Consider the following 230,686-nt stretch of genomic DNA (forward strand, 5'->3'; position numbering starts at 1 on the left):
TTGACAGCTTGTAACACATTGTTAATTGTATCAACAGACATTGTTGGGTTTGATGTTTCACCAATTAAACCTTGAGCATGTGCAACTGCATCAGTATATGCTTGTTGTTGAGTTGGATCTTCATTAATGAATTTGGAATCCGCTTCAACTTGTGCATGATCTTTGATACCGTTACGTAAATTTGTCATGGCACTGTTCAATGCTTGAGCTTGTGCTAATTTAGTTGCCACTTCTGTTCTAGTTGGTGCTTGATTAATATCATTGGCTAGTTGTTGACGTTGCGCTTGATTTAAATCTTGTAAACCAGCTAGTTGAGTTAATGCATCTTGTTTATCGTGTGCTAATTTATCGTCTCCATGTAATGCATCTTTAGCATTATTGATTTGACTTAAAGCGCTGATTACAGCATTTTTGTCAATGACTGGGTCATTCTGTTTATTAATTAATGCTTCTGCATCACGGATAGCTTGATCATAAGCATCTTTTGGACCTTGATCTTCATTGAAATAATTGCTGCCATTTCTAACATGTTGTTGTTCTGCAACAGCTTGTTTCAGTGCTTGCATTGTGTTATCCAATTCAGCAGATTGGGCTTTAACTTGATTCACTTCGCCACGTGTTGTTGCTGCATTCACTAATTCTTTTTCTTTCGCTTTTTGAGCATTAGTTAAACCAGGCATAGCGTCTATAGCTTGTTCAGCAGCTAATTTATCATTTGCTAAATTACTATTACCATCAAGTGCTTTAATCGCGTTAACAATTTGATCTTTCACGGATGTCACTTGACTTGGTGTTAACACTGGATTGTTCGCTTCATTGATAAGTTGATTTGCTGCTTGTTGTGCTTGATTAACAGCATCTTGGCTATTTTGTGAAGCATTGATGTAATTACCTGTTGCTTTTGTTGGATCTATTTTCGCTACTTCGTCACGTAGTGCTTGCATCGCTGCATTTAAATGTTGCGCATTTGTCACTACTTCGGCAACTTTGTCTCTAGTTGTTGCCGCTGTAATTTGATCTTTTATAGCATGACGTTGTGCATCACTTAAAGCTGTTAATCCATCAACCGTAGTCGTTGCTTGTGTTTGATCTTTTTGTAATTTACTAGCACCTTGTAATGCATCTTTAGCTGTTGTGATATTTTGAGCTGCTTGATTAATAACATCAACATCAGTATCAGGATTAGTTGTTTTAGCAATAATAGCTTCAGCAGCTTTAACCGCATTATCATAGTTATCTTTAGGACCTTGATCTTCATTAATGTAATTACTGTCATTGTGAACTTGGTCTTTGGCATTAACTAAGTTGTGTAATGTTTCCATCGCAGTGTTAAGTGCTTGCGCTTGTTGTAATTGTGCTTTAACTTCGTCCCTTGTTTGTTTAGCATCCACTTTGGCTTTTTCAGCTGTTTGTTGAGCTGCAGTTAAATGATTTAACGTATCAATTGTATTGTCAGCTTGTTGTTTATCATGAGCTAATTTTTGTTCACCGTGCAAGTTGGCTTTTGTTGTATCAACACTTTGTGTTGCTTGTTCAACTTGTTGTTGATCAATGATGACATTAGGACTATTAGCTATAATGTCTTTGGCATGTTGTACTGCTTGATCATACGCTTGTTGAACTGGTGGATCTTCGTTGATGTAATTACTACTTGCTGTTGTTGCTTGATTATCTTGAATGCTATGACGTAATGCTTCCATCGCACCATTTAAAGCAGTTGCTTGATTTGTTTGTGATGTGACGTCCGTACGCGTTGGTGCTGCATTCACTAATTCTTTTTCTTTAGCCTTTTGTTCATCTGTTAATGCAGTTAACTGATCAATCGTATTATTCGCATCAGTTTTAGCTTGTGCTAACTTAGCGTCACCATCCAAATGTTGCTCTGCAGATGTTACTGCTGCCGTCTTCGCTTCTACTTCTGCCTTGTCTAGTGTAGGTGAAGTTGTTTGATTAATAATTGCTTCAGCATCTGTGACAGCTGTATCGTATGCTTGTTGTTCTGGTGTATCAGCATTAACATATTTACTTTGTTGTTTCACTTGATCTTTATTAACGATACTTTGACGTAAAGCATGCATAGCTGTATTCAATTGTTGTGCTTTATCTTTTTCAGTAGCAACGTTTGTGCGTGTATTGGCATTGTTGACTGCTGAAATCAATGCTTGTCTTTGTGGTGCATTTAAATCTGTTAAATCGTTAATGGCTTGAACTGCTGCCGCTTGGTCAGCCGCTAATTTTTGTGAACCATGCAAATTGTCGAATGCAGTTGTAACATTTGTTGCTAATTGATTTACTTGAGCTGGATCCATCGTAGGTGTTGTCGTTTGATCAATTGTGTTTTGAGCATTAGTTACAGCTGTATCATAAGCTTGTTGTTCAGGTTGATTTTCATTAATGTAATCGCTACTTTGTTTCACCTGATCTTTATTAGCAACTTTATCTCTTAACGTTTGCATTGCATTGTTTAATACTTTTGCTGCATCCAAATATTGTGTTACAGCAGTTCTTGTATCAGCACCAGTAATTTGTTGTTCAATTGTTTGACGTTGTGCTGGATTTAATGCTGAAAGTTTCGCTAATTCTGCTGTTGCTGTCGTCTTATCATTTGCTAACTTAGTTGAGCCATGTAAATTATTTTTAGCGTCATTAATTTGTTGGATTGCTTGATCAATTTCCGCTTTGTTATTAACTGGCTGTTGCGTATTATCAATAATTGCTTGTGCTTTGGCAATTGCATTGTCATATGCTGCTTGTTCAGCATGATCCTCATTTATATAATCACTTGTCGCATGAACTTGATCTTTCGCACTGACTAAGTTTCTTAAATCGCCCATAGCGTTATTCAGTGCTTGTGCTTGTTGTAATCGACTTTGAACATCACTACGTGTTGGTGCTGCATCAATGTCATGATCGGCACTTTGTTGTTGTCCACTATTTAAGTTAGATAATTGTCCAACTGTTTGTTTCGCTTGTTGTTGAGCATCATGCAGTTTTTGCTCACCATGTAAAGCTTGAATGGCATTTTCAATCGTATTAACTACTTGATCAACATCGTGACTATTTAATGTTGGATTTGTTGTATTATCAATAATTTGTTGACCAGCTGCTATTGCTTGATCATAAGTTTGTTTAGGTCCTTGGTCTTCATTGAAATAATTACTTGTAGCGTGAACTTGATTTTGTGCATTCACTTTTTCACGTAATGCTTTCATTGCGTCATTTAATGCAGTGGCACTTTGAACTTGTTGTGCGACAGCCGTATTGGTAGTGGCTTGATTAACTAATTCTTTTTCTTTATCTATTTGTGTTGGTGTTAAATATGTTAAGCCATCAATCGTACGATTCGCATTATTTTTAGCATCTATTAAGTTTTGATTACCATTCAAGGCAGTCTTTGTATCCATCACAGTCGTAGTTTTAGCTTCGATTGCTGTTTTATCAAGTACAGGTGTACCAGTTGATTGGTTAATCAAATCTTGTGCTGCTTGCACTGCAGCTTCATAAGCTTGTTGTTTGTTAGGATCTGCATTGACAAAGGCACCAGATTGTTTTGTTTGTGCTGCATCTGCAATACTTCCTTTTAATGCACCCATTGCCGTATTCAAATCATCGGCGAGTGTTTGTTTATCAGCAACGATTTGTCTTGTTGGCGCGTTAACAATTGCATCGATTAATGCTTGACGTTGCGGTGCATTTAAATCGGCTAAACCATTAATGTGTGCTTTTGCTGCTGCTTTATCATTAGCTAATTTATCAGCACCATGCAAGTTGTGTTTCGCTTGTTCAACATTATGCATCACTTGTTCAATTTGAGTCGGTTGCATTGTGGCATTAGCTTGTTGATTCAACAGATCTTTTGCTGCTTGAACAGCATTATCGTATGCAGTTTTGGCGTCTGGATTTTCATTAATGTAATCACTGCTTTGTTTTGTTTGTTGCTCATCAGCTATCGATTGTTTCAATGCTGTCATTGTATTATTAATTGCTGTTGCGTCATTGACATGTTGCGTTACATCAGTACGCGTTGTTGCACCATTGATTTGTGCTTCAATGTCATGGCGTTGAGCTGGATTCAAGTCTGCAAGTTTGGCAATTTGTGCTAAGGCATCTTGTTTAGTATGTTGTAATTTTTGTTCACCTTGTAATGCATCTTTAGCTTGTGTAATCGCTTGAGCCAATTGATTAATATCAGCAGCTTGTAATACTGGTTGATTTGTTTTAGCTATTGCATCTTTAGCTGCTTGAATCGCAGTTGTATAAGCGCGTTGCTTATCTGGATCCTCATTAATATAATTACTGCTTGCTAAAACATCATGTTCAGCATCAACTAATGCTTGTAATGCACCCATTGCTGTATCTAAGTTTTGAGCTTGTTGTAATTGTTGAGCAACTTCAGGACGATGTGTAGCAGCATTAATTAAATCTTTTTCAGCTTGACGTTGTGCATTAGTTAAATGTGTTAAACCATCAATTGTTTGATTGGCTGCTTGTTGTTCTTGATGAAGGATATCTTCACCGTGTAAATCAGCTTTAGCTTGATTAACTGCAGTTAAAGCTTGTGTTACAGCATCTTTATTAAGTTGTGGATTGGTAGTTGCATTAATGATTGCATTGGCAGCATCTACAGCATGATCATACGCCTGTTGTTTAGGTGCATTTTCATTAAAGTAATTGCTACTAGCTTTGACTTTAGCCACATCTTTAACGCCATCTCGTAAAGCTTGCATTGCTGTATTCAATTCTTCAGCATGCGTCACTTGTTGTTGAACTTGACCTAATGTTGTTGCATTATTTACTGCTTGTTTTTCAGCTGCTTTTTGTGGATCATTTAACGCTGTTAAACCATCAATTGTTTGATTAGCATTAGCTTTGGCTTCAGCTAGTTTAGCAACACCATTTAAATCATTATTCGCTGTAGTAACAGCTGTTGTTTGATTGTCAATTTCTGTTTTATTTAATGTTGCTGGTGCTGCTTGATTAATGGTGTTATTGGCAGCATTTACTGCATCAGTATAAGCACGTTGTTTATCAGCATCTGCATTGACATATTTCGATTCAGTTATCACTTGATTATAATCAGCAATACTTTGACGTAAATTACCCATTGATGTATTCAAATCATTAGCTTCTGTTCTAATATCTTGAACTTTAGTACGTGTTTGTGCTTGGTTCACTCGTGCTTTTTCAGCATCTCGTTGTGGTCCATTTAAATTAGTCATTTGATCAATTGCAGCATTGGCTTGTTGTTGATCATGTTCTAATTTAGTTTGACCATGTAAATTACCAAGTGCAGTTGTCACTTCATTAGCACGTTGCGTAACTGTTTGTGCATTCATCTCTGGATTTGATGTCGCATTAATAATATCGTTAGCTGCTTGTACTGCATTTGTATAAGCTGTTTGTTCAGGTTGATCTTCGTTAATAAAGTCACTACTTTGTTTCACAGTATTGTCATTAGCGATACTATCACGTAATGCTTTCGTCGCGTTATTTAAGTCTTGTGCATGTTGTAACTCGTTAGCAACATTTGCTCTAGTGTCCTGAGCATCTACTAATTGTTGAGCTTTTGTTATTTGAGCTGGTGTTAAGTATTGTAAGTTACCTATTGTCGCTTTCGTTGTTGTTTTATCTTGTTGTAGTTTAGCTGCACCATCTAACGCGTTTTTAGCAGTATTAATAGCTGTGATTGCTTGTTGAACTGTAGCGTTATCTACTACTGGATCAGTTGTTTTAGCAATGATTTGTTCTGCTTGTTGGACAGCATTATCATAATTCGCTTTTGGTTGAGGGTCTTCGTTAATATAGTTACTTTGTTGTTTTACTTGTGTACTATCAGCAACTAAACCTTTTAACGTACCCATTGACGTATTCAAATCTTGCGCTTGTTGTAATACTTGTGCTACTTCAGTTCTTGTAGCTTTGCCATTAATACTAAGATTAATGCTATCTTTTTGAGCTTGTGTCAAGTTCGGTAATCCATTGACATCAGCATTGGCATCATGCTTAGCTTTAGCTAGTTTTTGTGCACCTTGTAAAGCATTTTTAGCTTGAATAATTGTATTAAGTGCTTGTTCAACTTGTGCTTTCGTCATTGTTGCTTGCGGAGAAGCATTAACAATATTTTGTCCAGCTTGTACTGTATTATCATAATTTGCTTTCGGTTGTGCATCTTCGTTAATGTAATCACTACTAGATTTAGTGGCGTTAACTTTATTTAGTTCAGCACGTAATGCTTCCATAGCTGTGTTCAATTCTTTAGCTTGTGCTAATTGACTAGCTACGTCAGGTAACATTGTAGCTTGGTTAACATTTGCTTTTTCAGCTATTTGTTGTGCTGTATTTAAACCTTGTAAGCCATCAATTGTTTGAATTGCATCTGCTTTTGCTTGTTGTAAACGACGATCGCCATCTAAAGCTTGTTCAGCATCAGTAACTGCTTGGGTCTTATGCTCAATTGCTGTTTGATCTAATGTCGGTTGACCATTTTCATTGATGATAGCATTCGCTGCGTTCACTGCATCCGTATAGGCAGTTTGTTTAGTAGTATCAGCATTAATGTAATTACCTTGACCTTTAATTGTATTAACATTAGCTACACTATTGCGTAAAGCTTGCATTGCAGTATTTAAATTATTAGCTGTTTGTTCTGTAGTTGAAACTTCTGTTCTTGTCTTAGCGTTGTTAATAGCTGCAATTTCAGCATCGCGCTGTGGTGTATTTAAGGCATGTAAGTTATTAACATTTGCTTTCGCTGCATCTTTCGCTTGTTGTAGTTTAGTTTCACCATGTAAACCTGCAATAGCTTGTTCGATTGCTTGTACAGCAGTATCAATATTAGCTTTTGTCAATTCTGGATTTTGCGTTTTAGCAATGATATCTTCGGCATGTTGTATTGCTGCATCATATGCTTGTTGCTCATTATGATCTTCATTGACATAATTACTGCTTGCTTTAACCGTATTTTTATTATTGACTAATTGGTTTAGTGTACCCATTGCGCCATTAAGTTCGTTAGCTTGTTGCTCAATAGCAGAAACTTGTGTTCTTAATGTTGCGGCATTGACTTGTGCTTTTAATGCATCTTTTTGAGCTGCTGTTAAGTTAGGTAAATGATCAATATCATTATTTGTTGTTGATTGTTGTTGATGTAATTTACCATCACCGTCTAACGCATCTTTGGCTGTAGTTACGGCATTCGCTGCATTTTGAACTGCTTGTTCAGACATTTCAGGATTATGTTGCTCATTAATGATTGTATTCGCTGCGTTCACTGCATTTGTATAATTATGTTTTGGACCTTGGTCTTCGTTTACAAAGTTTCCACCAGCGATAATAGTTTGGTTATCTTTGATGTTATCGCGTAAACTCTTCATCGCACCATTTAACGCAGTCGCTTGTGATACTTGATCTGTTACTTTAATTGTTGTATCGGCTGCATTAATTAAACGTTTCTCTTCATTTTTTTGAGCATCTGTTAAAGATGTTAAACCATCAATATCAGCTATAGCTGCTTGTTTAGCATTGGTTAATTGACTATTACCATCTAACGCTTGTTTTGTTGCAATCACTTGAGCTGTTTGTGCTTCTATCGCTGCTTTATCTAATGTTGGTTGCGTTTGTTGACCTTCAGTCGCTTGAGCTGCAGCAACTGCTTGATCATAGGCTTGTTTCTTAGCTTGATCAGCATTGATATAGTTACCATCTGCTTTTGTGGTGTTGACATCGGCAATAGATGCTTTTAATGCTGTCATAGCACCATTTAACGCAGTAGCATTATTTTCAATTGTTGTCACTTCTGTACGTCTAGTTGCATTATTGACTGCTGCAATTTCAGCATCACGTTGTGCTTTATTTAAATCTCCTAATTGTTTGATTGCATTAACTGCATTTTGCTTAGCAGTAGCTAATTTTTGATCACCATGTAAATTAGCTTTAGCTGCAGTAACAGCATTAGTTAATTGTTCAATTTGAGCTTTATCCATTTGTGGATTAGCTGTTGCATTAATGATTGCTTGGGCATTAGCCACAGCTTGATTATAGGCATGTTGTTCATTAGGATCTTCATTAAAGTATTTACTATCAGCTTTAGTTGCTTGTACATCATTAATAGCTTGTCGTAATGCTTGCATTGCTGTATTTAATTGTTGGGCATCATTTAACGCACTTTGTACAGCTGGCAATGTTTGAGCATTGTTAACATTTTCTTTAGCTTTATCTTTTTGTAATGGTGTTAAGGCATCTAAACCATTAATAGTGTTTGCAGCATCAGCTTTTGCTTGTCGTAAACGTTCAACACCGTTTAATGCTTGTTTAGCTTGATTAACGGCAGTTGCTTTCGCAGTTATGGCATCTTTATCCATAGTAGCGTTCGTTGTTTCATTAATAATATCGTTAGCTGCTGTAACGGCATCGTTATAAGCATTTTGTTTATCATTATCAGCGTTTATATATTTGCTCTCAACTTTTACTTGGGCGTTATCTTGAACACTTTGTTTCAATTGTCCCATTGCTGCATCCAAAGCTTTAGCATGTGCTAATTGTTCAGCAACTTTTGTACGTGTATCTTGGGCATTGACTAATTGTTGTTCTTGCGCTTTTTGTGGTGCATTTAAATTTGGTAAATTTGTAATTTCTGTATTGGCTTTAGTCTTGTCTGTTTGTAATTTATCCGCACCGTGTAAGGCATCAACAGCATTAGTGATTGTTTGTGTTGCTTGATTAATTGTTGATTCGTCTATGTCAGGATTTTGCGTTTTATTAATAATATTATTCGCAGCTGTTATGGCATTGTTATAGGCCTGTTGTTCAGCTTGATCTTCATTGATGTAATTACTGCTAGTTTCTACATTATGTTGTTGGCCAACTTTGTCACGTAAATCATGCATTGCTGTATTTAAGTTTTGTGCTTGTTGTACTTGTGTTGTAACTTCTGTACGTAACGTTTTAGCGTTGACTAATTCTTTTTCTTTAGCTTTTTGTGCATCAGTTAATGATGATAAACCGTCGATAGTGTGTTCAGCTTGAGTCTTCGCTTGTTGCAATTGTTGTACACCATCTAAAGCATTTTTAGCAGTAGTGACAGCAGTTGTCTTACTTGTGATAACATCTTTATTCAATTCTGGTCCTTGTTGTGCATTGATAATTGATTCTGCACTTTGCACAGCTGTATCGTAATCAGCTTGTTTAGTAGGATCAGCATTGACATATTCACTCTTACGTTTTAGAGCATCTTTATCAGCGATTGCTTGACGTAATCCTTGCATTGCTGTATTTAATGCCTCTGCTTCAGTTTGTTTTTGAGCTACTAATGTTCTAGTTCCTGCTTGATTAATTGCTGCAATTTCTGCGTTACGTTGAGCATCAGTTAAATACTGTAATTGCCCAATGGCTTGGTTAGCTTGCTGTTTCGCTTGTTGCAATTTGTGCTCACCTTGTAATGCAGCTTTAGCATTATTAACCGCTTCAGTTGCTTTAGCAATTTCAGCTTTATCCATTTGTGGATTATTAGTATCATTAATGATGTTTTGAGCAGCAGTCACTGCTTGATCATATGCCTGTTGTTGTTGCGTATCTTCATTAAAGTAATTACTGCTTGCTTTAACTGTATGCACATCTTGAATGCTTTGTTTAAGTGCTTGCATTGCTGAATTTAATGCTATGGCATGATTTTCAGCAGCTGTTACTTGTTGTAATGATGTCGCAGTAGCAACAGATGCTTTCTCATGATTGATTTGACCTTGGTTGAGTGAAGTCAAACCATCAATCAAGTTATTAGCATGTGCTTGTGCATCACGTAAACGTTGATCTCCATTTAATGCTTGTTTAGCTTGGTTAACAGCTTGTGCTTTTTGATCAATGTCCTGTTTAGAAATTGTAGCAGTTGTTGTTTCATTAATAATGTCATTAGCTTGATCTACTGCTTGATTGTATGCTTGTTGTTTATCTGCATCTGCATTCGTGTAGTTGCCTTGTTGTTTCACTGTAGCATTGTCAGCAACTGCTTGTTTTAATGCTGCCATAGCAGTATTCAATTCTTTAGCCGTAGCTAACTGTTGTGCCACTGCTGTTTTAGTATCTAAGGCATTTATTAATGCTTTTTCTTTATCTTTTTGTGGTTGATTTAAAGCACTTTGTTGATCTATATCATGATTAGCTGCATCTTTCGCTTCTTGTAAACGTTGAACACCATTTAAATCATTATCTGCTTGTGTCACTGCTGTTGCTTTTGCACTAATAGCATCTTTATCCAATGTTGGAGTAGTAGTTTCATTAATAATCGTTTGAGCATTAGTTACTGCTGTATTGTAAGCTTGTTGCTTATCTATGTCTGCGTTGACATATTTACTTTGTGTACGTGTTGTTGCATCATGTTGAATGCTTGTACGTAATTGACCCATTGCTGTATTTAATGCTTCTGCTTGTGCTTTGATTTCAGCTACTTTTTGACGTGTTTGAGCAGCATTGACTGCTGTAATTTCAGCATTACGTTGTGGTGTATTGAGATTATTTAATGCACCAATTACTGTATTAGCAGCTTGTTGGTCTTTTTCAAGTTTTTGTTGACCGTGTAAATTACCAAAAGCAGTAGTCACAGCTGATGTTTGTTGCTCAATGACTGCTTTATCCATTTGTGGATTAGCGTTCGCACTGATAGTATCTTCAGCTGTTGAAACGGCATTATCGTATGCTGTTTGTTGTTGACTGTCTTCATTAATATAGTTGCTAGATTTTTTCACAGTAGCAACATTTTGAATACTGTCACGTAATGCTTTCATTGCATTATTTAACTCTGTCGCATGTTGCACTTGATTGTTAACAGCTGAAATTGTTGTAGCTGCATTAATACGAGTTTCCTCTTCAGTACGTTGAGCAGTTGTTAAATATTGCATATGACCTAAATTAGCAATGGCATCACGTTTAGCATCCGCTAATTGACCAATACCATTCAAAGCACTTTTAGCAGTTGTCACGGCATTCGTTAGTGCTTCAATCTGTGCTTTCGTCATTGTTGGATTTGACGTTTGTGCTATAGCTTGTTCAGCGTTGCGTAATGCTTGATCGTAAGCATCTTTGTGCTGTTGATCCGCATTGATATATTTGCTATCACCTTTGATCGTTGTTTGATCAGCAATACTTGCTTTTAATGCTGTCATCGCATTATTCAAATCAGTTGCTAATGTTTTAACATCTGTGACTTGTTGACGACGTTGTGCTTGGTCAACTTGGTTATTCAATGCTTGTCGTTGTGCATTATTTAAGTCATGCATTTGTGCGATTGCAGCTTTAGCTTCAATTTGTGCTTGATGTAATTTATCTTCACCATGCAATTGATTTGTAGCTTGTTCGATAGCTTGCGTTGCACGTTCAATTGTTGCTTTATCTAAATCTGGATTTGCAGCTTTATTGATAATTGCTTTCGCTGCTTGGATAGCCGTATTGTAAGCATTTTGTTGTTGTGCGTCTTCATTGAAATAGTTAGAACTATTCGTTACTTGTTGTTCTTTGGCAACTTGTGCTTTTAAGGCTTGCATTGCAGTGTCTAAGTCACTTGCTGTTTGTTGTTGGCTAGTCACTTCTGGAATTGTTTGTTTGTCATCTACTAATGCCTTTTCAGCAGTTTTTTGCGCTGGTGTTAATGATGTCATCGCATCAATGGCTTGTTTAGCTGCTGTTTTACTTTGTGCAAGTCTTTCAACACCATTTAATTGATTGTTAGCATTATTAACTGCAGTCGTTTGTTGTTCAATGTCAGCTTTCGTTAATGTTGGGTTTGCTGTTTGATTAATGATGGCATTGGCAGCTGTTACTGCATCATTATATGCATGTTGCTTATCTTGATCAGCATTAATATATTTACTACTGTTTAAGACATTTTGATTATCTGCCACACTTTGACGTAATGCTGTCATGGCACCATCAATTGATTTAGCATCAGTTAACTGGCTATTGACATCTGTAATCGTATTTTTAGCATTAACTAATTCTTTTTCTTTGTCTTTTTGAGCATTATTTAAACCATGTAATGCTGTAATTTCGTTGACTGCGTTTTGTTTAGCTTCTCTTAAACGTTGTTCACCATTTAACGCTTGGTATGCAGTTGTAACATCATTGGCTTTTTGCGTTACTGTAGCAGGTGTCATTGTTGGATTATTTTGCTCTCCAATAATAGCTTCAGCTGCTGCCACTGCTTGATCATAAGCTGTTTGATTAGCACTATCTGCGTTAACATATTTAATCGCTGCTTTTGTAGCCGTTTTATTAGCAATACTATCGCGCAGTGATTGCATAGCATTATTTAATGTATTAGCGTCAGCTTTAAGTTGGTCTACTGACGTAATTGTATTAGCACTAGTGATATCTGCTTTAAACTTATCACTTTGTGGTTTGTTTAAGGCATGATAACCATTGATTGCTTGCATAGCCACTTGTTTCGCTTGTGCCAAGCGTGTATCACCATCTAATGCTTGTTGTGCACGACTAACATTTTGAGCTTGACTAATAATCGCTGTTTTATCCATTGTTGGATTTGTTGTTTGTGCGATTGTTGCTTTTGCTACACGTACTGCGTCATTATAAGCACCTTGTTTTGATGTTTCGGCATTGACATAGTTTGTACCAGTTACTATTTGTGAATTATTAGCAATGGCATTTTCTAATTGACCCATTGCTGTATTCAAGTCATCAACATGTTGTTGTTGAGTTGCTACGTCTGTTTTAGTTGTTTTAGCATTAACTAAATTTACTTCTTCATCTTTTTGTGCTTGGTTTAAATGACTTAACGCATTGATATGATTAATTGCCGCTGTCTTAGCTTCTTGTAACCGTTGAACACCATTTAATGCTGCTTTAGCATTTGTCACAGCAGTCGTTTTTGCTTGCACATCTGTAGCTGACATTGTTGGATTAGCTGTTTGTGCAATTAAAGTATTAGCGTCTGTTACAGCTTGATCATAATTGTGTTTCAAATTATCGTCAGCATTAATATATTTGCTTTCACCTTTAACTGTTGCATCATCTGCTACACTTTGTCGTAATTGTTGCATAGCATTATTAAGATTTTGGGCATCACTAACAATTGTTGGTAATTGGCTTCTTAAATGAGCAGCATTAATTAATTGTTGTTCTTTCGTTTGTTGTGCTTGGTTTAACGCTGATAATTGATTAATAATTGCTAGATCTTTGGTTTTATCTGCTTGTAATTTTTGATCACCATGTAATCCTGTTATGGCATCATTAACTCGTTGTGTTACTTGTTCGATTGAAGTCTTATCCATAATTGGATTGTTATTTTGATTGATATCGTGCTGTGCTTGAGTTACAGCAGCTGTATATGCTGTTTGCTCTGCTGAATCTTCATTTAAGAAATTACCACTAGCTTTAATATCTTGTTGATTGGCAATACTATCACGTAATGCTTTCATTGCACCGTTTAAATCTGTTGCATTAGTCTTAATACTTTCTAGTTGTGCATGATTTGGTGCTTGATTCACTTGATTTAAATATTGTGCTTTTTGACCATCATTTAAGCTTGTCATGCCATTAATCGCAGAAATGTATGGTTGACGATCAAGTGTTAATTGTTGACGTGCTTGTTCTAGTTCATTTTTAGCATTGTCATCTTTTGTCACCGCTTGACGAATGTCAGCAACTGTTGGATGACCTGCTAATAAAGCTTTACCTTCATTTAATGCTTGGCGGGCTGCTGTAAGTTTTGCATTATAAACATCTAACGAACTTTGTGTCATACCGACTGTGTCAGTTGGTGTATTGATGCTAGCTTCTAAAGCATTTTGTGCTGTAGTTAACGGTGCTTTGTCTGGTGTTAAGTTAGCAACTGCTTGTTTGTAACTACTATTTTTTGCATCAACATTAGAAGTCTCAGTGGCGATTTGTTGTGCTGTCGCGTCACCATTGTTAATCACAGAATCAGCTTGAGTAATTTCCGCTTCAGCTTGTTGACGTGCTGTATTGTAAGCAGCAATTGATTGTTGTGTCATACCATCAGTTGAAACTGCTTTGGCAAGTTCTTGCTGTAATTTAGCTTTGGCAGCTTGTAATGCACTGTTATCTTCTTTTGGATGCAATTGATTAATAGCATTTGTGAGTTCGTTATTGACGCGATTTACTTCTTGCAACGCATGTTCCACTTCACTAACTGTACGAATTGGTTTGTTAATCACTGTGTTAGCTTGATTTTTGGCATGAGTAATGTCATTTCTAATAGCGTTATAAGCTTTGTTATAAGCTGTGACACTCGCTGGTTTCATACCTGTTGTTGTACCAACACGATCCAATTTAGCTACTGCAGTTTGTAAAGCAGTAACATCAGCTGTTAAGTGTGCTTTAGCATCATTTAATGCTGATAATGCTTGTTCAACTTTTGTCTTTTCATCGGCAATTTGTTGCTCTGTAGCATCACCATTATTGATGACATTATTTGCTGCTGTAACAGCTGCTTGTGCCTCGCGTTGTTTAGCTTGATAGTCATTAACACTTTGGCTCGTCATACCAGTCGTTGATGGTACTTGATTAATAGATGCTTGTAATTGATCTTTGGCATGTACTAATTGACTATTATCAGCTTTTGGCACTAATTGATTAATGGCAGCTGTAACTTTAGTTTGAACGGCTTGAACTTTTGCTAAGGCATCTCTTACTGATTGTACAGAAGGATTAGCATTATCAATGACACCTTTTGCTTCAGCTTTGGCAGCATCTACTTCATGTTGAATCGCATGCATTGCTTGATTGTATTTTGTAACACTGGCTGGGCGTTTGTCCGCTGTATCTACATGTTCATTCAATTTATCGTATGCTGCTTGTAATGCTGTTTTATCTGCTCTTAAACCATCTTTAGCTGCATTATAGGCTTGTAATGCTTGCTCTACTTGTGCTTTTTCATGCGCAATATCTTGATCTGTCGCATCTCCATTATCAATAACACGTTGTGCAGCTGTCATTGCTTGACGAGCAGCAGTCAATTTTTCATTGTATAGTTGTGCTGTTTGCGCTGTCATACCATCAGTACTAGCTGGCGTCGCAATTGCTTGTTCTAATTGTGCTTTAGCTTGTTTTAACGTACTATTGTCAGCTTTTGGTACTAATTTTGCTTTCGCTGCGTCGACTTTAGGTTGTACAGCATGAATTTTAGCCAAGGCATCATTAACTTGAGCTACTGTTGGATTATTATTTGCAATTACACTAGTCGCTTCATTTTTCGCAGTATTAATTTCGTTTTGAATTTGACGCATTGCATTTTGATATGCTGTGACACTTGCTGGACGTTTATCGGCAGTTGTCACTGAACTATTTAATTGTTGCAATGCTTGTTGTAACGCTGTTTTATCTGCTCTTAATCCATCTTTAGCAGTGTTATATGCTTGCAATGCTTGATTAACTTTTGTTGTTTCATCACTAATTTGTTGCGCTGTGGCATCGCCATTGTTAATTACTGCATTAGCATTCGTAATTGCTTGGCGAGCGGCTGCTAACTTGTCGTTATAGTTACGAGTTGTATCAGCCGTCATACCAGTAGTATCGGCAGGTGTAGCAATAGCATGTTCAAGATTTTGTTTAGCTTGGACGAGTGCACTATTATTTTCAACTGGATGCAGTTTAGCTATAACAGTAGTTAATTTCGCATTAACATTATCAACTTGTCTTTGAGCTTGTTCTACTTCTTGTACTGTTCTAATTGGTTTATGAATAATAGTTTCAGCTGCTCGACGTGCTTGGTTAATTTCAGGTGTTAGAGCTTGATATGCATGATCATAATCAGCTATACTTGCTGGTTTTTTACCTGTTTTATCTCCAACTCGATTTAAATTATTAACTGCACTTTGTAATGCTGTAACATCAGCTGTTAAATCATGCTTAGCTTGATTTAAAGCAGTTAACGCATTATCGACTGCTGTCTTTTCTGCTGCGATTTGTTGCTCTGTGGCATCACCATTATTGATGACATGTTGTGCTGCTGTAACTGCTGCTTGAGCTTGTTGTTTATTAGTATTGTAATTATTAATACTCGCTTGTGTCATACCAGCTGTTGATGGTACTTGAGCAATCGCTTGTTCTAATTGAGCTTTTGCTTGTTGTAATGCACTGTTATCTGCTTTTGGCACTAACTTCGCTTTCGCAGCGTCTACTTTAGTTTGAACTGCTTTTATTTTGTTTAAGGCAGCCGTTACTTGGGCAACTGATGGATTGGCATCTTGTAAGATTTGATGTCCTTCTTGTTTAGCAGCATCTACTTCATGTTGAATCGCTTGCATAGCTTGATTATATTTTATGACGCTTGCTGGACGTTTGTCTGCTGTATCTACATGTTCATTCAATTTGTCATATGCTGTTTGTAATGCTGTTTTATCAGCTCTTAAACCATCTTTAGCAGTATTATATGCTTGTAACGCTTGATCAACTTTTGTTGTTTCAGCACTAATTTGTTGAGCTGTGGCATCACCATTGTTGATAACTGCTTCAGCTGCGTGAATTGCTTGCTCTGCTTCACGACGTTTATCATTATATGCTTGAGTTGTTTGTGCAGTCATACCTACCGTTGAAGCGGCTGGTGTCAGTGCTTGTTGTAATTGATTTTTTGCATGTACTAACGCAGAGTTATCAGCACGATTTTGTAATAAGGCTTTCGCTTCATTGATTTTAGTTTGTGCTGCTTGGACTTTTGATAATGCTGCAGATACTTGTTGTGGTGTTGCAGTTTGGTTAGCAATAACTTGATCTGCTTCTGTTTTAGCTGCTTGGATTTGTGAATGTGCAGCTGACATTTTGTTGTTATATGCTGTAATACTTGCTGGTGTTTTACCATTAGTATTTATCGCATTGTCTAATTGATGTCTTTCAGTGATCAATTGACGTTTATCGGCACGTGTATAAATATTTTCAGTAACTTCTTCAGTACTATTATCGTTATATGTGATAGTAACTGGAATTGGTGTTGTACTTCCACCAGCTAAGTTAGTAGGCATTACAGTACCATGTTTAATAGTAGCATTACGTTTATTTGCTACTTGAACTGCGTTATTAATTTCATTGGCTGTAACGTTACTTCCATAATCTTTATTGATTTGGTTGATTGTCACATTATGTGCAGCTGGTGCTGTAATTGTACTCACTTTTGTACGACCTGTTGCACCACTACTAGCTTTCGCTGTAACTGTTATTGATGAAGTTGGTTTGATCGTATTAGCGTTAAATGTTACTTTGCCCGTTGCACTGTCCACTGTGACATAAGCAGGTTTATTGGTCATTGACCATTGACCATTGCTTCCTTTTGTTACAGTTATCGTTTTTTGTTGCTCTCTACCGTTAGCTAACTTTTCAATATAAGCAATGTCTAGAGCATCAGTTGGATTTGTAGTGTTAACTGGATTGTTAGGTGTAATGTCTAACGTACCATTTTGCCATTCTTTTGAACGTGCTTGATTTGGTTCGGCTGCTACAACGACAAAGTTATCGCTTGCTATACTATCGCTGGCAATTTCACCGGTACCTTGTGTAGCTACAACAACAATATTATCTCCCGGTTGTAGTACACCAGCGTTAATTGTAATACCAGAAGCACTACCATTTATACCAGTTACTGAAGTAGCTGCAGGTTCTTTAGACCATGCACTTCTATTATTTGCTCTAACAAACGTTGTTAATGTTTGACCATTTTTCTTAATTTCTAAGTGATCTGCGTATTCAGTAACATTGCCTGCATGTGTTGCAACTGATTTATCTAGACCTGGTGTGATCGTAATCGTACCATTAACAGTCTCTGAGATTGTTGCTTTATTCGGTTGTACATGTTTAACAATGAATTTAGCTGGTTGTGACGTCATCCATAAATGGTTAGAACTATCATAAATGTTGTATTGAGCATTATATACTTTAGCAATATTAGGACGATTCATTGCTGTCCGTGTAGCATTACTACTTCCAGTGGCAGTATTATTCCATGTGTAATGCCATAAGTTTGTTGGTACGCCATTACCGTTTTCTAAATGAACATAGCTGTTTACATCTATTCCTGATGCTAGCGTTTGTCCAACTGTAGTAACATATTCAGGTTGTGCAAAGTCGAAATTGTAAACATAGTAATCTACTGGCACTCTATAAGGTGTTGAAATGCCATCATAGGATACATTTATTGCTAAATGCTGTACACCTGCTTGTTGTGCGTTTGGCGCAGTATTATGATCCCATTGTGCAGTAATACCTGTCATATCTGTATTTCTAGGGAAGTCTAAATAATGCATTGGATCTGTACCTTTACCAGGTTGATTACCTTTTTTGTCATACACAGGTGCTGCAGTTGGTTTGGCATAGACTTTTACTGGTACATTTACTTCTCTAGTACCCTGTCCATTAGGTAATGTGACTGTAATTGTCTTAGTAAAGTTGCCTACCGTATCTTTCCATGTATCTGGTGCTTCATTCCATTGCGCCGTCGCTCTTCTTGGTAAATGATCTATATAATGCGCAGCATCATTATTGAGATTTGTACCACCTTGTAAAATGACTACACCTGGATTGGTCGCATGTAATTGTGCTGTAACACGCACATGGTTACTATCAAGTGACTCAATAGATTCTGCTTGTGTTAGACGTACTGCTTGACCAGCACTATTTAAAGTGTCATAAGTCATATTTGGATCAGTTATGAAAGAACGCGCATAAATTTCACCTTCAGGCAATGCCTCAGTTACCGTAGCTACTGATGAGTTATTACTACCGTATGTTACATTGCTAACTGTTAATTTTGTACCATCTGCTTTAAATATTTCTAATGGTGAATTTGTTAAAACATTATTAACAGTAATTTGTTGGTTCGTTAATCCCGCTTTATATGTCACAGAATTACCATCTACTCGTGGTGGGTCTGGTCGAACTTTAGCCAAGATTTTAACTTCTTCTACTTGACCGTTAGGATATGTGACACGTGCAGTTTTAGATTGTAGACCTACAACTGTCCAGTTTGGTCCATCACCATTAGGGAAATTAAAGTTCATCGCACCTGCGCCACCAGGCCATGAATTATTAACTGGTTTCAAATATTCTCCCGGCCAGTATCCATTATTAATACCATTAAATTTTCTACCTCTAGAAGTAATGAATATTTCTTTCGGTACACTTCGTGCAACCATATAAGATGATTCTTTAACTATCGGTGTTGTTTCTCCATCGTATAAGATATTAGCTCTAACCGTAATATCACGACCATAGTCTGTACTATTAATATTTGGTTCATTACCTGCAACCCATGTGATTGTAGCATCAGGAACTGCTCTACCATCTGCTAATTTAAAGAAGTTGGCAGCACCTGAACCTTTACCAGCTGGGAAATTTTGTCCATAAACTGTATATTTAGGATCTGCAATCACTTCATATAATGCATGTTTAACAAGTACATCAATTTGAGAAGTTGTACCATCTGCATAACGATATGTTACTGTCACTTGTGCGTGATTACCGTTACGACTAACATTACTTACTTCTTTAGCAGTAATTTCATTAGTTGGTGCTGTCACATAACTACGATTTGGTATTTTTTCAGTTGCTGTAATACTATTTAAAATCAATTGTTTATCAGCATCTGACACCGTTGCATTATTATGAATATTCGCAATTCTAACAGGATTTTGTTCACTTGAAGATGTTGATAAACGATATTTATCATTTAACGGTTTAATTGTTGCTGTAAATGAATGTTGTGTTTCATTGTTACTTGTATCTGTTGCTATGACATTCACTGTTTGTGTCTTAGGTGCAGTGACGTTTTCAGCAACGACTGTAATCAAATTATTGGCAACATTAATCGTAGCATTTGCATGTGAACGTTGATCTACAGTAACACTTTTTAATTGATAGTTATCTGTAGCTACTGCTTGGTTACGATATGATTCACCTGAATAGACAACTCTATTTGTATAATCATCAAGTCTTAATGTAGGTTTAATCGTATCACTAGGTACAAAATAAACGTTAATAACATCTGTTGTATTATCAAAGGTTTGATTTAAACGATTTAAATATGTACTTGGCCATGACGGTACTAAGTATAATTGCGCTTTAAATATCGTATCTGCTACATTACGAACATTATTTGGTTTAATGATATGTTCTAAAGTAAATGCAGGCACACCATTTTGAGCTGCAATTGGTGCATTAACTAATGAAGAATTACGGAAATCAGAACGTACATTAGAATATGGTACATTCACGCCACCTACGCCATTACTACCTTGTACTAAGTCTAGAACTTGAGTAACTTGTCCGTTCAATGTATATTGACGCAAGCTAATATTGGAATCATTCGTCATAGAGAAACCATTTCCTGCTTGTCCTCGTCTAGCATTTTCAGCATCTAATTTATCACTACCAGATATATTATTGCGTAAGCCTGCTTGTGAAGTTGTTGCTGTAATGATACGTAATACATCGTTGAGATTAAGTTGTCGACCTGTTGTCGCATCATAACGATAAAGTAATGATTTATGATCTGGTCCCCATTCAAAGCCGATATCCGTAGTTCGATTCGGCACATGTTGACTTGTCCATGTCACTTGATAATCATGTGGGAAATCAACCCAGCGTAAGAAATTCATGTGATCAAAGTCAGAAGTAAATGCTTTGTCTATACTATTTTTATGAATAGATACAGTCACAGTACTTACATGACTCGTATCTTCAGGATTATTAACAGTGATTTGATCAGGTGTCAATGCTAATACACCTCTATTAGCATTGATAAATGCTTCTTTCACTCTATTGACTTCATCATCTGTTAATTTAAATGGTGATGTACGGAATACTCTTTGATCACCACTTGGCTGTTGAATATCATAAACTGCAAGTTTGATTAGCATTTCTTCAGTCGCTTTGTGATAGGCATTAGCAACATTAATATGATAAATATAACTTCCTGCATCTAATCGAGATACTTCATCTGGCGTCGGAATATGATCACGTGCCGTAAAGCTGATATAAGCATTATTTGGTAAACGTGAACCATCATTTAATGTGAAATATTGTTTAATATCGCCAATATCAAAATGTTGGCCTTTAGCTATCATAATCGTAGCTTGTTTCATATTACTGCCGTCAGCATATTGGTCTGCTCGAATTGGTTCATATGTAATTACTTCACTTGGTTGTAAACGGTTAGTTGAACCATCTTTATAACGTACTTCTACTGAACCATTTGCAGATGCTGAAAATGGTTTAGTTGTTTGTAGATATTGGCTAATTGCCGTATTTTTAGCTGCGACTGCATTAGCAATTCGCTCTCTCATGTCTGGTAAAATACCCACTGGATTATTGACAACTACTTTTTCTGCATCAGGTAAGCCGACAGCGCGATGGTCGCTTGCTAATTCACCGATATCAATAGCTAATGTCTTCGTTCTTGTGTTATTCGCGTTATCAGTAGCATTAACAGTCACTTGAATATGTCTATTAAATACATTACTTAATGGTAACGTACCACTAATTGTTAATGTTCCTGACATATTATCTGCCGCTTTAGTCACATTGAAAGTTAGACCTTGAGGTAAACCTTGGACATCTACTTGTTTAATTCCTGTACCATATGCTTCCTCATTAATATTCATTGTGATATTAACTTGATCACCATTATAATATTTATTCTGTAATCCTGTTGGTTCACTAATTGTTGGCGCGACATCGTCTGGTAGCATTGTGACACTATTACCATAATTCGATTTTATATCTTGATTAATAACGAAGACTGCTTTAATATTGCCACTCGTTGGTAATGGTTGAATAAAGTCGTATTTATTAGGACCACCAATGACCATCGTACTACCTTGACCATCGTATTGTGCACCAGCTAAAATATTATATTTTGTAGGCATAGTACTTGGATCGTTGGTACCATCAGTTGCTAACGGTCCCGTATTGACGATTTGAACTGTACCTGGCGTTCCGACTGGCAAGTTGCCAACTGTAATAGGTGTTGTCATGGAGCCACCTTTACCACGTAATTCATTTTCAGTTGTTAAAATGATTGGTGGTCTAGGTTTAGAACGAATTTCAAAGATTTGTTCCACATTACCGAAACGGATTTTACCGTAGTAGTCTCCAGGTGGCATATTACCTACTAATTCTAAGTTTTTCTCCGTAGCTGTATTTGTTCTACCAACAGCAGGTTCTATTCTTATGCTATCTGGAATACCACTAATATCATAGTCACTATCATCAAACGGCTCATTACTTTGTAAATGAATACGAATAGGTTGAACATAGACGGTTGGATGATTACCTATAGTGTCTGCTCGGTTTTCTAATGGACCTGAATTGACAAAGATGACAGGGTGTCCTGCATCTTGTGATACTTGTTGGTCACCACGTCTTGTTGTTTCATCATTAGAGAAGAATTCAACATTATATGTTACTGGTGGTTTAAGATTTAACCAAGCATGTTTAATTGTTTGGGTATTTCCTATATTATCCGGGAGATTAAACAATAGTAAGACATGCATATGATGTCCAGGGTCATTGAGTGCACGTTTCATATTCGCTTCTGAAAAATAATTGTCTATTTCTTGTTGCGTCATTGGTTTAACAGTACGGTGACGGTTATACATGTAGTTCATGGCACTAATTGGTGCAAAGCCCATCAATCTATCGCTAGGATTAACGACATAGCTTTGTGGGTCCTTAACATAGTCGCCATCTTCACCTTTAAGTGGATCTAATACATCTTTTGTAACATATGTCCAATTATCATAATCAATCACTTCTTTAGTATTACCTAAATGATAGGTACGGTCTTGTGTAGCTAAGATACTTTGAATTCTGTGGGAATATTCTCCTCTTGGTTCAACATATAATTGTTCATAGTTAAATTTTTGATTGTATTCAACTGAACGTGCACCAGCAGCATAGAACAACCTTGTATCAATTGGTCCTCTTGTCTTGAATTTAATAACAAAGTTACTGTTACCATTACCGACAAATGAATACATTGTTTTTAAGCCAGGAATTTCGCTTTTATCTTGACCATTTAATTGTCGGAATAGCTGGTCTCCATAGTTTCTATATACTGGATTGGCATTATCTTGGTTAAAATAGTCGGGCGCATGTGCAAAGTCTGAAAAGTTTTGAATAATTTGTTGTGGCCAATCGTAAAAAAGATGACCTGTGGTTGCTGGACCCATTTTAAAGTCATGCGCTCTACGATCCATACCTCCTGATGATGTCCACATTTCTGGTAATGGCTTACCTTCTTTATTACCAACACCAGAACCAGTAAAGCTGCCAGTTTTTTTAGGTGTTAAGATTGAAAATTGTACTCTACCTACTGGAACTTGATCTTGTGGAATACCAAACCAGTAAATCATAGATTCATGTGGTCGATGCCCTTTATTATAATTAATCGTCCATTCGTAACCATCCGATACACGTTTCGCAGTGATATAAACTAAGTCTTTAACATTGGTAACCAGCACCTGATTCCATGGTGTTGTTGGTAAATAATATGGTGCCCCTTTATTAGAAGCCTCAATATATGTACCTGCTGGATAGCCTACTTTATCATCTTCATTTAGAAAATAATAAGCATTAAATGCACGGTTATAATTGACATTGCCAGCATCTCTCTCTGCAATTTGATGCTTTTTACCTTTCTTTGAAGGCTGAAGATGTGGCATGGTACGAATCGTTGCCACTGCTTGCTCTAATTCTTTATATAACAATTCTAGTGATTTGCTATCTGGTTCATCATTATTTCCAAGTAGTGTATTTACTTTATCGAAGACTGCCTTAACATGATTAAATGCTGTTTTATCAGCTTTATCTTTATCGATAAAGCGATAATCATGGTAACTTGCATCGAAAAATGCTTGTAACTTTTGTTTATTATATTGTGTTGATTGCGCACTATCTTTATTGTCACTTTGTGTAGGCGCAACGTTATTACTTTCTGATTGTTCTGTTAATTTAAATTGTGGTTTGTTTTGATGTTTACGATCACTTGTAGTTACTTGTTTGTCGCTATCTGCAGCTACATCTTTATCGTTTTTTGTTGCGATATTGTCTGCTGCTTTGACAGTTTTAGAATTTTGTTGTTGTTGTTCTGCGTGTTCAGCAGTCGTTGTATCTGTTGTTGAAAGTTGTGCGACATCTTTATTATTCGTCGTATTATTAGTATTACTAGCGTCAGTTTGATCTTGTTTCATCATTGACTGCGTGTCATTTTGTGGTGCATCGTTATGCACTACAGTTAATTTACTGTCATTTTCATCTTTGTTCGTCGCTGAATGAATTGCTTTGTCAACTGTTTGTTGTTCTTCAGCATGTGCTTGTGATGTATTTAACCCTAAAAATACTAACGTCGCAATGACTGTTGAAAATGTACCCACAGTGTATTTACGGATACTAAATTTCTGCAATTTATCACGATGATTCACAGCGTTCCACTCCTCTTCTTGATGTTATGTCTTGTTGTTATTGTTGTGAAAGTATGAGTCTCTATCTATTAACTTATTACTTTGTCGTTTCGTCCTTGCAAAATTAAATAGAGGTTAAGACAAATGTAGTTTGTATTTGAACTAAACCTGATATGAAGACATATTGTTAGTTACATGATATTCAATCAATGATGTTCTCCTACAACACCTATCTTCGAAAAATAATGACGATATCTTCCATTATCAAACTAATAATGTCCTAGCCCCCAAAAAATAAGAGTCCATGTTGTTCACTCAAAAATTTATTAAGTACATCATGCTCTCTCATACATCACAATTTATTCTTGAACAAATTAAATCATGTTCTATTTAATATTATCACAACTCTTATAAATAAGTAAATCGAATTTGTGAACAATTAAAATAATTATAAATAAAAATCATTCAAAGAGAAGATTGACACATTTTTTCTCAATCAAAATAAAATATTTAAGCTCAGATGGATTACTTCGAAAATTTTTCAAAATGATTTGTAGTAAAAATTATTTTAACTTCTTCAAAACAACATAAAAATTAATGCTCATCATGCCAAAGCGACAACAAATAAAAAACCAACCTGCAGAGATTTTGACATCCCCAGGTTGGTTTATTGTTATCTATTCAGTTAAAAATTGCTAGCAAGATATTTTCCTGATACATATAATTCATGTTCATTACAAATTGATAATATGTCATTTAATGAATGTGCATACGTCATATCTTCAAATAATGCATCACTATCTAAAGGTACATCAGTATAAATTTCTGCAAGTCGTTTCGACAAGTGTAAATTATCAATATTGTCATTAATCTTTTTTTGCTGTCCTGCTGTTAAGTCATTGATATGTTCAATTACATTTTCGACGGATTGATATTGTTGAATTAATTTGATAGCCGTCTTTTCGCCAATACCTTTAACACCTGGATAACCATCTGCAGTGTCTCCCATAAATGCTTTAATATCAATTAATTGAAGCGGTTCTAGTCCATATTCCTCTTTAAAGCGCGCTAACGTATAACGATTATAAATAGAAAAACCTTTCTTGATTAACCATACTTCAACATTAGGATTAACACATTGTAAGATATCTTTATCTCCAGTAATAATATAGACGTCACTATGTTCACTATATTGTTTGGCTAAACTACCTATAACGTCATCCGCTTCATAATTGTTAACACCTATATTAACGAAACCTAATTGCTGTGAAATCTCTTTAACATAATCAAATTGTGGAATAAGTTCGTCTGGTGGCGCTTGTCTATTTTGTTTATAGCCGTCAAACATGTCATTGCGAAATGTTGATTGTCCCATATCCCAACACACAGCAACATGCGTTGGATTAGCATCATGAATCGCCGTATAAATATGTCTGACAAAGCCTTGAATACCATTCGTTGGCACTCCTTGTGAATTGTACATAAATTGTTGATGTAAGCTCGTAGCATAAAAATGTCTAAATAATAATGCCATACCGTCAACAAGTAATACTCTATTTGTCATTGCTAGTCCTCTTTCCTACTTTAAAATATCATTTAATTGCTGATGTTTAAGTTGTAATTGGTTAATCAAGTCATCATCAATATTAAATGATAATAATTCATTGATTTGCATCATTATATCTTGCTCTAAATGATTAAAATGTTCATTAGCAACTTGTGACATTTGCGCCACTTTACTATCTAATTGTTGTCTTAATTGATTTAAGCCATTTTGTAATAAGGCTAACGTTTGATCAGTGATTTGCTGTTGAATCTCTCTTTGTGATGTTGGATTTAAAATTTTCCTTTTTGTTAATTGTTTCGGTAAATGATTTAACATGTCGTCAAATTGAATTGTTAACAATGATTGGTCAACTGAATCAAGCTCAATATCAAAGTTTGGCGTAACAAACACATGTACATCTGCTAACTTTTTAACCGTTGGTGCTAATTGTTCTATTAATTGTTCATTATAGTAGCGTTTAATACGTTCAACTAATACTGATTGTTCTTGGTATAAACGTTGATGAATTTGATCCAAATAACGTTTCGTCGCCATTTTCTTTTCTTCATTAAAATCATGGTATTGTGTCATTTGTGTATTAAATATCGCTTTTGCATCATCCAAAATTTGTAGTTGTAAGCGTCCATTTAAGTGATAAATTTGGTCTTCAATTTCATTAATTGTATATTGCTCTGTTGTTGATATTAAGTTTGGACTTAATAACTGTTGTTGTTGGTATTGTTGTAAACGCTGTTGTCTAGACTCTAATTTAGCTTTATTCGTGTGATAATCATTAATCATTTGTTGGTATGATGCATTGATTTGCTGTAATTGATAAGTCATTTGTTGCTCTAAAATGACTTTCGACTCAACAGTTGCAAAATGATCAATACTATCACGTAGCTGATTGATACCGTTATCATGTCCTTGTAACGCTTGTCGACTTGATACACTGTAAATATCAGATTGTAAATTCACTTGATTTAAGGCATCTTCAACATATGCTTCAACAGCTTGGCGATCTTCATCAGATTCAGCTAAATCTACCGCATTGATAATCATCTTAAAGGATTGATTATCATGTAGTTGGTTCATATTTTTCATATGCTCAATAAATGCTTTATCATTATCTGTAAATGAATGGTTGAAATAACTGACATATAAAATTAAATCTGATGATGTTAAAATTTGTTCCGTTTCATTAGAGTGACGTTGGTTATTCGAATGTAATCCTAATGAGTCAACGATTATTTTATCTTTCAACCAATCATGAGGTAATGCAATGTGCACTTTTTTGACGAAAGTAGCATATTCATCTTCAGCACTCCATTTTTTCAAGTCATCTTGCTGAATCGTGTGTTGTTCTCCTTGCGCAATCATATCTTCATACATTTCATAATGCTTTTCTACTGCATTGATAAAAGCAAGTTGATTTTTTTCTAACTGTGCTGTCAAGGCTGATATATCACTGGCAATAAATTCTTCCAACGTTGAAAAAGACATGTGGTGATAAGTGACTACTTGATTAATGTCATCTAATAATTGTGCCTTTGATTTCAACGAAATACTACTCGTATTGCCATATGAAATTTCTGTCGTTGCTGCTGTAGTTGGATTTGGCGAACTAACGAGTATGGTGTCACCTAATAAAGCGTTAATTAAACTACTTTTACCTGCACTAAATGTACCAAAGACACCAATTTTAACTACTTTATCATCTAGACGTTGCAGTGTGTCAGCAATATCTTGTTTAGTTTGTTCAAATAAAGGTACATCTTGAATCACATTTAGCGCTGCTGTTATCGTCTGTTGATTTGAAGTTGTAACATGAGCTAGTGTTGTGTCACGCTCGCAATTTGTGTCTTTACTTTCATATTGTTGGTGTTGATATGTCGTTTTTGTACGATCGATCAACTTATCTAATGATTCATCTAAATGAATATAATAATGGCGATAATTTTTTGTTTCTAAAGAATGGCGTAAGTCGCTTAATTCCGTATAACGTTGGAAATCTTCTAAATCGCTATTTTCATTCGTCGCTAATTCGTCGGCTTGAACATTGGCTACAACATCTTCAAATATAGGTGTCGATTCCTGTTCCACTAATTTTCTAATTGCTTTTACTACCTCATCTGAAAACGTTAAAACATAAGTATTACTGATAGACGTTTGAGGTTGATATAAATCTTCAATTAATGCGGCTGTGATTTCATAATGTTGATTGAGCACACGGTCAGTAGTACCTTTGGTCGTAACAAATCTAGTAACAAATGACATATCCTCACGCATGGGCTGACGTATTTGTTGATTCACACGTTGTTGTAATGCATCAACTGCTTGTTCTAAACGTTGTTGTTGCATATCGTATTTTTTCTTCTTCTTATTAAATAGACCACCCATGTTAAAATCTTTAGACATACTTTCCAAATAACTACGCAATAATTCTCGCATATCATGTGTCATGATATAGGCATTTTCAAGAATATTTTTACGCTGTTCTTTTAAAAATACCATAAGTTCTTGTGGATTATTTAATAATTGTGCCTCTTCACTAACGGCTTGATTTTGTTGCGTATTAATAAATGCTTGCTCAAAATCTTCTTCTGCGATACCCAAATCATCAAGGATATCTTGAATTTCATTTTGCAAATAGGATAATTGTGCCTCAGTAATGTAATCGATGGTACGATGTGTGAAACTGTCAAGGCTCTCTCGATGTTCATCTAAATACAGCATATAATCAGATAACGCTGATAACTCATTATTAGGCCCATCGTATTTAGACACATAAAATAAGCGTTCTAAGTTAATATCCCAATCCACAATCGATTGTTCTACGCGTGATTTAAAAGTGTCAAAAGTGAGTTCATCTTCGTTATGTTTATCAACTTGATTAATCACAAAGACAACCGGTATACCCACTTCGTTCATATGTTTCATAAATTTAAAATTCAAGGCGGATTGTACATGATTATAATCAACAGTATAGAAAACCATGTTACTGGTATACATATATTGTTCAGTCATCGCTTGGTGGGAAGACACATTAGAATCTACGCCTGGTGTATCTTGTAACGTAAAACCTTGATTAAATTTAGAAGATTGAAAGTTAATTTCCACTGACTCTACATCAACATTTTGTCTATTCATTGCTTTCACTTCATCATAAGAATTCAATGTCGTGTATTGTTGATTTGGCAAATTAGCAATAATCTCATTGTTGTCAGCAACTGAGACGATAGCCGTATTACTCGTTGTTGGTACTGGTGAACTTGGTAATATTTGTTGTTCTAAGAGCAAATTAATTAACGTTGATTTCCCAGCTGAAAAATGCCCTACAAATGATAAAGTATACTGTTGCAAGTAAACTTTTTTAATTACTTGGTTAATCGTATCTACTAATGCTGTGTTATTAGACTTTTCAACTTCTTTTTTTAATTTATATAAACGGTCTAATTGTTCTGAATTTGTCATCTTACTTACCCCTTTAATCCAATACTAACTATATCCATCCTTGTAATAGCTATACACATTCATTTTTGAAAAATATGGTCTCTCCCAAATTGGACTGATACATAATTATTTTTTTAAGCCTCGCTATGCCCAACTTGCATTGCATGAAAAAACTGGATAACCAGTTTTTCTGTGTTGGGTCCCTTCCTAGGGTGCTGTCTCAGCCTCCCCAACTTGCATTGTCCGTTGAAACTAAATGATTAGTTTCTTTTTGTTGGGGCCCCGGTCTTCGACTAGCACTGTTGCCCAACTTGCATTTCTTGTAGAAACTGTTTCACAGTTTCTCTGTGTTGGGTCCCTACCTCAGGAGTCTCGGCTTTAAAATAATTTTTATTTTAAATTAATCATTTTTTATTTATCAGTCCTAAAAAATAGAGAACCAAAAATATAAGTCTACACTATTACATTGTTTATTTTGTACTTCTAAATTTTATCATAGGGACATGTTAAAACCTATGTAAAAAGCTATTAATTCATTATTAAGACTATGATTTTATTGAAATATTACAACTTCGAATAAAATAGGAGTATCTCTATTTATTTGTCACAAAGTGTTCACACACACTAAAAATATAAAACGTATAATATTTGAGCGGAGGGAAATATGAAAAATACATTTAATCCATTACAAAGATTACATTTTTATGCAGCTTTATTTATTTCACCGTTACTTATCACACTTACCATTTCGGGTATCGGATATCTATTTTATCCAGAAGTGGAAAATAATATCTACAAAACTGAATTTTTCGGTGATAGTAACATAACAGAACATCAATCGTTAAACAAAGCAGTACATCAAGTCGAACATCAATTTGATGGCTTTTATGTTAGTAAAGTAAGTGTCATGGCACCACCTTATAATACGCGTATAACAATAGATGATATGGCGGGTAATCAAAGATATGTCTTTTTAGATCACAATAATCAAATAGTTAGTGACCAAAATGCTAAACACACGTATTCAAATGTAATGAGAAATATACATAGTTCACTATTCACTGAAAATACGATTATTAATTATTTAGTTGAACTCACAGCGTGTTGGACAATTTTTATGATTTTGTCTGGAACCTATTTACTCGTTAAAAAGAAACTGTTAACTAACAAGAGCAAAGCATTACGTTTTCAAAAATGGCATGCCGTCATCGGTGTGATTATAGCAGTTCCAGTCTTTATTCTTGTGTTAACTGGTCTTCCTTGGTCAGGATTTATGGGTAGTAAAATTGCTGACTTAATGGATAATCATGGCAATTTAGGTCAAGGACAACTTGCAATCAATCCACCTAAATCAGATGTTAATGAATTACCTTGGGCTACAAGGAAAAATAAACAACCAGCATCTGAAAGTGGCGGTGCACACGCACATCATGGCAATATGGCTATGCCTCTAACCAATTTGGACCATCAAATATCCATTGATAAAGTGGTGACCAATGCTGAACATGCCGGTATTAAAAAGCCATTTTCAATTGTCTATCCATCTGATATTAAGGGTACATTTGTCGTTTCTAACTCTAGTAACACTGGCGTTACAGGTTTAGATGTCTCTCCTTACGATGAAAAGACGCTATATTTTGATCAATATAGTGGTAAAAATTTAGGAGAAATTAAATATCAACAATATGGCATTATTGCAAAGTGGTTTACTTGGGGTATTCCATTACATGAAGGTCACTTATTTGGTATTGCCAATAAAATTATTAACACACTGGTATGCTTATTATTATTAGGTGCTATTGCTTTTGGATTTACATCTTGGATCAAACGCGTCAAAGGTTCTTCAGTAAAAGTGCCTCGACGTGTTAAAAAACCGATGTCTATTTCGGTTGTTGTATTCTTAATTATTTTAGGTGTCTTAATGCCTTTATTTGGAATGTCACTCATTGTTATTTTTATTATTGAAGCATTACTCTATGTCAAAGATTATAAACAAAAACAAAGCTAAAGTAAAAACGAGATTGTCAGCACTGGTTTAAGTGCTAACAATCTCGTTTTTGTTATATTTATTTAATTAGGTTCGATATCAAATTGGACTGCTGGTTGTTATAGGCTAGTTGCCTAACTTGCACATTAAATAAAAGATATAGACATTTAAATTAATTATTGCATATTCATGCTCATGTGCATTTCATGGATTTTCATCATTAAACCATGTGGAATGTCATCATGTTTAACTATATCTTTTTTATAGAATGTCTTGCCATCATCTTTAGAAATCAACTTCACGAAGTCACCTTTTTTAGGCTTGAAGTCACTATCTGTGTCAATTTTAACATTATGTTTTACTAGTCCATCTTTTTCACTTACTACTTTTTCAGCAGTTGTTGAATTACTCATATAACCATAATACGTTGTCTTCTGACTTGAAAATACCATCATGCAAATAATAACAATACCTATAATTAATAGTATTGCTGATAAGCCAATTCCCATTTTTTTACTCATTTAAGTTTGCTCCTCTTACTTAGACATATTCGTCTTTATTTTTCTTCATTTAATATAATATCACAAAATGTTAGTTACTTTGTTGCTGAGTTTTGTCTAATTTTTTACCCCAATATTGATAATAGGTACATTCAATATAGCCATTAAATAATTTTCGACGCTTAGTTGCTTTACGATTTACTAAATATTCAAATTCTTTATTACTTGTTAAAATATATGTTGATAAATATGGATGTTGTTTCATTAATTTACCAATATAGCGATACATTTCCTCAACTTCTTCACGATCGCCAATACGTTCACCGTATGGTGGATTACCGATTAAAGCAATAGGTTCTTCGCTATCAATTGTTAATGTATTAACATCTTTAACAGTAAATTGAATAATATCTGCTAGACCTACTTCTTCAGCATTACGTTTAGCAATGTCAATCATTTGTGGATCGATATCTGAAGCATACACTTGTATTTCTTTGTCATAATCTGCCATTTTATCAGCTTCATCACGAAATTTGTCATAAATATTTGCTGGCATGATATTCCATTGTTCAGAAACAAAGTCACGATTAAAGCCAGGTGCAATGTTTTGAGCAATTAAACAAGCTTCTATAGCAATTGTTCCAGAGCCACAGAACGGATCAATTAACGGTGTATTACCATCCCAATTGGCAAGACGAATTAAACTTGCAGCTAGCGTCTCTTTAATTGGCGCCTCACCTTGCGCTAATCTATAACCACGTCGATTTAACCCAGAACCTGAAGTATCGATAGTCAGTAACACATTATCTTTTAAAATTGCTACTTCAACCGGGTATTTCGCACCACTTTCATTTAACCAACCTTTTTCTTGATATGCATGTTTTAAACGTTCAACGATGGCTTTTTTTGTTATAGCTTGACAATCTGGTACACTATGTAAAGTAGATTTCACACTTCTACCTTGCACGGGAAAGTTACCTTCTTTATCGATAATAGTTTCCCATGGTAATGCTTTTGTTTGTTCAAATAATTCATCAAAGGTCTTAGCGTTAAAACGTCCTACAACGATTTTGATACGATCAGCTGTACGTAACCATAGATTGGCTTTAACAATTGCTGACTCATCACCTTCGAAAAAGATACGTCCATTTTCTACTTGGGTCTCATAACCTAACTCTTGTATTTCTTTCGCAACTACCGCTTCTAAGCCCATTGGACATACGGCTAATAATTGAAACATATTTTATCTCCTTTTGTCTTCATCATTGTAATACTGTAATCAAAATTTATAATTTAAGTCATTTCATACTATTAATCTACATTTTGATGTTAAACATTCCTATATATATTATGGGTTTGTGATCATCTTTTAAGCTTAAAAATAGATGTTTAAAAAGTAACTATCGTAACTGATGACTGTCATTATGTTAAACATTCCTATTATTTTAATACTCTATATTAGATAGTCATATTATATCAACTGTAGCTATATTATTTAAATATTTATAATGATATGATTCGTTTGCGATAAAATCTAATACAAATTAATCATACTCAGATGAACGTCTAAATTAGAAATTAACAACCTTTAACATATTTTTCATTTTCCCATTAAAAAAGCTCTCCAGTATTTAGGAGAGCTAAACTAGTAGTGATATTTCTATAAGCCATGTTCTGTTCCATCGTACTCATCACGTGCACTAGTCACACTGGTACTCAGGTGATAACCATCTGTCTACACCATTTCAATCACTGAAATGTGTCTCGTTTATACGTTGAATTCCGTTAAACAAGTGCTCCTACCAAATTTGGATTGCTCACTCGAGGGGTTTACCGCGTTCCACCTTTTATATTTCTATAAAAGCTACGTCACTGTGGCACTTTCAAACTACTCTAACCATATCTTAAAGACTTAGGTTATTTCATTGCCGTCAACTTAATGCCTTGATTTATTGTTTCATCAAGCACGAACACTACAATCATCTCAGACTGTGTGAGCATGGACTTTCCTCTATATAATATAGCGATTACCCAAAATATCACTTTTAAGATTATAACATAGTCATAATTAGTTAAACAGTTAAACTTTATGTATTCGGATATTATTTACCAAATACAGCTTTTTCTAAATTAGAAATTCGTTTTAAAATATCAACATTGTTTGATGATGCTGAAGTTGAAGCGTTTGAATTATTTGAAGAAAAACTTTTATTGTCTTGAGGTCTAGATGTTGCTACACGTAGTCTTAATTCTTCTAATTCTTTTTTCAATTTATGGTTCTCTTCAGATAATTTTACAACTTCATTATTCATATCGGCCATTTTTTGATAGTCTGCAATAATATCGTCTAAAAATGCATCTACTTCTTCTCTTCTATAGCCGCGAGCCATTGTTTTTTCAAAATCTTTTTCATAAATATCTTTTGCTGATAACTTTAATGAAACATCTGACATATTTTCCACCTCATTAGAATCTTTGATCTTCAGACCACTGTAAGTCGTTGATAAATGCTGTTAATTCATCAAACGTCACAATATCACAAGTATAGTTTGTTTTTTCCATAAAATCAACTAACATCTGCTTGAAAAACTTAGGACTTGCTTCCTGTTCTTCATCATAAATAAGCAATGTTTGATCGGTATGTTCAAGCATAAATTGATCGGCTTGCTTAAATTGATAAGGTCCCTGGTATGGTGCATGAAAAATACTATCAACATAATCTGCATGTTCAGTAATATTGGCATACTTTGCTTGATTATGTTCGTTCCATTTTTCAGTATGACCAAGAAACGGTGTGATAACAGCATATTTTAGTTCTGGATAATTTTGTTGCAAATCAATTACAACTTCTGCAGTCCATAATTCAATACCCATTTGTCCTTGGATTAACACCCACTCTAATCCTTCATCTAACAGTTGCTTAATTTTATGTTTAATAAATTCCTTTAAATAGTACACTTCAGGTGCGTCATCTTTAAAAATGTTCAATTCATATGATTTATATCCTGTAATATAGACTGTTTTTATCATGTTAAGATAACGTCTCCTTATTAGACAACTCATCTTCTATCGTTTGTAGATCATAATGCACACTCTTTATCTTTTCCATGAATAACTTCCTACTTGTTCGTTGAAAATGACATTCGACAGATAATTCCTCGATATGTTTCATTAGTAATTCAAACTTGTTGTCATTCATATATGGCATATGAATAATGTGTAGCTTATACGTTTGAAATTGAGCGAGAAAATGATCTATTTTTGATGCATATGGTTGTACAACTTGATAAAAATCATGATCACATTGATTTGTTTTAACATGCTCATACGTTTGTTGCATGTCATTTACTTCCGCTATAAGTTGTTCTACTACTGACTTCATCATATAGACGCCTCCGTACAATTAAATTTATCATAATGAACATCAATAGTCATGCTTAACAACTTAATTATATTTTATTATTGTAATATTTTAAATGATTAACATTTGTTAACAACTTAATCGTAACTCTACCTATTATATTGTCATTGTTTTTAAAGTTAAATTTTCACCGCAAAAATTTGGGGATTCAACTATCATTAATAACCTTTTAAAACTTAGTTGTGCCAATTTCAATAAATTCTCAAACATTTAAACATAATTTGCTGTGTGATAAACCTACATTTATAACACAGTATGTACTTTTCACACTGCTTATCTAAGTAATGATGTCATACTAAATATTGTCTATTGTTAAATCTTTAACTCTAACTATCCAACACAATCGGCAATTAAATGTAAGATTATCATATTGTGTATTTACAGAAATCACGTTAAAATAATAAATGGTGTACTATGTCAAACGCATATATACTAAATTAAGTTTGGAATTTTGCTATAATGTTGTGTATAATTAACAACGTTTACTACCAAACTTGTGTGGTGAAATGTATGAATTATCCAAATGGTAAACCATATCGTAAAAATAGTACTACAGACGGAGAGCAAAAAGCTGCCGTCTTTAGTAATATAGATTATGGTGGACGTGGTATGTCACTAGAAAAGGATATCGAACACTCTAATTCGTTTTATCTTAAAAGTGGCATGGCAGTTATTCACAAAAAGCCTACTCCAGTTCAGATAGTTAACGTTAACTACCCTAAACGGAGTAAAGCTGTGATCAACGAAGCATATTTTCGTACACCATCAACAACTGATTATAATGGTGTTTACCGAGGACATTATATTGATTTTGAAGCAAAGGAAACTAAAAACATGACTTCTTTTCCTTTAAACAATATTCATGATCATCAAGTTGAACATATGAAAAATACATATCAACAACAAGGTATTGTATTTTTGATTATACGTTTTAAAACCCTTGATGAAGTGTATTTATTGCCCTACTCTAAGTTCGAATATTTTTGGACTAGATACAAGGCTGACATCAAAAAATCAATAACAGTTGATGAAATACGAAAAAATGGTTACCATATTCCTTATCAGTATCAACCAAGATTAAACTATCTTAAAGCAGTTGATAAGTTGATATTAGATGAAAGTGAGGACCGCGTATGACGGAAAAGAAAGGATCTTCTCAGGCTAACCAAAATGGCCAAAATAATGGGAAGTCCAATTCAAAAAAGAATAGAAATGTTAAGAGAACGATTATAAAGATTATTGGTTTCATGATTATTGCATTTTTCATTGTTCTTTTACTCGGTATCTTATTGTTTGCATATTATGCTTGGAAAGCACCCGCTTTTACAGAAGCTAAATTACAAGATCCTATTCCAGCCAAAATATATGACAAAAATGGTGATCTTGTTAAAACATTAGATAACGGTCAAAGGCATGAACATGTTAATTTGAAAGATGTTCCAAAATCGATGAAAGATGCTGTTCTAGCAACTGAAGATAATCGATTCTATGACCATGGTGCTCTAGATTATAAACGTTTATTTGGAGCGGTTGGTAAAAACTTAACTGGTGGATTCGGGGCGCAAGGTGCATCTACACTAACGCAACAAGTTGTTAAAGATTCATTCTTATCACAACAAAAATCTATCGGTCGTAAAGCTCAAGAAGCTTATTTATCATATCGCTTAGAACAAGAGTATAGTAAAGATGATATCTTCCAAGTGTATTTAAATAAAATTTACTATTCTGATGGTGTAACTGGTATTAAAGCTGCTGCTAAGTACTATTTCAATAAAGATTTGAAAGACTTAAACTTAGCTGAAGAAGCTTACCTAGCAGGTTTACCTCAGGTTCCAAATAACTATAATATTTATGATCATCCAAAAGCAGCTGAAGATCGTAAAGATACAGTACTTTATTTAATGCACCACCATAAGCGTATCAGCGACAAACAATGGAAGGATGCTAAGAAAATTGACTTAAAAGCAAACTTAGTAAATCGTTCTAAAGAAGATCGTCAAAATGTTGATACAAATAAAGATCCAGAATATAACTCATATATTAATTTTGTGAAATCAGAACTTATGAATAACAAACATTTCAAAGATGAGGATTTAGGTTCTGTGTTACAAAGTGGTATTAAGATTTATACAAATATGGATAAAGATGTTCAAAAAACATTACAAAATGATATTGATAATGGTAGTTACTACAAGAATAAAGACCAACAAGTTGGTGCAACAATTCTTGATAGTAAAACAGGTGGACTTGTAGCCATTTCTGGTGGACGTGACTTTAAAGATGTCTTAAATAGAAACCAAGCTACTGACCCTCACCCTACCGGTTCATCTTTAAAACCATTCTTAGCTTATGGTCCTGCCATTGAAAATATGGACTGGGCAACAAACCACTCAGTACAAGATGAATCTGCTTATCAAATTGATGGCTCAACATTTAGAAACTATGACACTAAGAGTCATGGTAATGTATCAATTTACGATGCCTTACGTCAAAGTTTCAACATTCCAGCCTTAAAAACTTGGCAAGCAGTTAAAGAAAGTGCTGGTAATGATGCACCTAAGAAATTTGCAGCTAAACTTGGTTTAGACTACGAAGGTGACATTGGTCCTTCAGAAGTACTTGGTGGTTCTGCATCTGAATTCTCACCTACTCAATTGGCTTCAGCATTCGCTGCAATTGCAAATGGTGGAACATATAACAATGCACATTCAATTCAAAAAGTTGTCACTCGTGATGGCGATACAATTGAATATGATCATACAAGTCATAAAGCTATGAAAGCTTCAACAGCTTATATGTTAGCTGAAATGTTAAAAGGTACTTTCAAAGCCTATGGTTCAGCATATGGCCATGGTGTTTCAGGCGTTAATATGGGTGCTAAAACTGGTACTGGTACTTACGGTAGCGAAACTTACGCTGAATATAACTTACCTGATAATGCTGCGAAAGACGTTTGGATCAATGGTTTCACACCACAATATACAATGTCAGTATGGATGGGCTTCAGTAAAGTTAAACAATACGGTGAAAATTCATTCATTGGTCACAATGAACAAGAATATCCACAATATTTATACGAAAATGTAATGTCTCAAATTGCTTCAAGAGATGGCGAAGACTTTAAACGTCCAAGTACAGTTGGTGGTAGTGCGCCAGACGCATTATATGTTGCAGGTAATCAAGATAGTAACGTTACTAACCGTAGTACTCACGGTAGTAGTGATACTTCTGCCAACAACAATGGATCATCACAATCATCAAATGGAAGCAGTAATAGTTCATCACAACAAAATAGTGGTGGCAATGCATTCACAAGACTATTTAACTTTATTCCATTCTTCTAGATAAAGTATTTCATCCTAGGTAGCTCTTTAATAGAGTTATCTAGGATTTTTCTTTTGCATTAAAATAAAAGGAAGCTAAGCTATATTCTAACTACTGTGATAACTATTGAAATGTCGCTTAATGAATGCTTATCCTTGCAGTTGTATTATTTAAATAAGCTTATTAAAAATGCTCTTTAGTGACATCAATTGATGATGTAGTACTAAAGAGCATTACTGTTATTTATCATTACTGTTATTTATGTTGATTTTTAATTTTTAATCTGGTTTGATATGATGCATTCATTTTAATTAATTCTGAGGTTAATGTCTTCATTTGTCTATATCCCATAAAATGATATTTACGTTCTATCATATAATGATATCTTTCTTCAAAATTCATCGGTACAACAGGATATTGTTCTAACTTACTAAAGTCCAAGGAACCATCTATAGCATTTACTTGTTTAAAGTAACGCATAATCATATCAAAATATTCATCTAGATATGGTTTTGCTTCAATTGATTTAAGTGCCTTCTTTTTAGCAAAGTTATCTATTTGTTCTTCTAATTGTTCAAAATCTTGTCTTGTTATAGTCATTTCACTATGCCTCTTTCAAACTAGCTTTATAACGTTTCTGACCTTCTCTACAATCGTCTAATAACGGACAAATATCACATTTTGGTGCTCTAGCTAAACAATGATATCTGCCAAAAAATATGAGTTGATGATGACTTTTCGTCCATCGATCTTTAGGTATAATTGAACAAAGTCGATCTTCTACTTGTCTGACATTATCTTTCCAGCGATTAATACCAAGCCTTTTAGAGACACGTTCAACGTGTGTATCTACTGCTAGTGATGGTTCTCCAAATGCGACACTCATGACAACATTAGCAGTTTTACGGCCAACACCAGCTAAACTTTCAAGTTCTGTATGTGTTTTTGGTATTTGACCGTCAAATTGTTCTAATAACGAGCGACAAAGTTTTTTTATATTTTTCGCTTTATTTCTATATAAGCCGATTGAACGAATATCATTCATCAATTCTTCATCACTTACAGCAAGGTAATCTTCAGGTGTTTTATACTTTTTGAATAATTTTGCTGTTACCCTATTAACTAGAACGTCTGTACATTGCGCCGACAATAACACTGCAATAGTTAATTCAAATGGATTGTCATGTTTGAGTTCACATTCGGCATCAGGAAACATATCTGCAATAACATCAATCATTTCAAGTGCTTTCTTTTTACTAATCATCTAGTTTCTCTCCATTTAGCCAGTCAAATTTCGGTACTTCTTTTACTACATGTGTCATCTTAGGTTTGTTAAACTTTTCTCTAATTTTTTTAGAATCTTCTATCGTTTTTACATTATTTTTCTTCCAATTAAGTAATATACGATCAATATATTTAAAACTCAATTTATTCTGTCCGTTTGCCTCGTCCAAAGCTGCTTGTATTATCGCTATATCATGTTGGTCAACATCAATCCATTGATTTAATGTTTCTATTTCATAAGGAGATAATGGTCTAGCAAATGTATCTTCTAATAATCTAAATAGCTGTTTAAATTTTTCTTTATTATTTTGTTCCTGATTTTCAATCTCTTGTTGTGCTAATAGTTGGCTTAATTTATCAAAAAAAGGATCTAAATTCATATATTCAGTAAAACGACCTTCTTCATCCTTTTGAACATTTAATTCTAGCAGTTCACGTTGAATTAAGTTTTGAATAACATTAGTAACGTCTCTAGGTTGCATGGTAGAACCTTGTTGTAACAACTCAATCGAAGGCTGTTTATTAGAAGTTTCTGATGCATATATTAATTTAATTAAAATGATTAAATCTTGTTCATCAATTCCAAGTTCACTATAGTGATCTAACAATTCACGTCGAATAACGACTGGTCTTGTTTTCAATTGATATTTATCCATTACTCAGCCCCCCTTTTTTACGTTTCTATCATATCATAACAATGTTAGCGAAAAGTTGTTATAAAAATGCTTAAATAAATAAAACGGGAGCAGGACTGAAATCCTTTACTAGCAAAGATTTCATAGTCCCACTCCCATTACTAATATTTAAGCTATCATGCTACTTATTTGCTATACACCATCTAAAATGCCAGACAAATGTTCTTATGGATATAAACGATTTAATAGTCTTGGGAATGGTGCTGTTTCTCTAACATGTTCTACACCTGAAATCCAAGCAACTGTACGTTCTAATCCTAAACCGAATCCACTATGTGGAACACTGCCATAACGACGTAAGTCTAAATAATAGCTATAAGCATCTTTATCAAGACCAAACGCTTCAACACGTTGTTCTAATAGTTCTAAATCATCAATACGTTCAGAACCACCGATAATTTCACCATAACCTTCAGGAGCAATTAAATCAGCACATAACACTGTATCTTCATTCTCTGGGTTAGGTTGCATATAAAATGGTTTAATTTTAGTTGGATAGTTTGTAATAAATACTGGTAAATCATAATGATTAGCAATTGCCGTTTCATGAGGCGCACCAAAATCTTCACCCCATTCAATATCATCAAAGCCTTGTTCTTGTAAGAAGACAATTGCATCATCATAAGTAATTCTAGGGAATGGTGTTGCAACTTTTTCTAATTTTGACGTATCACGTTCTAAAATATTCAATTCAAGTTTACAATTTTCTAATACTGATTTGACAACATGAGTGACATATTGTTCTTGAATTTCTAAACTTTGAGCATGATTTGTAAATGCCATTTCACCTTCAATCATCCAGAATTCAATTAAATGTCTACGTGTTTTTGATTTCTCAGCTCTGAACGTTGGACCAAATGAAAATACTCTACCATGTGCCATAGCCGCAGCTTCTAAATAAAGTTGACCACTCTGTGATAAAAATGCATCTTGATCGAAGTATTTAGTATGGAATAATTCACTTGTACCTTCAGGTGCGCTAGCAGTTAAAATTGGTGGATCGACTTTAGTAAATCCATCATTGTTGAAAAATTCATACGTTGCACGAATAATTTCGTTTCTAATTTTCATGACAGCATGTTGTTTTTTAGATCTTAACCATAAGTGTCTATGATCCATTAAGAATTCTGTACCGTGATTTTTAGGTGTGATTGGATAATCATGTGCTTCTGAAATAACTTCAATTGATTTGACTTGCATTTCATAGCCTAAGTCAGAACGATTGTCTTCAGTTATCACACCAGTAACATATAATGACGTTTCTTGCGTAATATCTTTAGCTAATTTAAAAGTATCTTCATCAACTTCTGCTTTAACAACAACACCTTGCATAAACCCTGTACCATCACGTAATTGTAAAAAGGCAATTTTACCACTTGAACGTTTATTAGTTAACCAAGCTCCAATTGTCACTTCTTGGTTTATATAATCTTTAGCTTGTTTAATCGTTGTTTTCATAACCATTCTCCTATATTTTAGTTGTCATATATTTCTTTTTTATTTTAACAAAATATAACACTAGTTTCTAGAACTTGATATCAAGTCATCGTACTATCTATGCTCATTGATTAACGCATAACACCATCGTTAATACCATCGTTGACATCACTAGCCACCATTAATAATATCGTTGCTTTGCTTATTGACATAATCATGGTGTTAATTTAGCAGTCTACCCTATATTTGGATTTTATGTTAAATTCTTAAATCAAATACCACGGCAATGCGATATATATAATACTAATACGCTATCAACTACTATAGATTTGTAAAATGTTGCTCTAATTTGAGGACTGTGTCATTAAATAAAGTTTCAAATCATCACAACCATCAGTACAATTTGTTAAAGAACATAAAAATTTTATATATTAGTACAATTTGATAGAGAACCCAAAAAAGGTTCTCTATTTTTCAGGACTAATATATAAAAAATGAATAATTTAAAACGAAAATTAATTTGAAGCCGAGACTCCTGAGGGCGCAGTGCTAGTCGAAGACCGGGGACCCAACACAAATAAACTGATTAATCAGTTTATACAAACAGTGCAAGTTGGGGAGGCTGAGACAGCACCCTAGGAAGGGACCCAACACAGAAAAACTGGTTATCCAGTTTTTTCATGCAAAGCAGGTTGGGCATTGGGGCCCCAGCAAAGAAAAATTCTGTCAACAGAATTTTTACTATAATGTGCAAGCTGGGGTGCGAGGCTTGAAAATTTAATTATGTATCAGTCCGATTTGGGAGTGTACCTAAAAAAGCACTTCCCAAAACAGCAAATATGTAAATGAGAAGTACTTTAAGTTAAGTTGATTTATGATTGCTATTAATTTGACGTAATAATTTACCAAATTGCTGGATATCGCCTTTCTTTTGACGATAATTTTCTAAAGTTTGAGCAAAGAAATTTTTGTAATTACTGTTTACTAAGCGATCATCAAATGACACAATGACACCTTTATCATTTTCATTGCGAATCAAACGCCCTAAGCCTTGTCTAAATCTAGTTACAGCATCCGGTAACACATATTCTTTAAATGTCGATGTGAACTCTGAATCCATTAACCAATATTTGGCATTATGTTTATTCATAAATGGTAACTTAGCAATCATCACACACTTAATGCCATTAGCTTGAAAATCAAAACCTTCAAAAAATGTTGATGTCCCTAATAAGATGGCTTTATCAAAGTTGTTAAATTGTTGAACAATTTTATAATTCTGATTTTGTTGTTGTGTCAAAATAACGTAGTCGTCAAATTGAGGTAAGTCATTCAACAATTCTTGGACCATATGCATCATCTTATAGCTTGTAAATAATACTAAACATTTAGATTGCGTGATAGTGGTATATTCAATAATATAATCAACGATAGATGCCACATAATCATCAATGTTTTTATACTGATAAGATGCCACATCACTAGGAATAAAGACATTAGTGTTCTTAGCACTTTGTAATGATGTTGCTACTTCATACGTATTGAATTGTGTTTCCTTATTAAATAAATGTTGGAACGTTTCAAACGAATGATTAAATTGCAGTGTTCCAGAAATAAAGATTAAGGATTTAAATTTATCTAACACTTGCTCTGTGAGAATGTCTTTAACAGCAAAGTCTTTCACATATAAACGTATGGTAGACTTTTGCGTTAAGTTCTTAATAGAAATAAAGCTTGTATGCTCATCTTTTAAACTTTGCTCAATATTTTTAAACTTATTATTAAGATACAGTAACTGTTTACGTAGAGATTTAACTGTTTTATGACTTATGCCATTAAAAATTTCTAATGTTCTATTAAGTTTGTCAATAATTGCATGCAAATCACGTAAAATTTCAGTCGTATCGAAACTAAAGACATTATGGAAACGATGCACATCGTCATCATAAACTTCAGATTCATTTATAATATTAAATATTGTAGTAAAGAGTTGTTCATTTAAATCATGAATGTCATTCATATTAGCTTTTAAACCAAAGACATCAATTGGCGGTATATCTAAACGTTCAAGTATACGTTGCTGCTCTAATTGATCGATGGCTTTAAGTAATTTTTCATTTTCATTTTTGCCGATTAGTCCTAATTGATATTTAATATCTGCATAACTCAATTCATTTGTAACTTGATTTAAGGCATAATCTGGAAGTCGATGTGCTTCATCAATAATACAATCATCAAATAATTGATAAATCGTATTTTCAGCATCTGAATGGATTAAATGAGCATGGTTTGTAATACCAATTTGAATATTTTGCGCATTTCTTTTGATGAAATTATAGTAATGGATATCATGGCGAACAGGAACATACGTTTCTATTTTTTGATCAAAATACATTTTTTGACCACCTTTTAAATTTAATTCCTGAATATCTCCCGTAATTGTTTCAGTTATCCATATGAGTAACTGCATTTTTAATATATTGACTTCGTAATTGACCGTTTCTTCTTTTAATATTTGGCTAATTAAACCTAATGAAATATAATCTTGTTTACTTTTAATAAGTAAGGCGTTTATTTTGAAATTTAATGCTTCATTGATGGACGGTATATCTTTTTCTAATAACTGACTTTGTAACAATTTTGTATTCGTTGAAATCATCACATGCTTACCTGTCTCAATATTGTAGACTAAAGCAGCTAATAAATATGCCATAGATTTCCCACTGCCTAAAGAAGCCTCTATCATCGCTTTGTCACTATGCATCAATTGATCAAGTATAATTTCAGATAGGTATAATTGTTGTGGTCGATAAGTTAAATTTAACGTTTCAACTACTTTTTTATACAAAGATTTTAACGAACCTTTATAATTGGTAACTGGCTTTTTAAAATCAACTTGTTTACGATAAATAATTTGTTCAAATTGCTCAAACTTGTCATCTAACGGTTTCGTTTGATAATGTCTCACCATTTCAAAAAAGATATCATATAAATCATATTTTAAGTTTTTACTTAAATAATAAAGTTGTTTTAACGTATCAATTGGTAATTGTTCAAATTTAGTAAATGCTAAGATCATCAATTTCGCAGTTGTCGCTGCATCTTCATCAGCTCTATGCGCATTAGCTAATGTAATGTCATGTGCTTCTGCTAGTTCACTTAATTGATAACTTTTATCTGTGGGAAAAGCAATTTTAAATATTTCTAAGGTATCAATGACTTTCTTTGGTCGATAATTAATATTACAATCTTTAAACGCTTTTTTAATGAAATTTAAATCGAAATCTACATTATGCGCTACGAAAATACAATCTTTTATTTTGTCATATACTTCATCAGCAATTTGAGCAAAATATGGTGCTTGTTGCAACATGTCTTGTTCAATTGAAGTTAATGCTTGTATAAAAGGTGGAATGTCTAAATCAGTTCGTATCATTGAATGATATGAATCGACGATATTGTTTTGGCGAACAAAACTAATTCCGATTTGAATAATATCGTCATATTCTAATTGATTACCAGTTGTCTCTAAATCAACAACGGCATATGTCGCTATTCCCATGAGCTATCTCTCCTTGAGTTGACCTATACATTAAAATTCTATATCTGCACTAATTAATTGATGCGTCTTTCCATCATTATCTTGAACGATTAAATAGCCTTCTTCATCAATATCAACTGCTTGACCTTCAAATTGTTGGTCACTTTCAGTAAATGTCAATGTTCTATTCCATATGTTAGAGGCATTTTTATACTCATCGCGTATATCTGAAAATGGTAAAGTTAAAAACTGACGATAGCGATATTCGATATTGTGCAACAATGTTTGTAACAAATGATATCTATTGATGTCATCTGTGTTATGCAATTGAATACTTGTTGCTCTATGTTTAATATTATCGCTAAAATCATCTTGTTGTTGGGTCATATTAATGCCAATACCACAAATAATTGCTTCAATACCATCATGGTTTGCTACCATTTCTGTTAAAAAACCACATACTTTACCTTGCTCAATATAAATATCATTCGGCCATTTTATTTTAACTGGATCAATAGTAAAGTTTTGAATGGCATCTCTTATACCTAATGCAATAAATAAATTAAATTTAGATATCATCGAAAATGGGACTTTAGGTCTTAAGACTAATGACATCCATAATCCTTGGCCTTTTATAGAACTCCAATAGCGTTTAAAACGTCCTCTACCTTGTGTTTGCTCATCACTTAAGACAAAGAAGTGCTGATCATTACCTACTAGCGACTTTTTCGCTGCGAGCTGTGTTGAATCTATTGTGTCATACACTTCACAAAAATCAAATAAATCTGATGTAGCTGTCATTTCAGCAACAATACCTGGATACCATTGGTTTGGTAATGCTTTAAGTATATGTCCTTTATGATTTACTGACTCAATATCGCAACCTTGTGCTTTTAATTGATCAATGACTTTTTTGACGGCTGTTCTTGAAATATCTAGTTGCTCAGCGATTTTTTGTCCAGAAATATAATCAGGTTGACTATGGTAAAGTAATTGTAAAACTTGTTGACTATATTTTGACATGATTATCCACCCATTTCAAAATTTCCCTTTCATTATTTTCAACTTTATTCGTTATAATTGCACATTCAATTTGTCTTAAGACTTCCTTAATCCAAGGACCACTTGATTTTGTTAAATGTGACATCAAAGTACCGCCATTAACAGCCATTTCTTGACGTTGTTGTATCGGTAATAAACGTTCAATTTCAGCTACTGATTGCTGATTAACAATTAGTGGTTGTGCTGTTGCAAGTTCATTTGCTGTAAGTATATCTCGACTATTAATAACCACTTTAATCAGTTGCACATCATAATCATAGACAACTAATTTTAATTGGTCTTTAGTACTAATCTGTGGCAACATTTCAATCAACTTAACATATTGTTGAATTGTTTTTATTTGTAGATTACTTAGTTTAAGCTGTTTCAAGCTGTCACTTTGCGGTTGTTGTGCCAACACAATGGCAATAAATAACTCAAGAGATATTGGCTCTGTTATTCTAATGTTATCCATCTTAAAATTTTTAAAAAATGGAATGTAGTCAAAGGCTCGTAGTTCAATCATATTTTGAAAACTGACTGCCACATTAGCACCAGTTATTAATTTAGTTAGCTCAGTAATAATGCGTTCAATAGACAGATAACTAATATCTGGCATTTGTTGTGACATTGCTTTATAAGTAGTAGGCGCTATACCGAAAGTCAATTGTGATTGAAAACGTAAGCAACGAATCATTCTAAGTGCATCTTCTTCAAAACGTTCATTAGCATTACCAACCGTTCGAATTAGCCTTTGCTTAATATCTTCTTGCCCATTAAAATAATCATAAAGTTGATAATGTTGATCCATTGCAATGGCATTCATAGTAAAATCTCGGCGTTGTAAATCTTTATATAAATCACGGACAAAAGTAACATTACTTGGTCTTCTATGATCAATATAGTCTTCTTCAGCTCTAAACGTCGTTATCTCGTAATTGTTATGATCAACGACAACATTGATGGTGCCGTGCTCTTTTCCAATGGGAATAGTATGACTAAAAATATTCTCAATTTCATCAGGTGTTGCACTCGTTGTGATGTCAATGTCATGAATATTTCTACCCATAATATGGTCTCTAACTGAGCCACCAACAAAAAAAGCTTCATAACCTTGATTTGTTATTTCAGTTAAAATTGGTTTGGCTTGTTCAAATAATTGAGTATCCATCTTTTTACTCACTTTCCAACTTACTATCTTGTGTCAACATTTGTTCATAATAATACTCATATCGATCAGTAATTAATTCCGAACCAAAACGTTCAGTAATATCTTGTAACATGTTTTGCTGCAATCGTCGATATAACGCATCATCTTGAAGTAATTTGATTGCATATTCACTGGCTTTATCACTATCACCAATATCAACGATAAATCCAGTTTCCTCATGTTTAATGACCTCTTTGATACCACCAGCATTTGAACCTATTGGAACGACACCTGTTTTCATTGCTTCTAATAATGTAAGGCCGAAACTTTCTTTTTCACTTAATAATAAAACTAAATCAGCCATTTGATAAAATTCACTTACACAATCTTGTTTTCCTAAGAACAATACTTGATCTTCGATACCTAATTCTTTCGTCTTTTGTCGCATTGGTATTAATTCTGGTCCATCACCTAACAGCACTAGCTTACTTGGAATTTGTTGATGTACTTTAGCAAATGTTTCAATGATAGTATCAATACGTTTAACTTGTCTAAAATTTGAAACGTGTATTAGTACTTTCTCATGTGAATCAATACCATATTGTGCTTTTAATTCTTCATTATGTTTAGTAGGAAATTCTTTTTCACGAACAAAATTATATATCGGAATGATTTCTTTATCAGTGTCAATGATAGCATGTGTTTCGTCAGCTAGTGATTGACTTACGCTTGTTACTAGATCACTTTTTTCGATACCAAATTTAATAGCACCTTGTAATGAGTGATCATATCCTAATACTGTAATATCAGTACCATGTAATGTTGTCATAATTTTAATATCTCTTCCAGACATTTCTCGTGCTAAAATACCACAAATTGCGTGTGGAACTGCGTAATGCATATGTAAAATATCTAGATCATATTCTTTGATAACTTCTGATATTTTAGTACTTAACGTAATATCATACGGCGGATATTGAAATACTGCATATTGATTAACTTCAACTTGATGAAATATCATATTTGGTAACGGTTTTCTAATCCTAAATGGAATATTTGAAGTTATAAAATGTATTTCATGTCCTCTTTCTGCAAGTTTAATTCCTAATTTAGTTGCTATAATACCTGATCCACCCATGGACGGGTAACACGTTATACCTATTTTCATTAATAAACCCATCCTTTCTATCTTTATTATTTACGTTCAAATCTATTTTTATCTCGTGCGTTATATTTATTCATTGTGTCATTAAAGCTTTCAGTCATATCTATTCCCATTGAGTTTGCTAAACACAATAACACAAATAAGTTATCTCCTAATTCTGCTTTAATCGTATTATCTTCTTCTGAATCTTTTTTCTTTTTTTCACCGTATGTATGATTAATTTCTCGTGCTAACTCGCCGACTTCTTCAGTAAGACAAGCTAAATTGGCTAACGGAGAAAAATAACCAGCTTTAAATTGTCCAATATAGTCATCTACTTCTCGTTGCATATCTTCCATAGATTTCATAGCGTCATTCTCCTTTATTTCATGTCTTATATAGTATATATCAATTTAGTTATACATGCATGCGTTGCGCAATATAGCATGTATTAACGGCATATATCTATCGTTATTTTCAAATATTATATTTAATAATAATATTTATATTACTTCAGTGCTAAGTAAATTTATAATATTATTTGATTTATTGCTAACCATTTGAACTGAGTCTCAAGCTAACTTTTAACTATATGTACTATTTTGAATTATTGAATCAACCTATTGAAAATAATTTAAAAGTATTCTTTTCCTTTGATTCGTTATAGTGTCATAGTATAGTTATAAATCTCTAACAAAATTAAAAAAACTAGCAATGTTCATTTAAATGAACATTGCTAGTTTAAGTTATTTTACAATGAATTGTCTTTTGTTTATTCGCTTGAACGTGCCCATAAAATGATACGTACAAGTTCTGCTACTGCTACTGCTGTTGCAGCTACATATGTCATTGCAGCAGCTGAAAGCACTTTACGTGCATGTTTGTATTCTTTTTCGTTAACAATATTTAATGATGTGATTTGTTTCATTGCTCTAGAACTTGCATTAAATTCGACTGGTAGTGTCACAATTGAGAATAATACTGCAAGTGACATTAATCCAGCACCAATCCATAATGCTGTTGAACCAAAAGCACTACCCATCACAGTTAAGACCATACCAAGCATAATTACGATATAGCTTAATGAACTACCTAAATTCGCTACTGGAACTAAAGCAGCTCTAAATCTTAAGAACCAATAACCTTGGTGATCTTGAATCGCGTGACCAACTTCGTGGGCTGCAATTGCAGTACCAGCAACTGATGGTCGATCATAGTTTGCAGGAGATAGACAAACAACTTTATTTTTAGGATCGTAATGATCTGTTAAAAAGCCGTCACCTTTGACCACATCGACATCATAGATGCCATTTGCATGTAGGATTTCTAATGCAACTTCACGACCCGTTTTTCCACTTGTGGATCTAACTTGTGAATATTTTTCATAGTTAGATTTAACTTTATGTTGTGCCCACAACGGAATTACCATTAATATTACGAAATATATTATCATAGAAAATATTGAAGACAATAAACTCACTCTCCTTTATAAATATTTTACTGGCATTTATGAATTTAATCAAATCATATACTCTTTGAATATATTTTTTAAATTGATGAATAAAAGGATTGCACCTAAACTTAAAGCAACTGTAATTAGACCTATTTGCCACAAATGATGTGCTATAAAATCATAGTACGGAAATTGTAAATGAACATAATCAATATAATCATTTAACAATACGAAAACGATAGCAATCCCTAATGCTAATGTTGATTGCGTCATTCTCGGATAAAAATACAATGCTTGTAAAGCCATAAATGCATGGGACAATAATAACATGATTCCAGTTAAAGTGATATCATGATGCACTATGAACAAAATAATATTCATAATCACTGCCCAGACACCATATTTCACTAGCATAATAAAAGCTAATGTATCAATGAGACTATTATGTTTATTCATCAACATAAGTAAAATTGAAATAGATAAAAATAACGATGCTGTAGGACTATCTGGGACAAAAATTAAAAAATACCAAGGAGTCTGTTGTAACTGACTACCATACCATATATAACCATAAATGGTGCCTAATATATTGCCTACTAATAATAACAATAGCCATGTACGATTATAAAGTGATAGTGACCATAATTCCTTAAATGTCATCGCTATTGTCCTCCGTTATCTTTGGCTTTTATTATATTTAGTATTCGTGTTAATTGATAGAAACGATGTTCTTCATTCATTTGCAAACTAAGATCAATATTATCCAAAATACGTTCAATTAATAAACTTTGTTTCACTTGATTTAAAGACATTGATTGTAAGTCATGTAAATATAAATCGTACTTAGGTGATTCAGTTAATTGAGCAATAATAATATCATCAAGACGACGTTCTTTGGACGTTTGATTTGAAAAATGAATTTGTATATCAAATGCTTTATCAGTATGACTAATATAATCAAATATTTCATTGGTATTAAGTAATGTTATATTATCCTTAGTAAATCGAATTGCAGAAGCATTACTACCCGCTTCTGCAATCTCTAATGTTTCATGTCCAGCTACTTTATCTTTTACAAAATGAATTTGACGCGTTAATTGCTCACTAGCTTTAATAAAGTTTAAAGTCCATATGGCGATACGTGATTTAAATTGATAATGAAATAATAAATATTCCATAAAACTTTGTTTCATTTTAACGAGTGTCTCTGTCATACAATACTTCCTTTATGATTGTATTCTCATTAATTCATCGTGCCATGTTTCATTACTAGAATCAAGTTCAAGTAATTTATTCAAGACAGTTAACGCTTCATCTTTATGACCTATCTCAATTAAATAGAAATAATAGTCACTCATAAAGTCAATATTCGTATTCAATGTTGGATAAGCTAATTCGAAGAAATGTTGTGATTCTTTATCTCGCTCTTCTTGACCGTAGGCAAATGCTAAATGCCACATAAACGTTGGATCTAAGTCTTCTTCGTCTACAAATGTTAATAAATTAATGATTTCGTCATAATCTTCTTCATTACGGTATAAATCACTTAACATTAACAGAGGTTCTTGGTAGGCGTTATCTACTTCCAGCGCTTGTTTCAATAACATCACACCTTCATTAGCATCTCCATGTTCAATTTCAAGACTTCCAGTGCTATACATTAATTCTTTGTAAAATTGACTTAAGCGTAAGCCTTCTTTACCTGTTTCAATTGCATCCGCAAAGTTTTTATCATTTTCATATAATGATTGTAAATAAAGATATCCTTGAATATAGTCAGGATCTTTTGATAATAATGACGTCATAATTTTAATAGCTTCTTGAGTTAAATCATTTTTATCATATGCGATAGCTTTTTTGAAATAATCTTCAGATGTCATTTCATCCTCGCTAATTTCATCAAACAAACGAATCGCATCACTATAATTCCCGCTTTGTAGACTACAATCAGCCATACGTGAAAATAAGTTGACACCATTAACTTGATATTCCCCAGTTTCTAACACTGTTTCATATTCAGTTGTAGCTCGTAAGTATTGACCGTCATAATATAAAATTTCAGCCAATGCAAAATGAATAATAGGATCATTAGGTTCGATTTCGATAGCTTGTTGCAATTTATCAATCGCAACTTCAATCATATTTATTTGTTGATATAAATCAGCTTCAAGCATTAGCTTTTCAGGTGATTGCTCTACATAACTCAAATACTCTAATGCTTCATCCGTTTGATTCTCTGCCATTAATCCTTCAATAAAATAGATTAATAACTCACTTTCATCTGGATATTTATGATATAGCGCTCTAAAGACTTCTAAACCTTGAGGCATTAATCCAAAACTATATAAAGTTTCTCCTAATATAAATAGCGCATCATCATTATCTGTTGTCAATGCTTCATTGACACGCGTATCTAAATTGTCTAATTTCTGTAGATTGATATCGTCTATAAGTTTATAGATATCTTCCATTTGAATTTATCCCTCATTTTCTTTTTGTAAAAACTGTAATTTTGGTAAAAATCCTGGAAATGATACGTTAACAGCGTCAAACTGTTTAATCGTTACCGGATCACTTGATAGTAATGATGCGACTGCTAGCATCATACCTATACGATGATCAGTTAAACTGTCGACAACTGCATTCGTTTTAAATTCAGAAGGATGAATAATCAAACCATCGTTGGTTGGTTGAATATCAAAACCAAGTAAATTTAACATGTCTGCTGTCGTATCAATTCTATTTGTTTCTTTCACTTTTAATTCATCAGCATCTTTAATTATAGTTGTTCCAGTTGCTTGCGTACACAATAAAGCTATAACCGGTAACTCATCGATTGCTCTAGGTACCAAGTCACCTTCAATCGTCATCGGAGTTAAATTAGGTGTATATTGAACTCTAATAGAAGCAGTTGGTTCCGCTCCATGTGTAACATTCAATAATTCAATATTACCATTCATTTGACGTACGATATCTATAATACCTGAACGCGTCTCATTGATTCCAACATTATGAATTGTGATATCGCTATTGGGTGTTATCAAGGCAGCAACAATGAAAAATGCTGCTGACGAAATATCTCCAGGTACATGGAAATCTGCTGCTTTAATATGTTGAATGGCATTTGCTGTAGTTGTTATCGTATCTCCATGAACCGTAATAGGAATATTAAAATGTTGAAACATCGTCTCAGTATGGTTACGACTAATATCTAATTCGGTGACAATAGATGGTTGGTGTGAAAATAAACTTGCAAATAATATCGCACTTTTCACTTGAGCACTTGCAACTTCCATTTGATAATTTATACCATTAATTTCACTCGGTCTAATAATTAATGGGGTATAATTACCATCCACACCTTCGATATTAGCATGCATCATTTTCAATGGTTTAATCACTCTATCCATCGGGCGTTTACCTATAGATTCATCTCCTGAAAGTACACTTTCAATACCTAGACCACTTAACAAACCTGCAAGTAATCTCGTAGTTGTTCCTGAATTACCTGTATATAATACTTGATGCGGTGTCGTAAACGCTGCATATCCAGGAGAATCTATGACTATGTTGTCTTCATTTTCTGTAATTTCAACACCTAGTAAACGAAATATGTTCATTGTTCGCTTGCAATCTTCACCTAATAATGGCTCATAAATCGTTGAGACACCTTTAGCTAACGACGCTAACATAATGGCACGATGTGTCATTGATTTATCTCCTGGAACTTCAATTTCTCCTCTTAAAGGTCCATTAATAACAATTTGTTGTTCATTTACCAATAATTCCACCTACTTAAAATAAGATTGCAATTCGCAAAATGCATCATGTATAACTGATTCTTCAACATGTTGCACAGCTATATCATTAAATTGTTTAATAAGTACCATTTGCACGCCTTGGACATCATTCTTTTTATCTCGTAACATATATTGATATAACGTTTCAAAATCAAAATCTTTTATCATTGTTAATGGATAACCTAACGCTAAGAAATAATCAATATAATGTTTAATATCATGACCAGAATCAAATAACTGATTCGCAACAATGAATTGATAAATTATTCCAATCATCACTGCATGGCCATGCGGAATTTTATGTTGGTACTCTACTGCGTGACCAAACGTATGTCCTAAATTTAAATGTTTACGTACACCATGTTCTTTTTCATCTGACACTACGATATTTAGCTTCGTTTTAATACCATTTATTATAAATTGATCTATCCCAGCTAACTGTGATAATGACTGTTGTGAATCAAAATGTTGTTCAATTTGTAATGTAGCTTGTTGACCATTTAGAAGTGCATGTTTATATACTTCGGCATAACCACTCAACACTTCTTCATATGGTAAAGTTTGTAAAAAGTTTAAATCATATATAACTGCTGTGGGTCTATAGAAGGCGCCAATTAAGTTCTTACCTTGTTTAGAGTTGATTCCAACTTTGCCACCTACGCTTGAATCATGTGCAAGTATTGTTGTTGGCACTTGAATAAAAGCAACCCCACGAAGTAAAGAAGCAGCTACATACCCAGCAAAATCACCTGTAGCACCTCCACCAATTGCAACAATCGCAGTATTTCTCGTAATACTGTGGGATAAAATAAATTCTAGTGTCTCTTCAAACTGTTTAAATGTTTTTGTTTGTTCTCCTGCTGGGATAATTACTTTATGAATATGCTGTAACTTTGATAAATCATTTAATTTATCAGCAAAAAGTTGATTGACGTGTTCATCTACTAAGATAAATGTTTGATCATAATTAGCCACAAAACGATTTAACTGTTGAATAGCACCATGTTCTACAATGATTGGATAATTGTTTGTAGGATACGTTGTTTGTAATTTCATAGTCATACCTCAATCTTTACAAATTAAAATTCTATATTTAATTGTCTGCGTTCTTTGATTTGTTGTTGTAGTTGATCCATGTGATTTGATTGAAATTCTTCTAACAATGCTTTAGCAATTTCAAAGGCTACGACATGTTCACAAACGATACTTGCAGCTGGAACCGCACAACTATCAGAACGTTCAATTGTTGCTTTAAAGTCTTCTTTAGTATTAATGTCTACAGAATTTAGTGGTTTATAAAGTGTAGGTATTGGTTTCATTACGCCATTAACAATAATAGGCATACCATTAGACATACCACCTTCAAAGCCACCTAAGTGGTTTGACCCTCTATAATAACCTATTTCACTGTTATACAAGATTTCATCTTGAATTTCACTACCTGGTTTTTCAGCAGCTTTAAAACCTTCTCCAAAGCTAACTCCTTTAAAAGCATTAATACTAACGACACCTTGTGCAATTCTGCCATCTAGTTTACGGTCATAATGTACATAACTACCTACGCCAACAGGCATATTATCAACGACTACTTGTACAACACCACCGATTGAATCACCATCTTTTTTAGCTTGATCAATTTTATCTCTAATTGATTGTGCAATAGTGTCATCAATAACACGTACATCATTTTGATCTAAATGTGCTTTAAAAGTTTCACTATCATAAAAGTCTTTATCTTTAATACCACCAATTTCAACTACACGGCTATATACATCAATATTAAGTTGTTCTAACATTAATTTACATAAAGCACCAACTGCTACTCTGGCAGCTGTTTCTCTTGCAGATGAACGTTCTAATACATTTCTTAAATCGCGATGATTATATTTCATTCCTCCGATTAAATCTGCATGTCCTGGGCGTGGTTTAGTAATTGTTCGTTTCATCGCTTCACGTTCTTCGTCACTAATCGGTGCAACACCCATGATTTTTCTCCAATGTGAAAAGTCATCATTAGTTACTACCATAGTAATTGGGCTACCAAGTGTATAACCATTTCTTACACCTGAGACAATTTCAACCGTATCTTTCTCAATTTGCATACGTCTACCTCGACCATAGCCACCTTGTCTTTTAAACATTTCTTTATTAATATCCTCAGCCTTAATAGCAAGATTAGCTGGAACACCTTCTATAATTACTGTTAATTGCGGTCCATGTGATTCACCTGAAGTCAGATATCTCATATACACTCGCTCCTTTCTACAATTCCACGGTTTCTATACAATATGTTGTTAATATTATCATATTCACAGTATTTTCATAACTGTTTGCAATTCAACAATGATATTAACAATTGATGTTACTCCTAATATCAGAATTATCTAAATTTTGAATAGTTATTACAATTATAATATAAAAATTGCTATGAACATATATCGTTTTTTATTTATGTACAGAAAAAAGTTGAGACAAACGAATAATTTATCTCAACTTTTGCTTTATCATATTTTAAATTTTATTTATTCATATAACCAAGTATCTCTTGGTGAATCGTAACTAGTGATTTCTTCTTCGTTAAACCATAAACTAATTTCTCGTTGAGCCGATTCAACTGAATCAGAACCATGAATAATATTTCTACCTACTGTTAATCCAAAATCTCCTCTAATTGAACCCGGAGCCGCTTCGGAAGGATTAGTACTACCAATAATATGTCGAGACACTGCGACAGCATCTTCCCCTTCAACTACCATTGCAAATACTGGTGCTGATGTTATAAAAGAAACTAAATCATTATAAAACGGCTTACTTTTATGTTCGCCATAATGCGTTTCTGCCAATGACATAGGTACTTGCATTAATTTACCACCAACTAATTTAAGTCCTTTTCGTTCAATTCTAGATAACACTTCACCAATCATGTTTCGTTGTACTGCATCTGGTTTAATCATTAAAAATGTTCGTTCCACTTTATGTATCCCCCTGTGTTTAAATAATAATAGCAAGTTATGTATATTACTATTCTATAGTACCAGGTTAGTAAAGCGCTTTCAATACTTTTTACATGACTTAAGTATTTCTAGATCCCATTTTTTTAGTTAATGATTTTAATAAAGATTTACCTTGTGAATCTGGAAGTTCTTCAATTAAGTTTAATGCTTTTGTTAAGTATTTACTACTTACCTCTTTTGCTTCATTTATACTGTCAGATTGACGAATAATTTGCACGCAATCTTCAAATTGATTAACATCACTCGTTGGCGTTAATTGCTCAATTTTTTCTTTGAATGCATTATTTTTACGCATCTCTAGTAATACTGGTAATGTAATATGACCATTCATTAAGTCACTGCCGACCGGTTTACCTAATTTCTTTTCCGTACTTGTGAAATCAAGTACATCGTCAATGATTTGATAACTCATACCAATGTAATGACCAATTAATTTCAATTTACGCACAGTTTCTACGTCTGCTTGAGACGTTATCGCCCCAACTTCTGTTGATAATTGAATTAATAATGCTGTCTTACGATTAATTCTTCTTAAATAATTAGTAATCGTTTGATGGTGATTAAATTGATCTTGGAATTGAAATAACTCACCGCGACAAACATTTACGATAGATTGTGAAATTAATTGATGTACACGATTATCTTTAACTGCCATTAAATGTTCTAAACCTAATGCTAAAAGAAAATTTCCTGTTAAAATAGCTGTTGTTTGGTCCCATTTTTTAGAGATAGTTAATTTACCACGGCGTTTATCACTTTTATCGATGACATCATCATGAACTAAAGTTGCCATATGAATTAATTCTAAGGCCACAGCAACTTGATACGTTTCTTCAGATGTTTCTTGATCTTTACCAAATTGACTACTCAATATCACAAATGCAGGTCTCACACGTTTACCACCAGATGATAACAAATGTAAAGAAGATTGTTGTAAAACGTGGTCTTTACTTTTAATTGCCGCTTCAAGACGTTTTTCTACTTTTTTTATTTCACTATTCATGTTTAACTTTGCCACGTTAATCACCTTTGGTAGTATCTTTTTCTTTATAGCCAAGGTGCATTGCAGCAACGCCACCTGTAAAGCTACGAACTTTTATATTTGTAAAACCGGCTTGCTCAAACATTCTCTTTAATTGTTCTTTACCAGGAAAATTAAATGTTGATTGCTGTAACCATTCATATTCATCTTTTGATTTAGCAAATAATTTACCAAAAACTGGCATCACAAATTTAAAATATAGTGCATACACTTGTTTAAAAACTGGTAAAGTAGGTTGACTAGTCTCAAGACAAACTACCATACCTCCTGGTTTCAAGACACGATTCATTTCTTTTAATGCAACTAGGTATTCAGGTACGTTACGTAAACCAAAACCGATTGTCACATAATCGAATGAGTTATCTTCAAAAGGTAAGTCCATGGCATCACCGTGTACTAAATTGACATTTTCCATATCTGCTGTTTTTTCTTTACCTACAGCCAACATATTTTCACTAAAATCTAGTCCTGTGACTTCCCCAGTGGGACCAACTGCTTTACTTAAAGCAATAGTCCAATCTGCAGTACCACAGCAAACATCTAATGCTGATGCACCTTTTTGAACATTCATTTCTTTCATGACGCGTTTTCTCCACACTTTGTGTTGTTCAAAACTAATGATATTGTTTAATCGATCATATTTATTAGAAATATTTTGAAATACGCGATGTACTTGTTCTTTATTTGCTTTATTGTCAGCCATGCTTAATTACCTCTACTTTTCAAATAACTTTTTTGGATGGTGCTTAAGTATTCCTTAACTTCACTTTGTTTATATTCTTTGAAGTATGATGGATAGTAATCTGACATATCTTCAAACAAATAGTTATAGATTGTTGTTTCATCTTCAATAATACCAAAATGGCTAATTGTTATATAAGGAAATACTGTTTCTATCTTAATAATTGCTTGCATGATTTCTTCACGATTTAATACTTGTTGATGTAGTGATGATTTTAATTCATTCACTTCTACTATAGCTTTACTAATTTTATATTGAAAATTAGAGTCGTCTATTTCTGCCAATAGCGTATAAAAATGGGCACTAAGTAAATCTCCTATCAAAATAGAATGTTTAGATAGTTGATTATAAGTTACATCGTCAAGATGTCTCATTGAAGTGTCAATTGTGAGGCATGCCAATTTAGCAACGTCTGGGATGTCATAGTTATCTAATAATTGACCTAAACGTTGATTCATACGTATTGGTTCATAATCATTAACACCCTTCAAACGTTCTTCTATTTGCTTGTCTAATTTGCTGATAGTTGTTTCCATGTCTACACCTCACGTTATTATCACTATTCATATTAACATTATATGTCACAAATTAAAATATTTTGAAACATATATATTACTTAATATTTTCATGAAAATAAATGGCATTTACTTTTGCAATAGCTAGTTTTTTTAATCATATTATATTTTCTGTGATAACAATGACACTAAAATAAATTACTATTAGATTATAGCATTCATTCATTATCTATCTGCTTTGTTAGCTCAATATAGCGATGGGAGTAAGACAAAAATAATTATTTTGTAGTTATTATGTCGTAATCCCACCACTCCGACAAGACTGACTAGAATGATAAAACATTGTTTTTCAACATTGTATCAGTACGACAATTATGACCAATCACTACAAACTCATTATCGATTCCTTTTTTATAAGACCCATTTGTTTATTGGATAATCAAACTCCATATCCATACAATATTCTGTGAATGTCAAAGTTAAAAGGACAAAATAAAAAGCCCTTAAACAAGGGCTTTTTTAAGTAAAATTATTTTACAGCATCTTTTAATGCTTTACCAGCTTTGAATGCTGGAACTTTACTTGCTGGGATATCAATTTCTTTACCAGTTTGAGGGTTACGACCTTTACGAGCAGCACGCTCACGTACCTCAAAGTTACCGAAACCAATTAATTGTACTTTTTCACCTTTAGCAAGTGAGTTTTGGATTGATTCGAATACAGCGTCTACTGCTGAACCAGCTTCTTTTTTAGTTAAATCAGCTTGTTCTGCTACTGCATTGATTAAATCTGTTTTGTTCATTAGACATACACCTCCTGAGGTTTAATAATGATATTATATCATTATGCTAAAACTTTAACACATGCCTTGTATAAATCGCAATCATTTATATAGCAAAAACGTTGAATTTAAGCCATTTCTATAAATAAATTGTTATAAAAAAGCAATTATGTGTAATAATTCCCTTTTTATTCAGCTTTTTTGTCACGCTCCATTAGTTCTTTAACACACTCTTTAACAGAAATATTTTCAAATAGGACGCGATATAATGCATTTGTGATTGGCATATCGACATGTTGTTCCTTTGCTAAATGATAGACAGAATTAGTTGTATATACCCCTTCAACGACCATATTCATTTCTGCTAATGCTTGTTCCATTGATTCACCTTGGCCTAATTTATATCCTAGCGTATAGTTTCTTGAATGTGTTGAAGTACATGTAACAATTAAATCACCTATACCGCCTAAACCAAGGAAAGTCATCGGATCTGCACCTAATTTTTCACCTAAACGACTGATTTCAGCCAATCCCCGTGTCATTAATGCTGCTTTAGCATTATCTCCGAAACCAATACCTGCAACAATACCACTTGCTACTGCAATAATATTTTTCAATGCACCACCTAATTCTACGCCCACTAAATCATTATTAGTATAGACTCTTAAATAATCATTCATGAATAAGTCTTGAATTAAATGACTGATTTGTTCATCTTTAGAAGATGCAGCTACAGTTGTTGGTTGCTTAACGACTACTTCTTCAGCATGGCTAGGTCCTGATAATACTCCAATACCTGCATTATGTTCTGGGGACACTGAATCTTCTATCATTTCTGATACTCGTTTAAACGTTTCATTTTCAATTCCTTTAGCCACGTGAATAAATGTCTTTTTAGAAGTTAATTTACTATCAATTAAAGTCGTAACTTCTCTCATTGCTTTTGTTGGTAAGGCCATTAAATAAATATCGGCAAAATTAATTGCTTGATCCATATCTGTAATAGCCGTAATTGCTTGATTCAACTTAGCATATTTTAAATACTTTTTATTCATATGATGTAAATTTAATTCATCAACACTTTGTTGATTTTTACCCCACATCAGCACATCATGACCATTCTCAGCCAACACATTTGCTAAGGCTGTACCGAAGCTTCCCATACCAAATACTGTTACTTTAGTCATTATTCTACCCCCGTTTATTAGTTTCTTTTTCTTGCAATTAAATGAATTGGTGTTCCTTCAAAACCAAACGCCGCTCTGATTTGGTTTTCCAAATATCTTTTATATGAAAAATGCATTAATTCCACATCATTCACAAAAATCACAAATGTAGGCGGTTCTATCGCAACTTGTGTAGCGTAGAAAACATTTAATCGTCTTCCTTTATCTGTCGGTGTAGGATTCATTGAGATAGCGTCTGTGATAACTTCATTTAAAGTTGAACTTTGAACACGTTTTTTATGATTTTCACTTGCCTCATTAATATAAGGGAATAATGTTCTTAATCTAGTACCCTCTTTGGCAGAAACAAATGCAATTTGCGCATAATCTAAAAATTGGAATTCTTTTCGTACTTCATCTTCAAACTTTTTCATTGTTTTACTATTTTTTTCGACTGTATCCCACTTATTAACTACAATTACAACTGCCTTACCTTGCTCATGTGCATAACCTGCAACACGCTTATCCTGTTCAATAATGCCTTGTTCAGCATCAATAACTACTAATACAACATTTGAGCGTTCAATAGCTTTTAAAGCACGTAATACTGAATATTTTTCAGTAGATTCATAAACTTTACCTTTCTTACGCATACCAGCTGTATCAATTAGAACATAGTCTTGGCCATCGTATGAATACTCAGTATCGACAGCATCTCTTGTTGTGCCTGCTACATTTGACACAATGACTCTTTCTTCGCCTAATATAGCGTTAACCAAGCTAGATTTCCCAACATTAGGACGACCAATAATTGATAATCTTATTGTATCATCATCGTAAGGGTCTTCTTGCTCTTCACCAAAATGTTCTACAACAGCATCTAATAAATCTCCTAGACCTAAACCGTGTGAACCTGAAATTGGATATGGTTCTCCAAAGCCTAATGAATAAAAATCATAAATATCATTACGCATTTCCATATTATCTACTTTATTTACAGCTAATACGACCGGCTTTTTAGATTTGTATAAAATTTGAGCAACCATTTCATCACTTTGTGTTAAACCTTCACGCACATTCACCATAAATATAATGACATCAGCTTCTTCGATTGCTATTTCAGCTTGCGCTCTAATTTGGGTTTGAAAAGGTGCATCACCAATTTCTATACCGCCTGTATCTATAATATTAAATTCATGTGTTAACCATTCACCAGATGAGTAAATACGGTCCCTTGTTACACCTGGTGTATCTTCAACGATTGAAACACGTTCTCCAACTACTCTATTAAAAATTGTAGATTTCCCCACATTGGGTTTACCTACAATTGCTACTACAGGTTTAGTCATAAACTAACTTCCTCTCTTTCTTATATCTTTTTAATTTTATCACATGACCGTTGTTAATCAAACTGTGTATATCATTAAACAAATTTTTACAGAAAAATACTCCGCACGTATATTTTACGCACGGAGTATTATAGTCAGCTTAAATATTATAATTTAAGATTTTTAAGTTTGTCTCCAAACATATCACCAATAGTTGGATTATCTTCATCTTCATTATCTAAATATGCTTGAGTTGTTGAAGGATCGCTTTCGATGACATCTTCATTTGGTAATGTAGCTTTGATTGATAATGATACACGCTCATTTTCTTCATCAATACCAAGAATTTTTACGCTCACTTGTTGTCCTGGTTCTAATACTTCACTAGGTGCACCAATATGTTTATGTGCAATTTCAGAAATATGCACTAAACCTTGAACGCCTGGTGCGATTTCAACAAAAGCGCCGAAATTAGCAAGTCTTACTACAACACCTTCAATAACATCATCTTCATGGAATTGTCCTTTGATATTATCAAATGGCGTAGGTAACGTATCTTTAATTGATAATGATACACGTTCAGTATCTTTATCTATAGATTTAATTTTAACTTTGACTTCTTGACCAACGGATACAACTTCTTCTGGTGATTTAACATGTTCATGAGATAATTCTGAAACATGTACTAAACCATCAACTCCGCCTATATCAACGAAAGCACCAAATTGTGTTAAACGAGCAACTTTACCGTCAATAACATCGCCTTCATTTAATGAATCTAATAATTCAGCTTTCTTAGCTTCATTTTCAATTTGTTCTACTGCTTTACGGCTTAAAATGACTCTATTATTTGCTGGGTCCAATTCTTCTACTTTAATACGAATTGTTTGTCCATCAAATACAGAGAAATCTTCAATGAAGTCTGTAGAGATTAATGATGCTGGAACAAAACCTCTTTGACCAACGTCTACAACTAAGCCACCTTTAACTACTTCAGTAACAGCAGCCTCAATAATTTCATCATTATCTAATTTTTGTTGTAAGTACTCGTAAGACTTTTCTGTTTCTAATTGTCTGCGAGACAAAATGTAAGCACCAGAATCATTTTCTTCATCGAACTCTATTTTTGTGACATAAGCTTCTACTTCGTCACCTTCTTTAACAACCTCAGTTGGGCTGTCAATATGATGTGTTGAAAGTTGACTTATTGGTATAATACCATTAAATTTGCCACCATTGATGTGAACAACAACTTGTTTATCTTCAACTTGTTGTACTTCACCAGTGACTTTGTCACCTTCCTTAATATCATTAATCATTGATTCATTGAATTCTTCAGTCATCTTGATTGCCTCCTTATACACTACATATTTATAACATCTTATAAACTGACAGAATTGTCAAGAAATTCTATCTACATTAGCATTATCAAATTCACAATGTCCATAAATATGTCACCTAATTACCACCATATTGTTAATGTCCATGCTCAGTTTGAAATTAATGTTGTCATAAATAGTCAACTTTATACATTTTGTATATAAAGTTTGTCTAAAAATTTTATTTATTCTATTAAGATGCTACGTATCTATCTTTACATATACTATTATAGTAAAAAATTATACTTTTATAAAACAAAAAGCCATGAGATTAATAAAAATCTAATAAGCTATTCTTATAACCTATTGATCTCTCATGACTTAATGATTCAATGTCATTTAATTGTTTCTTGCTTTAATCTGCAATTTCTTTAACAAGTGCTAAAATTTCTGCTGTGACTTGTTCAATTGACTTTCCAGTGGTATCTAATGTGATTGCATCGTCAGCTTTTTTCAATGGAGAAATTTCTCTGTTCATATCATAGTGATCTCTGTCAGCAATTTCTTTTTTCAAACCTTCAAAATTTGATTCTATACCTCTTAGATTGTTATCTTTAAGTCTACGTTCTGCGCGTTCTTCAACAGATGCTATCATGTATACTTTTAAGTCTGCATCTAGTAACACAACCGTACCAACATCTCGACCATCCATAACAATACCTTTTTCAGCTGCCAATTCTTTTTGCTTTTTAACAGCAAAGGTACGAACTGGCTCTTTAGACGCTACGTAAGAAACGTGTTGTGTAACATCGTTTTCACGAAGATAATCCGTAACATCCTCATTATCAAGAATGATACATTGACCTTTATCTTTTTTATAGACTAATTCTAATGTCGTGTAATTAACAAGCTTAGAAAAATCTTCAGTCTTATTTAATTTCAAATATTTATAAGTTATGGCTCTATACATTGCGCCAGTATCTACATAAATCATTGATAATTCACTTGCCACTCTCTTAGCTATTGTACTCTTTCCTGCAGCTGCCGGCCCATCAATTGCAATATTAATCGCTCTCATGCTCTATTTCCCTTCCTTGTTGTTTTATGAATAATATTTTATCATAATTAAGTAAATGAAATAAGGAGGAAATCTATGAAACATCTACTTGTTATTCATACAGGTGGCACAATCAGTATGTCACAAGATCAATCAAATAAAGTTGTAACTAATGATATTAATCCAATATCATTACATGAAGATATCATTAAACAATATGCTCAAGTAGACGAATTGAGTCCTTTTAATATTCCTTCTCCACATATAACTATTAACCATGTAAATGACTTAAAAAATATAATTTTACAATATGCTAATACAAAACAATATGATGGTTTTGTGATTACTCATGGCACCGATACATTAGAAGAAACGGCTTATTTATTAGACTTATTAATAGACATTCATTTACCTATTGTCATCACAGGTGCTATGCGTTCGTCTAATGAAATTGGTGCTGATGGTTTGTATAATTATATTTCAGCAATTCGGGTTGCTTCTGATGCCAAAGCACAAAATAAAGGTGTGATGGTGGTATTTAATGATGAAATACATACCGCTCGCAATGTTACTAAAACTCATACATCAAATACTAATACATTTCAAAGTCCTAACCATGGACCGCTTGGGGTATTAACTAAAGATCGTGTTCAGTTTCATCATTCACCATATCTTGAAGCTTCATACCCTGACATAAATGACAGGCTAAATGTCCCTTTAGTTAAAGCTTATATGGGATTATCTAGTGATATTTTTGACTTTTATAGTACTCAAGGCGTTGATGGTATGATTATTGAAGCTTTAGGACAAGGTAATTTACCTCCAAGTTGTTTAAAAGGACTGACACAGCTTGTACAACAAAATGTACCAATTGTCTTAGTATCCAGATCCTTTAATGGTATTGTCAGCCCGTTATATGCCTATGAAGGTGGTGGCTATCAGTTAGCCAAACAAGGTCTGATATTTTCCAATGGTTTAAATGGACCAAAAGCAAGATTAAAATTATTAGTCAGTATTAGTAATGGTCTTGACTACCAACAAATTAAAACATATTTCGAAGCATAATTAAAAAACCGAGATATTAACTTTATCGTTAGCATCTCGGTTTAATTTATGACATTCTATGATTCTAGTGGTGTTTGTTTTTTACTTAATATACTTTGAGCTATGATACCACCATGGAATTTACCATTTTCAATAAAAATAGTATTCGCATCATTACCAGCTGCAATCACACCTGCGATATAACAATTATCTATATTTGTTTCGTAAGTTTCTTTATTGTAGACAGGCGCAGTGCCAAATTCATTCGTATTAATATCGATACCTATTGATTGTAAAAAGTCATAATCAGGGTGATAGCCAATCATAGCAAAGACATAATCATTTGCTATTGTCTTACTTTCACCATTCACTTCATAAGTAACAGTATCTTCTGTAATTTGAGTCACATTCGCATTGAATTCCATAGCAATTTTTTCATGTTTAACTAACGCTGTAAAATTAGGTAAAATCCATGGTTTGATTGCTGAAGGGTAATCACTACCTCTATAAAGAACTGTCACATTCGCACCAGCTTTTTCTAATTCTAAGGCTGCATCTACTGCAGAGTTTTTACCGCCAATGATCACAACGTTTTGATCAAAATATGGATGTGCTTCTTTGAAATAGTGGAATACTTTTGGTAATTCAGCACCTTCAACTTCTAATTGATTATGTTGACCATAATAACCAGTAGCAATTGTTAAGAAACGACATTCATAAACATCTTTAGTTGTAGTAATAGTAAACTTGTTATCCATTTTCTTAACTGTTAAGACTTCTTCAAAGGCATTGATTCTCAATTGATGTTGTTTAACAACTTCACGATAATAAACGAGTGCTTGATTTCTTCTAGGTTTACTTTCTTCAACTATGAATGGAATATCTCCAATACTTAATTTATCACTTGAAGAAAAGAATGTTTGATGTGTTGGATAATTATAAATTGATTCAACAACATTTCCTTTTTCGATAACTAAGGTTTCAATACCTTTTCTTTTTTGTTCAATGGCCGCACTTAATCCGCATGGCCCTCCACCAATAATAATACTTTCTACTTTTTGCATTGTTTCGGCCTCCTTTAATCCCAAATAATTATAACAGTTTGTATCTGTGTTAGCTAAGACTGTGCTTGATTATTTATGATAAATTCATGACATTTTATTTATTCTATTCTAATTAGCTTACCTTAATAACCAAAAATAATATTAATTGTAATAAGACAACTATAAAATATTTTTATGTTTAACTTCTTTAACAATTAGATTTTCTACTATCTTGATAGCTGGAAAATCTTATGCAGTTTATTATGAATTAATAAACTGTAAACCTTTTTTATATCAAGTGTAAACCTTTATTTTAGATTTTTAATCTTTACTAGCTCCTGCCCAACCTGCATTGCTTGTAGAAACTGTTTCACAGTTTCTCTGTGTTGGGTCCCAATGCAGTTATACTGATAGTGCAACTGTAATCATTAAATTTTTTCTATGGCGGGTCCCTGCATTACCCAACTTGCGTATTACAAAACAAAAAAACTGCCAACATGATTTATACTCTGTTGGCAGTTTCATTTTATACAATAATAATGTTATATCGTAATTATTGTTACTTATCTAAAATGATATATTATCGCGGAATAACAATTTGTTGTCCATTATGGATATTATTACCACTCAAACCATTAGCACGTCTAATTTTTTCAACATTTTCAGGAGATCCTGAACCGTAGTATTGAATCGCTATACGGTATAAATTCTCTTGTCCAGAAACTGTATGTGATTGACCATTACTATTACTTTGAGCGTTATTTTGTTGATTTTGATTACTTTGTTGTTGTGATTGATTATTATTTTGATTTGTCATTGCTTGGTTTGTATCATTACTGTATTGATCATCTGATTGATTATCAGCATCAGTAGTTGCTGCTTGATTAGCATTGTCATCACTTGATTGATCTTTATTATCGTCTTTGGCTTTGTCAGAAGATTTACTATCTTTGCTATCTTTACTATCTTTATCTGACTTACTATCTTTACTATCTTTTGAATCATTAGATTTACTATCAGTATTAGCAATCTTATTATCTTTAGAACCATTATCATGATTATTTAAAGCCATACCAGCAAAAATAGCTATAGCACCAATAATTAATACTGCAGCGATTAATGGTAACAATACTTTCATTAAACCGCCTTTTTTCTTTTTACCATTATGATCATGGTCTTCATGTTCATCAACTTTAGAATTATGGTGTTGTGAACCTTTGCCTTTAGCCATTGCAGCACTTGCTCCAGCTACTCCTGCTGCACCCGCACCAACTGCAGCTGCTTTTTTACCTTTATGGTTCTTATCTTGTTTATTGTTATGATTTTTGTCTTGTTTATCATGTGAGTTTTTGTCTGAATCATGTTTATGTTTACCGACTGCTGCACCTGTCGCTCCAGCTACTCCTGCCGCAGTTTTCTTACCTTTATGATGGTTATCATGCTCACCATGAATATCAGTTTGTTTATCTACTGTATCTTCTTCATGTTTGGCATGATGATTAGATTCGTCTTTATGATCATGATGTTTTTTATGTTTATCATGTTCATGTTTACCTAGTGCACTAGCACCAACTGCTCCTACTCCTGCTGCACCTGTTATACCCGCTGCTTTTTTATCTTTATGATGATCATCATGCTCACCATGAGCATCGTTATCACGGTGATTAGTTACGCTGTGATCAGCCTTAGTTGATTCTTTTTCTCGTCTGTCATCATTAAAATGATTGTCATCTGCATTTCCAGCAACACCAGCTCCACCTGCAACGCCTTTTTTAACACGTGATGACTTAGGTTCTGCTGTTTGATCAGTTTTTGATTGATCCTTAGAAGCATTCACCTCATCTTGATGATTATTATGTAAATCATAGTTATCGTAACGATCATCTAGAGTGCCAGTTTCCTCACGAGTATTTGAATCTTCATTTTGAAAATCATTATTAGTATCATTAGCCACTTGTTCTGATTCATGATCTTCTTTATTATGATTTGTTGCTAAATCACGACGTCTTTTTCTTCTATGTTGATTTCTCGGCGGAAAATGTTGTTCTGCTTTTTCCTGAGTTGATTCATTTGTTGAATCAGGTTGATCTTGTTGCGTTTCTTCTGAATGGTCAGAATGCTGTTCTGGTTCAATTGACTGACGGTTTCTTTCAAAATCGTCTTTAAAATTATTATTAGACATTGCCATTTTCCTTTCTAACTATTAATTTTACATAACATATACCCTTTTATGCCTGACTTATGTATGTTTATCAATATTATTTGAAATTTTATTTGTTGCTTATAATGTAATTATATCTTGCTTTTTTTCCTTTAGTAAAGCAATACCTAACTTCAGAACAAATTTTGTAATTTTTCTTTAACATCCAACTTTCTTACTACTTCTTTTTTATTTTTAATGTTAATTCTATCAATGTCATCATCAATATCACAGCATTGTTGCTGTTTCGGAGGAACCTCCTTAAAAAATTCCAATAAATAACGACGTCGGCACTGATCTAAGTTGGTATAACCTAACATTCTATAAAATCCTAATTGCTTTCTTTTAAATGATTGATTAAAAATAAGTGTTAAGGCATTAATACTATAATATGATGCAAGTGTAGCTAATATGTTCTGTTTTTCTTCTGATAATAGTTGGCCTAATGAAAATTGGTGTATATCTTCATCAGTGATCATATCACTAAATAATAAAGTTTCCAGGATAAAACTATCATCTGGTTGATATAAACTAATTGCCTGACTTGGTTGTCCATCTCTACCAGCTCTTCCAATTTCTTGTAAATAGTTTGACGGACTGGATGACAAATGAAAATGAACAATTGTTCTAATATCTTTCTTATTGACACCCATACCAAAGGCACTTGTAGCTACAATCACTGGAATTTCATTATTTAAAAACTGTTGTTGTACTGTTTGTCGTTCTTGATAATTCATGTCTCCATGGTATATGCCAGTTAAATATCCATGATTATAAATATGTTGTGCAAGTTGATGACATAATTTTTTAGAAGATACGTAGATGATTGTAGGGCCTGAATATTCTAAAAAAGATAGTAACCAATTAATTTTATCACTATCATCATTAAAATTAAGATGACTAAAAGTAATATTAGGTCTATTCATCGTCGTTTTGATAACTTCAAAGTCTACGCCTAACATGTCTTTCAAATCATCACGTAAATGAGATGGAGCTGTTGCTGTTAATGCCAATATTGTTGCTTTATGAAAATGTTTTGTTACTTTTCCAATAAGTGCATAATGTGGTCTAAAATCATATCCCCATTCAGAGAGACAATGTGCTTCATCCAGCACAATGAGTCCAATATCAATAGTAGCAATTAGTTTAAAATTGAACGGTTGTAATATAAATTCCGGACTTAAAAATATAAAGCGACTATGCTGTAACATTTTAATATTATGCCGTTTTTCGACTTCATCCATACCTGAATGTATGCATGCCACTTGTTTTTCACCATTTAGTTTCAAATGCATCACTTGATCATCCATTAATGAAATTAATGGCGAAATGATAAGTGTCGGCTTTTCATTAATATATGTTGGTAATTGATAACATAAACTTTTACCACTACCAGTAGGCAATATACCTAATGTATGTTGACCTGATAGCACACTATCAATAATTTCTTCCTGTCCTGGTTTAAAATGATCAAAGCCAAATTTTTGTTGTAAAAATTTATGAAGCACTGATTTCACCTCTTTCAATACCAACTATTAATACTTTTATTTGAAAATAAGATAAATTTTCGAAGTGTTCCTTATATATCTTTAAACGTTCTCCCCGTTTAGATTGATAAAAATCCATAAACAATTGTTGTTGTGAAGATGAGCAGTAATCATCATAATTAGTCATATAACCTTTAATTAAAATTTCTAATACATGATCTTCTATTGTATTAATTTTAACTTGTTGTTGGTTAGCTATCTGTTCCATGGTAAAACTTGCTAATAATTTTTTATAAGTTTCATATGTTTGATTCAATAACGTCGGTTTGACAATTAATTTCCTTAAAATAGGATAGTTTGATTTTTCTAATTCAAACATCATAGTAACTAAATTGTTCATTTCAAACTCATACAATTCAAGAGGATTAATATTTTCAATTAAACTAACTTGTTGTCTTGTATACATTGCTTCTTCAAATCCTTGCAAATAATAATGTAAGTAGCATGTCCCTTGTTGACTAATGGCCTCAAACAGTTGATATAATTCTTGTTTAAATTCATTTGTTTGATTGTGTTTTACAATATCGTTATACACATATTTGACAGTTTCTTGAATTTTATTATTATGTGCTATAGGTATAAATTTATAACATTCCTGTTCAGTATTTGAAATCGTTTGGACTAATAACTGCAAGGCATTGAACGTTTGCGCCATACTATCAAATGTAAATCTAGGATGTGTTATGATATTAAAATTTTTAATATTTTGTTGCGATTGTTCTAAAAATCGCTCAAAAGACGGATATTTTAAATGCGGTAAACTATGATATAATGACAACTGTTGTTGACTACAAGCGTCAAAAAATGTTTGGTGAGATTTCTTACCACTTAAAATATTAAATATGCTTTTATTCGTTTTATAGTTATGCGTTAGCTGTTGCGCTGTTTTTATAATATGTTGCAAGTTAAACCCTCACTCTGTAAAACTTTTAAATTGAAAATACACGATAGGATGCTTAAAATTAATGATATGTTTCTATTTTAGCATTTTTATCAAAGGAGGCGAAGATTTTGGCAAAATATACAATCGTTGATATGGATACTTGTATTGCATGTGGTGCATGTGGTGCAGCTGCTCCTGATATATATGATTACGACGACGAAGGTATTGCATTCGTAATCCTAGATGATAATCAAGGTACTGCTGAAGTACCAGAAGAATTATATGAAGATATGGAAGATGCACTAGATGGTTGTCCAACAGATTCAATAAAAATTGCAGACGAGCCATTTGATGGTGACGCATTAAAATTTGAATAATTATAGATAGTATTATGTCGGGTTAGTTTTGCTAACAATTAAGAGAGTGTTCAGACTACAATCATGTTCTGAACACTCTTTTTTTGTTATAAGTTACTAATTTAAATGGCTTTAGGACGATTCAATAACAGAATTTATTTTAAAACAACTATTTCTGTCCCACTCCCCTTATCAAATTCATGTAATAAAATGAATTAACCGATATTTTAATGCATACAATAAACAAAACGGGTTCTCTATTTATCAGGACTAATAAATAAAAAATAAATAATTTAATATATAAATTGTTTTGAAGCCGAGACTCCTGAGGGAGCAGTGCTAGTCGAAGACTACAGGCTGAGACAGCACCCTAGGAAAGCGAGGCTTAAAAAATAATTATGTATCAGTCCAATTTGGAAGAGAACCACAAAAACGAGATAACCATAAAAATTTATGATTATCTCGTTTATTATTATATTTTTTATTAGTGGTGTTACTCATTATATTCTCTGTAAAAAGCCTTTAAGTCTTCTATATAACAAGACGAATATAACAGAAACAATAATACCTTTTATAATATTAAATGGAATAACACCTGACACAATAACAACTTTAAGATTGTTTACAACATCACCTAAGTTAAAAATCATGCCGTATAATGGTAGTAGCACGAAGTAATTTAATATACTTAGTACAATAGTCATCACAATTGTTGCCACTATTAAACCAGTTATTAATGCTTTATTTGAACGTTTATTATAATAAATAGCGTAAGCAGTTAATAAGAAACTTATACCTGCTAAAAAGTTAGCTAATGGGCCGACTGGATCACCCATATTAAATAAATAGTTTAGTAAATTTTTGACTAGAGCTACAATAATACCTGCAGCTGGACCAAAAATAAAAGTTGCCAATAATGATGGTACATCACTAAAATCTAAAGTTAAGTACGGTGGTAAAAATGGTATTGGAAACTTAATAAAAGTCAATACAAAAGCAATTGCACTTAACATACTTATAGTAATGAGTCGTTTATTTTGTTGCATATTCAATTTTCTCCTTCCATTCATCTCGTACAGAATAGGAGGAAAATTGTACAACAATAGACCTCCATCTTCTCCCATCCAGACTATACTGTCGGCTCTAGATTCACACTAGATCAGCCACTACTTCAATCGAAATAGCAGGTCGCAGGCTTAAATTACTGCCGGTTGGGACTTTCACCCGACCCCGAAGATGAATTTTCAATTATTTTTTACTTATTTATCATAGCCCATAACATTTTATATCTCAATACTTTTGCTCCAACTTTAACTTAGTGATTTTAATTAGTTAAAAGTTGAAATATGCACTAACACATTTTGAATCAAAGATAACTTTGATAGGACTATATTATATAAAAAAGGATTAAAATGTTATTTCTGAAACAACACTTTAATCCTTTTACTATAGTTCTATTTAAGAATGGGCTTTCGGCAATTTAATGATAAAGGTTGTACCTTTACCCCATTCACTTTCAACATCAATACTTCCACCATGTTCTTCAATAATCATTTTACATATAAATAATCCTAAGCCAGTACCTTGTTTACCTCTAGTTCTTGCTGCATCTACTTTATAGAATCTTTCAAATACTTGCTGTAAATGCTCAGGTGCAATACCTGTCCCAGTATCACTGATATATAGCACATCTTTATCGTTTTCACTATCACAAGTTATAGTAATACTATCACCCGATTTAGTATATCTTGAGGCATTATCAATAAGATTGGTTAATACTTGTTCCATTCTATCCATATCATAATCCCAAAGTTTATCATTGCAATAATCAAAAGTCATCGTTAAACCTAAATCTATAGATTGTTGTCTATATTTTACTTTCATTTTATCTAATAATATTGCAATAGGTTGTATTTCTTTAACTACGGTTAAACCTTCTGCATCCATACGTGCTACATTTAACAATTCGTTAACTAATCGATTTAAGCGTTTAGATTCATCTAACACAATTGCTAAGGAATCACGTATTTCTTCAGGTTCTGTAACAATACCATCAACAATAGATTCTGTATAACCTTGTAACAATGATATAGGTGTTCGCAATTCGTGTGATACATTAGCAATAAAATCTTTTTTCATTTGATCCAAGTTATGTTCATTTGTCATATCTCGAATTGTTACAACGATGCCACTTTTACCACCTTGTTGGATTTTATCGATATATGATGTGATAACTACATAAAATCTTGTATTCATTTCTAAATCACGTATTTCTGTTTGTTGTGATATAAACGTATCTTCTATTTGTTGTTCCAATGCATTTTTGGTCATGTCATCCATATTTAAAGTTATATCTTTAGCCATTTTATTCGAAAGTAAAATTTCTCTATTTTCATTAATTCCTAAAACACCTTCAACCATTGAATTGATAAGACTATCTCGAATATTTGTCGATGTAGACAGTGCATCAATATGTTCTTCTATTTCTGTACTCATTTGGTTGAAAGTTCTAGATAATTGTCCAATTTCATCGTTTGTTGCGACAGTAGTTTTGTTCGTATAATCCCCTGCGGCTAAACGTTGCGCTTGATCTCTTAAATGACGCAATGGCTTTGTAATTCGTGTAGATAAAAAGAAGGCAAAAATTGTTGTGACAATTAAAAAGATTACTGCAGTTATAGTTGTAATGATTGTAATAGCGTTGTTGGTATCTTCGATAGATTTTAAGTCTTTATAAATAAAGACACCACTATAATTACTGTTACTATTCTTTTGTGCTTTAGTTGGATAACCAACAAGCATATACGATTTAGAATTACCTTTGTCATTAATTGTGACATTTTTAGTAATTGATTTACCTTTATCGAAAACATCATCGAAATCATTATATTTAGTAATTTCGTTTAACATTTTAACTTTTGTCTCAGACAATGCTTTTGTTCGATGATTATGTTTATTATTTATAATCATTAAACCACCAGGATTTTCAATTAAAGTTTGGCTGTATTTAATTGCTTCTGATTTATTATGTGATTCTTCGACCAGTGAACTTATGCGTTTAGCATCTTCTTTTATAGCATCTTCAGTATCCTGAGTGAAATAGTATTGCATAAATGTAATTAGAGCAATACTTAAGAAAATTAAAACTGTCGTTACTATTAAAATAATAGTTAACCACAGTTTAATTACGACACTATTTAGTCGGTTCATCATTCGCATTTACCTCGAATTTATAACCAACGCCCCACACAGTTTGAATCATTTGTGCAGCATCATGAGATACTCGATTTAATTTTTCTCTCAAACGTTTAACATGTGTATCTACCGTTCGTAAATCGCCATAAAATTCATAATGCCATACTTCTTTTAATAATTGTTCACGGTCAAAAACTTTATTTGGTGTTTTGGCCAAATAAATTAATAATTCATATTCTTTTGGTGTTAAATTAACTTCTTCTCCGTCAGCAAGTACGCGATGTGCATCATTATCTATTTTTAAATGTTTAAACTCTATTACATCTCGCGCGTGAGGTTCACTTTGATCTACAGTTGTAGATTGCGTTCTTCTAAGAAGTGCTTTAACACGTAAGACGACTTCTCTTGGTGAAAATGGTTTAACAATATAATCATCTGCACCAGACTCAAAACCTTCCACACGGTTAGTTTCTTCTCCTTTAGCAGTTAACATGATGATTGGTGTTTGTTTATGTTCACGCAATTTAGTTGCCACTTCTATACCATCTATCTCAGGCAACATTAAATCGAGTAGTATGCAGGCATAATTATTTTCCATAGCAAGGTCTAAAGCTTCTTTGCCATCACTTGCTTCATGGATTTCAAAAGATTCTCTTTCTAAATATAATTTTAGTAATCTTCTGATTCTATCCTCATCATCTACGATAAGTATTTCGTTTGACATACAGGTTCTACCTCCCACACTGTGCTTTTCATTACATACATATTATAGCATAGGAAAACGTATTCAGTTATTAAAAATATAAAATTTGTGAAAAAAATCTCAAACTTTTTGTTTAATACATATTTTTATACATTAATTGCCATGCTCTGCTAAATGTCTCATCACTTTAACTTCATGAGGTGTTAACACACGCTTATCTCCAGCATTAAGACCAACAATATTTAAAGGACCATATTCAATACGGCTTAATTTTGATACATGATGACCAAAATGTTCGAACATTCTTCTAACTTGTCGATTGCGTCCTTCAGTAATTGTTATTTCAACTAACGTTGTATTTTTATCTTTATCTTGCTTTTTCACTTTAACTATGGCTGGTTGCGTTAAACCATCTTCTAATTCTATACCTTTTTCTAAAGCTTTAACTTCTTCTCTCATTAAATAGCCTTTTAATTTCGCAACATATTTCTTTTTGATTTGGTATCTAGGATGTGTCATTAAATTAGTAAATTCACCATCATTTGTTAGTAATAACAAACCTGATGTATCGTAATCTAAACGACCCACAGGATAAATACGTTCTTCAATTTCTGGAAAATAATCCGTAACAACTGTTCTATCTCTGTCATCAGATACACTAGAAATAACTTGAGCTGGTTTATGAAACAACATATAAATTTTATCTTCTAGTTCTATTTTAATACCTTCAACTTCAATTACATCGGAAGGTTTAACTTTTGTACCAAGCTCAGTTACCACTTGACCATTCACTTGTACCTTGCCATCAGTAATTAATGTTTCTGCTTTTCTTCTTGATGTATAACCACTATTAGCAATACGTTTTTGTAATCTTTCTAATTCCTTAGTCATTATTTTCTCCTTTTTGATTGACTAAATTACTGAAAAAGTCATCCATTTCTTCTTCGTCTTCCTCAGTTGTCGGTAAATCTTCAATATTTGAGATGCCAAAAACATTTAAAAATAAATCAGTAGTAATGAGTTGTTGACTTCGTTCTCCATTAACCAATTTGGCTTCTACTAATCCTTTGGCTATTAATGTTTTTACTGCACCATCTGAGTTAATACTTCTAATCATTTCAATGTCACTTCTGGAAAGCGGTTGATTATAAGCTATAATTGATAGTACTTCCATCGCAGCTTGAGACAATTTCATTTGAGACTTATGTTCTATTAATTGTTCAATGTAACTAGCAGCTTCTTTCTTCGTTGTTAATATAACCGTTCGACCGTATTGTTGAATCATCAAACCATTAGATTGATAGTCAGTAATTAAATTTTCTAAGTCATGTTCAGTAACATCTAATATTTCTAATAGTTGTTTATGCTCAATACCTTCATCACCAGCAGTGAAGAGTAATGCTTCTAATATTCCTTGTTTATTCAAAACTGTAGTTCACTCCTCTTACAATATTAATATCTTCAAAATTACGTTGCTGTTCAATATTAATAATTCCTGATTTTGACATTTCTAAAATCGCTAAAAAGTGAGTAACTACTTGTTCAATAGGTTCAGTAAATGTAAAAAGACTGAAAAAATTAAAATGTTCTTTATCTTTTAGTCTTGTACGAACTTGATCTGTTGCTTGTTGTATCGTGAAGGTCTCTTTTCTTATTTCTACAACTTTAGGCGTGTTTAACTCAACTCTATTTTTAACTCTTTGATATGCTACGATTAATTCCGTTAAATCTATAGTGTGATTTGGATCCCAAGATTCATCACTTTCTAAATGACTCAAATCAGTTGGTCGCTTCGTATAATAAAAATCACGTTGCTGTTTCATATCATTTAATATTACAGTATATTCTTTATAATTTTGATATTCTATTAATCTACCAACCAAGTCTTCACGTGGATCATCGTCAACATCAATGTCATTTCCTGATTGAGGTAATAATAATTTACTTTTAATCATTAATAATTCAGATGCCATGACTAAATATTCACTTGCCAAATTAATTTCCAGTTGTTTCATCGCATGAACATATTGCATATATTGCTCAGTTAATGCTTTCATTGGGATATCATAAATATCAATTTCAAATTTTTGGATAAGATGCAGTAATAAATCTAATGGCCCATTAAATGCATCTAATTTCACTTCATACATATTATCTACCTCAAATTGCGCGTTATATGTGCATCATTCACTAAAATATTATAGCATGAATATATGAAACTTTTAAATTAGGGTGGTAATTAAATGCAACAAGCACTTATCAAGTTTTATTATCAATTCCATACTCATCAACATTATTTTTTATGTCATGATATTTTAGAGGATGCTTGGAAAGAACAAGCAAACTTTTCCAAAAGCGATGCTATTGTTGGTTTGATATTGTTTACAACTGCTTGTTATCATTATCGTCGACATAATATTAAAGGTGCTGAAAAATCTTTTATTAAAGCCAAGCATATTTTAGCTACTGCAACTGATAGTGCTAAATTACATCTTGATCTTAAACAACTTCAATTACTCATTGATCGTTTATTATATAGCATTCAAGAAAATGAAGCATATCAACCTGTAAAATTACCTATTTATGCTGAATTTGAATTTATAATTAGACAACAGTATGCTGATTATTATTTTAATCGACGTATCATTACCAATAGTTATATTGTTAATCATCATCTTGAAAGAGATCGCTCAGAAGTTATTCACAATAAAGAGATGGCATTAGCACAACGACTTCGCGAACGACAACACAAAACCCACTGCTCTAAGGACTAACATACAATAAGTGTGGCATTCTATTGCTAAACTTATACTGTCTCACTTTCCTTAATACAGTGGGTTTATATACTTTATCCATCTTTTATTATGCTCTTGGATGATATTGATTATACATTTTTCTAATTTGAGACTTAGATACATGTGTATATAATTGTGTTGTTGAAATATCTGAATGTCCTAACATCTCTTGCACTGCTCTTAAGTCAGCACCATTCTCTAATAGATGTGTCGCAAATGAATGTCTCAGCGTATGAGGTGTTAATGTCTTATTTATGTTAGCCTTGACACCATTTTGTTTAATCATTTTCCAAATAGCTTGTCGGGATAATGGTTTACCATGCATATTTAAAAATAATACATTCGTTACCGTCTTTTTCAATAATTGCGGACGAGTCTCTTCTATATATGTAGTTAAATAATCTATCACGGCATCTCCGAGAGGTACGATACGCTCTTTATCACCTTTACCAAATACTCTTACAAAGCCCATCATTAAATTAACATCATCTAATTCTAAATGAATGACTTCGGATACACGCATACCCGTTGCATATAATAATTCAAGCATGGTCCTATCTCTATAACCATTTAATTTATTTAAATCTGGTGCTTCTAATAAGGCTAGTACTTCTTCAACATTTAAGACATCAGGTAACTTTTTTTCATATTTAGGTGATTCTAACAACACTGTTGGATCTTTTGCTGCATAGCGTTCCCTTAATGCAAATTGATGAAAACTGCGAATTGTTGAAATAAATCTCGCTAACGATTTAGCAGATTGACCTTGATCAATTAAATAGCCTAAACATTCTTGAATGACTTGTCTATCAACAAAGTCAATATGAGCAATGTGTTGTTCTTCTATATATTCTTGATATTTTTTTAAATCTCTTTTATAAGCACCAATTGTATTAGCGCTTAAACCTTTTTCCAATTGAATAAATTTTAAATATTCTTCAATGATTGTATCCATCCGAACACCTCTAAAAAATTGCGAAGGTTATATTAACCTACGCAATTACTGTTATCCTTTACCTTTCAATTGGCATTCTTCGCAAACACCATGAAACGTTAAACGATGATCTAAAATTTTAAACTTAAACTCTGATTCAACTCTATTTTCAACTTCAGGTAATAAATCTTCATCGATTTCATCAACTTTTCCACATTCCATACATACTAAGTGATGATGGAAATGTTTGGCACCTTCTTTGCGTAAATCAAAACGAGCGACACCATCACCAAAGTTGATTTTATCGACAACTTTTAATTCGGCTAATAGTTCTAATGTTCTGTACACAGTTGCTAAACCTATTTCTGGTGCTTTATCTTTTACTTTTAAATATACGTCTTCAGCACTAAGGTGATCTTTCTCATTTTCAATTAAAACTCTTACAGTAGCTTCGCGTTGCGGAGTTAATTTATAAGAGGATTGTTGTAATTGTTGTTTAACACGGTTTAAACGTTCTTCCAACGATGTCCACTCCTCTACTAATAATTAAAATCATTACAAATTATTGTTTACTTCATGTATAAAATTAACAGTTTTCTCAATAAAACGCAAGCATTTCTCAATTGTTATTTAGAATGATTATAATTTAGTAACAAATATTGTAAGGCGATAACTGTTTTAGCATCTTCAATTTCCTTGTTATCAAGCATGTTTCTAACATTATCAATTGGAATTTTATATAATTCAACAAATTCATCGTCGTCTAAATTTAACGTTCCTTCTATTAATTTATCAGTAAAATATATAGATAGTTTCTCATTACAAAATCCAGGAGAACCATACATGTCAGTAATATGTACTAATTCATTTGTTTTGTATCCTGTTTCTTCTTCTAATTCTCGTTTGGCTGCTTCTTCTCTTTCTTCTTGATGTTCTAATTTACCAGCAGGAATCTCTAATAAAGTTTGCTCAACAGCTTTACGATATTGTTTTACTAACAATACTTCATTATTCGGTGTTACAGCACAAATTGCGACTGCGCCATTATGATAAACTAACTCTCTAGTCGATGTTTGACCATCTGGCAACTCAACTTTGTGTACTTCTAAATCAATAATATGTCCATTATAAATCACTGTGCGATCAATTGTTTTTTCTTCAAAAGACATTTATAATCACGTTCCTTTAATTTTATTTTATTAATTGATAAACTAGCATTGTTAGTTAAAGTGTATCGAAAGGAGAACATTCATGCAAAAAAATATATTAAAAAGCGGCATTGAATTATCTGAATTAGGGTTAGGTTGTATGAGCTTAGGCACTGATTTTAAAAAGGCTCAACCTATTATAGAACGAGCTATCGAACAAGGTATTACTTACTTTGATACTGCTGATATGTACGATAAAGGTGTTAACGAAGAAATAGTTGGACGTGCACTTAAAAAGTACCAACAAAGAGATGATATTGTTATAGGAACAAAGGTGGGGAATCGTTTAACCAACAATGGTGATACGACTTGGGATCCTTCAAAAGCATATATTAAAGAAGCAGTCAAAGGCTCTCTTAAACGATTAGGCTTAGATCATTTAGATTTATATCAATTGCATGGTGGTACAATTGATGACCCATTAGATGAAACAATTAGTGCTTTTGATGAATTGAAGCAAGAAGGTATTATACGTGCCTATGGTATTTCATCAATTAGACCAAATGTCATTGATTACTATTTGAAACATAGTCAAATTGAAACGATTATGTCTCAGTTTAATCTTATAGATAACCGACCAGAAGATTTATTAGATGCTATCCATGATAAAAATGTTAAAGTTCTTGCTCGTGGCCCAGTATTTAAAGGGTTACTAACAGCGAATAGCGTTGATGCACTTGACCAAAAGTTTAAAGACGGTATATTTGACTATACTCACGACGAGTTAGGAGAAACGATTGCGTCTATCAAAGAAATTGAAAGTAATTTAACTGCTTTAACATTCAATTATTTAACATCACACGATGCTTTAGGCTCAATTATCGTGGGTGCTAGCACTGTTGAGCAACTTGATGAAAATATTGAAAATTACTACAAAAATGTTAGTTTAGATCAAATCAAAGCTGCAAGAGAACGCGTTAAAGATTTACAATATACAAATCATTTAATCAACTAACATCTATTATTACAGTTAAATTGATATCTACTTTGTTTTACTTGAAATATAGCAACCAAATTTAGATCATTGCTCAAATCATTTTTAGATAAGTCAAAATAATTTAAACCTTCTATATAGCTAACTATTTTCAGTTATATAGAAGGTTTTTTAGGTTCTCTAACAAATCGGATTGATACATAATTAAATTTTCAAGCCTCGTACCCCAGCTTAGGAGTCTTGGCTTCAAAATAATTTATATTTTAAATTATTCACTTTTTCTTTATCAGTCAAAAAAATAGAGAACCTATTAATATTGCTTTTTATAGATAATATCGTAAACATCACAATCTTTTGATTGCTGGTTAATACCCACACCTAGGACTTGATTTTGTAGCACCAATAACTTAAATTTCTCTGCAATAAACTGTTGTTCTGTTGAATTTAAAGAATTAAAACATTCTTGGCCAATCAAATCACGAAGTTGAAACGCTTCAAAAGCTTTTTTATCTTGTGCATTTGTTATAGCTTGTTGAACTATCCCTTCTATACTACAAATCAATGTTACTCCCCCTTGTCAACTTTATTACTAAACAGTCTTTTAAAATTTTTTTCAGCAAATCGTGGTGCCAGTTGATACATTTTCAACATATAATGCATCCAACGAGGCGCATTAATTTCTAACTGTCTATTAAGAATACCTTTAATAATTTTATCTGCAAGCTCATCCGCATTAATCATTAATTTTTCAACTTTTTTAGCATATGTGTTGCTAGGATCTGCTTTTTGATGAAATGGTGTGGCTATTGGCCCAGTGTTAACTGTCATAATATGCAATGTTGGTTCTTCTAATCTTAAAGCGTTTAATAATGCATAAATTGCTGCTTTTGAGGCACCGTAGTGAGCCGCATATGCTTGAGTAACAAATGCTGCTTGACTTGTAATGCCAACAATATGGCCATCATCATTGATAAATGGTCGTAATACAGATAACAATAAATTAAAAGCTATAAGATTCAATTGATATGTATTAATCATTTCTTTATCATTATGTTGGTCTATAGCTTTAAAGTAACCCATTCCAGCGCTATAGATAAAGCCGTCTATGTTGGGTAATGATGCGAAAATATTAGCTAAATGTTGTATGTCTTCTTGGCAAGTTAAATCGCATGATACAATTTTTATTAACTCGGGATATTGATTTTTATATAATTGATGTGCTTTGTTTGTATCACGCACTAACAATGTTACATGAACTTTTTTGGCCAACAATTTTAAGACAAGTGCTTTACCAAGTCCACTTGTTCCACCTGTAACAACATAATGTTGTCCTATCAAGTTACTTCCCCCTTTTCTGCTATAACTATACTCTATATTATTTTTATTATTACTTACATGACAATGAGACTCATTATGTTAATATATTATTATAATAAGTAACTAGACAATACAAATCAAAAATTAAAGGGATGTGGCATTAATGAAACTTGTATTTTATGGCGCTGGAAACATGGCTCAAGCAATATTTACTGGCATCATTAACTCTAGTAATTTAGATCCTAATGATATTTACTTAACAAATAAGTCTAACGAACAAGCGTTGAAAGATTTTGCTACTAAACTAGGTGTTAATTATAGTTATGATGATAAACAATTATTAAAAGATGCTGATTATGTATTTTTAGGGACTAAACCTCATGATTTTGATGCGCTTGCTGAACGTATAACTGAACATGTTAGTGAAAGTAATCGTTTCATTTCTATCATGGCTGGTATACCTATAGATTACATTCAACAACAATTAAATTGTAAAAATCCTATCGCACGAATTATGCCAAATACTAATGCACAAGTTGGTCATTCCGTAACTGGAATCAGTTTTTCAACTAATTTCGATCCCAAATCTAAAGATGAAGTGAACGACCTAGTTAAAGCTTTTGGCTCTGTTATTGAAGTGTCTGAGGATCACTTACATCAAGTTACTGCCATCACTGGAAGCGGTCCAGCATTTTTATATCATGTCTTTGAACAATATGTTAAAGCTGGTACAAAATTAGGTTTAGAAAAAGAACAAGTCGAAGAATCTATTAGAAATTTAATTATAGGGACAAGTAAGATGATTGAGCGTTCAGATTTAAGTATGGCTCAATTACGTAAAAATATTACCTCCAAAGGTGGTACAACTCAAGCTGGCTTAGACACATTATCTCAATATGATATCGTGGCCAATTTTGAAGACTGTTTAAATGCTGCAGTTGAACGAAGTATTGAATTATCTAATGTTGAAGATTAATCACTATAAATATTCCTCATAAACTAAATTTTAAGGGTTCTCTAACAAATCAGACTGATACATAATTAAATTTTCAAGCCTCGCTATGCCCAACCTGCATTGCATGAAAAAACTGGACAACCAGTTTTTCTGTGTTGGGTCCCTTCCTAGGGTGCTATCTCAGCCTGTAGTCTTCGACTAGCACTGCTCCCTTAGGAGTCTCGGCTTCAAATTAATTTTCGTTTTAAATTATTCATTTTTTATATATCAGTCCTAAAAAGTAGAGAACCATTTTAAGGGAGTAATATTAAGAAATACATTTTTGAAAACTTATTTCTTAATATCGCTCCCTTATTTATTGTTTTGTAATCAGTAAGTTGACTATATTTAATTGTAATTAATAAAGTAAGTGCTTATATTGATTTCAAAGTAAATTTATATCTTAAAACTATCAAAATCTTTAACAAAGCTAAAGTGTGGTGTATCTGCACTATTCTGTAATTCTTGATTAATTTGTTCGATATCTTCAACATTGTAACGGTTACTTAAATGCGTGATTAAACTATGTTTTACTTGGGCCTTCTTTATCAGCTCAAAAACATCATCAATGTGGCTATGATGATAATTATTAGCGAGTGTTTTTTCACCTTCTATATAAGTCGCTTCATGTATCATTAAATCTGCATTTTGTGCTATGTATTGTTCATTGGCACAAGGTTTCGTATCACCAAAAACAGCAATAATAGGACCTTTTTTTGATTGTCCTCTAAAATCTTGTGATTGATAAAGATGTCCATTATATTCAAATGTATCTTGTAATTTAACTTCTTGATACTTAGGGCCAGGTTCTAAACCAATAGCTCTTAGCGCCTGTACATTAATGGTACCTGTTGTTTCTGGGGCTTCAATACGATAACCATATGATGGTATCCCATGATTTAAGATACGTGCTTCTACAGTAAAACCTTCATGACTATATGATAAGTCCTCATCAATTTCAATATATGTAATAGCATAATTTAAATGAGATTCTGATAATGATAGTGACATTTCCACAAAATCTTTAATACCTTTTGGCCCTATTAATGTAAGGGGCTTTCCATCGCCTCCTTGGAATGATCGACTTGAAAGTAGGCCGGGTAAGCCAAAAATATGATCACCATGCATATGTGTGATAAAAATATGGCTCACTTTTCCTAATTTCAGAGAATGATGTAAAATTTGATGTTGTGTGCCTTCTCCAACGTCGAACAGCCATATGGAATTAGAATACGGTTCTAAGTTTAATGCAATTGCTTGTGTATTTCTTTCTTTTGTAGGTAAACCGGCACTCGTACCAAAAAATGTAACATCCATATATGCCCCTCCTTTTCTTCAATTTATTTTATCATAAAATCATGGTCGTTATTATTTGGTGGATTTTATAATCAACTTAGCCACCTATAAATAAAAAACGTCACGTGAATTTCATGTTATTATTGAGGCTCTCACACTCTTCAATAAAGGATGAATTCACATGACGCAAAATCATTGTAACACGATAAAACATAAAGGAACACACCTAACTTATGAAGAACGCATTCGTATCGAAACCCTTAAAGATTTAGGCTTTTCTAATCGTGCTATTGCACGTGAATTAGGACGTGCGCCTCAAACTATCCATAATGAAATAAAACGCGGTACTACACGTCAAATTTCACGCCAAAAATATCAAGATAAAGTTTATGAATATGAACAATTCCAATATATTCCATCACTCGCACAACAAAATTACTACAAGAATCGACAACGTTGTGGCGCACAATCTTTATGGCGGAAAAATCCTCATTTTATAGCTTGGGCTGATGACTTAATGATTCAACAACGTTGGTCACCTGAAGCTGTTGTGGCATGTGCTCATCGTGAAAATGTATTCCGTAAAGATTTAATACCATGTGTGACAACTTTATATGCTTGGATTAATGATAATATCATGGCGACTAAAAATATCCATCTTTTAGAGAAGTTAAAACGTCGAATGTCTAATCAAACTTATCATCGTACACATCGTCGTATTTTAGGTCCAAGTATTGAACAGCGTCCACAGGACGTCCAATCTCGTCAAACCTTTGGACATTGGGAAATCGATACTGTCATCAGTACCAAAGATAAATCTAAACCTGTCATCTTAACACTCGTTGAACGTGCTACACGTTTTGAAATCTTAAAGCTGATTAATGATAAAAGCGCTCATTCAGTCTCACAAGGATTAACATCAATATTTAAGCATTTAAAGTCGCTCACACCACATATATTCAAATCAATCACAGCAGATAATGGCTCAGAATTCGCATCATTATATGAAGAATTTGGTCATGACATCAATATTTATTTCGCACATCCATTTTCATCATTTGAACGTGGTACCAGTGAAAATCAACATAAAATGTTACGTCGATTTATACCTAAAGGAACTGATCTATCAACCGTGAGTCAATGTCGCTTAAAACAAGTGCAACAATTTATGAATGATTATCCTAGAAAAATCCTAGGCTATGACACAGCTCATCATAGAATGGCTCAAGCATTAAAAGTATTAAATCTATTATAGTTATTTAACAGCTAAATACTTTAGCTGTTACTAACCCAAGATGAGTCATAGATAGAATATCTACCACTCATCTTGGGTTTACAAAACAGAAAAGAGCCTAAAACGTTAGTACTACTTAAAAAATATAAGTGGCTAACTTAAACTTGAAATTTACGGTCGTTATTATTTTAAATTTTATTTAAAATTTTTACTAACTATATCTATGAGATGTATAGTCACACGTCTAAGGAACGTAAAAGAAGCCATTTTAGTGGTAAATAAATGACATCGTCTCATCTTTGTATGACTGACTAATTTTATAAAAGCTCATTCATCAACATCTTAACGATCAAACAGCTATTATCAATCGCACCATATTTAATGACAACTACTTTTGATGTAAGCTCATACTATATATACACAGTAACTTGAGTTATACTAAGCAGTAATAACAATTTTTTGTAATATTATAAGTAATTATATTTTAATAAAAGTTAATACATTCATAGCGACTTTTATTTAAGTGCAATACTCTCAGCATAGTATGTTAATGATTTGTTCGTGTTCGATGTTATACTAGTGATACTAAGATTATTTTTGGAAGTTAACCACTATAATAAAGTTAATGACCATCATATTTTGAAAGTTGTTGCGTCTTGTGTCGTTAGTGGCACAGTGGGCCTGAGATAAAAATATTTCACACTTAGATGCAAGCATTTGGTAGTAACTGTCTGATTTATAAAATGTTTGATTGTCCCGACGATAACTGTCAATCGCTTAATATTAAATCATGTATGCTATTTTCGCAGTCTCTTCAAGCAAATTATATGACGTTTGTGTCGCTTTTACCTTATAATATTAAATTATATATCTAAATAAGAATTGAGGTTTTAATCTTGAGTACTAACAACAAACATATTCCTTGTTTAATCACAATTTTTGGTGCAACTGGTGATTTAAGTCACAGAAAATTATTCCCATCTATTTTCCATCTTTATCAACAGGATAATTTAGATGAACATATAGCAATCATCGGTATCGGACGTCGTGACCTTACTAATGATGATTTCCGAAATCAAGTTAAATCATCAATTCAAAAGCACGTTAAAGATACACATAAAATAGATGCCTTTATGGAACATGTTTTTTATCATAAGCATGATGTCAGTGAAGAAGAAAGTTATCAAGAGTTATTAACATTTAGTAATAAGCTAGATGAAGAATTTAAATTACAAGGTAATCGCCTATTTTACTTAGCTATGGCGCCACAATTCTTTGGTGTCATTTCAGATTTCTTAAAATCATCTGGCTTAACTAAAACAAATGGCTTTAAACGTTTAGTCATTGAAAAACCTTTTGGTAGTGATTTGAAATCTGCAGAAGCACTTAATAATCAAATTCGTAAATCATTTAAAGAAGAAGAAATATACCGAATTGACCATTATTTAGGTAAAGATATGGTACAAAATATTGAAGTATTAAGATTTGCAAATGCTATGTTCGAACCATTATGGAATAATAAATATATTTCAAATATTCAAGTTACGTCTTCAGAAGTATTAGGAGTTGAAGATCGTGGAGGCTACTATGAATCAAGTGGTGCTTTAAAAGATATGGTACAAAACCATATGTTACAAATGGTTGCCTTATTAGCTATGGAAGCGCCTATTAGTTTAAATAGTGACGATATCCGTGCTGAAAAAGTTAAAGTATTGAAATCATTACGCCACTTACAACCTGAAGATGTTAAGAAGAACTTTGTTCGCGGACAATATGGTGAAGGCTATATTGATGGTGAAAAAGTTAAAGCATATCGTGATGAAGATCGTGTTGCCGATGATTCAGAAACACCTACATTTGTATCTGGTAAATTAACGATCGATAATTTTAGATGGGCTGGTGTTCCTTTCTATATCCGAACAGGTAAACGTATGAAAACTAAAACGATTCAGGTCGTTGTTGAATTTAAAGAAGTCCCTATGAATCTATATTATGAAACTGATAAACGTCTTGATTCTAATTTATTAGTCATTAATATCCAACCTAATGAAGGTGTATCGTTGCATTTAAATGCTAAGAAAAACACTCAAGGTATAGAAACTGAACCAGTACAATTATCATATTCTATGAGTGCACAAGACAAAATGAACACAGTAGATGCGTATGAAAATCTATTATTCGACTGTCTAAAAGGTGATGCGACTAACTTTACGCATTGGGAAGAACTTAAATCTACTTGGAAATTTGTAGATGCCATTCAAGATCAATGGAATATGATTGACCCAGAGTTCCCTAATTATGTTTCAGGTACTAACGGTCCACTAGAAAGTGATTTATTATTATCACGTGATGGTAATCAATGGTGGGACGATATTCATTAATTTAATGTTTATAATGTTCAAGCGAATAATAGAAATAGTATAGTCATCGATTATATACTATTTTCTATTACTCGCTTTTTCTATATAACTTATGATTAGTAAACTAATTTAACAAACCACTAACTTATAGGTGTATATTACTTAAAAATAATGTAAAATATAGGTAAATGATTGAATTAATTGGAGTGAAAGTTTTGGACGTTATCAAGCAAATACAACAGGCAATTGTTTATATTGAAGATCGTTTATTAGAGCCGTTCAATTTGCAAGAATTAAGTGATTACGTTGGGCTTTCGCCTTATCATCTTGATCAATCTTTTAAAATGATTGTCGGCTTATCACCAGAAGCTTATGCAAGAGCTCGTAAAATGACTTTGGCAGCTAATGATGTAGTAAATGGTGCAACACGCTTAATGGATATCGCAAAAAAGTATCATTACGCGAATTCTAATGATTTCGCTAATGATTTCAGTGATTTTCATGGTGTATCTCCTATTCAAGCATCAACTAAAAAAGATGAGTTACAAATTCAAAAGAGATTATATATTAAACTATCCACTACTGAAAGAGCTCCTTATCGCTATAGATTAGAAAAAACAGAAGATATTTCATTAGTTGGCTATGTTCGCTTTATTGAAACAAAGGATTTATCGCATCCTTTCAACGTACCCGATTTTTTAGAAGACTTGCTCATCGATGGTAAGATAAAAGAGTTAAGGCGTTATAATGATATCAGCCCTTTCGAACTTTTTGTCGTTAGTTGTCCTTTGGATGATGGTTTAGAAATTTTTGTAGGCGTTCCAAGTGAAAGGTACCCTGCTCACTTAGAAAGTAGATATTTACCTAGCAGACATTATGCTAAATTTAATTTACAAGGTGAAATTGATTATGCAACAAATGAAGCTTGGTACTATATTGAATCTAGTCTACAATTAACATTACCTTATGAACGCAATAGTTTATATGTTGAGGTCTATCCTCTTGATATCACATTTGAAGATTCATTTACTAAAATACAATTGTGGGTACCTGTTAAACAAGGTTCATATCATGAATATTAACAATTAACTAAAAGAGTAGTTTTTTACACTACTCTTTTTATTATTAACAAATTGAAAATTAGAGAGATGTTTACATATGTATGATGTCATCATAATTGGCGGGGGGGCCTGCAGGTCTTGCTAGCGCCTTAACATTAGGACGCGCACTTAAAACGACTTTAGTTATTAATAACGATAGTCCAAGAAATAAAGTTACTGAACATTCGCATGCTTTTTTAACTCAAGATGGTGTTACACCTAGTACTTTACGTCAAAGCGCACAACACGATGTTGACAAATATGCTGACGTAGAACGACTTAACGACACAGTTATTGATATTAAGAAGATTGAACAATATTTTGAAGTACAAACTTTAAATTCAACATTTAAAGCACGTAAAATAATGATTTGTACTGGTTTAAAACAAAAATTACCTACTATAGAAGGTATTGAAGATTGTTATGGCAAATCTGTTTTTTACTGTCCATGGTGTGATGGTTATGAACTCAAAGATCAATCGTTAATCGTATCTGTTCCATCTGAACATATTAGGTTTATGGCAAAATTAATTTCAAATTGGGTTAGCGATATTGTGATGAACCCTTCTGATGGCAACCATTTAACTCAAGAGGACATACAGTACTTTCAAAATAAAAAAATCCAACTTATAAATGGAAAAATTAAACGCTTTGAACATGATAATGGTCAACTAAGTCATGTTATTTTTGAAGATGGTAAGACTATCACACGTTCTGCTGATTTAGTTGGTATTGAATTGGATAGCCATTTCAACTTTTTAACATCATTAAATTTAAAACGAGCAGATGATGATAGTATTGATATCGATGAATTTGGAGAAACATCAGTTAGAGGTGTGTTCGTTGCTGGCGAATCATCAACGATTAGACCTTCACAATTGATTGACGCTGCTTCAAGTGGTAATAATATTGCTAAGTTTGTTGCAATGCAAATCATCGATGAAGATGATATTAAATAATATAACAATAACCTCAGAAAAGGATTTTAACTTTTCTGAGGTTATTTATTACTAGTTAATATGCGTTGATTTATAGCGACATTATTCTGTGTCAAATATAGCTTCTATGTTATGAATAATATTTAATTTTATAGCTAAGTATATGGTTTATTATCGTTACACATTCTAAATTTAGTCGTTAATTTCGGCTACAAATGCCTCAAATGGCTGTAGATGATTTAAATCAATATTATTATCATAATTATGCAGTTTTATCGTTAAGTCTGACTCATTAAATGTAGTATTAAGTTTTGATTTTTCTGCAGTTAAATTTCCTACAACCAATACTTTCTTATCATTTAATGTTCTCGTATAGGCAAATACGTTTCTATTGTCAGCATCTACTAAATCAAATGTACCATATACATAAATATCATCTGATTTACGTAATTGTATTAAGTCTTTGTAAAATTGTAATACTGAATGATCATCGTTTAATTGTTGAGCAACGTTGATCGTACGATAATTAGGATTGACCGGGAACCATGGTTGTCCTTTAGTAAAGCCGCCGTTTAAAGAATCATCCCATTGCATAGGAGTGCGTGAATTGTCACGATTTTCATCTTTATATTTAGCTAATAACGCCTCAACATCTCCACCTTGTTCTTTAACAATATTGTAATCATTTTTAACTGCAACATCATTAAATGTTTCAATACTCTCAAAAGGATAGTTTGTCATGCCTATTTCTTGTCCTTGGTAAATAAATGGTGTTCCTTGTTGTAAGAAGTATACTGCCGCATGACTTGTTGCAGATTCATACCAATATTGCTCATCATTTCCCCAAGTTGATACGCGTCTTGGTTGATCATGATTTTCAATAAATAATGCATTCCAACCCTTACCTTCGAGTTGCTTTTGCCATCTATTTAAAATATCTTTATAAGATTTAACATCAAATTTAGAGTCCCCACTATTCCATAAGCCTAAATGTTCAAATTGGAATATCATATTAAATTTACCATTTTGCTCACCAACCCATTCATCTGCATTATCAGGGCTGACACCATTAGCTTCTCCAACTGTCATAATGTCATATTGGCTTAATGATTTATCTTTCATTTCTTGAAGCCAATCCTGAATTCCTGGTTGATTCATATCAACATCAAAAGCCGGTGCATATGTTTTACCTTCTGGTACTGGTAGGTCACCTGCTTCGAATGTTTTTTTAATATGGGTAATGGCATCTACTCTGAAACCATCAATACCTTTATCAAACCACCAATTCATCATATCGAATACAGCATTTCTAACATCGGGGTTATCCCAATTTAAATCTGGTTGTTTTTTACTAAATAAATGGAAATAATATTGTCCTGTATGCGCATCATATTCCCAAGTTGAACCATTAAAAATACTTTCCCAATTATTAGGTTCAGAGCCATCTGGTTTAGGGTCTTGCCAAATATACCAATCTCTTTTTGGATTATCTTTACTAGATTTTGATTCAATAAACCAAGGATGCTCATCAGATGTATGATTAACCACTAAATCTAATATTAATTTCATATCTCTTTGATGAACTTCATTTAATAGCTGGTTAAAATCAGCCATTGTTCCAAATTCATCCATAATATCCATATAATCACTGATATCATAACCGTTATCATCATTCGGTGATTTGTACATTGGACTTAACCAAATTACATCAATACCTAAGTCTTTTAAATAGTCTAATTTATCAATAAGACCTGGTAAATCACCAATACCATCATTATTACTATCATTAAAACTTCTAGGATAAACTTGATATGCAACTGCTTCTTTCCACCATTGTTTAGTCATTTTAAAACTCCTTTATCTTTGTGTCGATTGTCGTATATTTAATTTAGTATCAACTAATGTATATTGTGCCTTGGGTTGTGGTGTATCATTTAGCATATTTAATACTGCTATACCTGCTAACTTACCTAACTCTTGTGGCTGAATATCTATGGTAGTTTGTGGTGGCGATGCATTAGCAGTTAAATATGAGTCATTAAATGTTGCTGTTATAACATCGTTCGGAATAGATATGTTAAGTTCATATAAAACACTTAGAACTGCTAGGTGCAACATGGCATCAGAGGTGATCACTGCTAACTTATTCCTTTTTAATAGAACAATATTTTCTTTAAAATATGTCATGATTTTATCTCTATTGATATCTAGTTCGACAATTTGATGCTTTATCTGCCGATTCATCACAGTTGTTTCAAAGCCTAATTTTCTATCTTTAAATACTTCAAAATGAGCTGGCTCACATATATAAATGATTTCATCAATATCTTGTGAAATAATATGTTCAGTTAAACGCTGTGAAGCTATAATATTATCATTATCAATATGAGGGATAGTTAAATCTTCATCATTAACAGGTTTGCCTAAGACGACAAAAGGTAGACCTTCTGAACTTAATAACTGTTTAACCGGGTCATCTTCTTTTGAATATAACAACACAAATGCGTCTACCATTCGTTGTTTAATCATTATATGAACTTCATTGACAATATCATCTAGTTGTTTAGATACTGTTGTTTGTGTCCCATAACCACGTTGATTACACTGTTGTGAAATACCCAACAATACATTGATATAAAATGGATTTAAGCGTATTTGTTCATCTGAACCTTTTAATATTAGTCCAATTTTATATGATTGATTTGTCTTTAAAGTTCTTGCAGCTGAATTAGGATAATAATCCAATTTTTCCATTACTTGTGATACTTTAGTTACTGTTTCTTTACTGATGCGTGAATTACCCTTTATGACTCTTGATACAGTTGAGGGTGATACACCAGCTAATTTTGCAACATCTTTAAGTGTGACCGTAAAATCACCTCTTTATTTTCTAAAATAATAGGTAAACGTTTTCAACTACAATTTCAGTTTAGCTATCAACATTTAAAAAGTCAAAACATTTGTGCAAACGTTTGCACAAAATACTAATAAAAAATCTCTTACCCATGTTTGTAAGAGACTTATAATTATTATTTCAGTGTTAGTTATTTAAAATATAACTTATCAATGCTATAAATGCGTGCGTTTTAATCACTGACAGCAAAATAATTACCTTGACCATCTTGGAAATTAAACACACGTGCACCATTCATTTCAATAACATCGTGACCTGTCAAATTCAAACTTTTCAATTTTTCATATAATGCATCAAAATGGGTTTCTTTAAACATTAGTGACGGCGTTCCAAGATTAACTTCAGGACTATATTTTTCAATAAATTCTTTAGACATGATTGATAATGAAGTCTCGGCTGTTGTCGTTGGTGCAACTTCAATTGCTTTATAATCTTCTACTAAATTCGTTTCACTTATAATGACAAAATTTAATGTTTCTGTCCAAAATAATTTAGCTTGTTCAACATTATCCACATATAGCATTACTTGATTCAATTTATCCATATAAAATTCCTCTGTTTCTGTATTATGACAGTTATCATACCATAATATAAATAGTTAATCAGTCCTAAAAGTAGAGAAAACAAAAAAACGGATAGCTATTTGCTATCCGCTTCATTCATTATTATTCTTCAACCCATTGTGTATGGAAGACACCTGGTTTATCTTTTCTTTCGTATGTGTGAGCACCGAAGTAGTCACGTTGTGCTTGAATTAAGTTTGCTGGTAAGTCAGCTGAACGATAACTATCATAGTAATTAATACTTGATGAGAATCCTGGAGTTGAAACGCCATTTTGTACACCAGTTGCTACAACATCACGTAATGCGTCTTGATAGTCAGTTACAATATTTTTGAAGTATGGATCTAATAGTAAATTTTGTAATCCTGGGTTATTATCATATGCATCTTTAATTTTTTGTAAGAATTGTGCACGAATGATACATCCTTCTCTCCAGATCATTGCTAGATCTCCAAGTTTAAGATTCCATTCATTATCTTCACTTGCTTTACGCATTTGAGCAAACCCTTGTGCATATGAACAAATTTTACTCATGTATAATGCTTTACGAATTTTTTCAAGGAATTCTTTTTTGTCACCAGTAAATGACGCTTGTGGACCATTTAATTCTTTCGAAGCATTAACACGTTCTTCTTTAATTGATGAAATAAAACGAGCAAATACTGATTCTGTGATAATTGTCAATGGAATACCTAATTCTAGCGCATTAATTGAAGTCCATTTTCCTGTACCTTTTTGTCCAGCAGTATCAAGAATTTTTTCAACAAGTGGTTCGTTATCTTCGTCTAATTTAGTGAAAATATCACCTGTAATTTCAATTAAATAACTTTCTAATTCACCAGCATTCCAATCTTTAAATGTTTGTGCAATTTCATCATGTGACATGCCTAATAATTCTTTCATCATGGCATAACTTTCAGCTATTAATTGCATGTCTGCATATTCAATACCATTGTGCACCATTTTAACATAGTGTCCTGCACCATTTGGTCCGATATAAGTGACACATGAAGCACCATCTTTTGCTTTAGCAGCGATAGCATCTAAAATGTCAGCAACTTTATTATAAGCTTCTTCTTGACCACCAGGCATTAATGATGGACCAGTTAATGCACCAACTTCACCGCCTGATACGCCCATGCCGATAAAGTTAATACCACTTTCAGCTAATGCTTTATTACGTCTGATTGTATCTTCATAGTTTGTATTACCACCGTCAATTAAAATATCGTCATCATCTAGTAATGGTAATAAACTTTCAATTGTAGCATCAGTCGCTTTACCTGCTTTTACCATTAATAAAATTTTACGGGGTTTTTCTAATGAATTTACAAATTCTTCTAAGGAATAAGTAGGATGAATATTCTTCCCTTTAGATTCTTCTACCATTAAATCTGTTTTTTCACTTGAACGATTATAAACTGAAACACTATATCCACGTGATTCAATATTCCAAGCTAGGTTTTTACCCATTACAGCTAAACCTATAACTCCAATTTGTTGTGTCATATTACTTACCTCACTTGTTCAAATTTTCAATAGTATTGTATCACAAATGTGCTCTTCACTTCACTAAATCAGTTTGATTCGCGTGCTACTATTTTTATTATTTCTAACACTTGTTGTGCTAATAAATTAAGAGATGCTATTGGCATTCTTTCATTTGTAGTATGGATATTTTCATAACCTACCCCTAATATCACTGATGGAATACCTAAAGTGTTAACTATACTACCATCTGAGCCTCCACCTGATATCACAGTATCATTTGGTAGTCCAAGATTCTGAGCACTCAATTTAGCAATGTCAACTACTGGTTCATTGTTGTTAATCTTAAAGCCAGGATAGCTTTGTTCAATCGTTACTTCAGCATTGCCACCAAATTCTTCAGCTGTACTTTCAAAAATGTCTTTCATATGTTCTACTTGGGCATTGATACTGTCATCATTGTGAGATCGTGCTTCTGCTTCTAAAAATACAGTATCTGCCACAATATTAGTTGCTGAACCACCATGGAACTTACCAATATTAGCAGTTGTCTCTTCATCAACTTGGCCTAATTTCATTCTACTAATGGCCTTAGCTGCAATATTGATAGCACTTATGCCTTCTTTAGGCGTACTTGCATGGGCCGTTTTGCCAGTAATTTTAGTTGAAATTAACATTTGAGTTGGTGCTCCTACAACTGTTGTACCAACATCTACATTAGCATCAATAGCATAACCAAAATCTGCATCTAATAGGTTAGGATTTAACTGTTTAGCTCCTAATAAGCCTGATTCTTCACCAACAGTAATAACAAATTGTAATTGGCCATGTGGAAGTTGTTGTTCTTGTAGCACAGTTAACACTTCAATAATAGCTGCTAGTCCTGCTTTATCATCAGCACCTAGAATTGTAGTACCATCTGAGTAAATATAACCGTCTTCATTAATTACTGGTTGTATATTAAGCCCAGGTACAACTGTATCCATATGACTAGTAAAATATATTTTATTCGTATCATATGCAATATTACTAGCTAGCGTACAAACTAAATTGTTGGCTCCTAATTTATCATGTTGACTTGCTTGGTCTTCAACTACTTTTAGTCCTAATGATGAAAATTTATCTTTTAAAATTGGCTGTATTTGTTCTTCGTGTCCAGTTTCAGAATTAATTTTAACTAATTCTAAAAATGTGTCTAACAAACGTTGCTCATTAATCATCCGAAAAACCCCTTTTTAATTATTAATATAATTCTAACTCATATAATTAAGTTATAAAAATATATTGATTGCTAATTTCAACTTATCGTATAATGATTAAAATATATTACATTGATGACAACATCATTTTTTAAATTTTCGGAGGTTGACTATGAATAACAAAATATTAAGAATTATTATAATTGTTATGTTAGTTTCAGTAGTATTAGCACTTATATTAACGAGTTTAATTCCTATTATGTAATCTACTTTTATAAAAATTAAACTAACAAGCCAGTAAATGAGTTATTAACAATTCATTTACTGGCTTGTTTAACATTATAAAATCTGTCTTGATAGTTAGCACAATATTGTTGATTCATGTACATGATCAATATTTGAACTATTTTAAATATGTCTATGTTCAGGTTATTTCGCTATGCATTTTTAATGAGCCAAATTGAGATTTAATTTGTAAATACTCCTCTAATTCATTCAAAATTTGGATTACACTTGCTCTAGAGTTAAGTGCTTGATGAGAAGTAGGCAACGGTAATTGATCTAATTTCAAACGTAACTCATATAAATTATGTAGTCTCATTGCAGTATAGTCATTACTATTTACGTTTTGTCCGATTTCTGTTAACAATTTTGACAAATCATTTAGTAATGGATCATGATGACTTATATTTTCAAGAAGTGGTTTCATTCTTATTAATAATTCTACTTGTTCTTCTCTCATATCAAAATAATGATAGTATGAATTCTCATTTCTGACAAAATGATTTTTAACATCTCTAAATGCAATTGATTTAGCTTTTTTGATTTTTAATAATAAATCATCAAATTCTAACGCAATAGTTTCGTTATACTGTTGACAAATATAACTAAATTGATTAAATATATCTGCAATTTGATTTTCAATTTGACATTTAAATTGATCCAATTTTTTATCTAAGCTAGGCATCATTAAATTCATTATAAAAGCGATACTTAAACCAATGATTAATAATAATGTTTCATTAATAATTAAATGTAAGTTAATCGCTTTTGCATTAAATACATGTAGTAAGATAACACAACTTGTAATTACACCTTCTTGAACCTTTAATACTACGGTTAACGGTATAAATAACAAAACAATAAGCCCTAGAACTATAGCATTTTGGCCTAACAAACTAAATATCGCTGAACCTAAAAATAAAACTAAGAAACAAGACACTAGTCTTGAGTTAATCGCTTGAAGTGAATGTACTTTAGTATGTTTAATACATAGAACGACCAATATAGCACTAGAGGCGTAATTATCTAAACCTAATAGTTTACTGATAATTACGCCTAAAGTCATACCCACTGCTGTTTTTATAGTTCTAAATCCAATCTTATAAGGATTTAACTGTAACATGGGCTATTGCCTCTTATCTTTCTTCACAATATTTATTGAATAACGTTTGTAGTTGATTAATTACATCTATAACATCATGACCTTCAATTTGATGTCTTTCTACCATTTCTTGAATCTTACCATCTTTTACTAACGCAAAAGATGGACTTGAAGGTGCATATCCTTCAAAATAATCTCTTGCACGTTGAGTTGCTTCTTTATCTTGTCCTGCAAAAACAGTAACTAAACGTGTAGGTAATACATCATAATGTAAGGCATGTGCAGCCGCTGGACGTGCTACACCACCTGCACAACCACATACAGAGTTAACCATTACTAATGTCGTACCATCTTGTTGAAGTACTTTATCTACATCTTCTGCAGTTGTTAATTGTTCGTAGCCAGCAGATTCAATTTCATTTCTTGCTTGCTCAACTACACCATTCATATATAAATCAAAATTCATATCCATAAGTCAATTCACCTTTCCCTAACCTATTATTTAAACTATCTACATTCTACTAATTAATATCACTTTGTTCAATAAACTAGTTTATAATTATTTTAATTTTAACTGATATCATATTATTTTTAATTCATTTTTCGTTACACTTGTTATTTCACTTTATTAATGATCACTTTATGTGTTAGTTATAGCTTTAATTTTAATTAAGCAAAATGCTTTGCCATATAAGCTTTGAGATAACATAGTCGTCGTGATACTGTCATTAAAAAAGAATGAAACGCTAATGTCTCATTCTTGTATTATTGTATCGTTACTTAATATTTAAATTAACAATTAATAAATATTTGTATTGTCAACAGAATATTGCTCTATTCTATTCTTGATATGGTTCATAAATTGACCTGTTTGTAAGCCATCTAAAATACGGTGATCTATTGAAATACATAAGTTAACCATATTTCTAATAGCAATCATATCATTAATAACTACTGGTTTCTTCACAATAGATTCCACTTGTAAAATTGCAGCTTGTGGATGATTGATTATTCCCATTGAAGAAACTGAACCAAATGTACCCGTATTATTAACAGTAAATGTTCCGCCTTGCATATCTGCGTTTGTTAATGATTTATTACGCGCTTTTTGTGCCAATTCATTAATTTCTCTAGCTATGCCTTTGATAGATTTTTCATCAGCATGCTTAATAACAGGAACATATAACTTGTCACCGTCAGCAATGGCAATTGAAATATTAATATCTTTGTGTAACACTATTTCATTACCTTGCCAGCTACTATTTAGTAATGGATATGCTTTTAGGGCATCTGCTACAGCTTTTACAAAAAAGGCAAAGAACGTTAAATTATAACCCTCTTTTTGTTTAAAACTATTCTTATAATAGTTTCTAGTATTTACTAAATTTGTTGCATCTACTTCAATCATCATCCAAGCGTGTGGAATTTCAGTAACACTATTGACCATATTTTGAGCAATTGCTTTTCTTACACCATTAACTGGTATTGAACTAGATGTTTGGTTATGATTTGTCACATCATTATTAATTTTTTCAGTTGTTTTATTGTTATTATCATTAGACAATGGACTATTTGGTGTAGCTTCTGATGTACCATTTTCAATAGCTTTAAGTATATCTTTCTTAGTTACTCGTCCTTCAAAACCACTACCATGTACTAGTGCTAAATCTATATTATGTTCTGATGCTAATTTAAATACGACTGGTGAATATCTACCATTATTTCTTGGTTGTTGTTCCGTAAGTTGGTCATTTATTGTGTCGATTTTATTGTTATTGTCAGATGCTTTATCGACCGTAACCTTTTGCTCTTCAACATTGTCAATCGTATTATCTATAGTTTGGTCAGTATTTGAAGATGCATCAGCTGTTGCTATCTTACATATCACTGTATCAATTGCTACAGTTTGACCTGCTTCTACTGTTATTTCAGTAATGGTACCAGAAATCGTAGAAGGGACTTCAGCTGTTACTTTATCAGTAATGACTTCACATAAAGGTTCATATTCATCTATATGGTCTCCAACAGAAACTAACCATTGTTCTATTGTACCTTCATGAACACTTTCACCTAATTTAGGCATTGTAATATCCATGTTTTTCCCTCCTTAATAGTCTGCTAATTGTCTCATTTTATGCAAGATTTTTTCTGGATTCATCATTAATTCATTTTCTAAAACAGGTGAAAATGGCATTGATGGTACGTCTGGCGCAGCTAATCTCATAATTGGAGCATCAAGATCAAATAAACAGTGTTCAGCAATAATTGCAGACACTTCTGACATTACACTACCTTCTAAATTATCTTCAGTAACTAATAATACTTTTCCAGTTTGTTTCGCACGATCAATAATTGTATCTTTATCTAAAGGATAAACTGTTCTTAAATCTACAACCTCTACATTAATACCATCTTCAGCTAATATATCAGCAGCTTGTAAACAATAATTAACCATTAAGCCATAACAAAATACAGTTAAGTCGTCACCTTGACGTTTAACATCAGCTTTACCTAAAGGAACAGTATAATATTCTTCAGGTACTTCTTCTTTTAAGAAACGATAAGCTTTTTTATGTTCAAAGTATAAAACAGGATCGTTTGATTCTATAGATGATAATAATAATCCTTTAGCATCATACGGAGTCGAAGGAATGACTATTGTTAATCCTGGTGTTGAAGCAAAAATACTTTCAATACTTTGTGAATGATAAAGGCCTCCATGAACCCCTCCACCAAATGGCGCGCGAATAGTTAGTGGACATCCCCAATCGTTATTTGAGCGATATCTCATTTTAGCTGCTTCACTAATAATTTGATTAGTTGCGGGTAAGATGAAATCAGCAAATTGGATTTCAGCTATTGGTCGTTTACCTAACATTGCTGCACCTATCGCTGTACCAATGATATTTGACTCTGCTAATGGCGTATCAATTACTCTATTTTCTCCATATTTTTCTTGTAAACCTTGCGTAGTGCCAAATACGCCGCCCTTTTTACCTACGTCTTCGCCAAGAATAAATGTATTATTATCATATTGTAGTGCTAAATCTTGTGCTTGGCGTATCGCCTCTAAATAAGATAACTTTGTCATTAATTAAGGCTCCCTTCTTCATAAACATAAGTATAAGCCTCTTCAACATCAGGGTAAGGTGCTTCTTCAGCAGCTTTTGTAGCTTGGTTAATAATTTCCTTATGTTCTTGTTCTATTTCTTGTAACCATTGTTCATCAATAATTTCATTTGCTAACAGTTCGTTTTTAAATTTTTCATTACAATCAGCTTTTTTTAAATTATCTCTTTCTTCTTTTGTTCTATATTGATCATCATCATCAGAAGAATGGGCAGTCATCCTACTTGTAACAGCTTCAATTAGAGTAGCACCTTCACCAGCAAGTGCACGTTCTCTAGCTTCTTTCATCGCTTTATACACAGCGAGTGGATCATTTCCATCTACTTGCTCACCAAACATGCCATAACCAATCGCTCTATCTGATAAATTTTTAGCAGCATATTGCAACGAATCAGGAACTGAGATGGCATATTTATTATTAATGATAACGCAAACCATTGGCAATTTATGCACTCCTGCAAAATTGAGACCTTCATGGAAGTCACCTTGGTTTGAACTACCTTCTCCTACAGTGGCAGTGGCAATATTTTGTTTGTCATCCATTTTTAATGCTAAAGCAGCACCTACCGCATGTGGAATTTGTGTTGCTACTGGAGAACTTTGTGATAGTATATTATGTTCTCTACTACTAAAATGAGATGGCATTTGCTTACCACCAGAATTGATATCTTCTTTTTTACCAAATGCTGCTAAAAAAGTATGATATGCTGAAATTCCCATGTATGTAACAAATGCTAAATCACGATAATAAGGAGCTGAAATATCCCCTTCTTTCATAGCATAAGCCATACCAATTTGTGTAGCCTCTTGGCCTTGTCCACTTACGACAAAAGGTATTTTACCAGCACGGTTTAACAACCATAATCTCTCGTCAATTTTTCTACCTAAATCCATTGCTTTATAGATTTCTTTTAGGTCTTGTTCAGTAAGGCCTAGTGATTTATAATCAATCATCTTTTATCCTCCAATTTAAACATGAATAGCTCTATCTTCAACTTTTAATCCTAATTCCATTAATACTTCAGAAATAGAAGGATGTGCATGAGTTGTTAAACCTAATTCTAGTGAAGAACCATTCATAAACTGCAATAATGAAACTTCATTTATCAATTCTGTTACATGTGGACCAATCATATTAATGCCAATAATCTCTTGGTTTAACTGATCAACAACCATTTCACAATATCCTTTTTCACTATCACTACTATCAATAACCGCTTTGCCAATTGCTTTAAATGGTACTTTATAACCTCGTGCCTTAATACCTTGTTTTTTAGCTTGTTCAATAGTTAAACCAATGGAAGCAATTTCAGGTTGAGTATAGACACACTTAGGCATTAAGTTATAATTTACTGGAATTGGTCCAGCATCAAACATATGTTCAACTGCAACAATACCTTCCTTAGAACCCACATGTGCAAGTTGTAATTTACCAATGCAGTCACCAGCAGCATATATATGTTTGTCTTCAGTTTGTTGAAACTCATTTGTCTCAATATGACCACTTTTTGACAGCTTAATCTTAGTATTATTCAAACCAATATCAGCTGTATTTGGTTGTCTACCAACAGATAATAATACTTTGTCTACGACAATGTTGTCATTATTTAGTGATAAGCGTACATCACTTTCAGTTACTTTGACATCTGATTCGGCAAGTTTGACATTTTCATGAAATTTAACGCCACGTTGAGTTAAAGCAGTTTTTAAAACTTTAGCAATTTGGGTACTTTCAGTCGGTAAGATGGAAGGTCCAGCTTCAATCACAGTAACATCTACACCTAGATCAACCATTAATGACGCAAATTCTAATCCAATGACACCACCACCGATTATGCCTATACTTGATGGCAACGTTTCTAATGCTAATACATCATCACTAGACAGAATTCTTTCATGATCAAATGGTAAAAATGGTAATGCATAAGGCTTAGAACCAGTAGCAATCAAGACAAATTGATTTGGTAAAATGTCAGATTCTCCATCTTCGTATTCAACTGATATTGTTCCACTCTGTGGTGAAAATATTGAAGTTCCCAAGATTCTACCTGTACCGTTATAAATATCAATGTGATTGTGTTGCATTAAATGTTCTACACCTTGATACATTTGTTTTACAATTTCTTCTTTACGTGCAAACATCTTGTCATAATTAATATCATAATCTTCAACATTTATACCGAATGTTGATGCATGTTTAACCGTTTGCAGGACTTCAGCAGATTTCAACAGTGCTTTTGTTGGGATACAACCTTTATGTAAACATGTTCCACCTAATAGACTACGCTCTACAATTGCGACTTTTTTTCCAAGTTGAGATGCGCGAATTGCGGCAACATAACCTGCAGTTCCTCCACCTAAAACGACTAAATCATATTGTTTTTCAGACATGACTTTACTCCTAACTATTTATGGACATGACAATTTGCCATTGTTGTCCCTAATTTTCTAAGACAAGCATACTAAATCATTTTACATCATATGTAGGTCGTAGAAAATTAATTTAATATATTTATTTAAGTCAATTTACAAAAATTTACATTATTGAAATAATATTTATTGTCTTTTATTCTGGTCAATCATTTCTTTAGCATTTTGTCTCGTCAATTCAGTTACACTAGCACCCGAAATCATACGCGCAATTTCATCCACTTTATCTTCATCTTTTAATTCTTTTACTTGAGTTATCGTACGGTCATCTTTAGTATATTTCGAAATCAATAAATGATGATCACTCATAGATGCGACTTGTGGTAAATGAGAAATACAAATGACTTGAATAAATTCAGCAATATCTTTCATTTTTTCAGCCATTCTTTGTGCAGCTTGTCCAGACACACCAGAATCAACCTCATCAAACAATATTGCAGTTTGTCCTCGTGACTTAACAAAGATACTTTTCAGAGCTAGCATTATTCTTGATAATTCCCCACCAGAAGCAATTTTATTTAAACTTTTTAGAGGTTCACCTTTATTAGGGCTAATTAAAAATTCAACAAATTCTATGCCATCTTTATTAGGTTCATCTAAAGGTTTAAATGAAATCTCTAAATTAGCATCTTTCATTTGCAAATTCTGTATTTCTGCTACGATGTGGTCTCTAAGTTCTCGAGCTACTTTACGTCGCTCTTGTGACAATGATTCACCCACACTATAGACTTCACTATATAGGGAATCAATTTGTGCTCGCAATTCTGCTGTACTTTGTTCATAATTTTCAATTTTATTTATTTCATTTGTTAATTTTTCTTGATATGAAATTAATTCTGAAATATCTTTACCGTATTTTCGTTTCAAATTTGTTAATAAATTCATACGAGATTCAAATTCATTTAACGTTTGTTCATCAAATTCAGTATTTGCCATTTCATCATACAACTCATGCTTGGCATCTTCTAAAATATAATAAAATTGATCGATATCTTCTTTTAATTTTTCATATTTTTGTGGAACGATATCATTGATAATTTGAAGATGATTACTTAATTCATATAACCTATCAGTTATCGCATTTTCATCTGTTAACGTTTGATGCGCATTATTAAGTGCTAAACTTAACTTTTCTGAATTTTGAATTCGTTTAATATCAACTTCTAACTGTTCAATCTCTCCATCTTTCAGTTGAGCTTCTGTTAACTCTTCCAATTGGAACTTCATTAAATCAAGCCTTTGTAATAATGCTTGGTCTGCAGATTCCAACTCTTCTAATTCTTTCTTTTTATTAACATAAGTTTGATAAGTATTGTGGTATTGATCGATTAAATCTTGATAGCGTTTTTCTGCATAATTATCAAGTAACGTTAAATGATATTTCTGTTTTAGTAAAGATTGCGTTTCATGTTGTCCATGTATATCTAGTAATTCTTGCATTACTCTTCTTAAATCTGATAATGTCACTGTTTGATTATTTATCTTGCACAAACTCTTACCAGAGCTGAAAATTTCTCTCTTAACCAATAAAAAATCTTCATCAATTTCTATATCCATATCGTTAAGTATATGAATTGCGTCTTTACTATCATCAATATCGAATATACCTTCAATTATAGCTTTCTTTTCACCATGCCGAACAAAATCAGATGATGCTCTCATACCAATTAATTGTCCTATAGCATCGATAATAATGGATTTACCTGAACCCGTTTCACCACTTAACACGGTTAAACCATCTGAAAAATTAATTTCTAATTCCTCGATTATGGCAAATTGTTTGATTGATAAGGTTTGTAACATATAAACATCGCTTCCTTATAACAAATTAAAAATTCTTGTTTTAATTTCTTCACTAGCTTCTTTATTTCTACAAATAATTAAGCAAGTATCATCACCACAAATAGTTCCTAATACTTCTTCCCAATTAATTTGATCTAAAATTGCTCCAATAGATTGTGCATTACCAGGTAAGGTTTTAAGTACTAATAAGTTGTCTGTACCATCTATATTTACAAATGAATCCATTAAGTAGCGACCTAATTTCTCTAATGGATGAAATTTACGATCGTTTGGTAAACTATAAACATATTGACCTGATGGAATAGGTACTTTTATTAACTGTAATTCTTTAATATCTCGTGAAACAGTCGCTTGTGTAACATTTAAATCATAATCATTTAATCTTTTTACTAATTCATCTTGTGTTTCAATTTGTTCATTTGATATAATTTCTCTTATTTTAATATGCCTAACTGATTTTTTGGGCACAACAAACACCTCTGATTACGAATATTTATACAGTTATTTTAACATATGCCTTCTTTTACTACTACTAATCACTTTTGCAATAAAAGGGTAAACATAGTTGATTGTTTCAATAAATGGTTTATAAAGCTGAATATATTACATTAAAGTTATACATTTTCAAATGTATAAAAATGAATATCTGTGTAATATACTTAAAGAAATTCAAATAATTTAAATATATGTTTCTTTATTATTTAAAAGGTTACACTTAAAAGCTCATAACTTAATTTGTTTAACAGAATGTAGACATCTTATATTTATTAGTGCAAAAAAAGAAACTCTAAAAAATGGCCCTATAATAAATTGGGTCGGTAAGATATCTTTAAAATTATCTTATCAACCGAATTTGACAAAGAGCCTAAAAAATTAAGTCTATATAAACAGATGTTAAAAATAAATAAAACCCAAGACATTAATTGTCTCAGGTCTTAGTGATCTCTATTGAAGAATAATTCTACAATGTTTTCTAGCTGTGAAATATCATAGTCATCATCTAATTGTCTTAATTCATTTAGCGCTTGTTCTTTATGATACTTGAGTTTATTTTCAGTTTCGTCTTTACCTAATAAACTTACATATGTACTTTTATTATTTTCAATATCACTGCCAATTTTTTTACCTAGCTTTGTTTCATCACCATAACAATCAAGCAAATCATCTTTAATTTGAAACATTAGTCCTAAATGATAACTAAAATGTTCTAGATGACTATGTGTGATGTCATTCACTTCAGCAATGTCAGCAGCGCTTAATACTGCAAATTGTAATAATGCACCTGTCTTAGTTTCATGAATAGCTTCAAGTATATCTATGCCTACTTTTTTATCTTCGCTTTGCATATCTAACATTTGACCACCTACCATACCCATGTGGCCACTTGCAATTGATAATCTTTTAATGACATCTACTTTTTGCTTATCACTTAATGCTTTATCACATGCTATCAATTCAAAAGCTTTTGTCAGTAATGCATCTCCAGCTAATATAGCAGTCCATTCACCATAAACTTTATGGTTAGTAAGTTTGCCACGTCTATAATCATCATTGTCCATTGCAGGTAAATCATCATGAATTAAAGAATAAGTGTGTATCATTTCTAAAGCTAAAGCACTTTGTAATCCTAAGCGATAATCTTTATTCAAAGCATTTAAAGTTAGCATTAATAATACTGGTCTGATTCGCTTACCTCCAGCATTTAAAGAATAGAGCATACTTTCTTCAATCGGCGTTGATAAATTCGACATTTGAATTGAATTGTCTAAAGATTCATTGATTTCATCAATTAATTTATTCATCGGTATCATTGTCATTATCATCATCCTGTGTTTCTTCTTTAATTAAATCATTCACCTTTTTTTCGGCATTTTTTAATGTTGTGTCACAAGCTGCAGATAATTTCATACCTCTTTGATATAAATCTAAAGATTCTTCTAATGAAACAGTCTCATTATCTAATTTTTGGACAATGTTTTCTAGTTCTTGCATCATTTCTTCAAAACTTTGTGTTTCTTTAGTCATCATTACACCTTACTTTCGTCACTTTTGCATCTACAGTACCATCTTTCATTGTTAATGTCATATTATCATCAACATTCAAGTCTTTAGTACTGGTAATGACTTTTTCATTTTTATTAATTATTGCATAACCTCTCAACATTGTATTCGTCGGACTCAAATTATTTAAATTTTCCACTTTATATTTAAGTTCATTCTGATAAGTCATGACTTTATTATTTAAGATTTTGATAAGTTGTTCTTTCAATTGGTCATTACTCTTGGCTTTTTCATAAACATTATATTGCAAGTCTTTTAAACTAAATCTTTGTTGAGTTAACAACAACTTATGACGTTGTTGTTCGATTGTATTTATAATGTTTTGATTCAACCTTTTTTCTAAATCATCACGTCGTTGAATTTGTTGATCATATAACAATGATGGTTGTTTAAATTTATAATATGATGCTAAATAATCAACATGTTTTTGTTGCTGCTCGATATACTTTTTAATATGTCGCGTTAACGTGAATTGATACTGTTTAATTTGCTCTATTAGGTCAAATTGATCAGGTGTAGCAATCACAGCTGCTTGTGTAGGTGTTGCCGCTCTTACATCAGCAACAAAATCACTCAACGTAAAATCTGTTTCGTGCCCTACTGCAGATATGATTGGTGTTTGACAATTAAATATAGCTTTAACAACTTCTTCTTCGTTAAAATTCCATAGATCTTCAATAGATCCACCACCTCGACCAACAATGATCGTATCTACACCTAAACTATCTGCATATTGAATTTTTTCAATAATATCTTCTTTAGCTTTTTCACCTTGAACTAATGTATTAATTTGAATTTGTTCAACTAAAGGAAATCTACTATTAATAGTTGAATGAATATCTCTAATTGCTGCACCTGTACCTGCAGTTAACACTGCTATTTTATGTGGAAATCTAGGTATAGCTTTTTTATTACTATTATCAAAATAGCCTTCTTTAGATAATTTCTTTTTTAACTGTTCTAATTTTTGATATAAATTACCAATGCCATCTAACTGCATCTTGTTAACATAGATTTGATAATTTCCTCGACGTTCATACACAGATACTCGTGCCTCTAATAAAACTTCATCCCCTTCTTTAGGTTCAAAATTTAAATTGGAAGCACTACCTTTAAACATCATCGCACTTATAACACTTTCTTTATCTTTAACATTAAAATATAGATGACCACTTGAATGTTTTTTAAAATTTGAAAGTTCTCCTTTTAAAAGGATAGATTGTAAGTGTGGATCTTGATCGAATTTATATTTAATATATTTAGTTAGGGCTGAAACACTTAAATAATCAGACATATAACATCAACTCAATTTTATTTTTTTATATTACTTAGCACACCATTAATAAATTTATAATGGTCATCATCACTAAATTGCTTAGTTAATTCGACCGCTTCATTTATAACTACTTTTTCAGGTGTATCACTATGCAATATTTCATAAGTCGCCATTCTTAAAATAATACGATCAGATTTTAATAATCTTTCAATTGTCCAATCTTTTAAATGAGGACGAATTGTTTCATCAAGTACTGGTTCATGATCTTTCACTCCAGAAACCAACCAATGAATAAAGTCAAAATCTAAATCTGGATCTTCGTCCTTAATGAAACTAATCGCTTCATTTATTGTTAAATCACTATTTTTCATTTCTAATTGAAACAAAGTTTGAAAAGCTTGCATTCTAGATTCTTTACGACTCATTTTTGACTCCTTCGGACACTTAAAGTTTTCTATAATTTTATATCACAAATTTTTATTATTTTGCTATAACAATTTGTGTAATATGAATATTAATTTGTTTTGGTTCTAACGCAGTCATAGTTGAAATTGAATTAAAAATTGATGTTTGAATTTCATTTGCAGTTTTTGAAATATTAACACCATGTTTTAAAGCACAATAAACATCAATGTATATACCATCGTCTTTTGCTTCAATCTTTAAATCTCGACTTAAATTTTTACGACTTACTTTTTCTAAATTTGTTTCTTTTAAATCAGCAAAATGTCCAGTTATACCTTCTACTTCTGCAGTGGCTATACTTGCAATAACAGATAATACTTCTGGTGCTATTTCAACTTTACCTAAATTTGAATTTGAATAATCTGTTACTTTAACCATAGATTAACCTCCTATTTGTCATCATCGTCCATAATACTATTATTCTCTAAGAAGTTAGTATTAAATCTACCATTTCTAAATATATCATTATTTAATAATCTAATATGGAATGGAATTGTTGTATCTATACCTAAAACGACAAATTCACTTAACGCACGAATACCTGCCATGATTGCTTCTTCACGTGTTGGTTCATGAACAATTAATTTAGCAACCATTGAGTCATAATATGGTGGAATCGTATAATTAGTGTAGCATGCTGATTCTATACGTACGCCATATCCACCTGGTGCTAAATACTGCGTTATTTTACCAGGAGAAGGCATGAAATTCTTGTATGGATTCTCTGCATTAATTCTAAATTCAATAGCATGTCCGTTCAATTTAATGTCTTCTTGTTTGTAAGGTAATACTTCCCCCATAGCAACTAGTAATTGTAATTTAACTAAGTCAATGCCAGTTACCATTTCTGTTACAGGATGTTCTACTTGAATACGTGTATTCATTTCCATAAAGTAAAATTTATTATCATTAAGATCATATATAAATTCAATTGTACCTGCATTTTCATAGTTCACTGCTTTAGCAGCTCTTACCGCTGCATTTCCCATTTCACGTCTAGTTTCATCATCAAGAATTGGGGATGGTGCTTCTTCTACTAACTTCTGCATACGACGTTGTATTGTACAATCACGTTCTCCTAAATGTATAACGTTGCCAAAACTATCACCAATAATTTGAATTTCTATATGGCGGAAATTTTCAATGAATTTCTCCATATATAATCCACCATTACCAAAGGCAGTTTGCGCTTCTTGCTCAGTCATACGAAAGCCAGTTTCTAATTCTTTTTCATTACGAGCTACTCGTATACCTTTACCACCGCCACCAGCAGTTGCTTTTATGATGACTGGATAACCAATATTTTTAGCAATTTTTTTAGCTTCTTCAACATTTTCCATTAAACCATCACTACCAGGAACTACTGGAACATTTGCTTTAATCATTTCAGCTTTAGCAACGTCTTTAATGCCCATTTTTTGTATTGATTTATAACTAGGTCCAATGAATTTAACTTGACATGCTTCACATAGTTCTGCAAAATCAGCATTTTCAGCTAAAAAGCCATAACCAGGATGTAAAGCATCACAACCTGTAGAAGTCGCTATTGATAGTATATTAGGTATATTTAAATAAGAATCTTTAGACGAAGTTGGACCTACGCAATATGCTTCATCAGCAATTTGAGTATGTAGCGCATCTTTATCCCCTTCAGAATAGATAGCAACTGTTTGAATACCTAAATCGCGACAAGCACGAATGATTCTTACTGCTATTTCGCCACGATTTGCTATTAGAACCTTTTTCATTATTTCACCTTGAATAACGGCTGGCCATACTCTACCATTTGTCCGTCTTCTACTAAGATTTCTACAATTTCTCCAGAAACTTCTGCTTGTATTTCATTAAATAATTTCATTGCTTCTAAAATACATACTGTCGTATCATTTGAAACTGAATCACCAACTTGCACATAAGCTTCTTCTTCCGGTGATGGTGATTTATAAAATGTACCTACCATTGGTGCATTAATTGTTTTATGGTTATCAGTTACTGTATGTTTAGATTCGTCAACACTATTATCTACAGATGGTGACTGCTGTACTTGCGGTGCTACATTTTGCATTGCAGGTTGTGATATTTGTGGTGTAACAATTTCTGTTTCTTTTTCTTTTTTCAAAGTCACTTTACTGCCTTTTGTATCTTCAATATTAATTTCTGTCAAAGTTGATTGATCAAGAATTTCTATTAATTCTTTTATTTCTTTAAAGTTCATTAGTACTGACTCCTTCAGTTTGTTTTCATCTACCCACTTATTTTACTTGAGACTTAGCGTCAATTCAAGCATGTTCATATAGTAGTTCATCATAGCATAAATCTAAAAGATATTTTTTAAGTATTATGTATTAGATGATAAAAACGACAATATTAGAAATGATTTTTGGAACGATTTATATCATAGGACTATCTAACAAGACTGATTAGTATTTTAAACAGTAGATTTATCAACGTTTTATAACGCAAACTGATACTTCAATCTATATGATACTATAAATTAAATACTACGATTTCTATTTCGAATTTATATATTTTTTTAATTGATAATGTACTTTTAAGCAAAAAATCTCGCAACAATATCATTATGACCATTAAAGATCAATAATAATATTATCACGAGAATTCATTGTAATTTATGTGCAATGTTAATTGCTAGTTTGATCAGATTGTTACGCTCTTGAAATATAACTTCCATCACTTGTATTAATTAATAATACATCGCCTTCATTAACGAATAATGGAACATTTAATGAATATCCAGTTTCAACTGTAGCTGATTTTGTAGCACCTGTTGCTGTATCACCTTTAATACCAGGCTCAGTTTCAGTTACTTCTAATTCAACAGTTTTAGGTAATTCAACACCAATTGTTTCGCCTTCATAAGTTTGAATTTGAACTTCCATGTTTGCTTTCAAGTAGTTTAATTCATCTTTTAAGTAGTCACTTGAAAGTTCTGTTTGTTCAAATGATTCATTATCCATGAATACATGATTGTCACCATCAGCATATAAATATTGCATACGACGATTTTCAATCATTGCTTGTTCTACTTTTTCACCAGCTCTAAATGTTTTTTCTTGAATTGCACCAGTTCTTAAATTACGTAATTTTGATCGTACAAATGCAGAACCTTTACCAGGTTTAACATGTTGGAAATCAATTACTTTCCAAATTGCATTATCCACAGAAATAGTTAAACCAGTCTTAAAATCATTAACCGAAATCATTCAGTTTCCTCCTCATTATACACGCTTATGATAAAACTATAAGGTCTTTTGTACATTTAGTAAAGACTTCACAGCCATTTTCTGTAATTAAAATATCATCTTCTATTCTTATACCACCTAAACCATCAATGTAGACACCTGGTTCAATTGTCACACAATTATTAACCTGCAATTTATTATTAACCGTTTTAGCAAGCATAGGACCCTCATGAATTTCTAAACCAATACCATGTCCTAATGAATGTCCGAATTCTTTACCATAGCCTTTATGTTCCAAATAATCTCTTGCTAATGCATCAGCCTCTTTGCCAGTCATACCTGCTTTTATTTCATTAATAGCTTTTTGTTGTGATTCTAATACTATTTGATAGAGTTCTTTAAGTTTTGGATCAGGCTCACCAATAGCAAATGTGCGAGTAATATCTGAACAATAACCGTTATAATACGCTCCAAAGTCTAAGGTAACCATATCACCTTGCTCAATCACTTTATCACTTGCAACGCCATGTGGTAAGGCACCTCTATAACCAGATGCAACGATAGTATCAAATGAAGGGCCTTCTGCTCCTAATTCAAGCATTTTACTTTCAAGTTTGGCTTTCAATTCTTTTTCTGTCATACCTGCTTTAGCTATTGTTAAAATATAATCATACGTATCATCTACGATTGTTGCAGCTTTCTTAATTAAAGCAATTTCCTCTTTATCTTTAACTTCACGTATTTTATCTACAGCGTTAGAAATACTGATTAATGTTAAACGACTTTTATTAAGTTCAACATAAGTGTCATAGGTTACATCATGACCTTCAAATCCGATATCATCATATTGGTTGTCATGTAATAATTTTTTAACTTCCTCGATTATTGAATTTGTTCTATTAATTATAGTAAAATCTTTAGCCTGAGACGAAGCTTGTTCAATATATCTAAAATCAGTAATTAAATATTGTTCATCTTTCGAAATAATTAATGCACCACTAGTACCTGTAAAACCAGATAAATATCTACGATTATAATCTGACATAATTATAATTGCATCAAGATGCTTCTGATTTAATATTTCTCTTACTTTACTTATTCTAGTCATATTTATATCCTCCTTGTGAAATGTTTGTGCATTCCACCTTTTTACATTAAAATAATATCATAATACGTGAAATAAATAACAGATTTTGGTTTAGGGAGATTGTAATGAAAAAATTGATTTCAATTGTTGGTGTGACTTTTTTACTTGCCGGATGTGGTACACAACACTTAGCACCATTAGAAGATAAAACAACTGACTTACGTGATAGCAACCATCAGCTCAAACTTGATATTCAAGAATTAAATCAACAAATAAGTGATTCAAAATCAAAAATCCAAGGTTTAGAAAAAGATAAAAAAGATAGTAAAAAAACAGCAACTAATAATACTAAAATCAAGAAATTAAATGCAACATCACATTATTATGATAGTCTGGCAACCGCGCTTCAATCTTATAAAAATATCGAACAAGACGTCTCTAAAAATAAAGGTCAAAAAAGCATCCAACAAAAGCTGGATAAAATATCAAACAATATTACTGATGCACATGATCAATATACAGAAGACATTGACGGCCATAAATTAAGTAAAGACGAAAAGAATGACTCTAAAGTTATCAATAAGTTAAACAAAAATTTAACATCAGCTTTTGATGATATTTCCACTGGTTATCAAAATAAAGATAAAAAGCAAATACAAAGAGGTCAAAAAAAGTTAGCTAAACTTAATATAAATTCACAATAAAAATAGGAGTTTTATTATGCGTAACATATTATTTTATATAGTTTTAATTATTGCTGCTATTGGTCTTGTGATGAATATCGATCAATTTTTATTTTCTATTGCAAGAATGCTAATTAGTTTAGCAGTTATAGCAGGAATTATATATTTAATTTATTATTTCTTCTTCCTTACAGAAGATCAACGAAAATATCGTAAAGCTGTGAGAAAATATAAAAAAAATCAAAGACGTAAATAATATAAAGCAGCAAAAGGAATGAATCATAAAAATACATTTCTTTTGCTGCTTATTTATGTTTTACACTAAATTAATGCCCAAGGACCAATTCATATTTATATATAATTACAGTTCGTGTCCTACCAGTTTCATAAAGTCTATGTAACCGAAATTTAAATTCTGGCTTATTCAAATATTTAGCATTTACTATAAAAAATCATCTTCGTTCTTAGATTAATAATAACTACTATTCTATCATAGAAATTAATCAACTAAGAAAAAACGATTTCATTTTAAGTTGTATTGCTATTTCCTTGAAATGTCTTTGTCTAATGGTGCTTTATATTAATTTTCAATTGTTAATTAGTACTTTACAATATAAATATCTTGACTATTTTCTATAAGTCCATTCATCTGAGCGATATTTTTCAGCTAGTTCTTCCACTTCTTTCAATTGTTGCTCAGTTAATTTAAGTGGTTTCAAGTCAATATTTAAACCTGTTTTAAATCCTTGTTCAAATGCCTTTTCCATTTGCTCGATAGTTACATGTTCTTCGGAAATATCATTTATTGCAACTGCTTTTTCAATAAATGCATCTTTCATTTTTTGTTTTAATCTTTCATTTTTATATATAAACATATCAAATAATTCATCAATATCTATATCTTGCAAAATTGAACCATGTTGTAAGATAACACCTTTTTGTCTTGTTTGTGCACTCCCGGCGATTTTGCGACCTTCAACAACTAACTCATACCAACTTGGAGCATCAAAACAAACAGAACTTCTAGGTTGCTTTAATTTTTGTCTTTCTTCAGGTGTTTTAGGTACAGAAAAGTACGTTTCAAACCCAAGGTTTTTAAAACCTTCAAGTAAACCTTGAGAAATAACTCTATATGCTTCTGTAACCGTCGAAGGCATATTTGGATGTGATTCTGGGACGATTACACTATATGTCAATTCTTTATCATGTAAGACACCTCGGCCACCAGTTTGACGTCTTACTAAACCAAAGCCTTTTTCTTTCACTTTTTCAATATCTATTTCTTTTTGTAAGCGTTGAAAATATCCAACAGATAATGTCGCTGGATTCCACGTATAAAATCGAATTACTGGATCAATCTCGCCTCTTGAGACAAAGTTTAATAAAGCTTCATCCATTGCCATATTATAGTATGGATCTTGACTTCCAGTATTAATAAAATTCCAAGTTTCAGTCATTGAAAAATCCCCTATCAACAAAATGATTTATTTTTATTTCGCTAATTATTGTTTATCAATAGAAATTATTTCAAAACTTTAGTGAAATATTTTGATAATTTAACTTAACAGCCTTATAATTATATTATCGTTTAATTAGGGAGGATGCAAGATGAGTGCTAGTTTGTACATTGCAATAATTCTAGTTGTAGCAATTATTGTTTACATGATCGTCCAACAAATTCTTAACAAAAGAGCTGTTAAAGAGTTAGATCAAAATGAATTCCATGAAGGTCTAAGAAAAGCTCAAGTAATTGATGTCAGGGAAAAAGTAGATTATGATTATGGTCATATTAACGGTTCCCGTAACATTCCGATTACAATGTTTAAACAAAGATTTCAAGGTTTACGTAAAGACCAACCGATTTATCTATGTGATGCGAATGGAATAGCTAGTTACAGAGCTGCCCGTATTCTTAAAAAGAATGGATATAGTGATATTTATATGCTTAAAGGCGGTTACAAAAAATGGACTGGTAAAATTAAGTCTAAAAAGTAGCTTGAGCATTAATTATTCATTCCAATTAAAATTTAGTTATTAAAAATTATTATTAAGGTACATTAAAAGTCAGTGAATTGGTTATGCCATATTCATTGACTTTTTATTTTTCTTGTAATAATGATGTTCGTTTACAGAAACATTTTAACAACAACATTATTGCAAAAATGTGTCATTTTACAAACTCGTTTGTGAGTCTATTAAATTTCAAAACAAAAATGACCTACTACCATAGTAAACACGGTAATAGGTCATATAATATTGTGTAATCCTTTTATTTAAAATTTAATCGTCATTTTTGTTACTCTTTTTCACTTTTCAGATTTTCAAATTTTAAAATAGGTTTACGTGCTGCAGTGGCTTCATCTAAGCGATCAATAATCGTTGTATGAGGCGCCTCTAAAACTTTATCTGGATCTTCTTTTGCTTCATTTGCTATTTGAATTAATGTATGTACAAAGTAATCTAATGTTTCTTTAGATTCAGTTTCAGTTGGCTCAATCATCATACCTTCTTCTACATTAAGTGGGAAATAAATAGTTGGTGGATGTACACCAAAATCTAATAATCTCTTCGCCATATCTAAGGTTCTAACACCGAATTCTTTTTGTTTTGATCCACTTAATACAAATTCATGTTTACAATATTGAGTATATGGAATGTCGAAATGTTCAGATAAACGTGCCTTAATATAATTAGCATTTAGAACTGCTGCTTCAGATACTTCTTTTAACCCTGTAGCACCCATAGTTCGAATATACGTATAAGCTCTTAGATATATACCAAAATTACCGTAAAATGGTTTAACACGACCTATGGAATTCTTGATATCATTATCGTATTTAAAAGTATCTCCATCTTTAATTACCATTGGTTTAGGTAAATAACTAGCAAGTTCTTTCACTACACCTACCGGACCTGATCCAGGACCTCCTCCACCATGAGGACCTGTAAATGTTTTGTGTAAATTAAGATGAACTGCATCAAATCCCATATCTCCAGGACGAACTTTATCCATAATGGCATTTAAGTTAGCACCATCATAATATAATAATCCACCAGCATTATGAACAATTTCACGAATTTCCATTATATTTTTTTCGAAAATTCCTAATGTATTAGGATTAGTTAACATAATAGCTGCTGTGTTTTCATTTACAACTCTTTTCAAATCTTCTATATCAACTTCACCGCGTTCATTCGATTTTACAGTTACAGATTTAAATCCTGCGAAAGATGCAGATGCTGGATTTGTACCATGAGCAGAATCAGGAACGATAACTTCATCACGATGTCCTTCACCATTATTTTGATGATAAGCTTTAAAAATCATTAATGCAGTCCACTCTCCGTGAGCACCAGCTGCTGGCTGTAATGTTACTTCATCCATACCAGTGATTTCTTTTAGCTCTTCTTGTAAGCTATAAATAATTTCTAATGATCCTTGCACTTGTTCTTCATCTTGCAAAGGATGTGATTCACTAAATCCTGGTATTCTAGCTACTTTTTCATTAATTTTAGGATTATATTTCATAGTACATGAACCTAATGGGTAAAAACCATTATCTACACCAAAATTTTTATTAGATAGTTCTGTATAATGTCTCACTAAGTCTAATTCAGCAACTTCAGGAAATTCAGCTTTATCTTTACGAATAAATTTATCATCTAATAATTTTTCAACAGCATTATCATTAATATCACTTTGTGGTAATGAGTAGGCATATCTACCTTCTCTTGATCTCTCAAAAATTAATGGGCTTGATTTACTTATCATTTAGCTCACCAGCTTTCTCAACAAATGTATCAATTTCTTCTTTAGTTCTTAATTCTGTTACTGCAATTAACATATGGTTATCGAAGTCTTCAGAAACTACACTTAAATCAAAACCACCAATCATGTTAAACTTAACTAATTCTTCATTAATTTCATGGATAGGTTTATTAAATTTAACGACAAATTCGTTAAATGAGGTACCATCTAAAACTTCAAAACCTTTATTTTTAAATTGTTGTTTAGCATAATTTGCATGCTCAAAATTTTGAACAGCAATATCATATAGTCCTTGTTTGCCAAGAGCTGACATTGCTATTGATGATGCCAGTGCATTCAAAGCCTGATTTGAACAAATATTTGAAGTCGCTTTATCACGACGAATATGTTGTTCACGAGCTTGTAATGTCAATACGAAACCTCTGTTACCCTCGTCATCTTGTGTTTGACCAACTAAACGACCAGGTACTTTACGCATTAATTTTTTAGTTGTAGCAAAATATCCACAATGTGGACCACCAAATTGTGCTGGGATACCAAAAGGCTGTGTGTCTCCTACTACTATATCCGCACCAAATGAACCTGGAGGTGTTAATAATCCTAATGCTAATGGATTTGCATAAACTATAAATAAAGCTTTTTTATTTTCAATGAAACTATGGACTTTCTCTAAATCTTCTATTGAACCATAAAAATTAGGATATTGTACTGCTACTGCTGCTGTATCATCATCTACAGCTTGCTGTAACTTATCTAAATCAGTCACAGTACCATCTAAATCTATTTCTACTATTTCAAACTCTTCACGAGTTTTAGCATACGTTTTTAATACTTGTAAAGCTTGATAATGTAGTCCTTTTGAAACGACAATTTTATTTTTTTTAGTTTGGCTAAATGCTAAAATACATGCTTCTGCAAAACTTGTCATACCATCATACATAGATGAGTTGGCTACATCCATATTAGTTAATTCACAAATTAAAGTTTGAAATTCAAATATAGCTTGAAGTTCACCTTGAGAAATTTCTGGTTGGTATGGTGTATAGGCCGTATAGAATTCTGATCTAGAAATCATAGCATCTACTACAGCAGGAGTATAATGGTCGTATACTCCAGCTCCTAAAAACGATGTATGCGTCTCTTTTGTTATATTTTTACTAGCAATTCTATTCAGTCTTCTTAGTAAAGTTGTTTCTGCTTCACCTTCAGCAATATTTAAATTTCTATCTAATAATATATCCCCTGGAACATCACCAAAAAGCTCGCCTATTGATTCTGCGCCTATTGTTTGTAACATTTCTTTTTTATCATTTTCAGTTAAAGGTATATAACGATGACTCACAATGCACACCCCTTAGTAAAATTATTTTTCAATTTGATTTTTTTTGACAATTTTTGCTTTTAACTGTTTCTTTCTTACTTGAACAAGTAACTCTCTACCCATTTCAAATTGATCTCTATTAATAATAGCAAAAGCAATTGATTTACCAGATGATGGTGATTGAGTTCCAGAAGTCACTTCTCCTATAACTTTACCATCTAAATCCATAACTTCATAGCCAGTTCTAGCAATCCCTTTTTCTAAAAGTTCAAGTCCCACTGTACGTCTAGGTGAACCATTTTCTTTTTGATCTTTTAATACAGATTTACCAATAAAATCAGCATCAATTAATGGTTTAGCTGCAAAAGCAATACCACCCTCATATGGTGTTATTGACTCAGTTAAATCTTGGCCGTGTAATGGTAAACCTGCTTCAAGTCTTAAAGTATCTCTTGCGCCTAAACCACAAGGAACTACATCATACTCTAATAAACCATCCCAAATTTTTTCAGTATCATTAATATCGCAGTATATTTCAAAACCATCTTCACCTGTGTAACCAGATTGAGAAAGTATCACTTTTGTTCCAAATAACTCTACATTTTGCTTAAATTCAAACATCGTCATTTCAGAAACATCAACATCTACTAATTGGTTCATTAAGTCACGTGCTTTTGGTCCTTGTAGAGCTAATTGACCGAATTGATCAGAAACATTTTCAATTTCAACTTGGAAATTTTTATTATTTTTTTTAATCCAATTAAAATCTTTATCAGTATTTGCAGCATTTACGACTAATAAATAGTCATTGTCAGCTAGTTTATATATTACTAAATCATCTATTACTCCACCTTCTTCATTACACAGTGCAGTATATAATGCTTTAGATTCAGTTAAGATGTTTGTATCATTAGATAAAAGGTATTGCACAAATTCACTAGCATCTTGTCCAGATATTTTTATTTCTCCCATATGACTTACATCAAATAGACCAATTTCATATCGAACAGCATTATGCTCCTCTTTAATACTAGAAAATTGAACAGGCATTGCCCATCCACCAAACTCTACAATTTTCGCTCCTCTATCAACATAGTTTTGATATAACGGTGTTTGTTTTAAATCGCTTGACATTGAAATACCCCCTTAAATTTTAAAAAAACAGGGTAGCTTAAGCTACCCTGTTTAAAATCACTAATTCAGGAACGCGTTACAATATTATCCTTTTGCCTGAGAGTTTCGTAGTAATTACTTGCACCTTCGGCGATGATCCTTGAAACTTGCTAGTCATGTTTCAAAGTCATTCTCTCTAATATTGATCAGTCGCTTTTATTAAATTTAGCAATTCATTATATATTTCTGAAGTTGTTAGTAAATCACTTTGCAACTTCGTGAATGCGATTTCATTATATCTTAAATATCTAGATGAATACAAGTTATTTAATTGTTCTAACGTTTTATTTTGGGCATTAGGTCGATGTGGGTCATTTATTACTCTGTCATAAAGTGTTTTAATATTAGCATCTAACCAAATAACATATTTTTGGTTCTTTAATAGCTTAAATGCGTCTTCACTTTCAACTATACCTCCACCAGTGGCTATAACTTCAAACTTAGTAATACACTCTTGTAAATATTCACTTTCTAATTGACGAAAATATTGTTCACCATATTCATGGAATATATCAGGTATTGTCTTGCTTTCTTGTCTTTCTATATATTGATCTAAGTCGACAAAAGATAAATTTTGCTTTTGGGCAAAATCGTTACCTATCGTAGTTTTTCCACTACCCATAAAACCAATTAAAATCATTGTATTATCGAACTTTTTCATACTTACTTCCTTCTTTCAACGACTTTACTATTTGTTCATCGTAATCAATTTCAAGATTATGTATTGTTTTTAATTTTAAACTATACTGACTAATATAAAAAGTGAAAATCGAAAAATAAATAGCTAATAAAATAAGTGAAAAAGGCGTAAAATAAGCAGGTTTGTTATAAATAAATTGTTTGATTTTTGAAATACCTTCCTCTATTAATTTCAATATCTATTTTAATTACATTTTTATTTAATACTGTAGCCTTAAATTTCTCTACGTTATTCAATAATGTGATATTGCCATTATGATTTATAATTTTAATAATTTTATGATTTAACAACTTATACTCAATATTATCTTTACCATTATTCACATAAATTGAGTTATTACTGATGCTTATATGCTTATGATCAATGTCTTTAAGTTCTTTAATAAAGTCTCTTGAAAAGAACTCGTAATCAATGGTATATGTCTCTTTGGCTTGTTCTTTAATATATTGACTATAAATTAATAACTGCGGTATAAATTGTAATATCAAAATTATAATTACCATAGTAAATAACATTTCTAATAAGGTAAAAGCTTTAATTTTAAAATTTAATGCAAGTCGTCTCATGTGTTGCATATTTAGTTGTGCATACTTGATTTCCTTGTTGAATTATTTGATGCACACCTATGCTGACTCCTTTCTTTAATTGTTCACTGCGATAGTGACTTACTGCTACTAATATTATTTTTTTATCATCTAGTTTCTCTAACTGATTTCGATAAGATTGGTTTAACTGTTGTACAAATGGAACAATTAATGTCGTTATGATGATGATTATGGTGAAACTAGCTAAGCCATCTAATATAAATGATGCTTTAAGTCTATAATTTCTCATAACGAACCCTACCTTTTTCAATATGAAATATAACTTTATAATATGCTTTATTAACTTTAATAGTTATGCTTCCAAATGGCTTAATATTACCTCTTTTATCAAAATATAAATAATGTACTTTATTTATATTTATAATTTCAGCATTATTTATTGTTAAAAAATATGAAGTTTTATTGTTTTCAGTTACTTTAGCTTGATTAGAATGTTTAATAAACTGAATTAAAATAGGACTTTTGGTTATGATAGCTTTAGATTTCAGATAATCCAGTTGTAAAATAAATGATGATAATTGCATTTCACTATTCACTGTTTCAAGATTCCTAAGACTTTTTGAAGTCAATGTCGTCAATAAAATAATAGAAATCATTAGCAACACTAATAACATTTCTATCATTGTAAATGCTTTAATTTTGTTAATTGACAACTGCTTCTCCATTACTTATCGTGATTTTCTCACCAGATTTACACGTCTTTTGATCTTCCTTAATAAATCCTTCAGCGACAAGGTCGTCAATCGTTGATGGATTACTATTATGCTTTAATAAATATGCTTCTATTTGACTATTCACCATTTTCACTTGGGCTTTGCAACCAGTCGTTTGAACATGTGCTGTTTGTTTAGCTATATTAGGTATGATTAAAATTAATAATAAACTAATAATTAATAAAACAAGTAACATCTCAATTAAGGTAAAAGCTTTAATGTTAAATAAAAAATTTCTTCATAATTATCTCCTTACTAGTTAATATTTTGCATCATTTGAAACATAGGTAACATAATAACTAAATATATTGCCATAATAAAAACGGCTAAAAACATAAATATAATTGGTTGAATAATTTTTATATCTTTATGCATTTTGAGTTGTAATTGTTTAATTAATATTTGACTATAAAGTTTTAATTCGATATCTAATTTACCCCGCTTCTCACCTTGATTGATAAACTTTATAAGTAACTTATTAAAACATGGTAACTTAGATATAATTTGAGGAAGCGTTAGCCCCTTTTCAGATTGAACTAAAATAAATTCACCTAAATACTGTCTGAATTTATCGTTATTATGGTTTATATAAACATCAACAATGGATTGTAAATTAATCCCATTTTTTAAAAATAAGCATAATTCATTGGTAATATAATAAGTTTTTAATAATTTATAATAACTAGATAATATTGGTATTTTGGTTATAAATTGAATTTTTCTACGAACTGAAAATTGTTGATAAATCAACTTTATCGAAATGAGTATTAAAATAAGTAAACATATGAAGTATAAAATAACCGAGGGTAACGCTGTAATCACAGCTAATAGAAGTTGTTGAAGTGAAGAGAGTTTCACATTCATTAAATTAAATAATTGTTGGAATTGCGGTATAATCGTATGATTCATCAATATGATCATTCCCATGAATATAGAGATGAGAATTAAAGGATATTGTAAGGTCTTGATAAATTGTTGTTCAGAAGCTCTATTTGTTTGTAAATAATTAGCAATTTCTTCTAATGTATCAATTAAGTTGCCATATCGTTCTGCTAAATATACTTGCATAAGCACGGCGTTGTTAAATCCTAGTAATTTTAATATATCATGACAAGTTGCACCATTTGATATTTGTTGAAGAATATTATTTGGAAGATTTTTATTTTTGTAATCATATTGTAGATTTAAAAATTGAAAACTATCATATAACGTAAACCCAAATGCTAATAGTTTATTAAGATTTAATAACAGATCAATTTGCTTATCTTTACTTAATCGCCGAGTTGTAAATTGAAATTTAAATATATTTATCCATTGTTTTCTCACAAATGACACCTGCTCTTGTCATATCACTTAGTTTACTTTCTAATTTTTCAAAGGTACGTGGTAAAGATTGATTATTATCAAAAAAATAATGCATTTGTGACTGAGTCATAATTTCACATACCAACTGTCTTTCATTTGATGTTGTTGTCACCAAGCGCTGATTAATTATTAAATTAGTCGACTGTAGTAATTCTTGGACTGAAATACCCATTTCTAGTAAACGTAATATAGCACCTTTGCAATCGTTAGCATGTAATGTTGTTAACACTAAATGACCACTTAAACTTGCTTGAATCACGCATTTAGCAACTTCTTTATCTCTTATTTCTCCTATTAATATAACATCAGGATCACATCGTAAAATTGCCTTAAATGTATTAACATAATTGATACCTGCTTTTTCATTTACATTTACTTGGACAATTCCAGGTAATTGAATTTCTATTGGATCTTCGATTGAAACAACATTCAAATTTAATTCTTTATTGGCAAATGCAACCATTTGATACATTAAGGTTGTCTTACCTGAACCAGTTGGACCACTGAACAGTAATAATCCCTGTTTTTTGTTCATTAAATGTTTAAAATCATTAAAATTATAAGGTGATTGTTGGTTTTGTAAATATTGAGGAACAATACGGATAACACAACTTTCTAAACCCAATGATAACGGCAAAGTTGATATTCTTAAAAAATAAAGTTTATTATACTGATAACTATAACGTCCACTTTGAGCAACTTGATATGTTGAAACATCTAATCCAGCTTGGAACTTCATATATACTATTAATTTCTGATAAACATTTAGATTTATTTGTTCATATTCTTCTAAATTATCATTGATCCTAAATTTAATATGAATGTCACTTTTCACTGGTATAAAGTGAATGTCACTCGCCCCCTTGTCTATGGCTTTATTGACTATAGTTTGAAATAAAATCTTCATAAAAATACCTCCTACATATATACACGTAGGAGGGAAATATTTTTCTTTAATTTAACCATGTAAAAATGGATTTAACTGTTCATCATCAACAGTAGTATACGGACCATGACCTGGGAATAATGGTAAGTCACCATCTAAATTAAAAATTTTATCTTGGATTGAATCAATTAACGTTTCATAATCACCTTTATATAAATCTGTTCTACCAATTCCATTGTTGAATAAAGTATCTCCAACAACAGCAAATTGGTCAAAAACAAATGTTAAGCTTCCTGGAGAATGTCCAGGCGTGTGTAAGACATCGAATTTAAATCCTGCTATGTCAGCAGAACCTTCAGACAAACTTTTTGGCTTTGCACTACTTGTTATACTAGGAAGTCCAAATTGTTTGAATTTATCTGCGCCATTTTTCTTGGTATCTTTTAAAAAATCGAATTCTTCTTCATGCATGTATACTGGTACATCATATTTTTCAATAATATCGTCTAATGCACCAATATGATCATAGTGTGCGTGAGTTAATAATACTGCTTTAAGTGGTTTATTTATTTGGTTTAATTTCTTGATGATTTTTTCACTTTCACTTGATGGATCTATTAAAATGACACTTTTATCATCTTCAATAAAATATGTGTTAGTATCTACTAAACCTAATGTTAAACTAGAAATTCTCATTTTATTCACCACTTTTTTCTAAATGTTTTTGGACAGAAGTAAGCTTGTCATTCATTTTGCGATCTTTATCACGTCTATCATCTATACGGATATTTGTACAAACTCTATCTAACCCCTTATCAAATGGTAGTTCGTGAATGACTTTAACTACTTCTAGTAAATCTGATAATTCACCTTCTATTAGCGTGTTCATTGGTGTTAATTGATAGTCAATTTTTCCCATTTTTTTATATTCTTCTAATTTTTTTTGAATTTCTGCAATATATTTACTTACACTTGGACCTTCTGTACCAACTGGTATAACAACAACATCTACGATAGCCATTATTTTACCCCCTCTTTATCTATTACATATGTTTTAATTAGTCCTGCAGCACCAGTAATACCTGCATCATTGCCTAGTTTTGCTTGAACGATTTCTGTTTCATATTGAGCTGGTTTAAAGGTTAAATTATTATATTCTGTTTTAATATTTTCAATTAAAATTGGTCCAGCAGTAGACATGCCACCGCCTAAAACTATATATTTCGGATTACTAGTTACACTGATAATACTACATAAGTAACCAATATAATTAGCGACTTTTTCTGTAATAAAAATACAGAATTGGTCTCCTTCTTTTGCAGCATCAAATACAGCTTTTGCAGTAACTTTGTTTTCTTTAATTAGGTTTAAAATTGAAGATCTAAATGTTAGCTTAGGATAATAAAAATTCACTAAATTAACAACACCTGTCGCTGATGCCACAGTTTCAATACATCCAGAGCGTCCACAATTACACTTGAATCTTTGATCAAAATCAGCTCTAAAATGTCCTATTTCAGCTCCTGATCCATTATGTCCATGAACAATTTCACCATTAGAAATGATACCACCACCTAGGCCAGTTCCTAGAGTGATAGCTACGACATCATCAGCACCTTCACCTGCACCTTTATGCATTTCTCCAAGTGCTGCAATATTAGCATCATTATCTACATATACTGGACAATTTACAAATTGTTCAAATATTTGTCTAACATTGACTTTATTAGGCCAATATAAATTGACTGCTCCATTTACAACACCTGACTCAAAATCAACGGGTCCAGGAACTCCCATACCAACACCTATGACATCTGACATATCATAATTATTTTCTTTTACTTTTTCTACAAATGAATCATATATACCTTTTAATAATAAATATCCAGTTTCATCACTAGTATCAGTATGAATTGACCATTTATGTAATTGTTCTAATTCAGATGAGAAGATTCCTAATTTACATGTTGTCCCACCAACATCTGCAGCTAAAATTATTTTTGTCATTATTCTTCATTCCTTCTTTGATTGATTATTAGTTTACATTGTAAGTATTCATCTTTTGTTAATAACTCATAATTATATAACGAGCTAATTTCTTGTTGCATCATTTCGTACATATCAGCTTTATTTTTAAAATAAATAATAAACCCATAATTTTTTAATAGTTGTTGAACATCATAAAAATTATTAATGTTTCGAGTCATGTGTCTTCGTCAACTCTTTTTCTAAATTTACATAGTCACTATTACTACGATCAACGTTAACAGCTTTGCGTGCATACTTTAAAGCTTTGTCATTGTCATTCAAAGCTCTATTAGCAACGGCCAATTCATAATTTAAGATTCCTGACTTAGGAAATAATCTAAGACCTTTTTCCCATTCTGTCATTCCTTCTGATCTTGAATTTTCAGTAGCCATTATTAAGCCACTTAAATAATATGTTTCATCATCCGCATAATTTTTATTAATAGTTTTTTTTACAAGGTTTTGCGCATTATCATATTGTCCATCCAGCATATCATCTTTAATGAGTTTATTATAAATATTGTCTTCTTTAATAGTAAAAATTCTTATTTGCATCGCCACAAATAATATAAGTAAAAGTATGATTAATCCCCAAAATACACTACGATTATGACGATAATAATAGCCAATCAGCGTAATCAACAAACCACCTATAAAGCCACCTACATGTGCAACTATATTAATGTTTGACATAAATAGTGACATACCAATTAAAATAACTAAAGCAATTAATAGTTGGCCTAGTGTTTTTCGATTAAATGTTTTTGATAAATACATCATTGCAAAAATTGAACCAATTAAGCCGAATATCGCACCACTAGCACCTACTGAAATTGTTGTAGTATTAAATGACAATGATACAAAATTACCAAATAAGCCTGCTATAAAGTAAATACCTAACATTCTCCATGAACCTAGTATAGCTTCGACTATCTTACCAAAAATAAAAAGTGATAATAAATTCATTAAAATATGTTCAAAATTAAAATGTAGAAACATAGAAGTAATTAATCTATACCATTCTCCATGTACAACATTAAAATGAACTAAACCGCCAACTTCTAATAACTTTACATTTGAAAAGTTATTCAAATAGAGAATCATACATAACCATATAAAAACATTAATTAAAATTAATAAATACGTCGCTGGCGTGAATTTTTGCATATATGTATCTAAAAAGTTTGTCGATAATACTTTCTTTTTATAAAACATATAAGTTTTCTTATCGTTATCTTCAGCAATTAATTTAGACATGAAAATATTTGGCATGAATTTTTGTAAATCAATTTTATTTTTAATAACTTTAAAGTTAATTTTTAATGGTCCATTTTCATTATATTGCTCAGGCATAATATCTGTATCTGTAAAATAATAGATATCCACGCTTTGAGGCTCAAAATCTATAAATTGGCTTATTTCATGTTTATGTTCTAATACTCTTGCTTTATCAAACCTTATTTCTTGTGTAGTAATCTCTGACTTTTTAAATATGGCAATTTGTTTCTTTCTTTTATTTGCTAACCATACTTCACTATCTTCTTTTTCAGAACTTACCACATCAAATTTTAAATACCTAATCCAATAATATATCGTCTTCCAAAATTGTTTATCAATATCCATTTGTTCCTCCGTTAAGAAGTTCTGTAAATTATTAATTTATCAACAACTTGATCAAATGATTCCGGATCAAAAGTTGTTAATTGAAAATCATATAATAGACTAATAGTACTAGTTGGAAAAGCACTTAAAAATTTATCATAATAGCCTCCACCATAACCAATTCTATAGCCATTCTGTTGAAAGCCCACACCTGGTACAACAATTAAATCAAGTTCATTTGTTGTCTGACCATTTGATGTTGTATAGTATATGCCTTTTTTATCTTTTGCTATCTCGTTTATATTATCTATTTCTTTGAATGTCATCAGACGACTTTTATAATCCATTTCTGGAACATAAACACTTTTACCGTCTTGTAATGCTTGCTCAATAATTGGAAAAGTATTCACTTCATGATTGAACGATAAAACTAAAGCAATAGTATGCGCATATTGATATTCAGCTGTTGCAAATAATTGATCAGCTAAATATTTATCAGCTTGCATTTTTTTAGTACCTTTAAAATCTTTCAACTGTTGCAAAATTTGTTGTCTAATTTCCTTCTTATTCATTTAAACACCCACTTTGTTCACTATTATTATAACGTTTATAACTTTTAATGTCATTAAGTTGAAATTTTAGAGCTTCTGCTATTTTAATTGCTAGAAGCTCTTATGCAATTAGTGAGATTCTAACTAATTGTATTCCTCTTGAGCGCTATTTTTTAGTTGAAGTTTTTTGCTTTCAGTACTTATGTAATAAATTTAAACATAATAATATGCAATTTTAAAAATTTATAAATTAACGTGATGAACTATAATATCTTGTGAAATTACTTAAACTATCACTTATTTATTCGATTCATTTTACGTTCTCTAACGAATTAGACTGTTACATAATTAAATTTCATATTTAATTATTCGATTTTTATCAGTTATAAAAAATAGAAAACCTCATTTTAATTAGTTGTTCTATAAAAAAAGTGAAACCTCTTAATTAAGAGATTCCACTTTTTACTGTTATTAAATATAATTAAAAATTATTTAGTTTCACGATGTAAAGTTTGTTTGTTTTCACGTGAACAGAACTTTTTCATTTCAATACGTTCTGGGTTGTTTCTTTTGTTTTTAGTTGTAATGTAGTTTCTGTCACCACATTCTGTACAAGCTAATGTAACGTTTACGCGCATGATTATTCCTCCTTACCATTTCTAAATACGACTTTATCATTATACCAATAACTATAATAATTGCAAAGTTAAAATTTCATACAGACAGTTTAGTATAATTTATTATTTTTACTATTTATTATTATCTTTTTGTGCACTTTCTTTACCTTGATGTTTAAAGTAATAATTAATCACATCTTTACCTAAATCTCCACCTGGTAACCATGGTGGTGGCACAGGTTGGTTAGTATAGACAATTGAAAATGCAAGCTTAGGATTATCTATTGGCGCATAACCAATATACGTTGAATTTACTCTTGGCTCTCCATCTTGGAATACTTCAGCAGTACCAGTTTTTCCTGCTGATGGCACAACAGTATCTTTAAAGCTAGCATAGCCAGTTCCATCTTTGTTATTGAAAGCCATTTTGAATCCTTGTTGTTCTTCTTTAATTTCTTCTTCAGAATTATTTACTTTATTTAATACATTCCCTTTAATTTTACGTTTAACTGGTCCAAGTTCGTCTTTGTTAGTAGAATCATGTATTGTCATTCCTAAATGCGGCTGAATTCTATAACCATTATTAGCAATTGTTGAAACATATTGAGAAAGTTGTAGTGGTGTATAAGTATCATATTGTCCTATAGATAAGTCTAAATAATTACCTGGATTATTAGTTAAAGGCTCAATTTGTCCTTTAGTTTCATTTGGTAAATCGATACCAGTCTTAACACCTAAACCAACTTGATTTAAACCTTTTCTCAGTTTTTGTGCAGCTTCTGTAATGTCAGTTGGCAGTGGCATACCAGAATAATATGAACTATCAGCTAATTTCAATGCCGTTTTAAACATATATACGTTAGAAGAATGCATTAATGCTTCTTCATCATTAATTGTTATGTGTCCATTCTTATTGAAATATGACCGTTTCGTTAAGCCACCTTGGAAATGTAATGGTTCATCAACCATCTTCTCTCCAACTTTGATAGCATTATTTTGATAACCAGCAAGTAACGTGCCACCTTTTACAGATGAACCTACAGTAAATTGAGAAGCAAATGTTCCTATATCATAATCAGTTAACTTCCCGCTTTTGCTTATTTGCTTACCTGCCATTGCTAATATGTCACCATTTTTAGGATTTTGTACAACAATCATAGCATTATCCATATTTTTAGCACCCATACTTCGAAGCCTGCTAATTTGTTTGTCTAACAATGATTCAACTTCTTTTTGTAAGTCTATATCAATTGTTAATTGTAAATCATTACCACGAGCACCAGGATTAATTACTTCGGAAGAAATAACTTTACCTGATTTATCTGTAGTATATTTCATTTCTTTTTTCTTACCTCTTAATACATCTTCATATTGATATTCAAGATAAGATTTTCCGACTCTATCATTTCTGGAGTAACCTTTCGATAAATATTGCTCGGTTAATTCTTTAGGAAGACCTTCTGACGGTGTAGATACATCTCCAAAAATACCACGTAAAGTATCTTTATATGGATATTTTCTATCCCAATCCATAGATGTGTTTACACCTGGCAATTTAGATAATTGTTGAGATACAGCAGCGTATTCTTTCTCGCTAACATCTTCGTTTTTTATCATCTGTGGATCCAAAACAGATCCAGCATTCATTTGACGATAAATAGCTAAAACTTGAAGGTCTTTTTTAGATAAGTCATCAAGTTGTTTTTTACTAATTTTTGAGCGTAATTGCTTATCATACTGTTCTTGACTAATACTTCCATCTAAAAGTAATGACTGCTCTTTCGTCATCAATTCTTTAGCTTTTTTTGGATGAAGTTGAATCCAAAAATCTTTTTTATCTCTGTCAGTTATATTTTTGGTATCCATTTTAATTAATTTCGATAGTTTCTCAGCTGTATCTAGCATTTCACTTTGACTTGTTTTTCTTCCTCTAGTATATGTAATCGCCATTTTAGATGCATTATCTACAAGTACTTTTCCATTACGATCTAATATACGTCCACGTGGAACAGATTCATTTACTGTTATATTTTCATCACTTTTTATGATTTGTTTATAATGACTACCTTGTGCAATTTGTAGATAGCCTAACCTCAAGATCATTATTGCAAATATAAAGATAATTACGCCAAATATAAAGTTAATTCTTTTATTGATTGTATTTTGAACAATTTCATCATTTGATTTTTCTTTTAGTCTTTTTAGCAAAGCAACCTACCTCTATTCAAAGTCTTTCATCTTAAATGATATATGAATTTGTTCAATTTTTCTATCTTTTTAAACAAAAAAATAACGGTCTCATAAAGAGACCGCTGAAAAACATCTATTATTTTGCTGCATTGTATAATTCGTCAACTTTTTCCCAGTTAACAACATTCCAAAATGCACTGATATAATCAGGACGTTTGTTTTGATATTTTAGGTAGTATGCATGTTCCCAAACATCTAAACCTAAGATAGGTGTTTTACCTTCAGTTAATGGGTTGTCTTGGTTTGGAGTAGTAACGATTTCTAAGTTACCGTTATTTACTACTAACCATGCCCATCCAGAACCAAAGCGTGCAGCTGCTTTGTCTGCGAATTCTTTTTTGAACTCATCTAAAGAACCCCACTGTTCTTTAATTTTTTCAACAACTGTACCTTTTTCTTCTGAGTTTGGAGATAACATTTCCCAGAATAATGAGTGGTTTAAATGACCGCCTCCATTATTACGTACTGCAGTTTGGATATCAGAAGGCACGCTATCTAAGTTAGCTACGATTTCTTCGATTGATTTAGATTCTAAATCAGTTCCTTCTACTGCAGCATTTAATTTTGTTACATACGTATTATGATGTTTGTCATGGTGAATTTCCATAGTTTGTTTATCAATATGTGGTTCTAATGCATCATAAGCATATGGTAATTTTGGTAATTCAAAAGCCATAAATAATCATCCTCCTAAAATGTCTATATATCTATAATAACAAGCACTAATATTAACAACAATGTTTATGCCTATTAATTACTTGTTATTATTCCTACACCCTTAATATAACTCATATGACAAATTTTTAAACATATTATTAGAAAAAAAGTCGTAATTACTAAATAAATCATACCAACGGAGTATAAAGAAGTACTGTATTTGTGTAATAAATACTAGTACTTCTTATGCATTTGTCTATACAAATGTAATCCTTTAATGAATTTTATGATGTAAAAATAAAATTTAGTGGGACTTATACAATTGATTATATCAATTGTAATCTTCTTTGTTATTTGTGTAATAAATACTAGTACTTCTTATGCATTTGTCTATACAAATGTAATCCTTTAATAAATTTTATCGTGTAAAAATAAAATTTAATGGGACTTATACAATTGATTATATCAATTGTAATCTGCTTTAGTATTTGTGTAATAAATACTAGTCCTTCCTATGTATTTGTCTATACAAATGTAATCCTTTAATGAATTTTATCGTGTAAAAATAAAATTTAATGAGTATTATACATAAATCTAAAAACATAATCTATTATAACCAAAATAAAGGCTCATACAATTGATTTTTTGTATGAGCCTTTATAAATTATTGTTGACAACTTTCACAAACACCATAAACTTCTAATTTATGTTGATGTATATCCACACCTGGTAATGATGATTTTATTTGTTCGATTGGACAGTACTCAATAACTTTTGTATCACCGCATTTTTCACAAATAAAGTGATGATGGTGATGATTAGTACAAGCGATTCTAAACTTCATTTCCCCATCTAGTTCAGTACTTTCAATAATGCCTAAATCTTTAAATAAATGTAAATTTCTATAGATTGTATCAAATGATATACCTGGATAATCTTTATCCATTTCCTGTTGAATAAATTTTGCATTGATATATTTATCCTCTTTAACAAATAAATTTACCATATCATTACGTTTATCAGTATATTTTAGTCCATTATCTTTTAAAATTTTAATTGCATCATTTGTATTCATTACTACTTACTCCCTTTTTTAACTTAACTCTAACCTTTTGATAAATCATCGTTAATATTAATAGAATAACTAATAATACTACAATAACACCACCAGGTGAAATATTCATATAAAATGCTAAAACTAAACCTACAATTACAGCGAATTCACCTAAAATAACACTTAAAATAATTAATTGTTTAAAACTTTTTGTCAATCGCATTGCGATAGCTATAGGCAATGTAATTAGTGCACTTACTAATAATATTCCCACTACTCTCATAGATGCAGAAATCACCATAGCTACTATCGCAATAAATAAAAACTGAATCCATTTAGGAATTCCAATAACTTTACTGTATTCTTCATCAAAAGACAAAATAAACAATTCTTTATAAAAGAAAGCAATAAATAGTAATACTAGCACTGTAATTATGATGATTGTAGTTAAGTCACTCAAGTTAACAGCACTGATCGAACCAAAGAGTAGTCCAACAATTTCTTGATTAAAACCATCTGCTAACGAAATAAATATTGCACTTAGTGCAATACCTGCACTCATAATAATTGGTATAGCAATCTCTTGATAAGATTTATACGATGTTCTTAGTTCTTCAATTAATAAAGCACCAATTATAGCAAACAAGATACCAAACCACATCGGATTGATAAATGATGCAGCAGGTAAAATAGTTAATAAAAACATTCCAAATGATATACCACCTAATGTCACATGGCTAAGTGCATCAGCAATTAAAGATAAGCGCCTAACTACTATAAATGCACCAATTAAAGGCGCAATAAAACCTATTAAGATACCACTAATTAAGGAGTACCTCATAAAATCAAAATTTAATAATGCATCAATCAATAATGCCACTCCTCCGCTACCATTAATTTATTTTAACTACAACATTCACGATTATGTTGATGATCAACAAACCTAACAGGATGACCATAAATTTTTGATATTTCAACTTCATCAAGCGATTTAAAATCTTCTGTTGTACCGTGGAAATGTAAATGTTTGTTTAAACATGCTACTTCAGTAGCGGTATCTGCAACTACACCAATATCATGGGTAACAAGTATTATTGTTATACCTTCTTGTTTCAATTGCTCTAAAGTATCATAAAATTCGTTGACATGTTTAGCATCTATACCATTAGTAGGTTCATCTAGAACTAACACTGTTGGTTCAGAAATCAGAGCTCTTGCAATCATAACTCGTTGTTGTTGACCTCCAGATAGTTCTGCAATGTTCTTATTCATCAAATTAGCAATGTTTAACCTATGTAATACCTGTTCTACTTTATTAATATCTTGTCGATTAAACTTTTGAAATAATTTCTTAGTTTTAGTTAGTCCACTTAACACGACTTCTTTGACACTTGCTGGGAAGCCAGAATTAAAGGCATTTGCTTTTTGGGAAACATAGCTTAGTTTTATTGATGATTTTTTATTTTTATAATTAATTCCATCAACATAAATTTCACCGTTTTGTAAAGGTAATAAACCTAATATTAATTTTAATAATGTAGATTTACCTGCTCCGTTAGGTCCCACAATAGCTAAAAATTCACCTTTATTTATTTTAATATTTATATTTTCTAATACTTGCTTATCATCATAATGATAATTTACATTTTTCAATTCAAAGACTGGTGCCATTTGTATTTTCACCTCGCATTTAACTATACAATGCATAGTTAATTATGTAAATAGTAATGTTTTCGCCTGTAAAATATTCTAAAAAATACTCTCGAATAGATATATACAGTGAGTATTGTATCTAATCGAGAGCATAATCATTTATTGAGCCATAATTTTTTCTTTAAGCTGTGGATCAAATTGTTGTGATTTGAGCATTTCAATTTCAAATTTATATGGTGGTTTTTTATCTTTTTTGTCAATACCTACATATGGTGTTTCCAATATTTTTGGTATATCTTTAAATTGATCATGATGCACGATATAGTTTAATGCATCAAATCCTATATAACCAAATCCGATATTTTCATGACGGTCTTTATGAGCACCACATTCGTTTTTAGAGTCATTAACATGAACTACTTTTATTCTATCGACACCTATAATTTTATCAAACTCAGCTAAGACACCATCAAAATTTTCTTTGACATTATAACCAGCATCATGTGTATGACATGTATCAAAGCATACTGATAAACGTTCGTTATTGTGCACTCCATCAATGATTCTAGCTAATTCTTCAAATGAACGACCAATTTCTGTTCCTTTACCAGCCATCGTTTCAAGTGCAATTCTAACATTATTATCATTTGTTAAAACTTCATTTAAACCTTCAATAATTTTGTTGATTCCTGCGTCAACACCAGCTCCAACATGTGCTCCAGGATGAAGTACAATATCTTTTGCACCTATTGCTTGTGTTCTTTCAATTTCTTGTTGTAAGAAATCAACGCCAAGGTTAAACGTTTCCGGTTTAATTGTATTGGCAATATTAATGATATACGGTGCATGTACAACAATATTTGATAAGCCATACTTATCCATCACTTCATGACCTTTTTCAATATTTAAATCTTCAATACTTTTTCGTCTTGTATTTTGTGGTGCTCCTGTATATATCATAAATGTTGATTCGCCAAATTTATGTGCTTCTTCAGCAGAACCTTCTAACATTTTTTTACCACTCATAGAAACATGTGATCCTAATAACATTAACTACACCTAGCCTTTTTTGTTTTGTTTACGTTTTTGTCTACTCTGCTGTTTACTGAATTGTTTGCGCTCTTGACGTTTCATACGATCTACTTCTTGTTTGAATTTCTTTTTATATCCTGGTTTAACTTTATTTTTAGTTTTACTACGCACTTTATTCTTAACTTGATTTGTTAAATGATCATCTTTACGAGTACGACGTTGTCTTGCATTATGCGCTTTAATTTCTGTTAGTTCATCATTCTTAATATCGACATTTTTAAAAATATAACCTCGATCTTCTATTAATGCGATATTATGCTCTTCGTCTGGACTATATAGTGTAATTGCTACACCTTTATAATTACCTCTTCCGGTTCTACCAACTCGATGTGTGAAGAAATCAATATCGTTAGGTACATCAAAATTAATGACATGACTAACGCCTTCAATATCTATACCTCTTGATGCTAAATCACTAGCAATGACATATTGAAATTCCAAGTTTCTAATTCTCTTCATTTGTTGTTTACGTTCACGAGGGGTTAAACCACCATGAATCATGCCTACTTTAACTCCAGCTTCGTTAAGGTTACGAGCAAGCTCATCAGCATTATCACGACTATTACAAAAGATAATACATAAATATGGATTTAAAATATCGATCAATTTCAAAGTCTTATCAACTTTAGCTGTACCTTTAGTTGGAATTAAAAAGAATTCAATGTTCTTTTTATTTTGCTGTTTGCTATCAACTTCAACAAATTCTGGTTGATTTAAATATTTTCTTAAAAATGGTTGTAATTGTTGTGGAATTGTAGCACTAAAGACAGCAATATTAGCATTATCATCTAATCTAGATGCAATATAGTCTACATCTTCAATTAAACCTAAATCTATCATTAAATCTGCTTCATCTATTACTAAATAACTAGCTAAATGGGCATGTAAATGACCACTTTTGGCTAAATCATTAATTCTAGTTGGAGTACCAATAATTAATTGTGGTTGGTTTGTCGTTTTTTGCTTATCTTTTTCAATATCAGTTCCACCAATAAATAATTTAACTGAGATATCTTTATTAAAGCTACTTAAATGATTAGCAGCATCGTATAATTGTTGTGCTAGTTCACGTGTTGGTGCTACTACGATGGCTTGTGGTTCTTTATTGTCGCTATCTATTAATTGCATTAAAGGTAATAAAAATGCATGAGATTTTCCTGTACCTGTTTGAGATTGACCAATTAGATTTGTTCTTTTTAAAATTCTTGGAATAATTCGATTTTGAATTTCTGTTGGTTTATCAAAATTAAGGTCTTTCACAGCGTCAATTAAACTAGAGTCTAGATTAAATTGTTCAAATGGATGTTTTGCCATGATTTGGCCTCCTTATAAGTTCATCTTAACTATTATAAAGTATATATCTACTATTTTAAATAAAAATAATAAAAAACTCGAAATTTCAACAATTAGAAATCTCGAGTTTGTATTAGTGCCTAAATCAATCAAAGGATTGTTTAATTCAACTGATTGCTTGGCTATTTTTACACTTCAACTATTAAAACTTGTACTTTTTAGTGACAATGTCGTTGTTAGAACTATATAGTAATATATATGCTAATTAGATGATACTAACTCTATAAATGTTACTTATATAATTGTTCAGACACACGAAATCACAAAAGATCATTAAACATAATGGAATGGATCAGTATTTATTAGTGATGCTTTTACTTTAACGTCTATATTCAAATCTTCAAACCAATTATCTAATAAAGTTTTTAAACCTTGTTTCATAACATATTCACTATAATGATTAATGTCTAACAAATTCACTCCTTGTATAGCAGCATCTAGTGCATCGTGATGTTTTACATCACCAGTAACAAAGATATCTGCACCTTGACTTTTAGCTTTATACTCAAAACCAATACCACTACCACCAATAATTGCAATCGTCTGAATTTGTTCATTATATTGACCAACAAATCGAACACTAGGAATTTGAAGTTGTTTTTTCGCATATTCGGAAAATTGTTGAATTGACATAGGATTAGTAAGTTCTCCCATTATGCCTAAGCCATAATCTGATTGATCCACCATCTCAATAAAATCATAAACAGGTGTTTCATATGGATGATAAGATTTAATCAATTGTTCTGTTAAATCCTTTTGTCCATAATCAATCATAAATTCTACTTTAACTTCTTCAACATATTCTATTTTATCTATCTCACCGATATGTGGATTAGCATTTCCTACTGGTTTAAATTGTCCTAATCCTTCCGTTTCAAAGAAACAATATTCATAATTACCTTCTTGTGCTAAGCCTGCTTGTGATAAATTATCTTTAAATGTTTTAACGTCTACTTTAGGTATATAAGTTTGCACTTTAAAATAATGATGTTGTTGTTGATTAATTTGACGAATATGATTTAATTTTAATATCTTGGCTAACATATAATTAACGCCAACAGGATTAACATCTAAATTAGTATGCATAGCAATTAAATTAATATTATGTTGTATTAATTTGCGAATGATTTTACCATAACCTTTATTCTCTATGCTTTGAACACCTTTAAAAATGAGAGGATGATGACTAATAATGGTATTATAGTTTAACTCAATAGCTTCATCTACAACTGCTTCAGTACAGTCTAATGCTGTAAGTATACCACTTACTTTTTCTGTCTCATCACCAATTAATAATCCTACATTATCCCATGATTCTGCAGTATTAAAGGGGACTTTACTGTCTAATAGCATCATTAGTTCTTTAATTGTCATTTTTTAACACCCTTTCAATAATAGCAATATCTGCATTTAATTCATTTAATCGTTCTTTATGTTGTTGCTCATTAAGATGTGATTTAATTTTAACTAGGGCTGACAGTTCACGTTGCCATTTTTTATAAAAATAGTCATTTTTTGTTGTTAATAAAACTGGACCGAATTGTAATTGTTCAGCAGTCAATTGCTTTAAGTTTTCGTTGAATTCTGCAACTACGATTTCATATATATGTCCCTTTTCTTCCATAATTATTTCATCTATAATTTCATATTTCAATTGTTGTAACATTATTCTTATGCTTTGCGTTTGAATATTACTTTGTAAAATTAATCGTGGATGTGTATTTAATTTAGACTGACCTTCATTTAAAATTTTGGCAATTAAAGGTCCACCCATACCACAAATAGTTATAGAATTTACATTATCATCATGGTGAATGACACTTAATCCATCACCCAACCTTACGTCTACAACATCTTGTAATGCATTAGCTGCAACATTTTTTTGTGCCGCTTGAAATGGTCCTTTAATAACTTCTCCGGCTATAGCTGTGTCACAAATATGTTGTTGAATCGCATAAATTGGTAAATAGGCATGGTCTGAACCAATATCAACTAGTTTGCCAGGAGTTATATAGTTACTGACAATTTTTAATCGTTCATTTAAAGAAATCATCTACTTCTCCTTCTTATGTATAAAAATGAGGTTGAAACATCATCAAATGTATCAACCTCAGTTATAAAATAAAGTCTATATTATAAGACTTATTGAATTAAACCATTACAATCTATGACTAGTTAATCCATAAAATCTTTAAGACGTTTGCTGCGACTTGGATGTCTTAATTTTCTAAGTGCTTTAGCTTCTATTTGACGAATACGTTCACGTGTTACACCGAAAACTTTACCCACTTCTTCTAGTGTTCTTGTTCGACCATCATCTAAACCAAATCTTAAGCGTAATACATTTTCTTCTCTATCCGTTAATGTATCTAAAACATCTTCAAGTTGTTCTTTTAATAGTTCGTATGCTGCGTGATCTGAAGGACTTTGAGCTTCCTGATCTTCAATAAAGTCACCTAAATGACTATCATCTTCTTCACCAATTGGCGTTTCTAAAGATACTGGTTCCTGTGCAATTTTTAAAATTTCTCTTACCTTTTCAGCAGGTAAATCCATTTCTTCTCCAATTTCTTCTGGAGCTGGATCTCTACCTAAATCTTGTAATAATTGACGTTGAACACGAATCAATTTATTAATTGTTTCTACCATGTGTACTGGAATACGAATTGTACGTGCTTGGTCTGCTATTGCACGTGTTATTGCTTGACGAATCCACCATGTCGCATATGTTGAAAATTTAAATCCTTTATTAAAGTCAAATTTCTCAACAGCTTTAATTAGACCCATATTTCCTTCTTGAATCAAGTCTAGGAATAACATACCACGACCAACATAACGCTTAGCGATACTTACAACTAGTCTTAAGTTTGCTTCAGCTAATCTTGACTTAGCTACTTCATCGCCTTGTTCTATTCGTTTAGCTAATTCGATTTCTTCTTGAGCACTTAATAAATTTACACGTCCAATTTCTTTAAGATACATACGAACTGGGTCGTTTATTTTCACACCTGGAGGGGCACTAAGGTCATTAGGATTCAGTTTCTCATCCGTATCTGAACTATCTTTTTCATTAACCAATGAAATATCATTATCATTTAATTGGTCAAAGAAATCATCCATTTGGTCAGAGTCTATATCAAAATTCTGAAGTTTTTCAGCAATTTCTTCATGACTCAGATGACCTTCTTTTTTACCTTTTTCAATTAATTGTTTTTTAACATCTTCTAATGTTAAAGTCGGATCAATTGTTTGTTTTTTAATTTTAACTGTATTATCAGACATGAAACGGCCTCCCGATTTTAAATATGAATAGTTAAAATGTATTCAATATTACTATTCTAAACTATATTCTTAATTTATTCATCCATATTTTAAATTTTATTTAACAATTTGAACTACTTTATTAATTATTTAATTATTTCCAATTATACAAATTTGGTAATAGTACTTTACCCGTACAGGATTTACTTAATCATCATTCAACTTAATCATTCAATTACATTCGTGCTTTATTCAAAGCAACAATTTGCTCTAAATAATATTTCTGTAGTTCTAAATCACCTATTCTTGATGCTTCCCTTAATTTTTGTTGCAAAGATTCTACCGTTTCTTCGTTTGATTCATTAATAACATTAATATAATCATCTATTTCATTTTCAAATGGTTCGTCATTCAAATGATACTGTTCAAAACTAATAAGCGTTTCTCTAATATCACTTGAATCTGTATATTGAACAACATTACTAATATCATAACGATCATTCTCAGCATAATAATCATGCAAAAGACTAAATATATACTTAAAATGTGCATTTGTAAAGTCATTTGAATCAACACGTTGATAATAATTTAAAAAGATATCTTTATCATTCATTAAATGTTTTATAAAGGCGCGCTCAGCTTTTTCTTGTCGACTTAAATTATCAAATTGTGCCATCCCAACTGGCACATTTACAGTGTTATAATCATAATAATCTTCTGGATACTCTGATGTAGATGAATTGTTAAATTGTACTTCATTAGCGAGTTGTTCAGGACTAATATTAAAAAATGGTGCAATATCATTTAATGCTTTTTGTCTCAAAATTGAAGATTTCATCAAAGATATATCTTGGGATAGTTCTTTTAAATAGCGTTCGTATGACAAATCATTATGCTCAATTTCGTCTTTTAAAATATTAGCTTTATAGTTGACAAAAGATTTTTTGTCATTTGTGATAAAAGCTTGGAACGCATCACTACCATATTTACCAATATATTCATCAGGATCCATTCCAGTTGGCAACTGAATTGCAAAGACATTGATACCTTGCTGAAGTAAATGTTGACCAGTTTTTAGTGTTGCTTCACTACCTGCAAAATCCCCATCAAACATGATTGTAATATTTGAAGTCAATTTCTTTATGAAAGTTACATGTTCATCTGATAATTGTGTACCCATCGTTGCTACGACATTTTTCAAACCTGCTTGATCTGCTTTTATTACATCCATAAAACCTTCTAATAATACGATTTCATCATTTTTTCTAATTGTTTTACGGGCTTTATCTAAGTTGTAAAGTAGTTTTCTTTTTTGAAATATTGGTGTTTCAGGACTATTCAAATATTTAGGTTCTTGATTTGTATAGGTTCTACCTGAATAGCCAACTGTTCTGCCTTGAGCGTTTTTTAGTGGAAACATGATTCTATTTCTAAATCTATCATAATAACTAAAATTTTCTTCATTACGTGAAAGCAAACCAGCTTCATATGCTAATTCTATGTCATAACCTTTTTTCTGTAAGAAGTCATGACAAAAATGTGAGTTATCAGGTGCAAAGCCGATACCTCTCTCTTTGATCAAGTCATCAGTAAATCCCCGTTGTTGAAGATATTCTAAAGCTTTTTCACCTTCAACAGATTTCATTAATGCGTATTGATAGAATTCTTGCATTAATTCATGCATTTCTATCATCTTCAAATCATCAGAAGCTATTTGAACATGAGACTGTTCAGAGTTGTCATTTATATCAACATGAACATTAACTCTGTCCCCTAATTCTTTGACCGCTTCAACAAATGAAATATCTTTAATTTCTTGAGTGAATTGAAAAACATTACCACCTTTTTTACAACCAAAACAATGACAGATTTGTTTGTCTTCAGACACAGTAAATGAAGGCGTTTTTTCATCATGAAAAGGACACAAACCGATATAATTGCGTCCTCTTTTTTCTAATTTTACATATTCACTTACTAAATCTAAAATATCTGTTTTATCTTTAATCTCATTTATAACCGATTGTTCTATTCGCACATTAAATCACCCATTACTCAGTAGTTATAGTATTATACAAAATTAATAGCGAAAAAGAAATCATTTCGATTTATTTTCTTCAATATAATGAATAATATCATTTGCTGTTTCTTCTATGGCTTTTTCCGTTACATCTATAACAGGACAACCAATTTCTTTCACAATACCTTCAAAATATTCTAATTCTTCTTTAATTCGTGCATCAGTTGCATATCTTGCTGAATCTCCCAAACCAAGTTGTTTCAGTCTCTCTTTACGAATTCTATTCAACTTTTCTTCACTAATTTTTAAAGCAATACATTTTGAAGGATCAATATCATACAAACCATCAGGTGGTGTGACTTCAGGAACAATTGGAACGTTCATTACTTTATAGCTTTTATGAGCAAGATATTGCGATAATGGTGTCTTAGATGTTCTAGAAATACCTAGCAATACTATATCTGCTTTAGGTAAACCTTTAGGGTCTTTACCATCATCGTATTTAACTGCAAATTCTATAGCGTCTATTTTTTTGAAATAGGCATCATCTAAGCGATGGACAATACCTGGTTCATTATAAGGTTTCTCTTCTACTGATTGTGATAATAAATCCATTAGTGGACCCATAATATCTACTGATTTTAATTTATATAATGCTACTTTTTCTAGCATATATTGCTTTATTTCAGGTTTAATAAGTGTATAGACAATAATTGCATTAGTGTCTCTAGCTACTTGAATCACTTCATCTATGTCATCAGTGGATTCTATATACGGATATCTTAATAATTCATTTTTACATTGTTTTGGATTAAATTGTGATATACCTGCTCTAGCAACTAATTCAGCAGTTTCTCCAATAGAATCAGAAGCTACTAAAATCTTAATATTTTCCATTATTCCCCGCCTATTCTTTATATAATGATACTATTAATTTAGTAATAGTCGTTTTTGATATTCTACCAATCACTTCAAATTTATTATTCCCTTTTCTACGAACGATCGGAATTGAATCGATTTCTTTTTCAATCATCTGATCGGCTGCATAGATAAGTAATTCACTTTCTTCTAAATATGTCACATTAGGCATACGTGTCATATTTATACTTATTGGAAGTTGGTGAATATCTGAACCTATCATAGATGCTCGCAATAGATCTTTTCTAGAACAGACACCAATAAAATCACTATTATCATTAATAATAAATAATGTACTGACATCTTCTAAAAAAATAGTACATATTGCATCGTATACTGTCGTACTTTCTTTTAAAACTACAGGGTGAGACATATAGTCTTTAACTTCAAATTGTCTTAATTTGTCATTAAATAATTTATCCTTTGATTTACCAGAATAATAATAGCCAACGCGTGGTCGTGCTTCAAGAAATCCTGACATCGTTAATATAGCTAAATCTGGTCGCAATGTGGCTCTAGTTAGATTTAACTTTTCAGCAATATGTTCCCCTGTAATAGGTCCTTGATCTTTTACAATTTCAATGATGCGTTCTTGTCTTTGATTAAGTTCTATAGGTCCTCACCCCTCTTATATTCACATATTATTATACCTATATTTGGAGATTGTCTCAATTACATTAATTTTACTTGCCTTTAAAATGTCTTTCAATTAGAATATATGTACAGCGAGTTAAGGATAGTGTAAGCTTAACAACTATTTTGGCATACTATATATAATAAATTAAAAGCGAGTGTATTCACTAATTTGGGTGGAACCGCGGGTTAAAAATGTAAATTATTTTGTATTTAATACAAATAAAATAATAACTCGTCCCATGGAAATAATGTATTTTCAATAATACTGTTATTTTCCATGGGACGTTTTTATGTATAAGGAGAGAAAATGATGACAAAAGATATGGATACAATTGTTTCACTAGCTAAACATAGAGGTTTTGTATTTCCAGGTAGTGATATCTATGGTGGTTTATCAAACACTTGGGACTATGGTCCATTAGGTGTTGAATTAAAAAATAATATTAAAAGAGCTTGGTGGCAAAAATTTATTACTCAATCACCTTATAATGTTGGTATTGATGCCGCTATATTAATGAATCCAAAAGTTTGGGAAGCGTCTGGACATTTAAATAACTTTAATGATCCAATGATCGATAATAAGGATAGTAAGATTCGTTACAGAGCTGATAAACTTATTGAAGATTATATGCAAGATGTCAAAGGTGATGAAAACTTTATCGCTGATGGTTTAAGCTTTGATGAAATGAAACGTATTATTGATGAAGAAAATATCGTGTGTCCTGTAAGTAAAACTGCTAATTGGACTGACATTCGCCAATTTAACTTAATGTTCAAGACATTCCAGGGTGTTACTGAAGATTCAACAAATGAAATTTTCTTACGTCCAGAAACTGCGCAAGGTATTTTTGTTAACTATAAAAATGTTCAACGTTCAATGCGTAAAAAATTACCATTTGGTATCGGCCAAGTTGGTAAATCATTCCGTAATGAAATTACTCCAGGTAACTTCATCTTTAGAACACGTGAGTTTGAACAAATGGAACTTGAATTTTTCTGTAAACCAGGTGAAGAAATCGAATGGCAAAACTATTGGAAAACATTTGCAAGTGATTGGTTAACAAACTTAAATATGAATACTGAAAATATGAGATTACGTGATCATGATGAAGATGAATTATCACACTACTCAAATGCAACAACTGATATCGAATATAAATTCCCATTTGGTTGGGGTGAGCTATGGGGTATCGCAAGTCGTACGGACTTTGACTTACGTCAACATGCAGAGCATTCAGGTGAAGATTTCAGATATCATGATCCTGAAACAAATGAAAAATACATCCCATATTGTATAGAACCATCATTAGGTGCTGATCGTGTTACTTTAGCATTCCTATGTGATGCGTATGACGAAGAAGGTGTAGAAGGTAGCAAAGATGCTCGTACGGTCTTACACTTCCACCCTGCAATAGCACCATATAAAGCTGCTATATTACCATTAAGCAAAAAATTATCTGGTGAAGCTATTAAAATCTTTGAAGAGTTAAGCTCTAAATTCTCAATCGATTTTGATGAGTCTCAATCAATTGGTAAAAGATATCGTCGACAAGACGAAATCGGTACACCATACTGTATTACTTTTGACTTCGATTCGTTAGAAGACAACCAAGTTACGGTTCGTGATAGAGATTCAATGGAACAAGTACGTATGCCAATTTCAGAATTAGAAACATTCTTAGCCGAAAAAATTAAGTTTTAAGTTATAACATGATTAAAAGCGTAAGATATACCTTCTTGGTACGTCTTACGCTTTTATTGATTTTCTAATCTTTTTAACTGATTAATTAATTTTTGACTTTTAAAAAACATGCCTGCATATTCCCTATAAAGCATGATTAACAAATCTGACATTTCATCTAATAGCTCTTGGGCAATATTTAGAGAATTCATTTTGTCGATGGGTAACTTTTGTAATATATCTAATAAGTATAATGTTTTATTAGATATCATAACTGCATGTGGATCTTGATGAGCTACATTTTTAGATATTGTCCCATCAAATTTGAAACTATAACCAACTAATTGTGATTGATCTTCATTACCAGTCACTATACAATGATCGAATGACGCTGTAAAACCAAATCGATTCATACATTTTAACAATACAATAATAGATAATAATTGTGCTGAAGTGTCTTGTTCAATTTTTGTTAACACAAATTGTAGTAATTGATAATTATAAGGAGAAATATCTCCTTCATCCATAGAACGATCAATAGTTTCAGCAGCTAAAGAGGCATAACTACTTACATATAAATCCATTTGTAGTTTATAGTGTTGATTAATCACATCTACAGAATTAAGTGTTCCCATGCCTCGCCATTGGTTATATATAAACAAACCATCCACAAACATCTGCGTCTGTGCTTGTAAGCCAGTTTTAACTTTTTTAGCTCTTCTGGCCATTAAGGGTACTTTAGCACCATGTTCATTTAATATTGTAATTACTTTATCAGATTCTCCATAATCAATAGCTTTTATTATAATGCCTTTTTGCCGCATTGGCATTGTACTTCACCACTCTCAAGATTAATCTTGATCTTCAATATATCCAATTTGGCGAATGAAGTTAACTTTATTTCTCCAGTCTTTTTGAACCTTAACCCATAACTCTAAATAAACTTTTGAACCAAGTAACATTTCAATATCTCGTCTTGCACGTTTACCTACTTCTTTAAGTTTTTTGCCACCTTTACCAATGACAATACCTTTTTGCGAATCTCGTTCAACATAAATTGTAGCTTCGATATGTACACGATCTTCGCTCTCTTTAACCATACGATCAACATTAACACCAATTGCATGTGGAATTTCTTCACTAGTTAAATGTAAAATCTTTTCTCTTATAATTTCACTTACGACAAATTGTTCTGGGTGGTCAGAAATTTGATCATCTGGATAATATTTAGGACCTTCAGGTAAATATGTTTTTAATACATCTATAAAATGGTCGACATTCAAACCTTCTAGAGCAGATATTGGAACAATTTCTGTAAAATCCAAATACTTTTGATAAGCTTCTATTTTAGGCATAAGCTCATCAGGATGTACTAAATCTATTTTATTTAAAACTAAAAAGACAGGTGTTTTAACATTTTTCAACATTTCCATAATATACTCGTCGCCACGTCCAATATCTTCATTGGCATTAACCATAAACATAATAGCATCTATTTCAGAAAGTGTATTTTTAGCTACTCTCATCATATAGTCCCCTAATTTATGTTTAGGTTTATGAATTCCTGGTGTGTCAATAAAGATGATTTGTGCATCATCACGAGTCATGACACCTTGAATTTTATTTCTTGTAGTCTGAGCTTTATCAGACATGATTGCAATTTTATGACCAATTACTCTATTGACAAATGTTGATTTCCCAACATTAGGTCTACCGATAATTGATACAAATCCTGATTTATGTTCTGTCATCTATTTTAAATCCTTTCCTGAAAATCCAAATGGTAATAATTCTTCTACAGTCATTGTTACAACATCACCTTGATGATTAGTCATATAGATAGGCATATCATCATCACATAATTCTTTCAACACCTGTCTGCACGCGCCACATGGTGAAGACGGCTCATCAGCATCGACGGTCACTGTCATTGATTCAAAGTCACCTGGTCGATAACCTTGCGATATCGCTGCAACTAAACTTGATCTCTCCGCACAAATCGATAATGGATATGAAGCATTCTCGACATTAACGCCGTAAAATGTTCTACCATCTTTAGCTTTTAAGTAAGCACCTACTTTAAAATTACTATATGGCGCATAAGCTTCCTGTTGAGCTTTTCTTACTTCTTGAAAATAATGTGGTTGATAACTCATTCAATTTTCCTCCTAAAATAGAGCAATAAAATATGGTACAAATATAATTAAACCGATGACTAGAGCCAAAATAGAAACCATTAGCACACTGAATGCTGCAATATCTTTAGCAAACTTAGCGAATTCATGATATTCAGTTGTTACTAAATCTACGACATATTCAATTGAAGTATTTAATGCTTCAACAGTTAACACCAATGCAATGGCTATAAGAATAAATATCCACTCATGTGAATCAATTTTAAAAATAAAACCAAATACAATTGCAACAATCATTGCAAATATATGCAATAAAAATTTGTGATCTTTCTGCAATAATACTTTCAATCCATCAAAGGCATATTTAAAGCGTTTCATTATGCATCTCTCGTTAAACCGTAAGCGTTTAATATAGCATCTTGGCGACCAAACATTTGTCGTTCATCTTCTGTAGTCATGTGATCATATCCTAGTAAATGCAGAAATCCATGAAGTGCTAAAAATCCTAATTCACGTTCAAATGAGTGTCCATAATTATCTGCCTGTTCTTGGGCAACATCTGTGCATATAATAATATCGCCAAGAACTCTAGGAATATCAAAATCATTAAAATCAATTTCTGGTTCATCTTCTTCTAAAGCAAATGAAATGACATCAGTCACTTTATCTTTATCGCGATAAGTACGATTGATTGTTTGTATTTCTTCTTTATCTACAAAAGTTACTGATAATTCAGCTTCTTCATCAATATGTTCTTGTTGTTTAGCAAAATTCAATAACTCTTCAATTTGATGGTACCACGCTTCTTTTACTAAGTTAGTATGGTCACTAAAATCAATAGTAAACATTTAGCCCTCTCCTTCATATTGCTGAATTATTTTACTTACTAAAGGATGTCTCACTACATCGCTTTGATCTAGTTTTAAAATACTAATACCTTTAACACCATGTAATTTGTTCACAGCTTCTTTCAAACCACTTTTAACGCCTTTAGGTAAATCTATTTGTGTTTGATCACCAGTCACAACCATCTTAGACCCAAATCCAAGTCGAGTTAAAAACATTTTCATTTGGGCATGTGTTGTATTTTGAGCTTCATCTAATATAACAAACGCATCATCTAATGTACGTCCTCTCATGTAAGCTAAGGGTGCAATTTCAATAATTCCTCGTTCGATAAAACGTTCTGTTTGTTCTCTACCTAAAACTGTGTTTAAACCATCATATAAAGGTCTTAAGTATGGATCTACTTTTTCTTTTAAATCTCCAGGTAGGAACCCCAGTGATTCTCCTGCTTCTACAGCTGGTCTAGTTAATACAATTCGTTTAACATTTCCTTTTCTTAATTGTTGTGCTGCATATACTACAGCTAAGAATGTTTTTCCTGTACCTGCTGGTCCAATGCCGAACACCAAATCATTATTTTTCATGGCATTCATATACATACGTTGACCCATTGTCTTGGCTCTTATAGTTTTTCCATAGGCATCTTTAGTAATTTCTTCTTCATACAAATCTATTAAATGTTGTATCGTATTATTATGAGCCATTTTAATAGCCGCTTCTACATCTTTTAAAGTAATATTATTACCTAATTCTATCACTTTCAATAAATTATTTAATACTGATTCTGCTTTTTCAACATTCTCTATATTAGTACCTTTTACAGCAATTTCTTGACCTCTTGCATGGATGACAACATCGAAACTTTCCTCGATAGCTTTTAAATGTTCATCGTTATTGCCAATTAAAGCTTGAGATTGATTCATATTGTCTATTTGTATAATTCCAGGCATACATGCGCTCCTTTTCTATTAAACTATTAATTTAATTTTTGTCATATCTTTTTAATTATATCATGCAATGTATGTAAATAAACGTCTTTGCCTTTAGTTATTCTTATTTCTTTATATTTAAAAGTCTACTAGAGACTGAAACGTTTCACAAATATTAAAACTCTAACAATTATTGCTACTGACATTGTCCGTCACTAAATTAAATAACGAATTTAAGTCCAAATTAGTCAAAAAAAGAGGGGCTAAATTAGCTTTAGTCCCTCGTTAGTTTCACTATTATAATCGTTTTGGTTTATTAAGAACTTCTGACCATATCATGCCATTAATAATTTCATCACTATCAAATTGAAATGCTGAATGCGTCATATTTTTTTCGACATTTTGAGAATTTAGTAATTGCTTTAACTTTATGCGTTTCGTACGTTCAGATAAATATTTATCTTCAATGATATTGCGTGCTCTTTTTTCCATTAAAGCAATTTGTTTTTCTTTCTCTTTATCAATGTCGCTTCGTATCATCTTAATGTCATCTTTTAGTGATTGTTCTAATTGACGTTTGATTTCTTCAGAATTTTCATCTCTAGTCATAGATTGTCTTGGGTTATTACGAATATCTTTATGACTTGGTTTACTTTGTGTCATAGTAGATTGATATTCCGGACTAGGTTTAGATGACTCTGTAAAAACTTTACGTTCTTTTGTTGACTCATTATCAAATAATGGGGGTAAAGTATCATCAATTTTACGCTTTGATTTCTTTTTATCTTCCTCATCATTTAACTCATCACTAATTTCTTTAAATGTACGCTCAATTTGTTCAAAGAAACCACCTTTTTTAGGTTGTTTATCTTCAGGTGTTTTTTGAGGTGGTTTTTGATTTTGTCTATCTTTATGACTATTTTCACGCATCGTAGTAATGATAGAAATGATTACCGATATGACAAAAATTATAATACCGATATTCATTTAACCACCTCATTTTTATTGTTCAGGTGTTTCATCATCATTTTGATCAGTTCGCTTATTAATAGCGTTTCTCATACCCGTATCTGCTTCAATATTTTTTAAATTGTAATAATCCTTAACTGAAATATTTCCTGATCTCAATGCTTCAGCCATTGCAAGAGGTACTTCTGATTCAGCTTCAACAACTTTAGCGTGCATTTCTTGAACACGTGCTTTCATTTCTTGTTCAGTTGCAACAGCCATTGCTCTTCTCTCTTCAGCTTTAGCTTGAGCAATATTTTTATCAGCCAATGCTTGTTCAGTTTGTAAATCCGCACCAATATTTTTACTTATGTCTACGTCAGCAATATCTATTGATAAAATTTCAAATGCTGTACCAGAGTCTAAACCTTTACTTAACACTGTTTTAGAGATATTGTCTGGATTTTCTAGAACTTGAGTATGATGCTCACTTGAACCTATGGTAGAAACGATACCTTCACCAACACGAGCGATGATAGTTTCTTCACCAGCACCACCTACTAAACGTGCAATATTTGCTCTTACTGTAATACGAGCTTTAGCTTTAACTTCAATACCGTTCATTGCAACACCAGCGATAAATGGTGTTTCAATCACTTTAGGATTAACTGACATTTGTACTGCTTCTAATACATCTCTTCCTGCAAGATCTATTGCAGCTGCGCGTTCGAATGGTAAATCTATATCAGCACGTTGAGCTGCAATATTAGCATCTACTACTCTATCAACATTACCACCAGCTAAATAATGTGATTCTAATTGATTTGTAGTAAGTACCAAGCCAGCTTTATGAGCTTTAATTAACGGTGCAATGACCTTTCTTGGAGATACACGACGTAATCGCATACCTACTAATGTACCAATTCCTACATGAACTCCCGCTGCTAATGCCGAAATCCACAACCCAATAGGTACAAATGAAAATAAAATTAATAATGCGACTATGATGATAACCGCTATAACGATAAAGCTAACACTTAACATATAATCTCTCCTTATTCTTTAGTTGGTTTCTCTTACAACAACTCTACTACCTTCAACTTCTAAAATTTCAACTGTTTTATTACGAAGGATGAAATTCCCATCAGATACAGCATCAATTCTTTCATTTTCACAAAAAATAATGCCAGCTGGTCGAAGGTCAGTAACTGTTTGAGCTTTCTTACCAACGAGGTGCGAACGATTATCTTGAGATATGTAACCTGCCTCAGAACTAGTTGAGTCTTTTAAAATAACTTTATCTAAAAATGGAATTTTTCTATTGAATATTTTCACTAATATCACCCATTCTATAATTGTAAATATCAAAGCTACAATAACGTTACCAAGCATTAAAAGTAAGTTATCTCCTAATGTTATGATACTTATCGTTATTAAAGTCATTCCAATTAATCCAATGACAGCTCCAACAACAAATAGTTCAATAACTACTAATATGACTCCTATAGAAAATAATAAAACTGAATGAAGATTTACGTCTCCTTGAACTAAAAATCCAAAAAATAAAAGCAGCAACGCAATTGAAGATAAAATTCCTGCAGCATTGATATGTTTAGAATATAGTTGGTATACAAATCCTAAAAATACTAAACATGTAAGAAGTAATGATATTACTGGATTAACAATCGCTTCGCTTAATTGTTTAATCCAATCGTTGTCAATAGAAAATGCCAAAAATTTAGTCATTTTTATTACATTGATATAATCCAAAATCTCACCTCGCCCTCAATAATATTATACATGAAACCGTAAACATATAATAGTAAAAAGAAACATATAAAAATAACATTAAATATTTTAATTATTATTATTATTTTTATGCACTTTGATTTATTAGTGAATCTTAACAGTTTCTATTAAAAAGTCATGGATAACAAACATCCTATGCTTAGTAGAATATACTAGTCGTAACCGTCAAATTTATAAAATGATGATTGAAATAGTAACGCTTTAAACTTAAGTATAACTGAATATATATTTCAATATTTTAATCTTCACACAACTTTCAGATACACATACGAATTAACCATTTGAGTTTAATACCATTTTGCCAGCAAAGAAAAAGACACTATAAACTAGTACTCACTAGCTTATAGTGTCTTCAATTATATAATTAATATTCGTGTTGAGGGAGTCAACAGAGGTATTAATTATTTGAATTTACGCTTACGCGCAGCTTCTGATTTCTTTTTACGTTTTACGCTTGGTTTTTCGTAAAACTCACGTTTACGTACTTCTTGGATTGTTCCACTTTTAGAAACTGAACGTTTAAATCTACGTAATGCATCTTCAAGTGATTCATTTTTACGTACTACTGTTTTAGACATCTGTATTTCCCTCCCTCCAAATATCAACGGAACTTTATAGTCAATTGCATAGTAAAACTATGCATTAATAAGTATAATATATATGCAATTTGTGGTCAATTAGTAATTTCTTTTTTATTTGAAACATATTTCACACTAGCGACGTATAATCATAAAAAATAATCGATTCAACTATTATTTAAAACAAAGTCGTTTAATAGTTATTTCTAACTTATATCTATTGGACGGTATATCACATTAAATGATTGTAATTGTCCTTTAGAGCAATCAAATTTACACTAATACTTCTCTCTCTGATTTATTTGATGCATGGTCAACTACTTTAATCACTTGGCCTATGTTAATAGGATAATCAGCTTTAGTAATTTTCACTTTAACAATTTGTCCAATTAGTGATTCATCACCTTCAAATTGAACTTTCATATAATTATCTGCATAACCAACTAATGTTCCTTCTATTTCACCTGCTTCTTCAGGTATAACTTCAAGAACTTCTTGATCAAATTTAGAAGCATATTCTTTACCTAATTGATTACTAAGTGTAATCAATTTATGAACACGTTCATTTTTGATTTCTTCATCTATTTGATCGTCCATTCTTGCTGCTGGTGTTCCAATTCTAGGTGAATATGGAAATACATGTAATTCTGAAAATTTATGCTTAACGATGAAATCATAAGTTTCTTGGAATTCTTCCTCAGTTTCACCAGGGAATCCAACTATTACATCACTTGTTACTGCTAAATCTGGTAATGCATGATGTAATTTTGTTAATCTTTCTGAGAAACGTTCCATAGTATATTTACGTCTCATACGTTTTAATACTGTATCTGAGCCAGATTGTAACGGTATATGCAGATGACGAACTACTTTAGTTGAATGTTCTAACACATCGATGACTTCATCAGTAAGTTGACTTGCTTCAATTGATGAAATTCGAATTCTTTCTAAACCATTGATAGTTTCTAAATCACGTAGTAACTGAGCTAAATTATAATCTTTCAAATCTTGCCCATATCCACCTGTATGGATACCAGTCAGTACGATTTCTTTATAACCAGAATCAACTAATTGTGTAGCTTGTTCTACAACTTTTTCAGGATCTCTAGATCTCATCAATCCACGTGCCCATGGAATAATACAAAATGTACAGAAATTATTACATCCTTCTTGTATTTTTAATGAAGCACGTGTTCTATCTGTGAAATATGGAACATCGAGTTCTTCGTATTTACGATTTTTCATAATGTTACCAACACCGTTGATTGGTTGACGCTCTTTTCTAAATTCATCAATATATCCTAAAAGTTTATGTCTATCCTGTGTCCCCACTACTACGTCTACACCTGGGATTTCCATAATTTCAGCAGATGATGTCTGTGCATAACAACCTGTGACACAAATGACAGCATCAGGATTTTTTCTAATTGCTCTACGGATAATCTGACGACTTTTCTTGTCTCCAGTGTTTGTCACTGTACAAGTATTGATAACAAATACATCAGCATTTGTTTCAAAATCTACTCGTTCATAATTCTCTTCTTTAAATAGTTGCCAAATTGCTTCAGTTTCATAGTGGTTCACTTTACAACCTAATGTGTGGAACGCAACTGTTGACATAATATTCACCCCAATAATTCTTTTTCATAACTTAGTGCACTTAATACATACAGTGGTGCAGTTTCTGCCCGTAAAATTCTAGGTCCTAAACCTATTAATGAACTTGCATCACTTAATAATGCTATCTCTTGTTCTGATAATCCACCTTCAGGACCAAATATCACTAATACTTTATCCTGTGGTTTGAATTGTTGTAAGGCTTGTTTAAAATGGCTTATTTCACCATTTTTGGCCTGTTCTTCATAAGCTACAAGAACATAGTCATAATAATCTATAGTATCATAAATATTTTTTAAATTCGACTGATATTTTATTGAGGGAATAGTCAAACGATAACTTTGTTCTGCTGCCTCTTTAATAATCTTTTGCCAACGTTCTATTTTCTTTTCAATTTTAGTATTATTTAATTTAACAATAGAACGGTCCATACCTACTGCAATAAATGAGTGTGCACCTAATTCTGTTGCTTTTTGTATTAACCACTCATATTTATCTGCCTTTATTAATCCACTACATATAGTGATATCTATAGGTAGTTCTGTATCAATATTTTGTTTTTCAATTAATTTTATCTCGATGCTATCATTTGACATTGACATTATTTCACACATATACACTTGTTGGTTTTCAAATGTCAAAATAATGTTATCACCAATTGCATTTCTCATAACATTGGTAATATGATGAATATCTTCTTTTTTAGTAATAAAAAAACGCTGACTTTCATCAGCGTTGTGGTTTATAAAATAACGTTGCACATTATTCACTCACTTTCTGGCCTACTAGACACACCCAACCATTGTCATGTTGAACTGAAATAATAGTAAAACCTACACGCTTCATATGTGATTTAATATCTTCATACTTCTCTTTTATGATACCAGAAGTAATAAAATAGCCACCATCATTTAGTGTATTATAAGCATCTTCTATCATTTCATCAATAATATGCGCTAAAATATTAGCAATTACAATATCAAACTGTTCAGTTTCATCTTGTAATAAATTACCAGGAACTGCTTCAATATCATTTTCGCAATGATTTTTAGCAAAGTTCTCTTTAGCAACATTCACTGCCATGTCATCAATATCTAATGCTTTAATGCGTTTTACTCCCAATAAATGACAAGCAATACTTAATATACCTGATCCAGTTCCAACATCTATTACTGCATCTGTTGATTTTACATATTGTTCAATTGCCTTTAAACACATACTTGTAGTTGGATGATCACCAGTTCCAAAAGCCATACCTGGATCTAATTCAATACATAATTCTTCATTTGATTCTTTTGAATAACTTTCCCAACTAGGTACAATAGTGAATTTTTCAGAAGCTCTAAAGGGATGAAAATAATTTTTCCATTCATTTTCCCAGTCTGATTCCTCCAATATAGTCTCAGAAAGCTGTAACATATCTTCATTTATTTGTGGTAAATCTAAAATCGCTTGATAAATTGTTTGGCGTAAATGATCATTAAATTTCAATTCATTAAAATATGCTTTTAATCTCACACCACTAGCTGGGTAATCTTCTTGCTTTAAGGCATATATTTCTCCAAATTTATCTTCAGGTTGATTTACTAAGTCGTCAGAGTCTTCAATGACTACACCATTTGACCCGTTATTCTCTAATATATTGGTAACTAAATCTACAACTTCATGGTTTACTATAATTGAAAGCTCTGTCCAATTCATAAATTATTCTCCCTTAAAGAATCTTTTCGCTCTATCTTTAAAATTTGTAGGTTGCTCATTAATGTCTTCCCCACTAATTTGTGCAAACTCTTGCATTAATTCTTTTTGTTTATCTGTTAATTTAGTAGGTGTTAGTACTTTGATATCAACATATAAGTCACCATGTCCATATCCATGAACATTTTTAATTCCTTTTTCTTTCAAACGAAATTGCTTACCAGTTTGTGTGCCAGCAGGTATTGTTAGCATAACTTCATTGTTAAGTGTTGGAATTTTAACTTCATCGCCTAATGATGCTTGTGGGAAGCTAATATTTAATTTGTAATAAATATCATCACCATCACGTTTAAATGTATCTGATGGTTTTACTCTAAATACAACATACAAATCACCACTTGGTCCACCATTGACGCCAGGTGAGCCCTCACCAGCTAATCTAATTTGTTGTTCGTTGTCAACACCTTCAGGTACCGTAACTTCTAACTTAACTGTTTTATTCTCTGTTCCTTTACCATGACAAGTTGGACAAGGTTCTTCAAACTCTTGACCACTTCCTTGACATTTTGGACATACTTGTTCTGTTCTCACTCTACCTAAGATTGTATTTTGTTCAACAGCAACATGTCCTGCACCATTACAATAACTACATGTTTTTTTGCTAGTACCAGGTTTAGCACCTTCGCCATCACATGTATGACAAGTTACATCTTTTCGTATTGAAATTTCTTTTGTAGTTCCGAAGACTGCCTCTTCAAAAGTCAATGTCATGGTATATTGAAGATCATCACCTTTTTGTGGAGCATTAGGGTCTCGTTGTCTACCTCCACCAAAGAATGAACTAAAGATATCTTCGAAACCGCCACCACCAAAGCTGCTAAATCCACCAAAGTCAGAGCCACTAAATCCTTGACCACCAAATCCTTGTGGACCATCATGGCCAAACTGATCATAGTTTGCTCGTTTGTTATCATCACTTAATACTTCATATGCTTCTGAAATCTCTTTAAATTTCTCATCTGCACCTTCTTCTTTATTAATATCAGGATGATATTTTTTTGAAAGTTTACGATAAGCTTTTTTAATTTCATCTTTTGAGGCATCTTTATTAACACCTAAGACTTCATAATAGTCTCTTTTGGCCACAATTATCTCTCCTTTTCCAATTAACTTTTATAGTTTAACGTAATATTTAACACTATCCAAATAAAAAGCCAAAGCCAATGCACTATTGACTTTGACTTTTTAACTAATCTTTAAAGCTTATTGGTATTTTAACCAATTATTTTTTGTCGTCATCTTTAACTTCTTTAAATTCAGCATCTTCTACTGTACTACCACTATCTTGACCAGCTTCTGATCCTTGAGCTTGTTGTTGAGCTGCTTGTTCATAAACTTTAGCAGATAATTCTTGAATTACTTTTTCAAGTTCTTCTTTTTTAGCTTTAATATCATCAATATCTTGGCCTTCTAATGCTGTTTTAAGTGCATCTTTTTTATCTTCTGCACCTTTTTTATCTTCTTCACTAATATTTTCGCCTAAATCAGTTAAAGTTTTTTCAACTTGGAATACTAAGCTATCAGCTTCGTTTCTTAAGTCTACTTCTTCACGGCGTTTTTTGTCAGCCTCAGCATTTTCTTCTGCATCTTTAACCATACGATCGATTTCTTCATCTGAAAGTGCAGAGCTAGATTGGATAGTAATTTTTTGTTCTTTATTAGTTCCTAAGTCTTTTGCAGTAACATTCACAATACCGTTTTTATCAATATCGAATGTAACTTCAATTTGAGGTACACCACGTGGAGCTGGTGGAATATCAGTTAATTGGAATCTACCAAGTGTTTTATTGTCAGCTGCCATTGGACGTTCACCTTGTAACACGTGAATATCTACTGCTGGTTGATTATCAGCTGCAGTTGAGTAAACTTGTGATTTTGAAGTTGGAATAGTTGTATTACGTTCAATTAACGTATTCATACGACCACCCATAATTTCAATACCTAGTGATAAAGGAGTTACGTCTAGTAATACAACATCTTTAACATCACCAGTGATAACTCCACCTTGAATTGCTGCACCCATAGCAACTACTTCATCAGGGTTAACACCTTTATTAGGCTCTTTGCCAATTTCTTTTTTAACTGCTTCTTGTACAGCTGGGATACGAGTAGAACCACCAACTAAGATAACTTCATCAATGTCAGAACTTGATAATCCAGCATCTTTTAATGCTTGACGAGTTGGTTCCATAGTTCTTTTAATTAATGAATCAGCTAATTCTTCAAATTTAGAACGAGTTAAGCTAATTTCTAAGTGTAATGGGCCATTTTCTCCTGCAGAAATAAATGGTAATGAAATTTGAGTTTGTGATACACCAGATAAGTCTTTTTTAGCTTTTTCAGCTGCATCTTTTAAACGTTGTAATGCCATTTTATCTTGTGATAAATCTACACCATTTTCTTTTTTGAATTCAGCTACAAGATAGTCAATAATTACTTGGTCAAAGTCGTCACCACCAAGTTTATTGTCACCTGCTGTTGAAAGTACTTCAAAGACACCGTCACCTAATTCAAGAATAGATACGTCGAAAGTACCTCCACCTAAGTCAAATACTAATACTTTTTCATCTTGTTCAGTTTTGTCTAAACCATAAGCTAATGCTGCTGCAGTTGGTTCATTAATAATACGTTCAACTTCTAAACCTGCTATTTTACCTGCATCTTTAGTTGCTTGACGTTCAGCATCATTGAAATAAGCAGGAACTGTGATAACAGCTTTGTCAACTTTATCTCCTAAATAACTTTCAGCAGTATTTTTTAAGTTTTGTAAAATCATAGCTGAAATTTCTTGTGGAGTATATGATTTACCTTCGATGTCTACTTTATAATCTGTACCCATATGACGTTTAATAGATTGTACTGTATTAGGGTTTGTAATTGCTTGACGTTTAGCAACTTCACCTACTTGAGTTTCTCCATTTTTAAATGCAACTACTGATGGTGTTGTACGTGCACCTTCAGGATTTTGGATAACTTTAGGTTCGTCTCCTTCTAAAACTGTTACACATGAATTTGTTGTACCTAAGTCTATACCGATTACTTTACTCATAATAAAATTCCTCCATTTGTTTTAAAATTAAATTTTCAATGTTTTTTCAACCGAATTATTGGTTTACTTTAACCATTGATGGTCTTAATACTCTATCTTTAAGACGATATCCCTTTTGTAATTCTTGAGTAATTACACCTGACTCGAAATCAGGATTATCATCTTGCATCACTGCTTGATGAACATTAGGATCAAAAGATTCGCCTTCTGAAGCGATTACTTCCAGTCCATTATCTTTTAAGGCACTAATTAAACTTTCATGAACCATTTGGACACCTTTTTGTAAGGATTTAAATGTTTCATCATCACCTTCAATTTGTAACGCTCTTTCGATGTTATCAATTGCTGGCAATATATCAGTTAACACATTTTGTGCCTGATACTTTTTATTAGTTTCAGTTTCTTTTTGAATTCTTCGTTTATAATTTTCAAATTCTGCATAAAGCCTTAAATATTTTTCTTCATTGTCATCAGCTAACTGTTGTAATTCTTCAATTTTTTGATCTTTCGGATCAATTTCTTCACTGATGTCGTCTTGTGATGACTCATTATTATCATTATTTATATTATTAGCTTGTTCAGTTGCATCAACTGATTCATTCTCACTATTTGATGTTGTTTGATTTTCATCAATAGTTTCTTCAGTTGTTTGTTGAACTGATTCATCTTTTTCTGTCATTTTTTGCCCTCCAATACAATTCTTATCATCATTACCAAATTCTATTTAGCAATTGAATGACATTTTGATAATGCATTGCAGTAGGACCGATTACTGCAATTTGACCTTTTAATGATTCATCAAAATGATATTGACTAGTAATAATAGAAATATCACTTAAACTTTCATCAATTTCATTTCCTATTTTTACATTTATATTTGGAGATGAAATATCTCGAAGTAAATCAGTAATTCTATTTGATTCTATATACTGAAGTATAGGTTGTATTGATGAAACATTTGATTCATTTAATGCATCAATCAGTTTAACCTTTCCACCCATATAAATGCTATTACTTTGATTGGATAGTTGTTCTTTCGTCGCTTCAATAAGTTGTTCAATAAATAGTCGCTCTTGTTCTGATTGTACAAAGTTCGCAATTTCTTCATTAACTATATTATTATATTCAGTAAATTTCTCAGTTACAAAATTAGATATAGTTGTTAACTTATCATTAGTAAATGATATATCAGCAACAAGATGGACATGTTCAACATAACCAGATGAAAAAACAATTATCATAATGATTAAGTTACTATTTGCACGAATCAAATGAATATCTTTAATTATATCTTGTCCGTGATTAGGATGAACAACCAACGTCGTATATTGAGATAAACTAGATAATTCATCTGCAAAATATGATAAGGCAGATGATATATCATATTGATTCTCAATTAACAACTGGTTTAACCGTCTTAATTTATTTGTATTTTGATGAGATGTTTCTTCTAAAAGACGATTTACATAATATCTAAAACCTAACTGTGACGGTGACCTTCCAGATGAACTGTGCACCTTTTCTATAAATTTAGCCTCTTCAAGATGTTTCATTTCATTTCTGATAGTTGCTGGACTAACATTTAAATTATGTCTTTCAATTAAAGTTTTAGAGCCAATAGGTTGTCCGTAATCAACATAATCTTCAACAATTGCATTTAATATGCTTAATTGTCTATCTGTAATCATGTTTCCACCTCATTAGCACTCACTTCTTTCAAGTGCTAATTATAATTTAACAAATTGGTCAAAGTAAGTCAATGTTAAAGACTCGGAAATTTAAAATTTTTATTCATTTAATAAAAAAGCTTCAAAAACCTCGTTACCAATAACTTTACCTCGATTTGTCAATTTAATAAATTTACCCTCTTCAACTAATAAACCATTATTTTTTAATCTTTCAATCGTTTGACCAAAGATATTATCCATAGATTGATCAAACTTTTCTGCAAATCTTTGACTATTAACTCCTTGATTCATTCTTAGCCCTAAAAACATTTCTTCTTCCATTTTTTCGTTTAAAGTAGGAATATTAGAAGTCAATATAGCGTTCCCTTCACGTTTTATCGCTTTAATATAATGATTTACGGGATTGATATTTGTATATCGTTCTCCATTAACGTAACCACTAGCACCTGCACCAAAACCATAGTATTCTTCATTTAACCAATACACTTTATTATGTGCTGATTCAAAACCATCTTTAGCAAAATTCGAAATCTCATACTGATGAAATGGAGACGCATTCATGCGCGACATTAAAAATTGATACATTTCTGCCCCTAAATCTTCATTAGGTAATTTTAAATTACCTTTTCTATACATATTATAAAATTGTGTTTTAGGTTCAAGGATTAGTCCATAACTAGAAATATGGTTTATATTCATTTTTAAAGCCATTTCTAGACTATTTGCAAAATCTTCAAGTGATTGCTTTGGAAGATGGTACATTAAGTCTAAACTAATTGATTCAATTCCAGCACTTGTAGCATTATCAACTGCTTGATATATATCTGATGTTTGATGAGTACGTCCTAAAAGTTTTAATAATTCAGGATTAAACGTTTGTACACCCATTGAAATTCTATTAACACCATAGGTTTTTAACAACTGAACTTTTTCTGCAGTTAGTTCATCTGGATTAGCTTCAAACGTATACTCCCCATCAATATTAAATATTTCTTTTATAGCTTTTAGTAATTTTTCCAATTGCTTTATTGAAAGTGCTGTAGGAGTGCCTCCACCAACATACATGGTTTCTAAATTCCGAGTTTTTGCTAGAGACATTTCGTTGATAAGTGCATCAATATAATCATCTACTGGCTGATTTTGTATAAAATATTTATTAAAGTCACAATAGGTACATATTCGTACGCAAAACGGTATATGTATATATGCACTTTTTACTACCATCATTATTCCTCCATGATAAAATTCGCAAAACTCGATGAGCCTGGGACAAAATGTATTTTACACTTAAATTTAAGCATTTGGCAGTAACTGTCTGGTTTTCAAAGCGTTGATAAATCACCATTTTGAAAACCTAGTCAGTCTTGCCAGGGTGGGAGGGACCCGTCATAGAAAAATTTTATAAAGGATTACAGTTGACACTATTAGTGCAACTGCATAGGGACCCAACAAAGAGAATTTCATCAAGAAATTCTACGGACAATGCAAGTTGGGCAAGAACTAGTAAAGATTGTAAATCTAACTAGTTCTAAATGTGCAAGACGGGCATCTACGAAATAAATTTTATATAAAATTTATTTCTGTCCCACTCCCATAATCTATATCTATATTTTGTGAAATCTATTTTTTTATTACTTATGCCTGATATTATTTTTAGTTTTTATTAAAACTTTCATTTTAATTCGTAAAAGAAAAGAGAATCCAGGACTTGTAAAGGTCCTGGACACATTAATGTATACTATAAAATCTTACAAAAACTGGTTTTATTCGTCGTCCATTTTCAGAACTGCTAAAAAGGCATCCTGTGGAATTTCAACATTACCTACAGATTTCATTTTCGCTTTACCAGCTTTTTGTTTTTCTAATAGCTTACGTTTACGACTTATATCGCCTCCGTAACATTTAGCTAAAACATTTTTCCCCATAGATTTTATATTTGTACGTGCAACTATTTTTTGACCAATTGCAGCTTGAACAGGCACTTCAAATTGTTGTCTAGGAATTAATGTTTTTAATTTTTCAACTAATGCTTTACCTCTTTCATAGGCAAAGTCTCTATGAACTATAAAACTCAAGGCGTCTACTTTATCACCATTAAGTAAAATATCCATTTTAACAAGATTACTTTCTTTATTATCGATAAATTCATAATCAAATGATGCATAACCTTTAGTATTAGACTTTAATTGGTCGAAGAAATCAAATACCACTTCTGCTAATGGAAGTTCATATACTATGTTGACACGTATATCATCTAAATAATCCATATTTATAAATTGACCACGTTTACGTTGGCATAATTCCATAACTGCTCCAACATAATCATTTGGTACCATCATTGAAGCGCGAACATAAGGTTCATAGATTTTTTCAATTTTATCTCTCTCAGGCATTTGAGCAGGATTATCAACTGTTACTTCTGAGCCATCTTTTAATATACATTGATATATAACTGATGGTGCAGTGGCTATTAATTCAATACCAAACTCACGTTCAATACGCTCTTGAATAATTTCCATGTGTAACATACCTAAGAAACCAGTTCTATATCCAAAACCTAACGCCTGTGAAGACTCTGGTTCAAATTCTAATGAAGCATCATTTAATTGTAATTTTTCAAGAGCTTCTCTTAAATCATTATAGTTTTTATTGTCTATCGGGAACAAACCACAATAAACCATTGGATTCATTTTTTTATAGCCTTGTAATGGCTCGCTTGCAGGTCTATTGGCATGAGTAATGGTGTCACCAACTCGTGAATCATCAACATTTTTAATACTTGCAATAATATAACCAACATCACCAACAGTTAATTCCTCAACTGGTAATTGTTTCGGTGTATTAATCCCAACTTCAGTTACTTCGAATTCTTTTCCAGTTGCCATCATTCGAATTTTATCGCCTGCTTTTACGATTCCATCAACAATTCTAATTGAAGATATTACACCTCTATAGGGATCATATTCTGAATCAAATATCAAAGCTTTCAATGGTGCTTCAGGGTCACCTTGTGGTGCAGGAACAACTTCAACAATTTTCTCTAAGATGTCTTCAATTCCGATATTAGATTTAGCACTAGCTAAAACAACATCATCTTGATCTAGACCAATCATATCTTCTAATTCCTGTTTTACTCTCTCAGGCTCTGCTGCAGGTAAATCTATTTTGTTTATTACTGGCAATAACTCTAAGTCGTTATCTAAAGCTAAATAAACATTTGCTAATGTTTGGGCTTCGATTCCTTGAGCAGCATCAACCACTAAAATAGCACCTTCACAAGCTGCTAAAGATCTAGAAACTTCATATGTAAAATCGACATGTCCTGGTGTGTCAATTAAATGAAATGTATATGTTTCTCCATCATTAGCTTCATATTTTAAACGGACTGCATTTAATTTTATTGTAATGCCTCGTTCTCGTTCTAAATCCATTGAATCAAGCAATTGATTTTGCATATCTCTTGTTTCCACAGATTTAGTATTCTCTAAAATTCTATCAGCTAATGTTGACTTCCCATGATCTATATGTGCAATAATGGAGAAATTCCTTATATTTTCTCTTCTTTTTAAACGTTCCTGCTTATCCATGTTATCCTTCTCACTTTCATAAAATAAACCCGTATTATCTTTCGTATCTTTGATATAATAACGTTTTTAGTGATTAATTGCAAACAGCATTATCGTAAACTAATTAGCCATTTGTCTTAAATTTTATTTAAATACAAACAAGCTGTATGTTAAAATGTAAATTACGTACTTATAATTATAAAACGTATTATTTATGTTTCCAACATAATTTATGATTTACCTTGGTTTTTAGTTAGACCTATTAAATAAATGATTGCACAAAGGATAGACTTTTGATAAAATATTTCTTGTTGTAATCAAATAAAAATTTGATAAGATGAACTCACTTTTAGGAGGTGACAGAAATGGCAAATATCAAATCTGCAATCAAACGTGTTAAAACAACTGAAAAAGCTGAAGCTCGTAACATTTCACAAAAGAGTGCTATGCGTACAGCAGTTAAAAATGCAAAAACAGCTGTTTCAAACAACGCTGACAATAAAAATGAATTAGTAAGCTTAGCAACTAAATTAGTTGATAAAGCTGCTCAAAGCAATTTAATACATTCAAACAAAGCTGACCGTATTAAATCACAATTAATGACTGCAAATAAATAGTCTTTATTAAATAAAAGTTCAAGCATCTGCTTGAACTTTTATTTTTTGTAGAATCATTAACCAAATAATTGTGGTTCTCTCCCAAATTGGACTGATACATAAATATTTTTAAGCCTCGCACCCAAGCCACAGGAGTCTCGATTTCAAAATAATTTATATTTTAAATTATTTATTTTTTATTTATCAATCCTGAAAAATAGAGGACTATAATTGTTTTTGATACACTCCGAGCTAGAAACTACCAATTATATCATCTTAAATATGCAACGATTCTGTCTCATCCTTTTATAATGATAAGATAAATAATTCTAAAATTAATTGCTTATCCATGTATGAAGATTTTAATTTATAGTCCGTTTCAGCACAGGCGTTAATGATATTTAATAGTTGATCTAATTGATAATGTCGTACTTGTCCTAATGCTAGTTTAACTCTATAGGGGTGTACACCAATTGTTTTGGCAATTTGTTGGCCACTGTAACCTTTTTGACTTAGAATCTTACTCTGATAAAACAATCTATAATTACTTGTTATCAATGCTAATAATTTTATTGGTTCTTCTTTCATAGTTATTAAATCTTTAACAAGATTAATAGCTTTTTCTTTTTGCCCTTTTTGGATATATTCTGTTAATAAGAATACATTTTGCTCTAAACTTCTATTAATAATTTGATTTACATCATTTTTATTTATTGTTGGACGATCACCTAGAAATAACATTAATTTGTCAATTTCTTGAGAAACAATATTATAATTAATGCCTGTCAATTCAATAAATAAATCTAAAGCATCCTTTTTGATATCTTTAAAATTGTCATTTAATTTACTTTGAATCCAATTTTTTATATCTTCTTCTGACATCTGTTCGATTTTTTTTATTTTCGCATGTTTTTTTAGTGTTTTAGTTAATTTTTTTCTCTCATCCAATTTTGCTTGATATACTTCAAATATGATTAAATTATCTCCATCATACTTTTCAATGAACTCTATTAATTGTTCAATATTATGATACATTTCTTTTGGAGCTTTTTCCCCTGTAAAAATAAAAGCATTTTTGACTAAAATCACTTTTTTATCTGAAAAGAAAGGTAAAGTTAATGTTTCTTCTATAATTGGAGATATTTCTGTTTCTAATAAATTATACTTTACGAAATTAAAATCATCTTTCTCTTCTTGTAAATACTGATCTATCAACTCTGAACTTTGTTTTTCTACTAATTCAGGTACGTCTCCATATATAGTTACAATATTGTCACTCATTAATGACACCCTTTCATTCACTTAGACATCAGTAGATTATATCATGATTTATATTTAAGACTCTACAATGATTTTAAGATGCTTCTTGTTGTATTTCAAAATTTTTATCTAAATCTATCGTGATTTGACCAGATTGTTGAGTATTATAAATTTTACTTTTAATACTTTTCAAAAGCATTATCACTTCGTTATTGGGCAAATGATACCTATTATGTTTGCCAGATGATATTAAACTAATTGTAGGCTGTATCTTCCTAATAAAACCTTCACTGCTACTAGTTTTACTACCGTGATGACCTACTTTTAATATATCAATTTTAGGCAAATTATATTTCTTTAATAATAGATTTTCATTATTCTTTGTAGCATCTCCCATTAATAAAATATTGATATTTCGATATTTTATTAATGTTACTATAGAATATTCATTTTTATCGTCACTTGTATAAATATAACCAATTAAAAAATTAATCGTAGTATCCTTAAAATTTATATTCATTACATTCTTAACATCTAATAATTGGATATTATATTTATCACATAAGCTCATTATATTTTTTAAAGTTGCTTTGGGATAACCTTTACTATTTATGATTATCTTTTCTATTTTTATATGGCTACTAATAAAAGGTAACTCACCTATATGATCTTGATGAGGATGAGTTAATACTAAATAATTCAATTTATTAATACCTCTTTCTTTTAACACTGGTAAAGTATGGTATTTTGCTAATGATAAATGTTTTTTACGCTGATTTGACGCATACTGCCCTCCTGTATCAATTAGCACGGTCTGATTACTTCCACCTTCAAATAAAATACTATCACCTTGTCCAACATTTAACATTGTTAACCGATGATGATTTTGAAAACTATTAATATTTAAAAGTAGTAATAATATAAGTAAAAGTGTTATGACATATTTAAATAAATGATGCGCCAAAAATATTAAAATTAGCACTATCGAAATTATAATAACAATATAGGTTATATTACTCATTTTAGGTATATACCAATTAAAATTATTGATATTTAGTAGTAGTTTTAATAGATAATCATGAAACTCAAAAATCTTATTTATAAATATATTTAATAGAGATAAATGTGGGATGAAATGGCAAATAATATAAAACAATAAAGTACATGGAAATAAAATAAAGGTGTAAAATGGCACGAATAGGATGTTAGAAAAGAAGCCAATCCACTGTAGTTGATTAAAATGAGGAATTGAAACAATTAATGAGGATAGTTGAGCAATAAAAGTTAATGCAATGAGTGATTTTAATTTCGATAAACTTGAAATGTACGGATATAAAAAGATAATAAAAAATGATATAACAAAAGAAAATTGAAAACCTATATCGTTTGTTATTAAAGGATTAATGAGAAACATGATAACAAAGGCTGAGGATAAAATATTGATGGGAGCCACTTTATAATTTTTAGGTAATAGCATGACAATAATTGCCATAATAATCGCCCGACAAGCGCTAGGAGCAAAATTTGTATAAAACGCAAAGGCTAAGAGTGTTACGATTGTTACAATCTTAATGAACATCATAGGAACATTTAATCTAACTAATGGTTGATAAATTAAAAAAATAATAATTGCAATATGTGATCCACTAACTGCTAATAAGTGGTATATACCTAAATTTTTAACATTATCTTTATAATTGTCATCTATTAAAGTTGTATCACCATTTATCAGACTCATAATACGTTCAGGATATTTAACACCAGAATATTTTATTTTGTTATTAATATATTCTCTATATTGAGTTAATATATTGGATTGATTAGTTGTGGTACAATTCTTAAAATCAATACTTTTAATTTTTAACGTAACATGTTCATGATATGGACTATAAAATTGACCTGTCACATTACATGTTAAACCGACGATGTCGTTTGAAATAACTTTGTTGTCAGCTTTATAAATAAAATCAAAACTAGTATTATTACTCTTTAACTTACCCTTTATTGCATTGTGTTCAATTTTTTGACTTGATATGAAGTTGACTCGATTTTTAAATTCCTTATGATCCATATAATAATTAACATCATCTACTTGTATTGTTTTTACATGATAATAATATACAGATGAAGTGATGATAACTATTGCTATACATGGTATATAAATATACTTTTTCTTAATAAACACCAACATAATGACTAGAAATAAAATAAATAGCGAGAGTATTTTAGATGTTTGCCAGAATACTCCCACCAATATTGAAATCATTATATACAACACAATAAGATTTACCCTTTTGTTAAATATTTAGCTACATATTCTGGTGAAAAAGGAATCTTTTTGTACACTATCCCAGATTGTTCTAGTAATTTCATTGCATATTCATGATTATGATAGTCTTGTGCATAATAAACATATTTTATTCCTGCTTGTATAATTGACTTAGTACAATTCAAACAAGGAAAATGTGTCACGTATATAGTCGCACCATCAGTTGATACGCCTTGTTTAGCACATTGTAATAAAGCATTCATTTCAGCATGAATTGTTCGGATACAATGTCCATCTTCGATTAAACATCCATCATCAATACAATGAACTTCTCCCGCAACAGAACCATTATATCCACCGGCAATAATTCTATTATCTTTAACTATAGTTGCACCAACAGACAGTCTTTGGCATGTTGATCGAAGTGCAAGTAAGTGACTTTGAGCCATGAAGTATTCTTCCCATTTAATTCTTTCCAAATTATTCACCTTCCATATGATCATAAGATTGTTTATTCTAATTTACTTAGGATTAAATATATTATAATGAATTTTAACTGAAAAATAATAATCAAAGCGTAAAATATTCTTTCAATTTATCATAAGTTTTATTTCCGAAACCTTTAATATCACGTAATTGTTCAATGTTATTAAAGGAGCCATGTTGTGTCCGGAACTCTATAATTGCCTTTGCTTTAGTTTGACCAATTCCCGGAATTTGTTTAAAACTGTCTTCAGTCGCTAAATTCAGATTAACTTTTTCTTTTAAATTGTTATTATTACTAGCTTGATTTACTACTAAATTGCTATTTTGTCCTTTTTTAGGTATAACAATCATCTTTTGATCAACTAATTTTTCTGACAAATTGATGTTACTTGTGTCTGCATCTGTTGTTAATTCTGCTTGTTTTAATACATCACTCACTCTGTCACTAGTTGTCATTTTATAGACTTTAGGGTGTTTAACTTCACCCTTAATATCAACAAATACTTCTTTATTCTCTGTAGCGCTTTTATCTTGGTTCTGCTTACCATCTTTAGTAGTACTATAGTTGGTTAAGCCATCTGTATTTTCTTGTACAATGGATTTATTGTTTGTTTGATTGACATCAATATGATCATTGTCTTGAAATAACACTATTAATAAAACTAATAATGCTAAAATTATAGATATCATAAAAAATTTATGTCGCCATACAAATGCTTTATAGTTAATTAATTTTTGATACAACAAAATCACCTCTCAACTAATTACACGTTTGAGACGGTGATTTTTCTTTGAAATTTATTTACTAACTTTAAAAAATAATCTGTCGGCATTGTCATTATGTTCATCTTCATTAAAGTCGGTAAATGTTTCTATATTTTTAAAACCACAATCAATTAATAATTTAATATAAGTTTGTTCATCAAATGTTCTTTGATAATGTGATTCATCAAACCTTGTGTATGTTTGGTCTGCTTGTTTATGGAAGAAAGTCATATCATGATAAACACTATAAGGTTCTTCTCCTTCAATTGCTTGCCATGCTAAAAAGATGTCTTCATTATCATCAATATAATTTTGATTATTAAACAAAGTAGTCATTTTATGAACGGTGTGTACATCAAAAAGAAATACGCCATTCTCTGATAAATGTTTATAGACATTTTCAAATGTTAATTTAACTTCATCTAAGGTAGATAAATAATTGAGTGAATCACAAAATATTGTAATGATGTCAAACTGTTGCTGTAATTCAAAATCAGTCATATCGCCTTCTAACCAAACGATATGCGGACATTTTTGTGCTGCGACAGCTAACATATCAACACTTAAATCCATACCAGTTACTTGACCTAAGTTCTGTAATTTAGTAGTTAAACTACCTGTACCACAACCTATATCCAAAATGTTAGCTTGTCCTTCACTCATATTACTAACAATTTCAAACCATTTATCATATGGTTGATCTTGTGTTAAGCGATCATATACATAACTCATTCCTTCATACTGTGACATCGTTAATATACAACCTGTCCATGAGTTTCAAGTGGTGCATCTTGATAAAGCTTTTCGATGTTATAATAATTTCTTTCATCTTTGTGGAATACGTGAACAACAACATCGGCTAAATCAATTAAAATCCAACGTGCCTCATTAAAACCTTCCATACGTTTTACTTCGATATCTTGTTCATTTGCAGCCTCTTTAACAGCCCTAGCAATAGCTTGAACTTGACGCTCATTATTACCATGAGTAATGACAAAATAATCTGTCATATCACTTATTTCTTTCATTTCCAGTGATACAATATCTTCACCTTTTTTGTTATCTATTGCATTTACTGCTATATTTAATAAATTTTGAGAATCCATTTAATCATCCTTTATTCTTTCGTCACTATAATTGTAATAATTTAAACAATTTATAGTTGCATTATATACTGTAATATCCTTCTGAATTAAGAATAGGACAGTTCGTTTTGAAATTTGATAAATTGTGTTATCCAAACTTCCTTGATTGTATGCCATATCACGTATGTCATCAACACCTGGTATTGTTCTCTCAGGTTCGATATAGTCGGCAATAAATATTAACTTTTCAGTTTTAGTCATTTGTTGTCGTCCTGTCGTGTGATATTTTATTGCTAATAGAACCTCTTCATCTTTAACATTGAATTGATGTTCCATAACTGCTGCTGCAACTGGCCCATGAAGTATTTCACTACCATAACTTAATAAATCATTACCTAAGTCATATTGTCTCACGATTTGATACATTTTTCCTAAATCATCGTATTTGCAATAATCATGTAGCAATCCAGCTAATTCAGCTTTTCTGACATCTCCATCATAAATTTCTGCTAATTTCATAGCAGTTTCGGCTACTCTTAGAGAATGTTGATAACGTTTATCTGGTAACTTTTCTTTTATAAGTGATTTAGCTTTTTCAATGTTCATATAATCCTTCCTCCTTAATGTATTCTTCAACGGACTTAGGAACTAATACTTGAATTGATTGTTTATCCTTCACTCTTTGTCGAATAAAAGATGAACTAATATCAATACGAGGTATTGTAATAGATATCATATCTTGTTCTACTTCTTGTTTGTCTTTATCACGATTTACTACAACAAACGTGACTAATTCTCGTAATTGTTCTATATTATACCATTTATTTAACTGATCATATTGATCCGTGCCAATAACAAAATACATTTTACTATTAGGATATTGCTCTTTCAAAGATAACATAGTGTCATAAGTATAGCTTTGCCCCTGTCTTTGTAATTCTTCTTCGCATATTTGTCCAAACCCTAATTCATCGACAACCATTTGAATCATTGTCAAACGATGTGAAACACTAATTTGATCGTTGTGTTGTTTTAAAGGCGACATAAAACTTGGGAGAAAGTAAAAATTATCTGGTTTAATATAATGATATACTTCACTAGCAACTAACATGTGAGCAGTATGAATAGGATTAAATTGACCACCATAAAGAACAATTTTTTTCATAATTATGGTAGTTGAATTTCTTTATTGTCTTCAGATTCTCGATAAATGACAATCATAGATCCGATGACTTGTACTAATTCACTTTTTGTAGCCACTGTTAATTGCTCAGCTAAATCTTTTTTATCTTCAAAATTATTTTGTAACACATGTATTTTCATTAATTCTCTATTTTCTAAAGTATCATCAATTTGTTGAATCATATTCTCATTGATACCACCTTTTCCTATTTGAAAAATAGGATCAATATTATGTGCTAAACTTCTTAAATATCTTTTTTGTTTTCCTGTTAACATGTCAACATTCTCCTCTTAACTGTGTTAAAACTGTATGTTTCATTTCTTGAACATCGGCATTATGACCTGTCCATATTTTAAAACTTTCAGCACCTTGATAAACAAACATATCTAAACCATTATATATTGGATTTCCTAATAACTCGGCTTTTGTCAGAATCGGCGTTTTGTATGGAATGTATACAATATCACTAACTAATGTTTCAGAAGAAAGATTAGTCAAATCAATAATACATTCTTCATTACCAGCCATACCAGCTGGTGTTGTATTGATGATGATATCAAATTCATCCAAATGTTCTTCAGCGGTTTTTAAAGAAATTGGATTTACATTCAATTGCCAACTGTCAAATCTTGACATTGTTCGATTAGCTACTGTTAGCTTTGGTTTGACAAATTTTGCTAATTCATTAGCTATCCCTTTACTTGCACCGCCAGCTCCTAGAATTAAAATATAAGCATTTGCGATATCTGGATATACTTGACGTAAACCAGTTACATAGCCTATGCCATCAGTATTAAATCCAATCCATTTATTATCTTTAATTAATACCGTATTAACTGCACCGACAGTTTTTGACTGTTCATCAATTTCATCTAAATAAGGAATAATACGTTCTTTATGAGGTATTGTTATATTAAAGCCATCAATTTCTTTGTCCTTAATAATATCTTTTATGTGATCAAACTGTTCTACTGGAATATTTATTGCTTCATACTCATGATTTAATTTTAACGATTTAAAATTAGCATTATGCATCAATGGTGATAGTGAATGTGAAATTGGACTTCCAATAACTGCAAATTTCATAATTAACACACCTTATAAAATAGAATTTCTCAATATGACATCGACATTTTTAGGTACACGGACGATAACTTTTGCACCTGCTCCAATAGTTATAAAGCCTAAACCAGAAATCATAATATCTCGTTTTTCTTTACCTGTTTCCAATCTGACTGCTTTAACTTCACTTAAATCAAAGTTTTCTGGATTGTTTGGTGGCGTTAATAACTCTCCTAATTGTGATTTCCATAATTCATTGGCTTTTTCTAATTTAGTACGATGAATATTTAGTTCATTGGCAAAGAAACATATTAAAGGTCTTTTGCCTCCAGAAATATAATCAATTCTTGCTAATCCGCCAAAGAATAGCGTTTGATTTTCATTTAATTGGTACACACGTTGTTTAATTTCTTTTTTAGGCATAATCGTTTTTAATTCTTTTTCTGTAACAATATGTGTCATTTGATGTTCTTGAATAATACCAGGTGTATCGTACATAAATGACGTCTCATCTAATGGTATATCAATCATATCTAATGTTGTTCCTGGGAATCTAGAAGTTGTAACTACATCTTTTTCACCTACACTAGCTTCTATTAATTTATTAATTAATGTAGATTTACCAACATTTGTTGTACCTACAACATATACATCTTCATGTTGTCTGATTTTTGCAATAGATGAAAGTAAATCCTCTATGCCCCATCCCTTTTCGGCAGAAATCAACACAATATCATCCGCTTCTAATCCATACTTTCTAGCTGTACGTTTTAACCATTCTTTTACTCGACGTTTATTGATTTGTTTAGGTAATAAATCTAGTTTATTAGCTGCTAAAATAATTTTCTTATTACCAACTATTCTTTTTACAGCATTAATAAACGAACCTTCAAAATCAAAAACATCCACAACATTAACAATAATTCCTGATTTGTCTGCTAAACCAGATAATAATTTTAGAAAGTCCTCACTATCTAAACCTACATCTTGAACTTCGTTATAATTTTTTAATCGGAAACAACGTCTACAGATAACGTCTTCACGGAACATATTATGTTCAGGTACATATCCAGGTTTACTTTTATCTTCTGACTGTAATGGCGCACCGCATCCAATGCATTTTAAGATTTCAGACAATCAATTTTCCTCCCATGTAATATAGCCTTTTTTTGAAAAATGACGTAATAAACGTCTTTCAATTAATCTATTAAATTTAGTAATAAGTCCATCAGTTCTCTTTACTGGTACAACCATAATTGTATATAAATTTCTACGATTTCCACCAAATACATCTGTTAGCATTTGATCTCCAATGACTACAGTTTGCTCTGGTTTAATTTTCATTTGGGCCATGGCTTTATCAAAAGCTTTTCCCATTGGTTTTCTAGCTTTAAAAATAAAGTCAATATCTAGATGTGTACAAAAACTAGATACTCTTGATTCATTATTATTAGATACTACTGTGACAGTTATTCCTTTATCATTGGCTTCTTTAAACCAAGTCTTTACACCTTCAGTTGGCTCTTTAACATCCCAACCAACTAAAGTATTATCTAAATCTGTAATAATGCCTTTGACACCCTTATCCACAAGTTTATCCAAATCAATTTGAAAAATTGATTGAACATATGAATTTGGCATAAATAATTTACGAACTAATCCCATTAAATTTCACCTTTATCCTTTTATAATCGACTAACTAAATTTTCAACAGTTTGACTAGAAGATTTAGCAGCTTTATCTAAAAATGCTTCAAATGATATTTCTGCATCACCATTTGCTAAATCAGAAACTGCACGTACTACCACAAAAGGTATATTAAATTGATAACATGTTTGTCCAATTGCTGTAGCTTCCATCTCAACTGCCATCGCATGTGGAAACGTCGCTTTAATACGTTGGCGTTGCTCTACACTACCTATAAAACTATCTCCACTAACCATTTCTCCATGTTTAGCTGTAAGTTGTTGTTCTTCAACTACTGTACTAACAAGCTCTATCAATGTTTGATCTGCTTGATACGCTAAAGGCATTTGAGGTATCTGACCATAGTCATAACCAAATGCTGTAGCATCGGCATCATGATATTTAACTTGACTACTAATCAAGACATCACCTACCGCTAAACTTTCATCTAGAGCACCAGCAGAACCTGTATTAATTATTAATTCTGGTTGAAAGTTATTAATAAGTAGTGTTGTAGATATTGCTGCATTAACTTTACCAATACCACTTTGTGTGATGACAACCTCTTTATCATTTAATATGCCACTATAAAATTTTACGTGTGCAATTGTAATTTCACTAACATCATTTAATTTATTTTTTAATATTGTTACTTCTTCTTCCATGGCACCAATTATACCAATCACTATTTTTCACCTCTATTTAAAAAATCCTAGCATTTGTTATTTTATCACATTTTAAAGTGTTCAACGATAAACTACTTGGATTTTATATACCCATTATTTATTGAATTAAAGTAATACAAAGTTTTAATAATCGATTTAACCTTAATTGCTAAAATTATTCTACTTGTTAAAGTAGTTATGTTTTAATATAATTAACAAAAATTATAAAAGAGGATTATCTATGTCAAACGATAAAAATCATACTATGACTACTAAAATTAGCTTCTGGGGTAATTTAATAGCTGTTGTATCATTCGTACTGTTATTTATGAGTATATTTATCAATTATATTCATCCTATGTCATTTATTAAAACTTTAACTTTTATTTTTCGCTATTTGATTATTCTAGGATTCATCATTATGGCTATTCCAGATGTTATTGATAAAAACACTAAAAAAATCATCTTAGATATCGTTATCATTATCGCATTTATATTTTTATTACTATAAAGGCATACTCAGAAAACAAATTAGTTACAGCTTCGATGAATCATTAATAAAATGACAATTGAAGCTGTAACTTTTTTATGTACTAATAGATAAAAATCTCTAGTTAATATAATAATTCTTAATCACTTTGTATATATTGAATGGATATGTTAAAAAGATTATCAACTTATAACCAACATCATTAATTCAAAATATCTTAAACGATTAAGTTCTCAATAGCATATTATATTGTATATTATCGATTGACTTTCGTTTTTGATAAACATTTATTTTTATTGCATCACATTTTAATATACTTTATATTGATTAGAGGAACATGTATTACACATATTAAAATTTTACTTTAGGAGATAACAAATGGTTAAAAAATATATTTATATTAGTTTATTATTAACTATACTGTCGTTTATCACAATGGCATTACCTATAATATGGTATCAAGCAACAGTAATATGGTTTATCCCTGGAGCAATTATTATTACAGTAGCGACATTATTATTACTTGCGTGTTATTTAAAATATAAAAATAGAGTTATCCTGACTTTATTTATTATTAATATTTTGATTTTAATCATATATTCTTCACCTTTAATACTTTCATAACATCACAGTTAACAACTTTTTAGTTGGTGATAGTTAATGAGTCTTTTGGGTGAGAGACTGTTTATTATCAAACTCAATTATTTAGGTTTTCTCCCAAATTGGACTGATACATAATTATTTTTTTATTTATCAGTCCTGAAAAAAAACCATTATTTAAAGCCAATTGCTATCAATTTTTAGCAATTGGCTTATTTACGTTACCTATAAATTTAATATTCTAGGCTGTTATTTTAATTTTTATTTAAGGTCACACTGTTATTTAAATAATTCTAATACACCTTGGAATGAGAAAATTCCAGTTAATATTGTGACAATGACTGCAACAATACCGAAGATGAACATCCAAGTTGGATGCTTATAATCACCCATAATTGATTTGTTCTTACTTGCTATCAAGATTGCACCAAGCGTGATTGGTAAAATCCAACCATTGATAGCACCAGCAATAATTAATAAACTAATTGGCTTACCAATAAATAAGAAAATCAATGTTGAAATAACGATGAATATGATCACAATTAAATTACTTCTATTTAATAATGATTTATGCAATGTTTTTAAAAATGTTGCACTTGTATATGCTGAACCTATCACTGATGACATAGCTGCAGCAAATAAGACCACACCAAATATATTTTTACCTATTGGTCCAATGGCATGTTCAAATACTGAAGCTGGAGGATTTTCCGAACTTAATGTGACTCCTGTAACCACTACACCTAATACAGCTAAGAATAACAATCCTCTCATAACACCAGTTGTTAAAATACCTGCAACTGCTGACTGATTTACAAATGGTAAATACTGTTTACCTTTAATACCAGAATCCAATATTCTATGAGCGCCAGCAAATGTAATATAACCACCTACAGTTCCTCCAACAAGTGTAATTATGGGTAAAACTAATTTCATTGGATGTTCTGGTGCAAAAGTATGGATGAACGCATCGCCATATGGTGGATTAGATACGACCATAACATAAGCTACGACTATAATCATAACGACACCTAAAATCATTGATACAACATCCATAATTTTCTGTCCACTCTTACTGACAAATATTAAAATCGCCATAATAGCTGTTAAAGCTGCTCCCCATTTAACATCAATACCAAAAATAGCATTTAAACCTAAACCTGCACCTGCAATATTACCTATATTAAACGCTAAGCCACCAAAAGCAATTAAAATAGAAATCACTGTACCTAAACCAGGTAAAACTTTATTTGAAATTTCTTGACCCCTTAAACCCGTGACAACTAAAATTCTCCAAATATTAATCTGAGCTCCGATATCAATAATAATTGATAATAATATAGCAAACGCAAAGCTAGCATAAAATTGTGCTGTAAATACTGCTGTTTGTGTTAAAAATGCTGGTCCAATCGCAGATGTTGCCATTAAAAACACTGAACCTAGTAATAACCTCTTATGATTTTTAGTAAATTGAAAATCTTGTTGTTGATGTTGTGGTTTTAAATCTTCTCCCATCTTTAAGCCCCCTTATAGCGATTGAATTTCAACGCCTTCTTTCATTAATTGTTGTCTTATGTTAGTCACAAATTCTAATGCATGTGCACCATCGCCATGCACGCAAATTGTATCAGCCTTCAAATCTATAACTTCTCCATCTTTGGATATGACTTGTTGCTCTGTTACCATTTTTATAACTTGTTTCAACGCTTCATCGGTATCAGTTATAACTGCATCTTTTTCTTTTCTACTTACTAATTGTCCATTGCTCTCATATCTTCGATCAGCAAAAACTTCAGAAGCAGTTATCAATCCTACATTGTGTGCTTCAGAAATTAAATAACTATTGGCTAATCCTACAAACACTAACGAAGGATCAAAATCATAAACTGCTTGTGCAATTGTTCGAGCTATATCTTTATTTTTAGCACCCATTTGATATAAAGCACCATGAGGTTTAACATGATTAATATTCACTTGATGTATTTTACAGAATCCTTGTAAAGCACCTAATTGATAAATGACTAGATTGTAGATTTCATCAAGTGTCATATCCATATTTCTTCTACCAAATCCTTGTAAATCTGGTAGACCTGGATGAGCACCGATACTCACATTATTATCTTTAGCTAATTTAACAGTTTCATTTATCACATTTTCATCACCAGCATGAAAACCACAAGCGATATTTGCAGATGTTATTAATGGAATAATTTGTTGATCTCCACCAAATGAATAATTTCCAAACGCTTCTCCTAAATCGCAATTCAAATCTATTTTCATCATAATGTCACTCCTGTTATAATTTGATGCTTTTCTAAAAATTTAATATCTACATCACGAGCGTCACCATCTGCATATGGTGGATAATTCAATACTGCATATAAAAAGTCAGCTGTAGTGGTAAATCCATCAATAACCATTTCATCTAATGTTACTTTTAATTTGGTAATAGCTGACGCTCGATTATTTGCCTTAACAATAACTTTTGCAACTAATGAATCGTAAAAAGGTGATACTTGATATCCTTGATATAATAATGAATCTACCCTTACATTAAACCCTTGTGGTAAATGCAGGTGATTGACTTTACCTGGCGTTGGTTGGAATTTCTTTTGTGGATTTTCTGCATTAATACGTGCTTCTATGACATGTCCACTAAACTTGATATCTTGTTGATTAAATGGTAATTGGTTATTCATTAATAAATAAAGTTGACTCGCTACTAAATCACGGTCTGTTCTCATTTCTGTTACTGTATGTTCTACCTGAATTCGAGCGTTCATCTCTATAAAATAATGTGCGTCTTCAGTAACTAAGAATTCAATTGTACCAGCACTTCTATAGTGAGATGCTTTTGCTACTTTAACTGCATCATCACAAATTTGTTGCCTTCTTTCTTCTGATAGAGCTGCACAAGGAGATTCTTCTATTAATTTTTGATTCTTACGTTGAACTGAACAATCTCGTTCACCAAGATGCACAAAGTTATGTTGGCCATCTCCCATAATCTGAACTTCAACATGTTTGGCAACTGGGATAAAAGCTTCAACATAAACTCGGTCATCATCAAAATATTTTTGTCCTTCACTTTTAGCTTCGTTTAGTGCTTTTTCCAAGTCTTTAGCTTCCTTAACAATTCTGATACCTTTACCTCCACCACCACTAGCAGCTTTTATCACTACAGGATATCCAATGTCTTCAGCTAATTGTTCAATTTCTTCTACCTTATTCACTTCACCCTTTGACCCCGGAATAACTGGTACACCAGCATTATCTACTGTTTGTCTAGCCGTTATTTTATCTCCCATCATGTGCATGGTTTCTTTAGTTGGTCCAATAAAGTTAATACCATTTTCTTCAATAACTTGCGCAAATTTAGTGGATTCTGATAAAAATCCGTAACCTGGATGAATAGCATTAGCCCCAGTAATATGTGCAGCAGCGATAATCCTGTCTATATTTAAATAACTATCTAAAGCATTAGCCTCTCCAATACATATTGCTTGATCAGCTAAATGAACATGTAGACTTTGTTCATCACCTTTGGCATAAATAGCAACTGTTTCAATATTCATTTCACGACATGCTCGAATAATACGAACAGCTATTTCACCTCTATTGGCTATTAAACAACGATACATTGACTTCCCTCCTTATTTAACACGCACTAATACTTGATCATATTCTACATTACTTCCATGATTGACAACGATTTCTTGCACTTCACCAGATACATCACTAGGAATTTCATTTAATACTTTCATTGCTTCTACATATCCAATAATGTCGCCTTCATTAATTACATCACCAACATTAATCATTGGTTCTGTTAATTCCTTACTATCTTGTAAATAAAATGTTCCAACCATAGGTGATTTAATTTCTTTATGATGATCGGTTTTATCTGTCTTGTTTGATGTCGTTGCTTCTTCATTAACATTTGAATGCGTTACAGCATGCTGAGTTACTTCCTGTTGACTTGTAGTAAAATCAATTTCTATTTCATCTTCGAAATTTTTATATTTAAATTTTACTACATCATTCTCTTTCACTAATTTGATTAATTGTTCTATTTGTTCTATTTTCATTTAATTAGTCCCCCGTAACATTTTAGAAATTTTTTGAGAAGTTTGTCTTAAAGCAGTCATATCATAGATTGGTTTATCCATTATAGCCTTGATATTTACTTCAAAGTCATTTTCTAACTGGTCATTTATTTTTTTAGCAACTTCATAATCTAGCCATTTGAATCTTATGTCGTCATTAGGCTTCATTTGAGCCAATTTTGGTAAATCAAATTTACAAACTGTAGCTATTTTTGTATAACCACCAATTGTTTGTTTATCATTCAATAAAATAATGGGTTGTCCGTCATTTGGAACTTGTATACTTCCAAGCGCGACTGGTTCAGAAATAATATCAGCATTATTGATAGGTGCAACACTGTCACCAACTAAGCGATAGCCCATTCTATCTGATTGTTCAGAAATAACATATGCTTGTTGCGTTATTGTTTCGATGGCTTTAGTAGAAAATTTATTTATTTGTGGCCCTTCAATGATATGAATCACCTTATCTTGAGGTAGTAGATTCATGTCAGTATGTTTGCCTAAATTAATTTTGTATTTATTATTATTAAGTACGTTAATAATGTCATTTTTTTGCAAAGTTCGACCTTTAAATCCACCTATGGCAGTTCTAGTATGTGTTGAATAACTATTGGCTACTTTAGGAATATCTAGGGGCTTTCCAAACGTAATATAGCCTCTTGTACCATGGTTTAAATGTCCTATGGTTAAGATATCTCCTTTTTCTACAAAATAAACTGTTTGATGACTAATAGGTTGATTATTAAGTAATGAATCACCATAGGCACCACATAAAACAAATGTATTTGCTTCATTAAATTGGATAGTTGGACCTATCATCGTATATTCTATTGCAGGTCCTTCATTGCCAATCATTATCTGTGCCAATCGGAAACTATTAACATCCATTGCACCAGCACCAGAAAAACCAATATGTTGATAGCCTATTCTTCCTAAATCTTGAATTGTAGAAAACAAGCCAGATTGTAAAATTTTAATCGTCACTTTTAGTCACCACCCAATCAGCAATTTCAAATTCACCATTTTGAATACTATCTTTTATTGAGTAATATTCTGTCTTACTAATGGACTTAAATTGAATATAATCTCCCGCTTCATATATTGTCATTGGCTGTCTATTTAAATCAAAGACCTCGACTGGCGTTCTACCAATAATCTGCCAACCTCCTGGTGAATCTAAAGGATATAAACCTGTTTGATTATTAGCAATACCTACAGAGCCAGCAGTTATTTTGACTCTTGGCTCATCTCTCCTAGGCGTATGTAATTGTTTATCAAGCCCTCCTAAATATGGAAAACCAGGCATAAATCCCATCATATATATGAGATACGGTTTACTTATATGAGTTTCAATTACTTCATCAATTGTGATGTTATTATAGTTAGCTACTTCTTCGATGTCTGGGCCAAATTCATCACCATAAACAACAGGAATTGTAATAATACGTTGTTGTTGTAATTCAAACACACTACTTTTGTTATGTAAGCGGTTGAGTTCTAAATTTTCAATTAATTTAGAAGCTGAAATTTCCTTTTCATTAAAGTATATTAATATTGCTCGATATGATGGGACGATTTCTTGAATTGCAGAATGATTTTGATCTTTTATATATTGAACTACTAAATATACTTGATTATAATTTTCTTCGCTTATTTCATTGTTAAAATAAATCATCACTGTTTGCTCGTTAATATAGTTAACTTCCATAGCCCATTACCCCCTTTGTATTACAACATTTTGATTATTGAATACTTTAATATTGTATCATTGTAAATACCTAGTTGTTTAATAAGTAATTCAAATCACATTTAATAATGTAGACAAATCAAAAAAATAATTTCTTAAAATTTATATTGTTCTATATTATTTTTATAGACACTTGTATGTTGAGTTATTTTAAATAATGTTACTAGTTGATACTCTTTTAAATTATTCACTTTTAGTTATCAGTCATATAAATGGAGAACCTAAATTATGAGATTATAACAACATAGTCTTGAAATCAAAATGATTAAAGTAATGTCGTTTCACTCAACTGCATAAGAGGCTCTATTCCTTTTGATTGTCATCAAAAGTTTAATGGTATACTGTTTCGTTTCACTCAACTGCATAAGAGGCTCTATTCCTTTTGATTGTCATCAAAAGTTTAATGGTTTACTGTTTCGTTTCACTCAACTGCATAAGAGGCTCTATTCCTTTTGATTGTCATCAAAAGTTTAATGATTTACTGTTTCGTTCCACTCAACTGCATAAGAGGCTCTATTCCTTTTGATTGTCATCAAAAGTTTAATGATTTACTGTTTCGTTCCACTCAACTGCATAAGAGGCTCTATTCCTTTTGATTGTCATCAAAAGTTTAATGGTTTACTGTTTCGTTTCACTCAACTGCATAAGAGGCTCTATTCCTTTTGATTGTCATCAAAAGGAAAGAGCCTCTAAAAAAATATAAATGCGGCTACTAACCTTAGTATAGAAAGTTGTAGTCGCATTTTTAAATCGTATTTATTTAATTATTGAATGTTAACAATTTTAACGTTCATTTCGCCGCCATTTGGTAATGGTACGCGTACTTCATCGTCTAGTTTTTTACCAATTAAAGCTTTAGCCATTGGAGATTCGTTTGAAATTTTACCATTAAATGCATCTGATTCAGCTGAACCAACGATTTGATAGCTTTCTTCCTCATCACCTGGTAATTCTACAAATGTTACTGTTTTACCAATTTTAACTTCATTATTATCTCCAGTGTCTTCAATGATTAATGCATTTCTAATCATATGTTCAATGCGTTGGATATCTTGTTCGATGAAACCTTGTTCATCTTTAGCTGCATCATACTCTGAGTTCTCTGATAAGTCACCGAATGAACGAGCTACTTTAATTTTTTCAACTACTTCTGGTCTTTTAACTGTTTTTAGTTCTTCTAATTCACGTTCTAACTTTTCATAACCCTCTTGAGTCATTGGATATTGTTTTTGGTTTTCCATAATGTCAACTTCCTTTACTTTGGTTTACTATTGCTTACTAACTAAAGTCTGAATTTTTGTTGTCATAATATCAATAGCTACTTTATTGCTGCCACCTTCAGGAATAATTATATCAGCATATTTCTTAGTTGGTTCAATAAATTGATCATGCATTGGTCTGACAACACTTAAATATTGTTTAATAACAGATTCCATTGAACGTCCACGTTCTTTTGTATCTCGTGTCAGTCTACGTAATATTCTTAAGTCTGCATCTGTATCAACATATATTTTAACATCCATCATATCACGTAATGTCTTATTTTCTAAAGCAAAGATACCTTCTACGATAATAACATCTTTAGGTTGAAAATCAATGGTAACATCACTACGAGTATGATTAGCGTAATCATACGTTGGCACTTCAACAGCCTTACCACTCTTTAAATCAGATAAATTTTGAATTAAAAAGTCATTATCAAAAGCAAATGGGTGGTCATAATTGGTTTCTAAGCGTTGCTCAAACGTTAAATGTGATTGATCTTTATAATAATAATCTTGTTCTAACAAAGCTACACTATGACCTTCTAGATTTTTCATAATTTCATTCGTTACAGTTGTCTTTCCTGAGCCAGAGCCACCAGCAATGCCGATTATCGTTGCAGCTTTCATTAGCCAATTTCCTTTCTCATCATATTGTTTGGATAAATTGGACGATCAACCTTAATTTGGACAATTTGTAATGGGTGTCGTGCAGCATCTAAACTATTACCTTCCTCATCATAAATAGTTTCAACTACTTGTCTAAAGGTTGCTATTTCTGGACCAAAAAATTCAATTTCTTGACCAGGCTTAAAATTATTACGTTGTTGAATGGTAGCTAATTGTGTTTCTTCATCGTAATCCAGTACTAAACCACAAAAATCATATGGCGACTTCTTAGATTGTTGTTGTCCAAACATTTGTTCCTCATACCCTGGAGTACCTTCAAAGAAAGCTGGCGCAGTATCCCTATTAGCACATTTATCTAATTCAACTAACCATTCAGGATTAATTGTGAAATTGTCTGGGTCTGCCGCGTACGCATCAATTACTTTACGATAAACAGACACAACTGTTGCAATGTAATGAATTGATTTCATACGTCCTTCAATTTTCAGAGAGTCTACCCCTATATCCATCATTTGTGGAATAGATTCAATTAATTTAAGATCTTTAGGACTCATTGCAAATGGTACGACATCACCTTGTTCATAAAATAAGTCTAATTCTCCATCTTCATCAACTTCTAATAAATCATAATCCCAGCGACAACTTTGACAGCAACCACCACGGTTAGAATCTCTTGCAGTCATATGATTACTTAAGGTACATCTACCTGAATAAGCTATACACATTGCGCCATGTATAAAAGCTTCTATTTCGATATCTACTTTCTCTTTCATTTCTTTCATTTCCATAGCACCTGTTTCACGTGCTAGTACTACGCGATCTAATCCTTCTTCTTTCCAATATTCGACAGCTTTATAATTAGAAAGAGATTGCTGTGTAGATAAATGAATTTCTAATTTAGGCGCTACCTCTTTACATGTTTCTATAATTAATGGATCAGCAACAATTATGCCTGTAGCACCGGTTTTTTCAAGATTTTGTAAATAATTAGCTAAGCCATCTATATTTTCATCATGAGCAATAATATTTGTTGTGATATAAATTTTAGCACCATAGCGGTTTGCAAATGCTACTCCCTCAGCTATTTCTTCCATTGTAAAGTTATCTGCATTAGAACGTAGGCCGTATTCTTGACCTCCGATAAAGACTGCATCAGCACCATAATGAACAGCAATTTTTAATTTTTCTAAATTACCAGCAGGCGCTAACAATTCTGGTTTCTTCATAACTGTTTTAGGAGTTGATTTAATTTCTTCCATTGTTTTCATAATTATTCTCCTTTAGTATACCGTTTGTTTAAATAAGAAACCTTCATCAAAAGGACGATGTTCTGGTTGTATATCTTCGATTGGATCCACTAACATAAATTTTTCGTCTTCATATATTTCTGGATCTTCATTATATAAATCAATAGCTTGTCTATATTGTTCTGTGACAACATTAATATACGCTTCGCTCTGTAAAATACCATCTATTTTAAACGAATCAATACCCGCTTCGAAAAATGGTTCTAGTTCTTCAATTAAACAAATATCATTTGGCGACATTATATGAGTGCCGTTGTAATCTTCATAAACGGGATAATTATTTTGACGTTCTTCATCATATAATAGTAATGATTGATCATCTTTATGTCGTTCAATTTTCATTTGTCTATCTTGAAAAGTGTAATAATTTCCAAGTAACATACGTTTTGATTGGAACATACATGTCATTCCGTGAACTTGTACTTCAATTTCTACATCAGCATGCTTTTTAATATTGATAATTTCTTCTAAGTTTAATTCTCGTGCTAATACTGCTCTTGCAGCACCTTTTTTACCCCAATAATTACATTGAAAATGATTTGTTACTAACGTTTCAGCATTCCAATGTAGAGGAATAGGATTGTCTTGCTGTTTAACAAACATGACTACCGCAGGATCTCCAAAAATAATTCTATCGACTCTTATGTCATGTAAAAATGCAATATAATTTTCAACTGCATCTAAATGATAATTATGGAATAAACCATTTACAGCTGCATATACTTTTTTATCGTTATTATGCGCAAGTTCCACTGCTTTCTCCATATCTTGGCGATTAAATTCTCCTGGTAATCTTAAACCAAACTTTTGTTCACCAATAACAAAAGCGTCTGCACCTAATTCTATAAGTGTTTCCATATGGCTTAATGACTTAGGTGTAACGAGTAATTCCGTCATAGTCATTCTCCTTTTATTGATATTGCTAATCCATCATCTATATTTAAAAAATTGGTTGTATAACCCGGTTGTTGTATCAACCATTCATTATATTCTTGAACTTTTTTAACCATTTGTCTGACATTTCTAGATCTAACAATTCCTATATCAGAAACAAAACCATGATATAAAACGTTATCTGTAATGACGAGTCCACGATTTTTTAAAAGTGGCGTATAAATTTCAAAAAATTTCTTTGATTGTGCTTTAGCAGCATCAATGAATATCATATCATAGACTTTATCATTTACATCATTAAACTGATCAAGTGCATTACCTTCAACTAATGTAATCTGATCATCAAATCCAAACTGTTGAATATTATCTTTAGCATATAGAATCATATCTTCATCGCGTTCTATCGTAGTAACATGAATATCTTTATCTATTGAAGCGAATTGCATTGCGCTATAGCCAATCGCAGTTCCAATTTCTAAAATATGCTTAATGTTATTCATACGAATAAGCTGTTTAATTAAGTCTAATGTTAAACGATCAACAATAGGTACTGCATATTCATCTGCAAATGTACGTAAAGATTCAATAGGATTATCATGATACTTATGTAATTGTATTAAATATTTTGCATTTTGATCATCCATGTTTAAATACTTCCTTTATGTAAATTAAATCGCGCTACGTTATAAGCAATAAAATAAATCAGTCTCAACAATTGATTGACTGCTGCTAATCAATTAAATGACTGATTTAATAGTTGATGCATTACTATTTTGTGTACGAAAGCACATCATTCATATTTAAATTAACTTAAAATATTTTATCACATTTCAACTTAAAATATAAGTAGTAAATGGAAGATTACTATTGACAAATAAAAACTCTTACATGCTTATGTCGTTTATCATGTAAGAGTTTCATATTTTAAATATTATATCAGTATGCTTTACTTTTAAGAATGATCTTCGATGAAAGCACTGATATCATTAGAGTTCTCTACCAAATTGGACTGATGCATAATTATTTTTTCAAGCCTCGCGTTCCGAGGGTGCTGTCTCAGCCTGTAGTCTTCGACTAGCACTGCTCCCTCAGGAGTCTCGGCTTCAAAATAATTTATATTTTAAACTATAAATTTTTTATCAGTCCAAAAAAATAGAGAACCAGCATTAGTTGATGCTAATTATTCAACATCATCCATTTCTGTATTTACTACTTCTTCAATCATATCCCATTCTTCATCAGTTTCGATTGGTACTAATTTACCACCATCACCAGATTCATCAGGTTCGTCAATCATAGGTACTAATTCAATCATGTCATCATCATCTGATTGTGCACCTTCTTCAGCTAAAATAACATATTCTTTTTTGAATTCAGGATGATAAAACTCTAAAACTTTACGATATAAAACTTCATTTCCTTCTTCATCAAATAATGTTAATAATTCTTCCTCGTTATTAATATCTAATTTTGCATCATGATTATGTTCAGTCATAATTTAATTCTCCTTTTATTGTAGTGAATCTAAATAGCCTTGTAGTATAAATACTGCTGCCATTTTATCAATCACTTTTTTTCTTTTTTGTCGTGAAACATCTGCTTCAAGTAATGACTTTTCAGCAGCCATTGTGCTCAAACGTTCATCCCACATTACAACATTAATAGATGGATAAGCTTCTAATAACTTTTCTTTATAAGCTAATGATGCTTCGCCTCTAAATCCTATTGAATTATTCATGTTTTTAGGCAGTCCTATGACAACAGTACCTACATTATTTTGTTTAATAATATCTACTAATTGCTCTATACCTAATTCATTATTTTCTTCATTAATACGGAGTGTGTCTAATCCTTGAGCCGTCCAACCCATTAAATCACTTATCGCAATACCTACAGTTCTACTACCAACATCAAGTCCTAAAATTTTGTGCTGTAACATCAGTTATTTGTTTTGCTCTTTTAAATAGTATGACACAAGTTCTTCCATGATGACATCTCTATCGATATGTCTAATCTGATTTCTTGCTTCATTTTGACGAGGGATATAAGCTGGATCTCCAGATAATAGATAACCAACGATTTGGTTAACGGCATTATATCCACGTTCTTCTAATGTGTTAAATACATTATTTAATACATCTCTTACATTTTGTGTTGGAAGTTCTTCATAATCAAATTTCATTGTTTTATCAAAGTTTTCCATTTGCGACACTCCTTTTATTACAAGTATAACTCTATATCATCATACAATAATATCAAAATAAATTATAGATTTTTAATGTAATCTTTAATAAAGCTTAATGATTTTGAGATATTTTCAGGTTGTGTCCCGCCACCTTGTGCCATATCTGGGCGACCGCCACCTTTACCACCAACAATTGGTGCCATTTCTTTAATGATATCTCCAGCTTTAATCTTAGTTGTTAAATCACTAGGTACTGTTGCTACCATTGACACTTTACCATCTACATTACTTGCTAAAATAATAATTGTATCTTGTAGTTTTGATTTAAAGTCATCCATTGCAGAGCGTATTGCTTTCGCATTAGCCACTTCTACTTCAGTAGCTAATACTTTAAAACCATTGATAACTTCTACTTGATCATTAATATTGCCCATTTTAAGTGCTGTGATTTCTTTATCTCGTTGTTCAAGTTGTTTCAATAAATCTTTCTCTGTTTCTTGTAATTGAGTTAATTTATCTACAACTTGACTATCATCTTTAACTTTTAATTGTTGTTTCATAATGTTGAATTTTTGTTGAATATTTTCTAAATATAAGAATGCTGCTTTACCTGTTAATGCCTCGATTCTTCTGACTCCTGCACCTGTTCCAGATTCGCTCACAATTTTGAATAAGCCAATTTCAGATGTGTTACGTACATGAATACCACCACATAATTCTATTGAGAAAGGTGCCATATTAACTACTCGTACTACATCACCATATTTTTCACCAAATAGAGCCATCGCACCCATAGCTTTAGCAGAAGCTATGTCCATTTCTTCAATGTTGACATTTAGGCCTTTCCAAATTTCTTCGTTGACTAAACGTTCAACTTGGTCAATTTCACCCTCTGTCATTGGTCCAAAATGAGAGAAGTCAAATCTTAAGCGTTCTGCTTCTACTAGTGAACCTGCTTGATTGACATGATCACCTAATACTCGTTTTAAAGCTGCATGTAATAAATGCGTGGCACTATGATTTTTTTGAATATCACGACGATCTGCTTCATTGACTTGCGCTGTAACTTCAGCATTAACAGTCACTTGTCCAAACTGAACGTTACCTTTGTGCAAGTTTTGACCATTCGGTGCTTTAGTTACTTCAGTTACTGCGATTTCAAAGTTATCATTAAATACAATACCTGTATCTGCTACTTGTCCTCCACTCACTGCATAGAATGGTGTTTGTTCTAACATAAAGTAAATTGTTTCACCAGCTTCAGCATTAGTTACTTCTTCACCATTATAGATCATGTGAGTAATTTTAGACTGTGACTCTGTTGTTGTATAACCTACAAAGTCACTTGCAGTTGTAATATTTTTTAATACTTCACTTTGTACTTGCATTGATTGAGAATTTTGACGAGCTTGACGTGCACGATCTCTTTGCTGTTGCATTTCAGATTCAAACGTTGCCATATCTACTTTAAGTCCCTCTTGACCCGCAATTTCTTCCGTTAACTCAATTGGGAAACCATATGTGTCATAAAGTTTAAAAGCATCTTTACCGTTAATCTCATTTGTTGTATCTTTAGCTTTTTTGATTAATTGATTTAAAATAGTTAAACCTTCTTCTAAAGTTTCATGGAATCGTTCTTCTTCAGATTTAATCACACGTTTAATAAAGTCTGCTTTTTCTTTAACATTTGGATAATATGGTTCCATAATGTCTGCTACGATATCAACTAATTTATACATAAATGGTTCGTTGATTCCAAGTGTTTGACTAAATCTCACTGCACGACGTAATAATCTACGTAACACATATCCACGACCTTCATTGGCAGGTAAAGCACCATCTGCTATGGCAAAAGCAATGGTACGAATATGATCCGCGATAACTTTGAAAGCAACATCTTGATTATCATTGACAAGATAAGATTTTCCAGACACTTCTTCAATTTCTTTAATAATTGGCATAAACAAGTCTGTTTCATAATTCGTTCTAACATTTTGTGACACTGAAGCCATACGCTCAAGTCCCATGCCTGTATCAATATTTTTATTTGGTAACGGTGTATAACTATGATCTTTATTATGGTTAAATTCACTAAATACTAAGTTCCACACTTCTAAGAAACGTTCGTTTTCGCCACCAGGATACATTTCTTCAGCTGGATCATCTTGACCATAAGCTTCTCCACGATCGTAAAAAATTTCTGTATTAGGTCCAGAAGGTCCTTCACCGATATCCCAGAAGTTACCTTCAATACGAATGATTCGACTTTCTTCTAAACCAATATCATTATGCCAAATATGATATGCTTCTGTATCTTCAGGATGTATAGTTACATATAATTTTTCAGGTTCCATACCCATCCATTGATCACTAGTTAAAAATTCCCAAGCAAATTCAATAGCTTCTTGTTTAAAATAGTCACCAATAGAGAAATTTCCTAACATTTCAAAAAATGTATGGTGGCGTGCAGTAAACCCAACATTTTCAATATCATTGGTACGTATCGCTTTTTGAGAGTTAACTATTCTTGGTTTTTTTGGCGTTTCTCTACCATCAAAATATTTTTTTAATGTAGCAACACCTGAATTAATCCATAACAATGAGTCATCATCAATTGGAACTAAAGGTGCTGATGGTTCTACCATATGACCTTTTTCAACGAAGAAATCTAAATATTTTTGTCTAATTTCACTTGCTTTTAAGTTTTTCATAATCAACACATCCTATTAGTTTTTGAAATTTATGCTTGTTAAATAAAAAGTTGTATAAATCGAACAATTAAGTGTCAAACTAGTTATTCATCATTTGAAAATTCAACCCATTTTATCAAAGACGAGTATATTTTCACTCTTAATATATTTCTCTAAATTCGCAAGGAACGGTGCACTAATTTTTAAGACTGATAAATAAAAAGTGAATAATTATCTATCAATCCAATTGGGGAGAGAGACAAATAATTAGCACAGTTTAATTACATAAAGATACAAAAAACGTTCATCCTCAAAAGGGACGAACGTTTTCGCGGTACCACCCTAGTTATAAATATATTATGAACTATCATAAATATTTATCACTTAAAATCGACTATACAGTTTTATATAAAGTAGCGTTCGTTAGTTGCTGTTGTACTTTGCACCAACCAGTACATCTCTATTAAGCTAACAACTAATTACTCATCTTTATATTAATTTAATTCTATTTTAGTTATTATTAATCCAGTTGTCAACGTTCGATAAAGTCATATGGAGATACATTTCCCATATTAATCATTGGATTAATTTTAAACATTGTTTCTTCTGATAATACGAGAGACATCGATTCTTTGGGTTCGTCTTTGACTTGTTGTCGAATTTCTTCTTCAACAATGTCATTAGCTACTTGTTGCTCTTGTGATAATAACGTATTGTTGCCCTGTTCCTCTCCATTATTAAAATAGCCGATAAGCAATGTACATAACTGCGTTAAACGTTCTTGTCCACGTGTTTTCAACCCAATATCAAATGCCTCAGGATCTCCTAGTAAAACTAAACTCGTTTTGGCACGTGTTAATCCAGTATATAAAATTGGTCTTTGCAACATTCTAAAATATTGTTTAACTATAGGCATAATAACTATAGGAAATTCTGAACCTTGTGATTTATGAATCGATGTACAATATGCATGAGTTAATTCCATCATGTCCTGTCTAGTAAACGTAATCTCATTACCTTCAAAGTCAACAACTAAGACATCTTTATTCAATGCGTTTTCTTTCGCCCAAAAAATACCTACAATAACTCCGATATCACCATTAAATATATTGTCATTTGGACGATTAACTAGTTGAAGAACTTTATCACCTTTTCTAAATAAAACATCGCCAAACTCTATTTCACGTGTATCTTTTTGTTTAGGATTTAAAATATCTTGCAGTACTTGATTTAGACGCTTTATGCCAGCATTCCCTTTATACATTGGTGCTAACACTTGAATATCACTCATATTATATCCTTTAGCTACAGCACTCGTAACTACTTTATCTACAACATCTGGAATCTGATTGACACTACAATTGATAAAACTACGATCATGATAGCGTTTAGTAATATCTATTGGCTGTCCCATTTTCATTCGATGTGCAAGTTCAATAATACTTGAGCCATCTTGTTGACGATAAACTTCTGTTAGATTAACTCTTGGAATAGCCTTCGAGTCAATTAAGTCTTTAAATACTTGTCCTGGACCAACGGATGGTAATTGATCTTCATCACCAACAAAAATTAACTGAGCATCTAATGGTACAGCACTTAAAAATTGATGAAACAACCATGTATCTACCATCGACATCTCATCAATGATAATTAATCTAGCATTGATTTCATTATCTAATATATCTTCAGGTTGTGTATCTTGATTCCAGCCAATCAATCGATGAATGGTCATCGCTTCAAGTCCTGTTGATTCATGTAATCGCTTCGAAGCACGACCAGTTGGTGCTGCTAACACAACCGGAAAATCATCGTTAGTATAATCATCATAATCTAAAGACAAACCATGTATCTCTGCATATAATTCTACAATACCTTTTATAACTGTCGTTTTACCTGTACCTGGACCGCCAGTTAGTAACATTACTTTTGAATTGATTGCCATTTGTAATGCTTCTTTTTGAGAGTCAGCATAGTTCACCTGATTATGATCTTCAATTTCTCCAATATGCATTTGTAGATCGGACAATTCTATTTCTTTTAATTTCGTCGTATTGGTCGCCACGCGATACAAATTTTGGACACTTTTAATTTCTGAATAATAAAGACTTGGAATAGAAACTTGTTCTTCTTCAACTATAAGTTTTTTTTCTTCACTTAAATGTAACAACATTTCTTCTAATGATGACGCTTGAATTATTTCATCATTACTTTGATAATTTAGTACTTGTATCGTTAAATCGATAACTACGTTACTAGGCAAATATGTATGTCCTTGTTTAATACATTCTTCTTCTAATGTATATAATAATGCTGCTTTTAATCTTTCAGGATCATTGTATGCTAAGCCTATATTTCTGGCTAATTGATCGGCTTTGTTAAAACCTATACCTTTAATATCATAGATAAGTTGATATGGATTTTTATTTAAAATATCTATTGTTTCACTTAAATAAAATTGATAAATGGCCATCGATAATTTTGGACCAAAACCTAAATCATGCAATCTAATCATTACTTTTTCAGATTCTTGATTAGCCGCTATCTGTTCAGCAATTTGCTGTTGTTTCTTTTTAGGGAGACTTGGTACTTTTTCTAAAATAGAAGCATCATTTAAAATATCGTTAATGGCATTATCTCCTAGTGCATTCACTATATTTTGGGCAGTTTTTTTACCAATACCTTTAAATAAATCACTTGATAAATAACTAATGATAGCTTCTTTAGTTTGTGGCATTTCTTTTTCAAAAGTTTCTGCTTTCAGTTGTTTGCCATATCTTGGATGTTCAACGATTTGTCCTTTAAAAGTATAGACATCACCTTCAACAATATTAGGAAAAAACCCTACAACTGTTGGCATCGTATCAAAATCTTCATTTGTCTCAATTGTATCTACTTTTAGAACAGTATAAAAATTATCACTGTTTTGAAATAAAATAGCTTCAACAGTTCCCTTGATCATTGAATAATCAAAAAGTGTAGGGTTCGTCATATTATTCCTCCTCTTGTGCCATAGTAAAAGTCTTTAAAGCATGTTGACTTAACAAATGTTGTGGGTCAATATCAACTGCTCGTTGAAAATATGTGATAGCTTCCTCGATATTTTCATTCTTCATATATGTTGCTAAACCTAGATTATATAATGCATCTGCATGTTCAGAATCAATATTTAATACATGTTGTAATTGTTGAATGGCTTGGTCAAACATCTCTAAACGACATAAGATTAAACCATATTGAAACTGTATTTCTGTATCATCTTGCTGATCCAGTTCTGCTGCTGTCATAAAATATGGTAGCGCTTGTTTAAAGGCCTCTAACTGATTAAAAGACATCCCTATCATATAATTACAATCGACTTGCTCTATTTTCGTTTCAAGCGCTTGTTGATATAGTTTAATAGCCTCTTGGTATCGTTGCTGATTATAATAAACATTAGCTAAATTATAATAGATAACACCATTGTTGGCATCAAGCGTTAACGCTTTTTGAAAAAAACGTTCTGCTTTATCAATTTCATTAGCATCTGCTAACACTATCCCTGCATTTATATAATTCTCTACTGTATTCGGCTCTTCTTCAATATTATCAAACAGTGCTTGTAATGCTTGCTCTATTTTTCCTTGTTGTATATATTGATATATTGTTTGTTGCTCAATCATTTTTCACCCTCATTTCTGAATTATTATAACATCTCTTAAAAATACATGTCTGTATCATCTATAACTATTAATTTTGACTCGTACGATTATTCACTAATTATTAATTTATAATAAAAATTGACAGCATTATATTAATATTAAAATAACGAAGCAGTCTAATGAGTAGCCTCACAAGACTGCTATAGTCGCATACATTTTTATAATATTATTCTTCCTAAATCATAAATTATTTTCATATTTCTTTTCATTTTAACATCTTAATTAAAAAAATTAAATTGAACAATTTAATTAAGAAATAAGTCTTTCTATATTAATGCGTAAAAAGCGGTTCTCTCCCAAATTGGACTGATACATAATTATTTTTTTGTTTATCAGTCCTAAAAATAGAGAACCTAAAAATCCCTATCACCATACTATAGTGATAGGGATAAATACATTGTTACGATGAGCCCGGGACAAAAACATTTCCTGGTTAAATTCAAGCATTTGGCAGTAACTGTCTGAGTTGTAAAATATTGATACATCAACGTTTTACAAACCTGGTCAGTCTTGCCGGGCTTGGATTACGATATAAATTTTATTTAAAATTTATATCTGTCCCACTCCCATATATACTTGCAAGTGATACTCTCAATTCTTTTAAGTATAAAGTTGTTAACCATGTGCTAAACTACGTAGCTTAACTGACCACTTGTTTTATAAACATCATCAATAGTTGCTCCACCAAGGCATACTTCATCTTGATAAAAGACCACAGCTTGACCTGGTGTGATTGCTCTAACAGGTTCATCAAATGTTACTCGAATAGCGTTATCATCTTCTTGTTGAACAAAAACTTTGGTATCTTTTTGACGATATCTAAATTTAGCTGTACATGTGAAACCTTGTTGTAAATCCACATCATTAGGATTTATAAATGAATAGTCAGAAGCGATTAAATAATCACTATATAATGCATCATGATGGAAACCTTGTTCTACATATAATACATTTTGTTGTAAATTTTTACCAACTACAAACCAAGGGTCACCATCACCGCCAATACCTAACCCATGACGTTGTCCAATAGTATAATACATTAAACCACTATGTTGCCCCATTTTCTTACCATCAAGTGTCAGCATATCTCCAGATTGGGCTGGTAAATATTGAGATAAAAATGTTTTAAAGTTCTTTTCACCAATAAAACAGATTCCTGTTGAATCTTTTTTCTTAGCAGTTGCTAAGCCTTGTTCTTCAGCAATTTTACGCACTTCACTTTTTTCAATATTACCAATTGGGAACATCACTTTAGAAAGTTGTTGTTGAGACAATTGATTTAAGAAGTATGTTTGATCTTTATTATTATCAACGCCTCGTAACATTTCTACATGTCCATCATCATGACGACGAATTCGAGCATAATGCCCTGTAGCAACATAATCAGCACCTAAATTCATCGCATGTTCCAAAAAGGCTTTGAATTTAATTTCTTTATTACACATGACATCTGGATTTGGTGTGCGTCCTTTTTTATATTCATCTAAGAAATACGTAAATACTTTATCCCAGTATTCTTTTTCAAAATTGACAGCATAATATGGTATGCCAATTTGATTACAAACTTCAATGACGTCATTATAATCTTCAGTTGCAGTACAAACACCATTTTCATCTGTATCATCCCAATTTTTCATAAAAATACCGATGACATCATAGCCTTGTTCTTTTAACAAATGCGCTGTGACAGAACTATCAACACCACCTGACATACCAACAACGACGCGTATATCTTTGTTTGACACTTATGATTCCTCCTTAAATTTAAAATATATTTTATGAATTTCTGCTACTATATTATTTATGTCATCTTCTGTTGTCAGTTCATTAAAACTAAATCTAATTGAATGATGAGCACGTTCTTCGTCTTCATACATTGCAGCTAAGACATGTGAAGGTTGCGTAGAACCAGCAGTGCATGCAGAACCAGACGATACATATATATGAGCTAAATCAAGTAACGTTAACATTGTTTCTACTTCTATAAATGGAAAATATAAATTAACAATATGGCCAGTTGACGATGTCATCGATCCATTCAATTCGAAAGGAATTGCTCTTTCCTGTAACTTAACTAAGAATTGTTCTTTTAAGTTCATTATATGCAAGTTATTGCTATCTCTATTTTCATCTGCTAATTCTAATGCCTTAGCCATTCCTACAATTTGAGGTAAATTTTCCGTACCTGCACGACGTTTGAATTCTTGTTCACCACCCAGTTGCATAAAATCAATTGGTAAATGGTCTTTAATTATTAAAGCTCCAACGCCTTTTGGTCCCCCAAATTTATGAGCCGTAATACTTATAGCATCTATATTAAAGTCTTCAAATTTTATATCTAAATGTCCTATAGCTTGTACTGCATCAACATGGAAAAATGCATGCGTATCAGCAATAATATCTTCTATATCATATATTTGTTGTACTGTACCGACTTCATTGTTAACAAACATAATTGAAACCAGAATCGTTTGATCGTTAATCGTTTCTGCTAGTTGGTCTAAATCTATAGCGCCAGTATCATCGACATCAAGATAAGTTACATCATAACCTTCTTTTTCAAGTTGTTCGAATACGTGTAAAACGGAATGATGTTCAATTTTTGATGTGATGATATGATTACCAAGTTGTTCATTTGCTTTGACAATACCTTTTATAGCAGTATTATTAGATTCTGTTGCACCACTTGTAAAAATAATTTCGTTTGGTTTTGCACCTAAAATTTGTGCTATTTGACGTCTTGATTGATCTAAATATTTTCGTGCATCTCTACCAATAGTATGAATAGATGACGGGTTGCCATAATGTGTTTGATACATCTTAGTCATAACATCAATAACTTCAGGTTTTACTGGTGTGGTCGCAGCATAATCTGCATAAATTTCCATGTTAGGACACTCCTCACAATTTTATCAATGTTCCAATAATAGCACCTTACATGCTATTTTTCTACTGTTCTGTTTTAAATGTTTAACATCAAAGATATATTATTTAACATCAAAGATATATTATTTAACATCAAAGATATATTAATAGTAACATTTCATATACACTTTTTACGATAGTCATCACAAAATCGTGTTAACTTTTATGTTGTACCTTGTTTAAAAATTCAAAAGTTGTAATAATGAGCAGTTTTATATTTAAAAGTTCGTTTAATTGCTATACTGCAAGTATTATAGAAATGAAAGGATGCCGACAAAATATGTCTATTAAGTATTCAGCTTTAAATTTAGTTCCAATCCGTGAAGGTGAAGATGAGAGTATAGCAATCAAAGATATGGTGACATTAGCGCAACATTTAGATGAATTAAAATATGAGCGTTATTGGATTGCTGAACATCATAATGCGCCATTTTTAGTAAGTTCAGCTACCGCATTATTAATTCAACATACACTTGAACATACACAACGTATTAAAGTAGGATCAGGTGGCATCATGTTACCTAACCATGCACCACTTATTGTTGCAGAACAATTTGGTACTATGGCAACGATGTTCCCTAACCGTGTTGATTTAGGTTTAGGTCGTGCACCAGGTACTGATATGATGACTGCGAGTGCCTTACGTAGAGATCAACATGATGGCGTCTATAAATTTCCAGAAGAAGTTGCTTCATTACAGCAATATTTTGGACCAGCTAGTCAACAAGCCTATGTACGTGCTTATCCTGCAGTAAATAAACAAGTTCCTTTATATATACTTGGCTCATCAACCGATTCAGCTCATTTAGCAGCAAGAATGGGATTACCTTATGTATTTGCTGGACATTTTGCACCTCAACAAATGAAAGAGGCAATTGCTATTTATAAAGAACTTTTTGAACCATCAGATGTGTTATCTCAACCCTATGTCATGGTTTGTTTAAATACAATCGTTGCTGAAACTAACGATGAAGCACAATTCCTATCTACAACAATGGCGCAAGTTATGGTTAGTATTACCAGAGGACGTATGCAACCTGTTCAACCACCGACAAATGATTTACAAAGTTTACTTTCTCCAAGAGAGTACGCTATGGCAAATGCAAGATTGCAAACTTCACTTGTAGGATCTGAATCATCTGTCAAACAACAAATCAAAGATTTCATGTCTGAATATGGTCAAGTTGATGAATTTATGGCTATTAGTTATATATATGATAAAGAAAAACAAGTTGAATCATATCGTCGCTTTGCTAAAGTTATTGATGAATTAAATAAAGAATAATTATCACTAAGATAGTTAAATGCTCTATAGTTATAAATCTAGTTAATAGTTATTTAGCAACTATATTTTAAAGTGATAAGTATGATAACAATATTATGTCGTAGGTACCTTTGTTGCACATTTAAAGCTAGTTAGATTTTTAATCTTTACTAGCTATGCGCAACTCCCATTGCTTGAAAAAACTAGGTGACTAGTTTTTCTGTGTTGGGTCCCTTGCCCAACTTCCATTGCTTGAAAAAACTAGGTGACTAGTTTTTCTGTGTTGGGTCCCTATGCAGTTGTAGTGTTTCTACTATCTAGATAGATAGCTAGAAAATCTCGGGAGTAGGACAGAAATAAATTTTAAATAAAATTCATTTCGTAATCCCACCCCGGCAAGATGGACATGTATCCTTAATCTTTAATCCATCCATGATAGTTACTCCTAATTTCATCATATTAACAATAAAATCTACTGTACCTCAATCTTATTATTTTTTCCTATTTAAAAAGAGGCTGGGACATAAATCCCAAAAATAATAGCACAAAGATGATTTTATTGTTAAATCGTCTTTGTGCTTCTTTATGTTCAATACTCCGTATTGTAGTTTCGCGTTCCTAGGGTGCTGTCTCAGCCTGTAGTCTTCGACTAGCACTGCTCCCTCAGGAGTCTTCACTACAATACTTCGTTTTTTATGTAATTTTACATGTAAATACTTCAAAAAAATAAGACACTTTCGTATAATTTAATAAATACCAATAAACCAAATTAACGAGGTGTCTTATGTATAAAGATTATAACATGACTCAACTTACACTACCAATGGAAACTTCAGTAAAAATTCCTCAAAATGATATTTCAAGATACGTTAATGACATAGTTGAAAGCATACCAGATAGAGAATTCGACGAATTCAAACATTATCGTGGTGCGACTTCATATCATCCAAAAATGATGTTAAAAATTATTCTATATGCCTACACACAATCTGTATATTCTGGAAGAAAAATAGAAAGATTACTCAATGATAGTCTTCGTATGATGTGGTTGTCTCAAAATCAAACACCTTCATATAAAACAATTAATCGATTCAGAGTCAATCCTAAAACAGATGCCTTAATTGAATCTTTATTTATCCAATTTCATAGTCAGTGTCTAAAGCAAAATCTTATTGATGACCAAGCTATTTTTATCGATGGAACCAAAGTCGAAGCTGATGCCAATAGATATACGTTCGTATGGAAGAAAAGTATTTTAAATTATGAAACAGATATAAACGAAAATTCAAAAACAATCTATCAAGAATTAGTAAAGGATAAAATTATACCAGAGATTATAGAAGATAAAGATACTGATTTATCAAAAGAAGATATTGATTTAATCGGTAGTCACTTGGATAAAGAAATCGAAGATTTAAATCAACAAATTGATAATGAAACACAACCAGAACTAAGAAAGCAAACTCGTCAAAAAAGAACTAAAATAAAAAAAGTTAAAAAGAAATTTGATGATTATTCTGACCGAAAGTCGAAGTACGAAGAACAAAAAGCAATTCTTCAAGACCGTAATAGTTATTCTAAAACAGACCATGACGCTACTTTTATGAGAATGAAAGAAGATCATATGAAAAATGGACAACTTAAACCAGGATACAATTTACAAATAGCGACAAATTCGCAATTTGTTTTATCATATAATGTCTACCAAAATCCAACAGATACTAGAACTTTAATACCATTTTTAACTTTAATTAAAGAAACCTACGGTTATTTACCTGAGTATATTGTCGCTGATGCTGGTTATGGTAGTGAACAAAATTACATGGCTATTATCGATGATTTTAATAGAACACCATTGATTACATATGGAATGTTTATTAAAGATAAAACTAAAAAATTTAAAAGTGACATTTTTAATACTCAGAACTGGGATTATGATGAAATCAACGATGAATTTATTTGTCCAAATCAAAAACGATTAGGATTTAAACGATATGCTTATCGTAATGATAAATATGGATTCAAAAGAGATTTTAAATTATATGAATGTGATGATTGTACAGATTGTCCACTCAAACATCAATGTATGAAATCAAAGTCAAAAACAAATAAAAAAATAATGAAGAATTATAATTGGGAGTATTTTAAATCTCAAGTAAATCAAAAGCTTTCTGAGCCAGAAACGAAAAAAATCTATAGTCAAAGAAAAATTGACGTAGAACCTGTTTTTGGATTCACGAAGGCTATTTTGGGGTTCACTCGAATGTCAGTTCGAGGACTCGATAAGGTTAAACGTGAACTTGGATTTGTATTAATGGCAGTTAACATAAGGAAGCTAGCAGCTCAAGGAGCTGTTTATTTCAAAATTAATAATGAAAAAGACAATTTCTATCAATTTTCAATAGAAATTGTCTTTTTTACTTTCACCAAGAACTTAATGTCCCAGGCTCTTTTAAGTTTTATTTGCCGTCTTTTTTACCTTCTTTGTGGTCTTTTTCTTTATTACCACCAGTGTATTCATTAATTTTATCTTTCACTTGTTCAACTTGTTTATTGTCACTATTTTTAAATTTTTCAGCAGCGTCTTTTGCTTTATCCATGAAACTCATAATAATACTCTCCTTAAAATCATTTTATTACATCAAAGAATAAAATTATTTTATCCATTTTAAAACCTTATTTGATGTATATTAATGTATACCACAAACAAGGTCTATTAAACATAAGACATATATTTTAAGTTATTAAATATAAAACATGTATCCATCTAAATCTGTATTTGTTTCGTTGTAATCTGCTAAATATTTTAAAGTCGTATTATCTAATACATCTCTGACTGCATCTCTCATACGGAGCCATAATTGTTTTTGAGCAGGTGGCTCTGATTCGATGCTTTCTACAAAGGTTATTGGTCCTTCTAAAAGTCTGATAATATCGCCTGCGGATATTTCTTCAGCTGGTACTCTTAGTTGATAACCACCTTTTGCACCACGAACACTTCGAATTAAACCTGCATTTCTTAATGGACCAACTAATTGCTCTAAGTATAAATCACTTAAATTGTTTTCCTCAGCAATTGTTTTTAATGATATACACCCTTGCTCTTCTTTTTTAGCAAGAGAAATCATTAACGTTAGTCCATATCTCCCTTTAGTTGATATTTTCATTGTATAACCTCACTTAATTCGAATATTAGTTACTCCCATTTTATCATTTTTTAAGTTAAGATAGTATTAGAAAGGTGTGACAAATGTGAGTACTGAACCATTAGCGTCAAGAATGAGACCCAAAAATATAGATGAAATCATTTCGCAACAACATTTAGTTGGTGACAAAGGTATCATAAGAAGGATGGTCAATACTAATAAATTATCTTCGATGATTTTTTATGGACCTCCTGGTATCGGTAAGACTAGTATTGCTAAAGCAATTTCAGGTAGCACTCAGTATAGGTTCAGACAACTTAATGCTGTGACAAATACTAAGAAAGATATGCAACTTGTAGTTGAAGAAGCAAAAATGTCTGGACAAGTCATTTTGTTATTAGATGAAATTCATCGTTTGGATAAAGCTAAACAAGACTTTCTATTACCTCACCTAGAAAATGGCAAAATTGTCTTAATTGGAGCAACGACCTCAAATCCTTATCACGCTATTAATCCTGCCATACGTTCAAGAGCACAAATCTTTGAACTTTTTCCATTAGAAAGTTCAGATATTTATACCGCTTTAGAACGTGCTATAAATGATAATGAACGTGGCTTAGCATCATACCAGCCTGTCATAAATGATGATGCCATGACTTACTTTTCAACCCAAAGTCAAGGCGATGTTCGTAGTGCACTTAATGCACTTGAATTAGCTGTATTAAGTTCAGAAGTAAGTGAAGATGGTCAACATCACATTACATTACAAGATGCTAAAGATTGCTTACAAAAAGGTGCATTTATTAGTGATAAAGATGGTGATATGCACTACGATGTCATGAGTGCTTTTCAAAAATCAATTCGTGGCAGTGACGTCAACGCTGCATTACATTATTTAGCTCGACTAATTGAAGCTGGTGATTTACCAACAATCGTTAGACGTTTACTGGTCATCAGTTTCGAAGATATTGGTTTAGCTTCACCTAATGCCGGACAACGAACATTAGCTGCAATCGAATCAGCTGAACGTTTAGGCTTACCAGAAGCACGCATTCCTTTAAGTCAAGCTGTTATAGAATTATGCCTATCTCCAAAATCTAATTCAGCTATTACAGCTATCGATAGTGCTTTATCTGATATTAGACAAGGACATGTAGGACAAATTCCAGATCATTTAAAAGATGGACATTACCAAGGTGCTAAAGAATTAGGCCGTGCGATAGGTTATAAATATCCCCATAATTATGAAAATGGCCATGTCGTACAACAATACCTACCAGATAAACTTAAAAACAGACAATATTATGAACCTAAATCAACCTCTAAAAGTGAATTACAATTCAAAGAAATTTATGATAACTTACGTCAAAAACGTAAATAACAACAATCTCATATGAAATAAACAAAAGCCTTCGTTATATAAATACGTATAACGAAGGTTGATTTTTTAAATCACTATCTTGTTATTCAGTTGATCGACTGTTATTGCCCTCTATCTTTAATACGAGTTACAGGAATGTCTTTTAAAACATCATTAATAACATAACTAGCACAAATCAATCCTACTACACTTGGAACAAACGCATTTGAAGATGGTGGTATTTGACCTTTACGATTTATCGCATTTTTATCACCAACGACTTCTTTAACATCTTCTCTAATTACAATTGGACTTTCATCAGAAAAAACAACAGGAATTCCTTTTCGAATACCAGCTTTTTTCAATTTCTGACGGATAATTTTTGCCATTGGATCTGTGTGTGTCTTTGAAATATCAGCTATTTCAAATCTAGTTGGGTCTGTTTTATTAGCTGCACCCATACTTGAAATTATTTTAATGCCTCTATCCAAACATTCTTTCATTAAATGTACTTTGTACATAATCGTATCACTAGCATCAATAACATAATCAATATCATAGTTATTAAAAATGTCTTCGTATGTATCTTCAGTATAAAACATATGTAAAGATGTCACTTTACAGTCTGGATTAATTAATTTAATACGTTCTTCCATTAATGTTACTTTACTTTGACCAATTGTTGAAGTTAATGCATGTAATTGTCTGTTAACATTAGTAATATCAACATCATCTTTATCAATTAAAATTATATGACCGATATTAGTACGAGCTAATGCTTCAGCTGCAAATGATCCAACTCCACCAACACCTAATACGACAACTGTTTGTTGTTTTAATAAATCTAATCCTTGTTGACCTATAGCAAGTTCATTTCTTGAAAATTGATGTTTCATAGTTATATCTCCTTATTGCAGTTCTTATATCGTCAGTCCATAACAACTGCTTATACAATAGTTGAATCCACAACGAATTGTATTTCTTATTTCATTTATTCTTTTTTTACAAATTTTAGACTGCTACTTTTTAATAATCAAATTTTGTTTAAAATCATTTTATAACAACCATTATATATTATATTTTAACATTGATTTATAACAAACAATCAATAGTTAATATGCTTTTTCTACAAGCATACAATGAAAGTGGGACAGAAATAAAATTTCTTTGCAATTTTATTAAGTAATCCCGCCTCGACGAGACTGACTAAGTTCTTAAAACATTGATTTATCAACATTTTGAAAACCAGACAGTTACTGCACAATGTTTAATTAGTTTTCTCCCAAATTGGACTGATACATAATTATTTTTTAAACTATAAAACTTTTATTTATCAGTTCTAAAAATTAGAAACCTTAATTTTAAGTGTAAAATGCTTGTTACCCCAAGCTCCGTATTACATTTTAATAAAAATGTGCATAAAAATACGCAAGACAACGTCTTGCGCATTGATAGAGTCCGAGTTGCCGTAGTTATAGTAGCTTGATCATTCGGCCTGCTATATACAGGTGGGTGCCCTGTTTCTCGTTTTGTACGTCCTTGTAATAAGGCGTGTACGCTGCAAGAAAACCTATTGGGCTCCCTGATCAAAGAGTGTTAGGCCCAAATTAAAAAGCAAACATACGTACAACTCAGATGACTATCTTATGATGCTATCATAGCATATTTTTTTTAGTATTGAAATTTTAAAGAACTATAATTTAAAAACTTTTAACAATTAGTTTTTAGTGACGGATTCTCAATGATAATTCTTCTAATTGTTTTTCTGATACTTCACCTGGTGCATTAGTTAATAGACATGTAGCAGAAGCTGTTTTAGGGAATGCAATTGTATCTCTTAAGTTTGTTCTATTTGTTAATAACATTACTAATCGGTCTAAACCTAATGCTATACCGCCATGCGGTGGTGCTCCGTATTTGAATGCATCAAGTAAGAAACCAAATTGTTCTTGTGCTTGTTCTTTTGTAAATCCAAGAACTTCGAACATTTTTTGTTGTAATTCACCATCATGTATACGAATAGATCCACCACCAAGTTCATAACCATTTAATACAATATCATATGCATTGGCTTGAGCTTGTTCTGGTGCAGTATCTAATTTTGCGATATCTTCTTGTTTAGGAGATGTAAATGGATGGTGTGCTGCTACATAGCGTTTGCTATCTTCATCATATTCCAATAATGGCCAATCTGTTACCCACAAGAAGTTTAATTTCGTTTCATCAATTAAACCTAATTCTTTAGCTAATTTAACACGTAAGGCACCTAAACTTTGTGCAACCACACTTGGTTTGTCAGCAACGAACATCACTAAGTCACCTGCTTGTGCACCTGTTAATGACTTAAGTGTTTCAACATTATTATCTTCAAAGAATCGTGCTATTGGACCAGTTAAACCATCTTCAACAACTTTAACCCATGCTAATCCTTTTGCACCATAAATATTAACAAATTCAGTTAAAGCATCCATATCTTTTCTAGTATATTGTTCAGCAGCACCTTTAGCTACAATTGCTTTAATTTCACCACCGTTATTTACTGTATCTTTAAAGACTTTAAAGTCCATTTCATGACCTAATTGACCAACATTTATTAATTCCATATCAAAACGAGTATCTGGTTTATCTGAACCGAAACGATTCATTGCTTCCTCATATGTCATTCTTGGGAATTGGTCTTGTAAGTCTACTCCCTTAACTTCTTTGACAACTTTTTTCAACATTTCTTCACCCATAGCCATGACATCTTCTTGGTCTACAAAGCTCATTTCAATATCGACTTGTGTAAATTCAGGTTGTCTATCAGCTCGTAAGTCTTCATCTCTAAAACATTTTACGATTTGATAATATTTATCGAAGCCGCTTATCATTAATAACTGTTTAAATAATTGTGGCGATTGAGGTAAGGCGTAAAATTCACCTTCATGAACACGTGAAGGAACTAAATAGTCACGTGCACCTTCAGGTGTTGATTTCGTTAAAACTGGTGTTTCAATATCAAAGAAACCATCGTTATCTAAGTATTGACGAATTGATTTTGTGATTTGATGTCTCATTTTGAATGTTTGAGCTAATTCTTGTCGACGTAAGTCTAAATATCTATATTTTAAACGAATATTTTCATCAACATTGACATTATCTTCGTTAATTGCGAATGGAGGCGTCTCTGATTTATTTATAATTTTAATATTAGAAACTTGAACTTCCACTTGTCCAGTTTTGATTTTAGGATTTACTGTTTCTGGATCACGTTTCGTTACAACACCTTGTACTTCTACAACATATTCTGAACGCACAGTTTCAGCTATTTTTAAAGCTTCTTCTGAAAAATCAGGATTAAAAACGATTTGAACGATGCCTTCTCGATCTCTTAAATCGATAAAGATTAAACCTCCTAAATCACGACGATTGTGTACCCAACCTTTTAAAGTAATTTCTTGATTTAATAATTCTTCAGTAACTAAACCACAATAAGTTGTTCTTTTAGCCATTGTTAAACTCCCTTTCTATTTCCTAAAATATGCTGCAAGTTGATTTAACTGAACTGTTTCAGAATCACCCGTTTGCATATTTTTTACATTAATTTGATTATTTTCTAATTCTTGTTCCCCAATTACGACAGTGTATTGTGCACCTAGACGATCAGCTTGTTTCATTTGACCTTTAATTTTGCGATGTAAATAATCTTTATCGACTTTAACACCTGCATGACGAAGTTGGTTGAGTAATTTAACGGCATAACGCTCTGCTTCATCACCCATTGTGACAATAAACAAATCTAATTCTTCATCAACATCTAAATCGATACCTTCTTCGTCCAAAGCAAGTAACAAGCGTTCTATACTTAAGGCAAAACCTATACCTGTTTCACTTGGACCATCTAATAATTCTAATAAACCATTATAACGACCACCACCACATAAAGTTGTAATTGCACCATCATAATTTGGATTATCCATCATTAATTCAAATGCAGTATGTGTGTAATAATCTAATCCTCGTACAAGGTTCGGATCTTCAATATATGGTATTTCTAACTCATCTAGATAAGATTTCACTTGATCATAATATTGCTTAGAGTGTTCATTTAAATATTCAGTGATACGTGGTGCTGTTTTAACAGCTTCTTTATCACGATCGACTTTACAGTCTAAAATTCGCATAGGATTGGTATGCAAACGCGCTTGACAGTCTGAGCAAAAATCATCAATAACTGGTTCAAAATGTTTTACTAATGCTTCATTATATTCTTTACGTGAATCCATATCACCAACACTATTGATCACCAATTTCAGATGTTTCAGGCCAAATGATTGATATATATGCATGACCATAGCTAATACTTCAGCATCCACACTTGGATTTTCTGCACCAATAGCTTCGACTCCAAATTGATTAAATTGACGATAACGTCCTTTTTGTTTACGTTCATATCTAAACATAGGACCATTATAATAAAGTTTAATCGGTTGATTTGGATTACCTTGCATTTTGTGTTCAATATATGAACGAACTACAGCAGCTGTACCTTCAGGTCTGAGCGTAATACTACGGTCTCCCTTATCTTTAAATGTATACATTTCTTTTTGAACCACATCAGTTGAGTCTCCAACACCGCGTGCAAATAATTCAGTACTTTCAAAAATGGGTGTTCTAATTTCTTTATAATTATATAGCGTCATTAATTCATCTAATTTATTTTCAATGTAACGCCATTTTTTAGATTCTTCTGGTAAGATATCTTGTGTCCCTCTTGGAATCTTTATCATTAACAAACAACTCCTTTAGCAAATTTTTAGTAAACATCTTAGATTGCAAACATCATGTTATTCATATCATAAAGTTATTCAAAAATGGCTCTCTTAAATTGAACTGATACATAATTATCCAATTTTTATTTATCAGTATTAAAGAAATAGGGAACCTAAAATAAAAAAGCCCCTGCACAGCTAGTAACCTAACTGCACAAGGGACGAAGTTCCGTGTTGCCACCCTAATTGATTATTGTTTCATTACTCGCTTTAGTACTAGAGTAATAACAACATTAATCCACTCAAAACGTTTAACGTACGTTCCCCGGTTTCACTTTTAATGAAACACCTCTTCTTGTGTTCAAATAATTAACATACTCAGTATAATCTTTCAGCCTAGGATTATATTTCTACATAATTATCATTAATTCGAGAATTATTACCTATTTCTGTTAACATTTCAAGAATCATATCGGTTTTTAATATAAAATTCACTATTCATCATAACGATTTTAGCCTTAAGATGCAAGTGTTAAGCTGAAAAATATTGTTTAAGTCCATCAATAACAGCCTTTTCAACTATTTGTCTATGTAATTGATCTTTTATCATATTTTCATCTGTTGGATTACTAATGTAACCCAGCTCTAGTAACACTGCTGGAATATTAGTTTGTCTTAAAACTTGATAGTTTTGTTGTCTCGCACCACGGTTAGAGAGCAACGCCTTTTTTTGAATTGCTGCGTTTAATGTATTAGCAAGTTGCTGCTGATTATCATGGAACCAGTAGACTGTTGCCCCATTCGCATTTGGTGACTCTAAAGAGTCGTTATGTATACTAATATACGCGTCGCCTTTAACATTTCGATCATCAAGAGATACATAAGTATCGTCTTTACGCGTCATTTTAACAGTAGCACCTTCATCCTCTAAAAAAGATTTAAGTTCTTTAGCTGTCTTTAGTGTATATTCTTTTTCTAAGCTCTTATATTTAGTAGTACTTGATGCCCCCTGGTCACTACCACCATGACCAGGATCAAGTACTACTGTTTTACCTTTTAAGGCATTTTTAGTTTTTGTTGTATCTTCAGTTATATCCAAATTAGTATGCCAACCTGCAATCCAACCCTTTTCATCATTAGATGCATTGACAACTTCAATCCATTTGCCAGATTTACCTATCTTTTTAAAATGATCCCCTTTATCAACTTTATATATAACTGGATAGGCTGCATTAGGACCAGTACGTAATTCTGCATTTTCTGTAACTGTGATGTTACCATTATTTTCATCATTGCTATTTAATAATAAAAATAAAAATATAATAAATAATACAAATGCGATAACAATAATTAATGTTCTCTTATTTTTGAGACCATTGTTAGCTAACCATGTACTTATCTTTGTCATTGAATTTTGCCATCCTGACTTTCATAGATAATGGTAACGGGACCATCGTTGTTAATTTCTACATTCATATGCGTACCAAACTCACCTGTTTTAACTGGTATATCAAATGATTGTAAACAGTCATTAAAATATTCATATAATTCATTTGCTTCGGTAGGATTTTTTGAATTTGAAAATCCTGGTCGATTTCCTTTTTTAACATCAGCATATAAAGTAAATTGTGAAATAGATAAAATTTCACCTTCAATTTGTTGAATGTTGAAATTCAATTTATCTTCAGCATCTTCAAATAATCTAGCATTAGCAATTTTCTTAGCTAATACTTCAGCATCTTGTTTGGTAGAATCTTGTCCTACACCTACAAGAAGACAATAGCCTTTATTAATTTGATTATTTATTGTGTCATTTGTCACTGCAGCTGATTTAACTCTTTGGACAACTACTTTCACTATTTACACCTCCTAATTCCAAACTCTTGAAACAGTATATACATCACCAAGTTGTTTTATTTTTTCAACAACACGATAGACATCATTAACATTTTTAACCATCACACTAATATTTATAATTGCATTTTTATCAACATCAGATCGACCAGATACTTTAATTAAACTACCAGCAGTTGAATTAACAGCTTGTAATACTTCATTAAGCAATCCATTTCGATCGTATGCTGTAACTTCTAGGTCAACTTGATATTTCTGAGTTTCATCTTTTGATTTTACCCATTCAACAGCAATTAAACGATCTGTTTCATTTTTTATGTTTGGACAATCCGTACGATGTACCTTGATGCCATGACCTTTAGTGATATATCCTACAATATCATCTCCAGGGATTGGATTACAACATTTTGACAGCTTAATTAAAACGTTCTCAAGTCCTTCAACATAAACACCACTATCGGTAATAATATTATCTTTAATTGGCACTGATTTAGTGACTTCTTGAGCTTCATTTAAAGCACGTTGTTTATCTAAAATACGCTGTCTTTCAGTTAATTTATTGACAATTTGTAATGCAGTGACACCACCAAAACCTACTGCAGCATATAAATCTTCTTCATTTGCAAAATTATATTTTTCATTCACAACTTGTATGTTTTTATCTGTTAAGATGTCTTCAACTCGGAAACCTTGCTCTTTAATTTCGAATTCAACCATTGAACGTCCTTTTTCGATGTTTGAAGAACGATCTTGCTTTTTGAAGAAACTTTTAATTTTCCCTTTAGCACTAGATGATTTAACAATTTTTAGCCAGTCTCTACTTGGTCCATATGAATGCTTACTTGTGCGTATTTCAACTATATCGCCCGTTTGTAACATATAATCAATCGGTACAATTTTACCATTTACTTTGGCACCAATCATTTTATTACCAACTTCACTGTGAATTGCATATGCGAAATCTATTGGCACTGCCCCATATGGTAATTCAATGACATCACTAGCTGGTGTAAATGCATACACTTTATCGCTTTGTAAATCATATTTTAACGTTTCCATAAATTCTTGCGCATCAGAAGATGTATGATCCGCTTCGGCTAATTCTTTTAACCAATTTAATTTGTTTTGATAACTTTGATTTTTTTCATTAACTGTTTTACCTTCTTTATATGCCCAATGTGCTGCTACACCGTGTTCAGCTATTTCATGCATATCAAAGGTACGAATTTGTATTTCCAATGGGTCCCCATTAGGACCTACGACTGTTGTATGCAGTGATTGATACATATTTTGTTTCGGCATAGCAATATAATCTTTAAATCGACCCGGCATCGGTTTCCATAAAGTATGCACTAAACCTAAAACGGCATAACAATCATTAATTGAATTTACAATGACTCTAATTGCTAATAAATCAAAAATTTGATCAAATTGTTTTTTTTGTTTCATCATTTTACGATAAATACTGTAAATATGCTTTGGTCGGCCGTTAATTTCTCCCACTATTTGCATACGTTCCATTTCAGTACTTATCTTGTCTATGGCCTTTTCAATATATTCTTCACGTTCACTACGTTTCTTTTTCATTAAATTAACAATTCTAAAATACTGAACATTATCAATGTATCTTAAAGCAGTATCTTCCAATTCCCATTTAATTGTATTGATACCTAAACGATGTGCTAAAGGTGCATAAATTTCTAATGTTTCTCTTGAAATTCTAATTTGTTTATCTCTTGGCATTGCCTTTAATGTACGCATATTATGCAGTCTATCTGCTAATTTCACTAAAATAACACGTACGTCTTTGGCAATAGCAATAAATAATTTACGATGGTTTTCAGCTTGTTGTTCTTCTTTTGAGCGATATTTAACTTTTTTAAGTTTTGTTACACCATCAACAATTCGCGCTACTTCTTCATTAAACATTTCTTTAACGTCTTCAAATGTATACGGTGTATCTTCTATGACATCATGTAAAAATCCCGCCACAATAGTAGGACCATCTAATCGCATTTCCGTTAAAATACCTGCGACTTGTATAGGATGCATAATATATGGCAATCCATTTTTACGAAATTGGCCTTTATGTGCTTCGTAAGCGATATGATAACTTTTCAACACGTATTCATATTCATGTGCCGACAAATATGACTTAGCTTTATGAAGTACCTCGTCTGCGCTATATGGATATTCGTTATTCAAAATATGACACCCCATTCATCTTTATTACTTTGCCCTTAATAAACAATTACGATTATAACGTTAACTTAATTGAATCATTTTCTTAATTTGAACTACTTTAATTTTGTATTTTTAGATTTATAAAAATTAAAGTACAATAGCCACTTAAATTTTTAAATATTAGTTTTATGATACTACAAGTTAATAAATAAATAAATGGTCTAATTACGCATTAAAGCTCAATTTTCTAACACTTTGTTAATAATAGAAAAAAGATTCTATATTAAATTGTTTTCAAATAATATGAATAATACAGAAATCATCATATATCAACAATTAATTATAGAATCTTCATGTTTCTTAAAGGCTTAAGTAAAGCCTATTCATCATAAGTTATCAAACTCATGACATCATAATCTTTTATTTTTTCAATGCCATTTAAATATTTTAATTCAATTATAAATGCAATACCAACAACAATTCCACCAAGCTTTTCAACTAGCTTAATTGCTGCTTCAATAGTACCACCAGTTGCTAATAAATCATCAGTAATTAACACACGTTGTCCTGGTTTAATAGCGTCTTTATGCATGGTTAAAACATTAGTACCATACTCCAAATTATATTCATAACGTATTACTTCACGAGGTAATTTCCCTTCTTTTCTAACTGGTGCAAAGCCAATGCCCATTGAATAAGCAACTGGACAACCAATTATAAAGCCACGTGCTTCTGGGCCGACAACAAGATCTACATTTCTATCTTTGGCATATTTAACGATTTGATCTGTTGCATAACCGTATGCTTTACCATTATCCATAATTGTAGTAATATCTTTGAAGCTTACTCCGGGTTGTGGCCAATCTGGTACTTCTGATACATATTGTTTTAAATCCATTAAATTTTTCCTCCTAAATTGCTCATGACAATTGTGACTTAATCCATTCTTTTATTTGTGTAAATTCATCATATAAAAGACGTTGTTCAACTTCCATTCTATGCTGTCTTAATTGATAAATTCTACTTGAATCAATAGACCTTTTATCTGGTTGGTTATTTATCTTAATTATACCATTTTCATCTACAATAAAGTTTAAATCTAGAAATACTTTCAACATAAATTTCAAAATATTAGGTTTGACATTTAAATGTTGACATAAATGCATACCATCTTGTTGTAAATTCAATTGTTGTTTGGTGATTAATGCTTTATAACACTTTTTAAAAGTATCCATATGGGGCATACCTTCAAAATAAATTGAATGACTATGCTGTAACACTAAATATAATTGTGAAAAATTCAAATGATTTAAAGTTATTGCCAAATCTTCCATTTTCTCCGGTAAATCTTTTAAAATAACTTTATCAAAATGACCTTCAACTATTTCACCATAAAAATATTCATTATTATTAACCTTGTCACTTTTTGGATGTATCAACACAATCATATTATCTTCATTATCTGTATAAGGTACCTGTTTACGTTTGCTACGATAATCAAGAATTTGTTGTTGATTCATGGCCATGTCTTCAATAATAAGTTGTGGTGTTTGATTACCATTCCATTCATTAATTTGTATATTAGCAAGCACATTTATTGGTTGTTGATCTTGTAATTCAGAAGCTAAATGGCCATGTTGCCAATATAAAGCAGTTGTTTTATTGTCACCTAATGTTAATTTCAAATGTTTATTACCTTGACCAATCGCCTTAAACGAACCAACTATTAAGTCATCCAGTTCAAATAAAGGTTTATTAAAATCTGTACCAAAAGGTCGCAGTTTATTAATATCTTTAATATTTTTGATTGTTATATCTTGTTCATCCAGCATAACATCTACTTTTTTTACAGGATCTAAAGATGTCGTTTGCTGTAACGTTGTCATCCATTGATTTAGACCAGTAGATAGCTTGTCAATGTTATCTATAGTCATTGTCATACCTGCTGCCATATGATGGCCACCAAATTTGGCAATTAAATCGTGATGTGCATTTAAAATTTCAAACATAGAGACTTGTGCAATCGATCTTGCTGAACCCTTAGCATGATTTTGTTCTCGATCAATATTTAAAATTAGAGTCGGTAACGCATAGGTCTCTACAATTTTAGAAGCTACAATTCCTAAGACACCTTCATGCCAATTTTCTTTAGCCAATAATAAAAACAAGTTGCCATCATTAACTTGCTTTTCAGCCATTGCCATTGCTTCTTCCGTAATAGCTGCTACTATATCTTTACGTTCTCTATTAAAATGCTCAACTTGTTCTGCTAAAAATATTGCTTCTTCTTCATCCTCGGTCATTAATAGTTCACATGCAAGTGATGCATCCTCTAAACGACCTACTGCATTTAGTCTAGGTCCAATAATAAATCCTATTGTTTCTTCATTAATTTCATCATTATATCCTGCTTCATTTAATAATGCTTTGATTGCAACTGGACAATGATCATTTAATTGAGCTAAACCTTGTTTTACTAATGAACGGTTCTCGTCTGTTAATGACACTAAATCAGCTATGGTACCTATCGCTACTAAAGCTTTAAAATAATTAGGTACCTCATCTAAAAGTGCTTGAGCTAATTTATATGCGACACCCGCACCACAAAGCTGTTGGAAAGGATATTCAAAATCGGGATGCATTGGATGAACGATAGCAAAGGCTGATGGTAAAGTGTTTCCTATTTCATGGTGATCTGTAACTATAACATCTACACCTAACTTTTGAACCATTTCAATTTCGTTGTGTCCTTGTATACCATTATCTACAGTAATAATTAATGAAATACCTTCATCATGAGCATTTTTAAAGGCTAATTCATTTGGACCATAACCTTCAGAAAATCGATTAGGAATGTACCAACCAACTTGTGCTCCAAGCTGTTGTAATGTCGTAACTAATATTGTTGTAGAAGTTACGCCATCTGCATCATAATCTCCATATACAAGTATCTTTTCTTTATTTTTAATAGCAGTATTAATTCGTTCGACTGCTTTAGACATGTCGCTTAATTTGAATGGATCGTAATCAACCACACGATCATTGATAATAGCATCAATTTGACTTTCTTCAACAAGTGACTTACTTTCTAATATTTTCTTAACTATAGGCGTTAATTTATATTTAGACATGACTTGATCTGAGATATATTCAGTTGGTTGTTGTAAATGCCATTTATATTTCGATTTTATCATTGTGTTACGCCTCATTTCCAAAAGCATTATACCTAATTTTGAGATAGTTTTAAACATTAAGTTGTAATTCAAGACTTTTATTATAACAAATCTAATTAAAATATGTCATAAATAGAGCTAATATCATAAGTAGAATTTGCAAACCTCAAACCTTTTGTTAGCTCTCTTTAGAGCTTGGAACAAAAAACATTTCACACTTAAATCCAAGCATTTGGCAGTAACTGTCTGGGTTGTAAAATGCTGATATATCAAGTTTTACAAATCTAGTCAGTCTTGCCGGGGTGGGAGGGACCCGTCATAGAAAAATTTTATAACTAAAATTTTTACTTTAATGTGTAAGACGGGCAAGGTTGGGCAAGAACTAGTAAATATTGAAAAATTAACTAGTTCTAAATGTGCAAGACGGGCATATACGACATAAATTTTATATAAAATTCATGTTTGTCCCACTCCCATATCATGCCATAATTCAAACAATACTACATCTTAATTCATAACCAACGCATTACTTCATTTCAATAAATATACAAAAAATCCCGAGATTACTTTAGTTACAATAATCTCGGGATCTTTAATATAACGTCTTAAACTAATATTTTTTCATTATTTGAACGTTTTTCTTTATGCACTACTAATTTATGATTTGGTGTTTTTCTTAATTGACGTTTTTTCATAATACCCCAAAGAGGTACGGCAATAAATACTGATGAGAACACACCAGAAATCAATCCAATGAATAATGCTAATGTAAAGTTAAAGATAGTTGGTGCACCAAATAATAGAATTGCAATAACTACAACTAAGACAGTTAATACTGTATTGATTGAACGTGTCATTGTTTGTCTAATTGATTTATTTACAATATTATCAATTTGGTCTGTAGAAGTGATTACTTTGATTTTTTGTAAATTTTCACGTACACGGTCAAACGTTACAATCGTATCATTAATGGAATAACCCACAATTGTTAGTACTGCTGCAATGAAAGTTAAATCTACTTCTATTCTAAATAAACTAAAGATAGCAACTATAATGAACACATCATGCAGTAATGCTAACACTGATGATAAGCCCATGCGCCATTCAAATCTTAGTGATACATAGATAATAATACCAATAGCTGCATATAGTAACGCAAGCATAGCATTCTTAGCTAACTCTTGACCTATAATCGGAGATACCGTATTGATTTGTGGTGTATCACCAAACTCAGATTTAATCGCGTCATTCAATTTATTATCTTGAGCTCGTGATAAATTTTGTTTAAATTGAATTGTTGCAGCTTTATTACCTTTGCCGTTAATTTGAATTTGATCAGCTTTTAAGTCAGTATCTTTAATTACTTGTTCAATTTTATTTTGAGTCAATGCATCTTTAGATTCGAAATCTACTCTTGTACCACTTGAGAAGTCTATACCTAAGTTAAGTTTAAAGATATATAGGATTACTGCACCGACTATTACAATTAGGATACTTAAAGCAATTAATGGTTTAGCCAACTTAACAAAATTCCATTTTTCAAATGAAGTTTTTAAATCGTGTACTTCAACACCTTCATTAATATCATGTCTGTCTTTCTTTTTAACACCGAATAACCAGTAACTTTTCTTAAAGACATTTGATGATACTAGTAATGATAATAGGAATCTTGATAAGAATACAGCTGTTACAAATATCATTAAAATACCTAATAACAACATTGTCGCGAAACCTTTTACTGAACTTTCACCAAAGAAGAATAACACAGCTGCTGCGATAACAGTTGTTAAGTTTGAGTCAAAAATTGTTAAGAAAGAACTTTTATTGGCTTTTGAAAAGGCCTGTTTAATTGTTCGACCAATTCTAAGTTCATCTTTAATTCTTTCGTACATAATGATGTTGGCATCTACTGCCATACCTACACCAAGTACCAATGCTGCAATACCTGGTAAAGTAAGAACACCAGAAATGAAATTAAATGCTACAAGTGTTAAATAAATATATGTTGTTAAAGCTATAATAGCTACTAAACCAGGTAAACGATAGAAACCTAACATAAATAGATAGATAAGTGCTACACCAATAAATGAAGCAAAGATAGTTTTATCTAAAGCATCTTGTCCAAATTGAGCACCTACAGAATTGGAATAAATTTCTTTTAAATCTACAGGTAATGAACCTGCATTTAACAACTCAGAAATTTGCTTAGCTTTTTTAACACCTTCTTGGCCTTTAAAACCACCAGATATTTCTACACTATCTGAATTAATCGGTTGATCAACACTAGCTGCTGATATAAATTTCGGATTTTTCTTTTGTGCTTCTTTTTTATAACTATCGCCTTTTTCAAAATCTAGCCAAACTACCATGACATTGTCACGTTTTTTAGAGATTTCTTCCGTTACTTTTTTGAATTTATTTTTATCTTTTACTTTAAAAGTAACTGTCGGCTGGTTCGTCTCTTGCTTAAACTCTTGTTTAGCAGAACCTTGTTTAATATCAGAACCGTTTAATTTCACATGATCATCAGCATCTCTAATTGTTAAATTAGCTTGAGATGATAAAATTTTACGTGCTTCTTTCTGATCGGTTACCCCTGCAAGTTGAACACGAATTCTATTTGGTTCTTCAACTTGAATTTTGGGTTCAGAGACACCTAAAACATTAACACGGTTTTCTAAGGTTTGCGCTGTTGATTGTAGCGCTTTTTTATTTATCTTATCGCCATTATGTAATGGATCAACTTGATAAAGTACCTCAAATCCACCTTGTAAATCTAATCCTAGATTAACATTCTTAATTACATTTTTATAAGTGACTGCCATTCCACCGAAAAGCAAGACAACTAATAGTAAGAATGCAATGATTCTACTTACTTTTTTCACATGAACACCTCATTATTTACGTATGTATATAGAATACTTTATCTTCAATTTGTTACGCAAGTTAATTCTTTTTAACAATATTTATCAACTTATATATAGTAACATACTCAAACAATTAGTGAAATTAGTCACTACGATATTTAACTTAAATTTAATAGTTATTGTTAGTTGTAATTATTAAAATTCTTTTGTAATAGTTTGTATAAACTTTTGCAAATTAAAAAGGATGAAACGCTTACCGTTTCATCCTAATTATAAGTTGTTAGTGTATTATGAAGGATCTACTTGTTTAATAGCAGGCTTTTCAAATGTCATTTCTGTACCATGACCATTAACTGTAATAACTACAGTTGTTTCATCTACTGCTTTAACAGTTCCTTTAATACCACCAATAGTTGTTATTCTTTGTCCTGCTTCCACACGACTTATCATTTCACGATGCTCTTTAGCACGTTTTTGTTGTGGTCTGATTAAAAAGAACCACATTAATACAATTAATAAAATTGGAATAATTAATGAAGTAAATTGCATTTTTATAACTCCTCTATTTAAAAGTTTTTGGGATTTTCAACGTTTAAACCATATTGTTCGAAAAATTCTTCTTTAAAATCTAGAAGACGATCTTCACGAATGGCTTGTCTAACATCTTCCATTAATTTTAGCAGAAAATGTAAATTATGGATAGTAGTAAGGCGTATACCGAATGTTTCTTCTGCTTTAATTAAGTGACGAATGTACGCTCTAGAGTAATTTTGGCAAGTATAACAATCACAATTTTCATCTAAAGGTCTTAAATCATCAGCAAATTTCGCATTTTTAATGACTAAGCGACCATTAGAAGTCATACATGTACCATTACGTGCGATTCTTGTAGGAAGAACACAGTCAAACATATCCATTCCTCGAATACTACACTCAATTAGCGCATCCGGAGAACCTACACCCATTAAATATCTTGGTTTATCTTTAGGCATAAATTGCTCAGTATGTTCAACCATTTTATACATAACTGGTTTTGGTTCACCAACAGATAGACCACCAATTGCATATCCAGGAAAATCGAGTTCTACTAAATCTTTAGCACTTTGCTCTCTTAAATCTTCATATTCGCCACCTTGAATGATACCAAATAATGCTTGATCTTCTGGTCTTTGATGTGCTTTCAAACATCTTTCAGCCCATCTTGTAGTTCTTTCGATAGATTTTTTTACATAGTCATATTCTGCTGGCATCGGCGGACATTCGTCAAAGGCCATCATAATATCTGAACCTAAATCATTTTGAATTTGCATTGATTTCTCAGGACTTAAAAATAGTTTAGAACCGTTCGTATGATGTCTAAACTCTACCCCTTCTTCAGTAATTTTACGTAAATTACTTAAACTAAATACTTGGAAGCCACCAGAGTCAGTTAAGATAGGTCCATCCCAATTCATGAATTTATGTAATCCACCTGCATGTTTAATAATATCATTACCAGGTTGCAACCATAAATGATACGTATTACCTAAAATAATTTTAGCATTTATTTGTCTTAATTCTTCTGGACTTAGTGTTTTAACTGTTGCTTTTGTACCTACTGGCATAAACATCGGGGTTTCGAATGATCCATGTGGTGTATGTACAATACCTAATCTTGCACCAGACTGCTTACAAGTTTTAATATGTTCATATGTTACTGCAGGCATGTTTAATTCCTCACATTCTTTTTATATTATTAACATTGCATCGCCAAAGCTAAAAAATCTATATTGCTGTTCAACAGCAGTACGATAGGCATTTAAAACGTTTTGACGACTGCTAAAGGCTGATACTAGCATAACTAGCGTTGATTTTGGCAAGTGAAAATTAGTAATTTGACCGTCAATAGCTTTAAATTGGAAGCCTGGATAAATAAATATATCTGTCCAACCGCTTGTTGCAACAAAGTGATCATGATCACGACGAATTGTTTCTAATGTTCTTGTAGATGTTGTACCAACTGAAATAATACGATGATGATTAGATTTAGTCTCATTTAATAAATCAGCTGTAGCTTGCGACATTTGGTAATATTCACTATGCATTTCATGATCATCAATATTATCAACACTTACAGGTCTGAATGTGCCTAAACCAACATGTAAAGTAATAAAAGCGATATTAACACCTTTATCTCTTATTTGGGTTAACAAGTCATCAGTAAAATGTAAACCCGCTGTAGGTGCAGCAGCTGATCCACTTTCTTTTGCATAGACTGTTTGGTATCTATCTGGATCATCTAAGCGTTCTTTTATATAAGGTGGTAAAGGCATTTCACCTAGTTCATCTAAACGTTCTTGTAGAATACCATCATAATAGAGACGCATGATACGGCCACCTTGGTCCAATTCTTTAATGCATTCTGCAATAATTTTTCCTTCTCCAAATGTTAATTTATTACCAACTTTAATGCGTTTAGCAGGTTTCAAAAGTACTTCCCAATCGTTACCTTCAATTTGCGTTAACATTAGCATTTCAACTTTGGCACCAGTCTCTTTTTTTAAACCAAATAGTCTGGCAGGCATAACTCTAGTATCATTTAATACCAATGTATCTCCTGGATTAAAATAATCAATCACATCTTTAAAATGTAAATGAGTCAATTCACCTGAATGTCTATCCATTACTAATAAACGACTATGATCTCGATCTTTAAGTGGCGTTTGTGCAATTAAAGATTCTGGCAAATCATAATCAAATTCTTCAATATTCACTTTAATCTCTCTCCTCATTGTTCTTTCCAAAATGCTCATAAGCAAGCGCTGTTGCTCTACGTCCACGTGGTGTTCGCTCTAAGAAACCTTGCTGAATTAAAAAAGGTTCATAAACATCTTCAATGGTAATACGTTCTTCACCTATCGTGACAGCAATTGTATCGAGACCAACAGGACCTCCTTTATATTGATTTATGATGCATGACATCATTTTATGGTCAATATAATCTAAACCATGTTGATCCACTTGTAATAAATTTAATGCTCGTCTCGTTGTTTCTATATATATTTGATCATCTTCATTGACTTGTTGGAAATCACGCACGCGTTTTAATAATCGATTAGCGACACGCGGTGTTCCTCTTGAACGTTTAGCTAGTTCAATTGCACTATCCTCATCGATACCAGTACCTAGTACCTCAGCAGTTCGAATAATGATTTCCTTTAAGTCTGATTCATTATAATATTCTAATCTCAAATGAACACCAAAGCGATCTCTCAAAGGTCCTGTTAAACTTCCAGCTCTTGTGGTTGCACCAACTAAAGTAAAGGGTGGTAAATCAATACGAATACTGCGTGCTTCATCACCTTTACCAATAATGATATCTAAAAAGAAATCTTCCATTGCAGGATATAAAACTTCTTCAACTACACTACTTAATCGGTGAATTTCATCAATAAAAAGAACGTCACCAGGTTGCAAACCAGATAAAATTGCTGCTAAGTCTCCTGGACGTTCTAAAGATGGTCCTGACACAGTACGTATATTAACTTCCATTTCATTAGCAATAATATTCGATAACGTTGTTTTACCTAACCCAGGGGGACCAAATAACAACACATGGTCTAACGGTTCTTGACGTAATTTAGCTGCTTTAATAAATACTTCTAAATTACTTTTTATGGCATTTTGACCAATATATTGTCGCAATTTTGTAGGTCGTAATGATAATTCAAAATCTGATTCTTCATTATGCATTGATTGATCAACCATTCGTTCATCCATGTTAATATCTCCCCCATAAATTTAAAGTTATCATTAAGATACTAGTGTTTGTAAGCCTGCTTTTACCGCTTCATCTACAGTATTAAATGATTGTTTATTTAACGTTTTTTCAACTTTCGCTAATTCGCGCTTAGAATAACCAAGTGCTTCAAGTGCTAACATAGCTTCTTGAATTGTTTGATTATGTGATGACCCTTGAGGATCAACTTGTAATAACGTCTCGCCATCTTCTTCGGTTATTTGTACTTTGCCTTTTAAGTCTAGTACGATTTGTCTTGCTGTCTTTTTACCAATTCCAGGGAATTTAGTTAAATAAGCATCATTTTCATTTTCTATAGCTCTTTTAACTTCATTCGGTGTACTTGTTGCTAAAATAGCTAGCGCTGATTTAGGCCCGATACCAGTAACTTTTATTAAGCTTAAAAACATATCCTTTTCATCTTCATTACTAAACCCATATAAAAGTTGGGCGTCTTCTCTAACGATTAATGATGTATGAATTTGAACATCATTATCTAAATATTTTTGGAAACGGTAAGAATTAGGCGTCTGTATTTCGTAGCCAATACCATTTGAAGTTTCAACAACAACGTGAGTAGGAAATAACTGCGTTAATTTTCCTTTTATATAGGCATACATATTTGTCACTTCCTTAAATAGTCATACTGATTAGTTCAACTTTTGATACATTGTCAATTTGTCTTAAAGTTGCAATCACGTCATCTACTAATATATCTTTAGATTTAGCGTTAACAGATAGCGTAATTGTGGCCTTTTCATCCATTGGTATACTTTGATGAATGGTCAATACTGATAATTCAAGTTTCGAAATTTCGTCTAATACTCTTGCAAGCATACCGACAACATCCGTCACATATAAAATTAAAGTAAATTCTCTACGATCTAACATTTTGTCATTTACTGGAAAGATTGTTTCTCTATATTTATAAAATGCACTTCTTGATAAATCGTATTGCTTAACAGCATCATAAATGGACAATTTAGGATCATTTTTTAAAGCATCTTTAATTTTTAATGTTTTAACAACAGATTCTGGTAAGACATCTTCTCTAATTAAATAAAACTTCTTATAATCATTGTTGTCCATTTATAACTCTCCTTACTCAATGAATTCGAATTCTCCACCTAAGATTCTAACAATATCTCCATTTGAACATCCGCGTGCTCTAAGTGCATCATCAATTCCCATAGAACGCATTTGTCTAGCAAATCTACGGACAGCAGGATCACTATTAAAGTCAGTCATCTTGAACATTCTTTCAATAGCATTACCACTAACTACGTATGCACCATCATCATCTCTCGTAATAGTAAATTTATCTTGAGATGGTGTATGTTTATAAACTACGCGATTGATTCCCACAGTATCATCTTCTTCAACAGAAAAATCAACATCCTTATATTCTTCTAATTTATCTGCAATTGCATATAATAATTGATCAATATTTTCTCTAGTGATTGTAGAAATTGGTATAATAGTTACTTCATTACCAAAAGTTTCTCTGAACAACTCTAAATTTTCTTGTGCTTCTGGTAAGTCCATTTTATTTGCCACAACTATTTGTGGTCGATCTTCTAAACGTTGTTCATATGCAACTAATTCTTGATTAATGACATTAAAGTCTTCAATCGGATCTCTTCCATCTGTCCCACTCATATCTATCATATGAACGATTACTTTAGTTCTTTCAACGTGACGTAAAAATTGATGACCTAAACCAACACCTTCAGATGCACCTTCAATTAAACCTGGTAGATCGGCCATAACAAAGCTTCGTTGATCTGGTGTTGATACTACACCTAAATTAGGCTTAATTGTCGTAAAGTGATATGCTCCAATTTTAGGTTTAGCTTTAGAAACGATTGATAACAATGTTGATTTTCCAACACTAGGAAAGCCAACAAGACCTACATCTGCTAATAATTTCAATTCAAGCGTAACATCTAGTTCTTCACCAGGTTCGCCATTTTCACTAAAGTCAGGTGCAGGATTTCGAGGTGTAGCAAAACGGGAGTTACCACGTCCGCCACGTCCACCTTTCGCCACTACTGCTCTTTGGCCATCTTCTACTAAATCAGCTAACACTTCATCAGTTTCAACGTTCTTTATAGTAGTACCTGGTGGCACTTTTAATACTAAGTCCGCTGCATTTTTACCATGCATATTACTACTTTGTCCATTTTCACCTTTTTTAGCTTTAAAATGGCGTTGATATCTAAAGTCTAATAGTGTTCTTAATCCTTCATCCACTTCAAACACTACTGATGCACCTTTACCACCATCACCGCCAGCAGGACCACCAAACGGAATATATTTTTCTCTTCTATATGCAGTGATGCCATTTCCACCGTCACCGGCTTTAAGAGATATTTTGACTTGATCGACAAACATATATCTCACCTCTTTTACTTATTTTTTCATTTTCCCAATAATTATAGCATATTAATCACTCTTCTATCTTTGATAGATTAGAGCGATTTAGGGAGTGGGATAGAAATAATGTTTGGGATTTATTTCGTCATCTCACCCCGGCAAAACTGACTAGGAATATAAATCATTATTTATCTATGTTTTATATTCCAGACAGTTACTGCCAAATGAGTCAACTTTGTGACTCATGTAAACCTTAAGTACTTTTATGTTAATGATTTACTGATTACACTTTGCTTTTTTCTTTATTTTATTATTTATTTAATTGTTATGAAACTTAACAACATCATACAATCATAGTAGCCTTACACTTATATATTAGTTGTCGTTCACATTACTTGATTATCTTATGAACACTTTATAGCTCTTATTGGCGCTATCAGCATACTTTTATATGCAAACAACATGCTTAAATAATAAAAAACACCAGAAGTATCACTTCTGGTGTTAATTAGACAAAATTATTCAGCTACTGCATATACAGAAACTTGTTTTTTGTCGCGACCTTTACGTTCGAATTTTACTACGCCGTCGATTTTTGCGAATAATGTATCATCGCCACCACGACCTACATTTTCACCAGGGTAAATTTTAGTACCACGTTGGCGGTATAAAATTGATCCACCTGTTACGAATTGACCGTCAGCACGTTTAGCACCTAAGCGTTTTGATTCAGAGTCACGTCCGTTTTTTGTAGAACTTACCCCTTTTTTAGATGCGAAGAATTGTAAGTTTAATTTTAACATCGGAATGCACCTCACTTATAATTTAATCTAATATTGTCATTATATTCTTCTTCAATTGTTTGTAAAGAAACTAACATTGCCTGAAGAATAAGTTGTGCTTCATCATTATTTGTATCAACACTTCTAATATGAAAGTGACCACCATTATCATCATAATCGATATCTGGTCTTTCTGATGTCAAACCCATAATAGCATTAACACTACCAAATAAAACTGCTGAAGCTCCAGCACAAACGATATCATAACCATATTCGCCATGATTGGCATGGCCATCCATGATAACGTCAGTTACTTTGCCTTCATCATTAACTGTGATATCAACAGTAATCATAATTGATTACGCGTTAATTGCATCGATAGTTAATTTTGTATATGGTTGACGATGGCCTTTTTTACGTTTTGAATTTTTACGACGTTTGTAAGTAAATACAGTGATTTTTTTACCGCGACCTTGTTTATTAACTGTTGCAGTAACAGTAGCACCTTCAACTGTTGGCGCACCAACTTTAACTGAATCTCCACCTACAAATAATACTTTATCAAATGTGAAAGTGTCACCTTCATTTACGTCTAATTTTTCAACGTAAATTTCTTGACCTTTTTCTACTTTGATTTGTTTTCCACCTGTTTCAATAATAGCAAACATACTTTGCACCTCCTATATTATAAGTCACGCCATATATAGGTGACTAAATCGTACTTAAACCTATATTTGAGCGGTTGTATGTAGCTACTCATAACTACTCAACTACTGCATCTTACCATTGACGACGTTTCATGTCAATTGCATTGTTAGTTTTTTTAATGAATTTAATGATTAAAGGATATAAAATTATCAATAAAATAAAATTCAAAATAAGCGTTGGTAATAATCTAAATAACACAAATTGAATAAGACTAAATTGAATAAATCCTAAAATACCATATATAACTGCAACGTAAATCTCTAATAATATCGTACAGCTTAAAATGATAACAAACAGCATAGTATGATCTTTGTAAAATATTTTAAAAAGTTGGTCCATAAGTGCTAAAAATAATATGTAGCCAAATAAGTACACACCATAAATACTACCAAAATATACATCTGTCATCATTCCTAAAAATATTGCCAGAAGAATACCTACTCCAAACCCTCGATAAACTGTCATCATTAATATGTACATTAGCGTTAAATGTGGTACGAATATAAGGTCTATTTTACCAATATGCATTGGTATAACTAACCCTATGGCTGTATCTAAATAAAATAACAAAATACCAATCAAAAAATATTTTAACGCTCTCATTATTTATCCCTGCTTTCTTTATCAGGAATAGTGCTTGCATCTCTTTTAGCAACATAGACATGATTCAAGTCTGCTAAGTCTGCACCAGTTTTAACTCTTACTTCTTTAGCTAACCCATATTGATCATTTTGTACCTTTGTAACTTCACCTACATATAAATTACTTGGTAAATCATCTGCAAGTCCACTTGTTACAACCTTATCTCCTTTAGAAATATTATCTTTATTGTTAATGTCACTGATTACTAATTCTTCGTTTTTTTCATCATATCTATCGATAAGACCAAAAACATTTTTCGAATTATGTTGAATATTAACCGAAAGTTTACCAGATCTTGTATTCGTAGAAATTAAGTCAACTTGTGATGAAAATTGATTTACTTTTGTTACTCTACCTATAAAACCTTGCGAAGTCATTACAGCCATATTAGTCTTAATACCTGCTTTAGTACCTTTATCAATAATGATTGTATTTAACCATTGATCTGGGTTTCTGGCAATTACTGTAGTTGAAATTGGATCATATTTAGAAATATCTTTAACATCCAACTCTTTCTTTAATTTTGTATTTTCTGATTCTAACTGTTGATTTTTTGCTTCTAGTTGATTGATTTTATTTTTAATTTCTTTTGATTCGCCCTTACCAAAGAAATTTCCAATTGCACCAGATACAAAATTAACTGGATAACTCACAACTCTTTGTCCAAATGAGACAGAATCCCCTACATATTGTTCAGGAGGTGATTGAGATTGTGATCTGATGGATAATCCAATTAATGCAATGAAAACTATAATTGCACATAAAACAACAATTAATTTGTTATTTTTAAAAAATTTAAACACCCAGAACACCTCTATTACATCATAAATATTATTTGTCTTTTCTATTTTATATTACAACCATATTGAAATAAAGGCTAACTTTGTGAAATTACAAAGTTAATAACTATCAAGCATTTAATTTGGTGACATTATCTCTTGTAATTAACATCTACATTCAAATATAATGTTACCTTTTGTTGTGTAGTTTAATTTATGTCATTTTTATTGATTTTTATATTAAATTTAAGTGGTATAGCATACTAATTCAATATCTTTGGGTAATAACATTATTTTATTATGGGTATAGCATTAAAAACTATTATTACTGTAAAAGAAAAAGTCTAAGTTTTAGTCAGTACTTTTATTTAAAAAAGTATAATGCTACTGACCAACTCAGACTTATTATATCAATTGCATCAAATTCATTATCCTTATTGATATCGATTTGATTAACGTTGAAATGTATTAAATTGTATAATTATTTTTCACTTTTAGATTGCTTATTTTTCCAATTTGCGAATAAGTTTTGGGCTTTTGCTTGCTCATTAGCTTGTTTATCTTTAGACTGCTCTGCCATTAGAACTACACCAACCTTTTTATTTATTCTAATGTCATCTTAACTTATCTAATTTACTCATGCAACCGTACAAATCTTGTTATTATTGGTATGCTTCTTTAGGTTTCATTATAAGATTTTGTCCTAATTCATTTAAATCTTGTTGCATTTCGAATTCGGTATTATAAACTCTAATAGAATCTGAACCAAATTTATAAATTATGAATTCATTGTCTCTCTGCCCTATTAAATATTGCTCATTATATGCCATACGAGTTAAACCAGAAACATCCATAAATTCTCTTTTATCTATAAAATTAAAAACATTCTTAATTTGGCTAGTCGGTACGTTTTTTATTAAATCATTATCTTCGAGTGAGTATCTTTTACCATTTTCCAAAACACGTGGTTGTGGATTTTGACTATTATCTTGCATCACTTGAGTTGATTGAGGTGATGGTTGATTAATAGGATTCCATTCTTGATCACGAAGGAAAGGCGCATATTTTAAAGCTATATAAACAATGACTAAAATAGCCATTACTGCGATGATATTTTTAATAATAGTAAAAAAAGTCTTCATTGCACGCCTCCTTTTTATATTAATTTTATATTTTTTATCGAAAAATGTCATCAGTCGAGAGCCTTAAACAATATCTATCTAAAGACTGATGCAGTCTATTAAAATATACATTATAATGGGTAAAGTCAATATCACAACTTCAAGGAGGTTTAAAAATGAGTATTCTAACAATAATTTTAATTGCATTATTAGTTATCCTCCTATTTAGAGTTGGATTCTCAATATTGCGTTTTTTAATTTATATCGGTGTCGTTTTATTATGTATCTATCTAGCTTACCAAGGATTATTATGGCTATTAGATTATTTCCATATTTATAATACAGGATTACCTAGATTTTAAAATAGCATCATTATATAAAAAATAAACTCCTATCAGCTGTAGTTACTTTCAATACAGGTTGATTAGGAGTCTTTACATTTTATAGTATTATTTTTTATTTCCAAAAGCATTAGACAAATATCGCAACAGAGCATAACTTCCGACTAACAGTAATCCCCATACAACACCCGTTATAATAGAACCAATAATCACAGCAATAAGTGA

Annotated in this window: 200 protein-coding genes, 2 other RNA genes, 3 pseudogenes, 2 riboswitches and 1 other annotated feature (2 of these 208 only partly in view); of the genes and pseudogenes, 24 read left to right on the top strand and 181 right to left on the bottom strand. The window is 31.8% G+C overall.

Annotated elements, in window-relative coordinates; genetic code table 11:
- The 3 genes from ebh to J3R86_RS05740 form a co-directional block, all read right to left on the bottom strand.
- Window positions 1–24,431: the 5' portion of a hyperosmolarity resistance protein Ebh gene (ebh, locus tag J3R86_RS05730; RefSeq protein ID WP_207518460.1), read on the bottom strand. The gene continues 4,441 nt to the left of window position 1, outside the view; 24,431 of the gene's 28,872 nt are visible here — the first part of the coding sequence; its start codon is at window positions 24,429–24,431; its stop codon lies beyond the left edge, outside the window.
- A 664-nt stretch (window positions 24,432–25,095) separates the two neighbouring features.
- Complete coding sequence (locus tag J3R86_RS05735; RefSeq protein ID WP_207518461.1) at window positions 25,096–25,974, bottom strand: 5'-3' exonuclease; 879 nt, start codon at window positions 25,972–25,974, stop codon at window positions 25,096–25,098.
- A 15-nt stretch (window positions 25,975–25,989) separates the two neighbouring features.
- The gene (locus J3R86_RS05740; protein ID WP_207518462.1) at window positions 25,990–29,430 is read right to left on the bottom strand and encodes a dynamin family protein; all 3,441 of its coding nucleotides are present in this window, start codon (window positions 29,428–29,430) and stop codon (window positions 25,990–25,992) included.
- 643 nt (window positions 29,431–30,073) lie between these two features.
- On the opposite strand from J3R86_RS05740, the gene J3R86_RS05745 reads away from it, so the two are divergent.
- The gene (locus tag J3R86_RS05745; protein ID WP_207518463.1) at window positions 30,074–31,417 is read left to right on the top strand and encodes a PepSY-associated TM helix domain-containing protein; all 1,344 of its coding nucleotides are present in this window, start codon (window positions 30,074–30,076) and stop codon (window positions 31,415–31,417) included.
- Between the two features lie 155 nt (window positions 31,418–31,572).
- On the opposite strand, the gene J3R86_RS05750 is transcribed toward J3R86_RS05745, so the two are convergent.
- The 6 genes from J3R86_RS05750 to J3R86_RS05775 all read right to left on the bottom strand — a co-directional run bounded on the left by J3R86_RS05750 (window position 31,573) and on the right by J3R86_RS05775 (window position 35,278).
- Window positions 31,573–31,917: a DUF4889 domain-containing protein gene (locus J3R86_RS05750; protein WP_207518464.1), complete on the bottom strand. Its 345-nt coding sequence runs from the start codon at window positions 31,915–31,917 to the stop codon at window positions 31,573–31,575.
- 70 nt (window positions 31,918–31,987) lie between these two features.
- Window positions 31,988–33,136 (bottom strand): THUMP domain-containing class I SAM-dependent RNA methyltransferase, encoded by a 1,149-nt coding sequence (locus tag J3R86_RS05755; protein ID WP_207518465.1) that lies wholly within the window; start codon window positions 33,134–33,136, stop codon window positions 31,988–31,990.
- A 418-nt stretch (window positions 33,137–33,554) separates the two neighbouring features.
- Window positions 33,555–33,935, bottom strand: an RNA gene (rnpB, locus tag J3R86_RS05760) — RNase P RNA component class B.
- Window positions 33,936–33,998: 63 nt separating this feature from the next.
- Complete coding sequence (gene gpsB / locus J3R86_RS05765; protein WP_207518466.1) at window positions 33,999–34,349, bottom strand: cell division regulator GpsB; 351 nt, start codon at window positions 34,347–34,349, stop codon at window positions 33,999–34,001.
- A 13-nt stretch (window positions 34,350–34,362) separates the two neighbouring features.
- The gene (locus tag J3R86_RS05770; protein ID WP_207518467.1) at window positions 34,363–34,926 is read right to left on the bottom strand and encodes an SLOG family protein; all 564 of its coding nucleotides are present in this window, start codon (window positions 34,924–34,926) and stop codon (window positions 34,363–34,365) included.
- A gap of 1 nt (window position 34,927) precedes the next feature.
- The gene (locus tag J3R86_RS05775) at window positions 34,928–35,278 is read right to left on the bottom strand and encodes a DUF1798 family protein (protein WP_207518522.1); all 351 of its coding nucleotides are present in this window, start codon (window positions 35,276–35,278) and stop codon (window positions 34,928–34,930) included.
- 549 nt (window positions 35,279–35,827) lie between these two features.
- Between J3R86_RS05775 and recU the strand changes: the two genes are divergently transcribed.
- Window positions 35,828–36,454, top strand: a complete 627-nt coding sequence (gene recU / locus J3R86_RS05780; protein WP_242685751.1) for a Holliday junction resolvase RecU — start codon at window positions 35,828–35,830, stop codon at window positions 36,452–36,454.
- Complete coding sequence (locus tag J3R86_RS05785) at window positions 36,451–38,661, top strand: transglycosylase domain-containing protein (RefSeq protein ID WP_207518469.1); 2,211 nt, start codon at window positions 36,451–36,453, stop codon at window positions 38,659–38,661. The genes recU and J3R86_RS05785 overlap by 4 nt, the downstream gene beginning before the upstream one ends.
- A gap of 235 nt (window positions 38,662–38,896) precedes the next feature.
- Here the strand turns inward: J3R86_RS05785 and J3R86_RS05790 are convergent, their stop codons facing one another.
- From J3R86_RS05790 to cmk, 25 genes are all read right to left on the bottom strand, one after another.
- A complete protein-coding gene (locus J3R86_RS05790) occupies window positions 38,897–39,241 on the bottom strand; it encodes a YpoC family protein (protein ID WP_207518470.1) in 345 nt (114 codons plus the stop codon).
- A 4-nt stretch (window positions 39,242–39,245) separates the two neighbouring features.
- Window positions 39,246–39,905, bottom strand: a complete 660-nt coding sequence (gene nth, locus J3R86_RS05795; RefSeq protein WP_207518471.1) for an endonuclease III — start codon at window positions 39,903–39,905, stop codon at window positions 39,246–39,248.
- Window positions 39,898–40,581, bottom strand: coding sequence for a DnaD domain-containing protein (locus J3R86_RS05800; protein WP_207518472.1), 684 nt, complete (start codon window positions 40,579–40,581; stop codon window positions 39,898–39,900). The genes nth and J3R86_RS05800 overlap by 8 nt, the downstream gene beginning before the upstream one ends.
- Window positions 40,582–40,785: 204 nt before the next feature.
- Window positions 40,786–42,078, bottom strand: coding sequence for an asparagine--tRNA ligase (gene asnS / locus J3R86_RS05805; protein WP_207518473.1), 1,293 nt, complete (start codon window positions 42,076–42,078; stop codon window positions 40,786–40,788).
- A gap of 841 nt (window positions 42,079–42,919) precedes the next feature.
- On the bottom strand, window positions 42,920–45,619 hold the full coding sequence (locus J3R86_RS05810; RefSeq protein ID WP_207516477.1) for a helicase C-terminal domain-containing protein: 2,700 nt from the start codon (window positions 45,617–45,619) through the stop codon (window positions 42,920–42,922).
- A gap of 30 nt (window positions 45,620–45,649) precedes the next feature.
- The gene (locus J3R86_RS05815) at window positions 45,650–46,621 is read right to left on the bottom strand and encodes a biotin--[acetyl-CoA-carboxylase] ligase (protein ID WP_207516478.1); all 972 of its coding nucleotides are present in this window, start codon (window positions 46,619–46,621) and stop codon (window positions 45,650–45,652) included.
- Entirely contained in the window at window positions 46,608–47,810 is a 1,203-nt protein-coding gene (locus tag J3R86_RS05820; RefSeq protein ID WP_207516479.1) for a CCA tRNA nucleotidyltransferase, read from the bottom strand. The genes J3R86_RS05815 and J3R86_RS05820 overlap by 14 nt, the downstream gene beginning before the upstream one ends.
- 4 nt (window positions 47,811–47,814) lie before the next feature.
- Window positions 47,815–48,957 (bottom strand): N-acetyl-alpha-D-glucosaminyl L-malate synthase BshA, encoded by a 1,143-nt coding sequence (bshA, locus tag J3R86_RS05825; protein ID WP_207516480.1) that lies wholly within the window; start codon window positions 48,955–48,957, stop codon window positions 47,815–47,817.
- 26 nt (window positions 48,958–48,983) lie between these two features.
- A complete protein-coding gene (locus J3R86_RS05830; RefSeq protein ID WP_207516481.1) occupies window positions 48,984–49,301 on the bottom strand; it encodes a nucleotide pyrophosphohydrolase in 318 nt (105 codons plus the stop codon).
- A 404-nt stretch (window positions 49,302–49,705) separates the two neighbouring features.
- A complete protein-coding gene (locus J3R86_RS05835) occupies window positions 49,706–50,386 on the bottom strand; it encodes a zinc metallopeptidase (RefSeq protein ID WP_040801705.1) in 681 nt (226 codons plus the stop codon).
- A 66-nt stretch (window positions 50,387–50,452) separates the two neighbouring features.
- A complete protein-coding gene (locus tag J3R86_RS05840; RefSeq protein WP_207516482.1) occupies window positions 50,453–51,046 on the bottom strand; it encodes a DUF1405 domain-containing protein in 594 nt (197 codons plus the stop codon).
- Window positions 51,047–51,048: 2 nt separating this feature from the next.
- Window positions 51,049–51,600, bottom strand: a complete 552-nt coding sequence (locus tag J3R86_RS05845) for a YpiB family protein (RefSeq protein ID WP_207516483.1) — start codon at window positions 51,598–51,600, stop codon at window positions 51,049–51,051.
- Between the two features lie 12 nt (window positions 51,601–51,612).
- The gene (locus tag J3R86_RS05850; protein WP_207516484.1) at window positions 51,613–52,857 is read right to left on the bottom strand and encodes a tetratricopeptide repeat protein; all 1,245 of its coding nucleotides are present in this window, start codon (window positions 52,855–52,857) and stop codon (window positions 51,613–51,615) included.
- Window positions 52,858–52,863: 6 nt separating this feature from the next.
- The gene (gene aroA / locus J3R86_RS05855; protein ID WP_207516485.1) at window positions 52,864–54,168 is read right to left on the bottom strand and encodes a 3-phosphoshikimate 1-carboxyvinyltransferase; all 1,305 of its coding nucleotides are present in this window, start codon (window positions 54,166–54,168) and stop codon (window positions 52,864–52,866) included.
- A 9-nt stretch (window positions 54,169–54,177) separates the two neighbouring features.
- Window positions 54,178–55,242, bottom strand: coding sequence for a 3-dehydroquinate synthase (gene aroB / locus J3R86_RS05860; RefSeq protein WP_207516486.1), 1,065 nt, complete (start codon window positions 55,240–55,242; stop codon window positions 54,178–54,180).
- Between the two features lie 23 nt (window positions 55,243–55,265).
- Window positions 55,266–56,432, bottom strand: a complete 1,167-nt coding sequence (gene aroC, locus J3R86_RS05865) for a chorismate synthase (protein ID WP_207516487.1) — start codon at window positions 56,430–56,432, stop codon at window positions 55,266–55,268.
- A gap of 276 nt (window positions 56,433–56,708) precedes the next feature.
- Window positions 56,709–57,158 carry a nucleoside-diphosphate kinase gene (ndk, locus tag J3R86_RS05870; RefSeq protein WP_207516488.1) on the bottom strand — a complete coding sequence of 150 codons (450 nt, stop codon included), beginning with the start codon at window positions 57,156–57,158 and terminating at the stop codon, window positions 56,709–56,711.
- A gap of 100 nt (window positions 57,159–57,258) precedes the next feature.
- A complete protein-coding gene (locus tag J3R86_RS05875) occupies window positions 57,259–58,218 on the bottom strand; it encodes a polyprenyl synthetase family protein (protein WP_207516489.1) in 960 nt (319 codons plus the stop codon).
- 1 nt (window position 58,219) lies between these two features.
- The gene (locus tag J3R86_RS05880) at window positions 58,220–58,945 is read right to left on the bottom strand and encodes a demethylmenaquinone methyltransferase (RefSeq protein WP_207516490.1); all 726 of its coding nucleotides are present in this window, start codon (window positions 58,943–58,945) and stop codon (window positions 58,220–58,222) included.
- Between the two features lie 2 nt (window positions 58,946–58,947).
- Window positions 58,948–59,520: a heptaprenyl pyrophosphate synthase subunit A gene (locus J3R86_RS05885; RefSeq protein ID WP_207516491.1), complete on the bottom strand. Its 573-nt coding sequence runs from the start codon at window positions 59,518–59,520 to the stop codon at window positions 58,948–58,950.
- A gap of 508 nt (window positions 59,521–60,028) precedes the next feature.
- Entirely contained in the window at window positions 60,029–60,301 is a 273-nt protein-coding gene (locus tag J3R86_RS05890; RefSeq protein WP_001043863.1) for an HU family DNA-binding protein, read from the bottom strand.
- A 167-nt stretch (window positions 60,302–60,468) separates the two neighbouring features.
- Window positions 60,469–61,467, bottom strand: coding sequence for an NAD(P)H-dependent glycerol-3-phosphate dehydrogenase (locus J3R86_RS05895; RefSeq protein WP_207516492.1), 999 nt, complete (start codon window positions 61,465–61,467; stop codon window positions 60,469–60,471).
- 17 nt (window positions 61,468–61,484) lie between these two features.
- Window positions 61,485–62,795: a ribosome biogenesis GTPase Der gene (gene der, locus J3R86_RS05900; RefSeq protein ID WP_207516493.1), complete on the bottom strand. Its 1,311-nt coding sequence runs from the start codon at window positions 62,793–62,795 to the stop codon at window positions 61,485–61,487.
- Window positions 62,796–62,941: 146 nt separating this feature from the next.
- The gene (rpsA, locus tag J3R86_RS05905) at window positions 62,942–64,117 is read right to left on the bottom strand and encodes a 30S ribosomal protein S1 (protein ID WP_207516494.1); all 1,176 of its coding nucleotides are present in this window, start codon (window positions 64,115–64,117) and stop codon (window positions 62,942–62,944) included.
- Between the two features lie 391 nt (window positions 64,118–64,508).
- Window positions 64,509–65,171 (bottom strand): (d)CMP kinase, encoded by a 663-nt coding sequence (gene cmk / locus J3R86_RS05910; protein WP_207516495.1) that lies wholly within the window; start codon window positions 65,169–65,171, stop codon window positions 64,509–64,511.
- A gap of 75 nt (window positions 65,172–65,246) precedes the next feature.
- Here cmk and J3R86_RS05915 point away from each other — a divergent pair, with 75 nt between their 5' ends.
- Window positions 65,247–66,215: an asparaginase gene (locus J3R86_RS05915; protein WP_207516496.1), complete on the top strand. Its 969-nt coding sequence runs from the start codon at window positions 65,247–65,249 to the stop codon at window positions 66,213–66,215.
- A gap of 56 nt (window positions 66,216–66,271) precedes the next feature.
- On the opposite strand, the gene ypdA is transcribed toward J3R86_RS05915, so the two are convergent.
- From ypdA to J3R86_RS05935, 4 genes are all read right to left on the bottom strand, one after another.
- A complete protein-coding gene (gene ypdA, locus J3R86_RS05920) occupies window positions 66,272–67,258 on the bottom strand; it encodes a bacillithiol disulfide reductase YpdA (RefSeq protein WP_207516497.1) in 987 nt (328 codons plus the stop codon).
- 559 nt (window positions 67,259–67,817) lie between these two features.
- Window positions 67,818–69,419, bottom strand: a complete 1,602-nt coding sequence (gene ebpS, locus J3R86_RS05925) for an elastin-binding protein EbpS (RefSeq protein ID WP_207516498.1) — start codon at window positions 69,417–69,419, stop codon at window positions 67,818–67,820.
- 152 nt (window positions 69,420–69,571) lie between these two features.
- Window positions 69,572–70,945 carry a RecQ family ATP-dependent DNA helicase gene (locus J3R86_RS05930; RefSeq protein WP_207516499.1) on the bottom strand — a complete coding sequence of 458 codons (1,374 nt, stop codon included), beginning with the start codon at window positions 70,943–70,945 and terminating at the stop codon, window positions 69,572–69,574.
- Entirely contained in the window at window positions 70,935–71,888 is a 954-nt protein-coding gene (locus J3R86_RS05935; RefSeq protein WP_207516500.1) for a helix-turn-helix domain-containing protein, read from the bottom strand. Before J3R86_RS05935 ends, J3R86_RS05930 begins: the two co-directional genes overlap by 11 nt.
- Window positions 71,889–71,995: 107 nt before the next feature.
- Here J3R86_RS05935 and J3R86_RS05940 point away from each other — a divergent pair, with 107 nt between their 5' ends.
- The gene (locus tag J3R86_RS05940; RefSeq protein WP_002462199.1) at window positions 71,996–72,244 is read left to right on the top strand and encodes a ferredoxin; all 249 of its coding nucleotides are present in this window, start codon (window positions 71,996–71,998) and stop codon (window positions 72,242–72,244) included.
- 479 nt (window positions 72,245–72,723) lie between these two features.
- On the opposite strand, the gene J3R86_RS05945 is transcribed toward J3R86_RS05940, so the two are convergent.
- The 6 genes from J3R86_RS05945 to J3R86_RS05970 all read right to left on the bottom strand — a co-directional run bounded on the left by J3R86_RS05945 (window position 72,724) and on the right by J3R86_RS05970 (window position 78,271).
- A complete protein-coding gene (locus tag J3R86_RS05945) occupies window positions 72,724–73,269 on the bottom strand; it encodes an ECF transporter S component (RefSeq protein ID WP_207516501.1) in 546 nt (181 codons plus the stop codon).
- 62 nt (window positions 73,270–73,331) lie between these two features.
- Window positions 73,332–73,465, bottom strand: a riboswitch (FMN riboswitch).
- A gap of 216 nt (window positions 73,466–73,681) precedes the next feature.
- Complete coding sequence (locus J3R86_RS05950) at window positions 73,682–75,436, bottom strand: ATP-binding protein (RefSeq protein WP_207516502.1); 1,755 nt, start codon at window positions 75,434–75,436, stop codon at window positions 73,682–73,684.
- On the bottom strand, window positions 75,417–76,142 hold the full coding sequence (locus J3R86_RS05955; protein WP_207516503.1) for a response regulator: 726 nt from the start codon (window positions 76,140–76,142) through the stop codon (window positions 75,417–75,419). The genes J3R86_RS05950 and J3R86_RS05955 overlap by 20 nt, the downstream gene beginning before the upstream one ends.
- Before the next feature lie 132 nt (window positions 76,143–76,274).
- Window positions 76,275–77,012 (bottom strand): pseudouridine synthase, encoded by a 738-nt coding sequence (locus J3R86_RS05960; protein WP_207516504.1) that lies wholly within the window; start codon window positions 77,010–77,012, stop codon window positions 76,275–76,277.
- Window positions 77,005–77,547 carry an SMC-Scp complex subunit ScpB gene (scpB, locus tag J3R86_RS05965; protein ID WP_207516505.1) on the bottom strand — a complete coding sequence of 181 codons (543 nt, stop codon included), beginning with the start codon at window positions 77,545–77,547 and terminating at the stop codon, window positions 77,005–77,007. Before scpB ends, J3R86_RS05960 begins: the two co-directional genes overlap by 8 nt.
- On the bottom strand, window positions 77,540–78,271 hold the full coding sequence (locus tag J3R86_RS05970; RefSeq protein ID WP_207516506.1) for a segregation and condensation protein A: 732 nt from the start codon (window positions 78,269–78,271) through the stop codon (window positions 77,540–77,542). The genes scpB and J3R86_RS05970 overlap by 8 nt, the downstream gene beginning before the upstream one ends.
- A 93-nt stretch (window positions 78,272–78,364) precedes the next feature.
- Here J3R86_RS05970 and J3R86_RS05975 point away from each other — a divergent pair, with 93 nt between their 5' ends.
- Window positions 78,365–78,895 carry a DUF309 domain-containing protein gene (locus J3R86_RS05975; RefSeq protein WP_207516507.1) on the top strand — a complete coding sequence of 177 codons (531 nt, stop codon included), beginning with the start codon at window positions 78,365–78,367 and terminating at the stop codon, window positions 78,893–78,895.
- Window positions 78,896–78,983: 88 nt separating this feature from the next.
- Here the strand turns inward: J3R86_RS05975 and xerD are convergent, their stop codons facing one another.
- The 3 genes from xerD to J3R86_RS05990 form a co-directional block, all read right to left on the bottom strand.
- Window positions 78,984–79,871, bottom strand: a complete 888-nt coding sequence (xerD, locus tag J3R86_RS05980) for a site-specific tyrosine recombinase XerD (protein WP_207516508.1) — start codon at window positions 79,869–79,871, stop codon at window positions 78,984–78,986.
- Between the two features lie 51 nt (window positions 79,872–79,922).
- Window positions 79,923–80,372, bottom strand: coding sequence for a ferric iron uptake transcriptional regulator (locus J3R86_RS05985; protein WP_002461701.1), 450 nt, complete (start codon window positions 80,370–80,372; stop codon window positions 79,923–79,925).
- Between the two features lie 104 nt (window positions 80,373–80,476).
- Window positions 80,477–81,019 (bottom strand): NUDIX domain-containing protein, encoded by a 543-nt coding sequence (locus J3R86_RS05990; RefSeq protein ID WP_207516509.1) that lies wholly within the window; start codon window positions 81,017–81,019, stop codon window positions 80,477–80,479.
- Between the two features lie 82 nt (window positions 81,020–81,101).
- Between J3R86_RS05990 and J3R86_RS05995 the strand changes: the two genes are divergently transcribed.
- Window positions 81,102–82,013, top strand: a complete 912-nt coding sequence (locus J3R86_RS05995; protein WP_207516510.1) for an aldo/keto reductase — start codon at window positions 81,102–81,104, stop codon at window positions 82,011–82,013.
- Window positions 82,014–82,302: 289 nt separating this feature from the next.
- Here J3R86_RS05995 and J3R86_RS06000 read toward each other — a convergent pair whose 3' ends face one another.
- Window positions 82,303–82,554 (bottom strand): hypothetical protein, encoded by a 252-nt coding sequence (locus tag J3R86_RS06000; RefSeq protein WP_207516511.1) that lies wholly within the window; start codon window positions 82,552–82,554, stop codon window positions 82,303–82,305.
- Between the two features lie 2 nt (window positions 82,555–82,556).
- Window positions 82,557–83,330: an SDR family NAD(P)-dependent oxidoreductase gene (locus J3R86_RS06005; protein ID WP_207516512.1), complete on the bottom strand. Its 774-nt coding sequence runs from the start codon at window positions 83,328–83,330 to the stop codon at window positions 82,557–82,559.
- A 142-nt stretch (window positions 83,331–83,472) separates the two neighbouring features.
- Here J3R86_RS06005 and proC point away from each other — a divergent pair, with 142 nt between their 5' ends.
- The gene (proC, locus tag J3R86_RS06010; RefSeq protein ID WP_207516513.1) at window positions 83,473–84,285 is read left to right on the top strand and encodes a pyrroline-5-carboxylate reductase; all 813 of its coding nucleotides are present in this window, start codon (window positions 83,473–83,475) and stop codon (window positions 84,283–84,285) included.
- 414 nt (window positions 84,286–84,699) lie between these two features.
- Here the strand turns inward: proC and rnz are convergent, their stop codons facing one another.
- Complete coding sequence (gene rnz / locus J3R86_RS06015; RefSeq protein ID WP_207516514.1) at window positions 84,700–85,620, bottom strand: ribonuclease Z; 921 nt, start codon at window positions 85,618–85,620, stop codon at window positions 84,700–84,702.
- Window positions 85,621–85,780: 160 nt separating this feature from the next.
- On the opposite strand from rnz, the gene J3R86_RS06020 reads away from it, so the two are divergent.
- From J3R86_RS06020 to J3R86_RS06035, 4 genes are all read left to right on the top strand, one after another.
- The gene (locus tag J3R86_RS06020) at window positions 85,781–86,854 is read left to right on the top strand and encodes an IS30 family transposase (protein WP_207516515.1); all 1,074 of its coding nucleotides are present in this window, start codon (window positions 85,781–85,783) and stop codon (window positions 86,852–86,854) included.
- A gap of 875 nt (window positions 86,855–87,729) precedes the next feature.
- Window positions 87,730–89,214 (top strand): glucose-6-phosphate dehydrogenase, encoded by a 1,485-nt coding sequence (zwf, locus tag J3R86_RS06025; RefSeq protein WP_207516516.1) that lies wholly within the window; start codon window positions 87,730–87,732, stop codon window positions 89,212–89,214.
- Window positions 89,215–89,408: 194 nt separating this feature from the next.
- A complete protein-coding gene (locus J3R86_RS06030) occupies window positions 89,409–90,275 on the top strand; it encodes an AraC family transcriptional regulator (protein ID WP_207516517.1) in 867 nt (288 codons plus the stop codon).
- Between the two features lie 95 nt (window positions 90,276–90,370).
- Window positions 90,371–91,252, top strand: coding sequence for an NAD(P)/FAD-dependent oxidoreductase (locus J3R86_RS06035; protein ID WP_242685714.1), 882 nt, complete (start codon window positions 90,371–90,373; stop codon window positions 91,250–91,252).
- Window positions 91,253–91,423: 171 nt separating this feature from the next.
- Here J3R86_RS06035 and J3R86_RS06040 read toward each other — a convergent pair whose 3' ends face one another.
- The 5 genes and pseudogenes from J3R86_RS06040 to J3R86_RS06060 form a co-directional block, all read right to left on the bottom strand.
- Entirely contained in the window at window positions 91,424–93,076 is a 1,653-nt protein-coding gene (locus J3R86_RS06040; RefSeq protein WP_207516518.1) for a glycoside hydrolase family 13 protein, read from the bottom strand.
- Window positions 93,077–93,088: 12 nt separating this feature from the next.
- Window positions 93,089–94,099 (bottom strand): annotated as a pseudogene (locus J3R86_RS06045) (LacI family DNA-binding transcriptional regulator); the annotation flags it as partial.
- Between the two features lie 218 nt (window positions 94,100–94,317).
- Window positions 94,318–94,689 carry a VOC family protein gene (locus J3R86_RS06050; protein ID WP_207516519.1) on the bottom strand — a complete coding sequence of 124 codons (372 nt, stop codon included), beginning with the start codon at window positions 94,687–94,689 and terminating at the stop codon, window positions 94,318–94,320.
- A gap of 121 nt (window positions 94,690–94,810) precedes the next feature.
- Complete coding sequence (gndA, locus tag J3R86_RS06055; protein ID WP_207516520.1) at window positions 94,811–96,217, bottom strand: NADP-dependent phosphogluconate dehydrogenase; 1,407 nt, start codon at window positions 96,215–96,217, stop codon at window positions 94,811–94,813.
- A gap of 68 nt (window positions 96,218–96,285) precedes the next feature.
- Entirely contained in the window at window positions 96,286–97,416 is a 1,131-nt protein-coding gene (locus J3R86_RS06060) for a M20/M25/M40 family metallo-hydrolase (protein ID WP_207516521.1), read from the bottom strand.
- A 151-nt stretch (window positions 97,417–97,567) separates the two neighbouring features.
- Between J3R86_RS06060 and prli42 the strand changes: the two are divergent.
- A pseudogene (prli42, locus tag J3R86_RS06065) lies at window positions 97,568–97,660 on the top strand (stressosome-associated protein Prli42); the annotation flags it as partial.
- Window positions 97,661–97,819: 159 nt separating this feature from the next.
- Here prli42 and J3R86_RS06070 read toward each other — a convergent pair.
- The 17 genes from J3R86_RS06070 to J3R86_RS06150 all read right to left on the bottom strand — a co-directional run bounded on the left by J3R86_RS06070 (window position 97,820) and on the right by J3R86_RS06150 (window position 114,254).
- Window positions 97,820–98,800 carry an aromatic acid exporter family protein gene (locus J3R86_RS06070; RefSeq protein ID WP_207516523.1) on the bottom strand — a complete coding sequence of 327 codons (981 nt, stop codon included), beginning with the start codon at window positions 98,798–98,800 and terminating at the stop codon, window positions 97,820–97,822.
- Between the two features lie 13 nt (window positions 98,801–98,813).
- Window positions 98,814–99,251: a bacilliredoxin BrxB gene (gene brxB / locus J3R86_RS06075; RefSeq protein ID WP_207516524.1), complete on the bottom strand. Its 438-nt coding sequence runs from the start codon at window positions 99,249–99,251 to the stop codon at window positions 98,814–98,816.
- A gap of 327 nt (window positions 99,252–99,578) precedes the next feature.
- Complete coding sequence (locus tag J3R86_RS06080; RefSeq protein WP_207516525.1) at window positions 99,579–100,874, bottom strand: dihydrolipoamide acetyltransferase family protein; 1,296 nt, start codon at window positions 100,872–100,874, stop codon at window positions 99,579–99,581.
- Window positions 100,875–100,886: 12 nt separating this feature from the next.
- Window positions 100,887–101,870, bottom strand: coding sequence for an alpha-ketoacid dehydrogenase subunit beta (locus J3R86_RS06085; protein WP_207516526.1), 984 nt, complete (start codon window positions 101,868–101,870; stop codon window positions 100,887–100,889).
- Window positions 101,870–102,862 (bottom strand): thiamine pyrophosphate-dependent dehydrogenase E1 component subunit alpha, encoded by a 993-nt coding sequence (locus J3R86_RS06090; protein WP_207516527.1) that lies wholly within the window; start codon window positions 102,860–102,862, stop codon window positions 101,870–101,872. The genes J3R86_RS06085 and J3R86_RS06090 overlap by 1 nt, the downstream gene beginning before the upstream one ends.
- 15 nt (window positions 102,863–102,877) lie before the next feature.
- Window positions 102,878–104,299: a dihydrolipoyl dehydrogenase gene (gene lpdA, locus J3R86_RS06095; RefSeq protein ID WP_207516528.1), complete on the bottom strand. Its 1,422-nt coding sequence runs from the start codon at window positions 104,297–104,299 to the stop codon at window positions 102,878–102,880.
- Between the two features lie 165 nt (window positions 104,300–104,464).
- Window positions 104,465–106,141 carry a DNA repair protein RecN gene (gene recN, locus J3R86_RS06100; protein WP_207516529.1) on the bottom strand — a complete coding sequence of 559 codons (1,677 nt, stop codon included), beginning with the start codon at window positions 106,139–106,141 and terminating at the stop codon, window positions 104,465–104,467.
- A 15-nt stretch (window positions 106,142–106,156) separates the two neighbouring features.
- Window positions 106,157–106,609 carry a transcriptional regulator AhrC/ArgR gene (ahrC, locus tag J3R86_RS06105; RefSeq protein ID WP_207516530.1) on the bottom strand — a complete coding sequence of 151 codons (453 nt, stop codon included), beginning with the start codon at window positions 106,607–106,609 and terminating at the stop codon, window positions 106,157–106,159.
- A gap of 467 nt (window positions 106,610–107,076) precedes the next feature.
- Window positions 107,077–107,958 (bottom strand): polyprenyl synthetase family protein, encoded by an 882-nt coding sequence (locus J3R86_RS06110; RefSeq protein WP_207516531.1) that lies wholly within the window; start codon window positions 107,956–107,958, stop codon window positions 107,077–107,079.
- Window positions 107,936–108,166: an exodeoxyribonuclease VII small subunit gene (locus J3R86_RS06115; RefSeq protein WP_207516532.1), complete on the bottom strand. Its 231-nt coding sequence runs from the start codon at window positions 108,164–108,166 to the stop codon at window positions 107,936–107,938. The genes J3R86_RS06110 and J3R86_RS06115 overlap by 23 nt, the downstream gene beginning before the upstream one ends.
- Window positions 108,159–109,496 carry an exodeoxyribonuclease VII large subunit gene (gene xseA, locus J3R86_RS06120; RefSeq protein WP_207516533.1) on the bottom strand — a complete coding sequence of 446 codons (1,338 nt, stop codon included), beginning with the start codon at window positions 109,494–109,496 and terminating at the stop codon, window positions 108,159–108,161. The genes J3R86_RS06115 and xseA overlap by 8 nt, the downstream gene beginning before the upstream one ends.
- Before the next feature lie 17 nt (window positions 109,497–109,513).
- Window positions 109,514–109,903, bottom strand: a complete 390-nt coding sequence (gene nusB, locus J3R86_RS06125; protein WP_002463470.1) for a transcription antitermination factor NusB — start codon at window positions 109,901–109,903, stop codon at window positions 109,514–109,516.
- A 55-nt stretch (window positions 109,904–109,958) separates the two neighbouring features.
- Complete coding sequence (locus J3R86_RS06130) at window positions 109,959–110,321, bottom strand: Asp23/Gls24 family envelope stress response protein (protein ID WP_207516534.1); 363 nt, start codon at window positions 110,319–110,321, stop codon at window positions 109,959–109,961.
- Between the two features lie 11 nt (window positions 110,322–110,332).
- Window positions 110,333–111,691 (bottom strand): acetyl-CoA carboxylase biotin carboxylase subunit, encoded by a 1,359-nt coding sequence (gene accC, locus J3R86_RS06135; protein WP_207516535.1) that lies wholly within the window; start codon window positions 111,689–111,691, stop codon window positions 110,333–110,335.
- Window positions 111,691–112,158 (bottom strand): acetyl-CoA carboxylase biotin carboxyl carrier protein, encoded by a 468-nt coding sequence (accB, locus tag J3R86_RS06140; RefSeq protein WP_002463464.1) that lies wholly within the window; start codon window positions 112,156–112,158, stop codon window positions 111,691–111,693. Before accB ends, accC begins: the two co-directional genes overlap by 1 nt.
- Before the next feature lie 451 nt (window positions 112,159–112,609).
- A complete protein-coding gene (efp, locus tag J3R86_RS06145) occupies window positions 112,610–113,167 on the bottom strand; it encodes an elongation factor P (RefSeq protein WP_207516536.1) in 558 nt (185 codons plus the stop codon).
- A gap of 25 nt (window positions 113,168–113,192) precedes the next feature.
- Entirely contained in the window at window positions 113,193–114,254 is a 1,062-nt protein-coding gene (locus J3R86_RS06150) for a M24 family metallopeptidase (protein ID WP_207516537.1), read from the bottom strand.
- 104 nt (window positions 114,255–114,358) lie between these two features.
- Between J3R86_RS06150 and J3R86_RS06155 the strand changes: the two genes are divergently transcribed.
- Both J3R86_RS06155 and J3R86_RS06160 read left to right on the top strand, forming a co-directional pair.
- Window positions 114,359–114,937, top strand: a complete 579-nt coding sequence (locus J3R86_RS06155) for a hypothetical protein (protein WP_207516538.1) — start codon at window positions 114,359–114,361, stop codon at window positions 114,935–114,937.
- Between the two features lie 16 nt (window positions 114,938–114,953).
- Window positions 114,954–115,172, top strand: a complete 219-nt coding sequence (locus J3R86_RS06160) for an SA1362 family protein (protein WP_207516539.1) — start codon at window positions 114,954–114,956, stop codon at window positions 115,170–115,172.
- A 370-nt stretch (window positions 115,173–115,542) separates the two neighbouring features.
- On the opposite strand, the gene J3R86_RS06165 is transcribed toward J3R86_RS06160, so the two are convergent.
- Window positions 115,543–116,373 carry a lipoate--protein ligase family protein gene (locus tag J3R86_RS06165; RefSeq protein WP_207516540.1) on the bottom strand — a complete coding sequence of 277 codons (831 nt, stop codon included), beginning with the start codon at window positions 116,371–116,373 and terminating at the stop codon, window positions 115,543–115,545.
- Window positions 116,374–116,524: 151 nt separating this feature from the next.
- On the opposite strand from J3R86_RS06165, the gene J3R86_RS06170 reads away from it, so the two are divergent.
- Window positions 116,525–116,911 carry a rhodanese-like domain-containing protein gene (locus tag J3R86_RS06170; protein ID WP_002464328.1) on the top strand — a complete coding sequence of 129 codons (387 nt, stop codon included), beginning with the start codon at window positions 116,525–116,527 and terminating at the stop codon, window positions 116,909–116,911.
- A gap of 301 nt (window positions 116,912–117,212) precedes the next feature.
- Here J3R86_RS06170 and gcvPB read toward each other — a convergent pair whose 3' ends face one another.
- The 30 genes and pseudogenes from gcvPB to J3R86_RS06320 form a co-directional block, all read right to left on the bottom strand.
- Window positions 117,213–118,688: an aminomethyl-transferring glycine dehydrogenase subunit GcvPB gene (gene gcvPB / locus J3R86_RS06175; RefSeq protein ID WP_207516541.1), complete on the bottom strand. Its 1,476-nt coding sequence runs from the start codon at window positions 118,686–118,688 to the stop codon at window positions 117,213–117,215.
- Entirely contained in the window at window positions 118,678–120,027 is a 1,350-nt protein-coding gene (gene gcvPA / locus J3R86_RS06180; RefSeq protein WP_207516542.1) for an aminomethyl-transferring glycine dehydrogenase subunit GcvPA, read from the bottom strand. Before gcvPA ends, gcvPB begins: the two co-directional genes overlap by 11 nt.
- A gap of 21 nt (window positions 120,028–120,048) precedes the next feature.
- Complete coding sequence (gene gcvT, locus J3R86_RS06185) at window positions 120,049–121,140, bottom strand: glycine cleavage system aminomethyltransferase GcvT (RefSeq protein ID WP_207516543.1); 1,092 nt, start codon at window positions 121,138–121,140, stop codon at window positions 120,049–120,051.
- Between the two features lie 74 nt (window positions 121,141–121,214).
- Window positions 121,215–121,329: riboswitch (glycine riboswitch) on the bottom strand.
- Entirely contained in the window at window positions 121,316–121,840 is a 525-nt protein-coding gene (locus J3R86_RS06190) for a shikimate kinase (protein WP_207516544.1), read from the bottom strand. (Overlaps the previous riboswitch by 14 nt.)
- Before the next feature lie 164 nt (window positions 121,841–122,004).
- Window positions 122,005–122,382 carry a competence type IV pilus minor pilin ComGF gene (locus J3R86_RS06195; protein ID WP_207516545.1) on the bottom strand — a complete coding sequence of 126 codons (378 nt, stop codon included), beginning with the start codon at window positions 122,380–122,382 and terminating at the stop codon, window positions 122,005–122,007.
- 37 nt (window positions 122,383–122,419) lie between these two features.
- Complete coding sequence (locus tag J3R86_RS06200; protein ID WP_207516546.1) at window positions 122,420–122,713, bottom strand: hypothetical protein; 294 nt, start codon at window positions 122,711–122,713, stop codon at window positions 122,420–122,422.
- A complete protein-coding gene (gene comGD / locus J3R86_RS06205; RefSeq protein WP_207516547.1) occupies window positions 122,700–123,149 on the bottom strand; it encodes a competence type IV pilus minor pilin ComGD in 450 nt (149 codons plus the stop codon). Before comGD ends, J3R86_RS06200 begins: the two co-directional genes overlap by 14 nt.
- Entirely contained in the window at window positions 123,127–123,417 is a 291-nt protein-coding gene (comGC, locus tag J3R86_RS06210) for a competence type IV pilus major pilin ComGC (protein WP_278249701.1), read from the bottom strand. The genes comGD and comGC overlap by 23 nt, the downstream gene beginning before the upstream one ends.
- Before the next feature lie 35 nt (window positions 123,418–123,452).
- A complete protein-coding gene (gene comGB / locus J3R86_RS06215) occupies window positions 123,453–124,523 on the bottom strand; it encodes a competence type IV pilus assembly protein ComGB (protein WP_207516549.1) in 1,071 nt (356 codons plus the stop codon).
- Window positions 124,495–125,469, bottom strand: coding sequence for a competence type IV pilus ATPase ComGA (gene comGA, locus J3R86_RS06220; RefSeq protein WP_207516550.1), 975 nt, complete (start codon window positions 125,467–125,469; stop codon window positions 124,495–124,497). Before comGA ends, comGB begins: the two co-directional genes overlap by 29 nt.
- A gap of 51 nt (window positions 125,470–125,520) precedes the next feature.
- Entirely contained in the window at window positions 125,521–126,144 is a 624-nt protein-coding gene (locus tag J3R86_RS06225; protein ID WP_207516551.1) for an MBL fold metallo-hydrolase, read from the bottom strand.
- A 1-nt stretch (window position 126,145) separates the two neighbouring features.
- A complete protein-coding gene (locus J3R86_RS06230; RefSeq protein WP_207516552.1) occupies window positions 126,146–126,469 on the bottom strand; it encodes an MTH1187 family thiamine-binding protein in 324 nt (107 codons plus the stop codon).
- Window positions 126,469–127,455: an ROK family glucokinase gene (locus tag J3R86_RS06235; protein ID WP_207516553.1), complete on the bottom strand. Its 987-nt coding sequence runs from the start codon at window positions 127,453–127,455 to the stop codon at window positions 126,469–126,471. The genes J3R86_RS06230 and J3R86_RS06235 overlap by 1 nt, the downstream gene beginning before the upstream one ends.
- Window positions 127,455–127,655 (bottom strand): YqgQ family protein, encoded by a 201-nt coding sequence (locus J3R86_RS06240; protein WP_095092718.1) that lies wholly within the window; start codon window positions 127,653–127,655, stop codon window positions 127,455–127,457. The genes J3R86_RS06235 and J3R86_RS06240 overlap by 1 nt, the downstream gene beginning before the upstream one ends.
- Entirely contained in the window at window positions 127,639–129,099 is a 1,461-nt protein-coding gene (locus J3R86_RS06245; RefSeq protein ID WP_207516554.1) for a rhomboid family protein, read from the bottom strand. The genes J3R86_RS06240 and J3R86_RS06245 overlap by 17 nt, the downstream gene beginning before the upstream one ends.
- Window positions 129,100–129,110: 11 nt before the next feature.
- Complete coding sequence (locus J3R86_RS06250; protein ID WP_207516555.1) at window positions 129,111–129,650, bottom strand: 5-formyltetrahydrofolate cyclo-ligase; 540 nt, start codon at window positions 129,648–129,650, stop codon at window positions 129,111–129,113.
- A 467-nt stretch (window positions 129,651–130,117) separates the two neighbouring features.
- Window positions 130,118–130,267, bottom strand: coding sequence for a 50S ribosomal protein L33 (gene rpmG / locus J3R86_RS06255; protein ID WP_002464344.1), 150 nt, complete (start codon window positions 130,265–130,267; stop codon window positions 130,118–130,120).
- Window positions 130,268–130,378: 111 nt separating this feature from the next.
- Window positions 130,379–132,454, bottom strand: coding sequence for a peptidoglycan D,D-transpeptidase FtsI family protein (locus J3R86_RS06260; protein WP_207516556.1), 2,076 nt, complete (start codon window positions 132,452–132,454; stop codon window positions 130,379–130,381).
- A 118-nt stretch (window positions 132,455–132,572) separates the two neighbouring features.
- Window positions 132,573–133,172, bottom strand: a complete 600-nt coding sequence (locus J3R86_RS06265; RefSeq protein WP_002465016.1) for a superoxide dismutase — start codon at window positions 133,170–133,172, stop codon at window positions 132,573–132,575.
- 645 nt (window positions 133,173–133,817) lie between these two features.
- On the bottom strand, window positions 133,818–134,228 hold the full coding sequence (locus tag J3R86_RS06270) for a Fur family transcriptional regulator (RefSeq protein ID WP_207516557.1): 411 nt from the start codon (window positions 134,226–134,228) through the stop codon (window positions 133,818–133,820).
- Window positions 134,215–135,078, bottom strand: coding sequence for a metal ABC transporter permease (locus J3R86_RS06275; RefSeq protein WP_207518523.1), 864 nt, complete (start codon window positions 135,076–135,078; stop codon window positions 134,215–134,217). The genes J3R86_RS06270 and J3R86_RS06275 overlap by 14 nt, the downstream gene beginning before the upstream one ends.
- A 32-nt stretch (window positions 135,079–135,110) precedes the next feature.
- Window positions 135,111–135,897, bottom strand: a pseudogene (locus tag J3R86_RS06280) (metal ABC transporter ATP-binding protein).
- A 122-nt stretch (window positions 135,898–136,019) separates the two neighbouring features.
- Window positions 136,020–136,910 carry a deoxyribonuclease IV gene (locus J3R86_RS06285; RefSeq protein ID WP_207516559.1) on the bottom strand — a complete coding sequence of 297 codons (891 nt, stop codon included), beginning with the start codon at window positions 136,908–136,910 and terminating at the stop codon, window positions 136,020–136,022.
- 9 nt (window positions 136,911–136,919) lie between these two features.
- A complete protein-coding gene (locus J3R86_RS06290; RefSeq protein ID WP_207516560.1) occupies window positions 136,920–138,266 on the bottom strand; it encodes a DEAD/DEAH box helicase in 1,347 nt (448 codons plus the stop codon).
- A gap of 312 nt (window positions 138,267–138,578) precedes the next feature.
- Entirely contained in the window at window positions 138,579–139,679 is a 1,101-nt protein-coding gene (locus J3R86_RS06295; RefSeq protein WP_207516561.1) for a Nif3-like dinuclear metal center hexameric protein, read from the bottom strand.
- The gene (locus J3R86_RS06300; RefSeq protein ID WP_207516562.1) at window positions 139,669–140,358 is read right to left on the bottom strand and encodes a tRNA (adenine(22)-N(1))-methyltransferase; all 690 of its coding nucleotides are present in this window, start codon (window positions 140,356–140,358) and stop codon (window positions 139,669–139,671) included. Before J3R86_RS06300 ends, J3R86_RS06295 begins: the two co-directional genes overlap by 11 nt.
- A gap of 122 nt (window positions 140,359–140,480) precedes the next feature.
- Window positions 140,481–141,587 (bottom strand): RNA polymerase sigma factor RpoD, encoded by a 1,107-nt coding sequence (rpoD, locus tag J3R86_RS06305; RefSeq protein WP_002465144.1) that lies wholly within the window; start codon window positions 141,585–141,587, stop codon window positions 140,481–140,483.
- Between the two features lie 214 nt (window positions 141,588–141,801).
- Entirely contained in the window at window positions 141,802–143,601 is a 1,800-nt protein-coding gene (gene dnaG, locus J3R86_RS06310) for a DNA primase (protein ID WP_207516563.1), read from the bottom strand.
- Between the two features lie 60 nt (window positions 143,602–143,661).
- Window positions 143,662–144,480, bottom strand: coding sequence for a pyruvate, water dikinase regulatory protein (locus tag J3R86_RS06315; RefSeq protein ID WP_207516564.1), 819 nt, complete (start codon window positions 144,478–144,480; stop codon window positions 143,662–143,664).
- 10 nt (window positions 144,481–144,490) lie between these two features.
- The gene (locus J3R86_RS06320; RefSeq protein ID WP_207518524.1) at window positions 144,491–145,114 is read right to left on the bottom strand and encodes a transcriptional regulator CcpN; all 624 of its coding nucleotides are present in this window, start codon (window positions 145,112–145,114) and stop codon (window positions 144,491–144,493) included.
- Between the two features lie 333 nt (window positions 145,115–145,447).
- Here J3R86_RS06320 and J3R86_RS06325 point away from each other — a divergent pair, with 333 nt between their 5' ends.
- Complete coding sequence (locus J3R86_RS06325; protein WP_207516565.1) at window positions 145,448–146,839, top strand: glycine--tRNA ligase; 1,392 nt, start codon at window positions 145,448–145,450, stop codon at window positions 146,837–146,839.
- Between the two features lie 53 nt (window positions 146,840–146,892).
- Here the strand turns inward: J3R86_RS06325 and recO are convergent, their stop codons facing one another.
- The 19 genes from recO to lepA form a co-directional block, all read right to left on the bottom strand.
- A complete protein-coding gene (gene recO / locus J3R86_RS06330) occupies window positions 146,893–147,642 on the bottom strand; it encodes a DNA repair protein RecO (RefSeq protein WP_207518525.1) in 750 nt (249 codons plus the stop codon).
- A gap of 27 nt (window positions 147,643–147,669) precedes the next feature.
- Entirely contained in the window at window positions 147,670–148,569 is a 900-nt protein-coding gene (gene era, locus J3R86_RS06335) for a GTPase Era (RefSeq protein WP_207516566.1), read from the bottom strand.
- Complete coding sequence (gene cdd / locus J3R86_RS06340; RefSeq protein ID WP_207516567.1) at window positions 148,570–148,974, bottom strand: cytidine deaminase; 405 nt, start codon at window positions 148,972–148,974, stop codon at window positions 148,570–148,572.
- A gap of 12 nt (window positions 148,975–148,986) precedes the next feature.
- Complete coding sequence (locus tag J3R86_RS06345) at window positions 148,987–149,331, bottom strand: diacylglycerol kinase family protein (protein ID WP_207516568.1); 345 nt, start codon at window positions 149,329–149,331, stop codon at window positions 148,987–148,989.
- Window positions 149,331–149,801, bottom strand: a complete 471-nt coding sequence (ybeY, locus tag J3R86_RS06350; RefSeq protein WP_207516569.1) for an rRNA maturation RNase YbeY — start codon at window positions 149,799–149,801, stop codon at window positions 149,331–149,333. The genes J3R86_RS06345 and ybeY overlap by 1 nt, the downstream gene beginning before the upstream one ends.
- Window positions 149,802–150,749 (bottom strand): PhoH family protein, encoded by a 948-nt coding sequence (locus tag J3R86_RS06355; RefSeq protein WP_207516570.1) that lies wholly within the window; start codon window positions 150,747–150,749, stop codon window positions 149,802–149,804.
- Between the two features lie 276 nt (window positions 150,750–151,025).
- The gene (locus J3R86_RS06360) at window positions 151,026–151,715 is read right to left on the bottom strand and encodes an iron transporter (RefSeq protein WP_207516571.1); all 690 of its coding nucleotides are present in this window, start codon (window positions 151,713–151,715) and stop codon (window positions 151,026–151,028) included.
- A 15-nt stretch (window positions 151,716–151,730) separates the two neighbouring features.
- Entirely contained in the window at window positions 151,731–152,720 is a 990-nt protein-coding gene (gene floA, locus J3R86_RS06365; protein WP_002465132.1) for a flotillin-like protein FloA, read from the bottom strand.
- 18 nt (window positions 152,721–152,738) lie between these two features.
- A complete protein-coding gene (locus J3R86_RS06370; RefSeq protein WP_207516572.1) occupies window positions 152,739–153,422 on the bottom strand; it encodes an NfeD family protein in 684 nt (227 codons plus the stop codon).
- Window positions 153,423–153,886: 464 nt separating this feature from the next.
- A complete protein-coding gene (rpsU, locus tag J3R86_RS06375) occupies window positions 153,887–154,063 on the bottom strand; it encodes a 30S ribosomal protein S21 (protein WP_000048060.1) in 177 nt (58 codons plus the stop codon).
- A gap of 273 nt (window positions 154,064–154,336) precedes the next feature.
- Window positions 154,337–155,683: a tRNA (N(6)-L-threonylcarbamoyladenosine(37)-C(2))-methylthiotransferase MtaB gene (mtaB, locus tag J3R86_RS06380; RefSeq protein ID WP_207516573.1), complete on the bottom strand. Its 1,347-nt coding sequence runs from the start codon at window positions 155,681–155,683 to the stop codon at window positions 154,337–154,339.
- Between the two features lie 5 nt (window positions 155,684–155,688).
- Entirely contained in the window at window positions 155,689–156,441 is a 753-nt protein-coding gene (locus J3R86_RS06385) for a 16S rRNA (uracil(1498)-N(3))-methyltransferase (RefSeq protein ID WP_207516574.1), read from the bottom strand.
- 1 nt (window position 156,442) lies between these two features.
- Window positions 156,443–157,381 (bottom strand): 50S ribosomal protein L11 methyltransferase, encoded by a 939-nt coding sequence (prmA, locus tag J3R86_RS06390; protein ID WP_207516575.1) that lies wholly within the window; start codon window positions 157,379–157,381, stop codon window positions 156,443–156,445.
- Between the two features lie 3 nt (window positions 157,382–157,384).
- Window positions 157,385–158,524 carry a molecular chaperone DnaJ gene (dnaJ, locus tag J3R86_RS06395; protein ID WP_207516576.1) on the bottom strand — a complete coding sequence of 380 codons (1,140 nt, stop codon included), beginning with the start codon at window positions 158,522–158,524 and terminating at the stop codon, window positions 157,385–157,387.
- 136 nt (window positions 158,525–158,660) lie between these two features.
- A complete protein-coding gene (dnaK, locus tag J3R86_RS06400) occupies window positions 158,661–160,487 on the bottom strand; it encodes a molecular chaperone DnaK (RefSeq protein WP_207516577.1) in 1,827 nt (608 codons plus the stop codon).
- Window positions 160,488–160,542: 55 nt separating this feature from the next.
- The gene (gene grpE, locus J3R86_RS06405; RefSeq protein WP_207516578.1) at window positions 160,543–161,166 is read right to left on the bottom strand and encodes a nucleotide exchange factor GrpE; all 624 of its coding nucleotides are present in this window, start codon (window positions 161,164–161,166) and stop codon (window positions 160,543–160,545) included.
- 31 nt (window positions 161,167–161,197) lie between these two features.
- Complete coding sequence (gene hrcA, locus J3R86_RS06410; protein ID WP_207516579.1) at window positions 161,198–162,175, bottom strand: heat-inducible transcriptional repressor HrcA; 978 nt, start codon at window positions 162,173–162,175, stop codon at window positions 161,198–161,200.
- A 99-nt stretch (window positions 162,176–162,274) separates the two neighbouring features.
- Window positions 162,275–163,399 carry a radical SAM family heme chaperone HemW gene (gene hemW, locus J3R86_RS06415; RefSeq protein WP_207516580.1) on the bottom strand — a complete coding sequence of 375 codons (1,125 nt, stop codon included), beginning with the start codon at window positions 163,397–163,399 and terminating at the stop codon, window positions 162,275–162,277.
- A 539-nt stretch (window positions 163,400–163,938) separates the two neighbouring features.
- Window positions 163,939–165,762 carry a translation elongation factor 4 gene (gene lepA, locus J3R86_RS06420; RefSeq protein WP_207516581.1) on the bottom strand — a complete coding sequence of 608 codons (1,824 nt, stop codon included), beginning with the start codon at window positions 165,760–165,762 and terminating at the stop codon, window positions 163,939–163,941.
- A gap of 344 nt (window positions 165,763–166,106) precedes the next feature.
- Between lepA and rpsT the strand changes: the two genes are divergently transcribed.
- Complete coding sequence (gene rpsT, locus J3R86_RS06425; RefSeq protein ID WP_207516582.1) at window positions 166,107–166,358, top strand: 30S ribosomal protein S20; 252 nt, start codon at window positions 166,107–166,109, stop codon at window positions 166,356–166,358.
- Between the two features lie 285 nt (window positions 166,359–166,643).
- Here rpsT and holA read toward each other — a convergent pair whose 3' ends face one another.
- The 13 genes from holA to mtnN all read right to left on the bottom strand — a co-directional run bounded on the left by holA (window position 166,644) and on the right by mtnN (window position 176,819).
- Window positions 166,644–167,618, bottom strand: coding sequence for a DNA polymerase III subunit delta (gene holA, locus J3R86_RS06430; protein WP_207516583.1), 975 nt, complete (start codon window positions 167,616–167,618; stop codon window positions 166,644–166,646).
- A 73-nt stretch (window positions 167,619–167,691) separates the two neighbouring features.
- Entirely contained in the window at window positions 167,692–169,863 is a 2,172-nt protein-coding gene (locus J3R86_RS06435; RefSeq protein ID WP_242685716.1) for a DNA internalization-related competence protein ComEC/Rec2, read from the bottom strand.
- A 20-nt stretch (window positions 169,864–169,883) separates the two neighbouring features.
- Entirely contained in the window at window positions 169,884–170,345 is a 462-nt protein-coding gene (locus J3R86_RS06440; protein WP_002462164.1) for a ComE operon protein 2, read from the bottom strand.
- 91 nt (window positions 170,346–170,436) lie between these two features.
- A complete protein-coding gene (locus tag J3R86_RS06445) occupies window positions 170,437–171,042 on the bottom strand; it encodes a helix-hairpin-helix domain-containing protein (RefSeq protein WP_207516585.1) in 606 nt (201 codons plus the stop codon).
- 108 nt (window positions 171,043–171,150) lie between these two features.
- On the bottom strand, window positions 171,151–171,867 hold the full coding sequence (locus tag J3R86_RS06450) for a class I SAM-dependent DNA methyltransferase (protein WP_207516586.1): 717 nt from the start codon (window positions 171,865–171,867) through the stop codon (window positions 171,151–171,153).
- Between the two features lie 2 nt (window positions 171,868–171,869).
- Window positions 171,870–172,223 (bottom strand): ribosome silencing factor, encoded by a 354-nt coding sequence (rsfS, locus tag J3R86_RS06455; RefSeq protein WP_207516587.1) that lies wholly within the window; start codon window positions 172,221–172,223, stop codon window positions 171,870–171,872.
- Window positions 172,224–172,808, bottom strand: coding sequence for a bis(5'-nucleosyl)-tetraphosphatase (symmetrical) YqeK (gene yqeK / locus J3R86_RS06460; RefSeq protein ID WP_207516588.1), 585 nt, complete (start codon window positions 172,806–172,808; stop codon window positions 172,224–172,226).
- Entirely contained in the window at window positions 172,798–173,367 is a 570-nt protein-coding gene (locus J3R86_RS06465) for a nicotinate-nucleotide adenylyltransferase (RefSeq protein WP_207516589.1), read from the bottom strand. The genes yqeK and J3R86_RS06465 overlap by 11 nt, the downstream gene beginning before the upstream one ends.
- 2 nt (window positions 173,368–173,369) lie before the next feature.
- The gene (gene yhbY, locus J3R86_RS06470) at window positions 173,370–173,660 is read right to left on the bottom strand and encodes a ribosome assembly RNA-binding protein YhbY (protein ID WP_002463167.1); all 291 of its coding nucleotides are present in this window, start codon (window positions 173,658–173,660) and stop codon (window positions 173,370–173,372) included.
- Between the two features lies 1 nt (window position 173,661).
- Entirely contained in the window at window positions 173,662–174,471 is an 810-nt protein-coding gene (gene aroE, locus J3R86_RS06475; RefSeq protein ID WP_207516590.1) for a shikimate dehydrogenase, read from the bottom strand.
- A gap of 12 nt (window positions 174,472–174,483) precedes the next feature.
- Window positions 174,484–175,584 carry a ribosome biogenesis GTPase YqeH gene (gene yqeH / locus J3R86_RS06480; RefSeq protein WP_207516591.1) on the bottom strand — a complete coding sequence of 367 codons (1,101 nt, stop codon included), beginning with the start codon at window positions 175,582–175,584 and terminating at the stop codon, window positions 174,484–174,486.
- Window positions 175,585–176,112 carry a YqeG family HAD IIIA-type phosphatase gene (locus J3R86_RS06485; RefSeq protein ID WP_207516592.1) on the bottom strand — a complete coding sequence of 176 codons (528 nt, stop codon included), beginning with the start codon at window positions 176,110–176,112 and terminating at the stop codon, window positions 175,585–175,587.
- Window positions 176,113–176,132: 20 nt separating this feature from the next.
- Complete coding sequence (gene mtnN / locus J3R86_RS06490; RefSeq protein ID WP_207516593.1) at window positions 176,133–176,819, bottom strand: 5'-methylthioadenosine/S-adenosylhomocysteine nucleosidase; 687 nt, start codon at window positions 176,817–176,819, stop codon at window positions 176,133–176,135.
- Window positions 176,820–177,039: 220 nt separating this feature from the next.
- Here mtnN and J3R86_RS06495 point away from each other — a divergent pair, with 220 nt between their 5' ends.
- Both J3R86_RS06495 and J3R86_RS06500 read left to right on the top strand, forming a co-directional pair.
- Window positions 177,040–177,309, top strand: a complete 270-nt coding sequence (locus J3R86_RS06495; protein ID WP_207516594.1) for a hypothetical protein — start codon at window positions 177,040–177,042, stop codon at window positions 177,307–177,309.
- A 357-nt stretch (window positions 177,310–177,666) separates the two neighbouring features.
- Window positions 177,667–177,912: a hypothetical protein gene (locus J3R86_RS06500; protein WP_207516595.1), complete on the top strand. Its 246-nt coding sequence runs from the start codon at window positions 177,667–177,669 to the stop codon at window positions 177,910–177,912.
- A gap of 255 nt (window positions 177,913–178,167) precedes the next feature.
- Here J3R86_RS06500 and J3R86_RS06505 read toward each other — a convergent pair whose 3' ends face one another.
- From J3R86_RS06505 to J3R86_RS06595, 19 genes are all read right to left on the bottom strand, one after another.
- On the bottom strand, window positions 178,168–179,403 hold the full coding sequence (locus J3R86_RS06505; protein WP_207516596.1) for an NRAMP family divalent metal transporter: 1,236 nt from the start codon (window positions 179,401–179,403) through the stop codon (window positions 178,168–178,170).
- A 12-nt stretch (window positions 179,404–179,415) separates the two neighbouring features.
- Window positions 179,416–180,168 (bottom strand): 5-oxoprolinase subunit PxpA, encoded by a 753-nt coding sequence (pxpA, locus tag J3R86_RS06510; RefSeq protein WP_207518526.1) that lies wholly within the window; start codon window positions 180,166–180,168, stop codon window positions 179,416–179,418.
- Window positions 180,168–181,529 carry an acetyl-CoA carboxylase biotin carboxylase subunit gene (locus tag J3R86_RS06515; RefSeq protein WP_207516597.1) on the bottom strand — a complete coding sequence of 454 codons (1,362 nt, stop codon included), beginning with the start codon at window positions 181,527–181,529 and terminating at the stop codon, window positions 180,168–180,170. The genes pxpA and J3R86_RS06515 overlap by 1 nt, the downstream gene beginning before the upstream one ends.
- A gap of 12 nt (window positions 181,530–181,541) precedes the next feature.
- Complete coding sequence (locus J3R86_RS06520; protein WP_207516598.1) at window positions 181,542–181,976, bottom strand: acetyl-CoA carboxylase biotin carboxyl carrier protein; 435 nt, start codon at window positions 181,974–181,976, stop codon at window positions 181,542–181,544.
- On the bottom strand, window positions 181,977–182,981 hold the full coding sequence (locus J3R86_RS06525) for a 5-oxoprolinase subunit C family protein (RefSeq protein WP_207516599.1): 1,005 nt from the start codon (window positions 182,979–182,981) through the stop codon (window positions 181,977–181,979).
- On the bottom strand, window positions 182,971–183,705 hold the full coding sequence (gene pxpB, locus J3R86_RS06530; protein ID WP_207516600.1) for a 5-oxoprolinase subunit PxpB: 735 nt from the start codon (window positions 183,703–183,705) through the stop codon (window positions 182,971–182,973). Before pxpB ends, J3R86_RS06525 begins: the two co-directional genes overlap by 11 nt.
- Before the next feature lie 803 nt (window positions 183,706–184,508).
- A complete protein-coding gene (gene greA / locus J3R86_RS06535) occupies window positions 184,509–184,985 on the bottom strand; it encodes a transcription elongation factor GreA (RefSeq protein ID WP_002465290.1) in 477 nt (158 codons plus the stop codon).
- Between the two features lie 27 nt (window positions 184,986–185,012).
- Complete coding sequence (udk, locus tag J3R86_RS06540) at window positions 185,013–185,636, bottom strand: uridine kinase (RefSeq protein WP_207516601.1); 624 nt, start codon at window positions 185,634–185,636, stop codon at window positions 185,013–185,015.
- Entirely contained in the window at window positions 185,636–186,904 is a 1,269-nt protein-coding gene (locus J3R86_RS06545; protein WP_207516602.1) for a peptidase U32 family protein, read from the bottom strand. Before J3R86_RS06545 ends, udk begins: the two co-directional genes overlap by 1 nt.
- A 12-nt stretch (window positions 186,905–186,916) precedes the next feature.
- Window positions 186,917–187,840 carry a peptidase U32 family protein gene (locus J3R86_RS06550; RefSeq protein WP_207516603.1) on the bottom strand — a complete coding sequence of 308 codons (924 nt, stop codon included), beginning with the start codon at window positions 187,838–187,840 and terminating at the stop codon, window positions 186,917–186,919.
- A 2-nt stretch (window positions 187,841–187,842) separates the two neighbouring features.
- The gene (locus J3R86_RS06555; RefSeq protein WP_207516604.1) at window positions 187,843–188,481 is read right to left on the bottom strand and encodes an O-methyltransferase; all 639 of its coding nucleotides are present in this window, start codon (window positions 188,479–188,481) and stop codon (window positions 187,843–187,845) included.
- A 536-nt stretch (window positions 188,482–189,017) separates the two neighbouring features.
- Window positions 189,018–189,332: a DUF1292 domain-containing protein gene (locus J3R86_RS06560; RefSeq protein ID WP_207516605.1), complete on the bottom strand. Its 315-nt coding sequence runs from the start codon at window positions 189,330–189,332 to the stop codon at window positions 189,018–189,020.
- Between the two features lie 15 nt (window positions 189,333–189,347).
- Complete coding sequence (ruvX, locus tag J3R86_RS06565) at window positions 189,348–189,776, bottom strand: Holliday junction resolvase RuvX (RefSeq protein ID WP_207516606.1); 429 nt, start codon at window positions 189,774–189,776, stop codon at window positions 189,348–189,350.
- Between the two features lie 3 nt (window positions 189,777–189,779).
- On the bottom strand, window positions 189,780–190,040 hold the full coding sequence (locus tag J3R86_RS06570; RefSeq protein ID WP_207516607.1) for an IreB family regulatory phosphoprotein: 261 nt from the start codon (window positions 190,038–190,040) through the stop codon (window positions 189,780–189,782).
- Window positions 190,041–190,102: 62 nt separating this feature from the next.
- The gene (alaS, locus tag J3R86_RS06575) at window positions 190,103–192,733 is read right to left on the bottom strand and encodes an alanine--tRNA ligase (RefSeq protein ID WP_207516608.1); all 2,631 of its coding nucleotides are present in this window, start codon (window positions 192,731–192,733) and stop codon (window positions 190,103–190,105) included.
- Window positions 192,734–193,244: 511 nt separating this feature from the next.
- Window positions 193,245–195,701 carry an SF1B family DNA helicase RecD2 gene (gene recD2, locus J3R86_RS06580; protein WP_207516609.1) on the bottom strand — a complete coding sequence of 819 codons (2,457 nt, stop codon included), beginning with the start codon at window positions 195,699–195,701 and terminating at the stop codon, window positions 193,245–193,247.
- Window position 195,702: 1 nt separating this feature from the next.
- Window positions 195,703–196,371 (bottom strand): tetratricopeptide repeat protein, encoded by a 669-nt coding sequence (locus J3R86_RS06585; RefSeq protein ID WP_207516610.1) that lies wholly within the window; start codon window positions 196,369–196,371, stop codon window positions 195,703–195,705.
- A gap of 665 nt (window positions 196,372–197,036) precedes the next feature.
- Complete coding sequence (gene mnmA / locus J3R86_RS06590) at window positions 197,037–198,155, bottom strand: tRNA 2-thiouridine(34) synthase MnmA (protein ID WP_207516611.1); 1,119 nt, start codon at window positions 198,153–198,155, stop codon at window positions 197,037–197,039.
- A complete protein-coding gene (locus J3R86_RS06595; RefSeq protein ID WP_207516612.1) occupies window positions 198,156–199,298 on the bottom strand; it encodes a cysteine desulfurase family protein in 1,143 nt (380 codons plus the stop codon).
- A gap of 317 nt (window positions 199,299–199,615) precedes the next feature.
- Here J3R86_RS06595 and J3R86_RS06600 point away from each other — a divergent pair, with 317 nt between their 5' ends.
- Both J3R86_RS06600 and J3R86_RS06605 read left to right on the top strand, forming a co-directional pair.
- Window positions 199,616–200,620 (top strand): LLM class flavin-dependent oxidoreductase, encoded by a 1,005-nt coding sequence (locus tag J3R86_RS06600; protein ID WP_207516613.1) that lies wholly within the window; start codon window positions 199,616–199,618, stop codon window positions 200,618–200,620.
- Between the two features lie 763 nt (window positions 200,621–201,383).
- The gene (locus J3R86_RS06605) at window positions 201,384–203,123 is read left to right on the top strand and encodes an IS1182 family transposase (protein WP_207516614.1); all 1,740 of its coding nucleotides are present in this window, start codon (window positions 201,384–201,386) and stop codon (window positions 203,121–203,123) included.
- On the opposite strand, the gene J3R86_RS06610 is transcribed toward J3R86_RS06605, so the two are convergent.
- On the bottom strand, window positions 203,059–203,208 hold the full coding sequence (locus J3R86_RS06610; RefSeq protein WP_207516615.1) for an SAS049 family protein: 150 nt from the start codon (window positions 203,206–203,208) through the stop codon (window positions 203,059–203,061). The two genes, J3R86_RS06605 and J3R86_RS06610, sit on opposite strands and share 65 nt — an antisense overlap.
- 135 nt (window positions 203,209–203,343) lie before the next feature.
- A complete protein-coding gene (cymR, locus tag J3R86_RS06615) occupies window positions 203,344–203,766 on the bottom strand; it encodes a cysteine metabolism transcriptional regulator CymR (RefSeq protein ID WP_207516616.1) in 423 nt (140 codons plus the stop codon).
- 85 nt (window positions 203,767–203,851) lie between these two features.
- Between cymR and J3R86_RS06620 the strand changes: the two genes are divergently transcribed.
- Window positions 203,852–205,126 carry a replication-associated recombination protein A gene (locus tag J3R86_RS06620; protein ID WP_207516617.1) on the top strand — a complete coding sequence of 425 codons (1,275 nt, stop codon included), beginning with the start codon at window positions 203,852–203,854 and terminating at the stop codon, window positions 205,124–205,126.
- A 101-nt stretch (window positions 205,127–205,227) separates the two neighbouring features.
- Here the strand turns inward: J3R86_RS06620 and J3R86_RS06625 are convergent, their stop codons facing one another.
- The 24 genes from J3R86_RS06625 to J3R86_RS06735 form a co-directional block, all read right to left on the bottom strand.
- Complete coding sequence (locus tag J3R86_RS06625; RefSeq protein WP_207516618.1) at window positions 205,228–206,001, bottom strand: tRNA threonylcarbamoyladenosine dehydratase; 774 nt, start codon at window positions 205,999–206,001, stop codon at window positions 205,228–205,230.
- A gap of 555 nt (window positions 206,002–206,556) precedes the next feature.
- Window positions 206,557–206,746, bottom strand: a non-coding RNA gene (ssrS, locus tag J3R86_RS06630) — 6S RNA.
- Window positions 206,747–206,829: 83 nt separating this feature from the next.
- The gene (aspS, locus tag J3R86_RS06635) at window positions 206,830–208,596 is read right to left on the bottom strand and encodes an aspartate--tRNA ligase (RefSeq protein WP_207516619.1); all 1,767 of its coding nucleotides are present in this window, start codon (window positions 208,594–208,596) and stop codon (window positions 206,830–206,832) included.
- Between the two features lie 15 nt (window positions 208,597–208,611).
- Window positions 208,612–209,874, bottom strand: a complete 1,263-nt coding sequence (gene hisS, locus J3R86_RS06640) for a histidine--tRNA ligase (protein ID WP_207516620.1) — start codon at window positions 209,872–209,874, stop codon at window positions 208,612–208,614.
- Window positions 209,875–210,388: 514 nt separating this feature from the next.
- Window positions 210,389–211,264: an N-acetylmuramoyl-L-alanine amidase family protein gene (locus J3R86_RS06645; RefSeq protein ID WP_207516621.1), complete on the bottom strand. Its 876-nt coding sequence runs from the start codon at window positions 211,262–211,264 to the stop codon at window positions 210,389–210,391.
- A complete protein-coding gene (gene dtd, locus J3R86_RS06650; protein ID WP_207516622.1) occupies window positions 211,261–211,713 on the bottom strand; it encodes a D-aminoacyl-tRNA deacylase in 453 nt (150 codons plus the stop codon). The genes J3R86_RS06645 and dtd overlap by 4 nt, the downstream gene beginning before the upstream one ends.
- A 12-nt stretch (window positions 211,714–211,725) precedes the next feature.
- The gene (locus tag J3R86_RS06655; RefSeq protein WP_207516623.1) at window positions 211,726–213,915 is read right to left on the bottom strand and encodes a RelA/SpoT family protein; all 2,190 of its coding nucleotides are present in this window, start codon (window positions 213,913–213,915) and stop codon (window positions 211,726–211,728) included.
- 358 nt (window positions 213,916–214,273) lie between these two features.
- Window positions 214,274–214,792, bottom strand: a complete 519-nt coding sequence (locus J3R86_RS06660; protein WP_002462056.1) for an adenine phosphoribosyltransferase — start codon at window positions 214,790–214,792, stop codon at window positions 214,274–214,276.
- A 22-nt stretch (window positions 214,793–214,814) separates the two neighbouring features.
- The gene (gene recJ, locus J3R86_RS06665; RefSeq protein ID WP_207516624.1) at window positions 214,815–217,088 is read right to left on the bottom strand and encodes a single-stranded-DNA-specific exonuclease RecJ; all 2,274 of its coding nucleotides are present in this window, start codon (window positions 217,086–217,088) and stop codon (window positions 214,815–214,817) included.
- A 584-nt stretch (window positions 217,089–217,672) separates the two neighbouring features.
- A complete protein-coding gene (gene secDF / locus J3R86_RS06670; RefSeq protein WP_207516625.1) occupies window positions 217,673–219,952 on the bottom strand; it encodes a protein translocase subunit SecDF in 2,280 nt (759 codons plus the stop codon).
- Window positions 219,953–220,222: 270 nt separating this feature from the next.
- Window positions 220,223–220,483, bottom strand: coding sequence for a preprotein translocase subunit YajC (gene yajC / locus J3R86_RS06675; protein ID WP_002462958.1), 261 nt, complete (start codon window positions 220,481–220,483; stop codon window positions 220,223–220,225).
- A gap of 17 nt (window positions 220,484–220,500) precedes the next feature.
- Window positions 220,501–221,640, bottom strand: coding sequence for a tRNA guanosine(34) transglycosylase Tgt (gene tgt, locus J3R86_RS06680; RefSeq protein ID WP_002462960.1), 1,140 nt, complete (start codon window positions 221,638–221,640; stop codon window positions 220,501–220,503).
- A gap of 21 nt (window positions 221,641–221,661) precedes the next feature.
- Window positions 221,662–222,687 (bottom strand): tRNA preQ1(34) S-adenosylmethionine ribosyltransferase-isomerase QueA, encoded by a 1,026-nt coding sequence (gene queA, locus J3R86_RS06685; RefSeq protein WP_207516626.1) that lies wholly within the window; start codon window positions 222,685–222,687, stop codon window positions 221,662–221,664.
- 1 nt (window position 222,688) lies between these two features.
- Entirely contained in the window at window positions 222,689–223,693 is a 1,005-nt protein-coding gene (gene ruvB, locus J3R86_RS06690; protein WP_207516627.1) for a Holliday junction branch migration DNA helicase RuvB, read from the bottom strand.
- 33 nt (window positions 223,694–223,726) lie between these two features.
- A complete protein-coding gene (gene ruvA, locus J3R86_RS06695) occupies window positions 223,727–224,332 on the bottom strand; it encodes a Holliday junction branch migration protein RuvA (RefSeq protein WP_207516628.1) in 606 nt (201 codons plus the stop codon).
- A 13-nt stretch (window positions 224,333–224,345) separates the two neighbouring features.
- Window positions 224,346–224,801, bottom strand: coding sequence for an ACT domain-containing protein (locus J3R86_RS06700; RefSeq protein ID WP_207516629.1), 456 nt, complete (start codon window positions 224,799–224,801; stop codon window positions 224,346–224,348).
- A 12-nt stretch (window positions 224,802–224,813) separates the two neighbouring features.
- Window positions 224,814–226,106, bottom strand: a complete 1,293-nt coding sequence (gene obgE / locus J3R86_RS06705) for a GTPase ObgE (RefSeq protein WP_207516630.1) — start codon at window positions 226,104–226,106, stop codon at window positions 224,814–224,816.
- Window positions 226,107–226,606: 500 nt separating this feature from the next.
- Window positions 226,607–226,891, bottom strand: coding sequence for a 50S ribosomal protein L27 (gene rpmA, locus J3R86_RS06710; protein ID WP_000916187.1), 285 nt, complete (start codon window positions 226,889–226,891; stop codon window positions 226,607–226,609).
- 11 nt (window positions 226,892–226,902) lie between these two features.
- Window positions 226,903–227,223: a ribosomal-processing cysteine protease Prp gene (locus J3R86_RS06715; protein ID WP_207516631.1), complete on the bottom strand. Its 321-nt coding sequence runs from the start codon at window positions 227,221–227,223 to the stop codon at window positions 226,903–226,905.
- Between the two features lie 6 nt (window positions 227,224–227,229).
- Window positions 227,230–227,538 carry a 50S ribosomal protein L21 gene (gene rplU / locus J3R86_RS06720; RefSeq protein WP_002463025.1) on the bottom strand — a complete coding sequence of 103 codons (309 nt, stop codon included), beginning with the start codon at window positions 227,536–227,538 and terminating at the stop codon, window positions 227,230–227,232.
- A gap of 12 nt (window positions 227,539–227,550) precedes the next feature.
- Window positions 227,551–227,624: a sequence feature (ribosomal protein L21 leader region), on the bottom strand.
- A 26-nt stretch (window positions 227,625–227,650) separates the two neighbouring features.
- Window positions 227,651–228,181, bottom strand: coding sequence for a rod shape-determining protein MreD (gene mreD / locus J3R86_RS06725; RefSeq protein ID WP_207516632.1), 531 nt, complete (start codon window positions 228,179–228,181; stop codon window positions 227,651–227,653).
- Window positions 228,181–229,023 (bottom strand): rod shape-determining protein MreC, encoded by an 843-nt coding sequence (mreC, locus tag J3R86_RS06730; protein WP_207516633.1) that lies wholly within the window; start codon window positions 229,021–229,023, stop codon window positions 228,181–228,183. The genes mreD and mreC overlap by 1 nt, the downstream gene beginning before the upstream one ends.
- Window positions 229,024–229,480: 457 nt before the next feature.
- Window positions 229,481–229,579 (bottom strand): hypothetical protein, encoded by a 99-nt coding sequence (locus J3R86_RS12185; RefSeq protein ID WP_002462344.1) that lies wholly within the window; start codon window positions 229,577–229,579, stop codon window positions 229,481–229,483.
- Window positions 229,580–229,661: 82 nt separating this feature from the next.
- The gene (locus tag J3R86_RS06735) at window positions 229,662–230,141 is read right to left on the bottom strand and encodes a DUF4930 family protein (RefSeq protein WP_207516634.1); all 480 of its coding nucleotides are present in this window, start codon (window positions 230,139–230,141) and stop codon (window positions 229,662–229,664) included.
- A gap of 155 nt (window positions 230,142–230,296) precedes the next feature.
- Here J3R86_RS06735 and J3R86_RS06740 point away from each other — a divergent pair, with 155 nt between their 5' ends.
- Window positions 230,297–230,482 carry a hypothetical protein gene (locus J3R86_RS06740; RefSeq protein WP_207516635.1) on the top strand — a complete coding sequence of 62 codons (186 nt, stop codon included), beginning with the start codon at window positions 230,297–230,299 and terminating at the stop codon, window positions 230,480–230,482.
- 87 nt (window positions 230,483–230,569) lie between these two features.
- Here the strand turns inward: J3R86_RS06740 and J3R86_RS06745 are convergent, their stop codons facing one another.
- Window positions 230,570–230,686: the final stretch of a hypothetical protein gene (locus J3R86_RS06745; RefSeq protein ID WP_207516636.1), read on the bottom strand. The gene runs 171 nt beyond the window's last position; 117 of the gene's 288 nt are visible here — the last part of the coding sequence; its start codon lies off the right edge, out of view; it ends in the stop codon at window positions 230,570–230,572.

Source organism: Staphylococcus simiae, assembly GCF_017357005.1.
Lineage (GTDB): Bacteria > Bacillota > Bacilli > Staphylococcales > Staphylococcaceae > Staphylococcus > Staphylococcus simiae_A.

Bases quoted from the DNA above. Each gene is read 5' to 3' on its own strand.
- recJ (WP_207516624.1), bottom strand. From the start codon at position 217,088: ATGATAAAATCGAAATATAAATGGCATTTACAACAACCAACTGAATAT.
- gcvT (WP_207516543.1), bottom strand. From the start codon at position 121,140: ATGTCAAGCGATTTAAAACAAACACCGTTATATCAAAACTATGTTGAT.
- J3R86_RS05950 (WP_207516502.1), bottom strand. From the start codon at position 75,436: ATGATGAACCGACTAAATAGTGTCGTAATTAAACTGTGGTTAACTATT.
- mtaB (WP_207516573.1), bottom strand. From the start codon at position 155,683: ATGTCAACAGTTGCGTTCCACACATTAGGTTGTAAAGTGAACCACTAT.
- J3R86_RS06555 (WP_207516604.1), bottom strand. From the start codon at position 188,481: ATGGATGATCAAAATGCAAAATATTTAATACAATTACATAAGTATCAT.
- J3R86_RS05775 (WP_207518522.1), bottom strand. From the start codon at position 35,278: ATGAAGTCAGTAGTAGAACAACTTATAGCGGAAGTAAATGACATGCAA.
- rpmG (WP_002464344.1), bottom strand. From the start codon at position 130,267: ATGCGCGTAAACGTTACATTAGCTTGTACAGAATGTGGTGACAGAAAC.
- proC (WP_207516513.1), top strand. From the start codon at position 83,473: ATGAAACTTGTATTTTATGGCGCTGGAAACATGGCTCAAGCAATATTT.
- J3R86_RS06570 (WP_207516607.1), bottom strand. From the start codon at position 190,040: ATGGAAAACTTTGATAAAACAATGAAATTTGATTATGAAGAACTTCCA.
- J3R86_RS06200 (WP_207516546.1), bottom strand. From the start codon at position 122,713: ATGAGAAATTATAGACTTAAAGCATCATTTATATTAGATGGCTTAGCT.
- ybeY (WP_207516569.1), bottom strand. From the start codon at position 149,801: ATGTTTACTATTGATTTTAGTGACCATACTAACTTAGTAAAAGAAGCG.
- era (WP_207516566.1), bottom strand. From the start codon at position 148,569: ATGACAGAACATAAATCAGGATTTGTATCAATTATCGGTAGACCTAAT.
- lepA (WP_207516581.1), bottom strand. From the start codon at position 165,762: ATGGATAAGCAGGAACGTTTAAAAAGAAGAGAAAATATAAGGAATTTC.
- gndA (WP_207516520.1), bottom strand. From the start codon at position 96,217: ATGACACAACAAATTGGAGTTATAGGTTTAGCTGTAATGGGTAAAAAC.
- J3R86_RS06370 (WP_207516572.1), bottom strand. From the start codon at position 153,422: ATGACTAAATTTTTGGCATTTTCTATTGACAACGATTGGATTAAACAA.
- J3R86_RS06325 (WP_207516565.1), top strand. From the start codon at position 145,448: ATGACAAAAGATATGGATACAATTGTTTCACTAGCTAAACATAGAGGT.
- J3R86_RS06110 (WP_207516531.1), bottom strand. From the start codon at position 107,958: ATGACAATGATACCGATGAATAAATTAATTGATGAAATCAATGAATCT.
- J3R86_RS06130 (WP_207516534.1), bottom strand. From the start codon at position 110,321: ATGGTTAAAGTAACAGATTATTCAAATTCAAATTTAGGTAAAGTTGAA.
- J3R86_RS06445 (WP_207516585.1), bottom strand. From the start codon at position 171,042: ATGATATCTATAATTTTAGCATTATTAGTTTTATTAATAGTGTTATTT.
- J3R86_RS05750 (WP_207518464.1), bottom strand. From the start codon at position 31,917: ATGAGTAAAAAAATGGGAATTGGCTTATCAGCAATACTATTAATTATA.
- prmA (WP_207516575.1), bottom strand. From the start codon at position 157,381: ATGAATTGGACAGAGCTTTCAATTATAGTAAACCATGAAGTTGTAGAT.
- J3R86_RS06170 (WP_002464328.1), top strand. From the start codon at position 116,525: ATGAGTGCTAGTTTGTACATTGCAATAATTCTAGTTGTAGCAATTATT.
- J3R86_RS06495 (WP_207516594.1), top strand. From the start codon at position 177,040: ATGTCAAACGATAAAAATCATACTATGACTACTAAAATTAGCTTCTGG.
- J3R86_RS05740 (WP_207518462.1), bottom strand. From the start codon at position 29,430: ATGACAAATTCAGAACAATTAGACCGTTTATATAAATTAAAAAAAGAA.
- J3R86_RS06195 (WP_207516545.1), bottom strand. From the start codon at position 122,382: ATGGTAATTATAATTTTGATATTACAATTTATACCGCAGTTATTAATT.
- J3R86_RS06265 (WP_002465016.1), bottom strand. From the start codon at position 133,172: ATGGCTTTTGAATTACCAAAATTACCATATGCTTATGATGCATTAGAA.
- rpoD (WP_002465144.1), bottom strand. From the start codon at position 141,587: ATGTCTGATAATACAGTTAAAATTAAAAAACAAACAATTGATCCGACT.
- comGA (WP_207516550.1), bottom strand. From the start codon at position 125,469: ATGAAGATTTTATTTCAAACTATAGTCAATAAAGCCATAGACAAGGGG.
- J3R86_RS06660 (WP_002462056.1), bottom strand. From the start codon at position 214,792: ATGGATTTAAAACAATATGTATCAGAAGTACCAGATTGGCCACAACCC.
- J3R86_RS05970 (WP_207516506.1), bottom strand. From the start codon at position 78,271: ATGTATGAAGTGAAATTAGATGCATTTAATGGGCCATTAGATTTATTA.
- nth (WP_207518471.1), bottom strand. From the start codon at position 39,905: ATGATTAGTAAAAAGAAAGCACTTGAAATGATTGATGTTATTGCAGAT.
- rsfS (WP_207516587.1), bottom strand. From the start codon at position 172,223: ATGGATTCTCAAAATTTATTAAATATAGCAGTAAATGCAATAGATAAC.
- lpdA (WP_207516528.1), bottom strand. From the start codon at position 104,299: ATGTCTGAAAAACAATATGATTTAGTCGTTTTAGGTGGAGGAACTGCA.
- J3R86_RS06250 (WP_207516555.1), bottom strand. From the start codon at position 129,650: ATGAATAAGAAGGAAATTAGACAACAAATTTTGCAACAGTTGAAAGAT.
- J3R86_RS05830 (WP_207516481.1), bottom strand. From the start codon at position 49,301: ATGAAATCTATGGAAGATATGCAACGAGAAGTAGATGACTATATTGGA.
- yhbY (WP_002463167.1), bottom strand. From the start codon at position 173,660: ATGTTAACAGGAAAACAAAAAAGATATTTAAGAAGTTTAGCACATAAT.
- cmk (WP_207516495.1), bottom strand. From the start codon at position 65,171: ATGAGAGCGATTAATATTGCAATTGATGGGCCGGCAGCTGCAGGAAAG.
- accB (WP_002463464.1), bottom strand. From the start codon at position 112,158: ATGAACTTTAAAGAAATAAAAGAATTAATAGAAATTCTTGATCAATCA.
- J3R86_RS06355 (WP_207516570.1), bottom strand. From the start codon at position 150,749: ATGCCTGGAATTATACAAATAGACAATATGAATCAATCTCAAGCTTTA.
- cymR (WP_207516616.1), bottom strand. From the start codon at position 203,766: ATGAAAATATCAACTAAAGGGAGATATGGACTAACGTTAATGATTTCT.
- J3R86_RS06240 (WP_095092718.1), bottom strand. From the start codon at position 127,655: ATGACTCGAAACATTAATAATTTTTATGATGTTCAACAACTATTAAAA.
- J3R86_RS05755 (WP_207518465.1), bottom strand. From the start codon at position 33,136: ATGTTTCAATTATTAGCCGTATGTCCAATGGGCTTAGAAGCGGTAGTT.
- J3R86_RS05975 (WP_207516507.1), top strand. From the start codon at position 78,365: ATGCAACAAGCACTTATCAAGTTTTATTATCAATTCCATACTCATCAA.
- aroC (WP_207516487.1), bottom strand. From the start codon at position 56,432: ATGAGATATCTGACTTCAGGTGAATCACATGGACCGCAATTAACAGTA.
- J3R86_RS06225 (WP_207516551.1), bottom strand. From the start codon at position 126,144: ATGAGAATTTCTAGTTTAACATTAGGTTTAGTAGATACTAACACATAT.
- J3R86_RS05995 (WP_207516510.1), top strand. From the start codon at position 81,102: ATGCAAAAAAATATATTAAAAAGCGGCATTGAATTATCTGAATTAGGG.
- J3R86_RS12185 (WP_002462344.1), bottom strand. From the start codon at position 229,579: ATGGCAGAGCAGTCTAAAGATAAACAAGCTAATGAGCAAGCAAAAGCC.
- yajC (WP_002462958.1), bottom strand. From the start codon at position 220,483: ATGCAATTTACTTCATTAATTATTCCAATTTTATTAATTGTATTAATG.
- J3R86_RS05800 (WP_207518472.1), bottom strand. From the start codon at position 40,581: ATGGATAAATATCAATTGAAAACAAGACCAGTCGTTATTCGACGTGAA.
- J3R86_RS06085 (WP_207516526.1), bottom strand. From the start codon at position 101,870: ATGACAAAGTTATCTTATTTAGAGGCGATACGCCAAGCACAAGATTTA.
- ruvB (WP_207516627.1), bottom strand. From the start codon at position 223,693: ATGGATGAACGAATGGTTGATCAATCAATGCATAATGAAGAATCAGAT.
- J3R86_RS05820 (WP_207516479.1), bottom strand. From the start codon at position 47,810: ATGGATACTCAATTATTTGAACAAGCCAAACCAATTTTAACTGAAATA.
- J3R86_RS06505 (WP_207516596.1), bottom strand. From the start codon at position 179,403: ATGGGAGAAGATTTAAAACCACAACATCAACAACAAGATTTTCAATTT.
- J3R86_RS05885 (WP_207516491.1), bottom strand. From the start codon at position 59,520: ATGGAAACAACTATCAGCAAATTAGACAAGCAAATAGAAGAACGTTTG.
- bshA (WP_207516480.1), bottom strand. From the start codon at position 48,957: ATGAAAATAGGTATAACGTGTTACCCGTCCATGGGTGGATCAGGTATT.
- J3R86_RS06040 (WP_207516518.1), bottom strand. From the start codon at position 93,076: ATGACTAAACAATGGTGGAAAGAAGCAGTTGCATATCAAGTTTATCCT.
- aroE (WP_207516590.1), bottom strand. From the start codon at position 174,471: ATGAAATTTGCAGTTATTGGAAGTCCAATTTCACATTCACTATCACCA.
- J3R86_RS06160 (WP_207516539.1), top strand. From the start codon at position 114,954: ATGCGTAACATATTATTTTATATAGTTTTAATTATTGCTGCTATTGGT.
- ebpS (WP_207516498.1), bottom strand. From the start codon at position 69,419: ATGTCTAATAATAATTTTAAAGACGATTTTGAAAGAAACCGTCAGTCA.
- holA (WP_207516583.1), bottom strand. From the start codon at position 167,618: ATGAGTGACAATATTGTAACTATATATGGAGACGTACCTGAATTAGTA.
- J3R86_RS06715 (WP_207516631.1), bottom strand. From the start codon at position 227,223: ATGATTACTGTTGATATCACAGTTAATGATGAAGGCAAAGTAACTGAC.
- J3R86_RS06645 (WP_207516621.1), bottom strand. From the start codon at position 211,264: ATGACAAAGATAAGTACATGGTTAGCTAACAATGGTCTCAAAAATAAG.
- aroB (WP_207516486.1), bottom strand. From the start codon at position 55,242: ATGAAATTACAAACAACGTATCCTACAAACAATTATCCAATCATTGTA.
- J3R86_RS05895 (WP_207516492.1), bottom strand. From the start codon at position 61,467: ATGACTAAAGTAACAGTATTTGGTATGGGAAGCTTCGGTACAGCCTTA.
- J3R86_RS06155 (WP_207516538.1), top strand. From the start codon at position 114,359: ATGAAAAAATTGATTTCAATTGTTGGTGTGACTTTTTTACTTGCCGGA.
- J3R86_RS06595 (WP_207516612.1), bottom strand. From the start codon at position 199,298: ATGGAAATTTATGCAGATTATGCTGCGACCACACCAGTAAAACCTGAA.
- comGD (WP_207516547.1), bottom strand. From the start codon at position 123,149: ATGGAGAAGCAGTTGTCAATTAACAAAATTAAAGCATTTACAATGATA.
- recD2 (WP_207516609.1), bottom strand. From the start codon at position 195,701: ATGACGAACCCTACACTTTTTGATTATTCAATGATCAAGGGAACTGTT.
- der (WP_207516493.1), bottom strand. From the start codon at position 62,795: ATGACTAAACCTGTAGTAGCAATTGTAGGTAAACCCAATGTGGGGAAA.
- J3R86_RS05960 (WP_207516504.1), bottom strand. From the start codon at position 77,012: ATGACTAAGGAATTAGAAAGATTACAAAAACGTATTGCTAATAGTGGT.
- J3R86_RS06190 (WP_207516544.1), bottom strand. From the start codon at position 121,840: ATGAAAAAGTTCGATAATACAATGATTTTAATTGGTTTTATGGGTAGT.
- J3R86_RS06545 (WP_207516602.1), bottom strand. From the start codon at position 186,904: ATGAAAACAATGGAAGAAATTAAATCAACTCCTAAAACAGTTATGAAG.
- J3R86_RS06625 (WP_207516618.1), bottom strand. From the start codon at position 206,001: ATGAAACATCAATTTTCAAGAAATGAACTTGCTATAGGTCAACAAGGA.
- J3R86_RS06560 (WP_207516605.1), bottom strand. From the start codon at position 189,332: ATGACTGAACATAATCATGATGCAAAATTAGATATTAATAACGAGGAA.
- J3R86_RS05790 (WP_207518470.1), bottom strand. From the start codon at position 39,241: ATGACTATAACAAGACAAGATTTTGAACAATTAGAAGAACAAATAGAT.
- J3R86_RS06090 (WP_207516527.1), bottom strand. From the start codon at position 102,862: ATGATTGATTATAAATCACTAGGCCTTACTGAACAAGACCTAAAAGAA.
- J3R86_RS06285 (WP_207516559.1), bottom strand. From the start codon at position 136,910: ATGTTATTAGGATCACATGTTTCTATGAGTGGTAAAAAAATGTTAGAA.
- nusB (WP_002463470.1), bottom strand. From the start codon at position 109,903: ATGAGTCGTAAAGAATCTAGAATGCAAGCTTTTCAAACTTTGTTTCAA.
- J3R86_RS06740 (WP_207516635.1), top strand. From the start codon at position 230,297: ATGAGTATTCTAACAATAATTTTAATTGCATTATTAGTTATCCTCCTA.
- mreD (WP_207516632.1), bottom strand. From the start codon at position 228,181: ATGAGAGCGTTAAAATATTTTTTGATTGGTATTTTGTTATTTTATTTA.
- dnaK (WP_207516577.1), bottom strand. From the start codon at position 160,487: ATGAGTAAAGTAATCGGTATAGACTTAGGTACAACAAATTCATGTGTA.
- aspS (WP_207516619.1), bottom strand. From the start codon at position 208,596: ATGGCTAAAAGAACAACTTATTGTGGTTTAGTTACTGAAGAATTATTA.
- alaS (WP_207516608.1), bottom strand. From the start codon at position 192,733: ATGAAAAACTTAAAAGCAAGTGAAATTAGACAAAAATATTTAGATTTC.
- J3R86_RS05850 (WP_207516484.1), bottom strand. From the start codon at position 52,857: ATGGAAGATATCTATAAACTTATAGACGATATCAATCTACAGAAATTA.
- J3R86_RS06610 (WP_207516615.1), bottom strand. From the start codon at position 203,208: ATGAGTTTCATGGATAAAGCAAAAGACGCTGCTGAAAAATTTAAAAAT.
- J3R86_RS06070 (WP_207516523.1), bottom strand. From the start codon at position 98,800: ATGTTACAGTTAAATCCTTATAAGATTGGATTTAGAACTATAAAAACA.
- gcvPB (WP_207516541.1), bottom strand. From the start codon at position 118,688: ATGATAAGTAAATCAAGCCCATTAATTTTTGAGAGATCAAGAGAAGGT.
- J3R86_RS06515 (WP_207516597.1), bottom strand. From the start codon at position 181,529: ATGTATCGTTGTTTAATAGCCAATAGAGGTGAAATAGCTGTTCGTATT.
- J3R86_RS06550 (WP_207516603.1), bottom strand. From the start codon at position 187,840: ATGACGGAATTACTCGTTACACCTAAGTCATTAAGCCATATGGAAACA.
- rnz (WP_207516514.1), bottom strand. From the start codon at position 85,620: ATGGATGTTACATTTTTTGGTACGAGTGCCGGTTTACCTACAAAAGAA.
- J3R86_RS06585 (WP_207516610.1), bottom strand. From the start codon at position 196,371: ATGATTGAGCAACAAACAATATATCAATATATACAACAAGGAAAAATA.
- efp (WP_207516536.1), bottom strand. From the start codon at position 113,167: ATGATTTCGGTTAATGATTTTAAGACTGGTTTAACTATTTCTGTGGAT.
- J3R86_RS06290 (WP_207516560.1), bottom strand. From the start codon at position 138,266: ATGGCAAAACATCCATTTGAACAATTTAATCTAGACTCTAGTTTAATT.
- rpsA (WP_207516494.1), bottom strand. From the start codon at position 64,117: ATGACTGAAGAATTCAATGAATCAATGATTAATGATATTAAGGAAGGT.
- accC (WP_207516535.1), bottom strand. From the start codon at position 111,691: ATGAAAAAGGTTCTAATAGCAAATCGTGGCGAAATAGCAGTAAGAATC.
- J3R86_RS06050 (WP_207516519.1), bottom strand. From the start codon at position 94,689: ATGGATAAATTGAATCAAGTAATGCTATATGTGGATAATGTTGAACAA.
- ruvA (WP_207516628.1), bottom strand. From the start codon at position 224,332: ATGTATGCCTATATAAAAGGAAAATTAACGCAGTTATTTCCTACTCAC.
- J3R86_RS06360 (WP_207516571.1), bottom strand. From the start codon at position 151,715: ATGAATATCGGTATTATAATTTTTGTCATATCGGTAATCATTTCTATC.
- J3R86_RS05890 (WP_001043863.1), bottom strand. From the start codon at position 60,301: ATGAACAAAACAGATTTAATCAATGCAGTAGCAGAACAAGCTGATTTA.
- yqeK (WP_207516588.1), bottom strand. From the start codon at position 172,808: ATGAACATTGAAAAAGCTAAATCACTTATAAAAGAAAAGTTACCAGAT.
- recO (WP_207518525.1), bottom strand. From the start codon at position 147,642: ATGCGGCAAAAAGGCATTATAATAAAAGCTATTGATTATGGAGAATCT.
- J3R86_RS06300 (WP_207516562.1), bottom strand. From the start codon at position 140,358: ATGATTTCTTTAAATGAACGATTAAAAATTGTCAGTAACTATATAACT.
- J3R86_RS05770 (WP_207518467.1), bottom strand. From the start codon at position 34,926: ATGATAAAAACAGTCTATATTACAGGATATAAATCATATGAATTGAAC.
- J3R86_RS05990 (WP_207516509.1), bottom strand. From the start codon at position 81,019: ATGTCTTTTGAAGAAAAAACAATTGATCGCACAGTGATTTATAATGGA.
- J3R86_RS05815 (WP_207516478.1), bottom strand. From the start codon at position 46,621: ATGTCAAAATATAGTCAACAAGTTTTACAATTACTTTACCATAGTCAA.
- obgE (WP_207516630.1), bottom strand. From the start codon at position 226,106: ATGTTTGTCGATCAAGTCAAAATATCTCTTAAAGCCGGTGACGGTGGA.
- J3R86_RS06465 (WP_207516589.1), bottom strand. From the start codon at position 173,367: ATGAAAAAAATTGTTCTTTATGGTGGTCAATTTAATCCTATTCATACT.
- J3R86_RS06315 (WP_207516564.1), bottom strand. From the start codon at position 144,480: ATGGAAAATATTAAGATTTTAGTAGCTTCTGATTCTATTGGAGAAACT.
- gpsB (WP_207518466.1), bottom strand. From the start codon at position 34,349: ATGTCAGATGTTTCATTAAAGTTATCAGCAAAAGATATTTATGAAAAA.
- J3R86_RS06150 (WP_207516537.1), bottom strand. From the start codon at position 114,254: ATGACTAGAATAAGTAAAGTAAGAGAAATATTAAATCAGAAGCATCTT.
- pxpB (WP_207516600.1), bottom strand. From the start codon at position 183,705: ATGGAAGTTAACTATATTAACGAGCAAACAGTGATGATTTATTTTAAC.
- J3R86_RS06520 (WP_207516598.1), bottom strand. From the start codon at position 181,976: ATGAAAATAGAACAAATAGAACAATTAATCAAATTAGTGAAAGAGAAT.
- J3R86_RS06700 (WP_207516629.1), bottom strand. From the start codon at position 224,801: ATGGACAACAATGATTATAAGAAGTTTTATTTAATTAGAGAAGATGTC.
- J3R86_RS06435 (WP_242685716.1), bottom strand. From the start codon at position 169,863: ATGATTTCAATATTGGTGGGAGTATTCTGGCAAACATCTAAAATACTC.
- recN (WP_207516529.1), bottom strand. From the start codon at position 106,141: ATGTTACAAACCTTATCAATCAAACAATTTGCCATAATCGAGGAATTA.
- ypdA (WP_207516497.1), bottom strand. From the start codon at position 67,258: ATGCAAAAAGTAGAAAGTATTATTATTGGTGGAGGGCCATGCGGATTA.
- J3R86_RS06345 (WP_207516568.1), bottom strand. From the start codon at position 149,331: ATGAAACGCTTTAAATATGCCTTTGATGGATTGAAAGTATTATTGCAG.
- udk (WP_207516601.1), bottom strand. From the start codon at position 185,636: ATGAAAGCTGCAACGATAATCGGCATTGCTGGTGGCTCTGGCTCAGGA.
- floA (WP_002465132.1), bottom strand. From the start codon at position 152,720: ATGTTAAGTGTTAGCTTTATCGTTATAGCGGTTATCATCATAGTCGCA.
- J3R86_RS05945 (WP_207516501.1), bottom strand. From the start codon at position 73,269: ATGCAACAAAATAAACGACTCATTACTATAAGTATGTTAAGTGCAATT.
- hisS (WP_207516620.1), bottom strand. From the start codon at position 209,874: ATGATAAAGATTCCAAGAGGGACACAAGATATCTTACCAGAAGAATCT.
- J3R86_RS05915 (WP_207516496.1), top strand. From the start codon at position 65,247: ATGAAACATCTACTTGTTATTCATACAGGTGGCACAATCAGTATGTCA.
- J3R86_RS05745 (WP_207518463.1), top strand. From the start codon at position 30,074: ATGAAAAATACATTTAATCCATTACAAAGATTACATTTTTATGCAGCT.
- J3R86_RS05785 (WP_207518469.1), top strand. From the start codon at position 36,451: ATGACGGAAAAGAAAGGATCTTCTCAGGCTAACCAAAATGGCCAAAAT.
- J3R86_RS05845 (WP_207516483.1), bottom strand. From the start codon at position 51,600: ATGACAGAGACACTCGTTAAAATGAAACAAAGTTTTATGGAATATTTA.
- greA (WP_002465290.1), bottom strand. From the start codon at position 184,985: ATGGAAAACCAAAAACAATATCCAATGACTCAAGAGGGTTATGAAAAG.
- J3R86_RS06605 (WP_207516614.1), top strand. From the start codon at position 201,384: ATGTATAAAGATTATAACATGACTCAACTTACACTACCAATGGAAACT.
- J3R86_RS05840 (WP_207516482.1), bottom strand. From the start codon at position 51,046: ATGACATTTAAGGAATTATGGTCACTATCACTTTATAATCGTACATGG.
- rpsU (WP_000048060.1), bottom strand. From the start codon at position 154,063: ATGTCTAAAACAGTAGTACGTAAAAATGAATCACTTGAAGATGCATTA.
- J3R86_RS06245 (WP_207516554.1), bottom strand. From the start codon at position 129,099: ATGGATATTGATAAACAATTTTGGAAGACGATATATTATTGGATTAGG.
- J3R86_RS05735 (WP_207518461.1), bottom strand. From the start codon at position 25,974: ATGACAAATAGAGTATTACTTGTTGACGGTATGGCATTATTATTTAGA.
- J3R86_RS05835 (WP_040801705.1), bottom strand. From the start codon at position 50,386: ATGATAATATATTTCGTAATATTAATGGTAATTCCGTTGTGGGCACAA.
- J3R86_RS05955 (WP_207516503.1), bottom strand. From the start codon at position 76,142: ATGTCAAACGAAATACTTATCGTAGATGATGAGGATAGAATCAGAAGA.
- hrcA (WP_207516579.1), bottom strand. From the start codon at position 162,175: ATGATTACAGATAGACAATTAAGCATATTAAATGCAATTGTTGAAGAT.
- recU (WP_242685751.1), top strand. From the start codon at position 35,828: ATGAATTATCCAAATGGTAAACCATATCGTAAAAATAGTACTACAGAC.
- J3R86_RS06235 (WP_207516553.1), bottom strand. From the start codon at position 127,455: ATGACAAAAATAATTTTAGCTGCAGATGTTGGTGGGACAACATGTAAA.
- tgt (WP_002462960.1), bottom strand. From the start codon at position 221,640: ATGCCTGCAGTAACATATGAACATATTAAAACTTGTAAGCAGTCTGGT.
- rpsT (WP_207516582.1), top strand. From the start codon at position 166,107: ATGGCAAATATCAAATCTGCAATCAAACGTGTTAAAACAACTGAAAAA.
- J3R86_RS06115 (WP_207516532.1), bottom strand. From the start codon at position 108,166: ATGACTAAAGAAACACAAAGTTTTGAAGAAATGATGCAAGAACTAGAA.
- J3R86_RS06165 (WP_207516540.1), bottom strand. From the start codon at position 116,373: ATGACTGAAACTTGGAATTTTATTAATACTGGAAGTCAAGATCCATAC.
- J3R86_RS05810 (WP_207516477.1), bottom strand. From the start codon at position 45,619: ATGGGAATAGCGACATATGCCGTTGTTGATTTAGAGACAACTGGTAAT.
- rpmA (WP_000916187.1), bottom strand. From the start codon at position 226,891: ATGTTAAAATTAAACTTACAATTCTTCGCATCTAAAAAAGGGGTAAGT.
- cdd (WP_207516567.1), bottom strand. From the start codon at position 148,974: ATGAGTTATCAACCACATTATTTTCAAGAAGTAAGAAAAGCTCAACAG.
- J3R86_RS06080 (WP_207516525.1), bottom strand. From the start codon at position 100,874: ATGGATATTACAATGCCTAAATTAGGTGAAAGTGTTCATGAAGGTACA.
- J3R86_RS06485 (WP_207516592.1), bottom strand. From the start codon at position 176,112: ATGGGATTAGTTCGTAAATTATTTATGCCAAATTCATATGTTCAATCA.
- J3R86_RS06060 (WP_207516521.1), bottom strand. From the start codon at position 97,416: ATGATTAATGAGCAACGTTTGTTAGACACATTTTTAGAATTAGTTAAA.
- pxpA (WP_207518526.1), bottom strand. From the start codon at position 180,168: ATGAAAATAGATTTGAATTGCGATTTAGGAGAAGCGTTTGGAAATTAT.
- ruvX (WP_207516606.1), bottom strand. From the start codon at position 189,776: ATGTTACAGCACAAAATTTTAGGACTTGATGTTGGTAGTAGAACTGTA.
- J3R86_RS06450 (WP_207516586.1), bottom strand. From the start codon at position 171,867: ATGTCACAGTATGAAGGAATGAGTTATGTATATGATCGCTTAACACAA.
- J3R86_RS06270 (WP_207516557.1), bottom strand. From the start codon at position 134,228: ATGAATACAAATGATGCAATTAAAATTTTAAAAGATAATGGACTAAAA.
- J3R86_RS06500 (WP_207516595.1), top strand. From the start codon at position 177,667: ATGGTTAAAAAATATATTTATATTAGTTTATTATTAACTATACTGTCG.
- grpE (WP_207516578.1), bottom strand. From the start codon at position 161,166: ATGACAGAAAAAGATGAATCAGTTCAACAAACAACTGAAGAAACTATT.
- J3R86_RS06600 (WP_207516613.1), top strand. From the start codon at position 199,616: ATGTCTATTAAGTATTCAGCTTTAAATTTAGTTCCAATCCGTGAAGGT.
- brxB (WP_207516524.1), bottom strand. From the start codon at position 99,251: ATGGATATGAATTTTGATTTATATATGAATGGTGTAGTTGAGCAAGCA.
- J3R86_RS06020 (WP_207516515.1), top strand. From the start codon at position 85,781: ATGACGCAAAATCATTGTAACACGATAAAACATAAAGGAACACACCTA.
- J3R86_RS06295 (WP_207516561.1), bottom strand. From the start codon at position 139,679: ATGACAATTAAAGAACTAATGATGCTATTAGACAGTAAAGTCCCCTTT.
- J3R86_RS06230 (WP_207516552.1), bottom strand. From the start codon at position 126,469: ATGGCTATCGTAGATGTTGTTGTTATACCAGTTGGTACAGAAGGTCCA.
- xerD (WP_207516508.1), bottom strand. From the start codon at position 79,871: ATGGATACAATCATTGAAGAATATTTAAAATTTATTCAATTGGAAAAA.
- J3R86_RS05880 (WP_207516490.1), bottom strand. From the start codon at position 58,945: ATGGCTGACAATAAAGCAAATAAAGAACAAGTACATCGCGTATTTCAA.
- J3R86_RS06735 (WP_207516634.1), bottom strand. From the start codon at position 230,141: ATGAAGACTTTTTTTACTATTATTAAAAATATCATCGCAGTAATGGCT.
- xseA (WP_207516533.1), bottom strand. From the start codon at position 109,496: ATGTCTGATTATTTAAGTGTTTCAGCCCTAACTAAATATATTAAATAT.
- asnS (WP_207518473.1), bottom strand. From the start codon at position 42,078: ATGAAAACAACGATTAAACAAGCTAAAGATTATATAAACCAAGAAGTG.
- hemW (WP_207516580.1), bottom strand. From the start codon at position 163,399: ATGGTAGTAAAAAGTGCATATATACATATACCGTTTTGCGTACGAATA.
- rplU (WP_002463025.1), bottom strand. From the start codon at position 227,538: ATGTTTGCTATTATTGAAACAGGTGGAAAACAAATCAAAGTAGAAAAA.